Here is a 230,686-nt window from a genome sequence, read left to right as displayed (position 1 = left end):
AGCTTGTGGATGAAGCCTATAGCGGTGAGGAGAACCCGCTCACCGAGCGCGAGAAGGAAGTGCTAGGCCTGATCGCCGACGGCAAGAACACGAAGGAGATTGCAAGCCAGCTGTTTATTACGACGGGCACCGTCCGAAATTATATTTCGGTCATTCTGGATAAGCTCGGCGTTAGCAACCGGATCGAAGCCATTACGCGGTTCAAAGAAAAAGGCTGGTTCAAATAAACAACATAACGATATTCAAGCGATGCGCTTCCGGACAGCCGGGGGGCATCTTTTTTTTTGCATATGAAACCTAGATGCTTGTCTGGTCAGGCTCGATCCATACAGATTCCTGTTGCTCGGTTTGCCTCCCCATACCATTTTGGATATTGCTTCGTTAGTTGGAAATAATGTAGATGCTAATGACGATCTGCCGAAAGCAGCTGAAATGGATGTTCGATCCGTTATTATGATTGGGCAGAAGGAAGGAACTACAGCTATGGACCATATCGTATTTGAAGTCGGAACAGCGCTGCTGCTGGTAGCGATTGCTTCCATCATTGCAGGTAAACTGAGGTTTTCCATCATCCCGTTTCTGATTGTGCTTGGAATGCTGGTCGGACCGCATGCGCCTAAGCTCGGGATTCTGGACTTCCGGTTTATCGAAAGCCAGGAAATCATTCATTTTCTGGGACAGATGGGGATATTGTTTTTGCTATTTTATTTGGGTCTCGAGTTTTCCGTTCAGAAACTAATCAAATCCGGCCGCAATATCGTCGTCGGCGGCTCCATCTATGTGCTGTTGAACTTTGTTCTGGGCCTGGCTTACGGCTTTCTGGTTCAAATGTCTTTCTATGAGACGCTCATTATTGCAGGGATGCTGTCGGTGTCCTCCAGTGCGATCGTCGCCAAGGTACTGGTGGATTTGCGCCGGACCGGGAATGCGGAAACCGAGCTGATTCTCGGGATTATCCTGTTTGATGATATTTTCCTGGCGGTGTTCTTATCGATTATGTCCGGGCTGCTGCTTGGCGGATCCACGACGGTTGGCGGGACGGTCCTTTCGGTCCTCATATCCATCGCGTACATGCTGTTGTTTTTTGTTATCGCGAGAAAAGGGCCTCCGATTCTTAATCGGCTGCTTAATATTACGTCGAGTGAGATTTTTATTATCGTCGTGTTCTCGGCGATGTTCTTTATTGCCGGATTTTCCGAAACGCTGCATGTGGCCGAAGCGATCGGCGCTTTGCTGTTCGGGCTTGCCTTATCGGAGACGGAGCATAGTGAACGCATTGAGCATCTGGTGATTCCGTTTCGTGATTTCTTTGGAGCAATCTTCTTCTTCAGCTTTGGCCTCAGCATTGATCCGACCACACTGGGAGATGCGATCTGGCTGGCGCTTGGAGCGGTGATTTTGACAATCGTCAGCAATATCGTGGCCGGCATGATTGCCGGACGAAAGGCCGGATTGCAGCATAAGTCGTCTCTGAACATCGGCCTTACCATTATGGCCCGCGGGGAGTTTACCATTATCGTGGCCAACCTGGGCCTGGCTGGAGGCTTGGCGGCGGTGCTTAAGCCTTTCTCCGCGCTGTATGTCCTGATTCTGGCGATTCTGGGTCCGCTGTTTGCAAAAGAATCGAAGCTTATGTACCATGGAATGAATAAAATATTCAAATGGACCGACCCCGTAAAGAAAGAGAAGAAGAAGAATGTCTAAGAAGATGAACCAAGCCGATTTACTTTCTGACAAGGAGTCTATATAATCAAGAGATTGAATGAACCCAGAACGGAGGATTTACAGATGAGTATTATTCGCGAATCGGACCTGCCGGGTATCGGGAAGAAGTTTGTGATCCAGGCGAGATCAGGGGATAAATTGGTTGTCGTCATCCACGATGACGGCCGCAGAGAAATGTACCATTTTGAAGATGACAACCCCGATGAGACGATTTCCCAAATCACGCTGGAGGACGATGAGGCCCGTCAAATTGCCGGTATTATCGGCGGCATGACCTACAAGCCGAAGGCGCTGGAGACGATCGAGGTTACGCTTGAGGATCTGATCATCGAGTGGGCGCGTATCGAGCCGCATTACAAATGCGTCGATAAGACGATCGCCGAGCTGGAGGTTCGCCAGAGAACCGGCGCCAACGTGCTGGCGATTGTGAAGCGGAATGAACAGAAGATCAATCCGGGGCCGAGCGATATTTTGACGGCAGGCTCAACGCTGGTTCTGGCCGGCGAGCGGAAGCAGATCAAGCAGCTGAAGGAGCTGCTCGTGAACGGCTAGTTAGAAGCATACGTGCTGCTATTTATGAAAAAGTCTGTCCCAGGGCAATGGACCTTGAGGCAGACTTTTTTTGTTATAAGTCGTCTATTAAATAGAGGCGTGAACCAAGCGAGGAGCGAATTTGGCGTAATGCTCGAATTCAAATCTACCGCGCTTCCGTAGTAGACATGCTGCCCAGAGCCGCACCTCACTTCCTGGCAATGATCATAAACCGGGCGGCGTTCGTCCGAATGCCGCGCGCTTCGCGGAACTCATCGATGAACTGCTGCAAAATGCGGTAATCCTGCTCATCCTCCCCGAAGCCCGGAATGATCGGCGTATGCTTCAGCAGAAAGAGCAGATCCTCGTCGCGTTCATAATATTCGGCAGCATCGTACTCGGCATATTGTACATCGCGAAAGCCTGCTTCCCGTAACTCTGCGATATAGCGATCCCTTAAGGCGCCGTCTTCCTGGTCTAAGGCTTGCCCTCTGCCGAAGGCCTTCTTCAGGTTCGACTTATCGGATTCTCTCACTTGCTGGGTGATGAGTACGCCGTCATCGGTTAATACCCTGGCCGCTTCCGCGGCAGAGAATGGTGCATGCCTGCAGGAGACCAGATTGAACAGCCCTGCCGGGAATTCCAGCCGATCGGCGTTCATCGGGATAAAGCGCGCGTTCGTCACCGAAGCCCGGCGCTGGTTCCGGCTCGCCGCCTCGATCATGGGGCGGGAAAGATCGATCCCGATCAGGAAGGCGAGGGAGGACGCGATAGACAATGCATTCTCCCCGCCCCCGGTTCCGATATCCAGCAGACAATCGGTTTTCCGGCACGCTTGCCGCACCGTATCGTAGAAATCCCATGCCGCGCCTTCGCTTATGCATCGGACTTGGCTGAAGTCCCAGCCGTTGATGGCCCCGATCGCATCATAAAAATGCTCGTAAGATTGTGAATTCATGGTTAGCTCCACCTTTCGTCAGGAGAATATTGGACGCTTGCTGTTGGTCACATTCGCCTTAGGAGGAGCGGATACCGGGTCATGGCGTGCCCGGATTGTTATCGTCCGGCAGGCGGGTGCATGCGGAAGACTTCTTTTTTAGCAGTGAATAAGGGCATATCCACCAGTCGGGTCATCCGGCTATATAAGAAATAGGCGAAGATATGCTTGCAAGGCCAGCATAGCTGTTTTAGCCTTAATTAGGCAGATACCCTTGACCAGCCCTTGGCTGCCAAGCCCGGTTCTACTCCTGCCCATGCCGTCTACTTCGAACGTTTGGGATCGACATTCCATTCACCCCGATTTTTAAAAAAGGTTATATTCATTGTACGCCAAGGAATTTGCCGGGAACAAGCCGAAATACATAAGAGGTGCGAACCCAAAATCTTAAGTAATTGTTAAGAACTTGGAAGCCTCGCGTTAAGAACTGTCATGTATACTGTGTGAATCCGAATCGGCCACAGAGAAAAATCCGGATGAAAATGAGAGGTATAGTTATGAACAAAAGCATTGCAACCCAAAGGGAGCGCCTGCCTGAACTGCAGCTCGTGCGCGCATTCGCGATTATCGGCGTGCTGTCCGTCCACTCGACGTCGTATGCGGTATCGGCCATGAAGGAATCCCAGTACTTTTTTCTCTACAATTTCATGAATATCTTCATGAAATACGGGACACCGACATTTATCTTTTTGAGCAGCCTGGTCCTATTCTACAACTACTACAGCCAGCCGATGACCAGGCAGCGGATCGGCGGGTTTTATAAGAAAAGACTGCTGTATATCATCATCCCGTACACGCTGTTCTCCATCTTCTATTTCGGTCTGCTGCACTTCCTGTACTACCCGGACCGATCGCTGGCGGATACGGTTGAAAGCTTCTTCACCAAGCTGGTGACGGGCAAAGCCTACACGCATCTGTATTTCGTATTCATCAGCATTCAGTTCTATGTGCTGTTTCCGCTTGCTTGGTGGCTGTTTAAAAAAGTGCCGCAGCTTACGAAGTGGGCCATCCCGATCGGCCTGGCGATCCAGTGGGCTTTCGTGTTTCTGAACAAATATTACTGGCAGGTGCCGAATAAGGGAAGCTGGGCGCTGACGTATATCGCATACTTCATGCTGGGGGCCTTCGTCGGCATTTATTATCCGAAGCTGAAGGCTTGGCTGGTAGTTAGCCGCTCGAACGCCACGCCGGTCCGCACCGTTTCATGGATCCTGCTGTGGCTGAGCTGGGCGGCTTGCGGGCTTGGGCATGTGTACATTTATTACACGAACCGTTTATACGGGACGGCGTACAATTCGACGCTGTACGAGCTGATGTGGAATGCGCATACGTATTTGGGGGCGATTGTGCTGCTTCAGCTGGCGTCGATCGTGTACCGAACCTTCAAGGGGGGCTTGACCCCAGCGCTGGAGCGGCTGGGCGCGGTATCCTTCGGGATCTATCTGATTCATCCGTTTTTCCTGCTGGTTTATCGGCAATTCCCGCTATCCACGGGTAATTCTGTCCTGACCCATGCTTGGTATGCGGGCGGCTTCTTGGCTGCACTGTTCTGCTCGTGGCTTGTCGTGGAGTTGACGGTCCGATATCTTCCTGCCTCGTGGCTCGTATTCGGGAATGTGCCAAAAACAGAGAAAAGCCGGAGACGGCAAGAGCAGCAGGGAGTGCCGTTATCCAGATAGTGCTGCGCGATGCTTACCGGCAGCGGTACAGGTGCTGCGCAGGAAGGCGGAACCCTGGGGAAGTGCGACGGCAGCGCGCATGTGGTAGCATGGTGGCATACAAACAACAACTTAGGGCCTGTGCGGGACTGTCCTGAAAGACACGGGGCATAAGGCTGCAGCATTTTTATAGGAGGGGCCATGTCTGGAGTAACCATACTGATGGTCGACGATGAAGTCGAAATTATTAAACTGATGGAAATCTATGTGAAGAATGAAGGCTATACGCTGCTTACCGCCAACAGCGGAATTGAAGCGCTGGAGATTTTGAAGACGCATAAGGTGGACTTGATTATTCTGGACGTCATGATGCCGAAGATGGACGGCATTCAGGCATGCATGAAAATCCGGGAGGAGAACAACACTCCGATCATCATGCTGTCGGCGAAAAGCCAGGAGATCGATAAAATCGCAGGGCTCAGCATCGGGGCGGACGACTATGTCACTAAGCCCTTCAGCCCGCTGGAGCTGATTGCCCGCATCAAATCCCAGCTTCGGAGGTATAAACAGCTGAACAGCAGCACCGCCCGGAATGAGAACGAAATCCAAATCGACGAGCTGATCATCAACGCCGCTTCCCACCGGGTCACGGTGGCGGGCGAAGAGGTCAAGCTGACGCCAAGGGAATTTGATTTGCTGCATATGCTGGCGATCAATCGGGGGCTCGTGCTCAGCATGGACAAGATCTATACGGAAGTATGGAACGAACCGTTCATGGAATCAAAGAATACCGTCATGGTACATATTCGCAAGCTGCGCGAGAAGATCGAGAAGGACCCGCAGCATCCGCAATATATTAAAACGGTTTGGGGGATCGGGTACAAAATCGAGTAGACTATAGCAGAGGTGACTAATTTGAGAAGAATACAGCCGGATAACATCCGCATCAAAATGCTGCTTATGCTGCTTGCAAGCATCGGCATAACGGCAGCCCTGCTGGTTACGCTCTATGCTTTAAGTTCCCTGATCCTGACGGTTCCAACGCTGAACGTTCCCTTGGCCTGGGTGGTCAACAATATCGGGTCGGAGCCGGTTATGATTGTGGTTGGCATGATCCTGTTCTTCGTCAGCTATTACATGAGCACGAAGTGGTTCGTCCGCGATCTGGCGAAGATCGAAACCGGCCTGCAGGAGGTCGTCAGCGGCCGCTTCGATTATAAAATCGACCTCTCTTCCCGGGACGAGCTGGGCCGTGTAGCCGAGGGCATCAACCGAATGGCCGACGAATTGAATGTTTACCTCGAAGAAATTACGCGCGGTCTCCGGGAAATCGCCAAGGGCAATTTCGATACCGAAATCCCGGAGCATCCCGGAAGCCAGCTCGGCGAGGTGGCGGCCAGCATCAATCAGATGAGCAAGCAGCTGTATCAATCGATACTGGAGGAGCGCCGTGCCGAGAAGACGAAGAACGATCTGATCACCGGCGTTTCCCATGACCTGCGGACGCCGCTGACGTCGATCCTGGGGTTTCTGGAAGTGATTGAGGAGGATCGCTACCAGGATGAAGTTGAGCTTCGATATTACGTGAATATCGCCTACGAGAAGGCGCAAAACCTGAAGAGGCTGATCGATGATTTATTCGAATATACGCGGATCAACAACGGATTGCCGCTCGAGGTGCAGGAGATCGATATGGCGCAATTCATCCGGCAGCTGATCGAGGAGTCGGTTCCGGCTTTGGAAAAATCGGGTATGGAATGCCGGCTTGAGGCCGAGGATGGGCTCACGATTATGGCTGACGGCAGCCAGCTCGTTCGCGCTTACGAGAATTTGATGTCCAACGCGATCCGGTATGGCGCCTCAGGCGGAGCTGTTGATATTGCAGTTTGGGAGGTGGACGGCTTCGTCCTGGTCAGCTTCACGAATTACGGCGAGCCGATTCCCGAACGGGACTTGCCGTTCATCTTCGACCGCTTCTACCGTGTGGAGAGCTCGCGTTCGAAGCAGACAGGCGGAACCGGCCTAGGTCTCGCAATCACGAAAAGCATTGTCGAGGTCCAGGGCGGCGAAATCTCGGTGCGCAGCGATCGCCAGAGCACAACCTTCGCGACGCGGTTTCCCAAAGCGAAAGCCAATCAAGAAACAAAAGGGAGATGACAATGATGAAGAACGTATACGAACCGGGGCGGAAGCGGCTGGCAGCAGTCATGCTGGCCGTTCCGCTCTTGACCGCCTCGTCTTGGGGCGGGGTTGCCGGCGCTGATCCGGTTAGCGGGGCAGCAGTCCAGGAGAAGCAGAGCGCAGCTTCTGCAGGGGCTGTTGCTCAAGAGTGGCAAGGCACAGCTTCGGGTGAGAAGGCAGCCCAAGAGGGGCAAGGTGCAGCTTCGGGTGAGAAGGCAGCCCAAGAGGGGCAAGACGCAGCTTCGGCTGGGGCCGCAGATCAAGAGGATCCAAGTGCAGCTTCGGTCGGGCAGGCAGCTCAAGATGGGCAAGATGCAGCTTCGGCCGGGACGGATGCCTCGAGCGACGCAGTACAACCCGCAGGCTCTTCCGCTGGGGCGGAAGCTTTAACGCAAGGCACGGAGACGCAAGGCAACAAGCTGGTAATATCTACGGGATCCGCTTCTTATATATTCAATGGGAAGCCGGTAGCCGCCGCGCAGAAGATGATGATCCGAAAGGGGTACAGCTATGTGCCGGTCAGCACGATGGCCAAGCTGTACGGCTGGGGCTTGTCTTATGACGCGAAGACCAAAGAGGCTGTCGTAAAGGGAAGCGAAGGAGAGTGGCGGTTCAAGAACGGAAGCTCGGCGGTCCGTAAGGATGGATCGACGGTTCGAATGGATGCGCCTGCTACTACATACCGGGGGAGCATGATGGTGCCCGTCCGGAGCTGGGCCAAGCTGACGGGAAGCAGTCTTGCGGTGACAGGTAACAAAGTTACGTTAACCTGGGGCAAGCGATTGACGGCAGCTTCACCTCCTGTTGCCGACTTCACGACGGACAAGATAGAATACCGTCTGGGCGAGCCGGTGGTCTACCGAAATACGAGTCATGATCCGAAATATAAGATCGTGAAGGAAACGTGGAAGGGAAATGAGCCGGCATTCTTCACACCCGGCGAGCATGAAGTCACGCTGGAAGTGATAAACAGCGAAGGCGTATCGGCCTCGGTCCGCAAGACGGTGAACGTGGTGGATGAATGGCTGTACACGAAGGAGCAGTATGATCGTTTATATACCCCCATGGGTAATAAATTCGATATCGACGGCGCATCTGTACTGATGATGGACGAAATTTCTTATTCAGTCACCCCGGACGAAAGCCAGCAGTTTATACGCAGCAACAGCCCGGAGCATTTAACGGAAGAGGGCATTGCTTATGAGGATACGCTAACCGGCAACGTGCGGATTAATATTCATAATCAGAACCGCTCGAAGAAGGACTTGAACGTCTACCTGATCGCTACCAACCCTGGTAACTCCGCTGCTTCGGTCAAGGTGGGCGCGGCCGGGATCGGCGGCCCGGCCCAGTATGTATCCACGAGCGGAAAGGCGGCGGTGACCCGCTATTTGGAAGCCTTGAGCTCCGGCGGAATATCGGATACGGTACACATTCCGGCCGGTGAATCGGCCGTGCTGCTGCAGGAATGGACGAAGCTTCCGTTGAAGCCGAGCCAGGTCCGGACCATCTACGCGGATCTGGAGCTCGAGGGCGACATCAAGCTGTCCGTCGTTGCGGTCGACCCATCGCGCGATCCGGTGGCCGCGCTCAAAGAGCTGCCGGTGCTTCCGCGGGACGGCAAGCATGTACGCGGAACGTTTACCGGCGCAGACCGGGAGGTCCAGGTCGACGGCGTCGTCGGCGAAAGCCCGCAGCGGCTTGTGCTCGGGGATCCTTCGCTCGACGGGTATTTGGAAGGCGTGGATGCCGTTACCGGCGAAGCCGAGAAGAATATTGGCAACACCGGCGTGCTCTATTCGATGAGCCTGAAAGTAGCGCCGAATACCCTGGTCGCGCTGAATGCGCGTGGCGGGCATTATGCGGGCGCCCTGCTCGTGAACGGCGAAGTGGTGCAGATGACAAGCGGCAGCATTTTGAAAAATTCATCCGAAGCCGGCGTCCTGTACCGGACCGGAGCGCAGGAGGAGACCGTTCGAATCGGCTTCATTCCCGCGTCGGGCAGCAACCTGCCGGTGCATATGCTGTTTATGCCGCTGCCTGAGCAACACGATTGATGAAGCTCGTGAACGCCCCCTTGATAGGGGGCTTTTTTTCGTCGGTTCGGCAGTAAGATGGTCGGACAGAGAGCCTTGACCATCTTTCCTGGGCCGGTGTGAACTTTCTCGTTCCCGGTCTCATTTCCAATCCTGCTCCCTGATGCCTCCGCATCCCGGCATCGACTTTGGGCCTCTGTTGGAGAAACAGCGGGACCCATAGCCCGTTGGTTGTCTTTTATCCTCCATCCTTAACATGATCTTGCCAAGCGGCTCCATTTATTCAGCAACCTTTAAGCGCTTCTTAAGATCTGCCGGCGACTTCCGTTAAGATGTCTTCCTTATACTGTGTCTCAGATACAGACAAGGAGGCAGTGGAATGAAGAAATCATGGGGTACATTCACGAACAAATTCAAACTAACGAAGATATTGCCAGCATTGGTGCTCGCGGCGACCGTCCTTGTGACGGGATGCGGGACGCCGGTACCGGATGAAGTGACGATATCGCTGGACGGGAAAGAGTTCAAAGAGCCTGCTGCGGAGATTTATGAGGGACAGCTGATGGTTCCCGCATCGTTTATACAGCAAGCGTTAGGCAAGCGGGTGGAATGGGAGAAAGAGACCGATAAGAAGGGTGAGGAAGAGAAAGAAAAGGCCAAGGCCGTACACTATTCCGGCAAGGTTGGCGTCCTGATGTATCATGACATCATGGAAAAGCCGGACCGGGACGACATCTTGTCCACCCAGCAGTTCAAGCAGCAGATGGAGCTGCTTCGTAAGGAAGGGTTTGTGCCGATCAGCATGGATGATTACTTGGATTTTATCGGGAAGGGGAAACCGGTCCCTGACAATGCGGTACTGATTACGTTTGATGACGGGTACGAAAGCTTTTACCAACTTGCCTACCCGATTCTCAAAGAATATAAATATCCGGCCGCAAACTTTATCATCGTATCGAGCATCGATAAGCCTGCTGCCAGCGGCAGACCGAAGCTGACCTGGGATCAGATGCGGGAGATGGCACAGCATGACATTGGCTTCTATAACCATACCTATGATATGCATCGATACGGGGATACCGATGGGAAGGGCAGAAAGAAGCCGGTAACGACCCGAAATCTGTACCTGCCGGATGAGAAGCGAATCGAGACGGAGGATGAGTATAAACAGCGGGTGAAGGACGATCTGATTCGCGCCGAGGCAAGGCTGAAGGAGGAGCTCGGCAATACCCGGAGCGCGGTAGCTCTGCCGTATGGGGCTTACAACGACAAGCTGCTGGCCGTGCTGGATTCCATCGGCGTAGAGGCTTCGTTCATGGTGAAGGAAGGCCGGAACGGAAGCGGTGACCGTAACGGATTCCGAATCAATGGAGGAAGATCCGATCAAAGTCCGGAGGCGGTCATTGCGAAGCTGAAGGGGCAGGATCCGACCAAGCGCAAGCTGGTGACAGGAGAGGGAGCCAAGCTCAAGATTGACGGGGAGGCCGTCCAGTTTTCCAAAATGCTGACCGGAGTGGCGACGGAGGATATCCTCGTTCCGCTGCGAGAGATCTGCAAGAAGTATGAGATCAAGGTGGATTGGAACCATAAAAAGAAACGGGCGGTCATGACCACATCCCAGGCCGCGGATGCGGGCGGCATAGAATAGGAATTTCGCAAGCTCCCTTCGGAGGAAGGGAGCTTTTTTCGTTTCCAAATGGGAACGCATTGCCTTATAATAGCGTTTACATGGTAAAGGTTTGTATTCGAAAGGGTGATTCCTGTGCGCTCACGTTTATCGATCAAGAAACGGCTATGCATTGTTCTAGCAGCAGCGACCTGTCTCTCGCTGGTCTCGCTGCCGGTTCAACCAGTGAAGGAGGCCGTTCCCACGGCATATGCGGATGGTCCGGGGAGCTTGAAGCCCGGAAAAGTCACGCTTCGGCAGAAGGCAGTCTTTTATGAAAATGCTCCGTCCCGAAGCAGAAGTCTGCGCAATCACAACGCCGCCTATTACGGCCTACCGGGCCAGACGTTCCGCGTTAGCGATGTCAAGGGAGAAATGGCTTTCATTGAATCGGATGAGCTGGGTAATTTGTGGCTCCCGGCATGGTATTTGTCCAAGGAAGCCGGGCAGGTCCGGAATATCGATCCGCTCTCGCTAAAGCTTCCGGACAGCAGCAGCATCTACGTGGCTCCGGGCAGCTCGGTCCGCTGGCCAGCCTCGCAAGCGGGCAGCATGCCGCTCATTGCCGTATCGAAGTGGCAGGATTGGTACGGGGTGCTGATTAGTCCGGATCCATGGAAGAAGGAGCGCACCATCTATCGTCCCGCGGTCATGTGGGTTAAGGCCAAGGATGTGAAGTCCAAGGAGAAGCTCCCTGCCGGGCTGCTGGAGCCTTCATCGGAGCTGCCGATCGAAGCTGTGCGGAATTTGACGGATTACCTGGTGGATGAAGGTGACAGCAAGTCCTATGTTAAGCAGCTGCTTGGCGAGCCGAAGGTAAAGGAGCAGCGCTCGGGCCGGCCGCCGGTGATCGGCGAGACCTGGAGATATGAGGCACGGGAGGCGTTGTTTACGGCGACCTTCTCCCCGGCCGGGAAGCTGACCACCTGGGAATGGACCTTCCCGAACGCCGCAGCATTTGAGGGGAACTATTATGCGGGCAGCCATGATCCATTCAGCTATCGGTTCTCGGCCATGCCGCTGCTGCGGACCATTGAAGCTGGGCCAGTCTGGAGAAATCAGGGTAACCTGAATTTCACCTTCCTTCTGGAAGCCAGCCGGAACGTCCTGCTCATCAAGGGGGATGACGGCGGATTCAGCGGGATGCATGACAACTCCTCCCTGTACGCGATTGACCGGAGCACGGGGAAGAAGCTGTGGCAGCAGGATGCCGGTTTCGGCTGGTATACGGCTGTCCCGGATCGGAAGCGGGAACATGTCACCATGTATTCAGCCTATAATCCAGAGAAAAAGGCGTACGAGTCCAGAGTGCGGCATATCCGGTTAACGGACGGGCGCATTTTGTGGGAAAGAAAGCATAAAGCGGAGTTCGGGCTTACGATGACCGCTGCCTCGGGCACGATCCTTTTGTTAGAAGGGCTGGACTTGAATGCCAAGAAAAGCATGCTCAGTGTCGTGGATCAGCAGAACGGCAAGCTTCGCTGGAAAAAAACGTTGTCCGGCGAGTATCGGCTGCTGAATCAGGGCCCGGAAGATCCGTATGTGCTTATTGAGCAAAGCGGCAAGCTGACGGCGTACGAGCCGATGACCGGGAAGATCGCCTGGACGTACAAATCAGGTAAAAAGGTGATGGATGATCCGGCATGGGATCCTTACTTCACCGGCGGATACCGATATGAGCCGTTGTCGCCTCCCGGCACGACCTCCCGATGGATGCTGCTCGGAGACAAATGGACCCTGCTCAATACGGAGAGCGGCAAGCGGGAGGGCAGCTATCCCGCGAATGAGATGGAGCGGATCGAGGTGCTGGATGAGCGCTATCTTCTGGTGCAGCGGGCGCTTGACGGGAATTATTTCACAGGGGCTAAATCATATGAGACCGTGCTGTACGATGCGGTTAATCAGCGGGAGCTGTGGACGGTGAAGGGCAGGGCCGCCCGCGGTATTATGGAGGGGGATGTCATTTATCTGACGCTGAACGGGATCCCGGCGGCCGTCGAGAAAGAGACCGGGGAGACGATCTGGAAGATGAAGACCTCTTTAAAGAGCAATGAAGATGTTACGCAGCTTGTCGGCAGCAGCTTCGGCATCCTGGACCGGTATTTGCTTATTAGCTTTGGCGGCGACCTAATCGTCCTGGACAAAGGGAACGGCAGGATCCTTGGCAGGTTAGGCGACATCCCCACCGGCAACGTCGATCTGCGCGAGCAGGCGGCAAGAAGCGGCGCACTGAATATTGCCGATGGCGAAGTCTATATCGGTACCGTCAACGGGGCGTTCGTCCGTTATGATGCGGAGGAGTTGAAGGAACGGCTGGATGAGCGGGGGGCGGAGATGGACGCTGCTGGGGGGCAATTGGACCATACTCGATAGGAGAGCGATAAACGGGAATTGCGGAATCCGCAAATGAGGTTGATGTAAGCTCCTCTAAAATACGGCGGTAAATCCCGCAAATGATCAGTAGGCTCTTCCAAATGAGTGAAGCCGGAAGAGCCTCCGTTATCGTAAGTGGCGGCAAGTAAGTTAAACTTAAGAGATAAGGAATGGTCCCCGTAGTCCGGGTAGAGGCTATGGGGACGATTTATATATCCACGTTTTTAGATAAAACAATCATCTGATTTTTAACGACATATTGCTGATACATGTAGGGTAGGACACTAGACTCCCGAGCCACCAATTCCAGCGTTGGTTGTTTCAATCCACGCACCCATGTAGGGTGCGACGCTGCGCTGCCATCGTTAATGGTGCGCTACCGTTCTATTTCAATCCACGCACCCATGTAGGGTGCGACGGAGACGCAGAACCGTTTTATGCTTCCGCCAATAATAATTTCAATCCACGCACCCATGTAGGGTGCGACCCCCCGCTAAATCTTCTGTCACTACACCCCCGTCGAAATATTTCAATCCACGCACCCATGTAGGGTGCGACCTTATTTATGATTTTTTTTATCACAAAGGTTCCATTTCAATCCACGCACCCATGTAGGGTGCGACGAATCTAAAACAATCTTTATGGATACGGCTCAAGATTTCAATCCACGCACCCATGTAGGGTGCGACGAGGTCCAAGCCCATTTTTACAGCCGTTTCGTTGAGATTTCAATCCACGCACCCATGTAGGGTGCGACCTTTGCTTCAACCCAAAGGTCGATTGTGTCTTGATCTATTTCAATCCACGCACCCATGTAGGGTGCGACTGCTCGTTCGTTGGTTGCCGCCGAAGAGGAAATCATTTCAATCCACGCACCCATGTAGGGTGCGACAGTCTCAATGGATCCCCAAGCAGTTACCAGAGCCTTTATTTCAATCCACGCACCCATGTAGGGTGCGACTGAGCCAGAAACGCGGACAGACAACCCTGACAAGATTTCAATCCACGCACCCATGTAGGGTGCGACAAAAACGATGGCACAAGCGACCACATTTGATGCATTTCAATCCACGCACCCATGTAGGGTGCGACGATGAATGATCATGACGGGCAATGCCAGCGTCAATTTCAATCCACGCACCCATGTAGGGTGCGACGAACATTACTCGTAACAATCAAGACCCTTTTAGTATTTCAATCCACGCACCCATGTAGGGTGCGACAGGAAAGAGAGGTTTTCATGTTGTGGATCATGCGGAATTTCAATCCACGCACCCATGTAGGGTGCGACTAGGCCAAGCCTAATGCTTTTCTTACGTCTACGAATTTCAATCCACGCACCCATGTAGGGTGCGACACTTAATGCGGTAGTCCTCGTCAAATTGGCGTTTATTTCAATCCACGCACCCATGTAGGGTGCGACGTCCAACGCCAAACACGCACACAAATATTCCAAAGACATTTCAATCCACGCACCCATGTAGGGTGCGACACACTTTGCCGGAAGAACCAAAAGTCTCAGTGAGATTTCAATCCACGCACCCATGTAGGGTGCGACACAAGTTCCGGGAACCCTTTAACCACAAGGGTTTAGATTTCAATCCACGCACCCATGTAGGGTGCGACCGTGAAATAACAGTAATCAATCCATTTTAGGTATGAATGTAAAGTGCTCTCGGCCACATTTATCGAAAAAAGGCAGAGGTTCATACTTGACTTTTTGTCAGGATGAAACAACTCTCGATTATTCGACAAATTCTGAGGTGCGAAGGGCCCGGGGATTTCATGCGAGCTTCACATTCGCACTTGAATTTCTAACCAAGCAGCCTGATTTAAAATTACTTGATTACTTTCCAGTTGCCAAGCTTTTATTTCACTGCGACTATTTCGATCGGTCCTCTCTCTTCTATTTTGTCGTAATAAAATCGCTTTTTTTATTTTTTTGAATTATTGGTAGGAAATTGTCAGTTGGTGGCGAATGAGTATTATAGGTCTTCAATCTCTGGTAGGGATCGTTTGTAGGTGTTAAGTCTTGGGTCTTGGGGGTGTGTAATGACTTATATTGCTCATATTCGTCAGTCAGACGGAAAAATTCAAACGGTCGATGAGCATTTACGTGAAGTGAAAGAACTTAGTGAACGGCATGGCGCTAAGATAGGTGCTGCCCATCTGGCTGGATTGGCGGGACTTTTGCATGATATGGGCAAGTATACTACAGAATTTAAAAATTATATTGAGGAAGCGGTAGCCCACCCGGAGGCTCCCCCTCGAAAAGGTTCTGTTGACCATTCCACGGCCGGTGGCCGTCTAGTCTATGAACGTTATCATAGAACGGCGTCAACCGCAATCGATAAATTTGCCGCAGAATGGATTGCCAACTGCGTAATATCACATCACCAAGGACTTAGAGATTTTGTGGAACCAAACGCATCTTCCCCGTTTCTGGAGCGAGTTGAGAAGAAAGCATTGAATGAGTATGAACAGGCGAAGCAACGATTTTTCGAGGCTGTGGCGGAAGAAGAGATAGATGCTTGTTTTGAAGGTGCCAAGAAAGAATTGGCCAGATATTTATCTAAAATTAAAGAGCGTAAGCTTCTACCGATTGCCGCCTCGCTCTTGCTGAAGTACATATTCAGCTGCTTAATTGACGCGGATCGGACGAATACGCGCAGATTTGATGAGAATGAGGAGCCGGAAGAACCCTTGAACAGGCAGGCTTTTTTTGCTCGAAGCTATAAATCCTTGTTATGCAAGCTTCAAGTGCTTGAGCAGGGGATGGATTCGGATCATCCGATCAATCGGCTAAGACGAGAGATGTCACAGCGGTGTGATGAGTTCGCAGAGCGAGCTTCAGGGATCTATACGCTCTCCATTCCGACAGGCGGTGGGAAAACGCTGGCAAGCCTGCGTTATGCGCTCAAGCATGCCCGTATCCATGGCAAGGACCGCATCATTTATGTTGTTCCGTACACAACCATTATTGAGCAGAACGCTGCGGAGATTCGGGAGATTTTGCAGGAGGATGAATGGATATTGGAGCATCACTCGAATGTGATTGAGCACGAGGACGATCTGGAAACAGAGGATTATGATGTCCACAGGAAAAAGATCAGGAATGCTCGGGATTCGTGGGACAGTCCGATTATATTCACAACGATGGTGCAGTTCTTGAATACGTTTTATGCCAAAGGGACACGCAACGTAAGAAGATTGCATCGGCTCTCGAATGCAGTGATCATCTTCGATGAGGTGCAGTCCGTACCAGTCAATTGCATCTCGATTTTCAATGCCGCACTCAATTTTCTGAATATATTGGGCCGATCCAGCCTGCTGCTCTGTACGGCCACTCAGCCTGCGCTTGATTTCGTAAAGCATAAACTGCATATTTCCAAGGAGGCCGAGATCATAGAGGATCTGGAACAAGTGGCTGACAATTTTAAACGCGTCGAGCTTGTTTCGGCAGTAACGCCTTTAGGATGGGGAGCCGAAGAACTCACCGACTTTGTTAGGTCACGATTGGATGAGATCAGGAGCGTGCTCGTCATTCTGAATACCAAAACCGCTGTCCGGAAGCTGTATGACCAACTCAGTCAATCGGAGTGGATGAAGGAGCGGGGGGTGAAGCTGTTTCATCTCAGCACCAACATGTGTGCCGCACACCGTAAGGAAGTGTTGTCGAAGGTGATCGATTCTCTTGAAGCTCAGGAACCCGTCATTTGTGTCAGCACACAGCTTATCGAAGCCGGCGTTAATATCAGCTTTGATTGTGTTATTCGATCATTGGCCGGACTGGATTCAATCGCACAAGCAGCAGGTCGTTGTAATCGTCACGGGAAAGCCCCCATCCGCAAAGTGTACATCATCAAATCTGCCGATGAGAAACTCACGAGTCTGCCGGAGATCCGCATTGGGGCAGAGAAAACGGAACGGGTACTGCGTGATTTCGAACAGAACCCCGCCCGATTTGGCTCCGACCTGCTGTCTCCTGCCGCGATGAAGACTTATTTCAGTTATTACTACAAGCATGTTCAGGGCGAAATGGATTTTCCCATTTTAAGGCTTGGGAGGAACATGTTTGATTTGCTCAGCGCCAATAAGGCTTATGTAGATAACTATAAATATAAACATGGCAAGCACTTGGAGTCGGTAAACCGCGCTTCGTTTGCGACGGCAGAGCTGTATTTCGAAGCCATTAGCAACACGGCGACATCCGTTGTGGTTCCTTATAACGAGGAGGCGGAGAGCCTGATTGCTGCCCTTAACGGGAAAGTGGATGCCGGGGAGCTAGGCAGTCTGTTTCGTCGGCTGCAGCCGTATATCGTTAATGTTTATGATCAAGATCTGAAGAAACTGGATAATATCGGGTATGTTCAACACTTGCTTCAGGGGCATGTTCTGACGTTATTAAAACCGGCTTACTCTGATGAATTCGGGGTGGATGCCGAGGGGGAGGGAGCATGGGACGAGGCTATCTTATAAAAAAGATGAAAACCCGCTAATAATGAGCGGGCTCTCAAATAATTCTTTATAATTTTCAATCCACGCTTTGCAGCGACAAATAACAAATAGAGTTTAGCATAAGCGCATCATTTTTGTATAATTCGATTTTAGAGAAATGGAAAAATTTCCATTGTATTATATTGGATGCTGGTTTAATGTATGTATAAATAATTCTATATAAGAAAGGAGGATTAAAATGCGCAATCAAATCGAATTCGAAGTTTTCGGCAACTATGCGCTCTTTACGGACCCGCTTACCAAGCTGGGAGGAGAAAAATTCTCTTATCAGCTACCAACCTACGAAGCGATAAAGGGGATTGTTGAAAGCGTTTACTGGAAACCCACCATAATCTGGTATATAGATGAGATTCGCGTGATGAACCCAATCCAGACGGAATCCAAGGGAATGCGTCCTATCGAATATAGCGGGGGCAACACCCTGGCCTATTATACTTACCTTAAAGATGTCCGCTACCAGGTGAAAGCCCATTTTGAGTTTAATCCACATCGCGAAGATCTGGCCTATGATCGTAACGAATTCAAGCATCATAACATAGCGAAACGCTCTGTTAAAGCGGGAGGACGCCGGGATATTTTTCTGGGATCACGCGAATGTCAGGGATATGTTGAACCTTGCTCGTTCGGTGAGGGAATAGGAGCCTATGATGAAGTTCCTGAAATCGATTTTGGCACTATGGTGCACGGCATCAGTTATCCGGATGAGACGGGACGAGCAGAGCGGGAGACACGTTTATGGAGAGCGAAAATGGAATACGGGATTATCCGGTTTATCCGCCCTGAAGAGTGCACCATGGTCCGAAAGACGGGCAAAGCCCCTATCAAGGCGTTCGCTTCCGGCAATATGCAATCCGTGGACAGTCTGTATGATGAAATGTTTCCGGATGGAGGGATGTAAATGAGCTGGTTGACGAATTTGAACAAGACATATGAACAACACGAAAACTTAATCGGACGATTTGAGAAAAAGAAAAACGGCCGGGAGTACGCACTGATACCTGTATCGCATACAACGCAAACGGCGCATATCGAAGTCGTTCTGGACGGAAATGGAAACTATCTCTCGGCAAAAGTGGTGGATAAGGAAGACAGCAGCACGATAATCCCTTGTACGGAAGCATCCGCAAGCCGGACGAGTGCTCCGGTTCCGTACCCGCTTTTTGACAAACTTGTGTACGTGGCTGGCGATTATGAACGTTATTGCGACAAGCCTAAGGGTACTCCCTATGAAGATTATCTTAGCCAGCTACAGTCCTGGTGCGAGTCTCCATATAAGCATCCGAGGGTGGAGAGTGTGTACAGGTACATTGCCAAAGGAACTTTGCTGACCGATCTGATCCGGGACAAGATCCTTTGGACGGACGAGGCCGGAGAGCTGCTTTCCAGTTGGCCTCCCTCGCCGGATCAACAAAATGCGGAGAAGCCGGATATCTTTAAAGTGATCGCTTCGGATCAGAGCTCGGCGTTTGTTCGTTTCTCCGTAGATATCCCCGGGGAACCGGAATCCAGGTTATGGCGGGATCCTTCTGTTCAGGAGGCTTTTATCGGGTTCTATGAGACAAGCCTGAAGGAACTGGATTTATGCTATGTGAGTGGTGAAATGCGGCCGTATGCGGAGAAGCACGCTTCCCGGATTCGGAATTCCGGTGATAAATCCAAGCTGATCTCGGCTAACGATTCCAGCGGATTCACTTATCGGGGGCGTTTCCGCACCAGCCGCGATGTCGCCACGGTCAGCTATGATGTGTCGCAAAAAGCGCACAACGCCCTCAAGTGGCTGATTGAACGGCAGGGCATTCAGGTGGATGGAAGGGTGTTTCTGGTCTGGGGGACAGAGCAATTGGACTTGCCGGATCCCCTTGAAGGTACATTCAGCCTGTATCGGGATGAAGATGAAGAAGCTGGCGGAGGGGACAGCACTCTTAAGGAATACGCTGAACAATTCCGACGAGCGATCAAAGGCTACAGGTTTGATGGCGACTACAAATCTAATGCCATCATCATGGTACTGGATGCTGCCACGCCTGGGCGGATGTCTATCGTTTACTACCGGGATCTGAACAAGGAGAAGTATTTGGAACGGCTGCAGGCGTGGCATGAAACTTGTTATTGGCAACACAGAAATGGAAGAGATCAGAATAACATGCCTCGCACTTACATAGGAGCTCCGGCAACAAGGGATATCGCCTTTGCGGCCTATGGGCCGAGGGCAAATGATAAACTGATCAAAGGCCTGATGGAACGAATGCTGCCTTGCATCGTGGACGGCCGGAAGATTCCGCTCGATATCGTCCGCAGCGCTGTTATCCGGGCTTCCAATCCGGTCGGTATGGAGGACTGGGAATGGGAGAAGACGCTGAGCGTTGCGTGCGCTCTGGTAAATAAAACTTTTGAGAAGGAGGGCTTTGACGTGAGCTTGAATACCGAGACGTCGGACCGCAGCTATTTGTTCGGGCGAATGTTGGCAATTGCGGATGTACTGGAGAGAAGAGCGCTAGGCAAGGACGAGAAACGCGCTACCAATGCTATCCGGTATATGAATGCTTTTGCGCAGAGACCGGGCTGTACCTGGACCATCATTCAGTCAAATCTTCAGCCTTATCAGGCAAGAATGGGAACCGAAGCCGGATACTTAAATCGGTTGCTGGATGAAGTGGGAGCGAAATTAAGCCTGGAGGACTTTACGGATAAACCGCTGAGCGGGTTATATTTGCTGGGCTTTTACAGCCAGCGCAATGATCTTTACACAAGCAAGAAAGTCAAAGAGGCCGAGGCGAATGCCGAGGAATCCTCCGAAAATAACGATCAGGGAGAGATTTAAATGAGCATACTTGACCATAAAATCGATTTTGCCGTCGTATTGTCCGTCCACAATGCCAACCCTAACGGTGATCCGTTAAATGGTAATCGCCCTCGTCAAAACTATGACGGACATGGTGAAATTTCCGATGTCTGCATTAAACGGAAGATCCGCAACCGCCTGCAGGACATGGGAGAGCCCATACTGGTGCAGTCTGATGAGCGGCGCGGTGATGCTTACCGCAGCATCAAAGAACGTGTAGACGCGAATGCTGAAGTGTCCGAGTTCGCAAAGGGCAAGAAGCAGAATAACGACATGTACGCTGAGGCGGCATGCAAAGCTTGGATGGATGTTCGCAGCTTTGGACAAGTGTTCGCTTTTAGCGGAACGGATGTGTCGGTCGGCATTCGCGGACCGGTATCCATCCATACGGCAGTGAGTGTAGATCCCATCGATATTACCAGCATGCAGATAACAAAGAGCGTGAATGCGGTCACGCCGAAAGACCCGAACAAGAAAAGCTCGGATACGATGGGTATGAAGCATCGAGTGGATTTTGGCGTTTATGTGTTCTACGGAAGCATCAATACACAGCTAGCCGAGAAGACAGGCTTTACGAGGGAGGATGCAGAGAAGATTCGGGAAGCGCTGCGGACGTTGTTTGAAAACGACACCTCATCCGCCCGTCCTGACGGCAGTATGGAAGTTCACCATTTGTACTGGTGGGAGCATTCCTCCAAACTCGGGCAATATTCCTCGGCCAAGGTGCATCGCTCACTAAAAGTGCAGCGTAAGGAAGGCGTGAGTGATGCAAAGTCTTTTGCCGATTATGACTGTATTGTTGAGCCGCTTGAGGGTTTAAGAGTTCAAGAGTATGCAGGGATATAGCGAAGATGATTATTTGATGCTTTCAGGCATTCAGCATTTCCGTTTTTGCAAACGACAGTGGGCCTTGATCCATATTGAGCAGCAGTGGGAAGAAAATGTGAAGACGGTGGAAGGGGCCTACCTGCATAGGAAAGCCGATCAACCGATGATTCGGGAGAAGAGAGGGGAGAGACTCGTTGTCCGGGCCCTCCCTGTTCAATCCCGGGAGCTTGGTGTAACCGGAATTTGTGATGTGGTGGAGTTCGTACTCGATCCGTCTGGCGTCCCGATTGCCGGGGAAGAAGGACTATATTTGCCTGTTCCGGTAGAATACAAGCGGGGGAGACCGAAGCGTAACGATTCCGACCATTCTCAGCTTGTCGCGCAAATACTATGCCTGGAGGAAATGCTGTGCTGTGAAATCTCAAAAGGATATTTGTTTTACGAGGAGATCAAACGTCGGGAAGAGGTCATCGTGGCGGATCAAGATCGAGAACGGGTGAGAGAAACATTTCGGGAGATGCGAATGTATTTCGAAAGAAACCATACGCCCAAGGTCAAAGCAGGGCCGCACTGTCAAAGCTGCTCCTTAAATCAGATCTGTCTGCCGGAAATGCTCAGTAAGAAGTCCGTATCCCGATTTATCGAAAGCAGGTTGAATGAGTGAAAAAGCTGCTGAATACGTTGTTTGTAACACTGCCGGACACCTATTTATCTTTGGACGGGGAGAATATTGTGGTCAAGCAGGAGGATGCAGTTCTGGCCAGATATCCTCTACATAATTTGGAGGCGGTTTGCACGTTCGGTTACGCTGGAGTAAGTCCTGGCTTAATGGGAGCCTGTGCGACACGTAATATTGCGCTGACCTTTATGACGAGGAGCGGACGTTTCCTAGCTAGAGTAATAGGGGAAAGCCGCGGCAACGTGGTGCTAAGGAAGGAGCAGTATCGAATTTCGGATGACGAGCATCGAAGTGCCTTTGTTGCCAAAAACATGATTCTTGGCAAAATCTATAACCATAAGTGGATTGTGGAACGCTCTACTCGTGATTATGCTCTTCGCATCGACGTGGAGCGGATGAAGAAGGTTTCCGCTTCGCTAACGGAAACGATGAAGCAGGTACGGAGTACAGAGGACCTGGACAGCTTGAGAGGTTTGGAAGGTGCGGCAGCGGTTCAATATTACTCTGTGTTTGATGATCTGATTCTGCAGCAGAAGGAGGACTTCTTCTTTCATGGCCGCAATAAACGTCCACCGCTCGATAACGTCAATGCTCTATTATCTTTTGCCTATACCTTATTAGCCCATGATATGAGCTCCGCACTCGAAGCAGTTGGTCTGGATGCATATGTTGGTTTTCTTCACAGGGATCGTCCCGGACGGGCTTCTTTAGCTCTGGATATGATGGAAGAGCTTCGAGGCGTGTATGCTGACCGTTTTGTCATCTCGTTGATTAACAAGAAGCTGATCAATGAGAAGGGATTCTACCGTAAAGAGAACGGTGCAGTCTTAATGGATGACGATACCCGAAAAAAAGTGCTAAAGTTCTGGCAGGAGAGGAAGCAGGATAAGATCCTGCACCCATATTTAAACGAAAAAATCTCCTGGGGCCTGGTTCCTTATGCACAGGCGTTGCTATTGGCAAGGCATATTCGTGGAGATCTTGATGAGTATCCTCCATTTTTGTGGAAGTAGGTGGTCCCTTTGTTGATCTTGATTACTTATGATGTAAGCACGACCGACAGCGAAGGTAGAAGAAGGCTTTCTAGGGTAGCCAAAACATGCGTGGATTACGGTCAAAGGGTTCAGAATTCCGTCTTTGAGTGCATTTTGGATGCGACCCAGTTCCGACGTTTGAAATATGAGCTTGAAGAAATCATTGATAAGGACCAGGACAGCTTACGGTTCTATAATTTGGGCGACAACTATAAAAAGAAAATTGAGCACATCGGAGCCAAATCGACTTACGATATGGAAAGTCCGTTGATTCTTTAATGGTGCGAATGTGAAGCTCACATGATTTTTCCGGGTCCTTCGCACCTCATAATTTGTCGAATAAATGTTGGTTATAGAAGTGAAGCGAAAAGTCAAGACTGGATCCTTTCATTTATGATATGGATTTAACCAATAAGGTTGCGAATTCATACCAAGGTGAGATTGCTCAGCTGCTTTTCGCGGTCGCACCCTTCGCGGGTGCGTGGATTGAAATGTATACAAACCGACCGGCTTTACGTTGAGCTGGTGTCGCACCCTTCGCGGGTGCGTGGATTGAAATATTCCTGCCGGCATCAACCCAACTACCGGTAAGCGTCGCACCCTTCGCGGGTGCGTGGATTGAAATTACGACTACATGGGCGGCGCTGCACCAACAAAGTCGCACCCTTCGCGGGTGCGTGGATTGAAATTGCAGAAGAAAATGCGAAAAAGGCAGATGAAGAGCAGGTCGCACCCTTCGCGGGTGCGTGGATTGAAATGCTCATTGGCTCTCACCCTCCAGTAGCTGCCCTGGTCGCACCCTTCGCGGGTGCGTGGATTGAAATTCCCCGGTCCAGTCGCTGGATACCTTGATCCCAAATGTCGAACCCTTCGCGGGTGCGTGGATTGAAATATATCGATCTGTTCCGCGAACCTCGGCCACAAGGGAGTCGCACCCTTCGCGGGTGCGTGGATTGAAATCGATACTAGGCCTTGCCGCGACGATCATTACATCGTCGCACCCTTCGCGGGTGCGTGGATTGAAATAGGTGGTATTTGTCCTGCCGAACGGCCTAGACCCGTCGCACCCTTCGCGGGTGCGTGGATTGAAATTTGCGCAACGAGACGACGGCCGAAACGCTTGAGTGTCGCACCCTTCGCGGGTGCGTGGATTGAAATCAGTGCTAATCTGTGGAGTGCTACGATAAAAATGCAGTCGAAAAATACCCTCGTATGAAATAAAATGAAAGCTGACGAGAGGACGGGAGACAATGAATCGATACGACAAAGCATTCAAAGAAGAAGCAGTAAGATTGAGCGATGAGATTGGATCAAAGAAAGCCGCCGAGCAGTTAGGCGTAGCCTACTATACATTGCAGGAATGGAGAAAGCGAAGAACCCTGCACGGCGACGGAGCGCATATCGGGAGCGGACGCGCTTATGCATCTGCCGATAAGACTGCGCGTGAAATCGAATTAGAAAGAGAAATAGGCGAGTTGCGCCGCGCGAATGAAATTCTCAAGGACGCACTCGGTTTTTTCGTAAAAGACCGGAAGCGGTAAAGGCGTGCCAGCTCTATACGTACATCCGTGAACGACGGGATCGATGGACCGTCAAGGAGATGTGCGAGGTACTTGCTGTCAGCGAATCGGGCTACTACCGTAGCTTGAAGCCCTCACCCAAACAGGAGCGGCAGCAACTTCTTCTGGTCAAAATCAAAGACATCATTGGAGAGCATGAAGATAACCGAAATTACGGTGTCCAACGTATTCTGCTAGCGCTGTCACAAAGAGAGATCACGACCAGCTACAGCACCGTCTACCGAATCATGAAGAAGCATGGCCTGCTGAAGAAAGCCAAGCGTCATCCAAACGGCATTACACGCGAGGATGCCACAGCTCAAAAGAGCGAGAACCTGATCCAGAGAGACTTCAGATCCTCAGCACCCAACCAAAAGTGGCTATCGGATATCACCGAAGTCCCTTGTTCAGACGGCAAGCTATATCTGTCCGCGGTACTGGATTGTTTCAACGGAGAGATCGTGGGCCTCGCCATGGACGTCAACATGTGCAAGCACCTCTGCATCCAGGCCTTTGAGAACGCCTGTAAAGCAAGAAATGCTCGCGGAATGATTTTTCATAGCGATCGAGGCAGCCAATTCACGAGCAAGGCATTCCGAGAGCGTCTAGCTAAGCGAGATGCCATTCAGAGCATGAGCGGCACAGGGCGTTGCTATGACAACGCAAGGATGGAAAGCTTTTTTGCTACGCTAAAGAAAGAAAAGCTGTACAAGATCAACACGGAGCGCTATCCGATGGCCTATGTTAAATCGATCATCTTCAAATACATCATGGTCTACTACAACAGACAGCGGATCTACACCTCTAATCCAGGGGGATGGCCCCCAGCAATTTATCGCGAAAGAATGCTGTCGCAAGCAGCTTAGTAACGGGATTTCTGTATGAGGGTGTTTTCAAACTGCACTTTTTTTGACAACTCCACTGCGAAATCTTATTCGCCAACACCGTCGCACCCTTCGCGGGTGCGTGGATTGAAATATTGCTGCCTCGATCTCAGCTTTATACCTTTCGGCGTCGCACCCTTCGCGGGTGCGTGGATTGAAATATGAAGGCGTACTGCTGGATCTCCATGTATTCAGTCGCACCCTTCGCGGGTGCGTGGATTGAAATGGTACACAATGGGAGGACCTAGAAAAGGACGTTAGTCGCACCCTTCGCGGGTGCGTGGATTGAAATAATATAGCAGCGGGGAGAAACACAAAGTTCCTGCGTCGCACCCTATGCGGGTGCGTGGGTTGAAATATGTCCTTTCAGCAGCCTCCAGCCTGCCATGCTTCCGCGTTGCACCCTTCGTGGGTGCTTGGTTTTGGCTCCGCAGTTCATTACAGCGATCGGTCGATTTTGATGACTTATACTCTTCATATAGAAAGGGTTACGTGCGTAGGGTCGGTTCGGGAAGCCGCATGTGAGTATAATTACTCCATGCGGTTTTTCAATATATATGACGATTGAGGAAAAGGTCAGAGGTGCTTCTCAAGGCTTCCCCTTACAGGGCATATTGTAACTTCCATCAAAATATAGTGAAAGCAGAAGGCTTGACTTATACGAGGGAGCTACAGCCGGGGTTCCGGCTGTGCACGGTCGCACAGCTCTGACTAGTCCCTAAAAGGATGTGTTGAGGTGCCCTTGCCCCGCCTTGTGTGCCCCAACTAAGTTCTACGGCCAGCCCCAGACTTCCGGGTCACTCTCTTTGGACCCATAAGGTGCCCAGCCTAGCCCTTTGGGCCTTGTACTGTCTTTCCGGGCGCATTAGCCCGTCTCAAGATTCCGCAACCTTGTCTCGACCGATCAGCCCCGTAAGGGACAACGCTTTACCGCTCGCTAAAACCCCGCAGGCCCCGCCACCTGCCATTTCAAACCCAAGGGGGATCTCACATGAAGCCAGCTGCGCACAGTCGATCTCCTGAGCAAGGAGCCGTCCCAAACCCAGCACCGCGGAGGCGCACCTTGTTTTGGCGCCTGTTCGCCAACTACTTTCTGCTCATCCTCATCCCGGTCATTGCCGCCAGCGTCCTTGCACAGGTGCTGGTCGTCCGGATCATCGAGCAGGATGCGGAGCGCCTGAACGACATCGTGATGAGCCGGTTCGCCGAGCAGACGGACGCTTCGCTCCAGACGCTGAAGACGAACATGATCCAGATGCTGAGCACCTCCAGGCTGCGAAGCGTGCTGATGGGCGCAGCCGACTCGCCGGGAGGCAAGCTGCAGCCGGAGCTGCTGCATTCGCTGCGGGAGCAGCTGCAGCAGCTGGAGTCGGATGAGCTCGTCGAGCGGGCGTATTACATTTTCGTGCACGATGACCTGATCATCGATGCCGAGACGTATACGAACAAAGCCTACTATTTTAGCACGCGTTATCCGATGGAGCCCCGAAGCCGCAAACAGCTGGAGGCCGAATTGACCGGCAAAAAGATGATGAATTTCACCGACTCCGGCAGCTCCCTGACGGCGGTGATGAGCTATCCCTTCAATACAAACGCCCCCGATGTGTATCTCCTGGTTGATCTGAAGACGAACAAGCTCCAGGAGCAAATTCATATTCCGGAAAGCTGGGTCCGCGGGACGGCGATCATCGACGATCGCGGCCGCATGATCTCCGAGAACGGTTTAAGCGAGCGGGACCGGCAGACGCTGCAGCAGCGGATCCATGCCGAAGGCGTATCCCCGCAATTTACGATTTCGGACAAGACCGGGTTGTCGCTCATGAAATCGGCATTCGACGAGAAATGGCATTATATCAGCATGATCGAGCTGGGCACATTGATGAAGCCGGTATACGTCACCCGTTTCATAAGCTGGGCGTTCCTCGTATTTTTTCTGGTCGTCGGGGGATGGGTGTCGTATTACTTGAGCCGGCGTTTATACCGGCCGATTGCGGAAATCCGGAATGGACTGAAGTCTCACCGCCGCACCGGAGAAAGTCCTGCGCATGAAGGGAATGAGTTTGATGTCATCAAACGCTATTCCCAGTCCATCATGACCGAGAACCGTGAGCTGTCCCACATGGTCCACGGGATGCTGCCGATCGTGCAGGAGCAGTTCGTGACCAAGCTGCTGCTCGGTCAATACCGCGACGCCCTGTCTATTGAATACTACGCCAAGGAGATTGAGTTTGCGTACAACCCCGTAGCGGCCAGAACGGTGCTGACCATAGCGCTTCACGACAATCTAGATGTGCCTGAGCATCCGACGGAAACGGGAAAAACCTTTCTGCTGGCCGAGATGAAGGACAAGATCCGTAAGCTGGCCCCGGGCCGAATATGGCTGTGCCAGACCAAGCCAAATCTGCTGGCCTGCATCGTGCAGCATGACAAGGCAATGAGTGATGGCCCTGAGCATATAGCGGAAATGGTGAAACTCATTTTGCTGCAATACGGCGACTATTTTAAGGCCACCATCGGCATTGGCAAAACCGTTCAAACGATGGAGGAGCTTCACCTTTCCTACGAGCATGCCGTCATCGTGCTCCAGTATCGGGGGCTCAACTCCACCGTTGAAATTTGCGGGAGTCAACCCGTCCGCGATTTGCAGGGAGGCGATTCCTTCCTGTCCGTGCAGGAGGTCAACCGGATTCTGAACCAGTGCAAAACCAGGGAATACGACAAGCTGCTCCGGTCCGTGCTAGATCTGCTGGAGGAAGGGCAGCGCAGAGATGCGGCCGCTGAGCAGATGAAGTATCTGCTGGCGGATGTGCTGAACACATGGATCCGGGCAGCCGAATCCGAGCATAACGAGCTGAACGTTCCGTATTACTCCCGGTTATTTGAACGCATGAACCGCTGCATGACATGGGGTGAGCTCAGGGCGTGCTTCGAGGAGATTCACGCGTTCCTCTTTCGGCGGCCGGCACCCGGCACGCGCGCTCAGCAGATCGCCGGCATTGTGGCGTACATTCACGAGCATTACGACCAAGAGCTGTCGATCGAGGCTTTTGCCGGCATGATGAACATGTCGATCGGCCACTTCAGCCGTACCTTCAAGGAAGAGGTCGGAGAGAAATATGTGGAGTATATCGCGAAGTACCGGCTGATGAAAGCGAAGCAGCTGCTGCTCGAAACGGATCTGAAGCTGGACGAGATTGCGGAGAGGGTCGGATATTGGGGCCGAAACTCGCTGATCCGGGCCTTCCGCAAATATGAGGGCATTACGCCGGCGAAATACCGGACGCTGCACCAATAGCGTTACAAAGAGAGAGACTGATTTTTTTCGAAAAGTCTCTTTTTTTGCATGGACGAAGCCGCAAACCCTTGCTCCACAAGGGCTGCAAACCGGGCGCCCGCAGGAAAAGATGCGTGCTTTACGCCCTAAGCTTAGGCTCGTATAGTGGGGACAACAGCCGGAGGTGTCGGCTACAGAAACGCCAAACAAGGAGGTGGTGGGGATTGGCGCAGCTATCGCGTATCGGATATGTGCTGAAAAAGCACAAAGCATTGTACCTGCTGATGCTGCCGGGCATTCTGTATTACCTGATTTTTAAATACGCGCCGATGTACGGCATCATCATCGCCTTCCAGGATTACTCGATCGGCCGGGGGATATGGGGCAGCAAGTTTGTCGGCCTGAAGCATTTCATTGAGTTCTTCTACGTGACGCCTGATGCGTGGAAGCTGATCCGCAACACGATCATGCTGAACGTGTATGATCTGCTGTTTCACTTTCCGGCGCCCATCATTCTGGCCGTGCTGTTCCATGAGCTGAAGAGCAAATGGTTCAAGCGATTCGTGCAAAACATCAGCTATATGCCGCATTTTCTGTCCACCGTCGTCATTGCCGGTATTCTGGTCACCTTCCTGTCGCCGACGACCGGGGTGATCAACCACCTGCTGGTGAAGCTGTTCGGGATCGAGCCGATTATGTTTCTCGGCATGCCGGAGTGGTTCCGGACGGTATATGTGGGCTCGGAAATATGGCAGAAGGTTGGCTGGGGCACGATCCTGTATCTGGCCGCCATTGCCGGCATCGATCCGATGCTGTATGAAGCGGCGAAGATGGATGGCGCGAACCGGTGGCAGCAAATTCGGCATATCACCTTTGTCGGCATGGTGCCGGTCATGATCATTTTGTTCGTGCTGACCCTCGGCAATTTCATGGAAGCCAGCTTCGAGAAAATATTGCTGATCTACAACACGATGAACTACGAAACGTCCGACGTTATCAACACCTTCGTCTACAGGCGGGGCATTCTCGACGCCGACTTCAGCTTCGCCACCGCGGTCGGCCTGTTCCAATCGGCGATCGGATTCATTCTGGTCGTCGCGGCGAACCGCATCGTGCGCAAATATTCGGAGACCAGCTTGTGGTAAAGGAGATGCGCCATGAAACAAAAGGTGAGCCTCGGCTCGAGGCTGTTTGACTTCTTCAACATCACATTCATGATCGTGCTCATCATCGTGATGGCCTATCCCATGGTATACGTATTCTCGGCATCGATCAGCAACAATGCCCTCGTCGCCAGCGGAGCGGTGCTGCTATGGCCGAAAAAGATAACGCTGATCGCATATGAGCAGCTCATCTATAATCCGGATTTGTGGGTCAGCTATTGGAATACGATCCGGTATACGGCGCTGCATACGGTGCTGACCCTCATCGCGACGTCCGCGATGGCTTATCCGCTGGCGAAGCGCTGGCTGCCGGGACGGAGGGTGATCCTGCTGATGGCCGCCTTCACCCTTCTCTTCAGCGGGGGCATGATTCCGACCTTCCTGATCGTCCAGAGGCTTGGATTGCTCGATACGATCTGGGCCATCGTCCTCCCGTCGCTGATCAGCACCTGGTATTTGTTCATCATGCGGACGTTCTTCGAGGGACTGCCGGAAGAGCTGGAGGACGCAGCAGCCATCGATGGGTGCGGCTCCATGCAGATTTTAGTGCGGATCGTGCTGCCGCTGTCGCTTCCCGTGATGGTGACAATCGGCCTTTTTACCGCCGTGAATCAATGGAATTCGTTCTTCAGCGCTTTGATCTATTTGAACGACCGGGAGATGTATCCGCTGCAGATCATGCTGCGCAACATTTTGATTGCCGGCACGAATGTGCAGGGCGAAGGGGATCTGACCCACCTCGAAACGCTGAAGTACGCGATGATTATCATCGCGACGCTGCCGATACTATGCGTCTACCCGTTCATTCAGAAATATTTCGTCCAAGGGACGATGATCGGCGGAATTAAGGGATAACGATAACGATAACGGTAGCGATGGATGCAGGCTCATCCGTTTCTATAAGGCATGCTGTATTTTTAAGAAAAGGGAGGTTGTGTGCATGACGCGGAAGGGTTTCAGAAAGGCGCTCCTATTGATGCTGCTGTGCGCCCTGCTCGTCACCGGCTGCGGCGGCGGAGGCGGGAAGGATGACGGGACGCTGAGTCCGGACAATCCCGTTACCTTCTCATGGCTCGTGTATGACCGGGTGGAGGGGAAGGTCAGGGACGACTGGGAGATTTTTAAAGAAATCGAGGCAAAGACGGGGGTCAAGGTGGAATTTCAGGTAGTCAGCCAGGAAGGGCTCGAAGAGAAGCGGCAGATCATGATCGCCACGAACACCGCTACCGATTTCATCCAGGTGCCTACGCAGGACGGCAGAGAGCATGGACCGGAGAAGGTATTCCTCAACCTCCAGGATTATCTCGACAAGGCGCCGAATCTGAAGGCATTCTACGAGAAGTACCCGGAAGCCAAAGCGCTGGCAACCGGCACGGATGGCGGGCTGTACACCGTCCCTGTGCTGGAAGGCGATGCGGAGGGAAAGGGCTTTAACTTCATCTGGTATGCGCGCAAGGATATTCTGGATCAGCACGGCATTAAGCCGCCGACGACCGTGGATGAGTTCTACCAATTCCTTAAAGCGCTGAAGGAAAAATATCCGGACTCCTATCCGCTCATTTCCAACTCGATCGTCGGCGATACCGGTCTCTTCACGACCTTCGGCCGCATATTCACCGGCATTCACGGCTTCTACAGCCTGGATCCGACGACGGATCAGTATGCCTTCGCGCCGTATCATGACAATTACAAGGCGATGCTGGAGTATTTGAATAAGCTGTACACGGAGAAGCTGCTTGATCCGGAATTTTCGCTGCTGACGCAGGCGCAGTGGGAAGAGCGGATTCTGACGGGCAAATCGCTCGTCACGTATTTCTGGAAGGCGGACCTGGAATCGCTCGTCGCGAAGGCGCGGGATGCCGGGATTCCGGAATACGACTTGGACGCGATCCCGTCGTTTGCGGCTGACGGCATCAAGAACTATCAGTTCTCCCGTCCTGTCGTCGGCACCGTCGGCCGGGCGATCTCGGCCAAAGTGAAGGATAAGGAGCGGGCCGTGCAGTTCCTCGACTATTTGGTCAGCGAGGAGGGAACGAATTATCTCTCGCTCGGCATTGAAGGTAAAACGTATACGATGGAGGACGGCAAGCCGGTCTACAACAAAGATTTTGGCGCCTCCCCGTTCAATACGCTGCGGAAGGACTGGGGCGTCTGGTATGATCTCATCACCTTGAACAACGCGCTGTCACGCGAGGCTTGGGAGCGCGGTCTAAGCGAGAAGAGCAAGGACATCAACGCGCGCTATGCCGAGTATATCATCCCGGCGCCGAAGCAGATCGTCAAGACGGAGGAAGAGCTGGAGCTGGAGAAGTCGAAGCTGAACAATCTGAACAAATTCCTAGAGCAGAAGGTGACGGAATTCGTGACCGGCAAAACGCCGATTAACGACGAGACGTATCAGCAATTTATCGATCAGGCGAAAAAGCTGGGCGCCGACGAGCTTCTGGCCATGTACAATACGGCCTATACGCGCACCTATGGCAGCAAGTAAGGGAAGCAGATAGGGAGGAGAGGAGGAATCCGAACGTGGAGACGAAAGTGGAGACCTATAAGATCATTGACGTCGATGTTCATAACGAGCAGGATGACCGCGCCCTGCTCCCTTATCTCGAGGAGCCATGGCGCTCCCGGGTAGCGGCTTCCGGCATCGGCTATGCAGGCTCCGGGTACTATTCGCCGATCGGCGTGATGAAGAAGGATTCGATTCCCCCTGGCGGAGGGAAAGCCGGGTCTGATCCGGATTTCATGATCAAGCAGCTTATCGAAGGCTACGATGTGGAGTATGCCGTGCTGACCGGCGTCGTCTATAACATTTCATCCACGCATGATCCGGACTACGCGGCAGCCATTTGCTCGGCCTATAACGATTATCTGATCAACGAATGGCTCGGCAAACATAAAGCGTTTAAGGGTGCGATGGTCGTGGCGACCCAGGATCCGCTGCTTGCCGCCCGCGAGATTGACCGGGTCGGCGGGCATCCGGACATCGTCGAGGTGATGATCTCCAGCGCGGCGCGTTCCCCGCTCGGACAGCGCCACTATCATCCGATCTATGAAGCAGCCGAGCGGAACGGGCTCCCGGTGGCGATCCATCCGGGAGCCGAGGGCGGCGGCAGCTCAACGGCTCCAACCGCGGCCGGCTATCCGGCCCGGTACATTGAATGGCATACCTGCCTCTCCCAGATGTTCATGGCACATCTGGTGAGCATGGTATGCGAGGGCATCTTCGTGAAATTTCCGAAGCTGAAGGTCGTGCTCGTGGAGGGCGGAGTGGCCTGGCTTCCGGCATTGATGTGGCGCCTGGACAAAAACTACAAGGCGCTCCGCTCCACCGTACCTTGGCTGAAGAAGATGCCGAGTCAGTATATCCGGGAGCACTGCTACCTGTCGACCCAGCCGATCGAGGAGCCGGACCATCCGCAGCATCTGATCGATCTGTTCAATATGATCGATGCCGAGAACATCCTGCTCTACTCCAGCGACTACCCGCATTGGGACTTCGATTCGCCCCATCACATTTTGCGGGGGCTGAAGCCGGAGGCGAGACGGAAGATTTTCTACGAAAACGCGAAGCAGCTGTACCGGCTGGATTAATCGGGAGAGGACGCTGGCTGCTCTATCCTTTGCGAGTAAAGGAGGGTGCTTATGACAGTGCACTACGTACTGACGGAAGATGCGATCCCGGAGGGCGGCCGCGCCGTCGTCGAAATTGACGGCCGCGAGATCGGCATCTACCGCGTGAACGGCGAATATCATGCCATCCTGAACTACTGCCCGCATCAGGGAGCCCCGATCTGCGCCGGCCCTGTCTCCGGAACGACGCTTCCTTCGGAAGTGTACAGCTACGAGTACGGCCGGGAGGGAGAGGTCGTTCGGTGCCCCTGGCACGGGTGGGAGTTCGACCTGCGGACCGGCGAGTCGCTGTTCAGCGAACGGATCAGGGTGAAGAAGTATAAGGTGGAGGTGCATGAAGGGAAGATCGGGATCGTCATGCGGGAGGTAGAAGAAGTAGGACAGCAGTAGAAGTAGAAGAGAAGTAGAACAATAGTAGAAGAAGTAGAACAGAAGTAGAAGTAAAGCAGGAAAAAATAGAATGAGAGAACGAAAGTTATAAAGACAAGATAAAGCAGCGCTTCGGGATGACTCCGGAATGATCGGGAGTCGTCCCTTTTTAGTATAAAGTTATGAAATCATGTATCATGTAGGGAGGGGACAAGCCCCGCCTTACAAGATTGCATAAAGGAATGAGCAACGTGAACAAAAACAAGCGAGGAATTGGAATTGCTGCCGTAGCTATTATTTTGATCGGCCTGGGCATCCTTTTTGCTTATGATTATTTCAATCCAGAAAAGAATTGGACGATGCCGGAGCCCAATATTGACGTTCAAACGAAAACGATTGACGGCATGACCATTGTGTTACGAAACGCTGCCTACCGTGATGATGAAGTTACGATTGGGTTCGAACTCCAAGGCGGCGGACCAGAGGAAAACGATCTGGGCTATAGATTCTACAGCAATGGGCAGCTGCTCGCAGATACAGAAAGCGGAGAGCAGCATAAATTGGGGGAGAATCATTATTACTTAACGGCTAAAGCCCGAGGCGTGCAGGGCCAACCCGAGCCGTTACAACTGAGGGTCCATATCTTGGCGAAATCCAATATAGAAGCTCAGGATATTTTATTTAACTTTGATTTAGCATTGCCGAGCGGCTCTTAAGGAGTGTACAGAGAGACCTCGCTCGGTGAATCACTTCTTGCTGCGTGTAGCGCGGAACTCAATGTTACTCAACCCAATAGTGGATTTTGAAAAAGAAAAAAGGCATCCCCAAAGATGGGATGCCTTTCTAGCTGCTCGCTCACACCACCTGCGACAGCACCAGTCCGCCGTAAGCGAACGCGGCTACGATGACGATCGCCGGGTGAATCTTGCGGATATTCATCGCCCAGAAGGCGGCGGCCGCGATGCCCAGGGATTGCAGAAGCCCGATGGAGATGACCGAGCTTTTGCCCATCTGCCAGGTCAAGGTCAGCATCATGATCGCGATGACCGGCTGGACGAGAAGCGTCATGCCTTTGACGACCGGGGACGTGCGGTACTTCTGAAGCAGGTTCAGCAGCCAGATTAAAGCGGCGGCGGACGGGATGACGGTAGCTGCGAGGGCGATCACCATGCCTACCCAGCCGGAGACGCCATAGCCGACGAAAGCGGCGATTTTGGTGGCGATCGGCCCCGGCAGCGCGTTGCCGAGCGCCAGCATATTCGAGAAATCCGGATCGCTCAGCCAACCGTGATGCGTGACGATTTCCTTATACATCAGCGGGATGGAAGCGGGGCCGCCGCCGTATCCGAGCACGTTGGAGATGAAGAAGCTGATCAATAGCTGAAGCCAGTCTTCCATCAGGCCGATCCCTCCTTATCCCCGCGCTGCTTCTTAAGCTTAGCCACGACTTTGAAATGTACGGTACCGTAAGCCAGGAACAGGACGATCACGATGGCGGGGTGAAGCTGGACCGTCTCCAGCAGCAGAAACGAGATCACAAACAGGCCAATGCCGACATAAATGCCAAGTCCCTTGACGGCCTTCTCCCCGAATTCGTAAGCCATCGTGCCCAGCATGACGGCAATGACCGGCGTTACGCCGGCAATCATCCCGGCAACGATTTTGGAGCTGCTGAGAAATGTCACGGCCGAAAGCAGCGCAACCATGGCAATACAGGTTGGGAAAATGTGGGCGATCACGGCAATGATGGCGCCGAGCACGCCCTTTTCCCGGTAGCCGAGATAGGCTGCCATCTTCGTGGCGATGGGACCGGGGAGCGCATTGGCAAGGGCCAGCACTTCGCCGAACTCGTCATCGTTCATCCAGTGATACCGGACGACCGCCTCGTGGCGGATGAGGGGGATGACCGAAGGTCCGCCGCCATAACCAAGGATTCCGGTTCGGAACATGCCGATGGTCAATTCGATGTAGGGATTGCTGCGGTTGTTAGAGCTCACGATATAAGTCCTTTCTTTCGTAAAGATAAACACACGGCATCAGAGTCTGATGCCCATCCGGCTTTTATAACGCTTGATGAGGATCTGCGTATCTACGCTCGTAATGCCCGGCAGCGGATACAGCTTCTCATTTAAAAACATTTCCATCTGTTTATGGTCCGTAAACAGCCCGTGCATATGCAGCTTGCTCGGCCCTGTCATATGGTACAGGCTTGTGACGTGTGGCTCGTTCTCCAAAGCGTCCGCCACCTGCTGCAGATGCTTCGGCTCAACCTCCACGTTAAAAAAGGCGGATACCGCGATTCCGACCTTCTCCGGATTGATTACCGCCGCAAACCGCTCGATCACGCCGCTGTCCATCAGGGCGGTGACCCTTGCCTGCACCGCTACGCGGGACAGCCCGACCTCCTTGCCCAGATCCGTGTATGAGATTCGGCCGTGCTTGCCGAGGATGGAGATGATTTTGCGGTCCGTTTCGTCGATCGGGAGCGAGGCGTAGGCCCCTTCGGAATGAACATCCATTGCGATCAGCTCCTTCTTTTTTTTTATGAATATGTAATGCATAACAGCTTAAATGACAACAAAACGAAATCGAATGTATCATTTTGATTACGATATGTTTAAATATATAAGCAATTGATTTCACTTTCAATATTTCTCTTCCGAATTGAAACTTTTTGCCCGCGAATTCAGTCTAAATCTATGAAATATTAAAGATATAAGTTGCAATTAAGAAAACGATGCAGGCGAGGGAGTAAAATGATTCCGAAGAAGTGGAACGGTCGCCTTTGGTTTCAGATTTCTACCGTAATAAGTTCTATTAAATCATGAAATCTGAAACCAACAGCGATTGTAGGAACATTTTACGTACTTGCCCTAATATACATTCATTTGTTCAACTTATACAGAATGGCATTCATTGGAGGGAGATCGTTCTATTAATTGGATGAATTAATAGAATTACCCTTTTCTATCAATTTATGATAGAATACTCCGGTGAAGAAATGGCTTCATAGGATTTCATAGAAAGGCGGCAGCTTAGATGAAGAAATTAATCGCCCTCATTCTGGTATGCGCAATGCTGCTCCCTTTTTCCATCGTATCCGCCGCGTCGGCTGGCGGGACCGGGACGGCCACGAGCAAGACGAGTGCAGCAACCAAGACGAATGCTTCCAAGAACGAGCCGATCGATCTCGTTTTTGTCGGGGATATTTTGCTGGACGGATATGTGGGGAACCAGATCGAACGTTACGGGAATCTGTATCCGTTCAAGAAGGTGGCTCCTATTTTGAAAAAAGCGGACATGGCCTTCGCCAACCTTGAAACGCCGGTGTCCGTCCGCGGCAAGGCCGCGAACAAAACCTTTGCTTTCCGCTCCAAGCCGGATACGCTGAAAGGCCTCGTATACGCAGGGATCGACGGCGTAACGCTGGCCAATAACCACATTCTGGACTATGGCCAGCAGGCGATGCTGGACACCATCACCCATCTGAAACGCCAGAAGATCGGGTATACCGGCGCAGGCCGCAACATCGACGAAGCGTTCAAGCCGTATGTACAGACGGTCAAAGGGAAGAAGATCGCCGTGTTAGGCGTCAGCCGCGTGCTGTCGGACAACTCCTGGATCGCCGGCAAGAACCATCCGGGGGCCGCATCCGCTTATACGATGGAGCCGATGCTCAGCCAGATCAAAAAGTCGGCGAAGGCGAATGACTTTACGATCGTTTATATTCATTGGAACCAGGAATTCGCCGATTACCCTGATGATTACGCCCGGAGCATGGCGAAGAAAATGATTGACGCGGGAGCGGACATCATCGTCGGTTCGCACAGCCACACGCTCATGGGAATTGAGTATTACAAGAACAAGCCGATTTACTATTCGCTCGGCAATTTTGTCTTCAACCGCTCCACGCGCGGCGGAGACAAGACGCTCCTGTCCATGATGGTCCATTTTGAAATTCAGGGCTCCAAGATTACGAGCCGGATCACCCCGGTGAAGATTCTCCAGGGCCAGCCGAACCTGATGGACAAGAAGTACAACAAGGAGATCATCGCGAAGCTGAACAAGCTTTCCTATAATGCGAAGATCGATGCCAACGGCAATGTAACGAAGAAGTAACGAGCCTTGCGCAACTTTAAGAACAACCGCAGCCTTTCGTGGCAGCGGTTGTTTTTTTGTGTCTGATCGGATCGTGTAGAGGCAGAGGGGAGCGAAAGGCGTCGAATGACGGCAACCCGCCCCGACGTAACTCCTTTCCATGATTCTACAATTTACGCGATTACGGCATGAGGGCAGAAATTCCTGCACAAATAATAAAATTTTATTTTATAAAATATATTGTATTTTGAAATTAAATTTCAATATGATTAGAGAAAGAGGATTCCGCTAGCTTGGCGCAAACGCCTCTTTCAAGTTTTTAAGAGAGTTAACTTCGGATTTACAGAGAAAGGAGGTGGGCTTAACAAGTCGCCGTTATACTTCCGTATGCAAGCCCGTTATTCGGGCGGCCTTCAAGCATGAGGAAGCACCCCTACAAGAACGAAGGAGGAATTGATGATATGTTTCGAAGGAAGAAAAGAATATCTTCACTGCTGAGCGGTGTGATGTTCCTTTCCCTGCTGTTTCCCGCCGGTGCGCTTCAAGCGTCGGAGCCGGCGGCAGCAGCTGCCCCATCCGGCCTTATTGATATGCGGCAAATGGAGATTGGACCGGGCGCTACATATACTTGGATGAACATGCATAAGGGGAGCGGGGAGCAGAAGGTTCATATGGTGGAATTCGATCCGGCGCAAGGACAGCTTGAGCTCCAGCCCGGACTAACCGACGGCAAGGTATACGGCATGCAGGGCGTGAGCAAAATGGCAGCCGATGCCGACAAGGAAGGCAACCGGGTGATTGCCGCCGTCAACGGGGATTTCTACGATATGTCGACGGGCATCCCGCTGGGGTTGTTCATGGGAGACGGAGAGCTTCTGACCGACCCGCCGAACGGCAGGAATGCTTTCGGCATCCGGCAGGACGGGACAACCTTGTACGGGAGCCCCAAATTAACGAAGACGGTCCGGATTGGCGGGACCGATACTGGCATAACGTCCATCAACCGTCTGAGAGGGACGGACGCACTTGTGCTGTATACCGAAAAATTCAACAAGACGACGATGACGAACAGCCTGGGCGATGAGGTTGTTCTGGATATCGTCAGCGGGCGGGCTGCAAGCGGTGAAACCCTGGTCATGAAGGTCGCATCCGTTCACAAGGACCGGGGGAATTCGCCAATCGGACCGAATCAGGCCGTTCTGTCGGCTTCGGGCCAACAGCGGGCCAAACTCGCGAATCTTCAGCCCGGCGATGAAGTGACCGCCCGGTTCGAGCTGGAGGACGCCTGGAAGGACGTGACGATGGCCATCGGCGGCACGGTGATGCTGGTCAAGGATGGCATCGTGCAGCAGCATGCGGATCCGGCCATTCACCCGAGAACGGTGGTTGGCACGAAGGCGGACGGCTCTGTCGTTCTGTTCGAAGTGGACGGCCGCCAGCCGGGCTTCAGCGAAGGCGTCAATTACATCCAGCTCGGCGAGATGCTGCAGGAACTTGGCGTTGTTAACGCGCTCAATCTGGATGGCGGCGGCTCGGCAACCTTCGTCGCCCGCCTGCCGGGAGAGACCGGACGCAAGGTGCTGAACTCCCCTTCGGACGGCGGAGAACGCAAAACCGCGAACGGCATTCTGCTCGTGAACAAGGCGCCGGAAGGACAAGCGGAGAAGCTTGTCGTATCGCCGAACCTTGCACGGGTGCTGACGGGATCGTCGGCGGTATTTACGGCAGCGGCTGTTGACGCGAACCTTCATCCCGCGGCGATGCCGGGCACGCCAGTATGGCAGGCCGATTCTGCATTCGGGAGTTTCGACGCCAATGGCAGATTCACAGCGGGCAGCCAGCCGGGAGAGACGGAAATAGCCGTTCAATCGGGATCGCTGAGGGGCAGTGCGAAGCTGGAAGTCGTTGATCAAATAACGGAGCTATCCTTCCGGGATGAGGTGATGACCTTCCCGTCCGGCTCCACGAATACATTAACCGTCACGGCCCTCCGTAACGGTCAGGTCATTCAGGCCGACAACAGCCGCTTTGAGTGGCGCGTCGAAGGCGATATCGGAACCATTGACGGCACCGGCACGTTTACGGCTGCCGATAAACAGAATGTGAGCGGCAAGATCTATGTTAAATACGGCAGCGTGGAGACCTCCATCGATGTGAACGTCGGGCTCCCGCCGGTTATGCTGGAGGATTTCGAGAATGGCCTTGGCCGGTATAAGGAAAGCGCGGGCGCGCAGTTTAAGTCGACCCGGGTATCGGTCGAGACGGACGATACCTATGTCCGATCCGGCAGCGGCGCGTTGAAGCTGGAGTATGATTTTACCGGCATGACGGGGACTTCCGGTGCATATCTGCAGACGAACAGCGCGGCAGACAATATCGAAATTCCGGGCTATCCCGAGAAGATCAGCATGTGGGTGTACGGCGACGGCAAGGGGCATTGGCTCCGGGCTCAGCTTCGGGACGCTAAGGGAAATATCCCGTTGAATTTTACCGATGAGAGCGACGGCGTGAATTTTGTTGGCTGGAAGTACCTTGAGGCTGACGTGCCGAAGGGAAGAACGCTTCCGCTCGTCATGGACATGCCTGTCCGTTATATGGAGACCAAGGCGGACAAGAAGGATGCCGGAGCGATCTACGTGGACGAAATCCGGGCATTGTACGGCCCGGCTAACGACGATATTGAACCGCCGGTTCTCAAGGGCTTCTCGCCTGCCGCCGGCGAAGAGATCACGAAGAATACGCCAACGATCACGGTATATGCGGAGGATGCGGGCTATGATCCTTCGAAGCATCCGGGAACGACGCTAATCGATCCGGACCGGATTCGCTTCTATGTAGACGGCGTGCTTGTGCAGCATACGCTGTATCCGCCGGAAGGAAGAATCCACTATACGCCAAGCGTTCCGCTTGCAGACGGCATCCATCAAGCGAAGGTGACCGTCCGCGACCTCTCCGGGAATCAGACGACCAAGGAGTGGCATTTCACGATCAATACAGGCGCAGACGCAGCAAAGATCGTGTATGATACGCCGGACACCGTATACTTGGGGAACAGCTATACGCTGGATATCGGCGGCGTCAACACGTCCCGGATCCGCAGCGGACATATCGAGTTCCAGTTTGATCCGATGAAGCTGGAGAATGTGCGGCTCATTCGGGGCGACAAACTGGATTCGTCCCAGGTATGGGCGGATATCGATCAAGCGAAAGGAACGGTTAAGGTGACCTGGAAGGACATCCATACCGCATCCTTAAGCGATGATGATGTGATCGGACGGATTGGGTATGACGTGAAGAAGGATGCGGAAGGTAGTAGCGTGATCTCGCTGAAATCCGGCGCGCTAACCTTGACGGATACGGGGGATACGGAGTTTACGTTCTTCGGCCTCCCGATCACTTCCAAGATTGCTGCACATTTGGCGCTGAACTGGAATGAAGAGGGAGCCGTCGAAGGCTATGAGACGGTATTCCACGTAACCGACGCCCAAGGTGCCGCTGTTCAAGACGTGCAGATTACGGCGGACGGCGCGCTGATCGGCACGACGGACACGGCCGGCGAGCTGAGGACAAACGCGTTAACATCGCAGATCAAGACCTATACGGTTCAAGCGGTGAAGGACAATCAGTACAGCCCGGCTGTGGCGTTTAAAGTCTCTCCGCTGTCCGGAACCGAGACGCCGACGAACATCAGCGTTGGCATGGGGGCGGATCCGGCATCCTCGCGGATGTTCAACTGGCATACGCACCCGGCGATCGAGCATACGGTGGTTGAGCTGGTGAAGCAATCCGAATTTACCGGGTTTGATGCGCCGAACGTACAGACAGTCAGCGGGACAAACGAGCTGTACCACACGCTCGATCTGGGGACGGTTCGTGTCCATAAGGCCGAAGCCGGCGGCCTGGAGCCCGGAACGGCATATGTATATCGCGTTGGGGACGGCCAGGGCCATTACAGTGAACAAGGCTCGTTTGAAACAGCGTCCTTGACGGAAGAATCGACCAAATTCTTGTACTTTGCGGATTCTCAGGCATCCACCGCGAAGGAATTCGAGCTCTGGGGCCAGACGATTGACAAGGCTGCAGGCGAGCATCCCGATGCGGAATTTATGGTGCATGCCGGGGATATGGTCGATAAAGGCTTTTTGGAAGCGCAGTGGAATGACTGGTTCCGGGAGGCGCAGCCGCATTTCCTGAATACGACGCTTGTATCGGCGATCGGGAACCATGAAGTGATGGGATCGAAGGAGAACGGCGATTTTCTGGCCCATTTCAACCAGCCGGGCAATGGCTTGGACAGTCTGAAGGGCACGAATTTCTCGTTCGATTACAAAAACATTCATTTCATCATGCTGAATAGTGAATATGAGCTGGAAGAGCAGAAGAAGTGGCTTGAGCAGGACCTTGCGGCCAACAACAAGGAGTGGACGATCGCGATCTTCCACCGCGGCCCTTACGGAAGCATTTATGATTCCGCCGAGGTACGCAATCAATGGGCGCCGGTTCTGGAGAAGTATGAAGTGGATCTTGTATTGAACGGGCATGACCATATCTATGTCCGCTCCTATCCGATGAAGAATCTTGCCATTGCACCGGACGGCAGCGGAACGACATACGTTGTGGCCGGCTCGACCGGGCCGAAGTTTTATGCCCATACCGAACGGGGCTGGCACCAGGTTGTGGATGAAGAGAAAACCCAGATGTACGCCTCCGTGGAAGTGGAGGGAGATGAATTGCGGTTCGTTACGAAAACGATCGGCGGCCGCCTCGTCGATGAATTTACGCTCGCCAAATCCGGAACGCCGAAGCCGAAGCCGGAAAGCATCGTCGTATCGCCGAAGCAGCTCAAGCTTGCCGTCGGCGACAGCCGTCAGCTGGCAGCGGAAGTGAAGCCGGACGGCGCAGAAGCTTCGGTTACGTGGTCAGTGTACAGCGCCGAGCCGCAGCAAGCCGTCAGCGTGTCGGCGGACGGCATCGTGACCGCCATCGAGCTTGGCGAGGCCATCGTTCGGGCGACAAGCACCGTCTCGCCGGATGTATTCGCCGATGTACGGATTATGGTCGGTAAGGAATCGGATGTCTCCCTCGAATCCATCCGCTTCAAGGGCAAGCCCGTACTGAAGATGGGCGACACCGACCAGACCGTGACGGAGGCCGTATATTCCGACGGCAGCCGGATCCCTGTCATCGAGGGCGTGACGTATGAGAGCAGCAAGCCGGAAGTAGCCTCCATCGATAAACGCGGGACCGTCCGGGCGCTGGCTGAAGGAAGCACGGTGATTTCGGCAACCTACGGAGGACTTAAGTCGGAGTACGGCTTGAAGGTCATCCGAACCGGCGGAAATCCGAATCCGAATCCCGATCCTTCGCCGCCGGTGGACCCTCCGGGCAAGCCTCCGGTGTTCCCACCGGTAAAGCCGCCGGTGATACCGCCAAAACCGCCGGTTACCCCGCCTCCGAACAGGATTACTGTAACGGCTGAGGAATTGGCCGACAAGCTGGCAAATGGTCAGGCTGTGTTGACGGTGAACGGCGAGTTCGAGGAGCTGATCCTGCCGGGCAACGCGGCTGAGCTGGTTAAGGAAGGTGCGATCCGGGTTGTGGCTAATCATATGACAATCACGATCCCGGGCGAAGTTCTTGCTCAGCTGCGCAGACTTGAGCAAGGGAATGAACCGGACAAGGGTTCCATCAAGCTGAGCAGCGAGAAGCTGAAGGAGTCCGCAGCCAACCAGCGGATTGCAGATGCTGCCCGTAGAGAAGGGGCACAGCTGAGACAGATTGGAGCTTTGTACGAGCTCGGGTTGGAATGGGTGTCCGCGAACGGTACAGCCGACAGCTTGAAGGAATTCGACAAGGCAATCATTTTAGAACTGCCGCTGCCACCTGGTACCGGTGGAAGCAGAGTCTCCATCTACTATGTTTCCGACTCTGGAGAACTGGAGTATATTCCGGGTATCTTGAAGGACGGCCGCATGTCGGCACCGATCAAGCACTTCAGCGCATATGGCCTCCTGCAGTACGAGAAGATGTTTGCCGATGTGCCGTCAACGTTCTGGGCCGAGGAAGCGATTGGAGACTTGGCTGCAAAACAGCTGATCAAAGGCGTTTCCGCGGAACGCTTCGCCCCGGCCCAGAAGGTAACCCGGGCTGAATTCGCGGCGATGCTGGTCCGGATCCTGGGCATCCAGGCTGAGGGGCCGGTGCCGTATAGCGATGTCACCCCCGGCAAGTGGTATGCGGACGCAGTTGCTGCTGCAGCCGATGCAGGCATTGTCTATGGAACGAGCGGCGACCGCTTTGCTCCCGAAGCGCCGATCAAGCGGCAGGAAATGGCGGCCATGCTCGTTCGTGCCTACGCTTATGCGGTGAAGCAGCCGAATGCAGCGGACGTGACCCGCAGCGGTTTTGCGGATATCGCCGGATCTCCTGACTGGGTACAGGAGGCCGTTAATACGGCATATGCCCTCGGCTTCATCAAGGGACATACGCCAAGCCGATTCGCACCGGAAGGACTCGCGACACGTGCGGAAAGCGCGCAGGTCATGTTCAATCTGTTGAATAAGCTGCAGTAATCACGGATGAACCGCCCTCCCATCTCCTTGCAGGACTGCAGGAGTGGGAGGGCGGTTCTTTCGTATGTATGTCCCGGACCTCCTATAAGTGCCGGAGATGCGATCCCGGCCTGGGCAGCGGAGGACGAAGCACAGGCAGCAGTGAAATGAATCGTACCCGGGAAAATCGCTCCCGCAAACAAGGCCTGCCGCGGCCGCCCGGACGTTCGGAATCGAGGCGGCGGAAAATTTTAGATATTTTCATGCGGCAAACTCCCTTATAATGAAAATCAAAGGCTAAGAGAGGCCCTTCAAAGATACTTTACTTAAAGAAGGCCCTTGATGGCCCGATGAAAGGAGCTTGAGGACCATGCCGTACGCCAAAACGCCGAGCCCGCCTTATTATGCGTGCATCTTCGTATCGGAGCGTACCGAGGGGGACAACGGTTATGGAGCGATGGCCGACAAAATGGTGGAGCTGGCCTCCCGGCAGCCGGGCTATTTAGGCATCGAATCGGCGCGGGATACGTCTTTGGGCATCACGGTGTCCTACTGGGAGTCGCCGGAAGCCATCGCCGCCTGGAAGGCAAATGCCGCTCACCAGGTTGCCCAGAAGCGGGGAAAGCAGGAGTGGTATCAGAGCTTTGCACTAAGAGTATGCAAGGTGGAAAGGGATCATTTTTTTGACCACAGCACACACGAGGAGGAGTTATGATGCAGCAATCGAAAATCAAATGGGGGATCATGGGGACCGGCTGGATCGCCCAGCAATTTGCCTCCGATCTGGCGCTTGTCAGCAACGGCGAGGCGCTGGCGGTCGGGTCGCGTACGGCGGGAAGTGCCGCCGAGTTTGCTTCCAAATATGACATTCCGCGGTCATACGGAAGCTATGAGGAGCTGGTTCGGGACCCTGACATCGATGTCGTCTACATAGCCACCCCGCATCCGCTTCATCACGAGAACGTCCGTTTATGTCTTGATGCGGGCAAAGCCGTATTATGCGAAAAGCCGTTCACCATCAACAGCCGCGAGCTGGAGGATCTGGTCGCCGCGGCCCGCGAACGCAAGCTGTTCCTGATGGAAGCGATGTGGACGCGGTTCCTGCCGCCGATCGTGAAGGTGCGCGAGTGGCTGAAGGAAGGACGGATCGGCGAAGTCCGCCTGTTGAAAGCCGATTTTGGATTCCGGAGCGGCTGGAACCCCGAAGGGCGACTCCTTAATCTTCAGCTTGGCGGGGGCGCGCTCCTGGACGCAGGCATTTATCCGGTATCCTTCGCATCGATGATTTTCGGGGCCGAGCCCGATCAAATATGGAGCACGGCACATATCGGGGAGACGGGCGTAGACGAGCAGTTCTCGGTGATCTTATCCTATGATTCCGGCAAAACCGCTTCGTTAAACGGGGCGATCCGCCTCGGCATGACCAATGAAGCCCACATTTTCGGAACGAACGGACATATTCATATTCCCTCCTTCTTGAACGCCAAATCGGCAACGCTTCACGTCGACGGCGAGGACACCGTGCATTTTAACGATGACCGCAAGGAGATCGGATATGCTTTCGAGGCTTATGAAGTGGGCCGTTGCCTGGCCGAAGGGCAGCTTGAGAGCGATGTCATCCCCCTGAATGAATCTGTCGCGATTATGAAGCTGCTGGATCAAATCCGGGGCCAATGGGGCTTGAAGTATCCTTCGGAAGGCTGAGCCAGGTCAGCTTATAGATAGAGCTAAAGGGAAAAGGGCATCAAATTGGCCGACGGATAGCAGTGAACAAGCAGTGCGGAGCAGCCCGCGCTGCTTTTTTTAGCCATTGAGACCCTCAGTGGATAGATTGATACTGCGGCATCGACTATTGCCTTCCCTTATATTTCCCAATATTCTTGTGTGATGCTGTATAGATTATGATGCTCCCAAACGCCGTTTATTTTAAGATAGTATTCCGAAAAACCGTCATATCGAAATCCTGCTTTCTCTAAAACACGGATAGAGGCCTTGTTTCGAGGCATAACCCCGGCTTGTACCCTATGTAACCCTCCAAGCCCAAAAGCGAATTTTAGCGCCAAGCGAACAGCTTCCGTGGTATATCCTTGTCCGTTATATTGCTCATCCAAGAAATAGCCCAGTGTGCAGCTTTCCCACGCTCCACGGACTACATTGCTTAAATTGACCCGTCCAATGAGATTATCATTGTTTTTCAGGAAAATCCCAAACCCGTATCGGGAACCATTACTCCAATCGTGTTGCACTTTCTCCAAAATGCTTCGCTGCCCCTCTACCGTGTAGTGAGAAGCGGGAGCGGATGGTTCAAATGGTTTAAAGAATTCCCTATTTCGAATTCGTAAATCGAGTAACGAATTAAGGTCATTCAATTCCAATCGACGAATATAAATGCGGTCAGTATCCAATCTCATTCTCTCACCTCAACATAAATCACTTCTTAGTTAATCTGCCAAATGGCGTATACCATGCCTTAACATAGCCTTATTTTAAGAGCGCTACACATGATTTACAACGTTCCCTGCGAGCGACTACGACGTCTACGCCATCACTCTTCCAAATTCCTGCCGAATCTCTAAAATTTTATTTTATAAAAACTATTGAAATTTGAAACAAAATTTCAATATGATAGAGGCAGGATGATCGTTGGTTTTATTTCCCTTCGGTTTTCCATATCACGCGTAGGAGGTGGGCGGCAGCTCTCGATGAAATCGGATGGTTGTCATTACCAATATTCCACGATGTTTAGTGGCAAGGAGTGAATTAGTGAATATGAACACCTCAAGGAGCGTTCAACGAAGCAAATCCTTTTTGTCTTTGGCTTTGGCACTGGCTGTCATGATCAGTTCGGTATCCGTGTGGGGCAGTTCGGGAGCCGCTTACGCAGACGATGTTCCGAAATCGCTTGTTATCGAGGAGTTTGAAACCCCCGGGAATTTATCTGCCTCCGCCGTGAGGGGGAAAGCCCAGCTGGGGATGATCAGCCATCCCGATCCGGTATATTACGGGTATCATGCTGCGAGTTTAACCTATGATTTTGTCGGCAGCGAGTCGGGCACGTCGGCAGCGTATCTTAATTTTAAAGACCTCGACGGCTCGGCCGGCAGAAGCGTTCCGGGCACTCCGAAAGCGCTCGGCTTATGGGTATACGGGGACGGCGGGAATCACTGGCTTCGGGCGCAGCTTCAGGATGCGGCAGGCGGCAAGCACGCCGTTGACTTAACCGCTACCTCGGGATTCAGCTGGAAAGGCTGGAAATACGTCAAGTTTTCCGTTCCATCCACCATCAAGGCTCCTCTCAAAATCAATCAAATTTATATCACCGAGTTAAAAGATACAAATAAAAACAGCGGCACGGTGTACTTCGATCGATTGACCGCATTCTACACCGATTCCCAGATCTACGGGCTCGATATCGGCGGTTTGACGCCGATGGGCGTCGGGGAAGCCATCAAGCCACAGATCTATGCGACGTATGCCGGCGAGTCCGAACCGGTGCGACTAACCTCAGGCGTGAAGCTGACGAGCAGCGACGAGACGATCGCTACGGTTATGGGAGCTACATACGACACGATTGAAGCGCTTTCACCGGGCACGGTTACAATTACGGCAGAGTACGCCGACGCGCCGAAGGCTCAGCTGGAGCTGCATGTAATGGCAGATGCTCCTTCCCCTGACCATTTGCTTGTATCCGGTCCGGTTCATCTGGAAACCTCGGTTACCGGCGCCTTGAGAACAAGCGTGGTTTATTCCGTTTACGGTACGGCGATGGAGCCGGTTCTGCTGGCGGAGGGGGTTGCTTATGCCAGTGACCGTCCGGACGTAGTTACCGTGGATAGCAGCGGAGGCCTGCAGGCCGTCGGGAAAGGCACTGCGGTGATTACCGTTTCTTATAAAGGAGCAGCCGCGCAGCACGCGATTACGGTCACCGATCCGGTGCCTGTTCTGCAGAGCATTGCACTGCAAGGATTAACCTCGGTGACGGTTGGGGATTCGTTCGAAACGTCCGTCTCGGCGACCTATTCGTGGATGGACGAGCCGATAACGATTACGGAAGGCGTTGCATTTACTAGCAGCAATCCGGCAGTGGCATCCGTCGATGAGAAGGGGGTTGTAAAGGGCTTGAGCATCGGTTCATCACGCATCACGGCGACTTATGAGGGGAAGACCAGCTCGCTCTATATCATCGTGAACAAGCAGGCTGAGCATCCGAAAGCCGAGATGAGAGCCGCCTGGATTGCCACCGTTGACAATATCGATTGGCCGGCCAAAGGGGTTACCGATCCCGAGCAGCAGAAGCAGCAGTTCATCCAGCTCCTTGACGAACTGGAAGCCGCCGGGATGAATGCGGTCATCATGCAGATCAAGCCAACAGCGGATGCGTTCTACCCGTCCGAGTACGGTCCATGGTCCGAGTGGCTGACCGGCGTCCAAGGCAAGGACCCGGGCTACGATCCGCTCGCTTTCCTGCTGGAGGAAGTGCATAAGCGCAATATGGAGTTTCATGCCTGGTTTAACCCGTACCGGATCAGCCTTCAAGGAGATATCAACAAGCTTGTAGCCGATCATCCGGCAAGGCAGCATCCGGAGTGGGTGGAAGCTTACGGTGGCAAGCTGTATTTCAATCCGGGCATACCGGAGGCGCAGCAGTTTATCCTGGACGGCATTATGGAGGTTGTGAAAAACTACGATATCGATGCGGTGCATTTTGACGACTATTTCTATCCGTATCCCGTAACGGGCGTTGATTTCCCGGACGAGGATACGTATGCCCAGTATAAAGGGGCCTTCACGAACAAGGCGGACTGGAGAAGAAACAATGTGAACCAGTTCATTCAGAAGGTCAGCCATGCGATTAAGCAGGAGAAGAGTTATGTGAAGTTCGGCATCAGTCCGTTCGGCATTTGGAAGAACAAGTCCAGTGATCCAAGCGGGTCGGAAACGAATGGACTGGAAAGCTACAATGCCATTTACGCCGATTCGAAAAAATGGGTTGAAGAGGAATGGATCGACTATATCACGCCGCAAATCTACTGGAATATCGGCTACTCGGCTGCCGCCTACGACAAGCTGATCGAATGGTGGAGCGATGTGGTCGCCGGTCATAACGTGCATCTGTATAGCGGGCAAGCCGTATATAAAATCGGGACAACGGCCGAGTGGTCCAATCCGGAGGAAATGCCGAATCAGGTGAAGTATAACCGCAGCTTCGAGGAAGTCCGCGGCAGCATGTACTTCAGCTCGAAGTGGTTCGCCGAGAATGCGCTTGGCTTTACGGACCGGTTGAAGACAGATCTGTACCGGTATCCGGCACTGGTGCCGGCCATGCCGTGGCTCGATACGGAGGCTCCGTCCGCGCCGCGGAAGCTTAAGGCCAATAAGGCTCATGGCGTAAACCTGAGCTGGGAGCCAGCCGGGGACGAGACCTACTATGCGATCTACCGGTTCGACGGGGGGAATGCCGGCAGCATAGACGATCCGGCAAACCTGCTGGGCACGTTCAGAAGAACCGGTAACGGGACGCAGCATTTCTCGGACGACACGGTGATCAAGCATCAGACCTATACGTATGTGGTGACTGCCATTGACCGTCTTCATAACGAAAGCGCGGCGACCGCCGCCCTAACGGTGAAAGCCGGGGGAACCGGCAAGCCGCCCGGAAAATCGAAGTAACCGGAAACACGGTACCTAAAAGCATGGAGCGACCTGAGTAACTGAGAAAGAAGTGCCTGAATGAAAAGAGAGAGATCAGCTTTGTCACGAAGCTGATCTCTCTCCTTTTTTGTTTTGGAACCAAGCCCAGACGGCCATGATCTCCCGTTCGTCCATCCCGACGAGGCTCTCGTTAATGTCGCTTAATATCATCTTCACTTGAAGGGACAGCAACCCCCGTCTTCGCTGTCTTCGTGTGCCGGTAACCTCGATCGCGATGATCTGCGGCCGCCGGATATATTTCGTGGAAAGGGCCAGGAACCTGCTGCGAATCGTAAGCTGCTTGCCGGTAATGTTCAGGCCGGAATCGCGGTGGGCCGCCAATCCCCACCCTATGGCAAACGGGAACAGGAGCAACGAGAGCATGCCGAGCCAGCCGAAGTACCAGATGCATCCGATGCTGACCGCAGCGGCAAAGGCCAGCTTCCACCGAAGATACATCCATTTCGCATGGGGCGGCGGCGAAGCCGTAATGGCCTGAACGCCCAGCTGGGGCGTGACCCGCGCGAGCAGCTCCGGAATGTCCGCGGTTTTTATCAGCGGGTGAAGCATGAAATGCTTCTCCGATTCGGACGTAAGCACGTGCACCTTCACTTCGGCATAGCCGAACCAGCGGCGGAAGATGCCTTCTTTTACCGTGGCAGCCAGCACCCGTTCGGGGGAAAACAGCAGCCTCTTTTTCTCGAGCAGACCGTAGCTTACGGAGATTTGCTTGCCGATCCGTTCTACGGTAAACCCGGCGTATTTAATCATATACAGAATGACGGACAGCAGCCAGGCCAGCACGACGGCAAGTATGGCAATGCCTGCCCAGTGTCCCGGGAGAATCCGCCCTGCCGATTGAAACAGGCTTTGGTATATTTGATCCGGAAGCAGGTCATCCGCAAACGATATGATACCGCCGACGAAGGCCAAAGCCAGGGACAAATTCGGGGAAGACAGGGCAGCGGTAAGCAGACGGCGAGACGGCAGCTGAAGCAAAATGCTCCGTTCTTCCGGAGAGACCGATGCAGGCGGAATAACGTTACCGCGGTCGTTAGGGTAGCCGCCGTCGCTGCCTGCTCCCGGCGTATTTCCGGATGCTTCAGCCTCATCCCGTTCCCATGACGCCATGCGTTCTTGTGGGGAAGTGCCTTCGATCATCTGCTCCGTACCATCCGCATTGACGATGTCGCCGTCAGCAAGTGCTGCCACATCGTGCGTTTGCGCTGCAGGCCGATCCGGCTGCAAGGCCCGTGTCCGGTCCCGGAGCCAAAGCTGAAGCCGTTCCGCTTCGTGGTCCGTTACGGCTGGAAGCACACCGCCATCCTCTGATTTGCCCGGCGTCTCGATGCGGATCTGCGTCAGCCCGAGCAGGCGCTGCAGCAGCGGCTGCTCGGTATTCATCGTATGAATTCGTCCGGCATATATGGACAGCTCCTCCCGGAATAACACGCCGCGCCGTATCAGGATTTTGTCCTCTTCCAGCGTATAGGCAAACCGTTTCCAGCGTAAGTATCCGTACAGAAGCAGAAGGGCTGCAAGGGCGACAATGCCGGCGGATAACCAGTACCATGGGACATCGTCCAGGGATTTTCCGTTAAAGAACTTGATCGATACAAAAGCAGCGAGCGGTACGAGCGATTTGACGCTGTTCACGAGCGGAAACAGAATGTAAAGACGGTGGAGCCTGCTTGCTTCATTCATCATGATCCACCACTTTGGCCAGCTCGCCGATCTGCTTCTTCAAAGTCTCCGCCTCTTCCAGCTTGAGCGCCTGGATGACGTGCGTGGTTGCGGCGGTAACTACCTTGACTTTGGCAAGTCCGTATTTGCGGAGCAGGGGTCCCCGTTCCAATTCAACGTGCTGCACGCGGGTCATCGGAACGAGCGTATCGCTCAGCCAAATCCAGCCGGATCTAAGCTCCAGCTCCTCTTCGCTGACCCGGAAGCCAAACTGCTTATAGGTGAAGGCCGGCACCGACCAGGTAAACCAGGCTCCTGCCAGCAACAACCCGATAGCGATCCACCCCGGCAGCAGGGTCCAGCCGAAGATGCCCGCAACGACGAGATAAGCGATAGACGCTAACAAAATGACCCCGTCGGTAATAAAGCCTGTCAGGCGTGAAATGGTAACAGAGTCGGGGTGACACCGGCGCATGGCGTCCATTCGATGATCCATTGTTGGTTCCTCCTCGATGTTTTGAGAATCAGGCAGTTCTGATGACATATGAACTTCTATGTAATTGTTTACGCTTGTGGGAAGCCGTCCGTTTCATCCTGCCGACCGAATACTGTAATGTCGCGTCCGTCTTATAATGGTTCATGTCTGTCATTATAGCATCCCGACTTGAATGGCTTGTGAACCTGACTTAACGATTGCATTAACAGGCAGCGGTTCCGTTAAGCTCGAATTAAGATTAGACAGCGGCCGGGAGCGGCTTTTTTGTATAATGGAAGGAATCGGACAGGAAAGGACATGAATGATGAAAATCGATCGTTTATTAACGATAACCGTACTGCTCTTGAACCGGGGAAGATGGAGCGCCAGCGAGCTGGCCGAACGCTTTGAAGTCTCCGCGAAAACGATCTACCGCGATATGGATGCACTTTGCCGGGCAGGGCTGCCGATCGTTGCCCATCAGGGCACATCCGGCGGATTTGAGATGATGGAGCAATATACAATTGACCGGTATTGGTTGACGGCAGAGGAGATGGGTTCGCTAGTGACCGCTGTCAAAGGAATGAGCCGTGCGCTGGATGACCGCGAGCTGGATATGCTGCTTGAGAAAGTGAAGGCGCTGCTTTACAAGGTAGAGCAGGGCTGCGGGAAAGGGGATGCATATGAACATGGCGACGTAAAAAACGGACCGGGAAGTGATCGGAGCAGGCCCTCTGTCGTTATGGATTTTCAGCCTTGGGGACAGCGGGAAGGTTTGAAAGCAACCGTCAGCCTTCTGAAGAAGGCGATCCAGGAAAAGCGGACCGTATCGATGCGTTACATCGATTCATCCGGCACGGCCGAGTGCCGAACGATGGAGCCGGTGTCCCTCATTTTGAAGGGAAATGTGTGGTATGTGCAAGCCTACTGCCTGGAGCGTGAGGATGCCCGGGTGTTCCGGGTGTCGCGAATGCAGGATGTAAAGCTAACGAACCATCATTTCGAGCCGAGGCCGATGCCCTTGATGGAACGGATGGACTGGGAGGATGCCTGGTCGGAGGTGCCGGAGCAGGAGGTTGTATTATGGTTTGGGCCGAAGGCTCGCCGGCGGGCAGCGGACGTGTTCCCGGCAGAGCAAATGGAGCTCTTGGAAGACGGCTCCTTCCGCGTGCGGGTCATTCATAAGGTGGACGAATGGTTTTACGGCATGGTTCTCAGCTTTGGCGACCAGGTTATAATCGAGCATCCCGAGGAAGCCGCACAGGAGGTCAGGAGAAGGGCGGAAAATTTGTTGAACCGCTACGGCAACCCGGACAGGCAGCTGTCCACGTTCCCCCTTTAGAATAGATCATAGATTCAATTCTTAAAGGAGGGCGTCATCATGAATACAAACATCGGCAGCCAGAAGAAGCGCCGGATCGAATCCAGACCGGCTATGTCCGTATGGGGAGCGGGTGCAAGGACGACAAACGAAGCGGAGGCGGGGGCAAACGGCGTGATTCCCCGGTTATGGGAGCATTATTTCCGGAGCGGGATCAAGGAGGTTGCCGGCAGTGATCAAGCTGTCTATGCGGTATATACGGATTACGAAAGCGACGCTTCAGGTGCGTATACACTCGTCATTGGCCATGAAACGGAAGGAATCTTCGGAGATGGGCAGGGCAGCGAAGAGGTTGAGCACGTTAGGCGTGCGGAAGGCCAGAGCATAGAGAGCATAGAGAACGTAGAGCGCGTAAAGGACGTAGAGAGTGTAGGGCGTATGAATCGTGCAGGGAGCGCAGACGTCGCTAAGCGCGAAGAAGATGGAGCTATTGTAGAGCGCAGCGTCTTTATACCGGAATCCAGATATTTGGTATTCCCGGCGAAGCCGGGTCTGTTCCAGGAAACGGTGCCGCAGGCCTGGCAGGAAATCTGGAGTTATTTCCAGAATGCCGAGGAAGTACGAGCCTATTCGGGAGACTTTGAATGTTATCGTTTCCAGGCGGCTGATCCTGCCCATCCCGTCGTCGAGATCTATATTGCGATTAAATAGCCGAAGAATGTGAAATCCCAAGCCGTCCTCGTGTTAGAGGGCGGTCTATTGATGATAGAAACGATAGAAATGAGAGGATTCGATCATTTTGTAATAATCATTATATTTTACATAAAATGTTTAATCGACGACCTAATATGATGATTATACCTGTTATGGAATAAATTTGATATCTTTGGCTTGCGGGTATCAGCCCGAGGTGCACATCGGTACTAGTACGATATCCGACTTCGGAACGGAAGGGGGCGGTATTTTTCAGGCAGATGCATGGCAAAAGGATGAATTTGTTGAAAAATGAAGCGAAAGGATGAGGATGATGAAAAAATTTCTAAGCATGATGTTATGCGCAGGCTTGGCGATATCGTTGTATGGCGTCCAGCCATCAACGGCTGAGGCTGCCACGGTAGTGAATGAGACGATCCGCGTGGAGGCCGGTCAGACCTTCGACGGCAAAGGCCAGACCTACGTGGCGAATCCGGACACGCTTGGTGACGGCAGCCAGGCCGAGAACCAGAAGCCAATCTTCCGGCTGGAAGCGGGCGCGACACTGAAAAACGTCGTGATCGGCGCGCCTGCGGCAGACGGCGTCCACTGCTACGGAAATTGCACAATCACAAATGTCACTTGGCAGGATGTCGGCGAGGATGCGCTGACTCTGAAATCGTCCGGTACGGTCAACATTTCGGGGGGAGCGGCGTATAAAGCGTACGATAAGGTGTTCCAAATGAACGCGGCCGGAACGATCAACATTCAAAATTTCAGAGCGGACGACATCGGAAAGCTGGTTCGGCAGAACGGCGGCACGTCGTATAAAGTGGTGATGAACGTGGAGAATTGCGACATTTCGAATGTGAAGGACGCGATCCTGCGAACGGACAGCAGCAGCTCCACCGGGCGAATCGTCAACACGCGCTACTCGAATGTGCCGACGTTGTTTAAAGGCTTTGCTTCCGGGAATACAACCCAATCGGGGAATACGCCGTATTAACCTGATGCTGGACTAGCTATGCAACGGGAAAAGCTCCTAAGCGTCTGCCATGACGCGAAGGAGCTTTTAAGTGCCGAAAACGGCGTTCCCGAAGATTATTTAAACCCTGTTAAGGCGGATCCGGATTTCATGAAGTATTTCTGGCCGAAGAAGTAGATCAGAATCATCGGGACCGCCATGATGGTGGAAGCCGCCATCAGTTTTTCCCACTGGGCCCCGTGATCCTGCTGGAAGCTCTGCAGGCCGACGGTGATCGTCCACTTGGCCGAATCGTTCAGATAGATCAGCGGGCCCATGAAATCGACATAGGACCACACGAAGGAAAACAAAGCGACGGTGGCTAGAGCCGGCTTCAGAATCGGCAGGATAATCCGGGCGTATATCCGCAGCTCCGAGGCGCCGTCGATCTTGGCCGCCTCCGACAGCTCCATCGGCACGCCGAGCAGAAATTGGCGCAGCAGAAAGATGAAGAAGGGAGCTCCGAAGAAAGCGCCGATCGTCAGCGGCACGATAGTATTGACCCAGCCAAGGTTCGTAAAGATGATATACTGCGGGATCATCTGGACCTGAGCCGGCAAAATCATGGTTGCCACCACGATGGTGAATATGACCTTTCTCCCTTTCCACGGGATCCGCGAGATCGAGTAGGCTACGAGCGGTGCGGACAACAGCTGCCCGATAATGTTCAAGATGCAGATCAGGAACGTGTTCATCATATATTTCGTGAAGGGGATCGCCTCGACCGCCGCTTGGTAGTTCGACCATTGGACCTTCTCCGGGAAGATCGTCGGCGGAAACTTCAGAATCTCCTCCGGCGTCTTGAGCGAGGTCATGACAAGCCATAGGAACGGGAACAGGAATACGATTGATAGCAGGATAAGCAAGACGTACGGCAGCACGGCTTTTAATCTGACGGCCACGTTACTCACCTCCATAATAGACCCAACGGCCCGATGTTTTGAGCAGCAGCAGCGTCATCAGCAGCACGATGATAAACAGAATCCAGGCCAGGGCCGACGCGTAGCCCATCTTCAGAAAAACAAAGGCTTCCTGGTACAGATTGACGGCATAGAACAGAAGCGACTGTTCCGGTCCGCCCAAGGAGCCGCCGTCCGCTTTGCCGCCAGCCAGAATATACGATTCGGTAAAGATCTGGAATGCACCGATGAGTCCCATGATGAGCTGGAACAGAATGATTGGCGACAGGGCAGGGAGCGTAATCTTCCAGAAACGATGCCAGGCGCCCGCCCCATCCACCTGCGCCGCTTCATAGTACTGCTTCGGAACGCCCTGCAGGGCGGCCAGGAAGATCAAGGCCCCGGCTCCTGAGCCCCACAGACTCATCAGAATCAGCGAAGGCTTCGTATAGCGCGGATCCAGCAGCCAGGCAGGATCGGGCAGGCCGAAGGCCCGCAGCGCCATATTGACCAAGCCGAAATCGGGGTTAAGCATCCAGGTCCACAGCAAGGCGCTGGCGACGATCGGAATGACGGAGGGAAGGTAGAAGATCGTCCGGTAATAATTGATTCCCCTTGCCTTGAAGTTCAAGACGACGGCGATCAGCAGCGATGCCGCCAGCGTAATCGGCACAGATACGAAAGCCATGAAGAACGTGTTCCCGAGAGAGGTGTAAAAGCGGTCATCCTGCAAGATATTTTCGTAATTTTGCAGTCCCACCCACCTAGGCGTACTGAACAGATCGTATTCCGTCAGGCTCAAATAGAGCGAACCGAAGAACGGATACACAGTAAAAGCCAGAAAGCCGACGATCCAAGGCGAGGCGAATGCCAGGCCGAGCCAAAAGTACCGGCGTTCCTTCCTCGACCAGCGGGCTTTAGGTCTTGGTGAATGTACGGGTGCGGAGGCATTCATCTTCGCGTACTCCTTCCATTTCGAAGATCGTAATCAGTGCATGATGGTTTATTTGACGAGCGGCTGGATTTTTTCCTTCACGTTCGCAAGTCCTTCCTCGATGCTGACCGTGCCGCGGAGAATCGCGTCCACTTGGGCGCTGAATTCCGTCATGTACTCGTTCGTGAAGGAAGTGGCCGGGAAGGACTTCAGATTCTCGCTTGCCGAGTAATCGAGAAATTCCTTGAAGCCGGGCACATTCTCGTAGAGCGGGCTCGCGAATGCCGAGGTCCGGGTCGGCAGGTTGCCGATGGCCGCCGTGAACTCGGCCATTTGCTCCGGCTCCGTCATCCACTTGATGAAGGCCCATGAGGCGTCCGGATGCTTCGCCCCTTTTGGAATGTAGAATACGCTGGTCGTGACATTGCCCGGATTTTTGCGTTCGGGATGATTCTCGTCATATGGAATCGGAGCAATGCCGTAATTCAGATCGGGCGCGAACTGCTTGATGAAGGTCGGCAGCCATTCGCCGTCGACCGTCATGGCGTACTTGCCCGAGAAGAACGGGTTCTGCGCCGACATGTATTGTCCGAGTCCCGATGAGAAACGGTCCAGGTTATCCGAGCCGTATTGGTCCCAGATCTCCTTCGACAGCTTGATGGCCGATTGAATGCCTTCATGGTCAGGCGTCACCTGCTTGGCCGCTTCGTCATAGAACGAGCCGCCGTAGGCATAGGAGAACGTGTAGGCGTCCATTCCCGGCCATAAGCCGAGCCGCGACAGTCGGCCGCCGTCTTCGACGATGCTGAGCGCCTGAATGTATTCCTTCAGCTCGCCAAGCGTTTCCGGAGGGCCGTCATAACCTGCTTCCTTAAGGATATCCTTGTTGTAGAACAGCATGGACACATGCATGGCCGTCGGAATCGCATAGGTGGCGCCTTCATGCTGCGACGTGCTCAGCGCTGCAGGCACGAAGTCGTCTAGATCGACCCCGTCCTTGGCGATATAATCGTCCAGCGGCATCATCGCTCCGCGCAGGCCCCATGGGACGACGTTCTGTCCGAACTGGGAGGCAACATCCGGCGGATTGCCTCCCGTAATGGCGGTCAGCTGCTTCTGGTAGTCACTCTGCGAAAGGCCCTTGACCTGAATTTCCGGATGGGCCTCGTTCCATTTGGCGATAAGCTTCTCCAGCGCTTCGGCTTCCGGACCGGTCCAGCCGTACCAGAAGCTCAGCTCCACGGCATCCGCGGCAGCGGGCTGGTCCGGTTCTTCGCCGCTTGTCTTGCCGGGCTCTGCGGTGCTCCCGCTTCCTCCCGAGCATCCGGCGACCATGATCGATAACAGCAAACACCATAAACCAAACCATGTTTTCTTCTTCATCCTTCTTCCTCCCCTTTTTCGAAGTCCGATTAAAGATTGTCTGCTTAAAAAATAGATCATTTCCCTCCCAATCCATCAACAAGTCCTGGTGCTCCAATAACCGGCCCTGATCCCGTTATTTGTAGGATATCGTAGCATTTCATTTCGCCATTTCATTTCACTATCGTGCGTAAAAATAGGATTATCGTATGATTTGCCAAGCTACTTGATCGCTTGTTTGCGGAACTCCGTCGGGGAGATGCCGGTGTATTTTTTAAAGATGCGGCAGAAATAGGATAGCTCGTTGAATCCGGTGGAATAGCATACGTCCGTGACGGAGAGCTCGGCCTGCTTGAGCATGACCATAGCCTGAAGAATCCGGAGGTCGGTCAAATAGCGGTTGAAGGTTTTGCCTGTCCAATCCTTGAATACCTGACAGAAGGTGGACCTGGACAGATTCGAGAGATCGCACAGCGCGTGAAGCTTCAAATCCTCCTGGTAGTGGCGGTGAATGTAATCGACCACCTTGGTCATGATCTCCCGGTACTTCTCGGATTTCTCGAATCCTTCCCGGACGAGCTCGCCGTTGACCTGCCGTACCAGAATGGAGAGCAGTACGAGCAGCTGGGCCTTGAGCGTCAGCTGAAAGAAGGGGGCGCGCCGCTCATATTCCATCAGCATCTCCTTCATCACGTTACGCACTGCGGTTTCGGTTCCGCCGTCCAAAGAAATCCGGGCCTGGGCATCCGTATCCTCGCGCAGAAACGATCCCAGAAAGGCCGCATCGAAGAAGACCTCCTCCTCCGGAAGCTCCTCGAACCGCTCATTCACAAACGAAGGCATGAATTCGCAGCCGTAGATTTCATAATCTCCGTCCTTGGGGATCGTGACGCTGTGCAGCGTGAACGGCGGGATGACGAAGATATCGCCTTTGGTCAGCTGATAGGCCCGGTTGTTCACCGTGTGCGACAACGTGCCTTTGGCCACGTACCATATTTGAAAATAGTCGTGGCAGTGCGTCCACAAGCTCTGCTGACGGATCAATCGATACATTTTGCAAGGAAGTCCTTCCAACATCTCCATCTTTGAGTTAAAATAAACGACACCTGATCCCGTTAGCTTCTCAAGATCAACTTGGCTCCAATAAATACGCATTGTTTTTCCCTCCCTGATCGTATCCCTGATTTTTAAGAAAACGCTTTCAAAACATATTTCGTCAAAGCTGTTTCCTTCCCCCCCGACGATCTCTAAGAAATTTGCAGCGTCCTTCTTCCTCCCCTTTGGAACCATAAGTCGCCGGTTTCGTGTAAGCCGGGTTTCAAAGGGAGCTAAAGACCATGAAAAAAATCGTGTATTTGGATGGCTTGCGAGGGCTTGCGGCCTTTGTTGTCGTGATCGCCCATTTCGTTCAGGTGTTTATGCCTTCCGTGATTGAAGGGCGGGAGGAGATCCGGCATTTCGCATTCGAGGAGATGCTGGCGGAAACGCCGCTGAACCTGCTGTTTAACGGCAATTTTTCGGTATGCCTGTTCTTTGCGCTGAGCGGCTATGTGCTGAGCTGGCGCTATTTTCGCACCGGGGACCGCACGATTCTGTATTCCGCGGCAATAAGAAGGTATTTTCGGCTGGCGGGACCTGCGTTTGCGTCGGTTGTGATCGCCTATGTCTGCATGATTGCCGGCTGGGGCATGTTCGACGATGTCAGGGGACTGACCGGCTCGTCGATGCCGGATCCGTTTGCGGCGGATGCGAGCCTGCTTACGATGGTGAAGGAGGGGCTGTTTCATACGTTTTTCACCTATGGCGCGCAGTATAATCCGGTGCTGTGGACGATGACGTACGAGCTGTTCGGTTCGCTGTTCATTTTTGCGTTTTTGCTTCTCTGCGGCAGACGCCGTATCCGCTTTGTCCTATACGCCGCCCTTGTCTGCTGGCTGCTCGATTCTTATTACCTTGCGTTTGTGATCGGCGTGCTGCTGAGTGACCTTCAGCACAGCGGGAGGGACCGGCTGGCACGGGTCCGGCGTCCTTGGATCAATGCCGTCCTGCTCGCCGCCGGCCTGTTCTTCGGCTCGTATCCGTACATTCATCCAGCCGGCACCCTTTATGCCGTGCTCTTATGGGAATCAAGCAAGTTTGACTTCTTTGTGTTCTATCACGTGATCGGGGCAGGACTGGTGCTGACGGCTGTGCTGAATTCTAGCCGGCTGCAGGCTCTCCTGGGCAGCAAGTGGTGCGCGTATTTGGGGAAAATCTCGTTCTCGCTCTATCTCGTTCATTTCACGATCCTATGCACTTTCGGCTGCTTCCTGTTCTTACAGCTGAGCGCCGTTCTGCCTTATGGCATCAATATTCTGATCACGTTCACGGTAACGCTGGCGTTCATCATGGCATTCGCACACGGGTTCTACCGGCTCGTTGACGCCGTGATCCTTGATATGTTGTCCCGGTGGAACAAACGGATGTTCATCGGAGCGAAGCGGGCGGGGAAGAAAGGGGGAACAAAGCCGGTATCAGCCGGCGAACAAGCGATGGATTAACCGCAAAGCCGTCTGGCGAGGCATGGAATCGACGATTACCGCGAGGCACGGAACGTGAGGCCCGGCACCGCGATCACCGTCAGGCGAGGCAAGGCACAGTGATTGCCGTCAGGCGAGGCAAGGCACCGCGATTGCTGTCTGGCGAGGCCCGGCACCGGCGGTAGCCGTCTGGCGAGGCACGGAATCGGCGATTGCCGCCAGGCACATCATCGCCATTGCCGTCTGCAGGAGCCACAGCACGAGGAAACGCCCGGCCTGATTTCAGCATGCCGGGCGGCGGTGCGCATATAAAAAAACAAACCTTCTCTCGGCGGCGGGGCATTCAGCCCCGCCTTGCACAAGAGAAGGTTTGTTGTGGTTGCATTCCATCGATCCGATCATCCGCTGCTGGCATGGGTCTGCACCACTTGCTGCCTGCGGTAGGCACCCGGCGTCATGCCGACCGATTTCTTGAAGGTCCGGTTGAAGGAGGTGATGTTGAGGTAGCCGACGCGCTGGCTGATTTCATTAACGGTCAGGTCGGTGCATGTCAGCAGCTCCTTCGCTTTATTTATGCGGATCCCAAGCAGATGATCGCTGAAGTTGAGGCCGGTTTTCTCTTTGATGTACACCGAGAGATAGGCGCTCGACAGGTTCAGCTTGGCGGAGAGATAGTCGAGAGACAGGTCCTCCGCATATTGGTTATGAATGATGCTCAGGAACATGGCGATCAGCGGTTCCTCGCCGCTATCCTTCTTCTTCCGTATCAGGGCGCAGGACGCTTCGATCAGCTGGCGGAAGACGCTTTGGTATTCGCGCAGGCAATGGCATTCCGCCAGCCGCGAGCCCCACTGCTTCAAGGATTGAAGCTGAGCTTTGTCGATCTGGGCCATTTCAGCATAGCCGATAATTTTGGAGGCGGCGGCATCGGCGAAGAAACGGAACTGGGCAATGCCGGCCTCTTTGCGCTGTAATGCCGCAAGCGCCTGCTCAATGATCTGAAGCGCTCGGCTGTCGCTGCCTTCCTGCAGGGCATCCAGCAATCCTTTCTCCTGGGACGGGCTGAGATGGACCGTCGTCGGAAGCGTCCGTGGCTTCGTCACCAGCTGCGATTCCTCCAGAAGAGGGGCTTGCTCGGTCAGCGCCTTGACCTGACGGTAGGCTTCATTGAAGCCGGAGGAATCGTGAACCTGCGAGCTGACAGCGATGGTAACGAGGAACAGCTCGGTCTCGTTGTTCAGCATATCTTTCATTTCCTCCAGCAGTTTTTCCAGCTGACTGGCTTCTTCGCGCTTGAAGATCGAGATGATCTCGTTCTTCTCGATCTGGAACGTATGCGAATCCGGGTAGCGCTCCGCCGTAAACAGATGGATATGCTCCAGCATATGGCGGACCGCTTGGTCCGTCTGCAGCGGCGGCTCGCCGCTCGGATTCAGGCGGAACCGGATATGGTACAGCACGACGATAAAGCTGCCGTCATCCGACAGGAAATCCTCCCATTCGCTAATATCCGTATTGATGCTTTTCAACTGGCTGATATAGGAGTAGCTAGTCAGCACCGATTTTTGCTTGTTCAGGCGGTCCCGGATCTCCTCCTTCTCCCGCAGCAGGTCCTGGATGCGGCTCTTGATGAGATCGTATTCATTGATGCTGCCTTGATACGGCTGCGGCGCGTGAGTCTTGCGATTGAGCACCGTCGTCAATATCTGCTTCACCGGCTTGTGCAATCTGCGGCTGAAGAAATAGGAGGCCGCCAGAGCTACCCCGAGCGATAGCGAGAAGATGAGCAGCAGCGCCCCGGTCAGCCTGCTCAGCTGAGCAGACACATGACTGTATGGGACGGCCGAGATGTAGGTCAATCCGTCGTCTCCGGCTTCCGCAAAATAGTAAGTTCCGTCCTTGAGCACGGCTTGCTGCCCAGAGGCAAACGTCGGCAGCTCATTGGCGTGAAGGTCTCCCCATGTGTACAGCACATCCCCGTCCGCGTTCAAAATCGCAAGCGAGCGGTCGCTCGGCTCCCCGAAGAAGGATTGAGCGGCCTTGTCGATATCGATCAGCGCGATAATCTGGTAACGGCTGTCCAGCTGCTGATAGACGAAAGGCATCAATTTTTTCTCGGACAGATCATTATGGATGCGGTAGACGGCAGCCGGGAGCAGGCTGAAGGATTCCCCACTGCTCTTGTAGCTGTTCCAGAAGGCGTAGGGGTACTGCTTGCTAGTATAAGACCGGTCGAGCATATAAGGAGCATTCCCGCTTCCGGATTTGCTGAGCACAAAATCATGCTCCTTCAGATAAATCAGCGTATCCTCCAGGAAGAAGAGCGGGTTATAGATATCGCTCCGCATCTGGAGCATGACATCACGGGCCTTCAAATAATTGACCTCGTTGCCCGTCTGCTGGCGGAGCTGATTATTGAACCCGATTAAATCGGCATGATTATATATGTCAAATAACAGCACCTGCAGCCGGCTGAACTGGTAGGAGAACCGCTCCGCCGTGTCGTGGACCGCCTGCTGGCTCGTATCGATAATTTCTTTTTGAAGGCTGGATTTAAATAGATGGAAGATCACGGCATAGAATAGGCCGAACAAAACGATGATGGCCAAAAAGCTGAGGAAAATTTTGAAGAACAGGCTTCTGCTCTTGCTTTTGATCCAGTTCATAAACGATCCCCCTTTTGTATGTATTCGCGTTTATGGTCCTCCCCACAGTATAAAGGACAAGTATTAAGGATCGTGCTGCGTGGTGTTAACCCACCGTAAAAAAGGAATAGTCATTATTTTAGATTTTAAGCTTTAATTTAGGAAAAACGCCCGGCAGCCCGGCAATCCAATGAAAGGCGAGACATCGAAAAAATGGTCAATACCCATCCTGGCAATCGGTCGTATATGATGCAGATGTGAACCGAAGAGCAGGAGAAAGGTTCAGAAACGAAAGTGAGGGGATGTCCGATTTTAGAGCGTCAGGTTCGTAACATGGAAGCGCATTCAACAAAACCCGGCAGCACACGTGGCAGCAGCGTCTGGCGAGGTACGGTGAGGCAGGTGCGCAAAAACTGGCAGCTGTATCTATTATTCCTGCCGGTTCTGCTCTACTTCATCGTGTTTCACTACGTGCCGATGTACGGGGTACAGATCGCCTTCAAGGATTTTATCGCCAATAAAGGCATTCTGGAAAGTCCTTGGGTAGGCTTCAAGCATTTCGAGCGCTTCTTCAACAGCTTCTACTTCTGGAGAATCATTAAAAATACCCTTGGCATCGGGCTGTATGAATTGATTGTCGGGTTCCCGATTCCGATCATACTTGCCTTGATGATCAACGAAGCGCGGTCGGGCCGGTTTCGCCGGTTCATTCAAACGGTAACTTATGCACCTCATTTCTTGTCAACGGTCGTGGTCGTCGGCATGATCATGATGTTTCTGTCTCCGGTCAGCGGACTTGTCAATTTCATTATCACCTCCTTTGGCGGGGAACCGATTGCCTTTATGACGGAGCCGTCCTGGTTTAAGAGCATCTATGTGTGGTCCGGCGTCTGGCAGAGCATGGGGTGGAGCTCCATCATTTATTTGGCGGCGCTCGCGGGCATCGATCCGCAGCTGCATGAGGCCGCCAAGGTGGACGGTGCAGGCTGGTTCCGGCGAATCTGGCATATCAATCTGCCGGGGATCGCCCCAACGATGATCATTCTGCTGATTCTGAACATCGGATCCATTCTGGGGGTCGGCTTCGAGAAGGTCTTCCTGATGCAAAATTCGCTCAACATGGAAGCCTCGGACGTTATCGCCACGAACGTATACCGAAGCGGGATCCTGGGCGCCCAGTACAGTTACTCGGCGGCGGTCGGATTATTCAACTCCGTCGTCAACTTTATCATGCTGATTACCGTCAACCGGATCGCCCGCAGAGTCAGCGAGACCAGCCTATGGTAAGGAGGAAGCAGCTATGCCACAAAGCCGGAGCGAACGCATTGCCGGAATCTGTATTTACATTATATTATCATTAATTTCGCTTGTTGTATTGTATCCGTTATATTTTGTGCTTATCGCTTCGATCAGCGCGCCGGAGACGGTGATGCGCGGAGAAGTATGGCTGTGGCCCAAGGAATTGTCGTTTGTCGGATATGAGCGGCTGTTCGCCAACAAGGAGATCATTCAAGGATTTCTGAACACCGTGCTCTATACGGTAACGGGGACGGCGCTGAACCTCGTGATGACGATCGCGGCGGCGTATCCGTTATCGAGGGCGGACTTTAAGGGACGCAACGGGTTCATGCTCATCATCGTCTTCACCATGTTCTTCAGCGGCGGCATGATTCCGAGCTACCTGCTGGTTAAGGAGCTTGGCATGCTCGATACGATCTGGGCTATGATTATTCCGTCCGCGGTGTCGGTATGGAACATCATCATCATGCGTACGTTCTTCCAGAACTCCATTCCGAAGGAGATGCAGGAAGCGGCCTTCATCGACGGCTGCTCGAATATGCGGGTGCTGTTTCGCATCGTGCTTCCGCTCTCCGGTCCGATCCTGGCCGTTATGGTGCTGTTCTACGCGGTCGGCCACTGGAATTCCTATTTCACCGCCCTGATCTATCTATCCGACCGGTCGAATTATCCGCTGCAGCTGTTCCTGCGGGAAATTCTCGTCCAAGGGCAGATGCAGGAAATGGTCGATATCAGCGACGATTCGCTGGCCCGGAGTCTGATGGATGCGGAAGCAATCAAATACGCGGCGGTCATTGTGACCAATCTGCCGATGCTGCTCTTGTATCCGTTCTTGCAGAAGTATTTTGTCAAGGGAGTCATGATTGGAGCCATTAAAGGCTGACATATTCAAATGATAAGACTATAGGAGGCAGTGACAATTATGGTGAAAAAATGGGTTTCGCTCACATTGACAGCGGTGCTGGCAGCGGGGCTGCTGGCTGGCTGCGGGAGCAAAAGCGGGGATGGCGCAACGAAGGAGGGGGAGACGGCCAAGTCCAATTTCAACGAGACCGGCATGCCGATCGTAAATCAACCGCTCAACCTGACCTTCTTCACGGGCAAATCGCCGACAAACGGAAGCAAGTTCGAGGATACGCTCGTATGGAAGACGTATAAGGACATGACCAACATGAACATTACGTTCAACCTTGTTCCGTTCGAGACGCTGACCGAGAAGCGGAACCTGGCGCTCGCCGGCGGGGATTATCCGGATGTGTTCTACTCCGCCCGGGTAGGGTCGGCTGAGCTGACGCGCTACGGCGAGCAAGGCGTCTTCATTCCGCTGAATGACCTGATCGATAAATATGCGCCGAACTTCAAGAAGCTGATGGAGCAGTACCCGGATATCCGCAAGGGCTTGACGATGCCGGACGGCAACATTTATTCCTTGCCATCCTTCTACGATCCGGAGCTGCTCTCGATGCTGATCGGTACGCCGCTGTGGATCAATCAGGAATGGCTGGATAAGCTCGGTATGGAGGAGCCGAAGACTACCGAGGAGTTCTACGCCTACCTGAAGGCGGTTAAGGAAACCGACCTGAACGGCAACGGCAAGCATGACGAGATTCCATACTCTGCAACGGGCATCACCGGTCTCGTTGACCATTTGAAAGGCTCCTGGGGCCTTGGAACGAGCGGGCTTGGCCATAAGTTCGTCGATGTTGATCCGGAAACAGGCAAGCTGCGGTTTACGAAGGCGGAGCCGAAATACAAGGAAATGCTGGAGTTCATGAACAAGCTGTATAAGGAAGGACTGCTGGATAAAGAGATCTTCACGATTGAAGGCGGCGCTTTGAACGCGAAAGGGCAGGAAGGCTTGCTCGGGGCTACCGTCGTGCCGAATCCGGAGACCGTCATGGGACGCAAGGAATATATCGGTCTCGGTGCGCTCAAGGGACCTCACGGCGATCAGCTGTACTCCCACGTGAAGGTGCCAATGGTCCACGTAGGGGCATTTGCGATCACGGACAAGAACCCGAATCCGGAGGCGACGATTCGCTGGATGGATTACTTCTATGGCGATGAGGGAGCGCAGTTCTACTTCATGGGTAAAGAAGGCGAGACCTACACGAAGAATGCCGACGGTCAGCTTGAATATGTGAAGGAAATTACGGAAAATCCGGACGGCTTGACACAGGACCAGGCGCTGGCGAAGTACTTTACATGGCTTGGCGGCAGCTATCCGGGCTTGGTGCGGGAGAGCTGGTTCAAGGGCTCCGAGACGCTTCCGAGCGCGATGGCGGCAGCCGAGAAGGCGGAGCCTTATGCAGTGAAGGAGATTCTGTATAACTTCAACTTTACGCTGGAAGAGACGGATATCATGTCCTCGATCGGCAAGGATATTCAGGATTATGTCACCGAGATGGAGGCGAAGTTCGTCAATGGCTCCGCATCCTTCGACCAGTGGGACGAGTACGTGAACACGCTGAACAAGATGGGCCTGGAGGAATACATGCGAGTGTATCAGGCGGCATACGACCGCTACCAGGCGGAGTAACAAGCGGTTGGTTTAGGGTATAAGCTATTCTATTGTGCAAGCATGAGCAGCCCGCTCAAGGGAATATCCCTTGATTGCGGGCTGTTTCCGTTATTCCTAAAGAGGTACTCCTCGTTTATGCGCTGAGGTTGATTTAAAGGCATAGACGTCAATTACGCATATCCAAGCAGCACGATCAGGAGCATGGTGGAAAGAACGTGTCCGACTGGCGCCGTGATTTTTGCTGGTGATTTTCTCTATATGGAATGGTAATATTTATGAAAAGATGTTACCCGCAAGTCGTTGCAGCGTCAGGAGCTCAAGTCATCATTGGCGGGAGTTATGATGATGGTTTAAGAGGGGGCTGTGTAGCGATGGAGCGGAAGGTTTCCATGAAGAAGATTCCAAAAGGGGTAGCGGAATGGGTATTCAGGCCGAGACGCAGGTACGGGCGCTTTCCGAGAATCGAGCGGATGGTGGAATTGCTGTTCAAAGCGATACTCATTTTTTGGGCTTTTATCGTGATTCGCTGGTTTATCCTGATCACGGTTGCGACGATGAGGCATTTCGGCGTGTTTGATTAAGCAGTGTCATTGTCAAAGAGCTGTCCATTATAAGACAGGACTAGAATCAGAGTGAAAAAAGTTGTGGTAACTATTATATATTTGCTGTATAATTGTTAGTAAAGAAAAATATATCTTTTTGATTTGAAAGAAAAATGTATTTTCATGAAACCATTCATGGTATAATTTCCATACCATACAACATCAACCGGGATACCCTGGTTTGAGTTTGTTGCAGCATTTAAAAAATAAAACATGAATATGGATCTTCGGGGTAAGGTGAAATTCCTGACCGGCGGTGATGCTTCGATTCGAAGATTAGCCCGCGACTCGCGACAGCTTGCAAGGCTGCAATCGCGACTGACTTGGTGCAATTCCAAGGCCGACGGTATAGTCCGGATGGGAGAAGATCAAAGCTTGGTTTGCTGTGGGTTTTTTTTCGAAAAAATCGCATGATAGCAGGCTTATTTGATCAGCCCCCGTTTACGCCGACATGCTCGGCAAGCGGGGGCTTTCTGCTGGTAAGACCTCCGTATTCAGGATGAGGAGAGAGCTAGAGATGGATAACGTAAATACCGGTGTCAAGGTCAAGCCTTACGATTCCGGCGCACAAGCAAGGGGCCGAATGCGGGGAGGGTTTTGGCTTGTCGTATTGGGAGCGGCCCTCTGGGGCGTGGACCCTTTGTTCAGGGTCATTCTTCTGAAAAACCTGACGTCGGCGCAGATTGTTTTGCTCGAGCACATCATCATTTCCTTGATTGCCATTCCGGTTTTGTGGAGAAACCGCGTTGAATTGCGAGGTATCGGCTGGCGCCATGTCGGAGCGCTGCTGTTTATCTCCTGGGGCGGCTCCGCGCTGGCCACGATCCTGTTCACGATGGGTCTGTCAAACGGCAACCTGAACGCCGTCCTGCTGCTGCAGAAGCTTCAGCCGCTGTTTGCGATCATGCTCGCCAGCCTGCTTCTGAAGGAGAAGCTGCCTCGCCACTTTGGCATTTTGCTTATTATTGCTCTGGCGGGCACTTATCTGCTTACCTTTGGCATGACGCTGCCTATTGGTCACTGGAACGATTTTGTGCAGATCGGAAGCCTCTTATCGTTGGGCGCAGCCGCGTTATGGGGCGGCTCGACGGTGATGGGACGGCTGATGGTCGGCAAGCTGAAGTATGAGACGGTGACCTCGCTGCGCTTCGTGCTGGCGCTGCCGCTGCTGGCCTTCATGACGTGGAACGAAGGAGCCGCATGGAATATGCCGGCATTCGGTACCGGCGCTTTTGCCGCGGTATCCTTGAATCTGATCGGCCAGGCGCTGCTGCCGGGACTCTTGAGCCTGCTGGTGTATTATAAAGGGCTGACTACAACGAAGGCCTCCGTCGCAACGCTTGCCGAGCTGAGCTTCCCTATGGTCGGCGTGCTCATTAACTGGATCGTATTCCAGGAGGTTGTGACAAGCGCCCAGCTGCTGGGCTTCCTGCTGATCTGGGTTGTTCTGTTCGTCATATCAAGGCAGTCGGAATCGTCGGAGCGGACGCTATCGTAATGAATGACTTCTAAATGAATAATTCATAGTCTAAAGCTTCATGGCGTATAACTTCCATGCCGCATGATTTCATAACCGTCGTTAACAGCCTTTTCCCTTGGTAACGGAGCTATCTTCGCTTCTAACCTGCGGGGAGAAGGCTTTTTTCATAGGTCTGGATAAAAAAGCAGTTGAAATCGGAGCAACTCTCGATTAAAGTGGTAACCAACTGCCATACTAGTATGAAAAGGTGGATGGGTTGCCTATGACTATAACGGTCCAAGATGTCATTGATCGATTAACGGGACAATCCGGATCGCCGGATGCCTCGGTCGACGGAATCGTGGCGGGGGACGGGGGCGCGGCCGTTCGGGGAATTGCGGTTGCCTTCATTGCTTCGCACGACGTGATCGTACGGGCGGCGGAATTGGGCGCGAATTTGTTGATTACGCATGAGGGCGTCTTTTACAGCCATCATGAAGCTGGGCCGGATCATTTGGGGGACAGCCCGGTCGTTCAGGCCAAGCTGGAGCGTATCCGCTCCAAGGGGATGAATATATACCGGCTGCATGATGCTCCGCATCGGACCGAGCCCGACGTGATAACCGAAGGGCTGGTTAAAACCTTGGGCTGGAATGACCAGCTCGAGAAGCATCTGCCAACAGCGGCCATCGTGGCTCTGCCGGAGGGGATGACCGTTCAAGGGATCGCAGAATATATCAAGGATCGGCTGCATCTGCCGTACGTTCGCTTTGTGGGCAGCCGGGACACGGTATGCAAACGGATCGGAATCGCGGTTGGCTATCGGGGAGGCGGGCAGCACGCCATTCCGCTGTATGAACGCGAGCGGATGGATATGCTGATTGCAGGCGAAGGACCGGAGTGGGAGACGCCCGAATACGTCGCCGATGCGGCTGCGCAAGGACGGGACCAAGCGCTGATGCTGCTCGGGCATGGGGCGAGCGAGGAGCCGGGCATGCGGCTGGTTGCCGATCGGCTTCGGGACTATTTTCAGGAGCTTCCCGTTCATTTTCTCCCGGCACGTCCGTTGATTCATATCATCTAGACTTAAACTTGTTCGGTCGATGTACTACTGTATCTGGAAAGATATCGAGAGAGAGAATATCAAGAAATTGTATGGATAGAAAGAGGTAACCGTATGTCAACAGGGCCAAGGATCAAAGGATCGACCCGGGATTATTCATATCATCTATTAAAAGACCGTATTATGCGCCTCGATCTGGAGCCGGGCACCAAAATATCGGAGAAGGAAATTGCCGAAGAGCTGCAGGTCAGCCGAACGCCGGTACGCGAAGCCTTCATGAAGCTTGCCGAGGAGGAGCTGCTGGATATCATTCCGCAGAGCGGGACGCTTGTATCCAGGATCAACCTTACGCATGTGGAGGAGGGCCGGTTTATCAGGGAGAAGATTGAGAAGGAGATCGTTGCGCTGGCTTGCGAGCGTTTCCCGGAGGAGCACCGTTTTCGCTTAGAGACCAATCTTGCGCTGCAGGATGTGAGCGCGGACAACCGCAACCGATATAAGCTGTTCGAGCTGGACGAAGAGTTCCATCAAATACTGTTCGCAGGCACGGGGAAGGAACGGACATGGAAAATGCTCCAGCAGCTCAATATCCACTTCAACCGGCTGCGTCTGCTGCGGCTCTCGATGGACTCCAACTGGGAGACGATCATTGCCCAGCATAAGGAGATTTATCGGCTGATCGTGAGCGGGGAGACGGAGCAGGCCGTGAAGACCATGGAAGGCCATTTGCGCCTGGTCGTTGTGGAGCAGGACCTGCTTCGCCAGAAGTACCCTCAATATTTTATATAAACCGCACAAAAAGATGACCCCTGCATCGGCAGAGGCCATCTTTTTTTAGCTCTGGAGACCAGGGTTATCGTATCGATCGTTGAATGACTTGATCGAGAAGATCCGCAACGCGCGACGGTCCTTCTTGAAGATCCGCGCTGCTCAGCGTCAACCAGCTGTGGCGCTCATCCATATCCAGCGAGCGTTCAAGCCAGCCTGCAACACCGCTTCCCTTCCGGTCAACCTCGACCAGAACCGAAATTCCGTCGCGCTGGGGATACAGAATCAGCTCCAGCTCACGCATCCGGCTTGCGTATTCACGTCCCGGATAGAATTCAATTTCCTGCACGAACGGAACCCCGCGTCCCAGTCGGGAATGATATTCGCAGGAGGCCGTTTTAAACTGGAACCCGAGCTCGGAAGCCGCGTCGAATATAACAGCTGCCTCCGGCCCTGGCGTAACCTCAATATAGTCGTAATCCTTCGGATCGATTGCATTTTCGATATCAAGTCCGGTATGAACCCATACCCGCTGTCTGGAGAGCGTGAGCGGCGTTTCCAGCGGAAGCGGGAAGGAGAACGGGATTTCCAGTTCATCGCCCGCCTTTACAAGCAGGGAGTCGGTAATGCTAACCTTAGCCAGCACGCAGGATTCCGTGAATTTGCTGTCATCCCGCTCGCGGATATACTCGGTCATTACCTTTAGGTAGATGCGGTCCACCTTCTGTTCCACATTGCCGCCCCGAATATAGACGATCCCGCTTACTTCCTCCCCCGGATAATATGAGGATTTCTCCAGGCGGGTATCAATCTGCGCTGCGCCGATCCCGACGCTGGCCAGAATTTTGTTAAAAAACGACATGAACGTTGTCCTCCTTAAAGTATATAAGACGAACGATTGAACTGAATGTGGGCCAAGTACGTAAAATGTTCCTACAATCGTGCCCGCAGCCCATTCATTTGTTCATCCTATATTAGGATGTATAATACTGGCTTATACGGACAAAAGCGGCCGGAAGTTTCTTACATCAAGGCATTTTTCAAAAAATATTTTTTAGGGAATTAAAGTGGTGCTCTCGCAGATTTGCCGTGCCGACACGCCAGCTTCGCGGGGGGCTTATTCATGCGATCAACCGATGACATGTATCCTCAACAGTGCTTGCGTCCCTCTCATCTGCATAGATGCAGCGGCTTGCCGCCAGGAGTTAGCTTTCGCGGAGGGCGCATGGTATAGTGAAGTCGATACCCTTTAAGGATGGAGTATGTAACATGAGCAAACAACAACGTTCTGCGCATAATAACAAAAATAGCAAGCATGGCAAGGCAGAAGGAGCCAAACCGAACGGACCAGCGGCGTCGAGCCGTCCGAAGCCTTCCGGGAAGCCGGCCTACTCGCGAGAAGATTCGAAGCCGGCAACAGGCCGAAAGGCTGCTTCTTCCAAGGAAAGGCCGAATCCGAAAGTGGGGAAGGCGCCTCATTCATATAACCAGAAACGGCGTTCAACTTCCAATACCACCAACGCGGAGGAGCTGAAGTCCGGCGATATCATCATCGTGACGATCAAGCGGCTCGGCATCAACGGCGAAGGCGTCGGCTACTATCGCCGCAAGGCGGTCTTTATTGACGGCGCCATTACGGATGAAGTCGTCAAGGCGGAGGTCCAAGAGGTTCAGCCGAAATTCATCAAGGCCCAGCTGCTGGAAGTGGAGAAGCGTTCACCCCACCGGATCGAGCCGCCGTGTCCGGTGTTCGGGATATGCGGAGGCTGCCAGATCCAGCACATATCCTATGAGGGCCAGCTTGCGGCGAAGACCGATATCGTCCGCGAGGCGTTCAACCGGTACGCCGGGTTGGACAATCTGCGGTTCAAGCCGATCCTCGGGATGGAGCATCCGTGGAATTATCGGAATAAAGCCCAGCTGCAGCTAAAGCGGCAGGGCCGCGAGGTCATCGCGGGACTGTATGAAGCCGACAGCCATTCCATCGTCGATATCAGCGGCTGCCCGATCCAGCATCCGAAGGTGAACGAAGCGGTGGAAAAGGTGAAGTCGGTGTTGGAGGAATTGCGCATTCCTCTATATAAGGAGAACGGGAGCAAGGATGGGGTGCGAACCATCGTGGTCCGCCACGGCTTCCAGTCCGGCGAGCTGCAGGTGACGCTCGTAACGGCAGGCAGCCGTCTGCCGCGGCAGGACGACTTTGTTCGAATGCTGCGCCTGACGATGCCGGAGGTCAGCGGCATTGCCATGAACATCAACCCGAAGAAGACCTCCCTCATATTCGGAGAGCGGACGATAACCCTGTGGGGAGCCGAGAACATGCAGGAATCGCTGAGCGACCTGCAGTTTGCGCTGTCGCCGCGGGCATTCTTCCAGCTGAATCCGCAGCAGACGGTGAAGCTGTATGAATCGGTGCGTGCTGCGGCCGGACTGACCGGTCAAGAGACGGTCATTGATGCCTACTGCGGGACAGGCACGATTGGGCTGTGGCTGGCTCCGTATGCGAAGGAGATCCGCGGGATCGAGGCGATTCCCGAAGCGGTGGAGGACGCCTGTATCAACGCGCAGCGCAACGGCCGCACCAATGCAAGCTTCCATGTCGGACAGGCAGAGGAGCTGCTGCCGCGCTGGGTCAAGGACGGATTGCGTCCCGACGTCATAATCGCTGATCCGCCGCGGACCGGCCTGGACCCGCGCTTTCTGGAGACGATCCTCCGCACCAAACCGAAGCGGTTCGTGTACGTCTCCTGCAACCCGTCGACGTTGGCGAAGGATTGCAAGGTGCTGCTGGACGGAGGCTATGAGATCGATTGGGTACAGCCGGTCGATATGTTTCCGCAGACGAGTCATGTGGAGTGCGTAATAGGAATATGTCGAGACGATACGTAGAAGTACTGAATTATCAGTATTCTGCAAAGTATGCTTCGTTTACGACTAATGGAAAGGACTACAGGAATAAGGTGTTAAACGATAAAATCGAGGTTTCTATTGTTCTCGACTTGGAATGGATAGATACACCTAGTGATTTTTAATTGAAAACAAGAATATCCAAGAGAGCGTCCTTATCGGGGCGTTCTCTTTTTATATAGATATTTCTTCAAAGAGCCGGTTGTCCCTCTCAGGCAGCCGGCATTTTTCATGAAAGGAGGAACAGCGAATGACGAAGGTGATTGCTCTTGCCAATCAGAAAGGCGGTGTCGGCAAAACGACTACGGCTGTTAATTTAGGTATTGGCTTGGCGACTGAAGGTAAAAAGGTTCTTCTAGTGGATGCGGATGCACAAGGCAATTTGACAGATGCGTTGGGTTACCGCGAACCGGATAATTTGTCAATTTCTTTGGCTACACTGCTCGTTAAAAATATGTTGGAAGAATCGTATCCGCCCCAAAAAGGCATTTTGCACCATCCCGAAGGGATTGACCTAATGCCCGGTAACATCGAATTGTCTGCTGTTGAAGTCTCGCTTGTCAATACAATGAGCAGGGAAACGATCTTGCGCTCCTATATAGACAAGGTGAAAAAGGACTATGATTATGTCCTTATTGACTGTATGCCCAGCTTGGGCATGTTGACCATCAATGCACTGGCGGCTGCTGATAGCGTCATCATTCCGGTTCAGGCGCATTATTTACCGGCGAAAGGAATGACGCAGCTTTTGCAAACCATTTCCCGTGTCCGACGCCAAATCAACCCGAAGTTGCTGGTAGATGGCGTGCTGCTGACGATGGTGGACAACCGGACCAACTTTGCCAAGGATATTTCCTTTGTTCTTCGGCGTGATTATGGAGACAAGCTGCGTGTGTTTCAAACGGAAATTCCGCTTTCCATCCGTGCGGCGGAAACGAGCGCCAAGGGGAAGAGCATTTATAAGCATGATCCGAACGGACAAGTAGCCGAAGCGTATGCGGCATTTACAAAGGAGGTGAAGGGTATTGGCAAAGAAAGACGACAGACGCGCCAGCATCAAGCTGACCACAGTCGATGATTTGTTTTCGACCGATGAGAGCCGCGCCGATGCACAGCGGGAAAAAGTGATGGACATCCCGTTGTCAGAGATCAGCGATTTCCCCGATCATCCATTCAAAGTAAAAGCGGATGAAGCGATGCTGGAAATGGCAGATAGTGTGAAGCAATACGGCGTATTGGTTCCTGGATTAGTACGTCCGAAGGCAGAGGGCGGTTATGAGATGGTCGCCGGACATCGGCGGAAAAAGGCGAGCGAGCTGGCGGGTATGGAAATGATGCCTTGCATCGTCCGCGAACTGGACGACGATCAAGCGACCATTATTATGGTGGACAGCAACCTGCAAAGGGAGCATATCGCGCCTAGCGAGAAGGCGTTTGCTTATAAGATGAAGCTGGAGGCGATGAAAAGACAGGCAGGCAGACCAAGTAAAGAAAATGTGTCCCAAGTTGGGACACAAAAACGTTCCGATGAACTGCTAGCAGATCAAGTTGGAGAAAGTCGCAATCAAATTCAGCGATATATTCGCTTGACTCATTTGATCCCTTCCATTCTTGAAATGGTAGATGAAAAACGGATCGCGTTTAATCCGGCTGTTGAGTTGTCTTACTTGGCCGAAAAAGAGCAGCAAGACCTTTATGAAACGATACAGTCCGAAGACTGTACGCCTTCTTTGTCACAGGCGCTGCGTATGAAGAAACTGAGTCAGGGCGGACGGCTCAATATGGATGTTATCTTCTCGATTTTGACGGAGGAAAAGCCCAATCAGAGGGAAAAAATGCACATTCAGCGGGAGCGCATTGATCGCTTTTTCCCTAAGAATTTCACTGAAAAACAAAAGGAGGACCTTATTGTCCAATTGCTTGAAAGCTGGTATCGCAAGCGGCAGCGCGAACATGGAAGATAATCTTAAGCAACATGAACAAAAAATAGCCATTCCTTACTCTCCATTGCCGGGGAGTTTTTTTGTGCCTACAAGGAGGTGACGGAGATGCTCTTTACGGAAGGTAAATGGCGGAAATACGAACGATTAATGAAAGAAAGGCCCGGTTTTGACCGCAGAGAACCGAAAGATGAATCGGAGCGTTCCAACACAGCTAAAGAGGAACGAAGAAAAAGAAGTCGAGCAAAGCATAAAAGCAATGAGAAGGAAGAAAGTTGAAATTCATTTGGTATAGAAAGGAGTCGTGAGCATGTCTTGGATCTATCGTCATCGCAAGATGCTGGTGATCGCTGCCATTTTGTTCGGCATTCTTTTGCTCGTGTCGGCTGTCATTTTTCACTTGATGAGACAAGCTGAACAACAGCAGGAACATCAGGAAGTGATCGCCCATTATGAGAGGCAAATAGAACAGTTAACAGCGACTAAAGAAGAATCGCTGCAAACGGTATGGACTGTGGCTCGAACCATTCCGGACGGTGAGCAGATCGAACCGGAAGACGTCACGGCGATGACCCTGCCGACCGCATTGGTTTCGCCCGAAATGATCGCTAAGGAGGAAGAGGCGGTCGGTAAACACGCCAAAGTTGAACTTCGCCCGGGAATGCCGCTTCTTGCTTCTGTGCTGTATGAGGGCAACCCGATTGCCAAGGATGTGCGGACACAAGAGTTTCAAATCATTCAGCTTCCGTCGCATCTGGGAAAAGCACAGTATATCGATGTGAGGATCAACTTCCCGACTGGCGAAGATTTCGTTGTGCTTGCCAAAAAGCAGGTGCTTGATCGCGAGGGAACCGTCATTTGGCTGGAGATGAATGAAACCGACCTGCTGCTCACATCAAGCGCGATCATCGATGCTTATCTGCAAGGCGCAAGATTATACGCGGTGCCCTATATCGAACCGGGACTGCAAGAGGCAGCGACGGCGACTTATCCGGCCAATCCGATGGTGTTGGATTTATTGGAGCAAAACCCAAACCTGGTTGAGCAGGTTTCTACTGAGCTGGCTCGTCAGCAACGCGAAAGGTTGGAAAGCAACCTGAATGAAATGAGCGAAGCGGACAAAATGCGGGTGATGTACGGCAATGTCACCGTGCAGCAACAACTCATGAATGAACGGGCCGCAACACAGCAAAGCAATGCCGCTCAGCAAATGCCGCAGCCCCTTAGTTTCCCGGAGCAGGATGACCAAGAGTCGGTGCAAGGAGAAGATGAACAGCCGCCTTCTTCCCTTCCGGTCGTGGTAGAAGAAGAATCGCCCGAAGCGACGTTGCCCGATCCACCGCCTGCATCCGAGCCAGAGTCAGAAACGGCCCCGGATTATTCCGAAATCTTCAATCAATAAGGAGAAACCATGAAAAAGATTGTATTTTTAGGAGCGCCGGATAAAAGCCATGTGCTGTTATTGCTTGGCAAACTCCTGGCCGCAATGGATTACAAGGTGCTGGTGGTGGACTCCACTCTCGCACAAACGACACAGGGATATTTGCCGCAGGAAGAATTACGCGCCCCGCTCTACGAGTTTGAAGGTGTGGACGTGGCCTGTGGGTTTATCTTGTATTCGCAGATGGAACGATACTTGTATCAGAAAGCAAATGGCATGGATTACGATGTGATGCTGCTGGACACCGACCATACCGAAATGGTCAAAGGGCGGGAGTTACCCCATTACGACAAGCGGATCTGGTGCAGCAATTTCAACCGATTGACCATGCAGCGAAATGTCGAATTGATGCAGCGGTTATGCTTGCATGAAGCACAGAATCAACCGGTATCGTTTTACAAGATGATGCTATCCGTTGTTCCTCTGACTGTCACCGAGGCGTATCTCGATTCCGCCTTTGCTCAGCAGACCATTCGCTGGGAGGAAGCGGTTTTTCGTTTTCCGCTGGATGAGCGTGATGTATCCGCCGAGCTGGAAAACCAGCATCATGGCCGCATCGATGTGAAGGGACTATCGGGAACGTATCGCCGCACGATATGGGAGATGGCACAACAGTTGTTTGATTGGGACGACAAAACCGTTCGCAAGGCATGGAAGCGACTTCGCCAAGAACGCGCTGCCTTCCGTCGCTAATCAAGCTGATCAAAATGATTGAGAAAAGGAGGGGACACGGTGACGGGACATACAATCGTGTTTTGGAGTCCGGTATCGGGAACCGGGACAACGAGCAATCTGGCAGCGACTGCCTCGGTCATGGGACTGGAGTGTTCGGCACATATGTTGCTGCTGGGTCATTGTGAAAGTCACGATATCGCCTTGAAGCAATGCTTTTATCAAACGCATGCCTCTCGGGAGATGGACATGGATGTCTCAGTCAATATGGGGGTAGATGCGTTATTGCGACTGCTGCAAAACCGAAAATTGCAACCCAACATGATTCGGGATTACACGCTGCCTTTGTTAAAGGACAGGCTCGACTTGCTGCCGGGTTCAAGCAAGCCGGATGATCGTTTTATTGACATGGCCACGCCTTGGATGGAATCGCTGCTAAGCATGGCGAAACGGATGTATGATCTTGTGTTTGTGGATGGCGGCAGCGGAAATTCATCGGAATGGACCAACGGTTTACTGCGGCTGGCGGATGTGCTGGTGGTGTGCCTCCCGCAAAATCGGTTGGCTGTCCATCGTTTTTTTCGGATGGATGAACTTCAAGCGATGCTCGCAACTAAAAAGCATGTGCTCGTATTCGGAAAATATGATCGGTACTCATCTTTGACCCATAAAAATTTGTTGCGTCCTTATGGACGGCGTTTACAAACATGTTCGGTCAGTTACAATACACGGTGGTTGGATGATGGACAAAACGGGCAGGCGATTTCTTACATGTATCGCAATCGGCAAGTGCCGCGGGAACATGAAAACTATCTGTTCATGCGAGACGTGCGAGCGTTGGCACTTGCGTTGATTGAACAAACGGGCTTGCACAATGCCTTTTTCGGCGGGAAGGAGACCCCGATATGATGGGCGCGTTACATGGTCTGTTGATCGGAGGCATTGTCTTAATAGGCGTATTGTTCCTGTATTTGCGCATGAGCCGAACCTTGCCGGAACGCCAGCAGGAAGCGCCGGTGTACACGTTGAAGGCGATGGAAGAATACGTCAAAAGAGCACTGCATGACGTGATAAGCGCCAATCTGACGGATTACGGTCTATCAGAAGAAGAGTATCGGCGACGGAAAAACAAGCGGGCCGAGATGAAAAAAGCGCTGCGCGGATGCACGTCTGGTGATCTGCGTGACAAAATGTATGTCAAGCAATATATAACCGATTTGCTTGCACAGCACTATACGTTGGATCATGAACATCTGAACCGGTTGATCCCGTTTGATCGCCCTGAATCGTTGTCGCATCAGGATCAGTTTGACATCTTGCTTCATGTATACAAAAAACGTCACGGCTATCATGCGCTTAGTGAACTCATACGCCGCTATGATCTGGATCGGCCCAAGCCGGATGCCCATGAAGAACAGGAGCTGTCTTACCGTATTACGTCTGAGGAGATCGGCGAGATTTATGAACAAGAGGACGTCCAGCTATCGGAAGAGGATAAACTTCAAATCGTGGTGCAGCGCATTTACCAGCACTACAAAGGCTTTAGTGTCGTGGACGAACTGCGCGATATGCGCATTGACGGCGTGTCCGGCGGAGTGTCCGGTTTGCCGCCTTCCGTATGGGAAGAAACATGGGATTGGGACGGGGATGTTCAACTCGGTGAGGTGCCGCGGGCGCATGATAGTGTGTGGGTTTTTTATGAGGGGAAATCCATCCACCTTAGTTTCCTCTCCTTTGGATCGGAACTGGAACTGCGGCGCGTATGCCAAAACATCTACAAGCATAATTTTCCCGGCCAGTTGTCCGAAACGACCGGATACAAGGTGAATGAAATGGCCGACGGTTCTCGTGTCGTGGTGCTGCGCCCCCGATTTGCCGAGTCGTGGGCTTTTTTTGTGCGCAAATTTGATGTGCAAAATGCCACTTTGGAACAGCTGATTCGCGATGAACATGCGGAACTGCCGATTGCTCTGATTCGCTATCTTGTGATGGGAGAGCGCATTACGGCGATAACTGGCGCGCAAGGCAGCGGGAAAACGACGCTGCTTATGGCCATGGTGCGTCATATATCCGCCCTGCTCCCGATTCGCGTTCAAGAGATGAGCTTTGAACTGCAACTGCGCAAAATTTATCCGAATCGTAATATTCTCAGCCTTCGGGAAACGGAAACGATCTCCGGTCAGGCCGGGCTGGATATACAGAAAAAAACGGACGGCTCGGTCAACATTTTGGGTGAGGTGGCGACCGACCCGGTAGCGGCCTGGATGATTCAAATGGCGCAAGTGGCTTCACTTTTTACGTTGTTTACCCACCACGCCAAAACGTTTCGCGATTTGGTGTTGTCCTTGCGCAATTCATTGCTCAAAACCGGCGTGTTTACCAATGAACAGGTGGCAGAACAGCAAGTGGTCAGCGTCATCAACTTTGATATTCATTTAAAACGGGATGCGGACGGTCGCCGCTATATCGAGCGCATCACGGAATGCGTACCGCTTGCACAGGAAATGCCTTACCGGACAGACTTTCGCGAGAAAAAGACGCTGGATGAGAAGATGGATGCGTTTATGGAGACGGTGACGGACTACTTCCATCGCTCCACGGATCGGAAACTGTATGAAGCGCGAAATGTCATTGAATATCGGGACGGCCGTTATGTCGCGGTTCATCCGTTGTCCGAACAAAGCCGCAAAGAGATTGCCGAGCGGCTTGCCGGTCCGGACCAGGCAGCTTTCGAGGCGTTTTTGTGTAATTGGGGGGATGGCGATGAATCTTGAGTGGCTTTCCCTGCTGCTTGGCGGAGCGACGCTGTTGTTTCTTGGGGCGGTCTTAGCGTTTCAATTTTTGTCCCGCTATGGGGAAGCCGGGGCAGCACGAAAGTATGAAGCCTTGCGCCAACCTGCCAAAACGAGCAACAAGCAGGCATTGCACAACGGCATGCAACAACTCTATACCCTCTGCTCTCGTGTACCGCTCTTGCGTACCTACTTACACTTCATTCGTCGTCGTTTGGTTATTCTCCACCTGGGCGATGAGTGGAAGCTGCGTCTGGAGACGATGCGGACGGCGCTTTGGCTCTGGGGCATGTTGCTTGCAGCGGCTGTGCCGATCACGCTTTGGGTGCGCGATGTATTTACACTTGTCATGCTGATGATTGGCGGTTGGGTTTGCCACGGCATGTTAACAGACGTATTCGTACAACGGTTGGAAATGCGATTGTTGCGTCAGCTACGCCAGTTTTTCGGGGATGTCCGTCATCATTATCACCGACACGGAATGGTAGAAGAAGCGATTTACGAAGCGACGGATGAAGCGCCGTATGAAATGACTTTGCACGGCCAGGAAATCGTTGAAGTGTTGACCGACAGCCACGCGGAAGAACGACTGGAACAATACTTGGAAGCGGCTCCGAACCGTTATTTGAAAGGTTTGGCCGGATTGTCGTATCTGGTGAAGGAATACGGAGACAAACAAACGGATAGCGGATCATTGTATTTGAAGGCATTGGGAAAATTGGCCGGTGAATTAAACTTTGAACTGTTGCGCCGGGAACGCCTTGGTTTTTTGCTGCATGGGCTGTCCGTTATTGCCCTGCTTCCGCTCTTGTTTACCCGTCCGATTGAAGCATGGGCCAGCTATTATTTTTCGGCGATGGACGCCTTTTACAGCAGTGTGATGGGTTGGAGCATAAAGCTCGGCTTGATGGGGGTCGTTTGGCTCTCCTATGTTCTGCTTCGTCATATTCAGAGCTTGGAGACCTCGCCGAAAATCACCAACCGAAAGAGATGGGAGAAATGGGCGCACGGCTGGGGCTGGATGTGTTGGCTCGTTCACCGATTGGGTCCTGCTCCTGGCTCAAGGGAAGCGGAACGGATGGTGAAGCTACTGAAAGAAACGGCTTCTCCTCTACGGTTGGAATGGTTTTATGTCCAGCGAATCGTGGCGGGAAGCATGGCTTTTCTTGCAGCAATGGGGCTATTCATAGCTTTGCATTTTACGGATCGGCATCAAGTGCTATATGCGCCGGTGTATGCCAATACGTTGTTTGGTCAAGCGACGCCTGAGGAGCAGGAAAGAGCGCTGGAAGCAGCCGCGCTGGATCGGAGAATCATCGAACAAGTAAAGGGGGTGAGGCCTACAGAGGAGTCGCTCTTGGAGCTGTTGCGAAAGGAGACCGGAGGAGAACGTTCGGATGAAGCGCTTCGCGCGGATGCACAGCGCATTATAGGCAAGTTGGAGAAACTCGACAGGCAATACGTCAAATGGTGGCAAGCGCTATTGACCGTTTTGGCGGGCTGGGTCGGCTACTGGGCGCCGGTCGGCATTCGCCTGTTCCAGCGCAAGATGCGGCAAATGGAAATGAAGCATGAAGTGGATCAATTGCAGGCGGTCATTGCGATGCTGGCCGATATGGATCGCATGTCGGTAGAGCATTTGCTAATTTGGATGGAGCAGTTCGCCCGCGTGTTCGAAGAGCCGCTGCAAACATGCCTGCTCCATTTTGATCAAGGCGCTGAACAGGCGCTGGCGCAGCTCAAGGAGGATGCGCCTTTTCAGCCATTCGTGCGCATGGTGGAAAAGCTGGAACTGGCGGCAAGCACGCTGCCGATTCGAAAAGCGTTTGATGATTTGGAGTCCGAGTACGTGTATGCACAGGAAGAACGCAAGCAGGAGTACGAACGATTGATTGAGCACAAGGCGGACTGGGGCAGAATGATCGGGTTCGCACCAATGATGGCGCTTATTTTCGGTTATCTGGTCATTCCGCTCATTGTTGTTAGCTTGAACCAAATGTCGGTGTACTACGAGCAATTGCAACGCATTCAATAATTCATCTTTAGTGGTGCTTTCCATGTTGGAAAGGACCGTTTTTTATTTCTACATTTAAAGGAGAGATCGACTATGTCCAATGCACAAAAGGCGCTGGTAATGGCGGCGGGCATTTTCCTCGCAATTGCGCTCATTACCCTCGCTGTCGTGTTGTTTATTTCCGCGCAAGATTCTACAAAAGCAGCTCAAAGCAATTTTAGCAATATCCAAACGGAATTATCGCAGACGGCATTTACGGTGTACGACAACACGACACTTTCGGGTAGTCAAGTCGTCAATGCTCTGCGCAAGTTTTCGGATCAGGAACAATTTGGCATCCAAATAATCACCGGGAAAAACCCGACCGGACAGTGGTATGGCAAAGTCATCAACATTGGCGTTCCGATGGACAGCATCACGTATGGATCGGTCGTTGGCGATGCGCCTGGACGTTTGGAGCATACCGTCGATGAAGCCAATGTGAACTATGTTAATCCGAGCGGAAAGTTTCAGGCGCAATTGGTGCTAGATCGCAGCAACGTCATTCGCGGGATCGTGTTCCGTCAACAATAAGGCGCGAAAACGAAATGAAGCTACGGGGCGTCTGTCTAGCTGACGCCCCCTTTTGCTGAAAGGAGGAAGCCATTGGATTACGCAACGCGAACGATGTTGGAGATGAGTGCATCCTGTCTCCTGTTTTTAGTCGCCGTAGTTAGCGGGCTATGGCTGTTTCAAAACGGCGCGACGCTTGCCGATTCGGCCTATTTCTCAGGTATGACGCAGGACCGGACCATCCGGCAAACGTTGTCTCCCTTGTCCGGTGATGGCAGTATGTCGGGAACCGAAGTGTTTCAGGCCATCGCGCGGTTGGAAGAAGGAGATGCGGAAATCGTGGTGGATGGCGTCCGATACGCATCACCGGTGAATCGGGAGCAATGGTTTTCTGATAGAATCCAACTCCATGGCCGCTACAGCGTCTCGCACGAACGTGACACGGACGGGCGTCTGATGTGCCTGATAGTCGTCACACGTTAAGGAGAATGCCATGAACAGTTATATCAAAGTGTTTGCGATACTGCTTGCCGTACTGCTGCTATACATGTACCCGATTTACACAGCGTTCCAGCAGCAGGATGATATTTCTGAGTTGGTCGTCCTGCGGGCGACAACGGCGTTTGTGGATGCGGTACGTGACAAAGGATATATTTCACCGACCATGTATACCGATTTCAGACAAGCTATTGAGGTGACGGGCCTTAATTTCGATGTGCAGATGGAACATGAGAGCAAGAAATATGTGCCGGTATATGACGATCCGGCCAGGCCGGAAACGTTCCAGGGCACGTATGAAGTGCATTATGATGCGTTTTACAACGCTCAAATCTTGCCGGTGCTGTTTCCCGATAGCTCTGCCCCCAGAGATGACCCGTCAAGAAGGTACAAACTGCGGGTGGGCGATACGTTCACGGTCACGGTCAAAAATGTGAGCCGTACGCCCGGCACGATCTTGTTTGATTTTCTGAACAGCACCGTCAGCCCGAACGATAAAATATTCATTCCTTATGGCGGGGTGGTACGCAATGAAGTGGATTGAATGGGCTGTCGTCGGCGTGCTGATCTTTTTCCCGTTTGCCACGATCAATCAGATTGACGTGGAACTGATGCGTCAAACGATGCTGCTCGAACTGCGTTATGACGCTGCCATGGATGCAGCGGTGGATGCGGCAGCACAAGCACTCATCATTAATGCTGATCAGCAGCATGAGTCACGCTACGAGTCGGTCAAGCAAGTAACGGTCAACAAGGAGGAAGCTCTCACGGCGTTTTACCGGACGCTGTACACCAATTTTGGCATATCCAGCGATCCGGTTTCGCAAGGGGTGTTGCAGCGTTACATTCCGGTAATTATCGTCATTGGATACGACGGGTTTTATGTCTATGCTGAGGATGAATGGACAGATCGTAACGGTCATACCGTCATGGCATCGGCTTGGGGAACCAAACAGCCGTATGCGTATACCGATTCAAGCGGCAACAGCTACTCCTTTACGTTGGACGAACAAGTGCTGGTGTATGTCGCGGCGACTCGTAGTTGGCATGAGGGTTTTCGCAGGGACATTCAAGCGGAGGCCAACATTCCGTTGTTAAGAGATGCTACGTTATTTAATGAAGTGCGTCGTAGCACCATCGTGGGCGCAATACAAGATGAGCTATCCTATCGGATCAACAAGCACAACGAAGTCGCCCTACGAAATGGTCTTTCCTATACGTTTACATTTCCGTCCATCCCGATGGAGGAATGGCACAACACGATTGCCGATGTAGGCGTTGTAGCTTTTATGCGGGGCATTCCGATCGGACACAAGGTATATAACAGCTACGCATTGGGCGGCAGCCGCGTGATGAAGCCAACGGAGATTGTGGGAGCGATGAAAGACAATATGAAAGTATATTATCGCAGAACCTGCCCGTTCTCCTATCCGATAGAAGAAACGTTCACAAGTGAAAAAGCGGCTGCGAAACAGGGCTATATGCCCCTTTCCTGTTCCTCTTTCTAAAAGTGGACAGACTGATTCATGCACATTATGCTAGTAGTAACAGGTGCAACCAGTTCAGTCAGGATTACTTGAATAAGAGGTGAAATGAGTGAAGAAATGGTTTATGGCCATGACGATTACCGTCCTGGTTAGCAGCTTGTTCGGAGTTGCGGCAAGTGCTGCCAGTCTTCCTCCTACGTTTGTAAGCGTGGTGTTGGACGGTAAAAAAATATGGTTTCCCGATGCCCAAGCTTATGTTGACGAGAACCAGCGAACATTAGTGCCAGTTCGCTTTGTTGCGGAATCGCTTGGTGCCAAGGTTGGCTGGGAAGCTCCGAGCCAATCGGTGCCGATTGAACGGGACGGCCAGCAGATTCGACTGCAAATCGGTTCAAATATTGCGCTTGTCAATGGACAAGAGGTCGCTTTAGATACGCAAGTGGTAACCAAGGACGGCCGGACGTTTGTGCCGCTGCGTTTTGTCAGCGAGGTGCTGGGCGCAGAGGTGGAATGGGACGGCAGTACGTCAACGGTGACAATTCACACGAAGGACATCTCTGAGAGCGACACGGATGAATGGGGCCGCTTGCTCCGCAAGACGGATCTTCCGAAAAATGCGGCGGACTATCCCTACATTTTGGCCGATGTTCCCAATGAGATGTACGAGATGGCGTACCCCCCCTCCCGTCCTTCAGAAAGCAAAGTGTCTTCCGAACTGTACGCGACCATCCCCGAATACAACAAGCAGAACGTGGACATCTGGATGGGACACTTAAAAACGTTTGGCGCTTTGTTGTTAAATGTAGATTACCGCACGATTGATGATACGTGGGCGCAGGCCATGTTTGCAACGAAGATGCAAAACTCCAATGCGGAATTGAGATACATTCGTGAATATGTGGATTGGGTGAAAGAAAATCAAATTCATATTATGGGCTACCTGGAACCGGAGCCGTCCATGATTTTTTATGACGGGTTTGGAGCGGATTATATTCGCGTCAAGTTTCGGGTTCAATTCCTCTCGTTTAAACATCATGAACGGTTGATTTATGATAACTGGTTTCCGCAGGAAGCAGATTTTGAAAAGAATGTGTGGTATGAAGGGTACGCCGACATCAAAATGGTCACCAACGTCGGCGGCCATTGGGGAAGCACGTTAAAGGTCTCGCCCACGGCCAGCTTGTTTTTCAACCACACGATTTCAAAGGTGGAATGATCGGTGAGCAACAGAAAACTTTATCAACGTGTACTGTGCATGCTGCTGGCATGCACTTTTTTTATGCCGTTTTTCGTCGTTCAACAAGCGGCGGCAGCTCCCCCGCAAGTGATTATCCGTGACGGCAAGATTCAATTCGAAATCACCAGCACGGCGGCGAGCACTTCGATTCGGTATCGGACGGTGGGCTGGGTGGTGACCCGGGAGCAAGTTTGCAGCACAACATCGCCCAAACAATGCGCTGACCCGCGCAGCAGGCCGCATGCCTTGTTTATGAATCAGGAAGTACGACAAATCGGGCAGCATCCCGATCCTCCTGTACCGGGGCAACCGTTGACATCATACTACGAAATCCCCGAAGAAATCGTGACGCAGCGCCTCTGGCAAGCAGGAATGGAAGGCATTCAGAACAATGACGATCTTTACTTTTATGCTGTGATGGTATCGGTCAATGCGGACGGCTCGGTGCGGAAAGGTCCGTTTTATACGTTGTCCGGGATCAAACAAGCGGAAGGCTGGAGATTTCCGGACGATCTGGATGATTACTTTGGCTTGCATATTCCATATCGTAGTGCGGAATTCCCGGTGGACGTTATCGCTAAAACAGTAGACGGACGGGTGATTGACCGACCGGATGTGACATTTGAAAAAGGAAAGTTCGAGATCGGGGAAACGATCAATCATGAATTTCCGGCGGTGATCGAAGACAATGGAAAAACGTATACCATCGCTCGCTCCTATATATCACCGAAGCAAGACCCGTCGCGAAAAACGTGGGTGCAGGAAAACCCGGAAACGAACGAAAAAGTGCGCATTCGCAGCTTTACGGTCGCGCTGGGCGGAACGAATCTAATCGCCGAATACCATGAGGAAAATACGGTGAAGGCGATTTATATGACAGAAGGCGGCCAAGTCCTGAAAGAGGTGGATAAAGGCGAATATGCGACCGGAGATGAAGTGAATCACACGTTTGAAGCCGCACTGACCAAAGACGGGCAGACGTATGAAATCATCCGGTCTTATATCACGAACAACAACAAGCCCGACGAGAAATTGTTTATTCAGGAAAAAGGAGATAGCAAGTTGCTGGATCGGTCCATCTTTGTCGGTTCCGGAGGCTCCAATTTTATCGGCATATACAAAGGGGGAAATGGCGGTACGGATGACGAAACAGAGCCTGGAGCTGTCAAGGAAAACGAAGTGATGAATCCCGATGCTTCGGCTGTGATCCAAGCGGATACTCGCGGTGCGGAACGCTTCGACGTGCTTCAAGGCATCCCGACATCGGAGAGTCTTTATGTTCAAGCGAATGCCAAAGCGTATCTGTACCGAAACAAATTTACGGAAATCAAAGGGACGAAGACGTACCCGATTACCGTTAGTCGAACATACACGCTGCGCTGGACGGAATACGTTTCCGGTCCCCCGGACAGCGAAGGCAATCCAACCAGAGTGCCTGTTTCACGCTCGGATACACAAACCGTAACGAAAAGCTATACCGTGGAGCGCAAGTACAGCTACTGGCTCATTGATCGTCTGGAGGTATATGGCTTGCAAAAAGCAGAGGTTTCCAACTACGCGTTACCCAGCGGACAAGTTACCTTGAAGCCGAACGGCTACGCGCAGCCAAGGGTCTCGGTTTCTCACGACGCCACCCATCAGGCTCATATTATCGATCCGGTCTATCAAAATGTGACGCTGCCTGGGCAAACGATTCAAGGAGGTTCCAGCCGTCCATCTGTGCCGAATGAGGATTGGACCAACGCAGCGGAACAGGCTGTCGGAAAAATCAAAGTGAAAAATGACTCACTGATCTTTAACGGGCAAACGATTATGGACAACCGGATCACGGAAGAAACCGCCCCGCCCCCGAGGGAGATACCGACTCCGCCCGAGATCGGACAAAATGTTCTGTATAGCAACGGTTTGTTGATCGATGCCAGCAAACCCAACAAGGCCGAACAGCCAAGCTCCGGCACGATCTTCTATGCGCTCATCGAAGGAATTGGAGGCGGCCAGAACCAAAGCTATCCCATTGATGGCATTAATCCGGTGACGGTGCATACGCCGGTCGTCAACCAGGCTTCCGTATCTGACGATCAGGCGCATAATCAAAAAACGCTGCCGACCGCAGGGAGAGCCGCGCTTATTCTGGATCGTCCATTTACGGTCATCATCCCAACCAATGGAGCGCATCGGGATATAAAGGGTTACGGCAATCGCGACTATGGCAAGTATATGCGCGACAAGCAAGTATGGTTTCCGTTTGACGTGTACAAAGCGGATCGGAAAACGCTGATCCCGAAAGAAACATGGACGTCGATCCCGGTCGGCCAGATTCAGACAACGTTTTATTTACCTGTTTGGGTGGACGAGGGCAATTATGATGTACTATTCCGAACCATTGCTGAAAACAGTCCTCCCTCCTTTACGTCACAAATGAACGCCAATTTAGACTTGACGCACCATGTGGCCACACAGGTTGTGCCGGTTGAAGTGATCGGCCGTGTCTATGATTTCCGCATCACAGACATTGCCGACTTTAATTGGGAGACCGTATTTCGCAGAGAACGAGGAAGTGCAACGCCGACTGGCAACGCTTATTGGGTGGGTACGAAGGGCATCGACGGCGCAGCACGGGGGAATCAGCCTCCTTACGTGTTGCCGATACGACCGGGGAGCCATCCGGATGCCGGCAAGAAAAACGTGGCTGTCAAAACCGGCTACCATATTAAATTTGAATTGAAGAGTATGGGCAATATGTTCGGTTCGGACGACGGGATCAAGATTACGCCAACCTTTTACTTTGTCGACAGCAAGGGCAAGAACCGGCAAGAGGTGGACTTGTACTATCATTCGGGGAATAAACGTTTTATTCGCATCGGCTCCAGTGCAGATGTGGAGCGGCGTCATGTGACGCTGGACACCCGCTTGCGCAATATGTCCCAGCAGGAACTGACGAACACGGCATCTTCCCTTTGGTCGCTGAACGGTGCGTCTGGCAACCAGCAAACGTTTATTCAGCAGTTTTTGAAAGATGCACAGCAGCCCGTTTACGTGGGCGGATATGATGTCATGTTGCTCCCGCCACGGCTTCGGACATTTATCGGCAGTATGGAAGTTCCTTCCGGCATTGACGTTTCGCGTGCCCATGCTTCGGTGCAGCGATGGGTTGGCGAATACAGTCTACCTGCCGCGCCGTATGTCGTCCCCAAAGGATTCAACTTGGCCGAGTACGGACGAACCAATCGGCTGGACGATAAGTCGCCTATCTTTTTGCGGGACGGGTACATCATTGTCAATTTCAATATCGAAACGATTCGCAATCAGAATGTGAATCAACCGCATTTGCAGTATATCCACGCGCCGCTCAGCAATCAATGGCGACGAGAAGGGTTTCAGCATCGCTTTGTCGACCCGTATGGAGCAACGTTTAGTTTGCAGGACGGCGATATGGTGTTCTATCATGCCGACCTGTCTTCTTATGATGACTTTGGAACAGGGGGTACCCATTAAATTCACCAGCCGGGAGGATAGATCAAATGGAAAGGTTACAAAGTGCCGCACCGGAGGAGGCGGCTTATTTTTATTCCTCGTCTGCTGAGGAGGGCATTGCGCGCGGATGCATCGGTCATCTGCGCGGCGATTTTGGACGGTCGGGCGAAGAGTTCTGGGTGACCTGGTTTCCCCGGAACTCACCTTTTGAAACGCCTACATTTCAAGAAGAATTGGGCAAGGCGTTTCAAGTGATCGGCGATCAGGGCGTGCTGAAAAGCCGTCGGCATATGCTTCGGTTCTGCAGCCAGCATCCGGAAGCACGGATCGGCGGCGCTTGGAGCACAGATGTGTACGGCTTCCGCATGGAGACGCAGGATCACCGATACTATTTGCGATGCTTTCCTTTTGCCGGGGATTACAACTTTTACTTATACTGCTACGCCCGGCCGGAGCGCGTGACGGAGCAGCAGCGGCAAGCGTCAGCCGTGCAGAAGAAAAAAACGGAACAGCAACGTTAGTGGAAACGGAGGTTCGGGCGATGTTTGGCGAACTTCAACCGTTAGCATCGGAAGAGACACCTTACTTCTATTCAGCGATCGCGACTCAAAGCAAGGAACTCAGCTATATCGGTCATTTGCGAGGAGATTTCGGCACTGATGACGATCAGTTTTGGATGTCATGGTCGGATCATGCCGGGGAACGGAGGACGCTTGCCTTTCGCCAGGAACTGGCGGCACTTGTGCAACATTTGCAATGGCAAGGACTTTTGCTCAATTTGAATGAGATGCGAGCCTATTGCAGGCGGCACCCGGAAGCACGTATCCCCGGCGCATGGCATTCCGATGTTTGTGGTTTCTGTTTACAAACCACTCACTATCGCTATTATATTCGCTGCTTCCCCCATCTTGGCGATTACAGCTTCTATATCTACTGCTACCGCAAGAATCACTTGCTTGGCCGATCTGTTCAGCAAAACCAGAACGGCGCGGTAAACCTTGTGAAGGAGGACGTACAATGAATGATCTAGCACGCTACATGCTGATCGCGGGAGCAGCCGTCCCGCCAGCTGCAAAGCTGTTGTACGGCTATTGCTGGATAGGGCGGGCGACACAAGTCGGTCTACCTGTCCAGTACAAAAATGGCAATCGATGTAGGTTTTTCTCCTTCGACGGTATGTCGAAACTTGCACCGTTTGCAGAGTAAGGGCTTGATTCGGATCATGACCCGCTATTCGGAGGAGGGGATTCAACTGGCCAATCAGATTACGATCTTATGAAAGGAGAAAGGTACCGTTGACCGCGAAAATACAGCATATCGTTGATTTGTCCGTTCATACCGCCCGCACGGTTGTGGAACATCCCGACCGTTGGGCGGATTTTTTATCGACAGCGGCGTGGAACTACAAGTATCCGTTTCAAGATCAGTTATTAATCTATGCACAGCGGCCCGATGCTACAGCTTGCGCATCCATCGACGTCTGGAACAAGCGGCTCAACCGTTGGGTCAAACGCGGGGCGAAAGGTATTGCACTTATCGAAGACCGGGGCAACCATTTTGGGTTACGGCATGTGTTTGATATCTCGGACACGCAAAGCCGAGATCCTCGACCGGTCTCGCTTTGGCGCATGGAGCCGGGCGATATAGCGGTCGTTACGGAAACGTTGAACAATGCGTTTGGCGAGCAGGAACCGGATGCGGCATGGCCGAATGCGCTGCTGAGCGCAGCCCGGAACGCAGTGGATGACAACAGTTCGGATTATGTGGATTTGCTTGTTCGAGAGCTTGAGGGCAGTCTGCTTGAAGAACTGGAACGCCAACCTGTGGAAGTGCTGTTCCGTCAGATTGTGTATCATTCCGTTGCCTATATGGCACTAACCCGCTGTGGTATGAACGCCCCTCACTATATTGGACGGGAGGATCTTTCAGGCATCGGGAATTTCAATACACTGCCCGCTCTTTCGCAGCTTGGAGCAGCGATCAGCGACATCGCGGAGATGATGCTGCGGGAAATCGAATCGACGATACGGGTGCAGCGGCGTGTAGAACGTCAGACTTCACAGGCTAGAGACGTTCGCACCGTTGCAAGAGAAACGGCCTTGACACAAAATGAAGCTAAACGATTGCCAGAAAGGACGGATGAACATGGAAGTGACTTACACCCGTCAAGGGGGCTATCTGCTGCCCGACCTGACACTGACCGAGGATCATCAACTGATCGGCAAGTATGGGATGTTGCGCAAAAACTACCTGAAAACCGAGAAGAAAGGCACATACGCCAGCCTGCTGCTCTCGGGCGAACTGCACCAGCATCTGACGGAAATCGACCGGTCGGCGCGGACGCAGCTCGAACAGACGATGAACGAACTGCTCCGTCTGCACCCGGCCCCGGACAAAGCGAGCGATCCGCTGGGCTGGACGGGTTACATGAACAGCCTGAAGCAACAGGTGGAGGAGACCATTCTGACAGAACTGATTTACAACTAAAATGGTATGATCGAAAAACGGAAGATCGGAGTCTTCCGTTTTTTCATGACCATCATGCCATCAACGATCTACTGCGCACCGCTCCTTTACTGAAAAGCAAGTCGGAAATCGAGGCTTTCTTCGCCGCACATGAAAATGAAGGGGAGCGGGCGTTGTATGTGCGTAGCCTGTTTGCGCCGGGTCAGTCCGAGCTTACGCTGGACGAAGACCTTCTCATCGGGTATGAACCGTATCGCAATGTGCTCCATCTTTGGACGGGTCCGGCAACCGAACCAACCGCACAAAGTTTTTACGATTGGGAAGTGATCGCCGGCCATATCAACAGTATGATAGTACTTAACGAATTTGACCCGGCACGAAAGACGGAGCCATCGGTTCAGCAGCAAACCTTATTTATGGAACAGGCGGAGGCGGATACAGCCTCCGCTTTTGTCTGGCCGCAGGCGGTGATCGATGCGATTCTCCAACAAGGAAGCGGCTTTGCCAACAGTAAATATCGCATTGCTCTCCATTTTCAGCAATCGTTATCGGAGAAAGAAAACGCCGAATTTTTGAAACGGGAATATGGCACGGGCGGGCGCGCCCCTGTACTGATCGGCACGGATATTTATGAGCATCATGATAGCAAAGGCATCACGTTGACCCGACGTTCAATGACGGATCAAGAGCAAAAGCTGGTGTTGCCTTGGATGAAGGTACAGAAGCGGATCGGCGAGTTGCTGGCGGCGGGACGTTATCTGAATCGTTTGGAAACGGAACGACTTCCTGCATTTGCCGAGCAACTGGAGGGGCGCCGCGGGCAGATGGCCGAAGAAGCGTCTGCTCGCGAACGGTTGGAACAAGAACATCCGTCCTCCTCACAGCAGTCGGAGACGATGGAGCGGAAGCAGGCGCGTTATGCCTATGCGCCCGGCGATACGGTTTTTTTTGGCGCGGACGAATATGAGATTTTGCTGGTGGAAAACGGTAACGTGATGCTGCGGGATGTTCATTTTCCGCTTTTCACCAAGGAACTGGAACGCCGAGATTTTGAACGCATCCTGCGTGAAAATCCGCTTAATGATCATCTGCTAACTGATGAACAAGGAGTGGAAACCGAAGCGGAGGAACCTGCCGGAAAAGAAATAGAGCCGGAGCTTTCGGATGGAGATGAGCCGAAGTCTGCCTCGGCATCCCTTCAGTTAACCGAACAAGTATCGGATGAGGCGCATAATGAGGAAGCACCCTCTGCTCCTTCCGCTGTCGAGGATGTACGGTCTGTTGCACCGCAAACGACTGCGGTGAATTACCGTATCACCGATGACCAGTTAGGGCATGGCGGAGCCAAGGTTAAGTATGGTTTTAATGTAGCCGCGATTCGCTTGCTCAAACAATTGGAGCTAGAAGGCCGCCAGGCAACTGCGGATGAACAGGTCGTTCTCGCCCGCTATGTCGGATGGGGCGGAATCCCACAAGTATTTGACGAAGCGAACGCGCAATGGACGGCCGAATATGCCGAACTGCAATCGTTGCTGGAACCGGACGAATATGCGTCCGCTCGCGCATCAACGCTGAACGCTCACTATACGTCTCCAGTTGTCATTAAAGCAATCTATGGTTGCCTGGAAAGGATGGGCTTTCGCAACGGCAATATTTTAGAGCCGTCCTGCGGGATCGGCAATTTCTTCGGGTTAGTTCCGGAGTCGTTTCAAGACTCGCAGCTATTTGGTGTAGAGCTGGACAGCATCACAGGTCGCATCGCCAAGCAGCTTTACCCGCAGGCAACGATTGCGATCAGCGGGTATGAGGAAACCGCTTTGCCGGACAGTTTTTTTGATTTGGCCATAGGGAATGTTCCTTTCGGCGGGTATGGTGTGGCGGATAAACGCTACGACAAGCACAAGTTTCTCATTCACGATTACTTCTTTGCGAAAACATTGGACAAAGTGCGTCCGGGCGGCATTATTGCCTTTATTACGTCCAAAGGAACGATGGATAAACAGAACCCGGCTGTCCGCAAGTATATTGCGGAACGGGCAGAATTGCTGGGTGCGGTTCGTTTGCCGAACAACGCTTTTCAGTCCAACGCCGGAACGGAAGTGACGGCGGATATTTTGTTTCTGCAAAAGCGCGACCGAATGGTGACTGTCACCGAACAAAGTGTGGAATGGATTGGCTTGGCAGAGACAGCCGAAGGCGTGCCGATCAATGCGTACTTTGCTGCGCATCCTGACATGGTGCTTGGGACGATGGCGTTTGATGACCGGATGTATGGCAATAGACAGGAGACGACTTGCAACCCGTACCCGGATGCTAATTTAAGCGAACTGCTGGGAGAAGCACTGACCAATATCCATGCCGATTGGGTGGAGGTTGAGAGGGAAGTAATGCCGGATGAAGAAGACACGTCCCTCCCGGCCGATCCGACCGTGCGCAATTTCAGTTATACCCTTGTGGACGGCCAACTGTATTACCGCGAAAACAGCCGGATGCACCGAGTGGACACGTCGGCCACGGCCGCCGGGCGAATCAAAGGTATGATCCGATTGCGGGATACGGTGCGCGAACTGATCGAATACCAGACGGAAGATTATAGCGACGAAGAGATCCGGGAACAGCAGCGGAAATTGAATGCGCAGTATGATCGTTTTACCGCCCAATACGGTCTGATCAACAGCCGCGCCAACAGCCTGGCATTCGCCGACGATAGCGCCTATTTTTTACTTTGTTCATTGGAAGTGCTCGACGAGGAAGGGAAGCTGCTACGCAAAGCCGATATGTTCACGAAGCGTACGATTCGGCAGCGCACGACCGTTCGGCATGTGGAAACGGCAGAGGAAGCGCTGGGCGTCTCCATTGGAGAAAAAGCACGTGTCGATCTCCCCTATATGCAAGAATTGACCGACATGACAACGGAACAGCTTGTTCAGGAGTTGCGCGGCGTGATCTTCCCCAACCCGGAAAGACTGGATGAGAAAGGACAGCCGGTTTTTGAAACGGCGGATGCTTATTTGTCTGGCAACGTTCGTGACAAACTTCTGATTGCACGGCGTGCCGCCGAAATGGATGCAGAGCGGTACGGCGAAAATGTCAAAGCATTAGAAGCGGTGCAGCCGAAAGATTTGGATGCTTCCGAGATTGATGTGCGGTTAGGAGCGACGTGGCTTCCTCCGGAAGTGATCCGGGAGTTTATATTCGAACTGGTGGACACGCCATACATGTTCCGGCAGTCTATCGACGTCTTGTATTCCGAATATACAGCTGCCTGGAATGTCCGAGGGAAAAGCAATGACCGCAGCAACAACATTAAAGCCAACGTGACCTTCGGAACGAATCGTGTGAATGCGTATAAGATTTTGGAAGATACCTTAAATTTGCGAGATGTGCGCATTTTCGATACCGTGCTGGAGAATGGCGTGGAAAAGCGCGTTTTGAACAAGCAAGAGACCGCAATTGCCCAACAAAAGCAGGAGATGCTGAAAGAAGCGTTCCGCGATTGGATTTGGAAAGACCCGCAGAGGCGGGAACGATTAACGCGTTTGTATAATGATCGTTTCAATGCGATCCGCCCGCGCGAGTACGATGGCAGTCATATTCGGTTTACGGGAATGAATCCGGAAATCCGGCTGCGCCAACATCAAGTCAATGCGGTTGCCCGGGCGCTGTATGGAGGCAATTCCCTTTTTGCTCATTGTGTAGGCGCAGGCAAAACGTTTGCCATGACCGCTGCGGCCATGGAAAGCAAGCATCTTGGCTTATGCAGCAAAAGCATGTTCGTTGTTCCTAATCATTTGACGGAGCAGTGGGCAGCGGAGTTTTTGCAGCTATATCCATCGGCGAATATTCTGGTGGCGACCAAGAAGGACTTTGAAACGAAAAACCGCAAAACGTTTTGCGCGCGGATTGCCACCGGCGACTATGACGCGATCATCATCGGACATTCGCAGTTTGAGAAAATTCCCATATCGATGGAGCGCCAACGTCAACAACTGGAGGAACAAATTTACGAGATCACAAGCGGCATTCGCGAGCTGAAGGAGGCCAAGGGCGAACGGTACGCGATCAAGCAACTGGAGAAGACGAGGAAGACGCTGCAAGCCAAGCTGGCAAAGCTGAACGATACCAGCCGCAAGGATGATGTGGTCACCTTCGAGGAGCTGGGCGTAGATCGGCTATTCGTGGACGAGGCCGATTCGTACAAAAACCTGTTTCTTTACACGAAAATGCGCAATGTGGCCGGACTGTCGCAAACCGAAGCGCAGAAGTCGTCGGACATGTTTGCCAAATGCCGCTATCTGGACGAACTGACCGGAGGCCGGGGTATCATCTTTGCGACGGGTACGCCGATCTCCAATTCCATTACGGAAATGTATACGATGCAGCGCTACTTGCAATATGAGCGGCTGCGAAAGCAAGGATTGCAACATTTTGATTCCTGGGCTTCGACGTTTGGCGAGACGGTCACGGCGATTGAACTGGCACCGGAAGGAACGGGCTATCGGGCGAAAACCCGGTTTGCCCGTTTTTACAATTTGCCGGAACTGATGAATATGTTCAAGGAAGTGGCTGACATCCAGACGGCGGACATGCTCCAGCTTCCCGTACCGAAATCCCATTTCCACAATGTTGCCGTGCCGCCAAGCGACTTCCAGCGGGAAATGGTCGCGGATCTCGCCCACCGTGCTGAGCGGGTGCGAGCCAAGGAAGTAGAGCCGCACGAAGACAATATGCTCAAGATTACGAATGATGGGCGTAAGCTGGCACTGGATCAACGGCTGGCCAATCCGATGTTGCCCGATGACGAAGGCAGTAAAGTGAGCGTTTGTGCGGACAATGTGTTTCGGCTATGGAAGGAACACGAGGAAAAGCGGCTAGCCCAACTGGTGTTTTGCGATCTATCCATCCCAAAGCAAGACGGAACGTTCAATGTGTATGACGAACTGCGACGCAAGCTGACAGAGAAAGGGGTGCCTACCGAGGAGATTGCGTACATTCACGATGCCAACACCGAGGTGAAGAAAAAGGAACTGTTCGCCAAGGTGCGGACTGGCCAGATTCGTATACTGCTCGGATCGACATTTAAAATGGGGGCGGGCACCAATGTGCAAACGAAGCTGATTGCGCTTCATGATCTCGATTGCCCTTGGCGCCCGCGCGACCTGGAGCAGCGAAGCGGACGCATTATCCGGCAAGGCAATGAGAATAGCGAGGTACACATTTTTCGGTATGTGACGGAGAACACGTTCGACGCTTATTTGTATCAGACGCTGGAGAATAAACAGCGCTTTATCTCGCAAATCATGACCAGTAAATCGCCGGTACGTTCTGCCGAGGATATCGATGAAGCAGCCCTTTCTTATGCCGAAGTCAAGGCGCTGGCAACCGGTAATCCGTATATCAAAGAGAAGATGGACCTGGATATCCAGGTTTCCAAGCTTAAGCTGCTCAAGGCTAATCACTTGAGCCAACGCTACGCATTGGAGGATCGGTTGCTGAAAGTATTGCCGCAACAAGTCAAATCTACAGAAGATCGAATTGCCGGATATGAACAGGATGTCGCTCTATATCTGCGTTCCAAATCGGCTGTGCCGGAGGGAACGGATGAATCCAAGTTCCCAGGTATGGTCATTAAGGATTTTACCTACACGGAGAGAGCGGCAGCAGGCGCGGCCTTGCTGGAGGCGTGCAAGGGAATGACTTCATCCGAGCCGCAGGAGGCGGGCAGTTATCTCGGTTTTTCCCTATGGTTATCCTTTGACAGCTTCCATAAAGAATACAAGGCGACCCTGCGCGGCGCATTGGACCATACCATCTCGCTAGGGATGGATGCAGGCGGCAACATCACCCGGTTGAACAATATGTTGGCGGATTTGCCAGCCAAACTGGAACATAGCCGCCAGCAACTCTCCACGCTGCTCCAGCAGATGGAAACAGCGAAGGAACAAGTCGAAGCTCCTTTCGAGAAAGAACAGGAGCTGCTAACGAAATCGGCGCGACTCGCGGAACTGAATGCCCTGCTTAATATGGATAAGCGGGAGAATGAAGCCGTGGACAGCGTTCCGGACGAAGAACCGGAAGCGCCCGAACGGCGAGTGGTGGGCCGTGGGCGATAACGGCCTGACACCGTCGTTCCTCCCCCTGAAAGGGAACTTCATGCTGACCATTACGGAGAAGAACATGGTATCGGTGCGAGCATTTCACAGGTCGAAGATCGCTCACTTGTTAAAATTATCAATTTCATGACGAATGGGACTCCGGTTTTGGGGTCCTTTTCTCGTTTCCGGAGGAATGAACATGTTGTATGCCAGCCCAAGCGGCGGATGCTTTTGTCCGATTTTGCCGCCTTTTGGTTACGGAACCAGCTTGATCAAGGAGGGAGAAACCGTGCCATCGTTGGAGTTGATATCCAAAGAGAAAAACGGATTTGGCGACACGTATTATTACATCCGCGACTCAAACGGGGTGACCAGTCAAGTTCATGAAGGCGATTTAGACGCATTCATGAACAAGAAAGGCGTTACGAAGTTGAAGGAAGGCAGAGCTTATACGTACCCCAAAAAGAGGGGTAAGGCACGATGAACCATAACCCCATCGGACGCTGCCTGGATTTCCAAAAGGAGCTGCGGCAATGAGCTATGTAAACAAGGAACAGATCGAACGTGCCAAAAGACTGGACCTGCTCACATATTTGCAAATGTACGAGCCGGCAGAACTGGTCCGATGCTCCCGCAATGTCTACACCACCCGGACACACGACAGCTTGAAAATTTCCAACGGTAAATGGTACTGGTGGTCAAGGGGGATCGGCGGGCGCTCGGCGCTGGACTATTTGATCAAAGTGCGGGGCATGTCTTTTCCCGATGCGGTGCTGCAAATGGAAGGCGTTCATCCAGGCAGCGCACCTGCATTTTCGCAATCTTTGCAACAACGCTCATCTCCAGCGCGGTTTGAACTTCCTGAACCGAATCGTACATCGCATCGCGTCATGGCCTATCTCAGCAAACGTGGTATCCATCGCACGTTGATCGACTACTGTCTCGAAACGGGGCGTTTGTATGAAAGCCGCCGCTATCACAACGCGGTATTCGTCGGTTTCGACCAGCAAGGAACGCCGCGCTATGCGGCGATACGCGGTACGACAAGCACTCGTTATATGGGGGAAGCCGCTGGCAGCGACAAGCGGTATTCGTTTTCCATTCCGGCCTCGGGAAACTGTACGGAACTGCATCTGTTTGAGAGCGCTATTGATCTCTTATCCTACTGTACGCTGGAACATCTCGCTGGCCGGGATTGGCGGCAGGCGCATAAGCTGTCGCTGGCCGGAATATACAGGCCCAGGACAAATGGGGAGGACTCTACTCCCCCGTCTGCCCTAACGCATTACTTGCAGTGCTTTCCCCAGGTGAATCGACTTGTCCTGCACCTGGACAATGATGAGCCGGGGCGATTGGCGGCAGCCACGATACAGAGGCTCCTCTCCCCCGCCCTTCTCATATCCGATGAGCCGCCTAAGTTCGGAAAGGATGTAAACAACGATTTGATGGAATTCCGAAGAAGACGCGGTGAACCATCCCGATAGCGGTAGACGCTGAACGGTTGGCGTCTTTTCTTTCTGGGCTACGGAAAATTTTCACATCATGTGGATAAGATGTGAATATATGGGGATAAGTGCAGCCGCATTGATTGTATAGCATGTAATAGGTATAATAAAATCAATATACAGCTATGCAAGGAGTGACCAAGATGATTATCAAACCTTCCGCCAGTATCCGGCAAAACTATAATGAAATCGCCGATCTATGCAAAACATCCGGGGAACCGGTTTATCTGACCAAGAACGGTGAAGGCGATCTTGTCGTAATGGACATTGATACGTTTTCCCGTCGCGAGAAGATGTTAAAGCTGCGTGAAGAACTGCTCGCTGTGCAAGAAGATCGTTTGGCGGGCCGTGTTGGCGTGACGCCGGATGAACTGGACGCTTACCTGGAGGGCATTATTGACGAGGTGCAGCATGGAAAAGATGCCCCGTTATAAGATCATCGTCTCCGATCGCGCCCGCCAAATGCTGGCGACTCATGTGCGATTTCTTGCGGAGAAAAGTCCGGATGCCGCGCGAAAAACGAAAAACGAATTACTGCAAGCGATACGTTCCTTGGCGCGAATGCCGGAGCGCTATCCTTTTCTGGAAGCGGAATTTATCCCGTCAAACAAGTATCACAAGATGTTCGTGGAAAAATGGTATCTGGTGTTATATCAAATTCAGGATGAAATCGTGTATGTCGATTACATTGTAGACTGCCGTCAGGATTATCGCTGGTTGGTGAGATAACAAAAAAGTTCGAAGGAAGGCGCTGAGCGGATCGGCGTCTTTTTTGTGTTTTTTGGGTCCCTCTCTTTTTCCCGGCAGGTGCCTTGAAGGCAACGCGAGACGACTGTCTCGTGTTGTAGCAAGCACTGAATTTGGATATCCAAATTCGCTTGTTAGGGGCATAGCCCCTAAGACCCCGTTCGCACGATGCTATTGCCTCGATGCTCGAATTGTCCCGCGGCGATGAGATTTTCTGTCGGTAGCTCATTTTCGGAAAGGGGTGATGCTAATGAGGAAACGACCAATCTCTTTTCTGGTTCGCTTAAATGAAAGCGAGCATGCTCGCCTTATGAGAGAAGTGAAAAAAACGGGACTTTCTCGGGAAGCGTACATTCGGGCACTGATCAATGGGTATACTCCCAAACCGCTACCGCCCCTGGATTATTTCGCGATGATGCGTGAACTAAACGCTATTGGGAATAACCTGAATCAACTCACTGTGAAGGCCCATACGACTGGACATCTAGAACGGGCTGCATTTCAGGTGGAAGCCGACCGCTTGCGCCGCGCAGTCCAGCAGATTCAACAGTCTGTAACCGAACCGGAACGAAGACCACCAGTGAATCCAAATGTGCATCCGCCGTAAGGGGGGAATTTCGCGTGGCAACGACCGCAATCTGGGGTGTGACCGACAGGCTTAAGCGGGTGCTGGATTACGCCGCAAATCCTGACAAGACAGCAGAACGTAGCGAAGGCGGAGGTTTGGAGCAGGTACTCGTATATACACAGGCGGATGCCAAGACGGAGAAGCAACTATATGTCAGCGGTGTCAACTGCGATCCGTCAACGGCTTATGAGCAGATGCAGCGGACGAAGCGGCAGTTTTTTAAGACGGACGGCATATTGGCCTTTCACGCCTATCAAGCGTTTGCGCCGGGTGAGACAACGCCGCAAATCGCCCATACCATCGGTGTTAAACTGGCACAGGAGTTGTGGGGGGAGCGCTTTGAAGTCGTCATATCGACCCATTTGGATAAACAGCATGTGCACAATCACTTTGTGTTAAACTCGGTTTCCTTTGTGGATGGGAAACGGTATTACGACAACAAAGCTTCCTATGCCCTGCTGAGACAGACATCCGACCGGCTTTGCCAGGAACATCACTTGTCGGTGATCGAGCATCCCGAATCGGGCAAAGCCAAGCATTATGGAGAATGGAAAGCGGAACGTGAGCGAAAGCCAACATGGAGAGGGCTAATCCGGCAGGACATCGATCAGGCTATTGCATCTTCCATGACGATGACACAGTTTTTTGCCCATTTACAAAAGCAAGGTTATGAGCTAAAAACGGCGGTTAAACATATGGCGATACGGCCGCCTGGAAAGACACGCTTTGTCCGTTTGCGCAGTCTAGGCGATGGCTATACCGAGGAAGCGATCAAGCAGCGAATATTGCGAAACCGAATACCTGAACGGGAAAGGCCATCCCATGTCCGCAGACGACGTGCCATGTGTAAGAGCCATGTTCGGTCTGGTCGCAAATTGCGCGGCTTGCAAGCTTTATATATCCGCTACTTGTTTGAAATGGGTGTGCTTCCTAGAAAACGAAAGCCTGTCAAAAAGCCATCCTTTAGACTTCGGGAGGATTTGAGACACTTGTCGGTATTGATGGAGCAAACCAAGCTGCTATGCAAGTATCGCCTCACCCATCAAGAGGAGCTTCTCGCTTTCCGTGACAGGTTGGAGGAACAGATCCAATCCCTGCACCTGAAGCGCAAGTCGTTGTACAACCGAATTCGCCGCTGCAAGGATGCTGGCCAGCGAGAACAATACAAAACGCAAATTGCTGTTTGTTCTAAACGGCTTGCCTCGCTTCGAAAGGAGGTGAAGCTGGTTCAAGGCATTTTGGAGCGATCAGGAGAATTACGAGAGACGTTAAACAGAAGTGGCGCACAGGATCGAAAGGAGGAAATTTTCGATGAGTACCGAAACGGAAGCCGCCAATCAGGTTGTCAACATGAGCTTGAAAAGCATCGAAGTCATGGCCAAGATTTCCGGCGAAGGCGCTAAGCATTTGGCGGTATATTTGTTTGCGGCCTTGCAAGGACAAAAACGAACAAAGGGCAGCATCCGGTTGGAGAGTTTGCTGCGCAGTGGGAAAGAATTAAAGGTATTTGCGGTCAAGAACGAAGACCTGGCAACCTTCTGCAAGGAAGCCAAGCGGTATGGCGTGTTGTACTGTGCTTTGCGCGACAAAAAGAACGTGGACGGGATGTGCGATGTGATGGTCCGGGCGGAGGATGCGTCCAAAATCAATCGGATCGTGGAGCGTTTCCACTTGGCCACTGTGGATACCGCCAAAATTAAGAGTGAAATTGAAAAATCCAATGGAATGTCCGAAGCTCCTGCTGTGGAACAAGGACATGAACCAGGTCACGAGCAAGTTCAGGAACAAGAGCTGTCGAAGGAAATCGCAGAAGAAAGGAATACGGACGACTTGTTGGATGAATTGATGGGAAAGTCCGAACTGCCGGAGCCGACTCCATCGGAGGACGACCATTCAACAGCGGAGAAGGAACCGGCGGAAACGTCCCATCCGTCCGAGAATACCTTCGAGCGCAACGAGGTTACCGCAAGGGATACTGATCCACCTTCTCGTCAAGAGCCGGAGCGAGTGTCCGTCCGTCAATTATTGCGGGAAATACGCGAAGAGAACCGGCAGCAAAGGATATGGGAGAAAGACAGACAGCCGCGGGAACAAGCGGAACCGTTGCCGTCTCGAAAGGAGCGGATAGCCGCCGATAAACAACAAGCCAACAAAGCAAAAGGACGAAAGCGAGGGAAAGCCAAATGAGCGAACTGGATGATTTATTCCGACAGGATGCTGCGGCTTCCTCTTCTTTCCGTACAACCGAACCATCCTTCGATAAAGAAGCATGGGTGCAAAAGAAACAGGAGCTGCGGCAATGGACATATGATACGATTGATGCCACCACCTTGTCGGTGATGCAGAACGGTGAGGCGTTCCAGCAATATTTGGATGTCCAGAGCCGCTTTGACCGCTATAGCGTGGCCAATGCGTTGCTGATTCTGGCGCAGCGGCCAAACGCGACTCGCATTGCCGATTTTGACACATGGAAGGAACAAGGGGTATTCATTCGTCGAAAGGAAACAGGGTTTTACATTCTGGAACCGGGCGAAACCTATCAAAAGCAGGATGGCAGCACCGGTATCAGCTACAATCCGAAAAAGATGTTTGATATTGCGCAAACGACCGCCGCGTTGAAACGGGAAGAACCGGCATTCCCGGATGATCGCGCCCGTATTAAAGCGTTAATTGACCTCGCCCCTGTTCCGATTGGCATTGGTGATGCGTTGCCATCGGTAAAGCACGCGTTCTATCAGCCAGATACAAAAAACATTACCATTCGTCGCGGGCTTGAGGCCGGCGATATTTTTCGAGCGCTTGCCCAAGAACTGACACATGCTGAACTGGATCGTGGCGATGGACGGTACAACCGCTCAGATAACGAGTTTGTTGCCTACTCCGCTTCTTATATGTTGTGCAGGCAATTTGGTGTTGCAACCGACACCTTCCGCTTTGATCGAGCGCCGGAGAAGTGGAACGGGTTGGAACCGCAGCAAGTTCGTGCCGAGTTGACGCTCATGAAGGAAGCTTTTCAACAAACATCCCAGAGAATGAACCGGAACCTGTCACAACAGCGCCAGCCTAAACGATACGATCCGGTTCGCTAAGTTTTGTCTGGAGGGAGTGCTATGAAAAAACAGGAACGAATCTTGTCCTTGAATCATTATGAGCACGGGATAGTCGTCCATGCGCTGAATGCGTTACGAAATGACTTAATCGGTGAGAAACGACCGACGGATGCCGTGGATGATTTATTGTTAAAAATGATTGATGCCCCACTTCTAAATAAAAAGCGCTGGAGGCATTATGAAACGCGATGAAGCCGCAAGGAGTAATTTGATACTCTTTGCGGCTTTTTTTATTCCCGTCATCTGGTTGGCACTGTTGGTTGCTCCCGCATGGTCAGAAGGATTGCCGAGTATGTTGGTCCATCTCAGCACGGCGATGCGCCAGCCGCTTAACATAGAGTGGGTGGACGATACGCCCCGCTGCTTGTTGATTTTTGCGCTGATCTATGGGCTTTGCGCTGGGGTTTATTTGGCGACACCACGGAATTATCGTCGGCGGGAAGAGCACGGCAGCGCCCGCTGGGGCCGAGCGAAAACCGTCAATGCCAAGTATCGAGACAGACGGACGGAACAAAACAAAATTTTGACGCAGCGGGTCAAAATCGGTCTGGATGGCCGCAAGCATCGCCGGAACCTGAACGTGTTGGTTGTCGGCGGCTCCGGCGCGGGCAAAACACGGTTCTATGCTAAGCCGAATGTGATGCAAGCCTCGACCTCTTATGTCGTTCTGGACCCAAAGGGGGAAATATTGCGGGACACCGGTCATCTGCTTAAAGCCAAAGGCTATGACATCAAAGTGCTGGACCTGATTCACCCGCATCGTTCGCATGGCTATAACCCGTTTGTCTATTTGCAGGACGACAAGGATGTCTTGAAATTGGTCACGGATTCGTATCCCCACTTCCCGACGGTCTCGCCGATTAACCCCCGAATAGTCGGGTCGTCTTCTACGATCATTATCTTCATCTTCATTCCATACGCCTCCATATCCTTAATCCTATTATATCTTAATTCGGCTAACACTACTGCAACTAGTACCGTGACAAAAATGTAAGCTCGCCAGTAGAAAAACGTAAGTTCAGCGTAAGGATAACTAGTCACCGGCATGGTACGATGGAAATTGAAAAAGGGAAAGCAGGGAGGAAAGATACAGTGGAAACGGTTATTGAAATAAAAGCGTTAACGAAAAGTTATGGGAATAAAGGGAACGTCGTGCCGGTGCTTCACGGGATCGATATGTGCATAGGCGAAGGAGAATTTGTCGGCATTATGGGGCCATCGGGCTCCGGGAAGACAACACTGCTTCATATGGCCGCCACCATCGATGAACCGACCTCCGGCAGCATCGTGATCGACGGGGAAAACGTTCTTCAAATGAACGAGGCGCAGTTATCGGCTTTTCGGCGATCCAAGCTAGGATTCATTTTTCAAGACTATAATTTGCTGGATACGTTGACGGTCAAGGAAAACATTCTGCTCCCCCTCGCGTTGTCCGGTATATCGGTCGACGAATTGGAGAACAGAGTGTCTGCCATTGCGGAACGATTTAACATCAAGCATATTCTAGAAAAATACCCTTACCAAATCTCCGGAGGTCAGAAACAGCGAACTGCTGCCTGCCGTGCCATTGTGACGCGTCCGCGACTGATTCTGGCCGACGAACCGACGGGAGCGCTGGATTCTAAAGCTGCGGCCAGCCTGCTAGAGGCGCTAAATGAACTGAACGAACAAGAGCATGCGACCATTCTGATGGTGACTCATGATGCATTAGCGGCAAGCTACTGCAGTCGAGTTCTCTTTCTAAAAGACGGTGTCATTTTTGCCGAGATCGTCAAAGGAACGACACCGCGACAAGCATTCTTTAAAAAGATACTGGATGTGTTGACGGTGCTTGGAGGGCGTACGGATGACGTTATTTGAGTTGGCCAAGAAAAATAAAAGGTAATCTTCGCAACTATTTCATATATTTATTTTCCATGTTCGCAAGCGTCGCCATATTTTATGTCTTTGCTTCACTACAATATAGTACGCAGGTAGTCGAGGCTGTCGAATCTTCAGATAGCATGCAATCTGTGTTCATGGTTGGATCAATCATCCTGGTATTGTTTGTATCCGTCTTTATGATGTACTCTGGCCAATTTTTTACCCACAAACGAAAAAAAGAAGTCGGGCTATATGCTTTATTAGGTTTTCCAAAAAAAACAATCGGCCGGATGCTGTTCTATGAAAATATGACAATTGGAGCCGGCGTCCTGGTTCTCGGCATTGTGGCCGGTACGCTATTGTCGAAGCTGTTTGCCATGATTTTAATGCGCTTATTGGGAGTAGCTGTCGATGTCGGAATCACGTTCTCCCTTCCTGCGGTGCTTACCACTGTGGTTATATTTCTTATACTAATTACAATAACTTCTATACAAGCTTATCGATTGGTCTATCGATTCAAGCTTATCGAATTGTTCCGCGCAGAGCAGGAAGGGGAGCAGGAACCGAGGGCGTCGATCGTTCCCGCTGCCGCCGCGGTCGCGTTGCTCATCGTCGGCTACGGATTTGGACTTCGGAATTTTGAAAATAATGAACAGATCTTTACGAACCTGGGCGTCATGACCGTCGGCATCATCGCAGGAACTTTTTTGCTTTTTTCATCGCTCGTTATTTACCTGCTGAAATACGCCAAGAGGCGGAAGTCCCATTATTACAAGGGCATGAACCTAATCATGATTTCCAACCTGGTGTACCGAATGAAAGGGAATGCACGCACGCTAAGCGTCATTACCATCTTGTCCGCAATCGCACTATGCGCCTTCAGTTTCGGTTTCAGCCTTACTACGCTTACGAGCACACGGCACGTGTAACGGCACCTTTTAGTTACATGCATATTGCGCAGGATGACGAAGTCGATCAAAAGGTCGAGGAGATCATACGTGGCGACGATGCGCATCCCGTGAAAGCCAAGATGTCGATTCCGGTCATTCATCTGAGCGGCGAAGCGTCAAGCGACGATATCTTGTCTGATCGTGAGCGCAAGGCAGCCGAGCATCCGGTGAAAGTGATAGCGGCTAGCACATATAATCGTGTAGCGGATGCGCTGAGTCTTGACCGGTTAACGTTGAACGAATCTGACCATGCGATCGCTATTCGCCCCATGTATACGGATTACGAATGGGCGGATTATGCAGGAGAAACCATCACCCTGGATTTGCCTAATGGGAACGTTAATTTAGCATTTGCAGGCATGACGCTTGAACGTGTTCTCAATTGGCATTATCCGGATATTATGGTCGTCGTTGCGGACGATACATTTCGCAAGCTGGAAGCGCAAGTTCCTACCAAGCAATATGTTGGTTACATCGTTGAGGACCAGAAGAATACGAAAGAGACTGCCGATGCGCTTGCAGCTATACAGACATCAGAAATGAAGCTGTCGACCTATTATTCCGTGTATCGCCTCGGCATCGAGAATGCGGCTTTCAATGTTTTCATTCTAGGGTTTTTGGGTGTGATGTTCCTTCTAGCAACGGGAAGTATCCTATACTTTAAACAGTTGACGGAGGCGACGAACGATCGTTCTCGCTATGAGATATTGAAAAAAATCGGCGTGAGCCACAAGGAAATCGCCGCTACGATCCTGAAACAGAACGCACTGATCTTCTTGTTGCCGCTGTTGGTCGGCCTCGGTCATTATTTGATTATCTTTAACTGGCTGCGGAAGCTCTTCGGAGGAATGGGTGGTATAAATCTCCTGCTTCCAATATTGGTTTGCGTTGGATTGTTTATGGTGATCTATATGACATATTACATGATCACAGTAAATTCTATCATAAAGTTTATTAACGGGGAGTCTGCTCGTAAGGTTAGGTTCGCCATGTTCGCCTCAGCAGCCGTAATGGTTGCGGCCGTTAGCCTGTTCATCTTGGCGGAACCGCCAGTACAATACGACGAACCGCATACCGGTGAACGGATTCACATCACGTTACCTGAGCCGACTGGCGAGATGCCAGTGGGCGTGACGGAGCTCCACTTGACAGATATCGACCGAGCCGATCCTTGGGTAAAGGATCGAAAGCGGGAGCTTATGATCAGCATCTGGTACCCGGCCACCCGGGAGGTTGGCCAGAAAGCCAAATATATACCGCCAAACGCAGCTGCATTTTACGACGAAACCGTCATGCCGACAATCGGAGTAGAGCCCGGCCGAATCGATCTATCCAACATCGGCGTTCATGCTTCGCTGAACGCACCCGCAGAGCACGGAGAGAAGGGCTGGCCTGTCATCATATATTCTCCGGGCGGATCTGTTCCGAGAAGTCTAGGTACGATTAACGTTCAGGAATTGGCCAGTAATGGCTATGTCGTTGTGACCATTGACCATACATATGAGACAACGGTCGTCGAGTTTCCCGAAGGGAGAATAGAGACCGAGCAATTGCCTGATTTCGGGGCGGATACGGTACTGAAAATGATGAGCGTCAGGGTTGATGATGTCCGGTTTGTACTGGATCGACTGGAGGCGCTCAAGGAAGGGAACAATCCGGATCATGCGAAACGTGAGCTGCCTGAAGGGTTGGACCTTGCACTGGACTTATCTAGAATCGGCATTTTTGGTCATTCTGCTGGCGGCGCAACGGCTGCCCAAGCGATGTATGAAGATGAGCGAATCGGCGCCGGTATCGATATGGATGGCTCGATGGGCTATTTACCCAACCACCTGCTTCCGGTTGCTCAGCATGGACTTGACCGCCCGTTTTTACTAATGAATGCTGGTTTTACCGACGAGGGAGAGGTGGATCCCCATCTCACGGCGGAGGATAGGGCATCGTTCTGGAACGAGTCGAGCGGGTGGAAACTAGATGTAGCGATACCGAACGGGGCGCATTATACGTTCACCGATCAACAATATCTGCTGCCGCAAATAAGCAGTAAGCTGAGCCTTTCTCCTCAAGTCGTCCAGGGGAGTGTTGGAATCGTCGAGCCGGAACAGGCGCTTGCGGCACAACGCGATTACATTACCGCGTTTTTCGACATGCATCTGAAAGGGGTGTCGCAGCCCCTGTTAGAGTCATCAAAATCTCCTTATGCGAATGTGGAGGTGTTGGAATAACGGTCATAACTGAACCATCTAGAGGAAAAGTTGTAAAATCAAGCACTACGGGTTACTACTCTAATTTTAAGGGGCTGTCTCAAAGTCATAAATGACTAGGGACAGATCCCTCTTTTATAATCTTGCAGTTGTCGGGAGGGGGAACGAGTTCTGGTCGCTCTTGAACGTCGTGTTCTTGGAAAAGGTTAGAAGAGTACAACACGACGTTCAAAGGGCGGACGTAAACTCCTTCACCCATACCCACTCCCTCGCCCTTTTGTAACCTGAATGAGCCGCCTGCAGTCATTAAGCCCATGCGCGCTTCACTTCTGCGCGAGAGCATACAAAAAAATGAAAGCTTGTATGAAGTACAAATGCGTTACTACCGATGTGCAGACTTGAAGGTTGCCCACTTAAGGAGCGTTGCAGCAAAGCGCAAGCGAATCGCGAGATTAAAGTGAGAAATGACTTATCTTGGCTAAAAGGCAAAAGCACGTGAAGAACTTCAGAGCGAGGAAGGTCGTGAACTTTCCGTCCGGCGCATGATCGAGGTGGAAAAGTGTAATTCGGTGAAATGAAGAACAACCGGGGATTCCGGCGTTTCTTGCTTCAAAATTTGCGGAAGTAAGCCAAGAGGTCGGATCAGACTTACCAAGAATACTAGAAGTTAATGGCCGCCCTGCTGGATGAAGCAAAAGCGAATAACACAATAAATCTGGAACATGATTTGCGAAGACCGACCGATCACATTCATGACTCGCCAAATACTTCAGAAACTAATCGCTGGGTGAAGATATTGCCTTGAATTCTACATGCCTTGCGATGCTTAGCTCTTGTGTGTAATGCGGACGTCTATAAGTCGGATCACCGGTTCAAACCCTGCATCAAGTAGGCATGAGCGGCGTGTATCATGCAGGGGAGCGGAAGTTTCCATTGTTCCGACCGATTGTTCCAATGATTTTGTTGTGATAAACGTATGAGACATATCATGTTCTCCTCTGCGTGGAGTGGTTGGTCAGAGAGTCAAGGGTGTCTCTTTTTACATTTCATAGAACTGAATTTGGGCAAGTAAAGTTAATCAAGCTAAGGGGTGGGGGTTTCATGAAACAGGCAAGTAGGTTATAGTGACAAGTGGAAAAATAGAGTGGAGGAGTTAAGCATGGTCAAACAACGCAAAATTTTACTAACCGCAACTATTGTCTATACCATTATTGTACTTTATTTTATGTTCTTCGCTTTCGGCAGAGGAGAGGCTTCGGAGCAAATTTCCAGCTACACCTTTATTTTCATGCCGGAGAACTTTATTAGTTTGCCGTCTCCAGCTGATCTCCTGCATCCCAACCTAATGAGTATGGTGGCTTTCGGGAACACTATTGCGTTTATTCCTTTCGGTATATTGATTCCATGGCTATACCGGGTCAGCTTTGTCCGGTTCATCATCTTATTCTTCATCGCGATTCTTGTGCTGGAAACGATCCAGGCCCTTACATTCCTGGGCAGCTTCGATATCAACGACGCTCTTCAGAATTCGATTGGAGCAGCCCTCGGTTTTGGGGCGTACAAGCTTGGTTTCCGTTACCGGAGCCTCGGGCGCAATCTGGTGGCAACGGCTATATCGGGTATGGTTCTTTTTATAGCTTTATGGGGATTAGGGGCGGCGGTAGACAAAATAACAACTAAAGTAGAGGGTCCGTTTGTGGCGATCACTGAATGGACGGACAACTCGGGCAATTCATCCACCGGAGGAGACAAACCGGACAGTATTCAAATCAACGGACAGAAGATACCGCTCCGCTATAACCTATATGGCGCTGAAGGCGGAGATTCCAGAACGTTCACGTACAAGTCTGAGGGACAGACGATTTTCTCCTTCGATTACGGATGCCCCGAACCAACGGATTATTCCGGTAGTATCAGTGTTACTTGGGATGACAGGGAGATCATGAGCAATTCTGGAGAACTTCAGCGTACTCATCCTGATCTGTTCCCTTCGCTATTCAAGATTCCGCTTGAGCCGGGGGATGAGCTGAAGATCACGATTAAGGGCGACATGAAAGCATGGGATGTCGGGTATACGCGGATGCAGTATCTCTGGAACTAAGTGCTTAAAGGGATTTCGCCGCCATTTTATCATGAATAACACCTAGCGCTTGGGTTTTCAAGCGCTTTTTTTACTTTTGAGATCGGGATTTTCAGAAACCTGGTTATAACCTAGGCTGGTTGGTTGTCCAATTGGGTATTTTAAAGGAGCTGAAGGTCTGGAGAACGATCGGCTCCTCCGCTTACCGAGTATATCGCTATGAAGGGAAGCTCAATCTCTTGGAAAATGCCGCCCTGCTCCTATGTTGGAAAGAGGGAGATGGCTTTGAATCTAAGCTGATGAAGGCCTTTCTGAGCATGGATATTTCACTGAGCAATGAAGAGATTCTATGCTATTACAGCAAACGTTGGGACATTGAAACGTATTTTCGAACTGCGAAAGTACAACCGGCCATGGATCGTTACCAGGTTCGATCTACTCAGGCGATTGATCGTTACTTGACCCTGCTCATGTTTTCTACGTTATATTACCAGTATGACAGCCAAGGAAGTTTAAACGATGGGTTACATCACTACCGTATCCAGAAAAAGCACGACATGATTGAATATATTTACAACCAAGCCAAAAGTGAGGCAACATTAGACCAAATTAAAACATGGCTAAGCGTTGCATAGGGATACTGTCAGCTCTTAAAACTTACAAATTATTGAAGCGATTATTGGCAGGTACAGTTAAAGAAACTACAAGAGCGAAATCCCGTGTAAAAAAGAAAACGCTCTTTTTGTGTTAATGGCGATAAAAAATGGCTATTCAGACCTCGCTGCGGCATCTATTGATTTGAAAATCTCCGTTGTTATCTTATGGATCATCTTTACATCTTCGCTCTTCTTCCCTAATAGAAATTGATAGTGGACCTCAAGGACAGTTCTGGTCCCAAATTCCTGAGAATCTGGATCGATTTCTCGAAAATCTAAAAGATTTCCTGGCTTTATGTTAAGAGCGTCCATGATTTTTTCCAATGAATCAATGGCTAAATTTCTTTTTCCAAGTTCAACTTCGGTTAAATATGAGGTTTGTTGCCCTGTTATTTGGCTTAATTGAAGTAAGGTCAGATTTTTTTTATTACGTATGCTACGAATTTTTTCACAGATCAGTTTTTTTTAAATCAGACATCGATTTACAACCTCCCTGCTTATCCTAAGGGTAAGTGTTTCAATCGAAAAAATACATAACATTATAAGTTAAATATATTGACTCAATTGGGACTGCGTATTAGTGAGTTGATCACTATTTATAGCGCCTCAATCAAGCAAGTAGGCGGCGATACGATGCTAATTTATTCAACTGGAAAGTTGAGTCCCGAACCAGTAGAGGTTTCAAAGCCAGCGAATCAACTAGTAGTATACGCATTGGATAAAATCAAAGAATATGCAGTGCCGTTACAAAAGGAATCAGGGCTTCCATATTTGTTCCTGTCAAGAAATAGAAGCAAAAAAGGCTACCCGGTTGGATTGGCTTCGCATTCAAATTGGAATAAGAATCATTTGCGACCATAGATTAAACAGCATAATATCCGAGATAAGAACAACGAATTAATTGATTTTACTAGCCATACATTCCGTCATGTATTTGCAAGCTACGCATTAAAGGGTGGGGCATCGATAGAGGTGGCGTTACAGCATATTTGCCATCCTCCCACCTAAACCTTGTGGAACCTTTGTAACCGTCAAGTCCTTTTGATTTTCAAAAAATTAATAGTAAACATTACGAAGTAGTTGACATATAAAAGTAGGCGCTGTTACAATATGCATGAGTTAATCGTAATGATTACGATTAATATTATTTTGAGTGAAGTGTTGTATGAATCAAAAGACAGGAGGTTCAAAGTGATGCATGCATACAAGCGGCAAAATTTACTTCGCCAATGGAGCGGAGGACTGCTAGCAGGAGTTATGTTCGTATCCGGTTGTGCAGCGCCGTCCAATCCTGCGAGCGACAATAATCGTGATGCATTGGAGTTATCGCCGTCAGCGGAGTCTAGACCTGTATCTGTTCATGATGCGGAGGAAAGGGAGTCGTTTCTCACGTTCGAAGACGACACTGGAAGGGAGATTCGGCTGCCTGAGCAACCACAGCGCATCATCGTCCTATCGCCGCAGCTATTGGATTTGCTTTATTCGGTTGACGGTCACGCCATTGCCCACGCCACATCACCGGGTGGAACGGTGCCGGATGAGGCGGAGCGAATCGAAGAAGTCGGGGGAATGACGACCGTCAATACGGAGAAGCTACTTGCTTTAAAGCCTGATCTCGTGATCGGCTCTGTGGTGTTTCACCGTGAGTTAACGGCGATTTTGGATGCGAGTAACGTGCCGTTCGCCCTGTTCAATCTGAGTACATATGCAGATTTGCAACAAAAAGCGGTGTTGTTCGGTCAGCTCTCTGGGACGGAAAACAAAGCTAGGGAAGCACTTGCCGATTTGGATCAGGAAATTCGTGAATGGACTGCCCGGGTACCGGCCAGTGATGCACCAACTTTCATCATGCTGAACGTGACCCCTAACAGCCTTTCTGTGCAGCGGCAAGATACCGTCGGAATCGAGGTCGCAACTATGCTGCATATGAACAATTTGGCGGAAACATGGGAAGCAGCAAGCGACAGTCCGTCGACTGCACCATTTAGTCTGGAAAAAATCGTCGAGCTAAATCCGGATTATGTTTTTATTCTGATCCACGGGGCGCGAGAAGATGGGGAGAAGAAAATTCAATCCGATCTGGCCAGCCAACCTGCATGGACATCGCTGCGTGCGGTGAAGGAAAACCGTATGGTCATCTTGCCGTCTGATCGGTTTCTCTCAAACCCGGGATTTCGATTAAGTGAATCGGTCGAATATTTGGCTAAACTTGTTTATCCGAATACATATGAGAATGGTCATTAATGCTTTCCGTGTTCCGATGTCCAAAGGCGTTCTAGTCATTGTCGCTTTGACGGCTGCGGTAATCCTCGCTACTGGATTCAGCATCGGTACCGGAGCAGTCCGCATTTCTTTGTCAGAGATTTGGTTATATGTCTTTCACGGTTATGACGGTCCAATGAAGGAAATTGTGTGGAACATTCGGCTGCCTCGCACGTTAGTGGGCACGCTCGTTGGAGCTAATCTGGCACTGTCCGGTGCACTCTTGCAAGGCGTGATGCGGAACTCGCTGGCAGATCCGCACATCATCGGCGTGTCATCTGGAGCAGGATTATTCGGCATCATCGTTCTCATTTTATTTCCACATCTATGGTCGATGCTGACACCTATCGCTTTTCTTGGCGCTTCCGGAGCTGCCGCCATCATTTATTTGCTTGCCTGGAAGGACGGTGTACAGCCGGTGCGCCTAATACTTGCAGGCGTGGCCGTGTCCGCCTTTCTCGGCTCTGGCATCTCCGCATTGTTAATTTTCTTCAGCGATCGGGTGAACGGTGCCCTCGTGTTTATGGTTGGCGGCTTGTCCGCCAAAAGCTGGCCAGAGCTTGAAATCATTCTCCCTTATTCGCTCATTGGCATGAGCCTGGCGTTCATTGGCAGCTCGCATTTGAATATACTTGCCCTTGGCGATTCCAATGCACGCGGCCTCGGCTTGTCGGTGGAAGCAGCTCGCTTCTTCCTGACGGCGCTCGCTACCTTGCTTGCCGCAAGCGCGGTCAGCGTCGTCGGCCTGCTCGGCTTCGTCGGTCTGATCGTTCCGCATTCAGCCCGCTTGCTGATCGGCAGTGATTATCGGTTCTTACTTCCTGCATCCGTGCTGCTTGGAGCGGCCGTTGTGACATTTTGCGATACACTCGCCCGCTTGATGTTTGCTCCTTTGGAGCTGCCGGTCGGCATTATGATGGGAGCTTTGGGGGCGCCGTTCTTTCTATATTTGCTAAGGAGGGAAGCGAGATGACGTTGTTACGCTTGGAAGACGTGTCCGTGAGGCTTCACAACCGTACGGTGCTGGATTCGCTGAATTGGCAGGTGGAGGTCGGAAAAATTTACAGCATTATCGGTCCGAATGGCAGCGGCAAAAGCACCTTGCTCAAAACTTGCGCCGGTCAATTAAAGCCTGCGCAAGGAAAGGTGCTCTTGCAAGGCAGACTGCTCGACAGCTATCCCCGTCGGCAGTTGGCACGGCATATGGCAATGCTTCAGCAAAGTCAAGCATCTCTGCCGGACGTGTCCGTGCGTTCGCTGGTCAGTTACGGACGTTTTCCTCATCAGCCTGTATGGGGCGCAAAGCGCAAGGAAGACGAGAAGATTGTCGAATGGGCCATGGCTCAGACCGGAACGCTACCCTTCGCGGAGCGAAAGCTGTCTAACTTATCCGGCGGAGAACGGCAACGCGTATGGATTGCCATGACCTTGGCACAGCAATCGGGGCTAATCTTATTAGATGAACCGACGACCTATCTCGATGTCAATCACCAGTGGGAGGTTATGGAGCTAGTCCACGATCTGAATCGCAAATATAGCATTACGATCGTCATGGTCCTGCACGATCTCAACCATGCTGCAGCTTGCTCCGATGAATTGTTGGTGATGCGAGCTGGCGAAATGTATGCCAGCGGACCGCCGGAGCAAGTCATCACCGATCGCATGCTGCGCGATGTGTTCGGTGTGAGAGGGAGCGTAGGAAGGGATGATCGAAGCGGTCGCATGCATTGCCATATCGAAGGGCTGCTTGAAGCGGTGGATTTCTCAGCTCAACCCGCAATCGCGGCAGTCAAATAACGAATGTCTTGATTTCGTGTATATGTGCAGATTTTGCCTTGTTCAGTTCACTTAATAGAAAACATTTACAAAGGAGAGGATCAACATGGAGGGGAAAGCAGACGTATATCCATTCGCGGCAATCGTCGGACAGGACTTGATGCGCAAAGGGCTGCTGCTTAATCTTGTCAATCGGAAGCTCGGCGGCATCTTGATCCGCGGGGAGAAAGGCACAGCCAAATCGACGGCCGTACGCGCAATCGCGGACTTAATGCCGGAGCTGAGCGTCGTGAATTTGCCCGTATATGCTACGGAGGATCGCGTCGTCGGCACATTGGATATCGAGCATGCGATTCGAGAAGGAGAGAAAAAGTTCGAGCCGGGACTGTTAGCGAAGGCGCATGGACATATTTTGTACGTGGATGAAATCAATCTACTCGATGATGCGATCGTCGATGCGCTGCTCGACGCAGCAGCCATGGGGGTGAACACCGTTGAGCGAGAAGGCGTCTCCTACTCGCATCCGAGCCGCTTTATCTTGATCGGTACGATGAACCCGGAGGAAGGGGAGCTGCGGCCGCAGCTGCTGGATCGCTTCGCGCTTTCAGTAGAGGTGAATGGGGAACGAGATGTGGAGAGCCGAATGGAGGTCATTCGCCGGCGCCTAGCATTCGAAGCAGATCCAGACGAATTCCGAAGACGTTATGAGCCGCAACAACTAGAGCTTCGGGAACGGATAGAACGAGCGCGTCAGCTGCTCGAGCAGATCAAACCGTCCGAGGAGTTACTGAAATGGACCGCCGCAGTCGGCATTCGGCTGAAGGTAGACGGACATCGTGCGGATATCATGTTAATGAAAACCGCCATGGCGATGGCTGCATTCCAGGGAAGAACGCAGATCGTGGCAGACGATATGGTAGAAGCGGCGATGATGGTGATGCCGCATCGCATGCGCAAGCGGCCGTTCGAAGAGGGAGCATATGACCACGAGACGATACGCGAGCTGCTCGGCGACCTTCTGTCCGAGGTCACCCATGCAAGTTAAGCCTCACTTGTATCCGTTCTGTGCTGTAGTCGGTCAAGAACGTGCGCAAAAGGCGCTGCTGCTTCATGCTGTAAATCCGGGATTAAAGGGGGTGCTGCTGGCAGGCCCACCAGGAACGGCGAAGTCCACGCTCATCCATGGTGTTACAGAGCTTCTGCCGGAACTTAACGTCATTAACATTCCTTTGAACGTGGATGAGGAACGGCTTTGGGGCGACTGGGATATGGCAGCTGCTGTCCGCAGCGGCAAACGAACGTTTGTACCCGGCTTGCTTGCAGCTGCGGATGGGCACATCGTCACGGTAGACAATGCGCATATCATGCCCGAAAGGTTAATGAAAGCGGTCCTGACTGCTGGCGACAATGTGGCGGGCGAGCCCGCGCATGGGCATGTCCGCAAGAGCTCTGAGCGAAGAAGTGGCCTTGACAGTGCAGCATTCTGCTTGTTCGCAGCTATGAGTCCGGACGATAGGAAGCCGCTGCCGGCGATGTTTGATCGCTGCGGGCTATATGTGCGACTGGAAACCTCGGCGGACCTTGCGGAGCGAACGGAAATCGCAAGCCGCTTGCTCGCCTTCGAACAAGATCCTGAGTCGTTTCGCCTAGCTTATGAATCGGAAACGAAGGAATTGAGAGCACGTATCGCAGCGGCTAGGACTCGGCTGCCTGCTGTACATATTGATGGAGAGCTGCTACGTTTGGCTGCCGAAATCGCTGAGGAAGCTGGCTGTCTGGGACACCGCGCGGACATCCTGCTGATCGAAGCGGTCCGTACGATCACAGCTTGGGAGGGTCTTAGCGAGACGACACAGGAACATCTGCAAGAAGCGGCGGGCTTTGTGCTGCCGCACCGGATGCGTGCAGCATCTCAACCGGAAGTGTCGCGAGGGAAGTCGCCTGGAGACTTGCCGGATCAAGAGCAAACGAAGCATGATTCGAATGGCGATCATCCATCACCAGGATCGCATCGCGATAAGGAAAGCCAAAGAGAAAGCCAAGCGGAAGGAGAGAATAATGCGACAAACGGCGAGCAAGTTGACCGGTCACAATTCGCTTCGCCTGCACAACTTGGGGGCGACCACAACGGCGAAGCCGATAGTAGACAATCTCTTTCCTCAGAGGCGCGGGCTGTAGTGGAAGCCGTTGGACGGGAAATCGCTGTGCAGCCATTCGTCTTTACCTCGCCGCATCCAATGAAACAAGCGCAAACTGGGAAACGAAATCAAGCGTCAGTAGGAACGGTAAACGGTCGATATGTGCGGGCTGCGATGCCACGCGGCCCTCTAAGAGACATTGCGTTTGATGCCACGCTTCGTATGGCGGCTCCCTTTCAGCGGATACGTAAGCAACAATCAAGTTCATATAACACGAACTTAAAGCTATGGATTGAGCCGAGTGATGTGCGTGTGAAGGTTAGGGAAAACAAGACAGGAACTGCTTTGCTATTCGTCGTCGATGCCAGCGGTTCGATGAATGCAAATAAGAGAATGAAGGCTGTCAAAGGTGCGGTATTGTCTTTACTTCGTGATGCGTACCGGCAGCGTGACCATGTGGGCTTGATTGCCTTTCGCGATCAACAAGCTGAATTGCTGCTCGGGTTGACACGCAGTGTAGAGCTCGCGGAACGCAAATTGAGGACGCTGCCAGCTGGCGGGAAAACTCCGCTAGGTATTGGACTGGAAAAGGGACTTATGGCGATCCGCCCTTTGTTAAATAGAAGAAGTGGACTCATCCCCGCGATGATCGTCATGACCGATGGAAAGGCGAACGTCAGCGCAGAAGCGGCAGGTGATCCATGGCAGGAAAGCCTGCAAGCTGCACAACGCATCGCAGCGGCTGGCATACGCACACTTGTGATCGATACGGAGGATGGTGTAGTACGATTCGGCTATGCCCGCAAGCTGGCGGAAGCGATGCAAGCGCGGTATTACCGGTTAGAACAATTGGAGGCTGGGAGTATCGAACGAGCTGTACGGACGTTGATCTAAAAATAATGATTTATGGATTACGGAAAGGAGGATGGCGCGTTGAAGCTATCCATACTCACAAACGGGGAAACGACGTTGTCGCATTTGTCTGAAGCATATCAATTGCTTGATCAAAATCAGAAAAATCAGCTGCATCTGACCATCATCGATTTAGGGAATCGGAAGATCGACGAGCTTGAGGACGTGGAAGCCACGCTTGTTGGAGCTGACCTTGTCATCTTCGATGCACATGGCGTCCGCCAGGACGTTGTCGAATGGTTGAGTAGCCTGCTAAGCAAAGGGACGGCTCATATCGTTCCGCTTGGCGGCAACTCCGCTGAGATCGCTTCGCTGCTCAGGCTAGGCAGTCTGACCTTTGCAAATTTGCCTAGACAAGAAGGGCATACACATGCGGCAACGTCCTTGCCGCTAGAAGGAATGGATGAGGGTAAGGCGGATTATGAACACTACGTTCGATTTACCGAATATTGGCGGGGCGGAGGTACTGACAATTTGCTCGGCCTGCTTTGTCTGGCAGGCCGTGAATACGGCGGCTGCCATCTGTTGCCGGAGCCTAAGGAGCCGGTATATGTTCGGGAGTTAACGATTATGGAGCCGAGCAGTCGCACGGTTTACTCGTCTGCAGCCAGCTACCGGCAAAGCAATCGCTACGACGAAGGTCGGCCGAATGTCGCGATTTTATATCTTGGGAATAGCAATCCGCTCGATACCGCAGAATGTATTGCGCAGCTTAAGGAACAATTGGAGGCTTTCGTGAACGTCATGCCGATCGCGTTTCCTTCAGTGATGAACATTCCGCTCGACCGTCTGCGCGAGTTGCTACTTGGCGACGGTCACCAAGTCGACCTTATCGTGAACCTGCTGCCTTTCCGACTTGGGATTGGTCCCGGCGGAGGAAATCAGGACGGGGCTGTGCAGATGCTGGAACAGCTCGATGTGCCGATGCTGCATCCGCTATTGTTGAACAGTAGAACGGAACAAGAATGGAGACAGTCTGCGAGTGGACTTGAGCCTTCGTTGCTACTCGTTCAGGTCATGCTTCCGGAGCTTGACGGGAGCGTGGAGATGTTTCCGATAGCGGCACTGCAGGAAGAAGGAGAAGACGCCGAGCTAAACGTTCCGCTAAAGCGACTTGCACTTATCCCTGAACGGACAAAACGCTTGACAGATCGCATCCGCCGCTGGCTTGCCCTGCGGAGCAAGCCCAATGCAGAGAAGAAGCTGGCGCTCATTGGCTACAATTATCCGCCAGGCGAAGGAACGGTGTTCGGCGGTTCCTTCTTGGATACATTCGAATCGATAGCACGTTTATTGAGCTGGCTGAAGCAGCAAGGATATCATACCGAGGAACTGTCAGCGGCGGAGCTGCGTGCCAGATTTATAGAGGGCGGTCTAGTCAATTCCGCAAAATGGTCTGATCCTCAAGCTTCGAGTCAGTTGATCCGTTATGCGGATCCCCATTTCACACAGAAGCTATCCGGTCGTTCATGGGGAGAAGAAGCGATAAGCCGCTGGGGTCAGCCGCCTGGTGACATCATGACGGACAACGGCTCCTTTCTCATACCCGGTCTAATGATCGGCCAAGTGTTTATCGGCCTGCAACCTTCACGCGGTATCCATGAGGATCCAGAGAAGTCACTGCACGATCGTTCGTTACTACCTACGCATCAATATACTGCGTTTTATCAATGGATTCGTGAACAGTTTCAAGCGGATGCCATCGTCCATATCGGGACACACGGCACCTTAGAGTTTCAGCGGGGGAAAGAGGCCGCTCTGTCTGGGGACTGTGTACCGGATGACTTACTCGGGGATTTGCCAAATTTGTACTACTATTACGTAGGGAATCCGTCCGAAGCGATGATCGCCAAGCGGCGCAGCCATGCCGTATTGATCGGCTATCAGGCGCCGGCTTTTACTGAAGCTGAGCTGTATGGCGAATGGCGTGAGCTTGAAGCCTTGCTGCACGAATATCGTGAAGCGAAGCAGCTCGCGCCGGAACGATGTGAGGCGATTCTACAAGAGCTGCAGGCGGTAGCGAAGTCGCTTGACTTCTCCGCGGAGACCGTAGAACACATGGAGGAGGAGCTCTATCGCATGCAGCGTTCGCTCATCCCTAGTGGACTGCATGTGCTTGGCGACAGCTATTCTCCTGAAGTCGCTTTGAACCATATGCAATTCGTGCTTCGCCACGAGCGGGGAAATATTCGCTCAATTCGCGGACTGCTCGCTGAACGTCAAGGCGTTCGGGCGGATGCGCTAACTTCGGGCAAGCATGTGAGCTTGCTGCGCCAGCTCGATGAGGAAGCGAATGCGTTAGTGACCGCTTATGTGTCAAACAAGGCAATCCCGGACATGTATAAGAGTGAACATCCAGATTGGCTTAAGCAGTTGGAAGCTTCGCTCGAGTACGGTTACGAAGCTTACCTAAGATCATTGCAAAATGAGGAAGCAGAAGGGCTGATGCGGGCGTTGGAAGGCCGGTACGTTCCAGCTAAGCTCGCTGGTGACGTGCTGCGAACACCTGAAATATTGCCGACCGGACGCAATCTGTACCAATTCGATCCCCGCTTAGTGCCCAGCCGTACAGCTGCTGAACGGGGGGCGATTGTCGCCGAAAACTCCATACAGCAATATCGCGAGCAGCACGGGGACTACCCGCACACGACGGCGGTCATCCTCTGGGGGATTGAGACGTCGCGCACACAAGGGGAAACCATCGGGCAAATCCTGCATTATATGGGGGTTCGCATTGGCGGGGGAGTCGGAACGTTCCGTACAGAATATGAAGTGATCCCGCTTGCGGAATTAGGCCGACCGCGCTTGAACGTCATGGTGCATATTACTGGGGTTTTTCGCGATTTGTTTCCGAATTTGCTGGAAGAATTACATGACCTATTCCGCAAGGTTTCGGAGCTGGATGAACCTGATGAGCTCAATTGGTTCAAGGCTCATACACGAAGCATGGAGGAGGAGCTGCTTGCTGCTGGATATGAGGCAAGTCAAGCGCATGACTTAGCTTGCGCCCGCATCTTCGGCCCGGCAGAAGGAGAGTATGGCACGACGGTGACGCGGATGATCGAGACGAAGCTATGGAACGAGGAGTCTGAGCTCGGAGCGGCATACACGGACAGCCAGCAGCATGTATACAGCGCACTAGCGCGAGGACAGGCGGAGCCGGAATTGTACCGGTCACATATGCTGGAGGTGGATATTGTGTCGCAAATTCGCAGCAGTCATGAATGGGAAGTAACGGATTCTGACCACTATTATGAGTATTTTGGCGGCTTGGCAAAGTCTGTGGAAGTGATGAAAGGTCGTAAAGCAGACATTCATATTACGGATACGACAGGGGAGCAAATCAAGACAGAATCTGCCGAACATGCGATTGCACGCGGAGTAAGGACTCGCTTAACGAACCCGAAATGGATCAACGATCTCTTGAAGCATCCTTATCATGGCGCAAAGGAAATGGCCAGCCGATTCGAGTATGTACTGGGACTTGCAGCCACGACTGGAAAAGTAGAACCTTGGGTATTCGATCGTCTGCATGACGTCTATATGGCTGATGAAGCACTTAGCCGGAAGCTGCAGGACAACAACCGTTGGGCTTACCATGCGATGATCGAAACATTGCTGGAAAGCGAGCAGCGAGGATACTGGACACCGGATGAACAAGTTCTGCATCAGCTGCGGCAGAAATACCTAGAGCTTGAAGGAGAGTTGGAAGGGGAATGAGAACAGCTTGAGGCATAAGCTGAAATCCATTTAAATTAAGAAATGAGGTGTTTACCTAGATGATCGAAATCTTACGCAACGAAGCTGCTTGGGAACAAGCTTGGAAGGACGACCAAACGACAGGTGTAAACTTGATGAAATCAGCAGGGATCGAGCCGAGATTCACTTTTGGCGCCATCGCGGCCCAAAACTACAATGAGCAATCGTTCAACGATGAAGGAAGAAGACGGTCAGCACGTATTATCGGCTGGTTGGAAAATCAAGGCGTAAATTTTAATGGCGCCTCTGTCCTCGACATCGGAGCGGCCTCTGGAATATTTTCTATTCCCTTTGCGCAAAGAGGAGCAGATGTGACCGCCGTTGAGCCGTCGCTTCCGTTCACAGAACTATTGGAGCACAACAATCAAAAATGGGCCGACGGTAAGGTAAAGATCGTGCGCGCAGCCTTTGAAGATATGGATACGAAGACATTAGGCTGGAACCAAGCTTTTGATTTTGTCTTTGTGTCAATGTGCCCGGCGATCACAGACTGGGAGATGGTGGAGAAAGTGATCAGCTGCGCTCGAAAATTTTGTTATATCAGCCTAGCGGCAGGTCCTAAAGAACACAGCCTCACCCTTGAAATATTACCGCTGTTAAACCATTCATACAACAAGCATCAAAACTCCGAGATGATGTATTTGCTACAGCTGCTTTATCTAAAAGGGTACGCCTTTCATTCACTCGTCACACGAGAAATGAAAGCCAGGGTTGTGTCTCGTGCGGAAGCCATTCAAGAGGTTTTACATTGGCTTAACTTTTACAATTATCCAGTAGATGAGAATACGCAGGCCATCATTGAAGATTATCTGGATCAAACTTATCCTGGAAAAACGATCCCAATCAAACAAGGAGGGCGCTTCGGCAAAGTGCTCATTCAGTTAGAAGAGCAAAGCATGTTTACTTATTCATGAGGATGAATCAACCAAAGCGCCTACATCAGATGAGTTCCCGCATAAGGGACGCGTTGTACGAAACAATGGCGGTTCCGGAAGTGCGGGAATTTTTGATCCAGATGGGCATGATATTCAGGCGGATGAAGAAAGAGGCGTGTACTTTGATTGTATTTGCCTTTGAAAAACAACACTTATCATATTAAATGGAATGGTCATTGCGCTTGTTGGCATGTTAAGTGGTTTAGTCGCTTCTTATGAATTGGGTACACCACCCGGCGCTTCCATCACATTAATTTTAATGTTGATTTTTTCAGTCATAACACTTGCAAAGTACATGTTAGATTACTTGAAATTGGATAGACTATTTAATAAAAGTCAAGTCTAGAATGAAATATGCAGAAAATGACAAATCGAGTTTACGCCGTAGATTTGCCATTTTGAAAATAAGCCCATGCATTATACTGAGTAATCACATCTCGTATGGAAAGTTAAACGAAGTGGGAGGGAGTTAATCATGAAGGAAGTTGATGTTGTTATTATTGGAGGAGGTCCTGCAGGTTTAAGTGCTGGACTTGTACTAGGACGTGCTAGAAAGAAGACATTGATTATTGATGAGGGCCAACCGCGTAATGCAGTGACTAGAGAGGCTCATGGCTTTTTAACACGTGATGGCATTAGCCCACATGACTTTCGAAAAATTGCGAAAGAACAGCTTCGCACTTATCCATCGGTTTCACATCTGGAAGATATCGTCAGGTTGATAGAAGGGGAAGATGGACAATTTTTGTTGGAAACTGTTTCGGGGGTGAAGATAGCCGCTAGTAAACTGCTGTTTGCTATCGGAATGAAGGATCGTGATCTTGGCATACCAGGGTTGGCAGAGGTCTATGGTAAGAGTGCGTTTGTATGCCCGTATTGTGATGGCTGGGAACTAAGGGATCAGCAATTAGTTGTCATAAACAGAGGAGCGACATTAATGCATTTTGTCCCATTGCTTTCTGGATGGTCGAAGCAGTTAGTAGTTTGTACAAATGGTCCCGATGAATTGAGTGAAGCAGAACGTGAAGAATTGCGCGCACATAATATCCCGGTATTTAATGCACCAATACATTTAATCCAATCAAATCAAGGCATGGTAAGCCATATCAAGCTTGAGGATGGGACGGAAATTTCGTGCACAGGGATTTTCTTCAAGCCGGAATTGGAACTTGGATCGGATTTGCCAGTTGCCCTTGGTTGCCGGATGTTGGATACTGGAATCATTGAAGTCGATGAGTTTGGAAAAACTAGTGTACCTGGTGTTTATGCAGCAGGGGATGCAACTACACACTTACACCAATCTATTGTTGCAGCTGCTTCAGGTGCTGTATCCGCAGCTGCAATAAACGGGGAATTAAATCAAGAAGAATGGCGGAAGAGCAACGTTTGATTGAATAACCATGAACACTTTACGAGCCTTCCTCACCCAAGTATCATGCTCATAGAATAAACTTCAAGGGTGAGGATCAAGACATAATAGGTTAGTCAACTTTATCCTTTATTTTAAGAGAACCCACACCAATAATTGCTCCCAATATCACTAAAATTATACTGGCTATTATTTCATATCCTTGCAATGCATCGATGTAATTGACGAGAAACCAACCTGGTCCCCCGCCTGCCAATCGATTTATGATACCTCCAACTCCCTGAAGCAATAGAAGTAAACTTGCACCGCTTGCAATCTCTTTCATAACGCTACATCTCCTTTTTACATAACGAATATCAAGATAGAACTCCCCTGATGCCAATATTGAATAAAATCGCCCCAATAACTGCCACTCCGACTAATACAGAAGACAACGGAGCTTTTACTAATTTTGATCGCAGTTGTTCAAGCTGATTCATTATCCAGTTTTTACATAGTATAAACACGATCAATAGTAAGATTGAAGGAAGTACCATAATCGCGTTATAGCCAAGTAAAATGCCAATGGACAAACCCGTATGAAACGCTAAACCATCCATTAGTAATATCGAGTAAAAATACGGTAAAGCTGTGGTAAACTCAATCGCAAAGACAATAATACCGAGTATGATCATCCCTCTTATAGACACTTGCGTAGGTAACCATTCCAAAAATCGGGATTCCATCCCTTTTTTAGGCTTATAAAAACTAATGAGTACAAAGGCGACTCCAAGTATCGTATAAAACCAACTTGAAATTTGATTGTTCGCCATGCTTTCTATAATACCAAGAATCGGCTCAACTCCGAGATAAACCAAGATACCCATTATAAAATAGCAAAATTGTGTCGAAAATAAAAAAACGATCAATCGCGATGCTGTTTTTTCTTTTTGTATGAGAAGGATATAAGCTGTAATCGCCAATACCCCGGGGCTTAAAATATCAATGACAGCACAGAGCACAATAATGAGGAGTGCTGTTGTGAAATCTATGTTGGCAGGAATTAATGATTCAATGATTTCAATCACCTAAACATCCTCCTTATTTATTTATTTCGCGCACTGTGATAAAATAATAATAACACAGTGTGTTAAATAAAACAAGAGGTGATTTGAAGTGCCGAAAATTGTTGATCATGATCACAAAAGAAAGCTCATCGCTGAAACGGCTTGGAAAATTATTGAAACCGAAGGTATTGAAAAAGCATCTATCCGCAGAATCGCATCTGAGGCTGGAATGTCTGCCGGAGCATTGAGACATTATTTCTCAAACCAGGATGAGTTACTATTATTTATCATGGATTATTTTCTTGCTCGCGGGAAAGAACGGTCGAAGAATAAATCATGGTCACAAGACCCTTTCATTGCGGTACAGGAAACGTTGTTAGAATTGGTTCCTGTAGATCGGGATAAACAAGCTGAAGCTGGCGTATGGCTGGTTTTCGTCATTCGTTCACTTACAAGTGCAGCTTTGAACACGAAAAAAGATGAACTCATCGAAGGAGAATACATTTTAATGAAGGCACTGCTTGAAATCTTGATAAAGGCAGGCTATGTAAAAAAAGACATAGATATTGAATTAGAAAAATTAAGGCTTTCTGCAGTCATTGAAGGTTTATCCATACATGCTCTATTAAGACCGGATATATTCACCATTGAAAAAACGGAACAAATTATTACTCACCACTTAAAAGAACTTTGCAACCAATAAATATTAAGTTAACATTTGATTCGAAATAAACCTTGTTGAAGAAATCGACAATGAAAAGAAGCAGGTCCCACTATAAAAGCCGAAGGAGTCAAAAAGTTTTTTGTCTTTTTCTAAAAGTCTTCCAACGAGTATCGAGTTAAGCGAACCAATAGCTGCTGACGCCGTTTAAAGGGTCGAGGGCAAGGTATATGCTTTGGCTTACATATACGCTTGTGGTATATTAGAGAGTTCTGCGATTCCATATCTTATCTGAAAGAAAGCGGTGTGGAATATTTGACACCGTATCGTGACCATTCGACAATGGCATCTGCCAGTGAGGAAAGGCTTCAGAAACGTTTCGAGCAAGAGGCCGAACGAATTCGTTCAATACTTGGCAACAAGGTTCTGCAATTAGAGCATGTTGGATATACTTCGGTGCCGGGCCAAGCCAATCATCGATATGTTGCTGGTAGTAGAGAATTCAGCTGACGAAACGGCCTACGTTTCCGACTTTGAGGAAGAAGGGTACACCCGTCAAAAACAAATGTAGCCTACTTTTTCAAATGGCCGATGACGTGACGGAGTCCCTCTAACAGCACTTCGTTTGTTGATTTGAATCCCTTCTCTGTGGAAGAATGGATCCGAGAGAAGAGGTTGACGGGTTGCTTCTGCGGGGCGTCAAACCGACTATTTCCGTGACCGAATAACCCTTTTCAATCTTGTAATCTTTATTCGAGCTGTCTCTGACCTGCCCCAACGCTTCGAATGCTCGACCATACGGTTTGATCACATCGGAGTCGTCCTCCAGAATTAACGCGTCCTCATCAAGTGCATTCACCATTTATTTCGCATAGCGGGTGGTGAGCGACGGAGACGGTCGTTGCAGATTCTGACTTAATCGATCAATTGTATTCTTTACCTGAATGAATTCATTCAAGGCGACTGCGATATTTCTAAGAATCACACTTTTGGACTTCAACAGACAGTAAATGGTTTGGGTAATAAATTTGGATTCGACTTGACCAGATTCGGATACCAGGTCTTTTGCAAAATGTATCGTTTCCCGTTTTGTTACATACACATCTGTGGTGGAATGGAACATGTTAAAAACCCCTAATAATTTACATTTTTGTTTAGATTAATTTTGGCGGTACTTAAATTATACCAATCAAAGGGAGGTTTTTTGCTGTTTTCAGGTAATATTTCCCACTTTTCATCTCTGTTTTGGGGGATTTTCTTAAGATACACACCTCCGTAATTACATGCCATCCATTTTTGCGGAAACTCAATTAATTAAATTGGTTTACAAGTAGATTTATGCATGATAAAATATATATTATTCAAAAATGAACAGAGGTTCACGAATGCAATATTTAAAAGAGGAAATTAAAAAACGAATCTTAATAGCTGCATTGGATGAATTTAAAGAGAAGGGTTATTTAAGTGCATCCGTTAGAAATATAGCCAGTAACGCAGATACTGCATTAGGTACAGTGTATAAATATTTTAGGAATAAGGAGGATTTGTTTAATTCTGTAGTAGAATCGGTTTATAGCGATTTGTTTGCTACGATCAATAAAATTATTGTTGCTGATGTTAACCCTAATGAAAAATTGATTGAAATTAAAAATAGGATTTTGGACATTTTTACAGGAAACAGTAAAGAAGTCTTAATTCTTTTCGGTAAGAGTAAGGGATCTAAATATGAGAACTTTAAAAACGAGGTCGTGGATGTTCTTCATAATATTATTCAAAAAGAAATATTCTCTCGTTTTGAAGATAAAAGCATTGTGAAAGAACCATTTATTTTCTATGTCCTATCAACAAACTTTGTAGAAGGATTATATACCATTTTAAAGACTCAAGAAGATGGGGAAAAAATTAGCATCCTCATTGACCAGTTGATGTTTTTCTCATTTCACGGTACTGAAAGCCGATTTAAAGAAATGTCTCACATTTAAATAATGTGGATATTTTTTTGAAACAAAAATGAACAATCGTTCATGGTGTTTATTTTATCAATTTGGTTGTTTTAGCACATATACAGACAGGAAATACAGGAGGAGATTACATTGGCAAAGTATCTTTATAAATTAGGAAATTGGTCAGCAACACATAAAAAAAGCGGTACTTTTTGGCACTGTAGGAATTTTGATGATATTAGCAGTATTAGTACTGAGTTTAAAACCATCTTTTCATGGAGAACTAACTATTCCCAATACACCTGCGGAAAAAGCAGCCAATTTGATTAAAGGAGAATTTGCAGGTACTTCCGAACAATCAACTGTAAACATCGTATTTAAAGCACCAGATAATAGAACGTTGGAATCAGAGGATGTCCAAAGCAAAATTACGGAAGTACTTAATGAAATAAGTAAAGATTCGAAAGTAGCAAGTGTTCAATCACCGATAGAGCTGAACAACTTAAATGAAGATAAAACAATTGGTTACGCACAAGTTACGTTTGCGTTAGAAGCTGACAAAGTGTCAGAAAAATCGAAAGAATACATTTTGGATAGTATTGAAATAACAAGAGATGCAGGTATTCAGACAGAAATAATGGGAGGAGATATTACCTTCTCTAGCATACAGTTTGAAGGAATTTATGAAGTAATTGGAGTAGTGGTTGCATTTATTGTATTAGCAATTACTTTTGGTTCATTTATTGCAGCAGGCTTACCAATTCTTATAGCGGTATTAGGTTTAGGAATTAGCTTATTAGGTATTATGATTGGTGCCTACTTTATTGATTTGAATTCTATTTCTATAATTCTAGCAGCTATGTTGGGTTTAGCGGTAGGTATTGACTACTCACTATATATATTATTACACGATTCAGACAAGAATTGGCAAAGGGACATGCCATCAACAATTCAATTTCAATAGCCATAGGAACATCTGGAAGTGCTGTAGTATTTGCAGGTTTGACTGTTATTATTGGACTATTGGGTTTATCTGTAGCTCAAATTCCATTCTTAACCCTTATGGGTGTTTCAGCCGCTATTAGTATACTGGCAGCCGTGCTTATTTCGATTATTACTTTACCAGCAATTTTAGGTATGATAGGCCACCAATTGTCGCCTGCAAAGGAAAGTAGATTTTGGCAAAAAATCAATGGTCAGAATAGAACAGACGAAGAAAAAGCTAATAGATGGGGGAGATTGGTTACTAAACATCCTATCATTATATCGCTAGTATCCATTGCATTCCTTGCAATTCTTACAATTCCTTTCTTCCATATGAATTTGGGGCTACCATCTGATGGAACAGCTAAATCAACGGAAATGACGGAAAGAAGAGCATATGATTTACTAACGGAAGGGTATGGAGAAGGCTTTAATGCACAATTAGTTGTTGCTGCAAAAGTTAGTAAAGTAACAGAGGAAACACCTCAAGTTATTGGAGAAATAGTGAAAGAAATTAGTGATTTAAAAGATATTAAATCTGTATCACCACTTATACCTGGACCTTCCGGAGAAATTTTTATGATTCAAATTACACCAGAAATCCGGACCGGATGATATAGAAACAAAGGATTTGGTAAATCTTATTAGAGACAAATCTAAAGAAACAGAAAAAGAACATGATATTGCATTAATGGTAACAGGTAGCACGGCTATGAACATTGACATATCACAGCAATTGAATGATGCTTTACCATTATTTGCATCCTTAATAATTGGTCTTGCTTATATACTCTTAGTAATGGTCTTTAGATCACTATTAGTACCGTTGAAAGCAGTAGTTGGATTCTTACTTTCATTAGGAGCAACATTAGGATTTATGGTATTTGTTGTTCAAGATGGGCATTTCATTAATTTCTTTGGATTTCCATCGGAATCTCCAATATTAGCCTTTTTACCTGTTATTACAATAGGGATATTGTTTGGACTAGCTATGGACTATGAAATATTCTTAGTTAGTAAAATGAGAGAGAGTTATATGCATACTGGAGATAGTCGTAAAGCTATTTTATATGGAATGAGAGACAGCGGTAGAGTAGTAACTGCTGCAGCTCTTATTATGATGGCAGTATTTCTCGGATTTATGATGAATCCTGATGCGATGATTAAATCAATTGGAATGGCACTAGCCTTTGGAGTATTCTTCGATGCGTTTATTGTCAGAATGACAATAGTACCTGCTGTAATGACTCTAATGGGAAAATCAGCTTGGTATATTCCGAAGTGGTTAGATAAAATTCTTCCTAATATAGATGTAGAAGGAGAGTCTATTACGCATAAAGAAAGAAATGAAGAATAAATCAAGAAAGTAGCATTCTGCAGCTTTCCAGAATGAAGACAAACTCCCGATGCGATGCATGTTGAATGTTGCTCACTGTTAATTAGTTACCCCTGAAAAAATCAGGGTTTTGATCAAAAATAAAAGGAATTCACTGCCTCAAAATGGAATTAGTTATTGTCCAGATAACCATCCAAAGGGGGGCCGAATTCCTATGCTTATGAATTCTTCATTGCCCCTCAAAATCCTTTTGAGGTGAGAAAAATGTTGAAACTTCGTGAAGAACAAATCACATTGTGGGATTCCATCATCTCTGAGAGCGTATGGTCGTTGCCTGAAGAACTGGCTAAAATAGATGCCTTGCTGGATGATGAACGTTTCATGCAGCCTTTTCTAGAGAAGCATCACACCCGAAGGGGCCGTCCGACCAAAGCGATTGAAACCTTCCTGCGTCTCATGTATCTGAAGCGCCGCTACAATTTCGGTTACGAATCCCTCGTGCAGGAAGTAGGCGACAGTCTGACGTGGCGGCGATTTTGCCGCATACCCATTGACGAAAAGATGCCTGATCCGACGACCTTGATCAAAGCGCGCCAGCGCTATGGCGAAGAATGGGTCGAACAACTCAATGAGCTTTTGCTTCAAAAACTGGATGAAGCGAAGGTGCTCAAACACCGGAAGCTGCGGACGGATACCACCGTAGTCGAATCGGATGTACATCATCCGACCGATGCGACCTTGCTGCAGGATGGCGTAAAGGTCATCACTCGCCTGGTAGGCAAGATCCGGAAAGTGGCGTCCGAAGCGACCCGGAACTTCGAGGATAAAAACAGTGAAGTGAAGCAACACATCCTTTCGATCGCCAAGTTGCTGCGCCGGCGCACGCAACAGTCATGGGACGAGCTCAATGCCATAACGGAGCAAGTCGTTGCGATGACGGAAGACGTATGTCAGAAATCAACAGCTGTTATGAATCTTACAAAGGATAAAGGTAAGGCGTCCGTCAAGGCGATGAAAGAGAAGTTAGGTGAAGCTATTACCTTGACCCAAAAGCTCGTCGATCAGGCCAAGCAAGTGGTATCCGGAAACCGCATTATTCCAGATCGGATCGTCAGCTTCTTTGATCCTGAAGCACGCCCGATCAAAAAAGGGAAGCTATCCAAGAGCGCGGAATTCGGATACAAAGCGCGAATCGATGAAACCGAAAATGGGTTTGTAACCGGCTATGAGTTATACAAAGGTAACCCCTCGGACGACGAAATGCTCGTTCCCGCCGTGGTACAACATAAAGAACGATTTGGCTCGGTGCCCCGTGCTGTGGCAACCGACCGCGGCTTCGGCAGCAAGAAAAATGAATCGACCCTTGCAGAACTGGGTGTAACACGAATCAGCACCCCATTCTGAGGGAAGAAGAGCAAGAAACGTGCGGGACTTGAGAAACAGTTATGGTATAAAGATTTGCAACGCTTCCGCGCTGCAGGTGAAGCCAAAATCATTTTACTGAAACGCAGGTACGGTTTAAACCGCAGCCGGTACAGGGGCTTTGTTGGCTCAAAAACCTGGATCGGCTTGGGAATTTGGGTTCATAACCTCAGAAAAGCCGCTCAGATGATCAAATAAGGCAAAGAAATGGAATACAAAGGAAATATGTCCACCTGAAAATTTCAAGGAGAGTAGAGCGAACTCTAAATTCGAATTTTTCAGGGGTAACTAATTAGAAACGAAAAGTAATCCTGAATTTCGAACGTACAGCTCCGTGGAAACGTGAAAAGGGATCCAAATCTTTGGTAGAATGGTGTTTGACTGAAACACATCACCCAAAGAGAGGAGCACCTTTTAGGTGAAGTCTACCACACCCGTCAGCAAGATCAAGACTGAATTTTCCTTGGAGAATGCCACCAGCTTCGGAGGCATCAAAATCTTTCTGGAATACCTTGAGAAAATAAAGCTCTCCGAAGCGTTACGTGACATCTCTTGCGGCAAAGGACGAAATTCTCTCTTTCCGATTTACCGCATTCTGCTTTATCTCATCGTGGGTTGGATGCTCGGCTGCGAGCGGCTCTTTCATTTTCGCAAACTATAGCGCGACTAGCTTCTGAAGCGATTTCTTGGCGGGCGATGCCCACACCATACCTTGCTGTACAAAGAACTGATTCGATTGAGAACATCTTGTCCTAACTTGCGGTTCGAACTGCGAACGCTCAATCAGACCGTCATTCGGCCCTGCCTGCCGTCTAAACTTGTCCTTGATCTGGATTCGACGGCGGAAACCGTATACGGCGATCAAGTCGGCGCAGAGAAAGGAAAGAACCCGCACAAGCCCGGCCGCAAAAGCTACCACCCGCTACTGACATTTGAGGGGTAGTCTCGCCTGTGCCTGAATGACTTCCTCCGATCTGGGAACACGCATGCCTCTACGGATGCTGCTTCATTCTTAGACAACACGTTCGAGCTCCTTGGCGGACGTTCGGTGAAATATGCCCGATTCGACAAGGGCTTCGGCGGCGAGGAGTTCTATAGCCTGTGGGAAGGCAAGAACATCGGCTACGTCGGCAAGCTGAAAAGGACGCAGCGCCTTGCGGCGCAGGTGCAGCCTGCCGGTACTGGAAACGATTTGTCGATGAAGACTGGATTATCGAAGGGATAACGCTCATTTACAAAGCGACATCCTGGAAAAAGCCCCGCCGCGTGGCGATCATTGTAGTAAAACCTATTGGTTTTATTGATAGAATACAATCCATACTTGAAAATAGGAGTATCGGGATCTGGAACTACAATGTAGATCCTTTTCGAAGTATCTCAAGTTATTTCCGTTTTAAAACGACTCCATTTGCCTTCATAAATATTTTGGGTAATATTGTTACGTTCTGTCCATTAGGATTCTTAATCCCTACTATTTTTACAAAGTACAGGAAACTTTCTAAGACTTTGTTGATTTGTTTAATCAGTATAATTGGGATCGAGAGTTTCCAATTTGTCACAATGTTAGGTTATTTTGATGTTGATGATATCATTTTGAATATGACAGGTTGTTTAATTGGATATTTTGTTTATAGTGGGTTTAGAATATTAGCCAGGAAAATAGCTAAACCTGAATTTCGAAAGTAACAACTCTATGAATACGTGAAAAGGGCTCAAAATCTTAGATAATGGTGCTGGATGCTGAACACATCACATAGAGTGCGATTACTTGACTTTCATAGAAAAAGGGGTTAAATAACTCAACTGGATATAAGGACCTGCAATCAGGTATTAAACTTTTATAGCCGTCAGCTAGTCTGACCGCTAATCCGCGTAGATTTTTGCCCTGGAAACTTTGCTTCCACCGGGTTAGCATCTAGGTAAAAGAAACAGTACGCGAGCTAGAGAACTGATCTTAGTACGCATTATTTCATGAATAAAAATTGTAAATAGACTGTTGTACGGTCTTTTTTCGTTTATAGCGATTTGAATTCAGATTTAGAAGTCTGTTTTCCTATTACAAGCGTTTATTATACGCACATGGAGTTTACTCATTTGACTGATTTGTAAAGAAAATAAGAAATGCTGATGATCTTGCAGCATAAGGTTATCGGCATTTCCCGACGGTGTTTCATACTCGTGGCTTACAATTTCGCGCATGAGTGCCATTTGCTCTCCGGGATCCAATTTGCGGCTAACCAGGGGCGCAATCAAGCCGTAACGGAAGTTAGCCTCTTGCTGCCTTGCTTGCTCATCCATGCAAAATCTCCTCTCCCTGTGGTCTATGAGAGTATCCCATAGACGCTAGAAACCAGGGAGGGCGCATATTTTGTGGGATCGGGAGGGCAACTTGCCGTCCAGGCGATTTTTAAAGCGATTTTGGGGGCGACTTTCGCTTGCCGTGCTCCTTGGCGGCGGATGCTGAAGGAATTTATAAGCGTGATGCTGCAGGTAACCCTGCATTTAGAAAAGTCCAATAGCCCCGTCTAGATGCGCCAGCGGGGATGAATCGGGATAACAGTTTGTTCAGCCAATCCAGTGTGTCCATTGGCGTTGGATTCATCATGGTGGGGTAAAGGCGGAGCATATCTTCGTCTACTCCCCCGGCAATGAATTGCCCGGCAACCCAAAGTGCCGCATTTGCTGCGCGGTGCAAATGCCTTGCCCACCAGCGTTTCAACGTACGGAAGCTGTAACGGACGCTAGATGTTGTCGTGCTTTCTGCGATCTGCCGCCAAGAGAATCCCTTGCGCTTGCGCTTCAATGCCGCTTCTCGCACCCAAGTCGCATACCGGGCCCATGGAATCAGAAATTCCGGCAGAAGGGAAATCGTCTTATTACAAGCAGGACAGTACCAGCGGTAGATGGGGATCAGGATGACTTCGTGTTTCGTCACAACGCCTCGCCAATAACGACCGTGTTTATGGAGAAGCCGGCCGCAATCGTCACAGCAGATTTGGACGTCAGGAGATTGATTCTCGAAAGTGCGTAAATAAGCCTTGCAAGAAAGGCCGAAATAAAGTACTTTTGACATGATGAAGTGAATGCTCCCGGGGATCCTCGCCAAAGGTTCGGGAGCATTTTCCTTTTTAATCGACAATAGCCTAATCCCCCGTCAATGTACAGAAGGGATTAGGCTATTGTCGGCTGTTTATTCGGTTTGGCTCCGCCAAACCGAATGGCGAATCCATGGTTTTTTTCCGCCAAATAATCAGGCGGCGAACAGCATATCATGATTTCAAACGTTTTTAATAATAGACAAACATGATATTGCTTTAGCATCTTTTCTGAAAGCTATGAAATAAAAAGAGGGAGGGAAGGGGGGCGAAATAACAAGAAAAAATGCCCGATGAAAAGAAGTTTTGAGCTGTGTTATTAAGGGAAGAAGAAAATTGAAAGGAGTATATCCGGGTTTGCTAAAGGACCTAAACCTAAGGTAAAGTATCCGGAATCACCAGTAAAATGAAAGAGCATAAGCTTACGCGTCCTTTTTGTCTCAAGAAGCATGCAAAATTGCAGTCTCTAGTTAGGTATCCTATCATGCCGCATATCTACTACGAGACCAGTTTGCCGCATAACCCTTGAACCAAGTAAAAAGGCCGTCGTTTCCGACGACCTCCCCCTGATATTTGATCATTGCTTGGTCTCCGATAAATTTAACCTATGATAATCTTCTGATGCCCAAGTTTACCACATATATTTATTTTTTATAAACATATTATACGAGGAGATACTGATATAAAAAAAACGGTAATTGGTATTCTAATAGTCTGTTTTGTTTATTTTTCAATGCACCAAGATTTTGAAAATAGTTTAATGCTTGGTTATTTAATTATGATTATAGTGACTTCACTTCTTGCTTTCCTCCGACAGAAGTATTATTTGATAGGGAAATCTATGAAATGGTTATTCCGCACGAGATCAACCCGTTCAAAATCAGTACCCTAGAATCTGGCTACAAGGCTGGTATGAAGGAACGGTTTATTATAAGCATTAATTTTGCCGCTAGTAATCATTTGTTTTCAGTCATCCTTCATATCTCCTGTTAAGGTTCTGTCACAAGGATTGGCGGATCATAGTGGTACTAAACTGGGAAGAACCCGCAAAACAATTCATTCTACGTTTATATCATCGTCGTTGAAATGGATTTTAACATTTCAATCATTCTTTCAATAAAAATCGTAATGATAAAAGGACGATGATTCACGATACAAATCCATAATCCGTATCCAATAACAGATACAGCCCCAAAAACTGCTGCATCCCGATAAAGTCTCTTTCGAAGCAATCCCAACATCGGTAAACCTATCAAAGGCGCCAGCAGGATGTGAAGCATCAACATGTTCAATTCATCCTCCTTTTCGCTTCTCGAACGTGCGTTTGACCCATGTTGTCACTAGCAACAAAAAGGGGATCAGTAGAACAAAGAAACTGTCATATATGAATGTATATTTTTCATCCCATTCCTCGTTTTGGATCGGGTTTTCATAGATGGACAAGGCGGTCGCCGACAACAAAATCGTCAAACCCAGAAAATGAGGCCACCGGGTTTTTGGACGAAATACTTGACGCAGCGTTTCGGAAGCTCCGTAAACGAGTACCAACAGCTTGATAAAAATCAGAATCAGTAAAATAACGGAGATAATGGAATGGATGTTGACGATCACCTCTCCGATGGAAATTTCCTGCACGGTCGTATACACTGGAAAGGTAAGTTGTGACGCCCTCTCCACTCCTAATAAACCGATAATCATAAACAAGGTCATGCTAAGAGAAAGGGAAGCGGTCATCAACCCAAGCAAAAAGGGGCGTGTTGCCCCCTGTTTGACCAGCGGAAACAATATCGTGAGCGCAATAGTTTCCATATAGGGAAAGCCCAAAAAGGAATGGTATTGTAAAATGGCACCCAGGCCGGAATGGAAAGCTGGCTGAAGTCTTCCCCAATCCCAGTTCACCATTGCCAGCAACAGAACAAACCAGAACGGGAAGAACAAAAACGGAGTGATGATTTGATTTAATCGTCCGATGGCTTCCGTCCCCTGAGCGACCGTGTAAAAGGCGACAAGCAAAAACATGACGTGAAAAACGGTTTTCGGCGTCTCCGGCATGATGGTTCCATTTAAAAAATCGCTTAAATTTCGAAGAGCCCATCCAGCCAAAATACAGAAATAAAGAAAATACAGGACGGAAACAAGCGTTCCCAGAGAACGTCCCCAAGCTTCCAGCGGGATTTGCACCAGACTTTTGCCCGGGTAATATCGGAAAAGAAAAATCCAGAACAGACCGACGAGTATGCCAAAACTTCCTGCCCACAAGGGCATGAGCCAGGCATCCTGTCCCGCCTGTACGACCAGCCGCCCGATCAGCACGAAAAGGGTGGTTCCGAGGATATAATTGATTGTCAGCAGATAAAACTGGAATCGGGAAATCATTGGCTTCATCCTGTTCCTCCATAAGGTTGACTCATGCTTCCCGTTCGGAGCAGCCGGGTATTTGCACGAATCTCAATTTGTGCATTTTTCGCCGCTTGGTCGATATCCGGATGATTTGGCGTTTGTTTGCGCAACAAGTCGTTGATGCTTAACAGATCCCAGCCACGCTCCCTTATCATTTGATAGAAAGCAAGCGACTCGTCTGCTATGATCTGATTCAGTCTGTTTTCAAGTCTCTCCACCTCGTTCCGAGACTTCGGGACGAACTCGATTGTATAGGCAGTGGAAAGTTCGAGGTCCAAGCGGATCCGAACGACAGGTTGGTCGGATTTCCAGAAGACCTCACGTTTTATGCGAACCAGTCTCAATTCCACGGATACCTGTTTTCCTTCCACCTGAAACTGTCGCACGTGGCGACCTCGATCGCCATTTAGCAAATGGTACCAGACCAGCTGCGTATCATTCAGTTTGCCCGCCATGCGATAATCACGGAAAACCGCCCCGCCTCGGATGATAAAGTTGTTTTGATTGGCGTCGATATCCGCCGACCTTTCCCCGCTGTTGGAAGAAGGTGCCTCTGTCATTCCGGTGATCAACGGTAATACGATCGTATCTGACTTTTCCATCCGTTCAATGACATCACTGACCTTGATCTGTTTTCCCACTAGGAGCGAATTCCGGATCAGCAGGTCGAGCCTGGAATCGATCGTGTCAGACGGCACCCGCTCCAGGGGAGTTAATGTTCTCATGACCTGAGATATCGATCCGTCGACAATCAGCATCGGGACCGACGAGCGGCCGTTGGGTTGCATTTCGATAAAGTTGACAATATCGCGCATGTTTTGTTTGGCGGCCCGCTGGGAAACGAGCAGCACCTTGCAGTGGGCCATAAATAACTTGCGCGGCAACATTTTGTAAATCGTAGATTTGATTTCTCCAAAAGACGATCCACTGATTTCGTAAGTGTACACAGGGGCTTGTTCGCCTCCCGGCGTACCTTTGGCGGAAGTGCCGCTGAGCGGGTTGATGATCTGGTAATACACGGTTATTTTGTCGCTCTCCGGATCGCTGTCCACCCCCATCATACTGACCAGCGCCAGTTCGTTCATCTCCGTCCTGTCCCAGCAAGCCGTAAGCAGGGCGGTAAACATCATCAGGATGAACAGACCCGCTGCATACCGGTTGGTCATGTTTGTTCCTCCAGATTACCTTTTTCTCTTCATATTCCGAATATATCCGGGCAGACCGTTCGGATCCAGCCAGGGCCGGGGCAGCCGCACCAACACATCTTTCCAATCGGTTCCTATGGACGGGGAAGCGGGAGTGAAGTAAGGAACGCCAAATGACTTAAGCGACACCAGATGGGCAACCAGAAACAGGGCACCGCATAAAATGCCAAAAAGGCCCATAAAGCCGGCCAACAGCACGAACGAAAAGCGAAGCAGGCGTTGTGACATGCCGAAGCTGTAAACCGGAACGACAAAATTGGTGATGCCGGTTATGGCAACGACAATGACAATCGCGGCGGAAATGAGACCGGCTTCCACCGCCGCCTGCCCCAGTACAATCGCCCCCACGATCGAAAGCGCCTGTCCGACCGCCCGCGGCATGCGCAGCCCCGCCTCCCGGATAATTTCAAACACGACTTCCATTAACAACACTTCGAAGATGGCGGGAAAGGGGACCCCTTCCCGCTGGGCGGACAAACTGATCAGGAGTTGGGTCGGGATCAGTTCCTGTTGGAACGTCGTGGCCGCGACATACAAGGAAGGGACGAACACGGCCGTAAAAAAGGAAATCAACCGAATCCAGCGAATAAACGTGGCGATGTCCGCTCGCTGATAATAATCTTCAGGAGAACTGAAAAACTCGAAAAACGTCATGGGGGCAAGCAGGACGTTGGGCGTTCCGTCCACCATCACGGCCACTTTACCATCCAGCAACTGGGCAGCTACCATATCAGGGCGTTCGGTGTTGGTAAGCGTCGGAAAAGGAGACCAAATCCGGTCCTGGATGAATTCCTCCACATAAGCGCTTTCCAGCACACTGTCCGTCCGGATGGCTGACAATCTGCCGCGCACTTCCCGGACCAGCGATTCCGGGGCGAGGTTCTCCATGTACACCATAAGCAAAGTCGTCCCGGTTTGATTGCCGATGTTCATTTTATCAAACCGGAGGAATGGGTTGCGGATTCTTTTGCGGACAAGCCCCACATTGGTCAGAATGCTTTCCGTAAAGCCTTCGTGCGGCCCGCGAATGGTCGATTCCGACTTCGGTTCTTCAATGGAGCGTTGTTTGGATTCGGTCACATTGATGAGACAAACGCGCTCCCTTGCAAAATCGGTTAGTGCGCAATGGCCTGCAAGGAGTGCTTTTACGGCATGTTCCCGCAACTGTTCATATGGATCGGAAAAGGAAAATTCGCGCAAAAAACCGCTTTCGGCGGAACGAGGCGCTTCCCCTTCGGAAAACGTATTTTCCGTGAACGATTTCAAAATGTATTCGTCAATCGTTTTTTTATTGACCATCGATTCCAGATATACGCACTGCACGGTTTGTTCCCCTTGGACAAACAAGGATCGGCAGACCAAGTCCGGGGGTAACCCGAGGGCTGATTGAATGTCTCCGAAAAAATCATTCTTGATCGATTGATTTTGTTTTTTTCTTGCCATCGACGAACCTCCAGATTCTCACATCTCATCATTATCATTATTTCCTATTGGGTGGATTCTTATTCCATTGGCAGTTATGCTGTTGCAAATTATCGTGAGGTGAAATCAAGATTCAGGTTACGACATTACTAAGTTATTCGATAGGTGAGGATGTCTAGTACATGACCGCAACTGCTGCAGTCTTCTTGAACATACTTCCCGTACTTGCTGGCATGAAGGTAGAAGCAGGTTTTTATAGATCCGCTCGCAGCATTCGCCAAAGTTGGATGATCTAACGTAAATACGACTCTCTTATTCATGATTTATAGATTATCGATTAGAAAAAAAGAGGGTCGCCAGTTGACCTCATATTTGTGCACCGTCTGCAAAAACAGGCAGAACAATTCGGCTTTGCGGATCGCGTGACTATTCTGTTTGTAAACGAACTCCCCTAGTCCGTCGAGAACGAAAATGGGGTGGTGGTACGGGGCCGATTTGAAGACAGGAAGGTGTGCGCGTGGACAACCCAAGGCGGCTGTTTCCGTCGGTCTAACGCCCGCGCAGGCGCTCCGGCGTTAACTATCGGATTCATGGATATTACCGGCAAGGCGAATTTGATCGTATCCCTCAACATGGGCGCACACTCGCGCGAATTTTATTTGGGCCTTGCGATCATGTACTGACTCTTCTCTATCTGCTTCCCCGCCATCTACGGCGGTGGCTCTGTCAGATCGTCGTGGATTTAACGGATTGACTGCCGATTGTCATCGGAAAAGCTACCGATTTTAACTGGCAGGTTTGGGTGGACAGTATCATGTTCGATGGGGCTCGTGACTGCCTCGATAACCGTAAGCATCGTTCTCGCCCCAGAAGTTCCTCAGCTGACTTCCTCTTTTTCTGAAATACAGAATTACTTAACAAAAATTTAACGATCGATGGGATAGACTGTTTTTAAGTAGTCGGGGAAAAGACAAAATGAGGTGAAAAAAGTGAAAATGAAACGTTTTTTAATTACGGCTGTTTTGTTGCTGGCTGTGTTGCCCATGACCGCATTTGCCTTGGCAAATGATGCGCCTGCAGTAACGATTCAAATGAGTGATGTTGTTTCGAAGTCAGAGGATATTTCGGGCCAGTCTTCCGGAGCGGTTACAGTTAATCAACAAGCAATCTCTCAAGTGAATGACACTAACCCAACTTCGAGCGATGTCACTGTAGACGGGCAGCCGGTACACAAAATGGATCTATCAGAGGAAAACATCATTGAATTAAATCTAGGTGATTCTGACGATGTTGGTGTACAGGCTGCTTATCCGGTTAATTTCAACTTGCCGGGATCATCACTTGCCACAATAAGTGATGGGTCTGGAAACCCGTGGTATTTGACTCGGAACGAAGAGGTTACCATATCGTTGACATGGCTGCCTCGGGACGCTACACTTCGAGTTGGTTTAATCGACTCGGACAATACCTTTTTTTATGTGAACTTTACAGGCGGTGCCGATAGTCGAACTTTTGTAGTGAATGTCGCTGACAACTATCGAGTGGGGATTTACAATACGGATACCCATCAAGTGACAGTCACTGGAAATATCACGATCTAAACATAAACCATTCCCCGACTACGACGTTTTATTGAGAGGTGAGCTAAAGATGCGGATGTTGGTGATTGAAGACGAGCAAGATTTGGCCAATGCGATCGAAAAAGGATTGGAAATGGAAGGGTTTGCGGTAGACATTGCATTTGATGGAGAAGAAGGCTGTCAGCTGGCGGAAATCCATGCCTACGACATCATCATCTTGGATTTAAACTTGCCAGATAGGAGTGGATTAGACGTGCTGCAACACATACGACATCTGTCCAAACAAATCAGAGTGCTGATTCTAACGGCGCTTTCTGATACGCCTTCTCGTGTGAAAGGATTGAATTTGGGAGCGGACGATTATCTTGGTAAACCATTTGATTTTGAAGAACTGAAAGCAAGAATACGCGCCTTATTGAGACGTGATCTTTTACGAGAAAGCCCGTTGCTCACTTATGGCCCTATCGAGTTGAATCCGATTACGAAGACAGCAACTTGCGCTGGGCAACAGTTGACACTCACTCGTAAGGAGTTTGCCATATTACAGTATTTTTTATCTCATCCCGATCAAGTTATCTCTTCTGAACAATTGGTTGAACATGTGTGGGATCAGCATGCGGACCCTTTTTCCAGTTCCGTCAGGGTACATATTACGACTTTGCGTAGTAAGATAAGATCCGTTATCCATGTAAACTTTTTGAATACATTGCCAGGGTACGGCTATCAACTGAACAAACAAATTGAGGGGTTACCAAAATGACGAAAAGCAGGCGGCTTACATTGGCGGGAACAATCGTATTGTGGAACCTGGGTTTAATCATATTGACAGGCGTGTTTCTGATGGTTTCGCTCAATATTTTCGTGCAAATTATGCTTCCTGCCGTCCATGTGAAGCCTAACGATATACTGCTTCCACAAGACCAAGAAGTGATCGTACCCACCATTGAAGTGAATCAGGTAAACGAAGAGGGGATGCTCATATCGGATGTAAGCTTTTCATCTGAATTGATCGCATTTAAAGGACAAGTTCTCCTTTTTTCGCTGATCTGCCTGATCATCATGATTATATTAGGTGGGATCGGGGCGTATTATCTTTCCAAAAGAAGTCTGTGGCCGGTGCGTTTATTGAGTGAACGGCTGATGAAAATCAATGCCAACGATTTGTCTGTGCAGCTTCCTGTTAAGGAACTGCCAAATGATGAATTGAAAGAATTAACGGAATCGTTCAATACCATGCTGAAAAAAATAGAACATGCTTTTCAACAGCAAGAACGTTTTATGGCCAATGCCGCTCATGAATTTAGAACTCCCTTGACGATTTTGAAGACGAATCTGGACGTCTTGAGGAGTGACCCATCCGCGACTATGGAAGATTATCAGCAGCTCTCGGACATTTTTGAAAAGACGTTAAAACGAATGAATCATATGATCAATGAACTGCTAGTTCTTACTAAAAATAATGATCCGGATAAGGATGTGATTGAAGTTGGTTCGCTGATCCGTAAAGTAGTAAGTGAATTAAACGATTTAGCTTCAACACAGACAATTGCTATTGAAATCCACATCCATCTTGATGTTGAGATATACGGGAACGATATTTTAATCCAGAGAGCCATTAGCAATCTGGTCGAGAACGCTATTATGTACAACAAGCCACAAGGAAAATTGATCATCACATGCACAAGTCAAGAAGGCGAGTGTTTCGTTTCAATTATGGACACCGGAGATGGTATTGATGAAAAACACATTCCGTTTATCTTTGAACCGTTTTACAGAACTTCGGAAGGTAGAACGAAGAACAAGGCAGGCACAGGGCTAGGTCTATCCATAGCGTTATCCATTATTAAAAAGCATGAGGGAACGATTGAATACAGTCGTGAGCAAACGATGAAAGGCTTTATCGTCCGCCTTCCTGTCATCGACTAGCGGAAAGATGTACTCCATTCTATTTCAAGTTAATAGTACCCCCAGCATTGTCGATCGAAGTGATTTGACATGCTCCGATAAGGCCCTACCTAAATAAAAGTTTTTTGGTAAAATAATAGAAAAAATGTTCATATCTCATGACGGTTGCCAAATAAGGGAGGGGGGCAAGCCATGATCATAGCCACGAAACTGCATATTCCTCGATCGCGAAGCTCGCTTGTTGTGCGTTCCCGTCTCACCCGGCGTTTGCATGAAGGGTTAGATCGCACGCTTACTTTGATCTCAGCTCCAGCCGGGTATGGCAAAACGACATTGCTCGGCGAATGGGTGATGACGCTGGAAAATCCCGTCGCCTGGGTCTCGCTTGATCAAGGGGATAATGATCGCACGCGCTTCTGGGCACATACCATTGCAGCGTTAAAACAAGCTTATCCGTCTTTTGACCAACAGGACGTCCTTCGTCATGCCGCAGAAGATCCATCGGGTGTGTCACTGATTGCTGCGCTCATCAACGGGCTACATCGCATTTCACACACGATGGTGCTCGTATGGGATGACTTTCATCATATCGAAGAAACGTCCATCTTGCAGGGCGTCACTTATCTGCTGGAACGTTTACCACTACATGTCCATCTCTATCTTGCAAGCCGAAATTCTCCAGCGCTTCCTCTTTCCAGACTACGAGCAGAAAATAGGCTGATCTCGTTGGAGGCGAGCGATCTCCGGTTTGTGCCGGACGAAACGACTGAATTTTTTGCGAAGTGCGGTGGTATACAATTATCCAATGAAGATGTGGCGACCGTACAAAAAAAGACAGAGGGTTGGGCAGTGGCGATGCGACTGGCGGTCTTGTCAATGCACGAACATACCGATCCCGTATCTCTAATCCGGAAGATGGCGGGGACGGAACGTGATATATCGGATTACTTCTTTGATGAGGTGTTAGCCCGACAATCCGCAACGATGCAGCAATTTTTACTCTATACTTCCATTTTGGACCGGATGAAGGGCGAACTTTGTCAAGCGGTAACCGGTATAGCCGAAAGTCATGCGTATCTGCAACAATTAGACAAGGAAAGCTTGTTTCTTGTAGCTTTGGACGAGTGGCGGGAGTGGTACAGGTATCATCATTTATTCCGGCAATTTTTGACGGCGCAGTTGAAAATGCGCGAGCCGCGGCAATGGCAAACACTTCACATGACAGCGGGAAAATGGTTGGAAGAGAACGGTTATCCGCATGAAGCGGTAGATCATTACCTTGCGGCTGCCGATTATGAACATGCGCTATCATTGATAGAGGAGATGACACCGGAGCTGATGACCAATGAATGGACGACGCTTTGCAAGTGGTTAAACGCAATTCCCGACACGCTGTTATTTGCCAGACCGATGATGCTGTTGACAAAACTCGCTTCCCAGTACTTGTCCGGGCATGTCGAAGCGGCCACTGACGGGTATTGGCAAGCGGTTCGCAGGCTAGAAGAGGACACAGATCCCCTTCCTCCTGAAGAAGCCGAAACATTGCAAGCCGGACTCGCTTTTCTGGCTGCATTTCGCACGTTTTTGGATCGTGATTTTGAATATGCCGTTCAATTTTCACATGAATATGTCGAGAAGCATCCGGAAGGCGATTTCTTCATTGAGTTTGGGAGCGACGAGGATGGCTATCATCCGGTGTGGGATATCTACGTGTCGGATGACAGCCTTCGATTGGCGGAGCAGGTGTTAACGTCCTTGCTGTCGATTTGGTCTGAAACCCGAAATGTCTATTTTGTTGCTCATCTTTATATCGACTTAGGCAAAATGCAGTACGAACGAAATCGCTTGGTCGAAGCGGAAAAGCTGATGCGCCAAGCCTATGATATTGGAAGATTGCATGATCATCGAATCTTGGCGACCATCGCAGCGCTCTGGCTTGCCCGCATTGCCACCGTACAAGGAGACGAGGCGACGTCAAAGCACATATTACGCGAGCTAACCCAACTCACGTCCAAGACGGCGAATTCGCGTTTGTCCGGGAAAATCGCCTCGTTTCGCGCCATGCTGGGCAGGATGCATAGAGAAGAGAAACCGGTGAGACAATGGCTGAGAAAGAGCCGCTTGCGATTCCGTGATGAAATTCCGGTATCCATGATCAAGGAATACGATTTACTGGCCTCTATATTGGCGGAGCAAGGAAAAATGGAAGAAGCCGCAGCATTGACGGAGCGTCTACTCCAGCTGTCAATAGAAGAAGGACGGCAAAGCGACCGAATTCGTCTGCTCGTTCACAAGAGTATGATCCTATCCTTACAAGGAAAGATTTCGGACTCCATGGACGTACTGGAAGAAGCGCTGGCATTGGCGCGGCCGGAAGGGTATATCCGGACCTTTGTCGACGAAGGAGCATCACTTGGGCAATTGTTGGATCAATATATCCGATTGCGCCAAAATCAGCTTCGCCGCCCCAGCCATAAGGTGCCTTTATCCTATGTGAAACGGCTGCGGAGACTGATTCCGCTAGCCGAAAGGGAAGCCGGTACTCCCCATGATAGAACGTTGGCTGCTCTTACAGCCAGAGAACAAAGCGTGCTTCGGTTGATGGAAACGGGAATGTCTAATAAAGAAATCGCGCTTAAATTGAATGTTTCCCTGGCAACCGTAAAAACACATATTAACAATATCTACTGCAAATTGCAATCCAAAAATCGCTTACAAGCGTTGGAACGTGCCAGAACACTACAATTGTTCTGACCCGTTCTTTTTATTTTGTACAAATTATCTCAACCACCCTGCTCAACCTTTTTGATCTTTTGTGCCGGGCAGGGTTGATCACAATGGGATTGGAAGAATATACAATAGATGGGGTGAAGCTATGCAGAGATTAACTTGAAGGAGGATTTGTAAGAGATGAATCCATGGGGAAAAAGCTTGGAACAATCATACATATGCAACAGGAGGAGCGGCTTGGTGAAGCTGTGCATCGCTTTGCTGCTCATCCAGTCGTTTCTGATCACGGTACCCTATGACAACGTGTCTGCTCAAGGGAGTTTTCATCCAGCCTTGAGTGATCGTTGGGGCGGGGTCCAGCAGATTGCAGGAGGGCGTTACCATTCCCTCGCTTTAACAGCGGACGGGGAAGTGCTGGCTTGGGGATCGAATGGGTATGGCAAAACAACGGTGCCGCTTGAGGCACAGTCCAATATTGTTTCGGTGAGCGCAGGACAGGATCACTCCCTGGCTCTCACATCCGGCGGCGAGGTCATCGCCTGGGGTGGGGGAAGATTCGGCGAAGCCAATGTACCGGCAGAAGCGAAAAGCGATATTATAGCGATTGCATCGGGTCCTGCTGCCTTCTATTCGTTAGCCCTCACGTCCTCAGGGAAAGTCATTGCCTGGGGCTCCAATTCTTATGGTCAATCGGATGTGCCGGAAGAAGCGGAAAGCGGCGTTGTCGCCATCGCGGCGGGATATTGGCATTCTTTAGCGTTAACGGCTGCCGGAGAAGTGATTGCATGGGGAGATGGGCGCCGAGGGAAACTCGATGTGCCTGACGAGGTGCAGGGCCAGGCAGTAGCCATTAGTGCAGGATCTGATCATTCTTTAGCGTTAACTGCTTCGGGCAAGGTGATTGCTTGGGGGAGTAACGATTACGAACAATCTTCTGTGCCAAAAGAGGCGGAAAGCGGCGTTATCGCCATTGCGGCAGGGGAAAAACGCTCTCTAGCCTTGAAATCTGACGGCTCTGTCATTGCCTGGGGCATTTCAGTCGGTTCGTGGGAAGACAACGGACAAACGGTTGTACCCGAAACTGCGAAAAGCGGTGTGATCGCGATTGCAGCGGGATACGGACATTCGCTTGCCTTGAAAGCGGATGGGACGATCATTGCCTGGGGGGATAATGATGACGGTCAATCTGATGTGCCGGAACATGTCCATGAACGTGTGAAAGCCAAACAATTAGCTGCCGGGACAACCCATTCGCTTGCGTTAACCTCCGATGGCCAAGTACTCGGCTGGGGAAGCGATCAGTACGATCGACTTAAGATTCCTGACGATTTGCAAGATGTGCGAGCCATTGAGGCGGGGGGCTATTTTTCCTTGGCATTAAAAGCCGATGGCACGATTGTGATCTGGGGAGACGATTCTCATTATGCGGAGATTCCGCCTGAAGTGCAAGGACAGACTGTGGCAATCAGCGTAGGCAACTATCACACATTGGCGTTGCAAGCCGATGGCACAGTCGTTGCCTGGGGTAGAGTTGAAGGTGGGGAGTATGATAAACGGGTCGATGTGCCTGATGATTTGGACCAGGTGATTGCCGTTAGTGCAGGATTGTTTCACTCCCTTGCTCTGAAGGCTGACGGTACAGTAGTGATTTGGGGAGCGAATCAATTGAACCAGCTGGATATGCCAAGTGGTCTGCATGATGTAAAAGCCATTAGCGCAGGACATTACCATTCCTTGGCGCTTAAAACGGATGGTACGGTGATCGCTTGGGGAGATAATACGTATAAACAGTTAGAAGTGCCCGAAAACCTGCAGGATGTTGTGGCCATCAGTGCAGGTCGCCATCATTCCGTTGCTTTAAGATCGGACGGCACGGTAGTTGCCTGGGGAAATAACACATATAACCAACTCGAAGTTCCTTCTAATTTGCGTGAAGTTGTAGCGATTTCGGCAGGTACACATCTCACGTTAGCCTTGCAAGCTGACGGAACGATTGTCGGCTGGGGCCATAATGTTTCGGATCAACTCAACATTCCAACAAGCGATCTCGAAACGATTGAGCTAACCGATCAAAGCGGTCGGGAATTGGAACTCTTGTTTGATACTGTACAACAGGAATACACGGTATTAATTGACAATCATGTTACGTTGGTGAACGTGCTCGCGACACTGGAAAATGCGGAATTTGCAGCTGTGTATGTGAATGGTGAGCGACAATCCGATCCCGCTAAAGGAGTCAATATACCAGTAACCGATGAGCAAACGGTCGTTACCGTGGAAGTCGTCCCTTATTTGCAAGAAAGTAAAACGTATACGATCACGCTCTTACAAGAAGCAGAGCCAGAGCAAGTATCGAAGCCAGTCGCCAGTCCTGCGGGCGGTGCAGTCCCGGCTGGTACAACGGTGACGTTGAGCACGTATACGAACGATGCAACGATTTACTACACAACGGATGGGAGCACGCCTACTAGTAGCAGCATCGAATATATAGCTCCAATCGAAGTGACTGGGGAAATGACGCTCAAGGCGATTGGAGTAAAGGACAGCATGCTTGACAGCGAAGTGATGGAGGAGCATTATACGATCTTACCTCCTAGTCAAGTTGCCAAGCCGATCGCCAGTCCTGCGGGAGGTGCAGTCCCGGCTGGTACAACGGTGACGTTGAGCACGTATACGAACGATGCAACAATCTACTACACGATGGACGGCAGCAAACCGACAAGCAGCAGCGCCGAATATACCGCACCCATCGAAGTGACGGAGGAAATGACGCTCAAAGCGATTGCGGTGAAGGAAGGCATGCTGGACAGCGAGGTAATGGAGGAACAGTATACAATCCTGCAACCGGGGCAGGTAGCTTCGCCGATCGCAAGTCCGTCCGGCGGAGCGGTTCCATCTGGCACGAAGGTAACATTGAGCACGACAACTGAAGGAGCAACAATCTACTACACAACGGACGGCAGCGAACCGACAAGCAGCAGTGCCGAATATACCACGCCCATCGAAGTGACGGAGGAAATGACGATCAAAGCGATTGCGGTGAAGGAAGGTATGCTCGACAGCGAAGTGATGGGGGAGCATTACACGATCCTATTACCTGATCAAGTAGCGAAACCTGTTGCAGATCCATCAGGTGGTGCGGTTCCATCTGGCACCAAGGTGAGGTTGAGCACGACAACTGAAGGAGCAACAATCTACTACACGACGGACGGCAGCAAACCGACAAGCAACAGTGCCGAATATACCGCACCCATCGAAGTGATTGGGGGAATGACGCTCAAGGCGATTGCGGTGAAGGCAGGTATGCTAGACAGCGAAGTGCTGGAGGAGCATTACACGATCCTATTACCTGATCAAGTAGCGAAACCTGTTGCAGATCCATCAGGTGGTGCGGTTCCATCTGGCACCAAGGTGACGTTGAGCACGACAACTGAAGGAGCAACAATCTACTACACGACGGACGGCAGTACGCCAACGAGCAACAGTGCCGAATATACCACGCCCATCGAAGTGACCGCAAAGATGACGATCAAGGCAATTGCAGTGAAGTCTGGCATGCTCGACAGCGAAGAGATGGAAGAACAATATACGATTCTATCACCTGATCAAGTAGCGAAACCTGTTGCAGATCCATCAGGTGGTACGGTTCCGTCTGGTACAAGGGTGACGTTGAGTTCGTCGACCGAAGGAGCAACCATCTACTACACGACGGACGGCAGCACGCCTACTAGTAGCGGCATCGAATATACCGCGCCTATCGAAGTGACAACAGAGATGACGCTCAAGGCCATTGCGGTGAAGGCAGGTATGCTCGACAGCGAAGTGCTGGAGGAGCAGTATACGATTGCAACGATACCTGCGCCGGCGAATCTGACAGCTTTTGCGGCTGATCGTTCTGTTACATTAAAGTGGGATGCGGTTACGGAAGCAGGCAGCGTGACTTACGCCGTTTACCAAGCGGAAGGCCCATCGGCTTCTGTCGATCCGGCGAACTGGAAGCTCATTCAATCGAATGTTACAGCAAACTCCTACATCGTCACAGGATTGACGAACGGAACAACGTATGTATTCGCAGTGAAGGCAGTCTCTGCAGAAGGAGCCAGTGATATCTCCAACGTAGCGACAGCGACCCCAAGAGCACCAGGGGGGAACAGTGATTCAGGAGGCGGTTGGGGTGGATATGTATTATCTAGTAATGCTGACTTGGCAGATTTGCAAGTATGGGCAAACGAGAAATCGTTGAAGCTCAGTCCTTCATTTGCTTCTGGAACAGCAGAATATACGGCCCGTACAGAAGCCGAACGAATTGAGATTGTGGTCAAAGAAGCTCACTCCGCGGCGAAAGTGATATGGAAGGACAAGGTAATTACGGACAGTATTCAAGTCGATTTGGAGGAAGGCGACAATACGATTGAACTAACGGTACAAGCGGAAAACGGCACGAAGAAAACCTATACGCTGACCATTTATCGTGAAATGCCAAAGCCAAATGAACCGGTTATTGCATTTACCGACATCGCTGGACACTGGGCGGAGGACTATATCATGCGTGCTGTAGAGAAAGGCTTTGTCAGCGGTTATCCGGACGGCACTTTTGAGCCAAACAATCCGGTTACTCGCGCCGAGTTTACTGTGATGCTGGCAGGTGCATTGAAACTGGAAGGCAACGGTTCTGAGCTAACTTTCACGGATCATGACCGGATCGGCGGATGGGCGAAGCAAGCCGTTGCGCAGGCCGTACAAGCGGGCATCGTGGATGGGTACAACGATGGCAGCTTCCGTCCAAACGCACAGATCACCCGCGTAGAAATGGCTGCGATGATCGCTCGGGCGTTACAACTACAGCTTAACGCTAACGCGTCAACCGGCTTTGCCGATGATGAAGCGATTCCGCAGTGGGCGAAAGGGGCGGTCGAAGCCATCCGCAAACTTGGCATTGTCGATGGCCGCGGCGGAAACCGTTTTGTGCCGAACGAAACGGCTACCCGTGCAGAAGCGACGGTGATGCTGCTAAGATTGTTGGATAGATGATAGAGCATCGTGCTGACAAGTATTTCCCTCATCGTCACGAAGTGAAATCAATGTCCGTCCTATATAGACTGGAAACGCACTTGTAATCTGTATGCTGCATGATGACGATCACCGGAAAGCTGTATGAGGGAAAACCTCACGTACGGTTTGATGAGGAGGGGCTGGCTCCGCCCAGCCTTTCACTCTAGCTTCAATGTTTTCAGTTTGAAATGAGTAAATCTTTTTATAATGGTTGCCAGGTTTTTAGCGTTTTCTTCATTGATACATTGATACAAAGGTGGGAAATATATGAAGATGAATAAAAAATTCAATCTGTTATTCGCTATTTTTTGTTATATGGCCATTATACTTGTAGATGGCAGCGTTGAAGCATCTGCTGCTGAGTCGTTTATACAAGGCTCTGGATATGAGCAAGGGAATTATGACCTGGAAGCGATTCAACCGACGGCGTTTAACTGGACGAGACAGTCGAGGTTTTCCGGCAGCGAAGCGTTTGATATGAAATGGTCATTTAAAACTGAAGGACGTGTACGTTCATCACCGGCGATAGCTGCAGACGGTACAATTTATGTCGGCTCAGACGACGGGCATTTGTATGCGTTGACGGCGAGTGGCGAGCAGAAATGGAAATTTGCGATCAATGGTAGTGATTTTGGCAACCCCGGCATTTATTTGTCGCCATCCATCGGAGCTGATGGGACGATCTACGTCGGGGGGGATGACAGTTATTTATATGCGATTCATCCAGACGGTACTTTGAAATGGGATTTGAAAATAGGGTCACTGGTTTTCGTGTCCCCTTCACCAGCCATCGGAGCGGACGGGACGATTTATGTCGCTACCGAGGACGGTACTTTTCATGCAATTTCCGACGATGGAGACACGGGAAGGGAAAAGTGGTCATACAAAATATCAGCATTTTGGCCGATGATTAAGTCGTCCCCGGTAATTGCAGCTGATGGTAAGATCTATGTGGGTGATTTCGAAGGTATTCTCTATGCATTTGAACCGGAGCAAGATGCGGATGATGTCAAGCCGAAATGGATCTTTGAAACTAAAACGGGTAGTGCGATCAGAGCGACACCGGCAATCGGGGATGATGGGACGATCTACTTGGGTTCAGAGGATGGTAATTTATATGTACTGGATTCGTCGGGTCAATTACAATGGAGGTTTGATGCAAAAGATCCGATCTCCAGCACTCCGGTATCGGTTCTGACGGTACGATCTATATAAAGACTCATTCGAAACTCTATGCATTTGCGCCGCAACAAGCGGCGGATGACGTTAGCCCCAGATGGTCGGCGGAATTTGGATACGTTACTTATGCTACGCCGATTGTCGATGCCAATGGCATGCTTTATGTCGGAACTCACGACAGCAATTTGTACGCGATAGATTCAGCGGGCAATATGCGGTGGTCATTTCAGACAGGCGGTTCGATTACTTCATCAGCGGCCATCGGTGCCGATGGTACGATTTATGTGGGTTCTTACGATGGACATTTATATGCGATCGGGCAGGTTGATATAAATGCTCCGACTAACGTAACGGCAAAGGCTGGAGAAAGGTCTGTGCAGCTTGAATGGGAGGTGGTTTCTGATGCCTCCTCTTACGCAATCTATATGGCTACAGGATCAGAGCCGCCGGATACGCAGGATTTATCGAACTGGAAACCATTAAATGACGAGCCGCTTATGGACACATCATGGCTGGTTGATGAGTTAAAGGCAGGAACAAAATATTGGTTTGCTGTGCAAGCCGTTACTGAAGGGAATAGTAGAAGCCAGTTGTCAGCTCCGGTTAGCGCAACGCCGTATGCTGTGGTAAAAGCGGTGAATGATCTCAATACGCTTGAAATAAGCAAGCATATCACGAGCGATCAATTAGCGCAATATTTGCCAACCGAGGTTTCTATACAACTGCACAACGAGACGTTAGAGCCGGATGTGGGAGTCAATTGGGAAATAGTGAATTCTGATTACAATCCGGATCAATCTGGGACATATTGGATATCTGGAAGCTTGCAATTGCCCGAATATTATCTGAACCCGGATAAATTGAAGGCAAAGCTACAGGTTCGTGTTTTACCGGGGTCGAATGCCAAGTTGTCTGAGATTCGAATCAATGGTAAAATTTTAGAAAATTTCAATCCAGATCTGTTTACTTATTATTTGACGGTACCTTATTCAATGGATCGCGTGACAGTAACAGCTTCAACTTACGACTCATCGGCATCGTATGAGGTGATTGGTGGGCAAGAAGCGGTGCTCGAGATCGGTGACAATTCGATTTATATCCAAGTTATATCAGAAAATGAAAAGGAGGAGCGCACTTATTCTTTATACATTGAGCGCCAACTGCTAACGATTACGGAAATTTAAAGGCCAGATACGATATATGTGCCTTATAACACGAAGTTGCAGGATGTTTCCGTACCCGATTCGGTGTATGTTACGTTGGACGATCTTCGCACGATTGAGGTGCAAGTGAGCTGGAATGAAGTTCACCCTGAATACAATGGCAAGGTGGCTGGTCGTTATGAATTTATAGGCACCTTGCAATTGCCTGAGTGGGTGAACAATCCGCTGAATATCAAGGCGAAGGTAAGTGTGATCGTGCTGGACGAGCGTAAGCGAAGCTCCTCGTCATCACCGTCTTCCCGTACGGATCGTGTTTCCAGCGATGCCAAGCTTTCATCACTGGAAATATGGGCAAACGGTCGGATGTTAACTTTACAACCTTCGTTTGCTCCTGATGTGCATGATTACACCGTATTTACAGATGCAGAGGAAATGGTATTTATTGCTCAAGCAGCGCACGATGCGGCCGAAGTGTACGTTGATGGTGTACTTTTGTCACGCTCGGTGCCGATCAGCAAGAAGCTGACAAGTGGCAACAATGAGTTCACGTTTGTCGTTCGTGCGGAAGACGGTACCGAGAAGCGATATACGCTGACCGTGATTCGAGAGACGGCTACTCATGAATCGTCGATGCCATTTTCTGATATTGCCGGACACTGGGCGGAGGACTACATCATGCGTGCTGTAGAGAAAGGCATCGTCAGCGGTTATCCAGATGGCACATTTAAACCGAATCATCCAGTCACACGCGCCGAGTTTACTGTGATGCTGGCAGGTGCATTGAAACTGGAAGGTGACGGCTCCGCGCTAACTTTCACGGATCATGACCGGATCGGCGGATGGGCGAAGCAAGCCGTTGCGCAGGCCGTACAAGCGGGCATCGTGGATGGATACAACGATGGCAGCTTCCGGCCAAACGCACAGATCACCCGCGTAGAAATGGCGGTGATGATCGCTCGGGCGTTACAACTACAGCTTAACGCGAATGCGTCAACCGGCTTTGCCGATGATGAAACGATTCCGCAGTGGGCGAAAGGTGCGGTCGAAGCCATCCGCAAACTTGGCATTGTCGATGGCCGCGGCGGAAACCGGTTTGTGCCGAACGAAACGGCTACCCGTGCAGAAGCGACGGTGATGCTGCTAAGATTGTTGGATAGATGATAGAGCATCGTGCTGACAAGTATTTCCCTCCGATTGGGAAGCGATCAGTTCCGACGAATCCGGGGAACAACAGCAGTGCGTGAACAAGGCCATGCTTGCGATGGAAAGAATTGATCTGGAAGCCTTGGAGAAGGCGAGGAGTGGACTTTATGACGGACAATGATGTGGAACTTGCGGTCTCCGCACATTAGAAAGGAAGTGAAAGGAAAATGAGACCGTTTAAATCATCCGTTCTGTTGGCGGCGTTAGTTCTTTTTTTCGGATGGACCTGGACACAACTGTTTGGGAATGTCGGCATATCGGTTCAGGCCGCCGATGACGGTGCATTCGCGCCGTTAAGCAGTGATTTTGCCGGCGGCTCAGGCACGGAAGAAGCCCCGTATATTATCGAAACCGCTGAACAGCTGAACAAAGTGAGAGATTATCTGGATGCCCATTTCAAATTGGGAGCCGATATTAATCTTTCAACTTACAGTTCCGGAGAAGGATGGTTGCCAATCGCAACGGAATACTCTTCTCCTTTTACCGGAACATTTGATGGCAACGGCTATCAAATTACAGGTTTAAAGATCAACCGTGAAGATGAGAACTACCAATCTTTGTTTGGAGTAACGTCAGAAACGGCTGTCATCCGGAATGTCCATCTCGAGGTCGTGGAGATCAAGGGGTATGATTACATCGGCGGGTTAGTAGGGTATAGCTACGGGATGATTGAAAACAGTACGGTAACGGGAACCCTTATTCGAGGAGAAATGAAGGTTGGCGGGTTAGCCGGTATTGTTAGAAATGACGTGATCGGGTCATCCGCCCATATCGAAGTTGTCGGAGAGCGTGAAGTCGGGGGTCTGGCAGGTCTATTTAGGGGTTCGACTGGTAAAAAGATTACGATTCGCGATTCATTTGCAACTGGTGACGTTGCGGGCATAAATAATCTTGTAGGTGGTTTAGTTGGCATAATTTCATCGGGAAATATAGGAAGTGTCAATGAAATCACGAATTCATATGCGACTGGGGAGGTTAATGGAGACCAGCTTGTAGGTGGATTTGTTGGTAAAGCTGAAGCCCTTCCATCTGGTGTGGTCAGAATTAAGAACTCTTATGCGACAGGGAATGTCAACGGTAAGCAATACGTGGGTGGTTTGATCGGATTTAATGTTACAAATGGTTACGATTCGCCAATAAGTTCAGTGATAGAAGTTGAGCATTGTTACGCGACAGGCAAGGTAACAGGTCATTCTGAGACTGGCGGGCTGGTCGGGGCGAATAATGAATATGAAGAAAGAGGAAATATCATTGAGGTCGCCGGCAGCTACTGGTTGACCGATAGCTATACGGATGGTGAACTCCCTGACAATGGAATCGGAATACCTGTGGAAGAGGCGGATCTCCGCGATCCGGAAACATTTAAGGATTGGGATCTCACAGAGGGCTGGTACCAGTACGACGGACATCGGCCATTTCTCCAATGGCAAAACCCGCTCATCTCCTGGGCTGCGTCCATTGCAAACGATCAGTTGAACCTTGACGACAAGACCCACATTACCGTGAATACGGAACATCAAAACGGGGATCGCTACAATGCGACAACAACCGCCAGGTATAGCGTTGATCCGGATGACCCCGAAATTGTGCGTGTTGATCCTAACGGGGAGGTCAGCACCGTCAAAGGCGGCAAAGCGACGATCACCGTCTCCTTATTCGACAAGTCCGAGACTCTCGACATCGTCGTGGACAGCGGAAATCCGGAACCGCCGACGATCACCCTTCATCCCGACGGCTGGACCAATGCTGCCAAAGTGGAAGTGGCGATCGACCACAGCGCCGCTAACCCAAGGCAGACAGATGTTCACACGATTCGTGTGAAAGTCGGCGACAAGGAGTGGGAGGATCGTGCATTTAACGGTACACCTATCCGCTTAGAGGTGACGGAAGAAGGGCAAACGAAGATCCAGGCGCAAGCGATGGATGACATCGGCAATAAGAGTACGATCGTTGAGCGGACCGTGAAGATCAGCAGAAGCGGCCTGAAGCTGGATGTGGATTTGTATTTTACCGATAATGACAGTAAAGCATATCCCAGCGGAACGTGGACGAACCAAAGTGTGACCGCAGCGGTTTATGCTTCTCATGACCACGGGATCGCGCTGCGGCCCATTGCATATTCGTTGGATGAAGGAGCGGCTTGGGAGATTTATCATGATCCGCTCGACTTCACAACAGAGGGGCAGTACTCGCTTTGGTTCAGAGTGGAAGATGTATTAGGCAATGAAATGAGCGAGCATGTACTCATCCGTATCGATCACACGAATCCGGAGATCGAATTGAAACCCGACGGCGATGAAACCCTTTCGCGGACCATATCCAGTCAAGTCAACGTGAAGGACGACGGCAGCGGGATCGATGCCGCTTCCCTCCGTTATGTTTGGTCAACGAGTTCAGACCCGTTGGATGAACATGCATATTGGCAACCTTTCATTAACCAAAGCACGTTGAGTCATGCAGACAAAAACGGCGGCGACTGGTATTTGCACATTTACGCCAAAGATCAGGTTGGTCAAGAGAGTTACCGAATATCCCGGCGCTTTCGTTTAGAGCGGGAGCCGGTTTCTTCAGAACCGCCGAGTCCGCCTGTCTATATCCGCTCCGGCAATGCAACACTGAGGGAGCTCATCTTGTCAGAAGGCGCGTTGATACCGGAATTTTCGGGGGACATTACGACGTACAAGGCTTTGATCCCGCATGATGCTGACAGCATCCAGCTCACGATCCGTGCTGCACATCATCAGGCTGGAATCAGCGTGAATGGTCGGCAAGTCCGGAGTGATCAGGGAAGCATTCGCATCCCCTTGCACACGGATACGGATATCATTGACATCGTGGTCACTGCAGAAGACGGAACGCGCAGAACGTATTCCATCACCGTGGAACGTATGCAAGAGGAGATGCCGGACCCGCCTTCCCCGGAGCCGTTATTTGCGGATATTGCGGGTCATTGGGCGGAGCCGTTCATTCAGGAAGCCTATGCAAAAGGCATCATTGCCGGATACCCTGACGGTACGTTTAGACCGGATCATGCCGTCACCCGCGCTGAATTTACGTTGATGCTCGTTCGTGCCTTGCGGCTGGAAGGAGAAGCGGGAGGCGATGCGCCTGCTTTTGCGGACGGGGAGCAAATTGGCGAATGGGCAAAGCAAGCGATTGATTTGGCGGCAAGGGCAGGCATTGTTTCAGGATATGAAGATGGAACATTTCGACCTGGTCGCCCGGTCACTCGTGTGGAAATGGCGGTGATGATCGCAAGAGCAACAGGAGCGGAGTTGACCGACCATACGCACACCCGATTTGCAGACGATGCCCGTATTCCGGCATGGGCGAAAAGTTACGTGGAAGAGGTTCGTATCATGGGCATCATTCACGGTCGCGATCGCAATCTCTTCGCGCCGAATGAGACGCTGACCCGCGCGGAAGCGGTCACCAGTATCCTGAGATTGTTGGAGCTGTTGTCACAATAAGGTTTGGTGCAGAAGCGCTTTTGCTTCTGCACCTTTTTTTTGCGGCGTGCCCAGCTAAGCACGCATCTTCTAGCCGGTGAAAGTCCGGTCGCGGGAAGGGCCAAGCCCCCGCGTAGCTAGGATACCTACGTATGGCGAAATCTGTACGTAGAAGCGTATCGACGAAAGTACCTGTCAGAGGCAGGGCGAGCAACATACCAGGCCGTAACATGAAAGTGAATCCTGCCGCGTCGTCAAAAAGGCCTCGCAAGAGGGAAAAGAGGAAGCCGAGTCCCGCGTACATGGACGAAGGCCATGGAAGCTGCCTAGAACTTGGAGCGGCAGTGAAGAATCCTCCGGCGTAGAGGGAACGGCATGGTATGAAAGAGGATGCAGTGAACTGGGGAGGCCCTCCCCTGCACGGTTGCAGAAACCGTAAAGAGGCCTTCTATAAGCCCCAGAGGTGAAGTGAACGGTCTGCAGGAAGGGAGTCCGAGGGGCTCATAGTACCGTGGAACGCAGGACAACACAACCTGCGTGAGGGAAGGAGCCCTGCTTTGTTCAAGTTTCTTGAGGAGGTACGAGTCAGTGAATGCCAAACGGCTAACAACACCAGAGGAAAACGTTCAACAACTCCAAGGGAAACTCGGTCATGCGGCCAAGGAGAACAAGAAGCGAAGATTTCACGCGCTGTACGACAAGGTCTATCGGGTAGACATCTTATGGGAAGCGTGGCGAAGGGTACGAGCCAACGAGGGCTCGGCAGGAGTGGATGGAGAGACGTTGGCAGACATCGAGAAACAGGGAGAAATGCGTTTTGTGCTTGAATGTCAACGGCTACTGAAAGAAGGGAAGTACCATCCACAACCCGTTAGACGCCACTACATCCCGAAGAAAGATGGCAAACTGCGACCGCTGGGGATCCCGATGGTGAGAGACCGCGTCATCCAGATGGCGACCAAACTCGTCATGGAACCCATTTTCGAGGCGGATTTTCAGGACACGTCTTTCGGTTTTCGGCCTAAGCGGAGCGCGAAACAGGCGTTGGAGCGAATCCGGAAAGCATGCAACCGCAAAGGAAATTGGGTGGTCGACGTCGACATCCAAGGCTACTTCGACAACATCAATCAGGAGAAACTGATGAAGCTGATCGAAATGCGGATCAGTGACAGGCGAATCTTGAAGTTGGTGAGGAAGTGGTTAGGTGCGGGAGTGATGGAAGAAGGAAACATCCGACGCTCAGACTTGGGTACACCGCAAGGGGGAGTGATCTCACCACTGCTGGCGAACATCTACCTGAATTACTTTGATCTTCTGTGGGAACGACATGGCGGTAAGCTTGGGGAACTGACGCGTTATGCAGATGATCTGGTGATCATCTGCAAGACGAAGAAGTGGAGTTGTCAAAAAAAGTGCAGTTTGAAAACACCCTCATACAGAAATCCCGTTACTAAGCTGCTTGCGACAGCATTCTTTCGCGATAAATTGCTGGGGGCCATCCCCCTGGATTAGAGGTGTAGATCCGCTGTCTGTTGTAGTAGACCATGATGTATTTGAAGATGATCGATTTAACATAGGCCATCGGATAGCGCTCCGTGTTGATCTTGTACAGCTTTTCTTTCTTTAGCGTAGCAAAAAAGCTTTCCATCCTTGCGTTGTCATAGCAACGCCCTGTGCCGCTCATGCTCTGAATGGCATCTCGCTTAGCTAGACGCTCTCGGAATGCCTTGCTCGTGAATTGGCTGCCTCGATCGCTATGAAAAATCATTCCGCGAGCATTTCTTGCTTTACAGGCGTTCTCAAAGGCCTGGATGCAGAGGTGCTTGCACATGTTGACGTCCATGGCGAGGCCCACGATCTCTCCGTTGAAACAATCCAGTACCGCGGACAGATATAGCTTGCCGTCTGAACAAGGGACTTCGGTGATATCCGATAGCCACTTTTGGTTGGGTGCTGAGGATCTGAAGTCTCTCTGGATCAGGTTCTCGCTCTTTTGAGCTGTGGCATCCTCGCGTGTAATGCCGTTTGGATGACGCTTGGCTTTCTTCAGCAGGCCATGCTTCTTCATGATTCGGTAGACGGTGCTGTAGCTGGTCGTGATCTCTCTTTGTGACAGCGCTAGCAGAATACGTTGGACACCGTAATTTCGGTTATCTTCATGCTCTCCAATGATGTCTTTGATTTTGACCAGAAGAAGTTGCTGCCGCTCCTGTTTGGGTGAGGGCTTCAAGCTACGGTAGTAGCCCGATTCGCTGACAGCAAGTACCTCGCACATCTCCTTGACGGTCCATCGATCCCGTCGTTCACGGATGTACGTATAGAGCTGGCACGCCTTTACCGCTTCCGGTCTTTTACGAAAAAACCGAGTGCGTCCTTGAGAATTTCATTCGCGCGGCGCAACTCGCCTATTTCTCTTTCTAATTCGATTTCACGCGCAGTCTTATCGGCAGATGCATAAGCGCGTCCGCTCCCGATATGCGCTCCGTCGCCGTGCAGGGTTCTTCGCTTTCTCCATTCCTGCAATGTATAGTAGGCTACGCCTAACTGCTCGGCGGCTTTCTTTGATCCAATCTCATCGCTCAATCTTACTGCTTCTTCTTTGAATGCTTTGTCGTATCGATTCATTGTCTCCCGTCCTCTCGTCAGCTTTCATTTTATTTCATACGAGGGTATTTTTCGACTGCATTTTTATCGTAGCACTCCAAAGGACGCACAGCGGGCCTATGAACTCATACGAGCGATTATGGAACGCCTGGAATTAACCCTGCACCCCACGAAAACGCGCATCGTTGGACTTTGGACTGGGGAAGAAGGCTTCGATTTTCTGGGCATGCATCATCGAAAGACGAAGGCCGAAACATCCAAAGGCCAAGTGTACTACACAACCCAGCAGTGGTTGTGCCGGAAGGCGGAAGAGCGAATACGGGAAGGGGTAAAAGAGCGATTAGCTCCGCCAGGTATGCGACGCCTGAGTTTCGAAGAGCACGTGGAGTACCTGAATCCAAAGATTCAAGGCTGGCGCAATTACTACTACACAGCTTACAGCCAGAGGAAGATGGCGAAGTTGGATTGGTATATCCGGCAGCGGTTTGCGAAGTGGTATGCTAAGAAACACAAACGCAGACGATGGTTGAGTTCGCTGCGCGAAGTGAAGTCTTTGTCTATTCAATATGGACTTAAAACGCTCTTGTAATCTGCATGCTCATGATGACGAACATCGGAAAGCCGTATGAGGGAAAACCTCACGTACGGTTTGATGAGGAGGGGCTGGGCCCCGCCCAGCCTTTCACTCTAGCCCGGCATGGGTGCCGTGCTTTAGGGGAAAGTCCCAAGCGGGGGCTGGCGAGCACCTACCGTTAGCCAAAAGTAAGGGTGTCCATCGTGAGGTGGAATCTGAAGGAAGCTGGAGGCAAACACTCGACCTGAGATACACGAATCCAATGTGAGGCTAGTACAGTCGGACGAGTCTGCGAAACAAGGCGAAGTCCTAAGCCGCCAAGGGCTGTATGAGTATATTGGACAGGTGCATGGATGAAAGTACGCATCCTTATCCGGGGAGGCCTGCATGGCACGCCATCTGAGGATGGTAACCAAGGCCGTAAGGTTTTGCTGAGCGTGCAGGAGTCAGCAGAGGTCATAGTGCGTGAGTAAGGGACGCCTGAAAAAGGGAAGGGCCAAACGTCAACTCAGGGATGGATCAGACGTTTTCGAGAACGACGCGTTGAAGCAGAATTCCTATGGAACTCCTTCAGGGAAGTACGGGTGAAGCCCAGAGGACCTTGAAGTGATGGCTAAGCGTCGTCCGGCAAACTCCGAGCCCCATGAGTACTGGCCGCTTATACGACAACAATTATTAGAAGGGGCCTATCAAACGGCACCAGTCCGAAGGGTCGAAATCCCGAAACCCGACGGCGTTGTCAGATTATTTGGCATTTCGACTGTGGTAGATCGCTTTATCCAACAGGCTCTTCTCCAAGTGCTTACTCCTATCTTTGAAGCACATTTTGTCAATGACAATTGAAACCGATCGGGAAGATATAAAGCGGCTTTTTGCTCCGGTTGCACCGGGAATTAAGCTGCGAATTCAAGCATTAAGAGAAGTACATGAGGTAGGGATAACTACACAAGCGTCAATTTCACCTGTACTGCCGTTCACTCCGGATTTCCCAAAGTTACTGGAAGGTATCGTAGATCGGATATGGATAGATACACTTAATATCGGGGATGGTTCGATGGGGAAACACTCTGAACGACTCGGCATGCACCAGTTGTTCAAAGCCTATGGACTTTCGGAATGGTATCAAAAAGATATCCATCTCAGAGTAGAAAAGTACTTTAAAAAACATTCCCTCAAGAAATGATTCATGTTTCCAAAGAAGAAGCTTTTCCGGTCTTTGAGAAAGGTACTTAGTTCAGATGAAACCATACCTGGATACTAATTCACAGGCTATATAGTTTGCCCCTTAAGGATAACTCTCAACATAACTGTCGCAATATAAGCACAAGATAAGACAAGGCTTTTCCAGAAAACCAACGAAATGGAGTTTATACATGTCAGTTTTACGCGATTTCGAAAATGCAGAGCACGCCTTAATTCGATTTCATTCCATCTACCATACTGGAGATGTTTTTGGCAGTAGGAGGGCAGAACAAGTGCAGCTTATTCATTCATTGCATGCAGGGTCGAGCGGTAGACAATGACCAGCACCTATATATATAATGAGTAATCTGAACAACCTGCAGCGCATTAAGCTCTTAACAAATAAAAGAAAGCGACCCGCCAAATTCGAGTCTCCTCCCATACCAATCATGTTCGTAACTTACAAAGTCACAATTATAGTTAAATAACTCAGGTCAGGATATAGCTTTAAAGTGAAGTAATACCGGACTGGAAAACAACATATCGAATTTGCAAACTAAGCAAAAAAATCAATGAATTTCCATAAAATCAAAGTATAATCGGAGAGAATTAATTCCACAGATATTTACATAAGATCAAAAAGCAGTAGAGCCTTTCTTGAAAAGCTTCCTGCTTCTTCTGAACTCTCTTGAATTATTCTTCGGGATCCACCAGTTCACTAGCTTCCACCCTCAACGGGATTTTCTTCACTTTGTTCAGTTTCCTTACATGTAAAGCTGGTTATTGACCGAGATGTAATCGCGACAGCATTAAGTGGCCATTTTTAATTTTTTTCGGCAACAGATACATCCCATCTTTTCTGTAACCGAGATTAAACTCTCGGCGCATGTGGATGATGATCTCGAAATACTCACATTATTTTCCCTCAAATTGATTCATCATTTTTTTGAGCTTTCTGACAAAGCTCAGAACCTCTCTTGTTGGGACCATTTCTTCCATACCTCGCCATTATTATAGCTTATTATGCCAAAGATTTCCACTGTACAGAGAGCTTTCTATCATTATTTTTCATAGAAAGGTCCGATTTTGACTTCAAAATGAAACGGATGATAGAGGGGCATGTCCCCTGCTGTTTTTCTGTACCTTGAAAATCAAATACCATCCATTCCAGTACGTTCCCCGCATGTCTAGGAAAGCCAAATTGCAGGTGCGCCATGACCATTCTGTTTTTTTTTCGATCTATGTTTGAAGTAGCAGGGTGAGAGCGATTTTTGTCCATGCAATAATAAATGGTGGTTCCATTTAAGGCGATGACCCATGCGGGGGATAATGATACTTCCGTCCAGCCACAGCTCTGCTTTTAGGCAGATCACGCAATGGGGGCGGCTTGCAGCGATCCTGGGAGAGGTATTCGGACTATACCTATGAGGCCGTTAACCACCGGCCGCTGGAATTGGATTTATGCGATATAACCAAAACAAGGAAGAACAGAGATGCGTATAAGGTTATCGTCCTTTGTCGCATCTCTGTTTAAGATGTAATGAACCAAACGGGGGGCTTATGATGAGTCGAAAATTAATCAGATATAGCATGCAAATTGCCATGTTGAAACAATTATTCGCTCTGTCATTGATTTCGGAAAAAGAGTTTACTCTTATCAAAAACAAAACCATGAAGGAATACGATGTTGTTTCAGACCTGACTTCTTGATTCATACAATTGTTGGTCTGCTTAACTCTTATTACACTGATCGTGATAATAAGACGAAAGGAGCCTTAACAATGGGGTATGCAGTTGAAGTAATCAAAGCCAATCGGAAGCTATCAGATCGTGTTGGAGGAAGGCCAGACCGTCTGCGCGTTGCTCCTTATGCCAGAGTGAGTACCGACACGGAAGAACAGTTAAGCAGCTATAAGTCGCAAGTTGCTCACTATACAGATATGGTTAGCCAACGAAACGATTGGATATTGGTGGACATTTACGCGGATGAAGCCATCACTGGAACCCAAGTGAAGAAACGTGATGATTTCCAACGACTGATAAAGGATTGCATGGATGGCAAAATTGATATGGTTATTACCAAGTCCATTTCAAGGTTTGCCAGAAATACTGTAGATACTTTGAAATATGTTCGCATGTTGAAAGAAAGAAACGTTGCTGTATTTTTTGAGAAAGAAAATATCAACACGCTTACCATGGATGGGGAATTGTTGCTAACCATTCTAAGTTCGGTAGCTCAACAAGAGGTTGAGAATATTTCTTCTATTGTAAAAATGGGCTTGAAAATGAAAATGCAACGTGGGGAACTGGTTGGATTTCAAAGCTGCCTTGGATATGACTATGATCCCGTTACCAAACAGATATCGGTAAACGAAGAAGAAGCTAAGATTGTACGCTACATCTTTGAGCGCTATATTTCTGGTGTTGGTGCATACGTGATTGCAAAAGAACTGATGGAATTTGGATATAAGACGAAAAGAGGGAATCCCGAATGGAATGATACAACTGTTCTAGGCATTATTAAGAATGAGAAATATAAAGGTGATCTCCTTCAGGGAAAGACGTTTACTCTCGATCCGATTTCCAAGCGCAGACTTGAAAATCATGGTGAGGAAGATCAATACTACATCAAAAATCATCATGAGCCAATTGTCAGCGAAGAAGTCTTTAACAAGGCACAGGATATATTGCACCGTAGAGGAAAAAATCGCGGGAAGCTTAAACAAGGCAGTAAACGGGAAAAATACAGTAGGAAATTCGCTTTTAGCAGCAAGTTGGAATGTGCGTTCTGTGGTTCCAACTTCTCTCGGCGGAGTTGGAATAGTGGTACATCGCATGAAAAGACAATTTGGCAGTGTACCACTAACACGAAGAAGGGAAAAAGATTTTGTCCGCACAGCAAAGGAATAGAAGAAAAAATTATTGAAGGTGCATTTATTGAAACGTACAAATTAGTTTGTAGTAATCATAAGGATGTGTTAGACGAATTATTAATCAGAATGGAATCCGTATTTAGTGACCAGAACAATCAAAAACAATTGAACAAAATTATAAATGAAATCCAGGCGATTGAACATAAGCGCTGTAAACTGATCGACTTGCATCTGGAAGAAAAAATAGACCGCCCAACATATGAGCGTAAGTTTGAGGAACTCGAATCCACGTTGACCGAACTGCTCGACGAAAGAGAGGGATTGGAGGAAGCGGCGCAAGAAGAAATCAATATCGAGAAAAGAATTGAACATTTCCGCAAAGTGCTTCAAACGAATGCCATCCTGTCTACATTTGACCGGAATGTGTTTGAGAGCGTCGTTGATAAAGTTATAATTGGAGAGAGCCTTAATGAAGGTAACCCTAATCCTTATAAGCTAACTTTTATCTATAAAACAGGCTTTACGAGCAGCGTTCAAGCCAAGATGGGCAGGCAAAATCGAAAAAAGCCCTCAGTAAATGAAAGGAGTGATTCATGTTCCTATTCCCAACTCAACACATGTGGAATCCTGTACACTGCTCGTGCGAAAGGACAATTAAATCGGAGATGATTGGCCAAATCAAGAGGGGTGAAAGAGCCCCTCTTTTTTTTGACGTATTTTAGCATGGTAACATTAGCTAAACGAGGTTATCTTTTGTGCAATCATGTTAGTCATGGCATGTTTGTGAGGAATCCCTGAAGAATTGCAGTCGAAAACGATTTCCGAACTGTCCTTCATGAGCCAGTCGTGATAATGCGTGAGTAACTCCCCAGAGTACCATTTATAGGCATTGGGTTCTTTTTCAGGTGGCGGAGCAATAAACGGTTTATTTACAAACACATTAAAGACATGAATGCCGTTTTCGTTTGTAAACTGCTTATAATTATCAAATATCTCTTTACGATATTCCGGCTTTATGTAGTGCAGCACACCACTTGAAAAAATAATGTCATAATGAGTATCTAAACGGTAATCCAAAATATCTGCCTTAAAGACATGAACGTGAACTCCGGTTTTTTCAGCGAGGCTTCTTGTCTTCTCAATCCCCGCGTCAGAAACGTCAAATGCGCTAACCTCATATCCATTTCTTGCAAAGAATACGGCGTCTTTCCCTTCGCCGCAACCAATATCCAGTAATCTCAGGCGTTTGGTCGGAGGCATAAGTTGCAAGACCTGATAGCATGCATCATTAGGCTCAGTCCCCCAGTAATAATCTTGTGTTTTATATTCTTCCTCATAAATCGTAATCCGTTTGTCCTGCGCTGTATACCCAAGAAGTTTATCGATGCTTACTTCTAACGTTCTCGATAACTCAGGGAGTAATGCAATATCAGGCATCGACTGAGCATTCTCCCATTTGGAGACTGCTTGGAAAGAAAGCCCAAGGATTTGTGCAAGCTCTTCTTGGGTAAGTCCCTTCTCTTTGCGGTATATGGCTATGTTCCTTGCTAATGTTTCCTTCATGATCTCTCACGCTCCTTCTAGTAAACCAATTGTATTGGAGCTGCCTGCAATGAACAATAACTTCATATTTGAGCTTTTATATTATTCAACCACCAGTTGAGCCAAGAATAATTCATAGAGCCGCTTCCTGAGAGGGCGTAAGTTAAAGCCGACAGAGTCTATCATTGCTGAGAAAAAGCAAACCATAAGAAATGGACGCTTTTGATTCGATATAAAATAGGGCTAAATTGCGAGTTTCATCGGTGTATAATATGGAAAGGACTGATGATGATGTTGGAAAGATCCAGAAGAAAGGACATCGCATCAAGAATCGTCAAAGCGACGCCGCACGCAGTCTATGGAGCATTCATGAATCCTAAGGCACTCGTTGCCTGGCTTCCGCCGGAAGGGATGGAAGGCCGGATCGACGCATTCGATGCCCGTGAAGGCAGCATTGAATGCAACATATATGCCCGATAATAGATGCGGCAGATCAAGCGAAGGAGGAATGAACATGACAAAGATGGAGTTATCGCCAGAACAACGTGAAGAACTACTCCAAACATTGAAAGCCCGTTTCGAGAAAAACATGAACCGCCATCCAGGACTTGAATGGGCCGACGTACAAGCAAAGCTTGAAGAAAATCCTGAAAAACTGTGGTCGCTCCATGAAATGGAGGAAACCGGGGGAGAGCCGGATGTCGTTGGTTACGACGGCAAGACAGGCGAGTACATATTCTATGATTGTTCGGCTGAAAGTCCAAAAGGCCGCAGGAGCGTCTGCTATGACCGCGAAGCGCTGGAGTCAAGGAAAGAACATAAACCGAAAAGCAGTGCCGTCGAAATGGCAGCTGCCATGGGCATTGAGCTGTTAACGGAAGAGCAGTACCGGGAGCTGCAGCAGCTTGGCAATTTCGATATGAAGACATCGAGCTGGGTGATCACACCTGAAAGGATTCGAAGACTCGGCGGGGCCCTCTTTTGCGATCGCCGTTACGACACGGTCTTTGTATACCATAATGGAGCGGAATCCTACTATGCAGCCAGGGGGTTCCGCGGCTCGCTAAGAGTCTAAAAAGCAGGGAGTCGGCGCTGCTGCGGGGCTTCCATGGTTTTGGATTGTACTAATAGATCCGCACGTCGATTGAGAATTTTTAATGGAATAGGAAATGTTTTTAGGGAGCGTCTTTTTGGGCGCTCTCTTTTTATTTGGCTGGCAGGGAATGGGGCTATCTTTGGTAATTATTATTATATCAATTTAATATGTTTACTTATTATATTATTTTGATATAATAAAAATCGATCAAACGAATAAGGAGGAAAACACGATGTTTAAGAGTGGCAATGTAACGGTGATGGTGTCGGATATGAAGAAGGCGGAGCAATTTTATGTCGAAACCCTTGGATTAAAGCTGTTGCCTGAAAGCGACGGGCATTTTGCGCAGATCGAAGCACCAGGGTTGACGATCGGACTCCTGCATCTAGCCGGCGAACATGGGGGTGACCCGGTAAATTCGGGCAGCATGTCGATTGGCTTGGAGGTAGAAGAAATGAAGTCGGCCATCGAGACACTTAAGTCTCGCGGCGTAGAGTTCCATCATGCTGTAGAAGGCGAAGCCGCCAAAGTCGTACATTTCAGTGACCCTGACGGCAATGCCCTCTATTTGGTTTGTAACCGATAAGCCAAGGATATAGAGACAAAGTAAGGAGGCATCTTCCCATGGGGCCGAAAACCAACGTCATTATGGTCGTCGCCGGACTGCTGGCGGCGATGTTTATCGGCGCGTTGGACGCGACAGTCGTCGCCACCGCGACGCCGCATATCATTACGGATTTGCATGGCCAGAACCTGTTCAGTTGGGTGTTCGCCGTTTATACGCTGACTACTTGCGTGGCGACGCCCATTTTCGGCAAGCTGGCCGATTTGTTCGGGCGCAAAGCCGTGTTCGCGGTCGGCATCGGTTTATTCGTCCTCGGTTCCATATTGTGCGGGGCTGCACAGTCGATGCCTGAGCTCATTTGGTTCCGGGCTTTGCAAGGCTTCGGTGCCGGGGCGCTCGCGCCCGTATGCTTTACGATTATCGGCGACTTGTTCTCGGGCAAGCAGCGCGGCAAAATGATGGGGATTTTCTCATCCGTTTGGTCTGTGGCTGGCCTTCTAGGCCCACTGATCGGGGGGTATTTCGTCGATCAGGTGTCATGGCGCTGGATATTCTACATCAACGTGCCGATCGGTGCCGCGGCCCTGCTGCTTGTCGTCCTATTTTTGCACCAACCGATCGAACGCCGGGCGAAAAAGATCGATTACCTCGGAGCGCTGACCTTTACCGTATCCTTCTCTACGCTCCTTTATGCACTGCTGAGCGGGGGAGCCGAGCATTCGTGGAATTCCCCGTTGATTGTGGGGCTGTTCATGGCATCCGCCGTATTTTTAATGCTGTTCCTCTGGATTGAGAAACATGCGGATGAACCCATGATCCCTTTGTCGATTTTCCGGATTCGCGTATTGAACGTGACCAATATCAGCGGTTTTCTGACGTTCAGCATTACGACAGGGTTGACGGTTTACACGCCGATCTGGATTCAGTCGGTGCTCGGGAACTCCGCGACGAGCTCGGGACTGATCGTCATGCCGATGTCCCTGGCCTGGCCGCTTGCCGCCAACATCGCCGGCAGGCTGATGTACCGGGTCGGGGCGAAAACCTCGATTGTATTCGGGTCTGCGCTGGTAGTGGCCGGCTCAGTCTGGCTTATTGCGCTTCAGTTGAACTCCCCTTACGTATTCTGGATTGGCATCCTCATTCTAATCGGGCTGGGAATGGGCTTCGTGGCGACACCGTCCACGGTTGTCGTGCAATCGGTCGTCGGCTGGGAGCAACGCGGCGTCGCGAACGCTTCCAGCATGCTGTTCCGTTCGCTGGGCCAAACGGTCGGCATCGCGGTGTTCGGTACGATTTATAACCAACATGTGACATCCCTCAGCTCCAGATCGGAGCTGGCTGCCGGTTTGCATGCCGTTTTTCTGCTCCTGTTCGGCATAGCGGTTGCGAACATGCTTGCCGTGATGCTTCTGCCAAAACGTCGTAATATGATGGCGCAGCAGCAGGTCGGGGGATAGAGGAGTGGACAATAGGCCGACAATCGGCCCTCCAAACGGATAGATAGGACTCGGAAAAGTCGCGGCGACCGCGGCTTTTCTGTTTTTTCAGCCCACCGTATGTTATACTGTTGTTTACTTAATAGCAGTAGAACGGATAAGGGAGGCCATTCGCTTGTACGAATTGTTCATACTCGGCGAATTGATGAATAACCCGATGCACGGCTATTTGCTGCATCAGATTTTGAACGGAATTGTTGGACCTACGCGAAAGGTCAGCTGGGGGGCGATTTATCCGCTTATCCACAGCATGCTTGCAGACGGTCTGATCGAACAGGTTCCCGATGAACAACCGGAGGGTGCCCGGCAGGGAAGAGGTAAAAAGGTAAAGACTTATAAACTTACAGATGAAGGCCGAATTCGTTTTTTCCGGCTGATGGAAGAACCGATTCCATACTCCCCGGATTACGAGCTGCATTTTTATACGAAATTGAAAAACTTTGAAATGATTAGCAAGGAATTGCAGTTTTTGATTTTGCACCAATACAAGGATTACCTGCGTTATGAAATCCGTCATGAAGAAGAACGGTTGGAATATGCTAGCAAGGACGAGCGGATTCCTGCCGGAGAGCAGCGCTACATTCAGATCTTTTTCCGGCATCGACTGGAGAAGCTCCGCTTTGACGAAGAGTGGGTTTTACAGTTAATCGATGGCCATCGAGCGGAAGGAAAAGAGCTTGAACGGGAGTAAGAGCTGATAAGCTTAAAGCAAACCATGAGAAGTGGTCGACCATAGTGAACTCGAAATGACAATGTGTCGAAAATATGGACTGAAATAATAGAGAAGAGGGGCATGCCCCTCTTCTTGTTTTTTTAATCAGCTCTGGTGAGATTGAATCGTATTAAGACCCTCACCAAGTGGATGGCGAGGGTCAGTTCCATATCCGTTGTACCTCCACAAGGTCTTGATCGCTGAAGCTTAGCTTGTAAATGTCAGGCATATCCAGCTGTCTCCAGAAGCTAAAATCAAACCGCGGATCGAAATGGCTCATGATCAACACCATGATGTTTCCATGAGTCCCGATGGCGATGTTGTTCCCTTTATACTGTTCCAGTACTCTTTCAAGTGCCCGGACCCCTCTCGATTGGGCAGCCTGATTGGACTCTCCGCCTTCCCAGGCGAAAGAGGAGTCCTCCCACACCTTGGCGACTGCATGCTCGAAGTCGTCGACGGGGTGCTCTGATAATAATCGTTCTCGAAAATCTTCTTCGAGGATGATCCCGGCCCCGATTCGTTCCGCTAGCCCCTCGATCGTTTGAACGGCTCTCTTATACGGACTCGATATGAGGACATGAATATATTCAGGCTCCAGCAGCTCCGCAACTCTTGCAGCGTCCTGATGTCCGCGTTCCGATAAGGGTCTGTTTCGTTCATCCGGGGAATATACCGAGTGCGCATGCCGAACGAAATAGAGGTTTGTCATCATGTGCGCCAACCAACTCTCTTCTCAAGATTATGCACCATATTTTAACATATCGATTGATGCAATATAAGCTGAATGATTGAACGGGATTAGGAAGAAGCAGCGTAGAAGCCTCTATTGCTTCACCATCCGCTCCCGGAATATTGGATATTGAAATGGGTGTTGACAGGGATTATTTGGAAGGGGTATACTGTGTGAAATTTAATCAAGGGAAAACGCAATGAATGGGAACAGTAAGGAGCTGCATTGTTCAGAGAGCTGTCGGTTTCGGTGGGAGACAGTCAATCAGGCCCTGAAGCTCACCCATGAGCGGTAAGGCTGAATTTCAGTAGGTCTTAACGGATGACCTCCGTCAGAAGGTTCCAAGATCATTCGCGGATTCTTTAGGCGTCCAGCGAATTGAAAAAGAGTGGTACCGCGAGGGAAAACCTATCGCCTCTTTATAGGCATAGGTTTTTTTTATTTGTAACAACAAACCATGAATAAAAGGCAGGGGATCGGCATGGAACATGTGATTGAATACTATTCCCGGTTCGATGAGTGGGGAAGGCTGGATCGGGAACCGCTCGAATTTATCATTAACTGGCATTATATGAGGCATTATTTGCCTTCAAGCGGGAGGGTATTGGATAACGGCGCAGGGCCCGGAAAATATGCGATGGCATTAGCGGAGCAGGGCTATCAAGTCACCCTTTCCGATTTAACGCCCCGACTTGTTGAAACGGCCAGGGAGAAGGCGGCCGAACGGGGGCTCATGGAACGCTTCGCCGGCTTTCATGTATTGAATGCAACGAATTTAAACGGTTTGCCCGATGAGTCCTTCGATGCCTCGCTCATGTTAGGACCCCTCTATCATTTGCAGCGGGAAGAAGAACGAATTCGTGCCGTTCGAGAGCTGTTCCGTGTTACGAAGCAGGAAGGGATGGTGTTTGTTGCTTTCCAGAGCCGAATGCGGATGACATTGACGTCGTTACAATTCCCGGATTTCTGGAAGCCGAATAACACGATGGATGCGATCGATCGGTTCCGCAGGACCGGGATATTTAATCACGCCGATCCGGGGCGCTTTACGGGTGCGTATTACTTCAACATTGATGAGATCAAGCCCTTCATGGAAAGCCATGGATTCGAAACGATCGATTTGATCGGCTCTTCTAGCATCGGCGGCTTGCTGTCGCAGGAACAGATGCAGGCATGGGAGGACAAGGGCGAGTCTGAACAGCTGCTGAACACGCTGATTGATATGGCAAGGGACCCATCCATTGCGGGGATCTCCTCTCATTTGCTGTACATCGGCAAAAGGAAATAGCGGCAGAACCGTGAAATTATACGTACGCCAACGAAAAATACATCGATATATATAAAAGGATAGGGGAGGAGCACGGTTGGAACGTATCATCAGCATCGCGAAATCTGGGCATCAAGGATTGTCAGCCGCCGCCATAAACTCGTTCTTTACGCGGCTTGAGCAGCAGGCCCTGGAAGTGAATCATTTTATTCTGCTGAAGGAGGGGAGGTCGGTGGCCGAATGGTACCGCGCCCCCTACCGGAAGGAATGCCTCCAGCTGCTGTATTCCTTGAGCAAAAGCTTTACCTCGATCGCAGCGGGGATCGCCTGGGATCAAGGATACTTGGAGCTTCACGACCCGGTCATCTCGTTCTTTCCCGATGAACTCCCGGGCCGGGTGTCACCGAATCTTGCGAAAATGACCGTGCATCATCTGTTGTCCATGAGCACCGGCCATCTCGGCAACATCTATCCTGCAATCGCGAGGGAGGAGAACTGGGTCAGGGCGTTCCTTGCCCAAGAAGTCGAGCTTGAACCGGGAGAACGCTATTGCTACACCACGCACGCTACCTATATGGTGGCCGCCATAATCGAGAAGGTGACCGGCCAAAGTCTGGTTGATTTTCTGATGCCCCGCTTGTTTGAACCGCTGGGGATTTCAAGGCCAACCTGGGAGACGTGCCCGATGGGCATCGCGGCTGGAGGAATGGGTCTCAGTCTTACCACCGCAGACGTGGCCAAGTTCGGCCAGATGCTGTTAAACCGGGGGATGTATGAAGGCAAGCGAATCGTATCGGAGCGGTATATTGAGCTTGCTACATCCGAGCAGAGCGATAACCGTCCAGGCGTAGAACGGGTCGACTGGGCACAAGGGTATGGGTATCAGTTTCACCTATGCCGCCGGGGCTGTTACCGGGGGGACGGCTCCTTTGGCTAGATGTGCTTTGTGACCCCTCGCGAAAACATCGTCATTGCAGTGAACGCCAGCTTTAAGAGTATGGCCCGCCTTCAGGTTCTGCTGGATTTGATTTATGAAGAGCTGCTGGACGCTAAGGAGATTCAGCAGTCCGAGGACCTTCAGGACGATCCCCGACTGCAGCAGACCATAGCTTCCATCAGCTCCAAGGAGCCGGAAATACGGCCGATACCGGCCGGTGTACCGGATCTGCATCTTCGCACCTACGGATTGAGTGACAATGACAATCCGCAAGGGCTGAACCGAATCGGTTTTCGCTTGCGGGACTCTAAGCTATCGCTTCTGCTGGGCTATGGTCGTGAGGAGGACAGCGAGCAGCTCCTGGAGCTCGACTTTACGCAACCGGTGCAAACGCGGCATAGGTTCCATAAAGATTTGTCCATGCCTTTGCAAGAGGTGGTGGCCTATGCTGCTTGGCTGGATAAACGGACGTTGCGGCTGAATCTGTATTATATTGAAACGCCATATGTGGTTACCTACACGATGACGTTCGAGGGAGAGAGCATCGATGTCCAATTTCAGATCAACGTCTCCTTCCATTTGTCCGATTATCGGGCTTCCGGGAGGCTAATGAATAAGAAGCTTTGACTTCGTATGCAATCATTCGAATTGATGAAAGGGAGATTGTGAGCGATGAGTGATTGGAAGGAATTAACCAAGGAGTCGCAGGTGCGTTGGAATGAGATTGCGGGCTTTTGGGACGATTACATGGGGGAGCATAGCAATCGTTTCCATCGCGAGATCATCCGCCCGGGCACGGAGCATTTGTTGGAAGTATCGGAGGGTCACGAGGTGCTGGACATCGGCTGCGGCAACGGCAATTTTGCCAGAAGATTAGCTGAACTGGGCGCCAATGTGACGGCTGTGGACTACAGCTTCGAGATGATCCAACGGGCGAAGGCAAGATCGGCCGGCGCTCTGGACCGTATCGATTACCGGGTCGTCGACGCAACCGATCACGGTGCGCTGCTCAGCCTCGGTGAGGAGAGATTTGACCGCGCTGTCTCCAATATGGCGCTCATGGATATCTCGGATATTACGGTGCTGGCAAACGCGCTCCGTAAGCTGCTGCGTAAGCACGGGACCTTCGTGTTCTCGATCATGCATCCATGCTTCCAGCCGCCGGGTCTGCACAAAATTCACGAAAAGGTGGATAAGGACGGACACATCGTCTCTGAACACCGTATTCAAATTTCCAAGTACCTGGAGCCGGAACCGATGGAATCGATCGGCATTCAAGGCCAGCCGGTTCCTCACCTGGTATTTCACCGGCCGCTGTCGTATTATATGAACGTTTTCTTTAAGTGCGGCTTTGTTCTTAACGGGCTGGAAGAGCCCAGCTTTCATAAAGACGGTCTGGAGCAGGGTAAGTTCGACTGGTACGAGATTCCGCCTGCCGTTATCTTCCGGTTCCGAAAGGATTGAGGACGGACGATGACGCAGCTGAGGAACATTTATGTCGTGAGGCATTGCCAAGCCGAAGGGCAGGCACCGGAAGCCAGGTTAACCGGCATCGGCATGCTGCAGGCGGCAAGGCTTGCCGAGTCTTTCTCGGATCACGCGATCGATTGTATGGTTTCAAGTCCATATGCGAGGGCGCGGCAAAGTATTGCCCCGCTTGCCGAACGGTTAGGCTTGGAGGTAACCCTGGATGAAAGGCTTACGGAGAGGGTATTATCCGGATCGCCTTCACCCGATTGGCGGGAGAAGCTTCGGCTTACTTATGACGATATGGGCTTATGTTATGATGGCGGGGAGTCCAGCAGTACGGCGATGAAGCGGGCCGTTCAAGCGGTTGAGGATATTCTAAACCAAGGCTGCCGCAATGCCGTCCTCGTTTCGCACGGCAATCTGATCTCGTTGCTGCTGAAATATTTTGATGACCGGATCGGATTCAAGGAGTGGGAGGCGCTAACCAACCCGGATGTGTATCGGTTGTCCTTTCCGATCGATGGCGGAAGTCCAAGCTTGCTTCGGATCTGGCCCGCATGACTTTTTCGCTGATTGCATGACCTTATAAGCGGATTGCAGGATCTGGGTGAATATAGAGGTCTTAACGACTTCACAAATTTTATAGCTGTAATTATGCATCTGCCTCTTGACCCTGACACTAATGTCAGGGTTTATGATAGGTTCAAGATCATGAAGGAGGTGGCGTTAACGGTATGAAAATCGGAGAGCTTTCAGCCCGGACCGGCGTGAGCATCCGTTCGCTCCGTTACTATGACAAGCAAGGCTTGCTCACGCCGACTCGCCTTGAGAACGGCTACCGGGAGTACTCGCCGTTTGCGGAACAGCAGGTACGGACGATCCAGCTATATCTTAATCTCGGGCTATCGACAGAGCAGATCGCCGGCTTTCTCCACTGCGTCATGAAGAATAAAGAAGCGTTCTGTAAGGAGGTCGTCCCGGTGTACCGTGAAAAGCTGGCCGAGATCGAGGAACAAATCGCTCTGTTGTCGGCGGTGAAGTCCAACCTGGAGGAACGCATCCGGTCCATTATGGAAGAAGATCCGCCAAATCAACCGCTGGGAGGAGAATGAGCAATGAGCCTGCAAACCGTCAGTACATCAGCATTTCGCAGCGCGGTGCGCCAGAAGGATGTAGTTTTGGTTAGTTTTAGTACGAAATGGTGCCCGCCCTGCAAAGTGCTTCGCCCGATCCTTGAGGAGCTGGGGAATGAAAAGGGGAATCGCCTGTCGGTGCTGCAAGTCGACTGTGATGCGTCGCCGGAGCTTGCTGCACGTTATGGAATCATGTCCACGCCGACCGTCATCGTGTTCCATCAAGGCGAACCGGTCAATAAACTCGTCGGCTTGAGACCGAAGAAGGCCTATGAGGCGGCGCTTGCGCGCTATGCCTAACGGCGGCGAAAAGACGGGGAACAAGGGCGTGTGCCGGAACGTACAAATGGATTTTGCGCGATGAGGTATAACTGTGGTTAAGGGGAGCTGAATGCTCCTCTTTTTTTATCCAGCGACGGGAACTAAGGGATATAGCCGCTTTGGTAAAGAATGATTTACACTGAAAATCCCCTGGGGGTCGCCCGGGTACCTATGCTATACTATGGGTGTTTTTGATTTCGTTAAAGGAGGCTTGTCCTTAGCATGTGTTGCATCGCATACATTCGGATTCGGTAATGAGGGTACAGAGCATTTAGATCCTGCCGTTTTTTGATCAATGACGGCAAGGTTTATTTGAGCTGTGCCTTTTTCATTACTAAACGAATGAATGAGGTGCATATTTGTGTCTAAAAACAATCGACATTGTCATCATAAATCGAAGAACAATCCTAAAAATTTCTCCGCGCAGCATCGGTTGATCAACAAACGGCTCGTGCTTGATATGATTGACCTCGCGCGCATCCAACGCCACGAAACCGTTCTGGATCTCGGTGCCGGGACAGGAGCGATCACCTTTCCGCTCGCGGAAAGAGCGGCTAACGTCATCGCCGTCGAGACCGATCCGGAGTACGTCAGCAAGCTGAGGAGCCGCGCAGAGGCTGGGCACATGCAGAATGTCCGCGTGGTGCCGGCAGATATATTACAGATTCAGCTTCCGCGCCGGGAGTTTGTCGTGGTCGCGAATATTCCCTACTCGATCACAACACCGATTCTGGGAAGGCTGCTGGATCATCCGGCCGTCCCCCTTCAAAGAGCCGTGCTGCTGGTGGAGCTTGGGGCGGCCAAACGTTTTACCGGACGGCTCGCGCGGAATCCGCGGATGTTAGGCTGGAGAATGAGCTATGAGTTCCAGCTTGTCCGAGCGGTCGCGCCCTCGAATTTTTCACCGCCGCCGAAGGTGGATTCAGGCATCCTTACCATTCGCAGAAGGAAAGATCCTCTGGTTCCTCCAAAGCATCATGCCAGGTTTATGGCGCTGGCAGCTTATACCTTGCGATATCCGGATCTCCCACTGCCAGAGGCATTGTCCGGGGTATTCACCCCGCCGCAAATGACTCGGTTGATCCGGCAGCTTGGGGTCGATCGAGGATTTCCGGTCAGCCGGTTGGACGAAGCGGGGTGGGGACAGCTATTCTCCGCGATGCTGAAGCATGTTCCGCCGGAGCGGTGGCCGAGAACGCCGCTGCCTGGATTCGGTAAACCGAAAAAGCGGAGGTAGTCCAAGAAAGCGTATGAATCGATCAAGCTGGCAAATAACCAAGAGAGGCGAAAGAGAGGCGACACGCCTCTCTTTTTTGCTTTTTGCTTATGTTCTCCTCATTAATATAGGTAGTCCGCCTCTTCACCAGCTGCCGGTATGTTATGATAGAAGAAGTTTGAACCTTTTATTGGAAATGATGCTAAAGGAGTTTCATATCTATGAAATCCAGAACGAAAGCCTGGTCCTTAATCGCGATCATTCTCGTAAGCTGTATCGTGATGGCCTATGTGGATGCTGTCATAAGGCCGAATTATGCGGTCAAATCGGTCATCAAAATGCTGCTGTTCCTTACGCTGCCGATCGGCTATGCGCTGATGGGCGGAGGGGTTCCGTTTCGGAAGCTGTTCAACTTCGAGAAAAAAGGTCTGCTGGCCTCGCTCCTGCTCGGAGCCGGCGTATTTGCATTCATCCTTGCCAGTTATGCTCTCATCGGGCCGCTCTTTGATTTTTCACGGGTGACCGGAGCCCTTCAGCAGCATATCGGCGTCAACGCCGGCAACTTCGTGTTCGTCGCGATTTACATATCGTTTGTGAACTCGCTGCTGGAGGAATTCTTCTTCCGGGGCTTTGCCTTCTTCACCTTGAAGGATCAAGTCGGCCGCACATTCGCTTATCTGTTCAGTGCGGGAGCATTTGCCGTCTATCATATTGCGATGATGACCAGCTGGTTTACGCTGCCGCTGTTCCTGCTCCTGATCGCGAGCCTGTTCATCGCGGGCCTGCTGTTTAACTGGCTGAACGAGCGAAACGGCAACATTTACGCTTCCTGGATGGTTCATTTGTGTGCGAATCTCGCTATTAATACAATTGGATTTATATTGTTTGACATCATATAGAGACAGGTCTAGAGACAGGCCGAAGACACAGCTGGTCAAGATTGCTCTTGGCCGGCTTTTTTGGCATTGACCTTCACATGATGTGATGGTTTACAATGCGAATACATCGAAACGAAAAAGGAGCTGCTGCATGTGCATATCAGCGAATTATCGGATAAAACCGGGGTGAGTCTCCGATCGCTTCGTTATTATGAGGAAAAGGAGCTGCTGCGCCCTGATCGATCGGCCAATGGCTACCGTCAATATGCGGAATCCGATATCGAGCGGGTCCGCCTGATTCAAATGTATTTCGGCTTAGGCTTAACGGTAAAGGAGATTGTGAGCTTTTTTGAATGCGCCTTTGACGACAGCCCCAAACAGGAGTGCCTGCCGAGCGCTATCGAAGTGGGCAGAAAGAAGCTGGATGAAATCACGCGCCGGATGGAGCAGCTGCAGCAGGCAAAGACTCATTTGGAGCAGAGCATTGCGAGATGGGAACGCATTTTACGTAAAGGAGATGGGAGCCGTGAGTAGAAACTTTGATCCGTCCAGGGATCGGGTAGCCGTCGTTACCGGAGGGAATCGGGGCATTGGCAAGGAAATCGCCCGCCAGCTGGGGGCCCAAGGAATCGTTGTTATCATGACATCGCGGGATGAGGAGAAAGGGCGCCAGGCAGTGCAAGACCTGCATGCAGAGGGGCACCGGGCGGCACTGCATGTGCTGGATATCGATCAAGCGGATGAGGCAGAACGGCTGATGGCGTTTGTTCGGACGGAATATGGACGGCTGGATGTGCTTGTGAACAATGCGGGGGTCATTTTGGATCAAGGAATCTCGATCCTGGATGTCGAAGAACGTCTGATACGGGCTACTTTCGAAACGAACTTCTTCGGCGCGCTGCGGTTGACCCAGGCTGCAATTCCTTTGATGAAGCAGCATGACTATGGTCGAATCGTCAACATATCTTCAGGCCTCGGTGCATTCGAAATCATGGACGGCAGCTTGGATCCGGGCTTCAAGCTAGGAGGAGTATCGTCCGCCTACCGGATGTCCAAGACGATGCTGAATGCGATGACCTGTCTTGTTTCCCAAGAGGTGGCAGGTACCGGAATCAAGGTAAATGCGGTATGCCCGGGACGGGTTCGGACTGATATGGGAGGAGCGGATGCCCCGCTCTCCGTCGCGGAGGGTGCGGATACGGCCGTATGGCTCGCTACCCTTGATGATGCCGGCCCAAGCGGAGGATACTTTCGAGAGCGGAGAAGGATTGCCTGGTGAACCACTATAAAGCAATTGGAGGGTATCGCATTGAATGATAGGGGAGATTACGGTAAGTATGCCGTTCCTGAGACGATTAAGGAGCTGCTGAAGTTTGAAGAGGAACTGAAAGACAACGGCTTGTCACTGGATTTTCATTTGGGGCTGATTATGGAAGGCCGTCGTTTCAGATATATCTCAACGCCGCCGGATGTCATTCCATTTGCCTCAGCGGGCGTTGACGGCATTCACTATGGGTTTCTAACGGACTTCGGGACGGTATCCGATTTGGAGCAGGCCTATATTGTTTGCGTATCCCCGATGGATATTGGTGATGAAGTATGGCTAGTTGCCCCAAGCATCCGTGACTTTTTACGTGTGGTATATACAGACAACATCATCCTGTACAACCATTTTCGGGCTGCGGATGATTTACGCGAGCATATGCAGCAGCGGGAGACCGAATACGACAGTGAGGAGAGATTGCAGGCTAAGCGGATGCTGCGGGAGCGATTTGCGATAGAGCCGATCCCCGACATGCCCCGGTATATTGCGGAGCTGAGTCGAAAGCGGGCGGAGGAGATTGCCTTATCGACCAAATCCCCCTTGGGAGTTGTGCGATGGTCTCCGGATGATTCCGTGGAGGGAGTCCGGCTGCTACCGGATGAAACTACGGATTTGGAATCGGTTCGCCTTTTTTTTCTGAAAGCACCGAGGATGCCGAAACTGGCGTTTATCCGTGACGCTCAAACCTCTCAGCTGCTGTACGATGACCCGGAGATACGGAAACTGGTGACAAATGAGCTTATCGATATGGGGCTGGAAGAGGAGGCTGTTCAGCTCAACATTCCCTTTGAGGAAGTGGAGTCATATAGTGAACAGATGGCGCCGCAGTACGGGGAGAGTACCCTTTTGAACTTAACGTGGATTGATGAAGAAACTTTTGAATGAGATTCATAGAAAAAAACCTCCAAATTAAAAGACTTATTCTTTGTCTGCTGATGTATAATATTCGGTATTAGGAGGTGCCGAGTATGAGTGAAGCTAACATTTTTGGTCATCAAGCGTTGTTTGAGCATGTATACAAGAGTGCTCCGATTGGCATTGCCCTAGTTACGATCGAAGGAAATTGGATCAGTGTTAACCCGGCAGCATGCAAAATGTTCGGATTTACCGAGAAAGAATTGATGCAGCAGCCGGCTACGGATTATATATATTCCGATAACGTCGATAGTCCGGAGAAGCTGGTTCAGTCCTTAAGCGAGAAGGTCCCGACGGTCGCCTTGGAAAAACAATTTATGCATAAAGACGGCAGACGGATTTGGACTTCTGTTCACGTATCCCTCGTGCGCGATGAGAAGGACAAGACCCCGCTGTTTTTTATTTCGCAAATGGTCGATATTACCGACAGCAAGGTGGCCGAACAGAAGCTTCAGGAAAGTATCGAACGATATACCTCATTAAAAAAATATAATCACGACGCCATCATTTCCTTTAATCTCCAAGGGGAAATTATGAACGGGAATCAGATGGCCGAGCAGCTTACGGGATATACGATTCCCGAATTGGCCGGAAAGCGTATATCTCTTCTGATGGGAGAACACAACTTGAGACGGGTGCTCTCCGATTCAGCCGACTATACCTCCGCCGAGAAATCGATCAACGGGATCAGGCACAAGGACGGGCATATGGTCGAGGTGCTCGCCACCTTGGCGCCGATCGTTATTCATAACAAGAATGTCGGTTTCTACATTATCGCGAAGGACATGACCGAGCAGAAGAAGCTTATCATCGAGAAGGAGGCTGCCGAGAAAACCAACAAGGCCAAGAGTGAGTTCCTGGCCATGATGAGCCATGAAATCAGAACCCCGATGAATGGCGTAATCGGCATGACGGATTTGATATTGGATACCGATCTGGATGAGGAGCAGCGGGAATATGTCCAGATCATCAAGAAGAGCGGCACCACACTGCTGAATATTATTAACGATATTCTGGACTTCTCTAAGATCGAGTCCGGCCGAACCGAGCTGTCCGAAGAAACCTTCAGTCTTCGAAACACGCTGTCGGAAACCATGAACCTGATGCTCCCGAAGGCGCTTGAGAAAAATATTGAGGTGACCACCTCGGTAGCTCCCGATGTTCAGGATCAAGTGTACGGTGACATGACAAAGCTGCGGCAGGTGCTGATGAATCTGCTTAGCAATGCCGTGAAATTTACGCCGACCGGCTCTGTCTCCGTCTCGGTGTCATGTATTCAGAGCATCCATGGATCGGGGCTGATCCAATTCTCCGTAACCGATACGGGGATTGGGGTACCAAGCGAGAAGGTCCCCCAATTGTTCGAGCCGTTCTATCAGGTGGATCATTACATGACCCGCCAAGTGGAAGGTACCGGTCTCGGTCTGGCGATCTGCAAGAAGCTTGTGGAGCTGATGGGCGGCGAAATCTGGTATGAACCGAATCCGAAGCAGACCGGATCCGTCTTTACGTTTACCGTTCAATTGAAGTACCCTTTGGTTGCGGTGAATGAAGGAGAGGAGAATCCGGTTCAGGAGCTCGATGATGCTGACGGCAATGCCTTCAAAATTTTGATTGTGGAAGACAATGAAGTGAATCAGCTGGTGCTAAAGAAAATCATTGAGAAGCTCGGTTATTCATCGGAGACTGTCCCCAATGGGCTGGAAGCGGTTGAGGCCTATAAGAAGTATCCGTATGATTTGATATTCATGGATATTCAGATGCCGTTCATGGACGGGATGGAAGCTGCCAGAATCATTAAGCAGAGCGCTCCTGCGGATAAGCGCCCTTATGTTGTCGCTGTCACGGCTCACGCAATCAAGGGCGATCGCGAGAAGTATTTGGCGATGGGCATGGATGAATATGTGAGCAAGCCTGTCAGTATGCAGGCGGTATCGGATGTTATCGATATTTTCCGTAGTACCCGAGTGAACAGTTCCACGGACGGCTCGACGGCTTAACCGATGCAACGAGCCTTTTGGCTATGCGGATAAAACGTCCGGTATTTTGGTGAGCTTGCAAATCATTAAAGGAGCTGTCTCCTGCGGTTTTTCAACCGCGGGGGACAGCTCCTTTTTGCTTACGATATTAATGGCATAAGCCTCATGTGGATGCTTAAGGTGTTGCAGTTGTTTTCTTAATAACAAAGGCTTTGGATGGTGCCGACAATGCCGGAGCCTGGGTAGCCGTAGCCGAGAGCGGCTTCTTCGTGTCCTTTGCTGCGGACAGAACGAATACAACGTATTCGGTGTCCGGCTTGATGGCTTCTCCCTTGGCATCTTTGAGATCATCGATCTTGGTTGTCAATTCTTCAGCAATGTCTTTGCCGGTTACGGCAATGCTTCCGGAGACGTGATTCTTCGCATCGGCAACTTTGAATTTACTCACTTCGCTTTTGGATACGATGAAGACGCGGTACTCACCAATATTGCGCTCATCCGCTGCCTTCTTAAAGCTCACCTTCACTTTATCTCCCGTGCCATTCAGCTCGGCCTTTACATCGGTCACCTGAGTCGGGGAGGGAATCGTAAAGGGCTGTGAAGATGACGACAGCTTATTCTTGGTCGAGACGGTTCCGTCAGCCACAACAAGGATATAGACTCTGTAAGAGCTGCCGGCTTTGATTGGGTTGCCGTCGACATCCTTCGTTTCAGCTGGCAAAAGGCTGTCGTACTGTCCTTGCGGCGGCGCGACTGGTGTGTAGTTTCCTTGTTTAACCAGGCTGGCTTCAGCTTCCCCAAACGCTTTCGCATCAGGTACGACCATGATCCGGTATTCACTTATAGTGCCCGCGTTATCTGCAGGAGTAAACCGCACTTTGATATCGCTGGCGTTGCCGTTGTTGCCCTCAATTCCTGCGTACACATCGGAAGGAACGGCGACTTGAGTCCCCTCAAGCACGATCGGACCGTATGGCTGGGACAGTGCATTGGTGCTTCCACCATCGTTACTAACGGATAAGACGAACACATGGTAAGGCACCTTGTTGCGGATGTCTTTGCCGTTTACGTCCTTCGTCCCTGGTCTTAAAGTGTTATCAAAAGAATTACCTACAGGCACGAAATCGTATCGATCTTGATTTTGTACCGCGTTAGCTTGCTCTAATTTGAAATTTTGGGCATCCCCAGCCTCAACGATCATGATGCGATATCCGTAAATATTGGTTTCGTTGGTTGCTTTGTCGAATTTGACCTTGATGTCGCTGGCGTCGCCTTTATTCCCAACATCCTCAACGGATCTGATGGTTGCCGTGCCGACCTGCGTTTTGCCCTGAAGCTTGATCTCGTTCGATCTTGGGGAAATGGCGTTGACGCCATAAGTGCCGACTGACAGCACGTATACGCGGTAGCCCGTGCCGTTCTTAATCAATTCTCCATCTGTATCTCGAGCGTTCGAATCCAGTCGGACGGAATAACCCGAATTTTTGTTCACTCTTGTAAAGTATCCATTATTCGTAGCATCGTTTACTGACAGTGACTTGGAAGACTTCACGACAAATACTCTGTAATGGTCGATGTAATACTCGTCGGAAGGACGACTGAACGAAACTCTCAGGTCGCTGCCGTTGCCATTGTCGCCGATGTCTTCCACTACAGGCGTCGAAACCGGACTGACACTTTGATTGTTACCGCTGAGCGTAATCGCCGATGAAGCAGAGGACAGGGCGTGATTGCTGCCCGAATATGCGTAGGACATAACATATACGCGGTAGCTTACGCCATTGCGAATCAATGCGCCGTCAGCATCGCGGCTGTCGGATGACAGATTGAGCCTGTAATTGTTGTAGCCGATTTTGTTTACTTGCGTGTAATAAGAGTTGTTTTCCGCTCTGCTTAAATCAAAATAGTTATAATCCGAGGATTTTACGACAAACACCCGGTAATGGCTAATATTGCTTTCGTCCGAAGCCCGGTTAAATGAAATTTCCAGATCCCGGCCGTTTCCGTAATTGCCTACATCACTGACGTACAGGCTGGAGATCGTTCCTACACGATAGCTGTTGTTCGTCAGGATGATGGAACTCGAAGCGGAAGAAAGAACATTGTTGTTCTGGCTTTGATTGTCGAGGGCCATCACGAATACCCGGTAATATACGCCGTTACGAATCAAGGCGCCATCCACGTCCCGAGCTCCCGAACCGAGCGTGAGAGTATTATTGCTTGATTTGCTGACATTCGTGTAGTAGGAGTTTGAATTGATGGCATTCGCCCGGCTTACGCTGAAGTTATGATAGTCGCTCTCCTTGACCACGAAGATCCGGTAGCCGCTGATGGAAGACTCATTGGATACCCGGTTGAAGCTGACGCGAAGGTCGCGCCCGTCGCCGTAATCGCTCACGTCGGTCACCTGCGAGATGCTTGGAACCGTCGTCGTGCCTGTGCTGAGCGTAATCGAAGACGAACCGGAAGACAGCTTGCTTGCGATTGCGCTCTCGTTGCTGCTGACGGACAGAACAAATACCGTATAAGCGACGCCGCTGCGGATATATTCGCCCGACGTGTCTCTTGACGTGGAGCTGAAGCCCGTTGTCAGGGTCGTATTGCTTGAACTGGATTTATTGACGGTTGTGTAGTTCGTGCTAGCTACCGCCTTCGCTGCTGCCAGGTCGAATTTCGCTGCGTCTTTGGATTTCACGACAAACACCTGGTAATTCGAAATGTTGCTTTCACTCTGAGCGCGGGTAAAGCTAACCGACAGATCGCGGCCATCGCCGTAATTGCTGACGTCGCTGGCCTTCACATTCGTCGCCGCAGCGACTGCATTCGAATTCGTCAGCGTCAGTGACGGGGAAGCAGGGGACAACGCATAGTTGCCGCTAGTATTCCCTACGGTCAGCACATACGCCTTATACGGCTGATTATTTCGGATCAAATCTCCATTCGTATCCGTCGTACTGGCTGAGAAGGTTCGGGTGAGATCCGAGCCGGTCGGAAGCACTGACGTATAGGCCGTCGAAGGCAGGCGCTGTGCTTCGGCAAGGCTGAGTGACTGGGATTGCTTCACGATAAACACGCGATAATGCGAAACCTGCGACTCCGTAGAGGATTTGGAGAAGCTGACCGACAGATCGCGTCCGTCTCCGGCGTTGCCGATATCCCGGAGGGTTACGTGGTTAACTCCCGTAAATCCGATATCCGGTTCCGAAGACGTGGTAATGGTAACCGTTTTGGTTCTGGAGTTCCAGCCGATCTTCTCGCCGAGCGATTCACTGACGAAGCGGACCGGAACCATCGTGTTTCCCTTCAGGTTTTTCGCCGGAACGTCTAAAGATACGGTCTTGCCATTAATCGTTGCCGTTTTGGAGTTGATCTTCAGCACGATGGTGGTGCCGTCTTTCACGGCCGTGACCGTTTTCGTCTTCTGATTCCATTTCACGGATGCATCCAGCGCTTCGAAGATCACCCGCATCGGCAGCATGACCCGTCCTTGAATCATGACCGGCGCTTGCGGTGTTTTCAAGCGGACGCCGTCGATCACGACGCTGATATTAACTGCCGCCTGTGCCTGTGACTGGAATAGGAATGGAACAATGAGTATAGCTGCTAGCAAGGCAGTCCATATTCTTTTCACACACTCAACCTCCTGAATTCAATCTTGTTATTATTTTCCTCTACAATATGACGCATTCGCCCGGAATAAAGTTTCATGGTTAACGTCGGCAGCGTAAATATTTTTTTGCACCTGGCAGCGCTCAGAGGGGGAAAACCCTTGTATCGTAAGGCATCCCCCTTGGCTTAAGCATGGTCAGCAGGCCGTCTGTTGCTTCCTCCACCGTGTATCATTTCGCCCGCGGCTCGTCCAGACCGTTTATAGACTCCCGGAATAACCGGATCCGAATGACCGTGCCTTCCGCGTCTGGATCCAGCCATATCCTCCCGCCGTGCCGCTCAACCACGCTCTTCGCGATGGATAATCCGAGTCCGCTGCCTCCGTCGCTTTTCCGGGCACGGTCTCCGCGAACGAACGGCTCGAACACCGAGTGTCTCACGTTCTCGGAAATTCCCGGACCATTGTCGCCTACGGTCAGCAGCGCGCCGTCAGGCATCGCCTCGAGCTCCAGCCAGACGCTCGCGCCTGGCGGGTTGTATTTCAGAGCATTCGCCAATATATTCGAGAGCGCCCGGCGCATGAGATCATCCTGATAGGACAGTTTGACCGGCTTATCGGCAATGCGGATGTCGAAGCCGATTCCCTTCCGCTCGAACGAATCGTACAGATCGGCGGCCGTCGTGCGGCACAGCTCGGCAAAATCCCCTGGCTGAGGCTCAAAAGGCATATCCGCGCTCTCCAGCTTCGTCAGTTCAAACAGGTCGTTCACGAGGGAAGCGATCAGTTTCGACTTGGCATGAATCCGGCCGGCATATTTCCGGCGCTGCTCCGGATCCTCTTCCATGCCGAGCTGCAGCACCTCCGCATATCCCTGGATCGTGGATATCGGCGTTTTCAAGTCATGCGAAATGTCCATCATCAGCCGCATCCGTTCTTGTTCCAGCTTTCGCTTATCCGACTCCGCCTGCTCAAGCCTGTCCGCCATCCGGTTGAAATGATGCCGAAGCTGCATCAGCTCCTTGCTGGCGTTATAACGGAGCCGCTCCCCGCCCCCTCCTTCGGCGATCCGTTCAAGACCCCGGGATACGTCCGCTAACGGATTCGTAAACTTCCGCGCGGTCAACCGTCCGTACAGCCATAAACTAAACAGAAATGCAGCGGCGAACCACAGCAGGCCGCGCAGCAATATTCCCGTAAACGCATCGGTGATGTCCGCGGTCGTCTTCACCAGGCGGCTTTCCTTCTTGACCGCCCCGTCCGGTATCGTTACAAGCAGCCGATATTCTTCGCCCGATGATTGGAAAGGGGCGAGGGAATGGTAGTCCGACCGGTTTCCTTCGTAGAACAAGGCGTAGAGTTCTTCCTCCGAATAGGAGGTTTGGGCTTCCCCGGCCCCTTTGCCCCTCGCAAAAACGACATTCAAGCGCTGATCCAGCACCTGGATGTACCCTCCGAAAGACTCCACGGTCTCGTAAGGGATGCTCTCCCAATCCTCCCGGACCAGACGGTCCGCTTCCACCATGGGCAGCGTTCGGTTTACATAGGCGTCGCGGGCATCATACATGCCGTCATACACCAGAAATCCGATGATCCCGAGGATGACGGAGAACAGCGCATAATTGATCATCAGGCTCGCATGTACGCTTCGGCGCTTCGTCATCATAGAGCATCCTCTGCGCTCAGCTTATAGCCGAGCCCTTTAACCGTGATCAAAAACTGCGGCTCCCGCGGATCGTCCTCCAGCTTATCCCTCAGCCTGCTGATCTGGACCATGACCGTATTGCTGTCTTCCAGATACGGCTCGTTCCATACGCTCTCATATATTTGACGCTTCGTGAATATCCGGCCCGGCGCCTCCATCAACAGCTTGAGCAGCTTGTACTCCAGCGGCCCGAGCGTAATCGTCACGCCCCGTTTGTACAACACGCAGGCTTCATGGTCCAGCACCAGCGGTCCGTTCACGGTCCGAAGCGGTTCAGCCGCCCGAAGCGGCTCCGCCCCCTTAAGATCGTAAAACCGCCTTAGCTGCGCCTTGATTCTCGCCACGACTTCGATCGGGCTGAACGGCTTGGAGATGAAATCGTCCGCCCCGAGCCCAAGCCCGGTAACTTTATCGACATCTCCGCTCCTGGCCGACAAAATAATGACGGGCAGCCTGAGCTTCTCACGGATGCGCGCGATCAACTGATAACCGTCCAGCTCCGGCATCATGATGTCGATCACTGCAAGGTCGATCCGCTCTCGCTGCAGCAGATTCCACGCTTCCCGGCCGCTGGATGCTTCCAGTACGCGATAGTGCTCGCGCTCAAGGAACAGCCGCAGCAGCTCGGTGATGTCCGCTTCGTCATCGGCGATTAAGATTGTACGTTCTTCGCTTGGTTTCGCATAAGGTTCCACTTGGTTTCTTCCTTTCAATCATCGACGGCCTGGCCGCTTGCTCTATATAGAACTATACACCGTAACGATCGGTTCAGGCATCGGCTTGGAGGAAATGTAAGGATAATGTAAGGTTCCCGACAGTCAGGCTACAGGCCGGAATGATACGCTGAGGACATGACAACGATTGGAGGATGTTTATGCGTACACTCGAAACGGCACTATGGATCACGAATCTCGCTATCGTCATCGGATGCGTCATGCTATCGCGAAAACGCCGCCGCCCGGTTAGCTTCTGCTCCTGGGCCGCGGCCTTGAGCGCAGCATTAAGCATCGCGCAAATATTCGCGGAAGGATACCGCTGGCAGATGCTGCCGGTTTATGCCGCCAGCCTGGCTGCAGGGGGAATGGCGTTGTATCATGCCGGGACTTCGCGCAAGAAGACAAGGAACGCCGCCTCGGACATGAGCGATAATCCGCGCCCACGGCTTCGCGGATTCAAGCGTTTGATGATCGCTTTGGTATTATGCCTGTATGCCATCCTGTCGGCTGCCCTGCCGTCGCTTCTGCCGGTGTTCACGTTTGCCGAACCGCAAGGAACGTACAAGGTCGGAACAACGACATTGATGCTGGAGGATAAACGAAGGGAAGAGCCGGCTACGGAGGATCGGGCGGATCGGCGCAGGCTCATGATTCAAATCTGGTATCCGGCGGAAGCCGGCACAGGCAGCGGCAAGGCGCCATACATCGAGCATCTGCCGATTGTTCTGGAAGGCCTGCGCCAGTCGATTTCAATGCCTCCGTTCCTGCTGAGCCAGCTAAAGTATGTGCAGCCTTATGCCATGCAGGATGCGGAAGTATCCCGGGATCAGGAGCGATATCCCGTGCTGCTCTTCTCTCACGGGCTTTCCGGCTTTCGGAACCAGAACACGTTTCAGGTAACGGAGCTTGCCAGCCGGGGATACATCGTGGTCGGCATCGACCATGCCTATGACGCCGCCGCCGTCGTGTTCCCGGACCGGACCGCCATGCTCAAGCTTGGCAATTTGTCGGGCTTCGATGCCTACGAGGAGAAGAGCCGGCTCTGGGTGGAGGATGCGAAATTTGTCCTGGACGAGCTGGAGCGGATGAGCGGGCCTGCCGCTTCAGGGTTCTTGTCCGGGCGGCTCGACATGGACAAGATCGGCATGTTCGGCCACTCGTTCGGCGGGGCGACCGCGGCGCAAATGCTGCTGGCGGACAGCCGGGTGAAGGCCGCACTGAATATGGACGGAACCCTATACGGACAGCCGGTGCCGGAAGGCGGCTTTGGCAAGCCGTATATGCAGATGAATGCTGAGCTAAGCATCGACCGTGCCGTATTTGAACAATCGCTGGACCGGGCGATGGCGTCTTCCGGCCGCAGCCGGGAGGATTACGAGCAGTTCTGGGCCGAGTCGGTCGAACGCCGAAGCCGCGCGGAGTCGGGTGAAGCGCATACGATCATATTTGCCCATGCGAACCATATGAGCTTTACGGATTTTTACCTGTTCTCCCCGCTGCTTCCGCCCAAGGGTGCGGAGCCAAGGCAGATGCACAGCTCGATCAACGCGCTGTCCGCGGCCTTTTTCGATCAATATGTGAAAGGCGATCCGGGCGCCTCGGTTGAAAAGACCGCGCTCAGCCTGCCTGGACTGATCCGACCGTAAATTTTCAACTCCAGCCAAGCATGGTGACATGCCGGGCTGGAGTTTTTGATAGTAAGAATGAACCCCATTCATCTATAATGGGATCAGGATTTTATTTCCAAATGGAATGTGACAAGGGGGATTGAAATGTCGGAGTATCACGTCCGCATTTTGCAGCTTCGGGAGGATGCCCGTGCCAACGGATACAGCTTGGGCCGCAGCCTGCAAGGACATTCGATTGTGCAAGCGTTCGAAGCGATGACCAAGCCGGAGATTGATACAGACCGGATGCGCGGCATTTACCGCACGTTTGCTCCGGTGCTGCTGGAAGAGCTTGAGGGGCTGGCGGAGGGGCTGAAGCTTCCGTTCGGCAGGGCAGCCGCTTTATTCAGCGGATACGATGTGCCGAAGATTGCTGCGATGGGCTGCTCTGCCCTGATGACCCGCGGGTTTTACGCCAGAAATTATGATTTTGCCCCTGAGTTCTATGACGGACTGTTTACGCTGTCCCAAACAGGCCAAGGCTATGCGACGGCCGGCTACAATTTGCAAGGGATCGGCAGGCATGACGGCGTCAATGAGAAGGGACTCGCCGCCGGCTTGCATTTTGTCAGCTTCGAAGGATACCGGACGGGCGTGTCCCCTTGGATCAGCGTGCGGATGGTTCTCGAGTCCTGCGCGACCGTAGAGGAGGCCGCCGACATGCTGCGGAGCATTCCGCATGCGGCGTGTTACAACTTTTCAATCGGGGATGCGCATGGCAGCATGGCGGTTGCCGAAGCAAGCCCGGATCAAGTGCTCATCCGTACCGGCGAGGAGGCGATGGCTTGCGTGAACCATTATGAAACGCTAACGGGCCGTAACCGCCCGTCCATTGAGCATTCCCTTCGCCGGAAACGCTACCTCGAAAGTTTGGATCCGGAGCGGTTAACTGCCGCGGAAGCCTTCGACATATTTAAGAACCGGCAATCCCCGCTATTCTTCACGGATTACGACCAGCTCTTCGGAACGCTTCACACCTTCGCGTATTCGTATGAGGACGGCGTCGTATTAACTTCCCTGGCGCAAGGCCATCCGCTCGAGTTTTCCTTCCGGGAATGGGTTCAGGGTAAAGATATCGAGGCTCGGGAGCTTACGGGGCGTATCGACGGTCAAAAGGAATAAAGCGATGCGAGAGAGGTCAAGCTCATGGATCCTTACTTAACGGTATTGTCAGGCGGTGACCCGGATAAGGGGACCAGTGAGCATCGTCACCGGGATGAAGGCCTGCTACGGCCGCATACGCGATGGTGGAGGGACGGTGGATCGTTCAATCGGTCAGCTATACGGAACGGGCCCCGTCGGGATTCGTCTCGAAACTGACGCCGGAGGATAGAGCGGCTTTCATGGAACCATGAAGGGAAGCGGGAACCAGGCGGTAACCGGCGGTTATCATAGTGAAATTAAAGCGCTTCTTTTCTATAAAGAGAAGAGCGCTTTTTTTCGTTGTTCGTCTCATGATTTGACTTCTGGCTCCTGTCGCCAAAGAAATGAATGCCATATTTTTTCGTTCAGCGGGCTAGTTCCGGGTGAAATTATATTATAATGTACATATTCGAGCTCTGATACGAAACAAAATTTGCGACTACAGGAAGACCCTGGTGGGAACATCATCATGAATCGAACATCCCGGTCTTCGGCTTCGGAGGAATTGCTTATGGGAATGGTCTTCTCGATTTTGAAAAAATACCGCGTTGCCGCGATTGCCGCACTCGTCATGATGCTGATCGAGCTTACCGTGGAGCTGATTCAGCCGCTGCTCATCTCCAAAATTATCGACGACGGCATCCAGAAAGGAGATCTCCCGGTCGTATGGATGTGGGGAGGCGTCCTGCTGGGCAGTGCTGGCATCGCTTTCATTGCCGGCATTGCGAGCTCCTTCTTTGCCGCGCATACGAGCCAGGGGCTGGGCTATGATCTTCGGGACAAGCTGTATGACAAGGTTCAATCCTTCTCCTATTCGTTGTTTAACCGGTTCGCCACCTCCTCGCTTATAACGAGGCTGACGGGAGACGTGACCCAAATCCAGGAGACCGTGTTCATGGCGCTGCGGTTCATGAGCCGCGTGCCGCTGCTGGTGACGGGAAGCATTATCATGGCGCTGGTCGTCAATGTAAAGCTGGGCGTGCTGCTGGTGCTGACGGTTCCGGCATTGTTCATCTTTATCGCCTGGATGATGAGACGGGCAGCCGATGCGTTCCGTACCGTACAGCAGAAGCTGGACGCCGTCAACGGCGTCATCCAGGAGAATCTGACCGGCATCCGCCTGATTCGCGTGTTCGTTCGCATGGGGCACGAGATTCAACGCTTTGCCCGGACGTCGGGCGAGCTGATGAGCACGACCGTGTCGACGCTGCGGCTTACGGAGATCACGATGCCCTTCATCCTGCTCGTGATGAACGCCGGAATTATGGCCGTGCTGTGGTTCGGACGCAGCGATATCGCGGCGGGAAGCGCAAGCGTCGGCGAAGTGGTTGCCGTCATCAACTACTCTCTTCGCTGCATCGGAGCGATGTCGGCGCTGTCCTGGATCGTGGTCGCGTTCTCCCGCGGACGCGCCTCCGCGCAGCGGGCGCAGGAGGTTCTGCAGACGGAAGACCGGGAAGCCGATCAGGAGAACGGCCAACGATCCGCAATGAAGCGGATCGAAGGGGCCGTCGAGTTTGAGCAAGTCAGCTTCAGCTATCCCGGGAGCGATATCGATGTGCTGACGGATATTTCCTTCCGGGCCCGGGCAGGTGAGCGCATTGCGATCATGGGGGCGACCGGCTCCGGTAAATCCTCTCTCGTTCAGCTCATTCCGAGGCTGTATGAGCCGGATCAGGGCACGGTTAAGGTGGACGGCATGGATGTCGGCTCGATCTTGGCCGATCATCTTCGCGGCAGCATCGGTTATGTTCCGCAGGAGGTTCTGCTGTTCTCGGGCACGGTGCGGGAGAATATCGCCTGGGGCCGTGAAGACGCCACGCTGGAGGAGATTCAGGAGGCTGCGAGGCGCGCGCAAATTCACGATACGATCGAACGGCTGCCGAGCGGATATGACACGATGCTCGGTCAGCGCGGGGTCAATCTGTCGGGCGGCCAGAAACAGCGGCTGTCGATTGCCAGGGCGCTTGTCCGCAAGCCGGCAATTCTCATCCTGGACGATAGCACGAGCGCGCTGGATGTGCGTACCGAAGCGGCGCTGCTGGATGCGCTGAAGGATCTATCCTGCACGACGTTTATCATTACGCAGAAGATCAGCTCCACGACTTCGGCCGATCTCATTCTGCTGCTCGACGATGGGCGTCTCATCGGAAAAGGGAACCATGAAACCTTGATGGAAAGCTCTCCGCTGTATCGCCGCATCTATGAGTCCCAATATGGAGAGGAGGCCGGGAAGCATGCTCAAGGCATTCATTGAACCGTTCCGCCATCCGAGACCTGAGCTGGATTTGGGGAAAGGAACGGATGGCGCGTCAGGCCGCAAACCGAAGGCAAAGGCCAAAAACATGTCAGGCACGCTGGCCAGAATCTGGTCCTATCTTGCCCGGCGCAAGGGCAAGCTGGCTTTGGTGCTGCTGATGGTCATGCTAAGCTCGGGACTGTCCCTCCTGGGCCCTTATCTGCTTGGGATCGGCGTGGATGAGTTCTTGGTCAGTCTGAAAGGGCCGGACGAGGCCCCCTACGATTCGGGCTGGATTTACTTCCTGATCGGCTTGGCAGCCGTCTACATTCTGCAGGCCCTGACGACCTGGCTTCATAACGTCTGGATGATCGGGATCGCCCAGGAGACCGTATACCGGATGCGCATGGAATTGTTCACGCATCTGCACCGGCTGCCGATTCCGTTCTACGGCAAACGGCAGCAGGGCGAAATTATGAGCCGTCTGACCAATGATATCGAGAATGTCAGCTCGACGCTGAACAGCTCGGCCATTCAAATCTTCTCGAGCGTGCTGACGCTGGTCGGAACGCTGACCGTTATGCTGTGGCTCAGTCCGCTGCTGACGCTGCTGACATTCCTGGTCGTTCCGCTCATGGTGCTGGGGATGCGCTGGATCACCCGGCGGACGGGGCCGCTGTTCAAGGAGCGCCAGCGCAATCTCGGCGATCTGAACGGCTATATCGAGGAAACGCTGTCCGGCCAGCGGGTGATCAAGGCGTTCTCCCAGGAAGAGCGGGTAATCCGGGAATTTAATGAGCGCAACAAGCGGATTCGGTTATCCGGCTTCTGGGCGCAGAGCATTTCCGGCTTCATTCCGAAGCTGATGAACGGATTGAACAACCTCAGCTTTGCGATCGTAGCGGGAATCGGCGGCATTATGGCCATCAAGGGCTATATTTCGATCGGCACGATCATTATCTTCGAAAGCTATGCCAGACAGTTCACAAGACCGCTGAACGATTTGGCGAACCAGTGGAATACGCTGCTGTCGGCGATTGCAGGGGCAGAGCGGGTATTCGAAGTGCTGGACGAGGAAGTCGAGGCGAAGGATGAAGGGGCAGCCGTTACGTTAACGCATGTCGACGGGGCCGTAGCCTTCGAGAATGTTTCGTTCTCTTATGAAAAAGGAGGGGACACGCTGGAAGGCATCAGCTTCGAGGCCAAGCCCGGCGAGATGATCGCGCTTGTCGGCCCGACAGGCGCCGGCAAGACAACCCTGATCCAGCTGCTGTCCCGCTTCTATGATCCGGACAGCGGCCGGATTGCGCTGGACGGCCGGGACCTGTCCACCATACGCCGGGAGAGTCTGCGTTCGCAAATGGCCTTCGTGCTCCAGGATTCATTCCTATTCCAGGGAACCATCCGGGAGAATATCCGCTTCGGACGGCTGGATGCGACCGACGAAGAGGTCGAAGAGGCAGCCAAGCTGGCGAATGCGCATTCCTTTATTATGCGGATGAAGGACGGCTATGACAAAATGCTTAAGCCGGACGGAAGCGGAATCAGCCAGGGACAGAAGCAGCTGCTTGCGATCGCGCGTGCGATCTTGGCCAATCCCTCAATGCTGGTGCTGGATGAAGCGACGAGCAGCATCGATACCGTCACGGAGATCAAAATCCAGGAGGGCTTGCAGCGCTTGATGAAGGGGAGAACAAGCTTTGTCATCGCGCACCGTCTTAACACGATCCGCTCGGCAGACCGGATTCTCGTGCTGAAGGACGGGCGCCTGCTGGAGCAGGGCACCCATGACGAGCTGCTGAAGCAGGGCGGCTTCTACAGCGAGCTGTATCACAGCCAATTGAAGCGGGCGGCAATGTAAAGGCTCTGCGTGCAGTCTGCGAACGATGCGAATACAGGTTCGAAAAGCACACAGCAAAAGCAAAAGCAAAAAGCAAAAAGCAATACCACCGGACGTTAACGGGCGAAGTATTATATTCGCTCTAAGCATCCGGTGGTATTTTTTTAATGCTTTTTGACGGTTACACTAGTCCTATCCTGCGCTGTCCGTTTGCAATCGAAGGAACAATCCCAGCAGCGTATTTGGTGGCCGGCTGCTCCAGCGCTGCCGTTATCCCTTGGATCCTGTTGCCTGAAGCTCCGGAGTACGCCGGGCGTTCCGTCCGAACTGTACGGCGTACAGCAGCAGGATGCCGAGCTGCACAGCCGCCAGAATGACATAGATGTTACTGTAGGTGGAAGCGCCTTGGTCTGTATTGAGCGGATTCCAGGCATGCGAGGCTCCTACATCAACAGCCTTCCCGTAGATCCCCGTGGCGATCGCTCCCGATAGAAAGTTCAGCAGGGAGAACAGTCCCATGCCGACCCCGGTCTGCTCTTTCGGCAAGGACAGTGAGATCGTCTTCGACAGCGAAATTTGCATGAACATTTGTCCGACATTGCCGAGAATCAGAATCAACGCGATCCCAATCGGGGACACCCAGGCGAAGGAGGACAGCAGCACAAATCCGGCGATAAGCAGCGATGAAGCGGCATAGAACAGGTAAGAGGTTCCTTTCGTATCCGCCAGTTTGCCTCCGGTCCGCCCAAGAAATGCCGTAACGACGGCACCCGGTACCATAATGAATCCGATCCAGCCAGGCTCAAGCCGATGAACGTCGGCGAGCAGCTGAGGCGTCAAAAACGGAAGGGCGTAGCCGATGCTCACAATGAATACGCCGAGCGTTAAGCCGACGGAGTAGCCGGCGTTGCGGAACAGGCGGGGCTGGACGAATGGCGCCTTAGCCGCTTTGATGCGAATCATGAATAGAATGAACAGGATGAGGCTGCCTGTGGCATAGATCCAGCCGCCTTGGGTAACGGCCAGCAGCAGCAGGGCAACCGTTCCGGCGAGCAGACCGCCGCCAAGCCAGTCAATCTTGCCGCCCTGCCCCTGCTCATCGCCCAAATATTTACGGTACAACGGGAGCGTAAACAAGATGACTAGCGGGATGAAGAACAGCCAACGCCAATGAAACACGCTTACCATGAGCGCCGATACGATCGGGCCGATGGCGCTGCCGATTGCGAGTCCCGTAGCGGTAATCCCGAGCGCCCGACCGCGGGTCTCCGCCGGAAAGTAACGTACCGGAATAATCATCGCGGTGGCGGGGATGACCGCAGCGCCGGAGGCTTGCAGGATGCGGCCGAGAAGCACCATCCAGTAAGCCTGCGATGCCAAACCGACCATGGAGCCGACGAAGAACAGCAGCAAGCCGAACGTAAGCAGATTTTTCAATTTATACGTATCGGCAAGCTTGCCGTATATGACGGAGCCGATGGCATAGATGAGCATATAAATCGATGACACCCAGCTGACCTGCGCAAAGGATAACTGAAAGTCCTTGCTCATTTCAGGCAGGACGATGTTAAACATCGTTGCGCTCATGGATGAGAGAACCATCGTAAACGCCAAAATGCGTATCAATTGATTAGCATGGGGTCTTTCGGGATCGACGTGCATATCGATTCCCCCTTTCCTTTGATTACGATTTATTTTACAATCGATAGTTAATAAATAAAAATATATGTTAAGTTATGCATTCATATACTAAAGGTTATGGAAAGAGAGGTTGATTCATCATGGAACTGCTTCAGCTTCAATATTTTCAGACCGTGGCCCGGATGGAGCATATGACCAACGCCGCCAAGGAGCTGCGAATCGCCCAGCCTGCCCTGAGTAAGACGATTGCCCGCCTGGAAGAGGATCTGGGCGTTCCGCTCTTCGACCGGCAGAATCGGCAGATTAAGCTTAATTCGTTCGGTAAAGCGTTTCTGAAAAGCGTGGAAACCGCCTTGTCGGCGCTGGAGGAGGGGCGGCGCGAAGTGACGGACCTTGCGGGAATGGAGCGCGGGAGCATTCGCTTGGCGACAACGGCCTTAAACCGGCTTTCGAAGGCGCTGGGCGCGTTCCGTACCGCTTATCCGGAGGTGAACTTTCGAGTCGTCCAAATTCCCCCGAATGCCATGTTGGATATGGTGGGGATGCTGGAGAACGGCGAGGTGGATTTATGCTTTATAGCAGCATCGCTGGAGGAAGCTAAAATCCGGGAAATGCCTGTCCTGCAAGCAGAGGTGTATCTGGCTGTACCTGCAGGACACCGGCTGGAAGGACGCGAGTGCATCTCGCTCCAGGAGCTCTCGGGCGAAGCCTTCATCGAGTACAAGGAGGGACATCCGTTCCGTAAAATGAATGATGAGTTTTGCGAGTCGGCGGGGATCCGCCGAGAGGTCGTCTGCGAAGTGGATGAACCGGCAGCCCTTAACAGCCTGGTGTCAGCCGGGCTGGGGCTCGCATTTGTGCCCGGATGCAAAGGGGATGACAAGCCGCCGTATTCCATGCTGCGCATCGAATCTCCCTCCTGCCACCGAACCTTCTCCATAGCTTGGCTGGAACAGCGGTATTTGTCCAAGGCCGCGCTGCGGTTTCGGCAATTTCTCGTCGACTATTTTAATGAGCTGCAGGAGCCGGTGGAGCAAGAGCGGATGGAGCAAACGCAGGCGTTCCGGCAGCTGCAATAAATGGAGCAGCCCCAGCCGTGCCGGCAGCTGCAATATTTGATTAATCCCAATATAACCAGCGGGGCAGAGGCAGGATTAGGCCCAGGCGCTGAAAAGACGGAGCCGCAATCGGAACGTAAAGCGAAAGATGATTAGGCCTAGAGCGGATGTGGATGATTTCCCGGCTGCTGCGCAAGCCGCAAGATTTGAAGCGGCAGCACAAAATGATAGAGCCCCTTATCTCTTGTTCGGCTGCAAACCGGTAAGAGCGACGGGGGCCTTTTTGTTGTGTTTACATTGTTTGTGAAATGGAAGATTCATAGAGGGAGTCGGCAGCCGGAAGCTGCCATAGGACCTGGCTTAAAGCCGCAGAAGCCGTTAAGAAAAGAGATGCTGTGCGCTTAGGAGCATGGTAAGGATACTGATTCCGATCATGGTAATGCCGGCAAGTTTCATGAGCCAGATTCTGGGTTCGATATCTTCGCCATCTTCCCCGCGTCGTTTGAACCATCGGGATTCGGGGCGAAGCAGCGCAACTACACCAATTGCAATTCCAGCGCCGCCCAGCAAAAGTGAAGTTATAAATGTCTGAATAGGGAATTCATCAAAATAATAGGACAGCCCGATTAGGATAAAAATCACGCCGATAAAGGCAGTGATTACACTGTAGATTTGCGATTTAAATAAATCGCTGTCGTCTTGTTCCACATCTTCCGGAATGCGTGCGAGCATCCTCATCCAATCGGAATCCGGATTGCGGAACGCATACCATCCGAATGCGATTTGCATGATACCAAGCAGTATCAAAAACATAGGATTAGCCCCCTTCACTTACTTATTTATTACGCACCCTCTCCTAACTTGTTCCAAGATATGTAGGGCTAAATCCACTTTCTCTGCAGCGCTTGCATCCTTTACGCTTCTAACCCAAATTAGCGGTTGCCATCTATGGAATGATCTGGTATGATGGTGTCCTTCTCTCATTTTCGCCTTGTCTGAAGTGGACGGGTCCGCCGTCTAATATGCTTATCGGAGGTGCTGCATGCTTTATTTCACTTTGGCTTCCAAAGCCTATGCCCGCAATTTGCAATACCGCGGGGCCCACATGGTGCACAATATCGCAAGCGCGATGTTCGGCTTCATGTACGCGTGCATCTGGATCGGTCTCGGTGCGGATCATGCGCTTGGAGAGTACGGAACGCAAGGGATGGTCGGCTATATCGCCTTTACCCAAGCCGCACTCTGGATCTCCAGCTTCATCACCAATGGCCTCGGCATTCCCCAAGCCGTCAGAACCGGCCATATTTCCCTGGATTTGATGCGTCCCGTCCATTTGTTCAGCCACTTGATGGCCAAGGAATGGGGCCAAATCGCTTATCAATTCATTTACAAATCGATTCCGATCTACGTGGTGTACTATTTCGCATTTTCCTTGGAACTTCCCGGAAAAGCATCGGATCTTCTATTTGTAGCCCTTGCGCTGGCTGGTGCAGCTTATTTATCGATCTGCATCAATTATCTCATCGGCGCATCCGCGTTGTGGACGACGGAATCCTCATGGTTGTATTGGGGCAACCATGCGATGATCAACCTCCTCGCAGGCTTCTTTATTCCTATCGAATGGCTGCCTGGCTGGCTGCAAACGGCAGCTTGGTGGTCTCCGTACCCTTATCTGCTGTATGTTCCGACTCGATTGTATTTAGGTTTTGGCAACGTCTCTTATTTGTGGGGAACGTTATTTTGGTGCGTGCTGCTTACGCTGGCTTGCTTGCTGGCGACCGGCTTCTTGAGGCGCAAGGTGGAGGTGCAGGGAGGATGACCGCAAAATCCTGGCTGTCGCTGTATGCGCTGCTGATACGTACAAGCATCAAAAGCCGCATGCAATACAAATTCAATTTTGTGCTGGCTTCCATCCTGGCCGCATTGATTCAGATCTCCGAATTTCTGATGGTCGCGATCGTGCTCTATAAATTCGGCGCCATTCAGGGGTGGTCGATGCACGAAATCGGCTATCTGTTCGCGGTGATGACCTTATCGAAGACGCTGTACCGGACGTTCGCTGATGAAGTCCACCATCTGGAAAAGTATTTGGTGAACGGCGAGCTGGACCAGCTGCTCACGCGGCCGATGCCGGTGCTGCTTGCGCTGATGCCGCAAAAATTCCGCATCATGCTTGGCGAAGTGCTGCAAGGAGGCTTTCTGCTCTGGTGGTCGCTGAGCGGCATGATGGGGAGCGGGCAGGTGGGATGGAGCGCTGTACCGCAGACGTTATACATCATCCTGACCGGGGCTGTCATCCTGTTCTCGATCGGACTTGCTACCGCGACCTTCGGCTTCTGGACGACCCGAATCACCGAGCTGCAGAATCTGACGGAGGACGCCGCAAGGACCGCAGCCCAATACCCGCTGACGCTGTACCCGAAATGGATGTCGTCCATTCTTCTGATCCTCGTTCCGGTCGGACTCGTGAATTATGTCCCGTCCCTATACATACTTCGCGGCGAGCTGGGATGGTGGGTGCTGCCGGCTTTGGCGGGAGCCGCGCTGCTCTGTCTCGCGCTCAGCTTGAAATTCTGGCAGTTCGGTTTGACCAAATACCAAAGCACGGGCAGTTAAGGAAGGAGGCAAACAGCATGATCGAAGTTCAAGATATTCGCAAGTCATTCAAAACCCCCGTTGTCAAGGAAGGGCGCTTCTCTGGAATCCGGACCCTGTTCTCGAGGGAATACCGGATCAAGGAGGCGGTTCGGGGGATCAGCTTCAAGGTGGACCGGGGCGAGTTCGTCGGATACATCGGACCGAACGGAGCCGGTAAATCAACGACCATCAAGATGCTGTCCGGCATTCTGCACCCCACTTCCGGGGAGGTGATCATCGGGGGGATGAATCCGCATCGGGAGCGGCGAGCCGTCGTCAAGCGCCTGGGCGTGGTGTTCGGCCAGCGGAGTCAGCTGTGGTGGGATCTGCCGGTTCGGGATTCATTTGATATCTTGGCCAAAATGTATGCCGTCGATGAGGCGGACAAAGTGCGGAGACTCGAACAGTTTACGGAGCTGCTCGATCTGCAGGCGTTCTGGGAAACGCCCGTGCGCAAGCTGTCGCTCGGACAGCGCATGCGCGCCGATCTGGCCGCTGCCATGCTGCACGATCCGGATGTGCTTTTCCTAGACGAGCCGACCATCGGCCTCGACGTTAATGCCAAGCGCAATATTCGCCATTTTCTGAAGCTGATCAACGAGAAATTCGGGAAGACGATTCTGCTTACGACCCATGACATGGATGATATCGAGCAGCTGTGCAGCCGGGTGATGGTGATTAACGAAGGAAGGCTGTCTTATGACGGAACGGTTCGCTCGCTTCGCGATTCCATCGGGTTGCCTACCCTCATTACGGTCACCTTCCGGGGACCGTTCCAAATCCCGGAGTCATTTATGGCGACTGGCGATAGCTCGACCCAGGCCCGAATCCGAGTGACCCGCGTTCTGGACCAGAGCGTAACGATCGAGGCGAACCGGCGCGAAATGAATACGCTGGAAATTGTCAAGGAGCTGGGGAAATGGGGGGAGCTGGATGACATCGATATGCAGGATCCGGATTTCGAGGATGTCATTCACAAGGTTTACTAGCTGTCTTTCATATCGCTTTTCATTTTAACCCAATCTTAAACTTGAGGTCGCTTTACTTTTCATAACGGCATGTAGACTGTTAGTTGAACGAAAGGCTGGACTACGATTGCCGGGATGGAGAGTATGATTATACCGCCGATCACCTACGCCTGTTCAAACAACTAATAGAGGTGATAGAGATGATGGAGAAGAATCGTTCACGAGCGAGAATGGCCGGGTACATCGCCGGTATGGCTGCGCTCATGTATGCACTCCCCCATTTTTGGTGGGGATTAGGGATTGGGCTGGCTTTCCCAGGCGACTTCGAGGGGGCGCCGGGTGAATTTTGGAGCGTCTTGATCGGATATTGGGGAATGGGAGTTTTAGCGGTTTTTGGCGCTTTGTTCGCGTTTGCCTTTGCCATGCCATGGGGAGAGAGGCTGCCGAACCTGCTGCTTCTCATCCCGGCCTGGATCGGTTCAGCAGGTCTAACGCTATGGGGATTCTCATACTTTGTCCTGAAATTTCAGCTTGCGATTGGCCGCGTGCAATCGGCTCCCGCCTTTGCGGTCCAGGATGCAAGCCCGATGGCGGTGTGGGGCTACTTCTGGTATGGACTCTTTCTCGTATGGGGAATATCGCTGGGGACGGCTGCATTGTATACCGCAAAGATCCGCAAGAAGAAGACCGAGCCGTCGCGGGTCACCGGCTGAGGGATCCCGTCGACCGGCCGGATACGACCGGAATCGAAGGTTGCAAAATTCTAATGGATGAAAGAGTGGACATTTCCGGAAACATTGTACAATATAATAGATATCATATCGGGGGACCTCCGGGGTCCTCTTTGCATTTTATTGCAAACCGTCATACAGTAGGAGTAAGATCAGAGATTTGAACTTGTTATTTACATATATAGAGGGTGAACCGGCATGAAGTTAATGAAGCGGATCTGGCTGCGCATCGGAAACTATTATCGCAAGAAACAGGATTTTGAACAGGCATTGAAATATATGAGAAAAGGCGAGGGCGGGATTACGAGCTTTAATGATAAGCTCCTCTACGCCGAGCTGCTGCATAACGGTGGCTATTCGGATGAGGCTGTCGACTATTTGGGCCGCGTGATCGAGACCACCGGCAGCCATCGTGCTTATGAACGGCGGGCTCATATTTTGCGTGAGATGGACCGGGAGCTGGAGGCTATCGCGGACCTGGACCAGGCGATTGCATTAAATGCGGACAACTATATGAATTGGTATACCCGCGGGATCGCCTATAAAGACCTTAACCGGTACGAGGAGGCCATCCGCGATCTTAAGGAATCGATCAAGCGGGAAGATCCGAGCACGGTCATTTCCACGTATTATGAGCTTGGGATGACGTATTATGAGAGCCGGAATCCGGCGGAGGCCGCGAACTGCTTCCGTGTCAGCATCAAGGAGCCTTCCCGAGCCATTCCGATGTATTATTACATGCTGTCGGTTTGCCTGGACCTGATGGATGAACTGAAGGAAGCGGTGAGCGTCCTGGAGGAAGGGATCCAGCTAGCAGACCGGTATGAAGCGGAAGCCGACCAGGGTTATGCCCTGTTTGCTTCCAGCACGAATTACAGCTACGGCGCGTTTCTGTCGTTTCAGCGGCAGATGCGGGAAGCGTATTCGTTCCGGAAACATATGGCGGATCTGCACCTGCAGCTTGGGGCCTTCGATCAGGCGCTGGCGTATATATCGGAAGCGATCGAGCGTTACCCGGAAGCCTATGAGCTGTACTTGAAGCGGGCGGATATCCAAAAAAAATCCGGCAGCATGCAATCCGCCAAGGCTGATCTGGAGCGTGCGATCGAAGCGGCTCCCGATGATTACCGCGGCTACTTCGAGCTGGCGCGGCTCTACCGCGAGGACGGGCTGGAGGAGCCGGCCTTCGAGCTGATCTCGAAGCTGTATGCCAGAATGCCCGAGTCGCCGCTCGTCTGCTACTGGATGGCGGACAGCTATTACCGGCTCGGACGCAACGAGGAGGCGCTGAAGCTGAACGATAAGCTGCTCCGGCTGGAGCCGGACGATGCGCCGAATTTCGTACAGCGCGCCGATATTCATATGGAGATGCATGATTTGCCGGCTGCCGAGAAGGCGCTGAAGAGCGCGATCGACATTCAGGATGCCTCCGAGATCCGAAACAAGCTCAGTTATGCGTTGTACCTGCAGGGGCGCAATGAGGAAGCGCTGCTGGAGCTGCAGGAGGCGGTCAAGCTGGACGAGGACTTTTCCACCCATCCGACCTATCTGGCGGCCAGCGGGCATATCTACAAGGAGATGGGCTTGTGGGATCTTGCGATCGATGCTTATTCCAACGCGATACAGGCGGTTCCGGGCAATCCGCGATTCTATGAATTCCGGGCAATCTGCTTCGTGGAGACCGGCCAGCTGGAGCGGGGGCTTGCCGATTGCTCGCAGGGTCTGGAGCTCGATCCGGAGTTCGGTAATCTGTACAGTTTGAGAAGCGGAATCTATTATTCCATGCTGGATTACAGCCGCGCCAAGGAAGATACGATGAAATTTCTGGAGCTTGTGCCGGGGCATCCGGGCGCTTATTTCCGGCTGGGTCAGATTCACTACAAGGACCATGACGAGGATGCCGCCTTGTATGCATTTGATCAGGTGCTCGAAGCCGTCCCGAATCATGCGGACAGCTATCTGTATAAAGCGCATATTTATTACGGCCAATTTGAGACGGAGGAGGCTGTTAACGCCATCGTCAATTGGAGCCTTCACCTGGATAAGGAGATGTCTCCGGGAGACAAGATCCAGGCGATCCAAGGTTTGGAGGGCTTCGAGGAGGATGTCTTGGAGCGGGCGGTTGAACGATTGACGGGGATGTACGGTCACCAGCTGTACTTGTCTTAGTTTCCAGGTAAAAAATGCTTGGCCTAAAAGCACCGCAAGATGGCTCACACTTTATCCGAACTTATGGTATGATTCTAATGTTATTGTTGCAGCTCGTTGCTCGCAGGCTGATCCAGCCGCGCGGGCTTTCTTCATGTGAGGGAGCAAGACAGGCAAGGGGGGATGTATTCTGATCTCGCTGCAGAAGGTGAATAAGAGCTTTGTTGATGGTAATGAACATTATCAAGTGATAAACAATGTATCCCTCGACATCGCTGAGGGAACGATTCATGGAATCATCGGTCCAAGCGGAGCCGGAAAGTCGACGCTGCTGCGTTTGATGAATGTGCTGGAGAGCCCCGATTCGGGCAGCGTGCAGGTGAACGGCCTCGAGCTTACCGCGCTCGGAAGCCGGGCTCTCAGGGAAGCGAGAAGGTCGATCGGCATGATCTTTCAGCATTTTCAGCTGGTCGGCAACCGGACGGCTTATGGAAATGTAGCTTTGCCGCTCGAGCTGGCAAAGACTCCGAGGGCAATCAGGGAGCAGCGCGTACTTGAAGTGATGAGATACGTCGGGCTGGAGGACAAGATGAGGCAGTATCCGGCGCAGCTCAGCGGGGGGCAGAAGCAGCGTGTCGCCATTGCGCGAGCGCTGGCGAATTCCCCTTCCGTTCTGCTCTGTGATGAGCCGACCTCATCGCTTGACCCGAAGACGACATCCGGCATCCTGGATGTGCTGCGGAAAATTAACCGGGAGCTTGGCGTTACCATCGTCATCGTGTCTCATGAGATGGATGCGGTGCACGCGATTTGCGATCGGGTGTCCGTCATGGAGAAGGGGCGGTTAACGAGAACCTACGACGTAAAATCATCGTCCGGGCTCTCTCAAACCGGGCTGGCGGCAGAAGCATCAAGGGAAGCGGAGGAACCGGACCATGGACGCGCCTAGCATTATTCAATATTTGAACGATTACTTCACATATGTGCAGCAGTATGACACGGAAATATGGCGCGCCATCGGCGAAACCTTCGTCATGGTCGGCATTTCGATTGCTGCGGCCGTATTTCTGGGTCTTCCGGTCGGAACAGTGTTATTTCTATGCCGGAAGGGGCAGCTGTACGAAAACCGCCCGTTGTTCTCCGTCATGAACGGCTTGGTCAATATCATCCGTTCCTTCCCCTTCCTGCTGCTGGTGGTCATCATGATCCCGCTCACCCGCCTTATTGTCGGGACATCCATCGGTACGCTGGCGGCTGCCGTTCCGCTGTCGGTTGTCGCCATCGCATCCTACTCGAGACTGGTTGAGCAGTCGCTGCTGGAGGTGCCCAAGGAAGTGCTGGAGGCGGCCTCTTCGATGGGTGCGTCGACGCTGCAGATCATCTTCAAGTTTCTGTATGTCGAAGCCAGATCGGGCCTTACGCTCGGCCTTACGACATCGACCATCAGCTTCATTTCCTACTCGACGGTCATGGGGATCGTCGGCGGCGGCGGGGTCGGCGATTTTGCCATCCGTTACGGGTACCAGCGCTTTGAGACCGAAATCATGGTGTTTACCATCATCATTATGGTGATCTTGGTGCAATCGATTCAATTTGCGGGCAGTCTGGCTGCAAGATTGCTCGACAAACGGAAAGTCTGAGCGTCCGCGGGCATTTGCACTACACATGCAGTTACATTTTACACAAATCACTTATTTTACATGGGGGTAACAAAGACGATGAATAAAAAAATGGCGTTAATGATGCTGGCTCTGATCCTACTTCTTGCCGGCTGCGGACAGAAGCAGAATGGTAAAGAAGATCAAGAGAGCGGACAATCCGGAGCTGGCGAGGAGGTTACCCTAAAGGTAGCTGCGCTTATCCCGCCGATGACGGATGTGCTCGAAATGGCGAAGCCCAAGCTGAAAGAGGAAGGCATCAACCTGGAAATCGTCATCCTGTCCGACAATGTGCAGCCGAACAATGCGCTGGCGAATAAGGAAGTGGATGCGAACTTCTTCCAGCACGTGCCGTACATGGAAGAATACAATGCCAATAACGGCTCGGAGCTCGTACCGGTGGTGCCGATCTATAACGCGGTGTTCGGGGCGTACTCCAAGCGTTACGACAAGATCGAGGACCTTCCCGAAGGTGCGACGATTGCGATTCCGAATGATCCTTCCAACATCGGACGTTCCTTGGTCATGTTCGAGAAGAACGGCTTGATTAAGCTGAAGGAAGGCGTCGGCATTAAAGCGACGCAGGCGGATATTATCGACAATCCGAAAAACTACAAGTTCAAGGAAGTCGATCTGCTCATGCTGGCGCGTACGCTGGACGATGTGGACATGGTTGCGATGACTCCGGCTTATGCCAAGCCGCTTGGCCTGACGCCGAAGAACGATGCGTTGATTACGGAAGGCAAAGATTCCGAGTTCACGATTACGCTGATTGCGCGCAAAGACAATGTCGATTCCGAGCCGATCCAGAAGCTGGCGAAGGCGATGACGAGCCAGGAAGTGAAGAAGTTTTTCGAGGATAACTACTCCGAGATTGCACTGCCTGCATTCTAAATTAAGCTATAGGTATAGCTGAATTTTTACTTGTTCTTTGAAGCCGCTCCGAGAGGGGCGGTTTTTTACGATTAGGAAGTCATTTAAGGTTCAGATTGATGGATCATTTCAAGGGTTGAAAAAAGCTGAATCACGCGTTAGTATTACTTATCAAAATTTTTTGGCTATTGTGGGGGAGCAATCATGAATGACATCCTGACGTTTCTCGTATTGATTATCTTTCTAATCATGTCACCGGGGGTCGATTTCGCATTAATCACGAAACGGACGCTCTCGGACGGCAGGAAAGAGGGGCTAAAAATTGCGCTGGGTATTTCATCCGGCGTGTTGGTTCACACAACAGCAGCCGCACTCGGTCTATCCTTGATCTTAATGAAATCTGCGCTCGCTTTCGAGGTCATTAAATATGTCGGTGCCATCTATTTAATTTACATAGGGGTATCATCCTTGGTCAGCCGGAAGCAGGCGCAAACTCATGCTCAACCTGTCGCATCCAAGCAATCGGCGTTTATGCAAGGGCTAATAACCAACACCTTGAATCCGAAAGTTGCGATTTTTTTCCTGACGTTTCTACCGCAATTCGTATCGCCGGACTACAATTCTAGCATGCAGTTTGCAATGATGGGACTCTGTTATGTCGTGCTTTCCATGGTTTGGTTTACGGCCATCGTTCTTATGTTAAGTTATATTCGACAATGGCTCATGTCCCCGAGAATTCAGAGCCTGATCGATAAAGCCACAGGGGTTGTTTTAATCGGATTCGGACTGAATATGATCTTTAGGGTCCAAAGAACAGGGCAATAAATATTTTAAAGGATAGGTACGCATAGGCCTGTCCTTATTTTCGTTTAGGGAGGTGGAGAGCTGAATGTGAGCTCATTGTTATCTCTGTATTAAGTTTGGCCCCAAATAATATGCAAAAAATTTACGGTCAATTTACAAAAAACTCTTTGACACCAACCGAAAACGGCTGTTATCATGACGTTAGCAGCAGTTCGTGTTTGGGCCAAAGTGCCAAAATAATTCATTGTTTTGGGTACATAGTTTTGGGTACATAGTTTTGGGTACATATATTGTCTTGAATTGCTTTTTTGATCGCGGATTGAGAGAAAGGAGAGTTCCATTATTGCTACTTTAAAGGATATAGCAAACCATGTTGGAGTATCGATCTCCACCGTATCACGAGTCATCAATAACGATACGAGCCGGCACATCAGCCAGGCCACCCGCACCAAAATTGTCGAGGCGGCCAAAGAGCTTGGCTATGCCCTCAACGAATCCGCCCGGCCGTCTCTAAAGAAGAATCATCCTCCGCAGACAACGGGGTATCGCCAGATTGGCTGCATCGTATCCGTTACGCAAAACAAGTATAATCATCCTTATTTCTCGCCGATTTTGCAGGGGATTGAGAAAAAGCTGTCCGAGCTGAACGGCGTGCTCACTTATGTGCTCACGATGGATGAAATCAAGGGTGAAGGGGCGATGAACAAGCTAGCACAGGATGCCCAGCTCGACGGCATGATTATCATCGAGGGAATTGACCCGAATGTGTATGAATTTATCAAACAATCTGTTCCTGCGGTTGTTGGCATCGATATATCCGATTCGACCGTGCCCGTGATTCTTTATGACCGCGTGGCTGCGGCGAAATCGGCCGTACAGCATTTGATCGAACGGGGGCATCGCCGGATCGGCTTTATCGGCGGGGCGGGACTTACAGGGGATCTCGAGCGGGAGAAGCGGTATCGCGGTTACCGTTATGCGATGGAGGAAGCCGGGCTGGATATGGATCCGCGGCTGGTCCTGAACACAGGCTGGGATGTGAATAACAGCTATACCCTTATGTACGAGCTCTTAAGCCTCCCGGACCATGAACGTCCGACCGCCATGTTCGCTGCGAGCGATATGATGGCGATATCCGCGATGCGGGCGGCGGCTGAGCATGGGCTTCAGGTTCCTCAGGATGTCGCCTTCGTGGGCCTGGATAATATCGAGGTCTCGCAGTATACTTCTCCTCCGCTATCCACCGTTCATATTCCCAAGGAGGAAATCGGCATGATGGCCGCCAAGGTGCTGATCGATCAAATCGAAGGCAAGAATCCTTTGCCGTTCAAGCTGTTTGTGCCTTATCAGTTGATGCTGCGGCAGTCTTCGGATTATTTTCGGGAGTAGAAAGAGTGTACACATAAATCATCGAGGTGCTGGTACGGTACCTCCTCTCTTTCTATACCCTTATTGGAAAATCGGATAGGATTTTGGGGCCAAAAATAATTGGCGGAGGAAGAAGGAAATGAATCAAATTCGATTAGGAATTATTGGACTGGGTTGGAGATCGGGGTTTACGAAGTATTGGCATCAGCCAAACGGGAGATCCCTCGTCGTTGCAGGTGCGGATACGGATCCTCTCAGACTAACCAAATTTCAACAAAATATTAACCCCGAGGCGGCGGTTACTCTGGATTACAGGGAGCTGCTGCAGCGGGAAGATATTGATGCGATCGTAATTACAACCCCTGATGACAGCCATGATGAAATCGCGGTTGCAGCGCTGCAGGCCGGAAAGCATGTGTACTGCGAGAAGCCGTTATCCATTACGGTCGAAGGCTGTGACCGGATATTGACTGCTTGGGCCCAATCAGGGAAACATTTCATGATCGGTTTTAATATGCGCTATATGAATATGTACCGCACGATGAAGGAGATTGTCGACAGCGGGGAGATCGGAGAGGTGAAGTCGGTATGGGTTCGACATTTCGTAGGCTTGGGCAGCGATTACTACTATCACAGCTGGCACGGCAGCTCAAGGAATACAACCTCGCTTCTGCTGCAGAAGGCTTCCCACGATATCGACCTGATTCACTGGCTGACCGGGCGATATACGAAGAAAGTAGCCGCTTTCGGCGGGGTGGATTATTTTGGCGGAACGAAGCCGAATGAGCTTACGTGCCCGGAATGCGGCGAAAAAGCGACTTGTCCCGAATACCGTTCGGGCCCGCTTGTGCAATGCGCTTTTCGCGAGGAAATCGACGTGGAGGACAACAGCATGGTGTTAATGGAGCTGGACGGGGGGATCAAAGCCTCGTATATGCAGTGTCATTTCACGCCTGACTATCAGCGGAACTACACCATTATCGGCACCGAGGGCCGCATCGAGAATGATGAGATCGCACAGCGGGTTTACGTCAAAACGCGCAAGTCCCAAACCTGGCGTGATCTATCGGATAAGATTTACGAGATTAAGAAAGCCGAGGGTTCGCATAACGGAGCCGATCCGATCATTTGCGAGGATTTTCTGGATATGATTCTGCAAAATAAGGAGCCCATCGCCGAACCGATCGCAGGCCGCATGAGCGTAGCGGTCGGCGTAGCCGCAACGGAATCGATGAGAAAGGGGGGGCAGTTAGTTTATGTAAAGGAGCCGGAGCCCTGGATGCTTGGACAGAAGAGCAGCCTATCCGGGACTTGATCGACATGCCGATAGAACCACACGCTCCAACGATGCGAAGGAGGGGGATTCTTAGTGAATACAGCACCTGCCAGGCGAACGGAGGCCCGAGAAGCCGTGCCCGCGAAGTGGAGGGCGTTTCGCCGAACATTCCGTAAAAATTGGGAATTATATTTGCTCATTACTCCCGTCGTTCTTTATTTCTTTATCTTTGATTACCTGCCGATGTACGGCATACAAATCGCGTTCAAAAACTTTGTGGCGGCTAAGGGGATATGGGCCAGCGAATGGATCGGGTTTGATCATTTCGAGCGTTTTTTTAACAGCTTTTATTTCGACCGATTGATTCTGAATACGCTCGGGATCAGCTTGTATCAGCTGGCCATCGGATTTCCGATTCCGCTTATCCTGGCACTCTTGCTCAATGAAGTAGGCAACCGGCATTTCAAGCGTTTTGTCCAAACGGTTACATACGCCCCCCATTTCCTATCAACGGTCGTCATGGTAGGACTCATCATCATTTTTCTCTCACCTCAGAACGGCATCATTAACCACCTTATCGCCTTTTTTGGCGGTGAACGCATCTCATTCATGACGGAACCTGAATGGTTCAAATCGATTTATGTATTTTCGGGTGTATGGCAGGGCATGGGATGGAGCTCCATCATTTATCTTGCGGCGCTCGCCGGAATCGACCCGACGCTGCACGAAGCGGCCAAAGTGGATGGAGCGAGCAGGCTCCAGCGGATATGGAAGATCAACCTGCCCGGCATTATGCCAACCGTCGTCATTCTGCTTATTCTAAATGTCGGGCAGATCATGGGCATCGGCTTTGAAAAAATTTATCTGATGCAGAACGATCTGAATATCGAGAGCTCCGAAGTGATCTCCACCTATGTGTATACACAGGGGATTCTGGGAGCCCAGTACAGCTTCTCCGCCGCGGTCGGCTTGTTTAACTCCTTGGTTAATCTGGTGCTGCTCGTGCTTGTGAACCGAATCGCCAAAAAAGTCAATGAAACCAGCTTATGGTAAGGAGGGGATCAGGGTGAAAGAATCCGTCCAGGATCGTATGACACTCATCGTAATTTATATCTTGCTGTCCATTATCCTGCTGCTTGTCCTGTATCCGCTGATTTTTGTCGTCAGCGCCTCGATCAGCGACCCGCTCACCGTATCGAGAGGAGAAATGTGGCTGTTTCCGAAGGATTTGTCCTTTATCGGCTACGAGCTGGTTTTTGCGAATAAGGAAATATGGACCGGCTATGCGAACACGCTGCTGTACACATTGGTGGGCACCGCAATCAATCTGGTTATGACCATATTTGCAGCCTATCCGTTATCGCGCAAAGATTTCGCGGGTCGGAATGTCATCACGGCTTACATCGTATTCACGATGTTTTTCAGCGGCGGCCTCATCCCAACGTATTTGCTCGTAAAAAACCTCGGGATGATCAACACGATGTGGGCGCTGATCATTCCGGGCGCGGTATCGGTGTGGAACATCATCATCATGCGCACCTTCTTCCAGACCTCCATTCCGAATGAGATTCAGGAATCGGCCTCGATCGACGGCTGCTCCAATATGCAGACGCTGTGGAGAATCGTGCTCCCGCTCTCCATGCCGATCATCGCGGTTATGATTTTGTTTTACAGCGTGGGGCACTGGAATTCCTACTTCAACGCACTCATCTATCTGAATGATCGGGATAAATACCCGCTGCAGCTGTTCTTAAGGGAAATCCTGATCAAATCCCAAGTGGACCAGATGGCCGGAAGCATGGATTTATCGGTGCAGAAGCATCTGATGGAGGCCGAGGCGATTAAATACGCCATCGTCATAGTGGCCAATTTACCTGTACTGCTGCTGTACCCGTTCCTTCAGAAGTATTTTGTCAAGGGTATGATGATCGGCGCTCTCAAGGGTTAGAAAACGGCTCTTGTTTCGCAATATATTTCGAAAAGTGGAGGTCTGAGAAAAGATGGGGAATCATTTCAAGCGGTTCACTAAAGTCCTGCTCACAGGCGTGTTGACCGCAAGTCTGGCAACCGCCTGCGGCAGCGGAGGAAAGCCGGCGGCGGAGGAGGAGCCTAAGGAGCAAACGGCTGTAAATCCTACAGGGTTTCCGATCGTGGAGGAGCCTATCAAGCTTACGTTCTTCGCAGGGAAAGCCGCTTCGGCTCCAGCGGACTGGAACTCGCTCCCGGTATGGAAGGAATATGCCAAGCAGACGAACATCGAAGTCGATTTTCAATTGACGCCTGCAGAGAGTCTGGCGGAGAAGCGGAATCTGGTGCTCTCCGGCGGCGATTATCCGGATGCCTTCCACACGGCGCGGCTGTCTGCGAATGATTTGATGAATTATGGAGGCCAGGGCATTTTTATTCCGCTTAATGATTTGATCGACCAGTATGCGCCGAATTTCAAGAAGCTCCTGGAGGAGCATCCGGAGGTCAAGAAAGGAATGACGATGCCTGACGGCAACATCTATTCCTTCCCGACGTTTTATGACCCGAACTTTAAATCGGTGCTTATTGGAACCAAGCTGTGGTACAACCAAGCGTTTCTGGACGCGCTCGGCATGAAGGAGCCCGAAACGACGGACGAATATTACGAATACTTGAAGGCGGTCAAGACCCAGGACCCGAACAAGAACGGCAAGGCGGACGAAATTCCGTATGCCGCAAGCGGCATTGGATCCTTGCTCGATGAACTGAAGGGAGCGTGGGGGCTCGGCAACCGGGGGAATATTCATGGACGGGTGGATATGGATCCGCAGTCCGGTAAACTTCGGTTCATCCCTACCGATCCGAGATACAAAGAAGTGCTGGAATACTTGAATAAGCTGTACAAGGAAGGCCTCATGGTTCAGGATATCATGACCATCGAAGGTCCACAGGTGAACGCTCTGATGGATGAAGGGCTTGTCGGCTCCGCGGAAACCAACAGTCCGCATGCGATTGGCGGGGTAACGATCGAGCATTTTGTAGGGGCTCCGACGCTTAAGGGACCTTACGGCGACCAGATTTTCTCAAGAGCGCGTTCTCCGCTGATCGATGTCGGGGCTTTTGTCATCACCGATAAAAATCAGCATCCGGAAGCGACGGTCCGCTGGATTGACCACTTCTACAGCGAGGAGGGCAGCAAGCTGTTCTTCATGGGCGTGAAGGATGTCAGTTATGTAGAGAACCCTGACGGTTCGATTGAATATACCGAGGAAGCGCTGAAGGAGCAGTCAAAATTCGTCTCATGGGCAGGCGGGTTCTACCCGGCGATGCTGACGGACAAAACCTTCAAGGCCGGTGAAGCGACAGAGCCAAGCCTCGCAGCCGCGGCGAAAGTTGAAGGCCAGTGGCCGGAGGAGGTATGGCCGCAGTTTACGTATACCCAGGAGGAGCTTACCCAGTTCACGCCGCTTCATACGGACATCAATAAGTATGTTGATGAAATGACGGCCAAATTTGTTGTAGGCGATGTACCGTTCAGCGAATGGGATAAATATGTAAGCACCATTGAGAGAATGGGATTGTCGCAGTATCTCGAAATCTATACAGCTGCATATAATCGGTACAAGGCCGAGTAGGAGGGCGATAGGATGTGGAAAAAGGCTTGCTTGTCTCTGCTGTCGGTGATGCTGCTGTTGACGTCTTTCCTGCCCGGTTCGGCCGCGGCTAGCCAGGGCGACCTGTTCGATGTTTGGGTGCCGACCAATACGGAGAAGGTGATGCGGGATCAGGCTTTTCCGGGCGAAACCAATTCCAGCATTCGGATCGGAGCCGCACGCAATGAATATGAGAGCGGCCAGGTCATCGTGAAAGCCAATCAACCACTACGCAAGCTGCAGGTATCCATGAGCGATCTGAAGCTTACGGACGGAAGCGCCAAAATCGGCCGAGAGCATATTCAATTGTTCAAACAGCATTACATTGAAGTAAAGACTTCCACAACGCCGGCTTATCCGAAAGGCTGGTATCCGGATGCCTTGATCCCGTTGAATCAGCAATTGGAAGTAGCCGAAGGACATAATCAAGGGATCTGGTTCAAAGTCTATGTGCCCAAAGGGCAGCATCCCGGTACGTATACTGGAGAAATGACACTGCACGAAACAGGAAATCCGGTCCGAATCCCAATCGAACTCACCGTATGGGATTTCGAGCTTACCGATGAGAGCCACGCCAAAACCAATTTCGGGGTCTGGGGCGGACCGGTTCAGGAAGCGCACGGCAATGTCGTGGGCGAGGAGGCATGGAAGTACATCGAGAAGTACTACTACGCATCCGTTGAGCACCGCCTGACGCCGGGATACTTGCCGATTCCGGACTCCGACATCAACAGCTACGTTGAACGGGCGCCAAAGTATGTAAACGATCCGAGAATATCCGCCTACCGCTTGCCGTATTATCGGACGGCTGACGGGCAGCCGGATATACAGCGGAACAAGCAGCTGGTGGATCGTTTAAGGGAGGCAGGCCTGCTGTCTAAAGCGTATTATTATGTGTCCGAGATCGATGAACCGACACGCGATAAATATGCCCGTGTGAAGCAGATCAACGATGCTCTCGAACAGGCGGCTCCCGATGTTCCGCATCTCGTTACGATTCAGCCGGTCGATGAATTAGTCGGGGATGTGGATATTTGGGTAGCGGATATTGAAAAGTTCGACGAGGCTTTCGCCAAGGAGCGGCAGGCCGCCGGCGATTCGGTCTGGTGGTACACCTATGTGAAGCCGAAGCATCCGTTCCCTTCCTATCATCTGGATGATGACTTGGTCGGAACGCGGCTGTTAACCTGGATGCAGCGCGATTACGGCGTGGAGGGCACGTTATATTGGGCGACGACCCAGTTCCAGAAGTATGATGCCGCCCAGAAGAAATACGTCAGCCGTGATGTATGGACCGATCCGCTGGCATTCCCCGGGGCGAACGGCGATGGATATTTGTTTTATCCCGGAACGGAAGTAGGCGTCGACGGCCCGATTGGCACGATCCGTCTGGAAGTGCTCCGCGAGAGCATGGAGGATTACGAGTATCTGTGGCTGTATGAGCAGAAGCTGCGTGAAGCTGCCTCGAAGCTGGGCATAGCGGACGCCTTCCCGTATCGGGATGCGATGCGCCCATTCTATGACCGATTGTATGAGAACATCAAAACTTTCGAAGAGAACCCCGAGAAGGTGATGCAGGTACGAAGCGAGATTGCACAGGAGATCGTTACCGCTTCGGAGGGTGCGCCGGTATTGGTTACGGTCGGCAGCCCAGCGGACGGAAGCCGCGAGGTTTCGATCTATGCGGAGAAAGGCTCGGAGGTAACGGTGAACGGACAGCAAGCGCCGATAACCGCTGAGGGAGCAGAGCACGATCAATTTTCGCTGGTGCTAAGCCTGGATCCCGGAGCCCAAGAGCTGGATATCGTCGTGAGCAAGGACGGATCGTCCAAAACCGTGAATCGGACCCTTGTCGTTTATGAAACCCATGCTCCGTATACGGTCGCTTTAAACGATGCCGAAACCGATGAAGCGATCAACCGCTTCACATCCCAGACGGTGGATACCGATCTCGCCAAGGTGAATGTCACCGAGGGGACCTACTCCATGAAGGCTGTGTTTTCGGCAAACGTGAATTTTCCGAATTTGCGGTTGTTTGATGCAGGGAAAGGATTCCGCAGCAGCGACTGGTCGGCATTCGAGACGCTGGAGTTCGACGTGTTCAATCCCGGCGAGACGGTACAATTCTACGTCAAGTTCCATCAGCTGGACGGGAAAAGCGATGATACCTTCATGCAGTATATTCGCGCAGGCAGCGGCGAAACCGTTAGCATTCCGCTTCGGCAGGTGAATTTGGACCTCAGCCGGATCAAGGGCATTGAGATCTGGATGTGGCGCCAGTCGGCTCCGCAGACCCTGTATTTCGACAACTTCCGGTTTACTTCTGCCGCGCCTCAGGATCCGATGACACCGTGAGGCAGGTGTGGCGGAGCAGCTTATCAATCGGGTACCTAGCAACTCCATTTTGATAAAAAGAGGGGAACGCATGAAGCTGACTTTTCTGGGAACGGGGGCTGTGGAAGGAATTCCTTCCCCGTTCTGTGACTGCCTGACGTGCGAGCATGCCAGAGAAAACGGCGGACATAACAACCGGCGGCGGCAGAGCGTCTTAATCAATGATAATCTGCTCATCGATTTTGGGCCGGATATTTTCGCCTCCTGTGCCGGGCTGGGCATTGCCCTGCGCGACCTGGACTGCTTATTGATCACCCATAGCCACCTCGATCATTTCGATTCCGTTAATCTGATGCTCCGGGGCAAAGCGTTTCGTTTGGCAACCGAGCTGCCGGAGCTGACGATGCTTGCGGGACCTTCGGTTTGGACGAAATGGGAGGACACCGGCGGGAATGACCAGGGGGCCGGGATTCTAAGGCGTATCATTCATCCGGGGCAAACGGTTCGGCTGAAGGAATATTCGGTTACGGCCATTGCAGCCTGCCATCACTTGCGGATCGGCGATGCGATGAATTACCTGATCGACGATGGGAAGGCTTCGCTCCTATATGCATCGGATAGCGGGTATTACGAGGAAGACGTATGGGAATCGCTGCAGGGGCGCCGATTTGACGCCGTTGTGCTGGAGGGGACGATCTGGAACCGTCCTCCCGGAAAAGAGCACCTCAATCGATCGGACTTTGGCCGGATGGTGGAACGGCTGAAGCGCATCGGGGCCATTACCGATCAGACACAGCTCATTGCGACTCATTTCTCCCACCAATCCGTCGGTCCGCACCATGAATTGGCGGAAGAGGTCGGTCAATTCGGCGCCCAGTGCGTCTTCGATGGACTGACGGTTCATATCCTCCCTGAATCATAGGGGGGCAGGAGTTCTATTGTATTCGAGGGAGCTGATGCAATAGTAGGTCTATTCACTCGACAGATTGTTTTTTAGATCAAAAACGTATCAAATGAAGAAATGGCGGTGCTAAGGATGTGATCCTTGCACCGCCATTTCGCATCTTCTTTCATCCGCATGAACGAGGCGCCATGGTCCGATTTGCTGTAGCTGTTCCGGTCTCCGAGTCTTTCTTGGTGCTGTTCGTAAGTTTGAGGCCGAAATTTGGGGGCAGCAGCGATGGAAGGAACGATTCGTAAACGGAGCGCCTCCTAACAGAAAAAGAAGGCATCCCACCAGATCTAAGATCTTTTGGGTCATCCCCTCTCCTCTGGTGAAATTGACCTGAGCGGCGGCAACTGGATATAATGATGGATGATTAAGGAAGGGATGGCTGGCTAGCCTGACACTTTATAGTGAAGAATATCGATATAGATACAAAGAGCCGGGTATCCAATCCACAGCAAGTCCAATTGCTACGATATGACAGTACAAAATCGAAATACGTATGACGGGAGTTGAGAATGATGAAAAAAGAAGTGATCGACAGACTGATTCGATATGCGCAAATCGATACCCAGTCGGATGAAACCAGCAACACCTGCCCCTCGACCCCGGGCCAGCTGACACTGGGCCGTCTGCTTGTAGACGAGCTGAAGGAGATCGGCATGGAGGACGTGACGATGGATGAGAACGGTTATGTCATGGCTACCCTGCCGGCGAATACGGACAAGGATATCCCGACGATTGGCTTCCTGGCGCATGTGGATACGGCAACGGATTTCACGGGCGCAGGCGTAAAGCCGCAGATCGTTGAAGACTATGACGGAGGAGATATCGTACTTAACGCGAATCAGAACGTGGTGCTCTCTCCGCGAGATTTTCCGGAACTGGCTAACTACAAGGGCCACACGCTCATTACGACGGATGGGACAACGCTGCTTGGCGCCGACGATAAAGCCGGGATTGCCGAAATTATGACTGCCATGTCGTATCTGATTCAGCATCCGGAGCTGAAGCACGGGAAGATCCGGGTTGCGTTCACGCCGGATGAGGAGATCGGCCGGGGACCGCATAAATTCGATGTCGAGGCTTTCGGAGCGAAATATGCGTATACGATGGATGGCGGACCGGTCGGAGAGCTTCAATATGAAAGCTTCAATGCGGCAGCGGCGCTGGTGACATGCAAAGGAAAGAATGTACACCCCGGAACGGCCAAAGCTAAAATGGTGAATGCTGCCAAAATTGCGATGGAAGTGCACGGCATGCTGCCGGCGGAGGAAGCGCCGGAGTTCACGGAGGGCTACGAGGGCTTCTTTCATCTCACCTCCATTGAGGGCGATGTCGAGCTGACCGAGCTCCGATATATTATTCGCGATCATGACCGGGAGCGCTTCGAGGAAAGAAAAGCGAAGCTGGCTTCCATTGTGGAGGAGCTTCAGCAGAAGTACGGAGCCGAACGGATCGTGCTGCAAATGCGGGATCAATATTACAATATGCGCGAGAAAATCGAGCCGGTGATCGAAGTGGTGGAGATTGTGAAGGCTGCGATGGAGAACCTGGGCATTCGGCCGATCATCGAGCCGATTCGCGGCGGTACCGACGGCTCCCAGCTGTCCTACATGGGACTGCCGACGCCGAATATATTTACGGGCGGGGAGAACTATCACGGGCGGTACGAATACGTGTCCGCAGACACGATGATGCAGGCGGTCCAAACGATCGTCGAGATTGTCCAGCTCTATGAGGCAAGAGCATAGGCCAGGTTTGCAATCACAGGCTGACAATGACAACAAAGCCGGAAGCTGCAGAGCTGACAATGACAACAAGGTGGAAGTTTCAGTGCTGACCAATGACAACAAGCTGGAAGTTTCAGTGCTGACAAATGACAGCAAAGCGGCAAAGCTGAACATGACAAGGCTATCAAAGGCCAAAGCTGCCGGGAGCAACGTCCCGGCGGCTTTTTTGCGTTTGCCGGGGACCCAGGGCTGGACAGGCCATTGCCGGTCCTCCTGCCACTCCCGCCCCCGCTCCGCTTATCCAGACAATCCTTTACCCGGGCCGCTGCGGTATTCGCTGGGAGTCATGCCCGTCCATTTGCGGAACAGCTTGGAGAAGTAGAGGGCATCATTGAAGCCGACCGAAGAGGCGATCTCTTGAATCGAAAAGGATGTCCTCAGCAGGGATTTCGCCTTCTCCATTCGCACCTTCATCAGATACTGCATCGGGGATAACCCGGTATGCTGCTTGAAGGCCTTCGAGAGATGGGCGCGGTGGTAACCGAGCGTGCTCGCCAGCTGCCCGATCGACAGCTGCTGGTGATATTGCGTCGAGATGAGGCGCTCCGCCTGCCTTACACCGCGTTCAATATCAGCTACATCCCGCTCCCTTGAAGGCAGATGCTGCTGATTCAGCATGGCAAGCTTGTACAGCAGCAATCGGAGCCAGGCCGAGCCCTGCAGATCCTCAAGCCGCGGATAATCCGACTGATTGAAGCCGAGGCGAATGCGGCTGTACATGGATTTAAGCTCCTTCAGCTCCTCCGGGTCTTTGCAGCGGATGACCGGTCTTGCGGCGGTAATCCCCATATCCGCAAGCAGCAAGGGAGCCCCTTTCTCCTGAAAGGCGACCCAATGATAGTGCCATGGATTCCGGTCGTCCGCCTGATAACTGAACAGAACGCCCGGAAGAATGATGAACGTATCACCCGCCTTGCAGGGATATACCTTGCCGGCGCATTCGAATATGCCTTCGCCGTCGGTCACCGTATGAATTAAGCAGTAGTCGTGGATGGCCGGTCCGATTTTGTGCCTTGGTACCGGAATGCCTTCTCCGCTGAACAGCATGGTTAGGTCATGGGCGCCCGGGGAAGGGTTCATGCCGATCGCGTACAGGGAGTGGTCAGGCAGGATGGACATCGTGTATCAGCCCCCTTAGGAGGATTCCTTGTTCAATAATCTTAAGCCCTGAATGCATCTTTAAGAGTCACCCATAGATTAATGGATGAAACGACAAATGTCCATATCGCCCTTGTTTTGCTCCATATTCAAGGATGCAGGAATCACATATAGTTATTCATGTGAAAGCGCATTAATACATTGGGTTTAGGGAGGGCGTTATTATGTCCAAGATTACATTTATCGGAGCGGGAAGCAGTGTTTTTGCCAAAAACGTACTGGGAGACTGCATGCAGACTCCGGCGCTGCAGGGGTTCGAGCTTGCCTTGTTTGACATTGATCCCGTAAGACTGAAAGACTCCGAGAACATGCTGAATAATATAAAGAAGACGAGCGGCAGCACCTGCGTCATCAAATCCTACAGCGACCGCAAGGAAGCGCTCCGGGGCGCGAAGTACGTGATCAATGCGATTCAGGTCGGCGGTTATGACCCATGCACGATTACCGATTTTGAGGTTCCGAAGAAATACGGGCTGAGACAGACGATTGCCGACACCGTCGGGATCGGGGGGATATTCCGCAACCTGCGCACGATTCCGGTCATGCTGGATTTTGCGGCCGACATCCGGGAGGTATGTCCGAATGCCCTGTTCCTGAACTATACGAACCCGATGGCGGTATTGACCAATGCGATGAACACGCTCGGCGGTGTTCAGACGGTAGGTCTGTGCCACAGCGTGCAGGCATGCATTCCGCATCTGTTCGATAATCTCGGGATGGACAAGGAAGGCGTGCAGGCCAAGATTGCAGGCATCAACCATATGGCCTGGCTGCTCGAGGTTACGAAGGACGGCGTTGACCTCTATCCGGAAATCAAGCGGCGGGCTGCCGAGAAGCAGAAGGAGAAGCATCACGATATGGTACGCCTGGAGATGATGCTGAACTTCGGCTACTATATTACCGAGTCCTCGGAGCATAACGCCGAGTATCATCCGTATTTCATTAAGCGGAATTATCCGGAGCTGATCGAGCGCTTCAACATTCCGCTGGACGAGTACCCGCGCCGCTGCGTGAATCAGATCGAGGGCTGGAAGCAGATGCGCGAAGAGCTGGTGAACAATAAAGATTTGACGCACAAGCGCTCCCATGAGTATGCGTCTTATATTTTGGAAGCGATGGAGACGAATGTTCCTTTCAAAATCGGGGGGAATGTGATGAACACCGGCTTGATCACAAATCTGCCGAAGGAAGCGTGCGTCGAGGTTCCGTGCCTGGTGGATGCGAGCGGCGTGACGCCGACCTACGTGGGCGATCTTCCACCGCAGTGCGCTGCGCTGAATCGCACGAATATCAACACCCAGCTGCTTACGCTGGAAGCGGCTGCGACCGGCAAGAAGGAGCATATCTATCATGCGGCGATGCTGGATCCGCATACGGCGGCAGAGCTGTCCATGGACGACATCAAGAGCCTGTGCGACGATCTGATCGAGGCGCACGGCGATTGGCTGCCGAAATTCCACTAAACGAAATCACAGGCTTCTTGAATAGAAATAGCAAGCGAGGCGGGAGGTATTCCCGCCTTTTTTGCGTGGGGAGACGGGAGTTTGGCTGCTCATTCCATATTGACGGGGCGCGCTCGGAATAGAAGTCGGTATCATTTTTACTGATAGAATTGCACCGGCATTGTAGCACCAAGTATTGGATCAACAGCATTACAGCACCAGCACAGCAGCACCGTAAGTTGCACCGGCCTCCATTAGCCTTTCAACCCCTCTGCAATCGGCAGCCGGATTAGAAATGTCGTACCGGACAGCGGCTCGCTGCTGACGGATACGCTTCCGTTCATCGCGCGGATGGCTTGGTAGGAGAAGGTTAATCCGAGTCCGGTTCCGTTCATTTTGGTGGAATAGTAAATGGAGCCCAGCCGGTTTAACTGCTCCTCGGTCATGCCGATTCCGTTGTCCTCGATTTGGATGACGACATGAGGCCGCTCCTCCCGAATCGAAATCTCCACCGTACCTTTGGTGACGTCCTTGCTGGCTTCGATGGCATTCTTAATGAAATTGACCAGCAGCTGCTTCAGCTCCGCTGTGCTGCCGGATATGAAGATCGGCGTCTGGGGGCAGCGGACGTGAAGTGCGACATTATTCATATTCGCATAAGAGGTCATAACCTCGACAACGGCCTGCATCTGGGAAATGAGCTCAAGTCGCTGCTGGAGCGAAGCGGCCGGCTTGCTGATGGACAAATAATCGGACAAAATCTGCTCGGTTCGCCGGATTTCCTCCATGCTGATTTCGAGAAACCGGTTCATTTTTTCGGGAGAGAAGGTTCCGCTCTTCATTAATTGCAGGAAGCCCAGGACGGTGGTTAACGGGTTGCGGACTTCATGGGCGAGCGAGGCGGCGACATGATTGACGGCTTCCGCTTTCTCGTTTTGGATATATTTCAAGGAAAGCTCTTTGTCGGTTACCGATTTGTTGAACATGGTGATCAGCAGCCAGATGCCGAGTGAGTTCTGAACAGGGATGGCCAGGATGTTAAATAGCAAATGGTTCATAATGTAATCAGGCTTCGTGATGTAGAGTAAGGTAAGCGGGATGAAGGAGAAGCTGATTCCGGCCGTAAAAACGATCCATAGCCGATGCCGCGTTCTCTGATACACCGATGCGAGCATGACCGATAGCGGAAACGTAACCACAAGAATAATGATGGCGTCGATCACCCCGGTGCCGCCGATGTACAGCCGGTAGATCATAAATTCGACGAGCAATATCCAGCCCGTTGTCAGCCCTCCGAACAGGATGCCGAAGAACATAATGACATAGCGGATATCGAAGATCAGGCCAGCCTGCGCCGATGAAGCGAAGGTCATGGACAGGACCAGGCAAAGCGAACAGATCACGATGATGAAGCTGCGGGAATAGTTGACGGTCAGATTCCTGTAATAGATGCTGTAGACAACGGAAGGCATTAACGCAAATAAGAGCTGCAGCAGAGTATCCTTAATCACAGACAGCAGACAACACTCCTTTACTTGCTTCGCTAGGATAATTTAGATTACATTCCTCCACGTTTGCTCATGATCAACGCCCTCCAGAAATTCGACGCCTACCTTTCAAAATCCTTGGGGCTCATATTTCGGATTCAAAATTTATCTGTACTAAAGAAGAAATGAAGGGACATATAAATTCATCGAGAAAACGCTTCCAGCGAAGCGGCAGCACAATTTCGGCATTCTTGCCGGAGGAACGAGCACGATGAGCACATTATTTGTGAATGGAGGGTTCACGAGTGAAGCTGAAAATCGTTATGAGACCCGTCTTCATTCTGTTGTTAGCCATTTCCTTCTTTATTGCCGGATGCCAGGGCGTTACGCCGCCATCGGCAACCGAGCCGCCGCCGTCCGGGGGAGAAACGCCGCCATCCGGAGGAGAGACACCGGCCCCGGGGGGCAAGGATGAGCCGGCACCGCAAGGAGATCCGAAAGCGACGCCTAGAAACGAAACGCTGTATGTGAACGGCCTGCAGTGGGGCGCACCGACGAATTTCAACCTGCTCAGCGGGAACGCCGCGTTTCCGATCAACTATGGGAACTCCCGGGAATTGGTCTACGAAACGCTGTTCATGGTCAACCAGCTGACAGGGGAGCTTGAGCCGCTCCTCGGCACTAAGTACGAATGGACGGACGATCTGAACATGAAGGTTGAGCTTCATCCGGAGGCCAAGTGGAGCGACGGAAAGCCGTTCACTTCGGAGGACGTTGTTTATACGTATCAGCTCGGCAAAAAATACGACATCAATTGGAGCAGCTTCTGGACGTATATTGCGGACGTGAAGGCCGATGGCCCCCATGCCGTAATTATTACGTTGAACGAAGAAAATCCCAACAAGCTGACCGTGCTGGACAGCATTGAGCTGATCCCGATGCTGCCGAAGCATGTCTGGGAAGAAATCGAGAAGAAGGCGGGCAATGATCTTGCGACGATCCGTAAGGAAGTGAACGCCGACCCGATCGGAACGGGACCGTATAAGATGTATTTTTACAATGACCAGAAGATCACGATCGTCCGGGACGACAACTACTGGGGGCAGGTGCTGTTCGGCAAGCTGCCGGCACCGAAATACATCACCCACGTCATCTACAAGGATAACGCCGCGGGCGACTTGGCATTCAAGAGCGGCCAGGTCGACGTATCCCAGCAGTTCATTCCGCAGGTTTGGAAAATGTGGGAGGGCGGCGCCCCTGTCCGAACATACCTGAAGGATGCGCCGTACTATTTGCCGGGCTCCATGCCGTCCATCTTCTTCAATATGTCGAAGCCGGGGCTTGATAACCCGGATGTCCGGAGGGCGATCGCCATGGCGATTGATTACGGGAAAATCTCGGAGCTTGCCATCAGCGGCTACTCTGCGCCAATGGAGCCTTCCTTAACGCTGAACACCGATGCTGAGTCGAAATACGTGGATCAGGAGGCCATCAAGCCGCTGCAATGGACGACCGACGTGGAGGGCGCAAACGCCTTGCTGGATTCGATCGGAGCCAAGAAGGGCAAGGACGGCATCCGCGTTTTGAACGGCACGCGGCTGGGTCCGTTTGAAATCGAATGCCCGTACGGATGGTCGGACTGGAACGCAGCGCTGGAGATCGTTGCCCAGAACGCCAAGGCCATCGGCATCGAGATCCGCACGAAATTCCCGGAGGCGCCGGTATGGACCAATGATCTGCAGACCGGCAAATTCGACATCATCATGAACACGCCGGCCGGCGGCGTCAACCCAAGCCAGCCTTGGGACCGCGCCAGAACGATCATGTATTCCAAGGGCGTCGCTCCGATCGGCGAAATGGCGTTCTGGAACTGGGGCCGTTACAAGAATGACCAGGCGGATGCCATCATCGAGAAAATTCCGGCGACGACGGACGAAGCGGAATTGAAGGCGCTCTATACCGAGCTCACCCAAATCTGGCTGAAGGACATTCCGTCCATTCCGCTTATGTACCGCCCTTGGGTGTTCGATACCGTCAATGAATCGGTCTGGAAGGGCTTCCCGAGAGAAGGCGACGGCAGCAATATCCCGCCTCAAATCTCGATGGATGGAGCAGGCATCAAGGCGCTGTATCAGATTCATAACTGATTGTTAAATCAAACGCGCGTGAAAGACCTATATTAGCGGACGAATGAGGCCCTGATATAGGTCTCTTTTCCAGCGAAACATGTCGCGACAATTTACAGGCCATGGGGGTGAGCTGCTTGAGCGTTTACGGAAAATACATCGTCAAGAAGTTCTTCTGGTATTTCCTTACGCTGGTCATTGCGGTCGGGCTTAATTTCCTGCTGCCGCGCATGATCGAAGGCAATCCGGTGAGCATGATCGTCTCGGAGATGACGCAGGGCATGACGGACAGCGACACCATTAAGCGGGTGTACGAGACGTTCCTTATTGAGTTTGGCATCGACAAGCCCTTGGGCGAACAGTTTTTGATCTATGTGAAAAATCTGCTCAGCGGCAATCTGGGCACGTCCTTCGGGCTGTATCCGAAGCCCGTCACGGAAATTCTGGCCTCCGCCGTCCCGTGGACGATCGGCCTTCAGCTGCCGGCCATCCTGGTCGGATGGCTGCTTGGCAATATCCTCGGCGCCGTTGCCGCATACCGCAAAGGCGTGTTCGATAAAGTGATTTTTCCGGTCGCCTTGTTCGTGAACTCCATCCCGTTCTTTACGCTGGCGATCATTATGCTGTACGTGTTCGCCCTGTCCCTGAATTGGTTCCCGCTGCACGGAGGTTATGACTACCAGCTGGTGCCTTCCTTAAGCTGGGAATTTTTCGCTTCGGTCATCCGCCATCACACGCTGCCGTTTCTGTCGATCGTTCTCGTCACGATCGGGGGCCAAGCGATCGGCATGCGGGAAATGTCCATCTACGAGCTGAACTCGGATTATGTGCTCTACAGCAAGCTGCTCGGCATTCGGGATTCCCGGATCGCAAGATATGTATTCCGCAACGCTATGCTGCCGCAGATTACAGGGCTTGCCCTGTCCATCGGCACCATGGTCGGCGGCTCCCTGATCTGCGAGATCGTATTCAGCTATCCGGGCATCGGTACCTGGATGTTCACCGCCATCCGGCAGCTGGATTATCCGCTGATTTCGGGCTGCACGCTGCTCATCGCGATTGCCGTGCTGCTCGCCAACTTCACGATCGATATCATATACGGCTGGATCGATCCGAGAATCAAGGCCGCACAGATGGAGGATCAGTGATATGAACAGTTCATTCCGCATCTTGATCAAGTCGCCGAAGTTCATGTTCGGGGCGTGCATGCTGCTGGCCATGATCGGTCTTGTGCTGATCTATCCGCTGTTTAACCGCAGCGACCCGCTGGAGATGATCGCGCTTGCGTACCAGCCGCCCGATTCCAAGCTGCTGCTGGGCTCCGACAACTTCGGCAGGGATTTGTTTCTGGAATTGATCTACGGTATCCGCACATCGCTCCAGGTAGGACTCATTGCCGGCGTGTTCGCTACCGCGATCGGGCTCGTGATCGGACTTACCTCCGGATATATCGGCGGCATGATCGATAACCTGCTGACCGCGGTCACGAATATTTTCATCGTCATTCCGTCCTTTGTCATTCTCATTCTGATCTCGGTCAGCATCGATTCACGGAGCTCCTTCGTGACCGCGGTTATCATCGGGGTGACCAGCTGGCCGTGGACGGCGCGGGCTGTTCGGGCCCAGACTTCTTCGCTTCGGAATCGGGACCACGTGAACATCGCCAAAATATCCGGATACAGTACGCCGAGGATCATCGTGTCTGAAATTCTACCGTATATAGCTTCCTACGTCGTCATGGCCTTCGTGCTGCAGACGGCGTCCGGAATCCTATCGGAGGCTTCCATCTCCATGCTTGGGCTCGGCCCGTACAATACGATTTCGCTCGGCATCATCATGAACTGGGCGCTCGTGTTCGAGGCCCCGGTGGCCGGCGCATGGTGGGCGTTCATTCCGGCGGCGATTTCGATCGCCATGATCACGTTCTCCTTGTACATGATGAATACGGGTATGGACGAAATATTCAATCCGAAGATTAGGAGCTGATGGATGACGTGAGTACGCATATTCTGGAAGTCAACGAATTGAAGACGTATTACCGGACCCGGCTCAAGGAGCATGTCTATGCGGTGGATGGCGTCACGTTCGCGCTAGAGGAGGGGAAGACGCTCGGCATCGCCGGCGAATCGGGCTGCGGCAAATCGACGCTGGCCTTAAGTCTGATGGGATTTTACTTTCCTCCGCTTCATTTCGGAGGCGGCTCCATTATCGTCGGCGGAAGGGATATCATGAAGCTTGGGAAGGAGCAGCTGCGCTCCCAAGTGTCGGGCAGGGAGATCTCTTACATTCCGCAGGCGGCGATGAATGCGTTGAATCCGACGCTGCGGATCATTCGTTTCATCGAGGACATCATGAAGGAGCATCGGCCCGAGCTGACCAAGAAGCAGGTATGGGATATGGCCGCCGAGCGGTTCGAGACGCTGAACCTGTCGCCGAGGGTGCTGAATGCGTATCCAAATGAGCTGTCGGGCGGCATGAAGCAGCGGACCGTCATTGCGATCTCCACCATTTTGAACCCGAAAGTGCTGATCGCGGACGAACCGACCTCCGCATTGGACGTTACGTCGCAAAAGGCGGTGATCAAGCTGCTGAAGAGCTTGCTGGACAAAGGCTTTATCCGGTCGCTCGTCTTCATAACGCACGAGCTGCCGCTCTTGTACCATGTCACGGACGACATTATGGTCATGTACGCGGGCGAGATCGTGGAGCGGGGAACCGCCGAGCAGATGATCTTTGATCCGATCCATCCATATACGAAGAAGCTGATGGGCTCCATCATCGTGCCGGAGGAAGGCATGAAGGGCCATAAGCTGGCAGCCATTCCGGGAACGCCCCCGAACCTGAAGAACGTCCCGGAGGGCTGCCGGTTCGCGGATCGCTGCACGTATGCCCACGAGGCGTGCCGTACGGGAAAGATTGCGAACAAAACCTTGGGGGACCGGACGTACCGATGCATCGTCGAGCCTGAAACGCTTAGGGAGTGGTATGCGAATGAAGGGGAATAACGTGCTGATCAAAGGAAAGAATCTGACGAAGGTATTCGGCTTTGGCGGCAACAAGACGACCGCGGTTGACAATGTCAG

General features: G+C 51.3%; 183 protein-coding genes, 5 pseudogenes, 3 CRISPR repeat arrays, 1 riboswitch and 1 other annotated feature (2 of these 193 running past the window's edge). Of the genes and pseudogenes, 154 read left to right on the top strand and 34 right to left on the bottom strand.

What is annotated here, in order from left to right:
- The 3 genes from NST44_RS29835 to NST44_RS29825 all read left to right on the top strand — a co-directional run.
- Positions 1 to 227, top strand: partial view of a response regulator transcription factor gene (locus tag NST44_RS29835; protein ID WP_007131581.1) — the final stretch only. 376 nt of this gene lie to the left of the window's left edge; 227 of the gene's 603 nt are visible here — the last part of the coding sequence; its start codon lies beyond the left edge, outside the window; it ends in the stop codon at positions 225 to 227.
- Between the two features lie 256 nt (positions 228 to 483).
- Entirely contained in the window at positions 484 to 1,704 is a 1,221-nt protein-coding gene (locus tag NST44_RS29830; RefSeq protein ID WP_340901350.1) for a cation:proton antiporter, read from the top strand.
- An 84-nt stretch (positions 1,705 to 1,788) separates the two neighbouring features.
- The gene (locus tag NST44_RS29825) at positions 1,789 to 2,277 is read left to right on the top strand and encodes a cation:proton antiporter regulatory subunit (RefSeq protein WP_007131583.1); all 489 of its coding nucleotides are present in this window, start codon (positions 1,789 to 1,791) and stop codon (positions 2,275 to 2,277) included.
- 187 nt (positions 2,278 to 2,464) lie between these two features.
- Here the strand turns inward: NST44_RS29825 and NST44_RS29820 are convergent, their stop codons facing one another.
- A complete protein-coding gene (locus NST44_RS29820) occupies positions 2,465 to 3,214 on the bottom strand; it encodes a class I SAM-dependent methyltransferase (protein ID WP_007131584.1) in 750 nt (249 codons plus the stop codon).
- A gap of 536 nt (positions 3,215 to 3,750) precedes the next feature.
- On the opposite strand from NST44_RS29820, the gene NST44_RS29815 reads away from it, so the two are divergent.
- From NST44_RS29815 to NST44_RS29710, 22 genes are all read left to right on the top strand, one after another.
- Positions 3,751 to 4,932, top strand: a complete 1,182-nt coding sequence (locus NST44_RS29815; RefSeq protein WP_007131585.1) for an acyltransferase — start codon at positions 3,751 to 3,753, stop codon at positions 4,930 to 4,932.
- 180 nt (positions 4,933 to 5,112) lie between these two features.
- Entirely contained in the window at positions 5,113 to 5,805 is a 693-nt protein-coding gene (locus NST44_RS29810; RefSeq protein WP_007131586.1) for a response regulator transcription factor, read from the top strand.
- A 57-nt stretch (positions 5,806 to 5,862) separates the two neighbouring features.
- Positions 5,863 to 7,068: a sensor histidine kinase gene (locus tag NST44_RS29805; RefSeq protein WP_376773072.1), complete on the top strand. Its 1,206-nt coding sequence runs from the start codon at positions 5,863 to 5,865 to the stop codon at positions 7,066 to 7,068.
- 2 nt (positions 7,069 to 7,070) lie between these two features.
- Positions 7,071 to 9,149 carry a stalk domain-containing protein gene (locus tag NST44_RS29800; protein WP_340901347.1) on the top strand — a complete coding sequence of 693 codons (2,079 nt, stop codon included), beginning with the start codon at positions 7,071 to 7,073 and terminating at the stop codon, positions 9,147 to 9,149.
- 358 nt (positions 9,150 to 9,507) lie between these two features.
- Positions 9,508 to 10,776, top strand: coding sequence for a polysaccharide deacetylase family protein (locus NST44_RS29795; RefSeq protein WP_251537169.1), 1,269 nt, complete (start codon positions 9,508 to 9,510; stop codon positions 10,774 to 10,776).
- A 114-nt stretch (positions 10,777 to 10,890) separates the two neighbouring features.
- Complete coding sequence (locus NST44_RS29790; protein ID WP_007131591.1) at positions 10,891 to 13,167, top strand: outer membrane protein assembly factor BamB family protein; 2,277 nt, start codon at positions 10,891 to 10,893, stop codon at positions 13,165 to 13,167.
- Between the two features lie 318 nt (positions 13,168 to 13,485).
- Positions 13,486 to 14,793: a CRISPR direct-repeat array (repeat unit 32 nt; unit sequence ATTTCAATCCACGCACCCATGTAGGGTGCGAC).
- A 426-nt stretch (positions 14,794 to 15,219) separates the two neighbouring features.
- The gene (locus NST44_RS29785; RefSeq protein ID WP_007131592.1) at positions 15,220 to 17,646 is read left to right on the top strand and encodes a CRISPR-associated helicase/endonuclease Cas3; all 2,427 of its coding nucleotides are present in this window, start codon (positions 15,220 to 15,222) and stop codon (positions 17,644 to 17,646) included.
- A 217-nt stretch (positions 17,647 to 17,863) separates the two neighbouring features.
- Positions 17,864 to 18,583: a type I-C CRISPR-associated protein Cas5c gene (gene cas5c, locus NST44_RS29780; protein WP_007131593.1), complete on the top strand. Its 720-nt coding sequence runs from the start codon at positions 17,864 to 17,866 to the stop codon at positions 18,581 to 18,583.
- Positions 18,584 to 20,506 (top strand): type I-C CRISPR-associated protein Cas8c/Csd1, encoded by a 1,923-nt coding sequence (gene cas8c, locus NST44_RS29775; RefSeq protein ID WP_007131594.1) that lies wholly within the window; start codon positions 18,584 to 18,586, stop codon positions 20,504 to 20,506.
- Positions 20,507 to 21,373 (top strand): type I-C CRISPR-associated protein Cas7/Csd2, encoded by an 867-nt coding sequence (gene cas7c / locus NST44_RS29770; protein WP_007131595.1) that lies wholly within the window; start codon positions 20,507 to 20,509, stop codon positions 21,371 to 21,373.
- Positions 21,360 to 22,019 carry a CRISPR-associated protein Cas4 gene (gene cas4 / locus NST44_RS29765; RefSeq protein WP_007131596.1) on the top strand — a complete coding sequence of 220 codons (660 nt, stop codon included), beginning with the start codon at positions 21,360 to 21,362 and terminating at the stop codon, positions 22,017 to 22,019. The genes cas7c and cas4 overlap by 14 nt, the downstream gene beginning before the upstream one ends.
- Positions 22,016 to 23,047, top strand: coding sequence for a type I-C CRISPR-associated endonuclease Cas1c (gene cas1c, locus NST44_RS29760; RefSeq protein WP_007131597.1), 1,032 nt, complete (start codon positions 22,016 to 22,018; stop codon positions 23,045 to 23,047). The genes cas4 and cas1c overlap by 4 nt, the downstream gene beginning before the upstream one ends.
- Before the next feature lie 9 nt (positions 23,048 to 23,056).
- A complete protein-coding gene (gene cas2, locus NST44_RS29755; RefSeq protein WP_007131598.1) occupies positions 23,057 to 23,347 on the top strand; it encodes a CRISPR-associated endonuclease Cas2 in 291 nt (96 codons plus the stop codon).
- Between the two features lie 182 nt (positions 23,348 to 23,529).
- A CRISPR array of direct repeats spans positions 23,530 to 24,226; the repeat unit is 32 nt; unit sequence GTCGCACCCTTCGCGGGTGCGTGGATTGAAAT.
- A gap of 92 nt (positions 24,227 to 24,318) precedes the next feature.
- Positions 24,319 to 24,609, top strand: a complete 291-nt coding sequence (locus NST44_RS29750) for a transposase (RefSeq protein WP_007130931.1) — start codon at positions 24,319 to 24,321, stop codon at positions 24,607 to 24,609.
- 23 nt (positions 24,610 to 24,632) lie between these two features.
- On the top strand, positions 24,633 to 25,493 hold the full coding sequence (locus tag NST44_RS29745; RefSeq protein ID WP_138919336.1) for an IS3 family transposase: 861 nt from the start codon (positions 24,633 to 24,635) through the stop codon (positions 25,491 to 25,493).
- A gap of 79 nt (positions 25,494 to 25,572) precedes the next feature.
- A CRISPR array of direct repeats spans positions 25,573 to 25,869; the repeat unit is 32 nt; unit sequence GTCGCACCCTTCGCGGGTGCGTGGATTGAAAT.
- A gap of 633 nt (positions 25,870 to 26,502) precedes the next feature.
- Positions 26,503 to 28,806, top strand: coding sequence for a helix-turn-helix domain-containing protein (locus NST44_RS29740; protein ID WP_050954069.1), 2,304 nt, complete (start codon positions 26,503 to 26,505; stop codon positions 28,804 to 28,806).
- Between the two features lie 203 nt (positions 28,807 to 29,009).
- Positions 29,010 to 29,930, top strand: a complete 921-nt coding sequence (locus NST44_RS29735; RefSeq protein WP_007131600.1) for an ABC transporter permease — start codon at positions 29,010 to 29,012, stop codon at positions 29,928 to 29,930.
- Positions 29,931 to 29,942: 12 nt separating this feature from the next.
- Entirely contained in the window at positions 29,943 to 30,803 is an 861-nt protein-coding gene (locus NST44_RS29730; RefSeq protein WP_007131601.1) for a carbohydrate ABC transporter permease, read from the top strand.
- Positions 30,804 to 30,888: 85 nt separating this feature from the next.
- Positions 30,889 to 32,439, top strand: coding sequence for an extracellular solute-binding protein (locus tag NST44_RS29725; protein WP_007131602.1), 1,551 nt, complete (start codon positions 30,889 to 30,891; stop codon positions 32,437 to 32,439).
- Between the two features lie 47 nt (positions 32,440 to 32,486).
- Positions 32,487 to 33,542, top strand: a complete 1,056-nt coding sequence (locus NST44_RS29720) for an amidohydrolase family protein (RefSeq protein WP_034272725.1) — start codon at positions 32,487 to 32,489, stop codon at positions 33,540 to 33,542.
- Between the two features lie 51 nt (positions 33,543 to 33,593).
- Positions 33,594 to 33,971 (top strand): Rieske (2Fe-2S) protein, encoded by a 378-nt coding sequence (locus NST44_RS29715; protein ID WP_028404478.1) that lies wholly within the window; start codon positions 33,594 to 33,596, stop codon positions 33,969 to 33,971.
- 230 nt (positions 33,972 to 34,201) lie between these two features.
- Complete coding sequence (locus tag NST44_RS29710) at positions 34,202 to 34,666, top strand: hypothetical protein (protein WP_157462163.1); 465 nt, start codon at positions 34,202 to 34,204, stop codon at positions 34,664 to 34,666.
- A 139-nt stretch (positions 34,667 to 34,805) separates the two neighbouring features.
- Here NST44_RS29710 and NST44_RS29705 read toward each other — a convergent pair whose 3' ends face one another.
- The 3 genes from NST44_RS29705 to NST44_RS29695 are packed head-to-tail and all read right to left on the bottom strand — an operon-like array spanning position 34,806 to position 36,469.
- Positions 34,806 to 35,348 carry a chromate transporter gene (locus tag NST44_RS29705; RefSeq protein ID WP_028404480.1) on the bottom strand — a complete coding sequence of 181 codons (543 nt, stop codon included), beginning with the start codon at positions 35,346 to 35,348 and terminating at the stop codon, positions 34,806 to 34,808.
- Positions 35,348 to 35,947: a chromate transporter gene (locus tag NST44_RS29700; protein WP_276825314.1), complete on the bottom strand. Its 600-nt coding sequence runs from the start codon at positions 35,945 to 35,947 to the stop codon at positions 35,348 to 35,350. The genes NST44_RS29705 and NST44_RS29700 overlap by 1 nt, the downstream gene beginning before the upstream one ends.
- Positions 35,948 to 35,986: 39 nt before the next feature.
- On the bottom strand, positions 35,987 to 36,469 hold the full coding sequence (locus NST44_RS29695) for an Lrp/AsnC family transcriptional regulator (RefSeq protein WP_007131608.1): 483 nt from the start codon (positions 36,467 to 36,469) through the stop codon (positions 35,987 to 35,989).
- Between the two features lie 520 nt (positions 36,470 to 36,989).
- Here NST44_RS29695 and NST44_RS29690 point away from each other — a divergent pair.
- From NST44_RS29690 to NST44_RS29675, 4 genes are all read left to right on the top strand, one after another.
- Positions 36,990 to 38,069, top strand: coding sequence for a CapA family protein (locus NST44_RS29690; protein ID WP_210095461.1), 1,080 nt, complete (start codon positions 36,990 to 36,992; stop codon positions 38,067 to 38,069).
- 440 nt (positions 38,070 to 38,509) lie between these two features.
- The gene (locus NST44_RS29685) at positions 38,510 to 44,620 is read left to right on the top strand and encodes a phosphodiester glycosidase family protein (protein WP_340901344.1); all 6,111 of its coding nucleotides are present in this window, start codon (positions 38,510 to 38,512) and stop codon (positions 44,618 to 44,620) included.
- Positions 44,621 to 44,969: 349 nt separating this feature from the next.
- Complete coding sequence (locus NST44_RS29680; protein WP_007131611.1) at positions 44,970 to 45,314, top strand: antibiotic biosynthesis monooxygenase family protein; 345 nt, start codon at positions 44,970 to 44,972, stop codon at positions 45,312 to 45,314.
- Positions 45,314 to 46,303 carry a Gfo/Idh/MocA family protein gene (locus NST44_RS29675; protein ID WP_007131612.1) on the top strand — a complete coding sequence of 330 codons (990 nt, stop codon included), beginning with the start codon at positions 45,314 to 45,316 and terminating at the stop codon, positions 46,301 to 46,303. Before NST44_RS29680 ends, NST44_RS29675 begins: the two co-directional genes overlap by 1 nt.
- Before the next feature lie 158 nt (positions 46,304 to 46,461).
- Here NST44_RS29675 and NST44_RS29670 read toward each other — a convergent pair whose 3' ends face one another.
- Positions 46,462 to 47,010 carry a GNAT family N-acetyltransferase gene (locus NST44_RS29670; protein ID WP_340901343.1) on the bottom strand — a complete coding sequence of 183 codons (549 nt, stop codon included), beginning with the start codon at positions 47,008 to 47,010 and terminating at the stop codon, positions 46,462 to 46,464.
- A gap of 358 nt (positions 47,011 to 47,368) precedes the next feature.
- Between NST44_RS29670 and NST44_RS29665 the strand changes: the two genes are divergently transcribed.
- Positions 47,369 to 50,269, top strand: a complete 2,901-nt coding sequence (locus tag NST44_RS29665; protein WP_340901342.1) for a family 10 glycosylhydrolase — start codon at positions 47,369 to 47,371, stop codon at positions 50,267 to 50,269.
- A gap of 84 nt (positions 50,270 to 50,353) precedes the next feature.
- Here NST44_RS29665 and NST44_RS29660 read toward each other — a convergent pair whose 3' ends face one another.
- Together NST44_RS29660 and NST44_RS29655 are read right to left on the bottom strand one after the other, a co-directional pair.
- Positions 50,354 to 51,994, bottom strand: coding sequence for a PH domain-containing protein (locus tag NST44_RS29660; protein WP_007131615.1), 1,641 nt, complete (start codon positions 51,992 to 51,994; stop codon positions 50,354 to 50,356).
- Positions 51,987 to 52,469 carry a PH domain-containing protein gene (locus NST44_RS29655; RefSeq protein ID WP_028404485.1) on the bottom strand — a complete coding sequence of 161 codons (483 nt, stop codon included), beginning with the start codon at positions 52,467 to 52,469 and terminating at the stop codon, positions 51,987 to 51,989. Before NST44_RS29655 ends, NST44_RS29660 begins: the two co-directional genes overlap by 8 nt.
- 301 nt (positions 52,470 to 52,770) lie before the next feature.
- Here NST44_RS29655 and NST44_RS29650 point away from each other — a divergent pair, with 301 nt between their 5' ends.
- The 3 genes from NST44_RS29650 to NST44_RS29640 all read left to right on the top strand — a co-directional run bounded on the left by NST44_RS29650 (position 52,771) and on the right by NST44_RS29640 (position 55,468).
- Positions 52,771 to 53,790 carry a helix-turn-helix transcriptional regulator gene (locus tag NST44_RS29650; RefSeq protein WP_312889670.1) on the top strand — a complete coding sequence of 340 codons (1,020 nt, stop codon included), beginning with the start codon at positions 52,771 to 52,773 and terminating at the stop codon, positions 53,788 to 53,790.
- 39 nt (positions 53,791 to 53,829) lie between these two features.
- On the top strand, positions 53,830 to 54,480 hold the full coding sequence (locus tag NST44_RS29645) for a GyrI-like domain-containing protein (RefSeq protein WP_007131618.1): 651 nt from the start codon (positions 53,830 to 53,832) through the stop codon (positions 54,478 to 54,480).
- Positions 54,481 to 54,796: 316 nt separating this feature from the next.
- Entirely contained in the window at positions 54,797 to 55,468 is a 672-nt protein-coding gene (locus NST44_RS29640; protein WP_028404486.1) for a pectate lyase, read from the top strand.
- A gap of 95 nt (positions 55,469 to 55,563) precedes the next feature.
- Here the strand turns inward: NST44_RS29640 and NST44_RS29635 are convergent, their stop codons facing one another.
- From NST44_RS29635 to NST44_RS29620, 4 genes are all read right to left on the bottom strand, one after another.
- Positions 55,564 to 56,388 carry a carbohydrate ABC transporter permease gene (locus tag NST44_RS29635; RefSeq protein WP_007131620.1) on the bottom strand — a complete coding sequence of 275 codons (825 nt, stop codon included), beginning with the start codon at positions 56,386 to 56,388 and terminating at the stop codon, positions 55,564 to 55,566.
- Position 56,389: 1 nt separating this feature from the next.
- The gene (locus NST44_RS29630) at positions 56,390 to 57,340 is read right to left on the bottom strand and encodes a carbohydrate ABC transporter permease (RefSeq protein ID WP_007131621.1); all 951 of its coding nucleotides are present in this window, start codon (positions 57,338 to 57,340) and stop codon (positions 56,390 to 56,392) included.
- A 48-nt stretch (positions 57,341 to 57,388) separates the two neighbouring features.
- Positions 57,389 to 58,702: an ABC transporter substrate-binding protein gene (locus NST44_RS29625; protein WP_007131622.1), complete on the bottom strand. Its 1,314-nt coding sequence runs from the start codon at positions 58,700 to 58,702 to the stop codon at positions 57,389 to 57,391.
- 201 nt (positions 58,703 to 58,903) lie between these two features.
- A complete protein-coding gene (locus NST44_RS29620) occupies positions 58,904 to 59,836 on the bottom strand; it encodes an AraC family transcriptional regulator (protein WP_007131623.1) in 933 nt (310 codons plus the stop codon).
- Between the two features lie 182 nt (positions 59,837 to 60,018).
- Between NST44_RS29620 and NST44_RS29615 the strand changes: the two genes are divergently transcribed.
- The gene (locus NST44_RS29615) at positions 60,019 to 61,221 is read left to right on the top strand and encodes an acyltransferase family protein (protein WP_210095463.1); all 1,203 of its coding nucleotides are present in this window, start codon (positions 60,019 to 60,021) and stop codon (positions 61,219 to 61,221) included.
- A gap of 79 nt (positions 61,222 to 61,300) precedes the next feature.
- Here the strand turns inward: NST44_RS29615 and NST44_RS29610 are convergent, their stop codons facing one another.
- Positions 61,301 to 61,543: a hypothetical protein gene (locus NST44_RS29610; RefSeq protein ID WP_210095464.1), complete on the bottom strand. Its 243-nt coding sequence runs from the start codon at positions 61,541 to 61,543 to the stop codon at positions 61,301 to 61,303.
- Between the two features lie 55 nt (positions 61,544 to 61,598).
- Positions 61,599 to 63,866: a helix-turn-helix domain-containing protein gene (locus NST44_RS29605; RefSeq protein WP_210095465.1), complete on the bottom strand. Its 2,268-nt coding sequence runs from the start codon at positions 63,864 to 63,866 to the stop codon at positions 61,599 to 61,601.
- Positions 63,867 to 64,178: 312 nt separating this feature from the next.
- Between NST44_RS29605 and NST44_RS29600 the strand changes: the two genes are divergently transcribed.
- The 7 genes from NST44_RS29600 (at position 64,179) to NST44_RS29570 (ending at position 71,578) form a co-directional block, all read left to right on the top strand.
- Positions 64,179 to 65,132 (top strand): ABC transporter permease, encoded by a 954-nt coding sequence (locus NST44_RS29600; RefSeq protein ID WP_210095466.1) that lies wholly within the window; start codon positions 64,179 to 64,181, stop codon positions 65,130 to 65,132.
- Between the two features lie 13 nt (positions 65,133 to 65,145).
- Complete coding sequence (locus NST44_RS29595; protein ID WP_007131627.1) at positions 65,146 to 66,027, top strand: carbohydrate ABC transporter permease; 882 nt, start codon at positions 65,146 to 65,148, stop codon at positions 66,025 to 66,027.
- Positions 66,028 to 66,066: 39 nt separating this feature from the next.
- On the top strand, positions 66,067 to 67,683 hold the full coding sequence (locus NST44_RS29590) for an extracellular solute-binding protein (protein WP_244869242.1): 1,617 nt from the start codon (positions 66,067 to 66,069) through the stop codon (positions 67,681 to 67,683).
- A 353-nt stretch (positions 67,684 to 68,036) separates the two neighbouring features.
- On the top strand, positions 68,037 to 68,246 hold the full coding sequence (locus tag NST44_RS29585) for a hypothetical protein (RefSeq protein ID WP_028404493.1): 210 nt from the start codon (positions 68,037 to 68,039) through the stop codon (positions 68,244 to 68,246).
- A 240-nt stretch (positions 68,247 to 68,486) separates the two neighbouring features.
- Positions 68,487 to 68,640: riboswitch (FMN riboswitch) on the top strand.
- Between the two features lie 144 nt (positions 68,641 to 68,784).
- A complete protein-coding gene (locus NST44_RS29580; protein WP_028404494.1) occupies positions 68,785 to 69,765 on the top strand; it encodes a DMT family transporter in 981 nt (326 codons plus the stop codon).
- 244 nt (positions 69,766 to 70,009) lie between these two features.
- A complete protein-coding gene (locus NST44_RS29575) occupies positions 70,010 to 70,810 on the top strand; it encodes a Nif3-like dinuclear metal center hexameric protein (protein WP_007131631.1) in 801 nt (266 codons plus the stop codon).
- A gap of 93 nt (positions 70,811 to 70,903) precedes the next feature.
- Entirely contained in the window at positions 70,904 to 71,578 is a 675-nt protein-coding gene (locus NST44_RS29570) for a GntR family transcriptional regulator (protein WP_007131632.1), read from the top strand.
- Positions 71,579 to 71,642: 64 nt separating this feature from the next.
- On the opposite strand, the gene NST44_RS29565 is transcribed toward NST44_RS29570, so the two are convergent.
- Complete coding sequence (locus tag NST44_RS29565; RefSeq protein WP_028404495.1) at positions 71,643 to 72,419, bottom strand: sporulation protein; 777 nt, start codon at positions 72,417 to 72,419, stop codon at positions 71,643 to 71,645.
- Positions 72,420 to 72,826: 407 nt separating this feature from the next.
- Between NST44_RS29565 and rlmD the strand changes: the two genes are divergently transcribed.
- From rlmD to NST44_RS29395, 34 genes are all read left to right on the top strand, one after another.
- Complete coding sequence (gene rlmD, locus NST44_RS29560) at positions 72,827 to 74,446, top strand: 23S rRNA (uracil(1939)-C(5))-methyltransferase RlmD (protein ID WP_007131634.1); 1,620 nt, start codon at positions 72,827 to 72,829, stop codon at positions 74,444 to 74,446.
- Positions 74,447 to 74,714: 268 nt separating this feature from the next.
- Positions 74,715 to 75,542 carry a ParA family protein gene (locus NST44_RS29555; RefSeq protein WP_007131635.1) on the top strand — a complete coding sequence of 276 codons (828 nt, stop codon included), beginning with the start codon at positions 74,715 to 74,717 and terminating at the stop codon, positions 75,540 to 75,542.
- The gene (locus tag NST44_RS29550) at positions 75,490 to 76,428 is read left to right on the top strand and encodes a ParB/RepB/Spo0J family partition protein (RefSeq protein ID WP_007131636.1); all 939 of its coding nucleotides are present in this window, start codon (positions 75,490 to 75,492) and stop codon (positions 76,426 to 76,428) included. The genes NST44_RS29555 and NST44_RS29550 overlap by 53 nt, the downstream gene beginning before the upstream one ends.
- A gap of 84 nt (positions 76,429 to 76,512) precedes the next feature.
- Positions 76,513 to 76,683 (top strand): hypothetical protein, encoded by a 171-nt coding sequence (locus NST44_RS29545; protein WP_155609868.1) that lies wholly within the window; start codon positions 76,513 to 76,515, stop codon positions 76,681 to 76,683.
- 31 nt (positions 76,684 to 76,714) lie between these two features.
- The gene (locus NST44_RS29540) at positions 76,715 to 77,806 is read left to right on the top strand and encodes an SAF domain-containing protein (protein ID WP_007130997.1); all 1,092 of its coding nucleotides are present in this window, start codon (positions 76,715 to 76,717) and stop codon (positions 77,804 to 77,806) included.
- A 9-nt stretch (positions 77,807 to 77,815) separates the two neighbouring features.
- Entirely contained in the window at positions 77,816 to 78,538 is a 723-nt protein-coding gene (locus NST44_RS29535) for a hypothetical protein (protein WP_007130996.1), read from the top strand.
- Between the two features lie 39 nt (positions 78,539 to 78,577).
- Positions 78,578 to 79,426: a hypothetical protein gene (locus tag NST44_RS29530; protein ID WP_007130995.1), complete on the top strand. Its 849-nt coding sequence runs from the start codon at positions 78,578 to 78,580 to the stop codon at positions 79,424 to 79,426.
- The gene (locus tag NST44_RS29525; RefSeq protein ID WP_007130994.1) at positions 79,423 to 81,291 is read left to right on the top strand and encodes a Flp pilus assembly complex ATPase component TadA; all 1,869 of its coding nucleotides are present in this window, start codon (positions 79,423 to 79,425) and stop codon (positions 81,289 to 81,291) included. The genes NST44_RS29530 and NST44_RS29525 overlap by 4 nt, the downstream gene beginning before the upstream one ends.
- A complete protein-coding gene (locus NST44_RS29520) occupies positions 81,281 to 83,344 on the top strand; it encodes a hypothetical protein (protein ID WP_007130993.1) in 2,064 nt (687 codons plus the stop codon). Before NST44_RS29525 ends, NST44_RS29520 begins: the two co-directional genes overlap by 11 nt.
- A gap of 72 nt (positions 83,345 to 83,416) precedes the next feature.
- On the top strand, positions 83,417 to 83,896 hold the full coding sequence (locus tag NST44_RS29515) for a hypothetical protein (protein WP_007130992.1): 480 nt from the start codon (positions 83,417 to 83,419) through the stop codon (positions 83,894 to 83,896).
- Between the two features lie 72 nt (positions 83,897 to 83,968).
- Positions 83,969 to 84,358, top strand: a complete 390-nt coding sequence (locus NST44_RS29510; protein ID WP_007130991.1) for a hypothetical protein — start codon at positions 83,969 to 83,971, stop codon at positions 84,356 to 84,358.
- 10 nt (positions 84,359 to 84,368) lie between these two features.
- Complete coding sequence (locus NST44_RS29505; RefSeq protein ID WP_340901333.1) at positions 84,369 to 84,917, top strand: hypothetical protein; 549 nt, start codon at positions 84,369 to 84,371, stop codon at positions 84,915 to 84,917.
- Positions 84,904 to 85,881 carry a hypothetical protein gene (locus NST44_RS29500; RefSeq protein ID WP_007130989.1) on the top strand — a complete coding sequence of 326 codons (978 nt, stop codon included), beginning with the start codon at positions 84,904 to 84,906 and terminating at the stop codon, positions 85,879 to 85,881. Before NST44_RS29505 ends, NST44_RS29500 begins: the two co-directional genes overlap by 14 nt.
- A gap of 88 nt (positions 85,882 to 85,969) precedes the next feature.
- Positions 85,970 to 87,076, top strand: coding sequence for a copper amine oxidase N-terminal domain-containing protein (locus NST44_RS29495; protein ID WP_007130988.1), 1,107 nt, complete (start codon positions 85,970 to 85,972; stop codon positions 87,074 to 87,076).
- A gap of 3 nt (positions 87,077 to 87,079) precedes the next feature.
- Positions 87,080 to 90,592: a DUF5704 domain-containing protein gene (locus NST44_RS29490; RefSeq protein ID WP_007130987.1), complete on the top strand. Its 3,513-nt coding sequence runs from the start codon at positions 87,080 to 87,082 to the stop codon at positions 90,590 to 90,592.
- 26 nt (positions 90,593 to 90,618) lie between these two features.
- Complete coding sequence (locus tag NST44_RS29485) at positions 90,619 to 91,092, top strand: hypothetical protein (protein ID WP_007130986.1); 474 nt, start codon at positions 90,619 to 90,621, stop codon at positions 91,090 to 91,092.
- A 20-nt stretch (positions 91,093 to 91,112) separates the two neighbouring features.
- Positions 91,113 to 91,592, top strand: coding sequence for a hypothetical protein (locus tag NST44_RS29480; protein WP_007130985.1), 480 nt, complete (start codon positions 91,113 to 91,115; stop codon positions 91,590 to 91,592).
- Entirely contained in the window at positions 91,589 to 91,777 is a 189-nt protein-coding gene (locus NST44_RS29475) for a hypothetical protein (RefSeq protein ID WP_007130984.1), read from the top strand. Before NST44_RS29480 ends, NST44_RS29475 begins: the two co-directional genes overlap by 4 nt.
- An 89-nt stretch (positions 91,778 to 91,866) precedes the next feature.
- Entirely contained in the window at positions 91,867 to 99,150 is a 7,284-nt protein-coding gene (locus tag NST44_RS29470) for a DEAD/DEAH box helicase family protein (RefSeq protein ID WP_007130983.1), read from the top strand.
- Between the two features lie 181 nt (positions 99,151 to 99,331).
- Positions 99,332 to 99,616 (top strand): hypothetical protein, encoded by a 285-nt coding sequence (locus NST44_RS29465; RefSeq protein WP_007130982.1) that lies wholly within the window; start codon positions 99,332 to 99,334, stop codon positions 99,614 to 99,616.
- 49 nt (positions 99,617 to 99,665) lie between these two features.
- On the top strand, positions 99,666 to 100,616 hold the full coding sequence (locus NST44_RS29460) for a DUF3991 domain-containing protein (protein WP_007130981.1): 951 nt from the start codon (positions 99,666 to 99,668) through the stop codon (positions 100,614 to 100,616).
- A 164-nt stretch (positions 100,617 to 100,780) separates the two neighbouring features.
- Positions 100,781 to 101,071, top strand: coding sequence for a type II toxin-antitoxin system Phd/YefM family antitoxin (locus tag NST44_RS29455; RefSeq protein ID WP_007130980.1), 291 nt, complete (start codon positions 100,781 to 100,783; stop codon positions 101,069 to 101,071).
- Positions 101,049 to 101,366: a type II toxin-antitoxin system RelE/ParE family toxin gene (locus tag NST44_RS29450; protein ID WP_007130979.1), complete on the top strand. Its 318-nt coding sequence runs from the start codon at positions 101,049 to 101,051 to the stop codon at positions 101,364 to 101,366. The genes NST44_RS29455 and NST44_RS29450 overlap by 23 nt, the downstream gene beginning before the upstream one ends.
- Before the next feature lie 268 nt (positions 101,367 to 101,634).
- Entirely contained in the window at positions 101,635 to 101,991 is a 357-nt protein-coding gene (locus NST44_RS29445) for a plasmid mobilization protein (protein WP_040739004.1), read from the top strand.
- A gap of 14 nt (positions 101,992 to 102,005) precedes the next feature.
- On the top strand, positions 102,006 to 103,415 hold the full coding sequence (locus NST44_RS29440) for a relaxase/mobilization nuclease domain-containing protein (protein WP_007130977.1): 1,410 nt from the start codon (positions 102,006 to 102,008) through the stop codon (positions 103,413 to 103,415).
- Positions 103,324 to 104,199, top strand: a complete 876-nt coding sequence (locus NST44_RS29435) for a PcfB family protein (protein WP_040739002.1) — start codon at positions 103,324 to 103,326, stop codon at positions 104,197 to 104,199. The genes NST44_RS29440 and NST44_RS29435 overlap by 92 nt, the downstream gene beginning before the upstream one ends.
- Positions 104,196 to 105,101, top strand: coding sequence for a hypothetical protein (locus NST44_RS29430; protein ID WP_007130975.1), 906 nt, complete (start codon positions 104,196 to 104,198; stop codon positions 105,099 to 105,101). Before NST44_RS29435 ends, NST44_RS29430 begins: the two co-directional genes overlap by 4 nt.
- Before the next feature lie 21 nt (positions 105,102 to 105,122).
- The gene (locus tag NST44_RS29425) at positions 105,123 to 105,314 is read left to right on the top strand and encodes a hypothetical protein (protein WP_007130974.1); all 192 of its coding nucleotides are present in this window, start codon (positions 105,123 to 105,125) and stop codon (positions 105,312 to 105,314) included.
- Positions 105,315 to 105,414: 100 nt separating this feature from the next.
- Entirely contained in the window at positions 105,415 to 106,116 is a 702-nt protein-coding gene (locus NST44_RS29420; protein ID WP_244152735.1) for a type IV secretory system conjugative DNA transfer family protein, read from the top strand.
- 98 nt (positions 106,117 to 106,214) lie between these two features.
- Positions 106,215 to 106,982 carry an ABC transporter ATP-binding protein gene (locus tag NST44_RS29415; RefSeq protein ID WP_007130972.1) on the top strand — a complete coding sequence of 256 codons (768 nt, stop codon included), beginning with the start codon at positions 106,215 to 106,217 and terminating at the stop codon, positions 106,980 to 106,982.
- A gap of 158 nt (positions 106,983 to 107,140) precedes the next feature.
- Positions 107,141 to 107,914 carry an ABC transporter permease gene (locus NST44_RS29410; RefSeq protein WP_340901325.1) on the top strand — a complete coding sequence of 258 codons (774 nt, stop codon included), beginning with the start codon at positions 107,141 to 107,143 and terminating at the stop codon, positions 107,912 to 107,914.
- An 89-nt stretch (positions 107,915 to 108,003) separates the two neighbouring features.
- The gene (locus tag NST44_RS29405; protein WP_340901324.1) at positions 108,004 to 110,160 is read left to right on the top strand and encodes an alpha/beta hydrolase; all 2,157 of its coding nucleotides are present in this window, start codon (positions 108,004 to 108,006) and stop codon (positions 110,158 to 110,160) included.
- A gap of 1,138 nt (positions 110,161 to 111,298) precedes the next feature.
- The gene (locus NST44_RS29400) at positions 111,299 to 112,240 is read left to right on the top strand and encodes a VanZ family protein (protein ID WP_007130970.1); all 942 of its coding nucleotides are present in this window, start codon (positions 111,299 to 111,301) and stop codon (positions 112,238 to 112,240) included.
- Positions 112,241 to 112,371: 131 nt separating this feature from the next.
- Positions 112,372 to 112,854 (top strand): hypothetical protein, encoded by a 483-nt coding sequence (locus NST44_RS29395; RefSeq protein WP_100085245.1) that lies wholly within the window; start codon positions 112,372 to 112,374, stop codon positions 112,852 to 112,854.
- Positions 112,855 to 112,986: 132 nt separating this feature from the next.
- On the opposite strand, the gene NST44_RS31125 is transcribed toward NST44_RS29395, so the two are convergent.
- Complete coding sequence (locus tag NST44_RS31125) at positions 112,987 to 113,310, bottom strand: helix-turn-helix domain-containing protein (protein ID WP_279615620.1); 324 nt, start codon at positions 113,308 to 113,310, stop codon at positions 112,987 to 112,989.
- 693 nt (positions 113,311 to 114,003) lie between these two features.
- Here NST44_RS31125 and NST44_RS29390 point away from each other — a divergent pair.
- From NST44_RS29390 to NST44_RS29350, 9 genes are all read left to right on the top strand, one after another.
- Positions 114,004 to 115,119, top strand: coding sequence for an ABC transporter substrate-binding protein (locus NST44_RS29390; RefSeq protein WP_244152733.1), 1,116 nt, complete (start codon positions 114,004 to 114,006; stop codon positions 115,117 to 115,119).
- The gene (locus tag NST44_RS29385) at positions 115,109 to 116,110 is read left to right on the top strand and encodes a FecCD family ABC transporter permease (protein WP_100085244.1); all 1,002 of its coding nucleotides are present in this window, start codon (positions 115,109 to 115,111) and stop codon (positions 116,108 to 116,110) included. Before NST44_RS29390 ends, NST44_RS29385 begins: the two co-directional genes overlap by 11 nt.
- Complete coding sequence (locus NST44_RS29380) at positions 116,107 to 116,934, top strand: ABC transporter ATP-binding protein (RefSeq protein ID WP_007130966.1); 828 nt, start codon at positions 116,107 to 116,109, stop codon at positions 116,932 to 116,934. The genes NST44_RS29385 and NST44_RS29380 overlap by 4 nt, the downstream gene beginning before the upstream one ends.
- 85 nt (positions 116,935 to 117,019) lie before the next feature.
- Positions 117,020 to 117,958 (top strand): ATP-binding protein, encoded by a 939-nt coding sequence (locus NST44_RS29375; protein ID WP_007130965.1) that lies wholly within the window; start codon positions 117,020 to 117,022, stop codon positions 117,956 to 117,958.
- Complete coding sequence (locus NST44_RS29370) at positions 117,894 to 119,945, top strand: VWA domain-containing protein (RefSeq protein ID WP_083832636.1); 2,052 nt, start codon at positions 117,894 to 117,896, stop codon at positions 119,943 to 119,945. The genes NST44_RS29375 and NST44_RS29370 overlap by 65 nt, the downstream gene beginning before the upstream one ends.
- 39 nt (positions 119,946 to 119,984) lie before the next feature.
- Positions 119,985 to 123,683, top strand: coding sequence for a magnesium chelatase subunit H (gene bchH / locus NST44_RS29365; RefSeq protein ID WP_007130963.1), 3,699 nt, complete (start codon positions 119,985 to 119,987; stop codon positions 123,681 to 123,683).
- Between the two features lie 59 nt (positions 123,684 to 123,742).
- The gene (locus tag NST44_RS29360) at positions 123,743 to 124,636 is read left to right on the top strand and encodes a class I SAM-dependent methyltransferase (protein ID WP_007130962.1); all 894 of its coding nucleotides are present in this window, start codon (positions 123,743 to 123,745) and stop codon (positions 124,634 to 124,636) included.
- A 175-nt stretch (positions 124,637 to 124,811) separates the two neighbouring features.
- Positions 124,812 to 125,003: a metal ABC transporter permease gene (locus tag NST44_RS29355; RefSeq protein ID WP_306437000.1), complete on the top strand. Its 192-nt coding sequence runs from the start codon at positions 124,812 to 124,814 to the stop codon at positions 125,001 to 125,003.
- A 129-nt stretch (positions 125,004 to 125,132) separates the two neighbouring features.
- Positions 125,133 to 126,047, top strand: coding sequence for an NAD(P)/FAD-dependent oxidoreductase (locus NST44_RS29350; protein ID WP_007130960.1), 915 nt, complete (start codon positions 125,133 to 125,135; stop codon positions 126,045 to 126,047).
- 91 nt (positions 126,048 to 126,138) lie between these two features.
- On the opposite strand, the gene NST44_RS29345 is transcribed toward NST44_RS29350, so the two are convergent.
- Positions 126,139 to 126,351 (bottom strand): hypothetical protein, encoded by a 213-nt coding sequence (locus NST44_RS29345; RefSeq protein WP_007130959.1) that lies wholly within the window; start codon positions 126,349 to 126,351, stop codon positions 126,139 to 126,141.
- Between the two features lie 31 nt (positions 126,352 to 126,382).
- Positions 126,383 to 127,093, bottom strand: a complete 711-nt coding sequence (locus NST44_RS29340) for a GAP family protein (protein ID WP_007130958.1) — start codon at positions 127,091 to 127,093, stop codon at positions 126,383 to 126,385.
- A gap of 88 nt (positions 127,094 to 127,181) precedes the next feature.
- Here NST44_RS29340 and NST44_RS29335 point away from each other — a divergent pair, with 88 nt between their 5' ends.
- The 9 genes and pseudogenes from NST44_RS29335 (at position 127,182) to NST44_RS31115 (ending at position 135,104) form a co-directional block, all read left to right on the top strand.
- A complete protein-coding gene (locus tag NST44_RS29335) occupies positions 127,182 to 127,775 on the top strand; it encodes a TetR/AcrR family transcriptional regulator (protein ID WP_007130957.1) in 594 nt (197 codons plus the stop codon).
- Positions 127,776 to 128,172: 397 nt separating this feature from the next.
- Positions 128,173 to 128,304 carry a GrpB family protein gene (locus NST44_RS31120; protein WP_373872046.1) on the top strand — a complete coding sequence of 44 codons (132 nt, stop codon included), beginning with the start codon at positions 128,173 to 128,175 and terminating at the stop codon, positions 128,302 to 128,304.
- Between the two features lie 814 nt (positions 128,305 to 129,118).
- On the top strand, positions 129,119 to 129,715 hold the full coding sequence (locus NST44_RS29325; RefSeq protein WP_007130955.1) for a TetR/AcrR family transcriptional regulator: 597 nt from the start codon (positions 129,119 to 129,121) through the stop codon (positions 129,713 to 129,715).
- 193 nt (positions 129,716 to 129,908) lie between these two features.
- Positions 129,909 to 130,640 carry an MMPL family transporter gene (locus NST44_RS29320; protein WP_340901318.1) on the top strand — a complete coding sequence of 244 codons (732 nt, stop codon included), beginning with the start codon at positions 129,909 to 129,911 and terminating at the stop codon, positions 130,638 to 130,640.
- Entirely contained in the window at positions 130,601 to 131,275 is a 675-nt protein-coding gene (locus NST44_RS29315) for an MMPL family transporter (RefSeq protein WP_340901317.1), read from the top strand. Before NST44_RS29320 ends, NST44_RS29315 begins: the two co-directional genes overlap by 40 nt.
- 49 nt (positions 131,276 to 131,324) lie before the next feature.
- Positions 131,325 to 132,017: pseudogene (locus tag NST44_RS29310) on the top strand (MMPL family transporter); the annotation flags it as partial.
- A gap of 243 nt (positions 132,018 to 132,260) precedes the next feature.
- Positions 132,261 to 133,616: pseudogene (locus NST44_RS29305) on the top strand (ISNCY family transposase).
- A gap of 220 nt (positions 133,617 to 133,836) precedes the next feature.
- Positions 133,837 to 134,696: pseudogene (locus NST44_RS29300) on the top strand (transposase); the annotation flags it as partial.
- Entirely contained in the window at positions 134,685 to 135,104 is a 420-nt protein-coding gene (locus NST44_RS31115) for a VanZ family protein (RefSeq protein ID WP_356710800.1), read from the top strand. The pseudogene NST44_RS29300 and the gene NST44_RS31115, both read left to right, overlap by 12 nt.
- A gap of 351 nt (positions 135,105 to 135,455) precedes the next feature.
- On the opposite strand, the gene NST44_RS29295 is transcribed toward NST44_RS31115, so the two are convergent.
- The 6 genes from NST44_RS29295 to NST44_RS29270 all read right to left on the bottom strand — a co-directional run bounded on the left by NST44_RS29295 (position 135,456) and on the right by NST44_RS29270 (position 141,561).
- Positions 135,456 to 135,716 (bottom strand): hypothetical protein, encoded by a 261-nt coding sequence (locus NST44_RS29295; RefSeq protein WP_007130949.1) that lies wholly within the window; start codon positions 135,714 to 135,716, stop codon positions 135,456 to 135,458.
- Positions 135,717 to 135,888: 172 nt separating this feature from the next.
- A complete protein-coding gene (locus NST44_RS29290) occupies positions 135,889 to 136,557 on the bottom strand; it encodes a DUF6431 domain-containing protein (RefSeq protein ID WP_007130948.1) in 669 nt (222 codons plus the stop codon).
- A gap of 1,023 nt (positions 136,558 to 137,580) precedes the next feature.
- Positions 137,581 to 137,799, bottom strand: coding sequence for a hypothetical protein (locus NST44_RS29285; protein WP_007130946.1), 219 nt, complete (start codon positions 137,797 to 137,799; stop codon positions 137,581 to 137,583).
- A 7-nt stretch (positions 137,800 to 137,806) separates the two neighbouring features.
- A complete protein-coding gene (locus NST44_RS29280) occupies positions 137,807 to 138,898 on the bottom strand; it encodes a GerAB/ArcD/ProY family transporter (RefSeq protein WP_007130945.1) in 1,092 nt (363 codons plus the stop codon).
- Positions 138,895 to 140,079 carry a Ger(x)C family spore germination protein gene (locus NST44_RS29275; protein WP_007130944.1) on the bottom strand — a complete coding sequence of 395 codons (1,185 nt, stop codon included), beginning with the start codon at positions 140,077 to 140,079 and terminating at the stop codon, positions 138,895 to 138,897. Before NST44_RS29275 ends, NST44_RS29280 begins: the two co-directional genes overlap by 4 nt.
- Positions 140,080 to 140,094: 15 nt before the next feature.
- The gene (locus NST44_RS29270; RefSeq protein WP_007130943.1) at positions 140,095 to 141,561 is read right to left on the bottom strand and encodes a spore germination protein; all 1,467 of its coding nucleotides are present in this window, start codon (positions 141,559 to 141,561) and stop codon (positions 140,095 to 140,097) included.
- A 974-nt stretch (positions 141,562 to 142,535) separates the two neighbouring features.
- Between NST44_RS29270 and NST44_RS29265 the strand changes: the two genes are divergently transcribed.
- The 10 genes from NST44_RS29265 (at position 142,536) to ltrA (ending at position 161,313) form a co-directional block, all read left to right on the top strand.
- Positions 142,536 to 143,141: a hypothetical protein gene (locus NST44_RS29265; protein WP_244869198.1), complete on the top strand. Its 606-nt coding sequence runs from the start codon at positions 142,536 to 142,538 to the stop codon at positions 143,139 to 143,141.
- A 49-nt stretch (positions 143,142 to 143,190) separates the two neighbouring features.
- The gene (locus tag NST44_RS29260) at positions 143,191 to 143,880 is read left to right on the top strand and encodes a response regulator transcription factor (protein ID WP_007130941.1); all 690 of its coding nucleotides are present in this window, start codon (positions 143,191 to 143,193) and stop codon (positions 143,878 to 143,880) included.
- Positions 143,877 to 145,046, top strand: coding sequence for a sensor histidine kinase (locus tag NST44_RS29255; RefSeq protein ID WP_340901311.1), 1,170 nt, complete (start codon positions 143,877 to 143,879; stop codon positions 145,044 to 145,046). Before NST44_RS29260 ends, NST44_RS29255 begins: the two co-directional genes overlap by 4 nt.
- A 171-nt stretch (positions 145,047 to 145,217) precedes the next feature.
- Complete coding sequence (locus tag NST44_RS29250; RefSeq protein WP_007130939.1) at positions 145,218 to 147,779, top strand: LuxR C-terminal-related transcriptional regulator; 2,562 nt, start codon at positions 145,218 to 145,220, stop codon at positions 147,777 to 147,779.
- A gap of 216 nt (positions 147,780 to 147,995) precedes the next feature.
- Positions 147,996 to 152,786, top strand: a complete 4,791-nt coding sequence (locus NST44_RS29245; RefSeq protein ID WP_340901309.1) for a chitobiase/beta-hexosaminidase C-terminal domain-containing protein — start codon at positions 147,996 to 147,998, stop codon at positions 152,784 to 152,786.
- Between the two features lie 288 nt (positions 152,787 to 153,074).
- Positions 153,075 to 154,022, top strand: coding sequence for an outer membrane protein assembly factor BamB family protein (locus tag NST44_RS29240; RefSeq protein ID WP_007130937.1), 948 nt, complete (start codon positions 153,075 to 153,077; stop codon positions 154,020 to 154,022).
- Positions 154,023 to 154,141: 119 nt separating this feature from the next.
- The gene (locus tag NST44_RS29235; RefSeq protein ID WP_083832634.1) at positions 154,142 to 155,170 is read left to right on the top strand and encodes a cadherin-like beta sandwich domain-containing protein; all 1,029 of its coding nucleotides are present in this window, start codon (positions 154,142 to 154,144) and stop codon (positions 155,168 to 155,170) included.
- 18 nt (positions 155,171 to 155,188) lie between these two features.
- A complete protein-coding gene (locus NST44_RS29230; RefSeq protein ID WP_007130935.1) occupies positions 155,189 to 156,310 on the top strand; it encodes an S-layer homology domain-containing protein in 1,122 nt (373 codons plus the stop codon).
- Positions 156,311 to 156,519: 209 nt separating this feature from the next.
- Complete coding sequence (locus NST44_RS29225; protein WP_007130934.1) at positions 156,520 to 159,822, top strand: S-layer homology domain-containing protein; 3,303 nt, start codon at positions 156,520 to 156,522, stop codon at positions 159,820 to 159,822.
- 567 nt (positions 159,823 to 160,389) lie between these two features.
- Positions 160,390 to 161,313, top strand: coding sequence for a group II intron reverse transcriptase/maturase (gene ltrA, locus NST44_RS29220; RefSeq protein ID WP_340901306.1), 924 nt, complete (start codon positions 160,390 to 160,392; stop codon positions 161,311 to 161,313).
- On the opposite strand, the gene NST44_RS29215 is transcribed toward ltrA, so the two are convergent.
- On the bottom strand, positions 161,252 to 162,112 hold the full coding sequence (locus tag NST44_RS29215) for an IS3 family transposase (protein WP_138919336.1): 861 nt from the start codon (positions 162,110 to 162,112) through the stop codon (positions 161,252 to 161,254). The genes ltrA and NST44_RS29215 overlap by 62 nt on opposite strands.
- A gap of 23 nt (positions 162,113 to 162,135) precedes the next feature.
- Positions 162,136 to 162,426 carry a transposase gene (locus tag NST44_RS29210; RefSeq protein ID WP_007130931.1) on the bottom strand — a complete coding sequence of 97 codons (291 nt, stop codon included), beginning with the start codon at positions 162,424 to 162,426 and terminating at the stop codon, positions 162,136 to 162,138.
- A gap of 118 nt (positions 162,427 to 162,544) precedes the next feature.
- Between NST44_RS29210 and NST44_RS29205 the strand changes: the two genes are divergently transcribed.
- From NST44_RS29205 to NST44_RS29185, 5 genes and pseudogenes are all read left to right on the top strand, one after another.
- On the top strand, positions 162,545 to 162,994 hold the full coding sequence (locus tag NST44_RS29205) for a group II intron maturase-specific domain-containing protein (protein WP_007130930.1): 450 nt from the start codon (positions 162,545 to 162,547) through the stop codon (positions 162,992 to 162,994).
- Between the two features lie 633 nt (positions 162,995 to 163,627).
- A pseudogene (locus NST44_RS29200) lies at positions 163,628 to 163,807 on the top strand (group II intron reverse transcriptase/maturase); the annotation flags it as partial.
- A 4-nt stretch (positions 163,808 to 163,811) separates the two neighbouring features.
- Positions 163,812 to 164,162, top strand: coding sequence for a hypothetical protein (locus NST44_RS29195; RefSeq protein WP_050954049.1), 351 nt, complete (start codon positions 163,812 to 163,814; stop codon positions 164,160 to 164,162).
- A 196-nt stretch (positions 164,163 to 164,358) separates the two neighbouring features.
- Positions 164,359 to 164,451 (top strand): annotated as a pseudogene (locus tag NST44_RS29190) (GTP cyclohydrolase); the annotation flags it as partial.
- A gap of 1,491 nt (positions 164,452 to 165,942) precedes the next feature.
- A complete protein-coding gene (locus NST44_RS29185; RefSeq protein WP_007130928.1) occupies positions 165,943 to 167,703 on the top strand; it encodes a recombinase family protein in 1,761 nt (586 codons plus the stop codon).
- Between the two features lie 63 nt (positions 167,704 to 167,766).
- Here the strand turns inward: NST44_RS29185 and NST44_RS29180 are convergent, their stop codons facing one another.
- Complete coding sequence (locus NST44_RS29180; protein ID WP_007130927.1) at positions 167,767 to 168,597, bottom strand: methyltransferase domain-containing protein; 831 nt, start codon at positions 168,595 to 168,597, stop codon at positions 167,767 to 167,769.
- Positions 168,598 to 168,861: 264 nt separating this feature from the next.
- Here NST44_RS29180 and NST44_RS29175 point away from each other — a divergent pair, with 264 nt between their 5' ends.
- The 5 genes from NST44_RS29175 to NST44_RS29155 all read left to right on the top strand — a co-directional run bounded on the left by NST44_RS29175 (position 168,862) and on the right by NST44_RS29155 (position 172,424).
- Positions 168,862 to 169,056, top strand: coding sequence for a hypothetical protein (locus tag NST44_RS29175; protein ID WP_040738919.1), 195 nt, complete (start codon positions 168,862 to 168,864; stop codon positions 169,054 to 169,056).
- 34 nt (positions 169,057 to 169,090) lie between these two features.
- Entirely contained in the window at positions 169,091 to 169,651 is a 561-nt protein-coding gene (locus tag NST44_RS29170; RefSeq protein ID WP_007130925.1) for a DUF4256 domain-containing protein, read from the top strand.
- 253 nt (positions 169,652 to 169,904) lie between these two features.
- Positions 169,905 to 170,258, top strand: a complete 354-nt coding sequence (locus NST44_RS29165) for a VOC family protein (protein WP_007130924.1) — start codon at positions 169,905 to 169,907, stop codon at positions 170,256 to 170,258.
- 38 nt (positions 170,259 to 170,296) lie between these two features.
- The gene (locus tag NST44_RS29160; protein WP_007130923.1) at positions 170,297 to 171,694 is read left to right on the top strand and encodes an MDR family MFS transporter; all 1,398 of its coding nucleotides are present in this window, start codon (positions 170,297 to 170,299) and stop codon (positions 171,692 to 171,694) included.
- Positions 171,695 to 171,848: 154 nt separating this feature from the next.
- Entirely contained in the window at positions 171,849 to 172,424 is a 576-nt protein-coding gene (locus NST44_RS29155; RefSeq protein WP_007130922.1) for a PadR family transcriptional regulator, read from the top strand.
- Positions 172,425 to 172,605: 181 nt separating this feature from the next.
- On the opposite strand, the gene NST44_RS29150 is transcribed toward NST44_RS29155, so the two are convergent.
- A complete protein-coding gene (locus NST44_RS29150) occupies positions 172,606 to 173,160 on the bottom strand; it encodes a histidine phosphatase family protein (protein WP_084046568.1) in 555 nt (184 codons plus the stop codon).
- Between the two features lie 208 nt (positions 173,161 to 173,368).
- Positions 173,369 to 173,600: a binding site (T-box leader), on the top strand.
- A 59-nt stretch (positions 173,601 to 173,659) separates the two neighbouring features.
- Here NST44_RS29150 and NST44_RS29145 point away from each other — a divergent pair.
- The 13 genes from NST44_RS29145 (at position 173,660) to NST44_RS29085 (ending at position 184,639) form a co-directional block, all read left to right on the top strand.
- A complete protein-coding gene (locus NST44_RS29145) occupies positions 173,660 to 174,466 on the top strand; it encodes a class I SAM-dependent methyltransferase (protein WP_007130920.1) in 807 nt (268 codons plus the stop codon).
- Between the two features lie 76 nt (positions 174,467 to 174,542).
- Positions 174,543 to 175,382, top strand: a complete 840-nt coding sequence (locus NST44_RS29140; RefSeq protein ID WP_340901302.1) for a serine hydrolase domain-containing protein — start codon at positions 174,543 to 174,545, stop codon at positions 175,380 to 175,382.
- Positions 175,383 to 176,009 carry a hypothetical protein gene (locus NST44_RS29135; RefSeq protein WP_340901301.1) on the top strand — a complete coding sequence of 209 codons (627 nt, stop codon included), beginning with the start codon at positions 175,383 to 175,385 and terminating at the stop codon, positions 176,007 to 176,009.
- A 45-nt stretch (positions 176,010 to 176,054) separates the two neighbouring features.
- Positions 176,055 to 176,846, top strand: a complete 792-nt coding sequence (locus NST44_RS29130) for a class I SAM-dependent methyltransferase (RefSeq protein WP_007130918.1) — start codon at positions 176,055 to 176,057, stop codon at positions 176,844 to 176,846.
- 18 nt (positions 176,847 to 176,864) lie between these two features.
- Entirely contained in the window at positions 176,865 to 177,413 is a 549-nt protein-coding gene (locus NST44_RS29125) for a histidine phosphatase family protein (RefSeq protein WP_040739052.1), read from the top strand.
- 173 nt (positions 177,414 to 177,586) lie between these two features.
- The gene (locus NST44_RS29120; RefSeq protein ID WP_007130916.1) at positions 177,587 to 177,964 is read left to right on the top strand and encodes a MerR family transcriptional regulator; all 378 of its coding nucleotides are present in this window, start codon (positions 177,587 to 177,589) and stop codon (positions 177,962 to 177,964) included.
- Between the two features lie 3 nt (positions 177,965 to 177,967).
- A complete protein-coding gene (locus NST44_RS29115; protein WP_007130915.1) occupies positions 177,968 to 178,285 on the top strand; it encodes a thioredoxin family protein in 318 nt (105 codons plus the stop codon).
- A gap of 382 nt (positions 178,286 to 178,667) precedes the next feature.
- A complete protein-coding gene (gene erm, locus NST44_RS29110) occupies positions 178,668 to 179,543 on the top strand; it encodes a 23S ribosomal RNA methyltransferase Erm (protein ID WP_007130914.1) in 876 nt (291 codons plus the stop codon).
- 200 nt (positions 179,544 to 179,743) lie between these two features.
- The gene (locus NST44_RS29105) at positions 179,744 to 180,421 is read left to right on the top strand and encodes a CPBP family intramembrane glutamic endopeptidase (protein WP_007130913.1); all 678 of its coding nucleotides are present in this window, start codon (positions 179,744 to 179,746) and stop codon (positions 180,419 to 180,421) included.
- Between the two features lie 132 nt (positions 180,422 to 180,553).
- Positions 180,554 to 180,934 carry a MerR family transcriptional regulator gene (locus NST44_RS29100; protein ID WP_007130912.1) on the top strand — a complete coding sequence of 127 codons (381 nt, stop codon included), beginning with the start codon at positions 180,554 to 180,556 and terminating at the stop codon, positions 180,932 to 180,934.
- Positions 180,927 to 181,679, top strand: a complete 753-nt coding sequence (locus NST44_RS29095; RefSeq protein WP_007130911.1) for an SDR family oxidoreductase — start codon at positions 180,927 to 180,929, stop codon at positions 181,677 to 181,679. The genes NST44_RS29100 and NST44_RS29095 overlap by 8 nt, the downstream gene beginning before the upstream one ends.
- A 30-nt stretch (positions 181,680 to 181,709) precedes the next feature.
- The gene (locus NST44_RS29090; protein WP_340901297.1) at positions 181,710 to 182,609 is read left to right on the top strand and encodes a hypothetical protein; all 900 of its coding nucleotides are present in this window, start codon (positions 181,710 to 181,712) and stop codon (positions 182,607 to 182,609) included.
- A gap of 83 nt (positions 182,610 to 182,692) precedes the next feature.
- Entirely contained in the window at positions 182,693 to 184,639 is a 1,947-nt protein-coding gene (locus NST44_RS29085) for a PAS domain S-box protein (protein WP_007130909.1), read from the top strand.
- Between the two features lie 154 nt (positions 184,640 to 184,793).
- Here NST44_RS29085 and NST44_RS29080 read toward each other — a convergent pair whose 3' ends face one another.
- The 3 genes from NST44_RS29080 to NST44_RS29070 all read right to left on the bottom strand — a co-directional run bounded on the left by NST44_RS29080 (position 184,794) and on the right by NST44_RS29070 (position 190,625).
- Positions 184,794 to 188,249, bottom strand: coding sequence for a copper amine oxidase N-terminal domain-containing protein (locus NST44_RS29080; protein ID WP_007130908.1), 3,456 nt, complete (start codon positions 188,247 to 188,249; stop codon positions 184,794 to 184,796).
- Positions 188,250 to 188,457: 208 nt separating this feature from the next.
- Complete coding sequence (locus NST44_RS29075) at positions 188,458 to 189,891, bottom strand: HAMP domain-containing sensor histidine kinase (RefSeq protein WP_007130907.1); 1,434 nt, start codon at positions 189,889 to 189,891, stop codon at positions 188,458 to 188,460.
- Positions 189,888 to 190,625: a response regulator transcription factor gene (locus NST44_RS29070; RefSeq protein WP_028404515.1), complete on the bottom strand. Its 738-nt coding sequence runs from the start codon at positions 190,623 to 190,625 to the stop codon at positions 189,888 to 189,890. The genes NST44_RS29075 and NST44_RS29070 overlap by 4 nt, the downstream gene beginning before the upstream one ends.
- A gap of 179 nt (positions 190,626 to 190,804) precedes the next feature.
- Between NST44_RS29070 and NST44_RS29065 the strand changes: the two genes are divergently transcribed.
- The 4 genes from NST44_RS29065 to NST44_RS29050 all read left to right on the top strand — a co-directional run bounded on the left by NST44_RS29065 (position 190,805) and on the right by NST44_RS29050 (position 197,556).
- Positions 190,805 to 192,292 (top strand): alpha/beta hydrolase family protein, encoded by a 1,488-nt coding sequence (locus NST44_RS29065; RefSeq protein ID WP_251537108.1) that lies wholly within the window; start codon positions 190,805 to 190,807, stop codon positions 192,290 to 192,292.
- 126 nt (positions 192,293 to 192,418) lie between these two features.
- Positions 192,419 to 193,435, top strand: a complete 1,017-nt coding sequence (locus tag NST44_RS29060) for a C45 family peptidase (RefSeq protein WP_340901295.1) — start codon at positions 192,419 to 192,421, stop codon at positions 193,433 to 193,435.
- A gap of 532 nt (positions 193,436 to 193,967) precedes the next feature.
- Positions 193,968 to 195,713 carry an ABC transporter ATP-binding protein gene (locus NST44_RS29055; RefSeq protein ID WP_340901465.1) on the top strand — a complete coding sequence of 582 codons (1,746 nt, stop codon included), beginning with the start codon at positions 193,968 to 193,970 and terminating at the stop codon, positions 195,711 to 195,713.
- On the top strand, positions 195,694 to 197,556 hold the full coding sequence (locus tag NST44_RS29050) for an ABC transporter ATP-binding protein (RefSeq protein ID WP_340901294.1): 1,863 nt from the start codon (positions 195,694 to 195,696) through the stop codon (positions 197,554 to 197,556). The genes NST44_RS29055 and NST44_RS29050 overlap by 20 nt, the downstream gene beginning before the upstream one ends.
- Before the next feature lie 249 nt (positions 197,557 to 197,805).
- Here NST44_RS29050 and NST44_RS29045 read toward each other — a convergent pair whose 3' ends face one another.
- Complete coding sequence (locus NST44_RS29045; protein WP_340901293.1) at positions 197,806 to 199,197, bottom strand: MFS transporter; 1,392 nt, start codon at positions 199,195 to 199,197, stop codon at positions 197,806 to 197,808.
- Between the two features lie 119 nt (positions 199,198 to 199,316).
- On the opposite strand from NST44_RS29045, the gene NST44_RS29040 reads away from it, so the two are divergent.
- The gene (locus tag NST44_RS29040; RefSeq protein ID WP_028404518.1) at positions 199,317 to 200,255 is read left to right on the top strand and encodes a LysR family transcriptional regulator; all 939 of its coding nucleotides are present in this window, start codon (positions 199,317 to 199,319) and stop codon (positions 200,253 to 200,255) included.
- Between the two features lie 357 nt (positions 200,256 to 200,612).
- Here the strand turns inward: NST44_RS29040 and NST44_RS29035 are convergent, their stop codons facing one another.
- Positions 200,613 to 201,047: a hypothetical protein gene (locus NST44_RS29035; RefSeq protein WP_007130899.1), complete on the bottom strand. Its 435-nt coding sequence runs from the start codon at positions 201,045 to 201,047 to the stop codon at positions 200,613 to 200,615.
- Between the two features lie 229 nt (positions 201,048 to 201,276).
- On the opposite strand from NST44_RS29035, the gene NST44_RS29030 reads away from it, so the two are divergent.
- The 17 genes from NST44_RS29030 (at position 201,277) to pepT (ending at position 221,351) form a co-directional block, all read left to right on the top strand.
- Entirely contained in the window at positions 201,277 to 202,053 is a 777-nt protein-coding gene (locus NST44_RS29030) for an ABC transporter permease (RefSeq protein ID WP_007130898.1), read from the top strand.
- Positions 202,050 to 202,850 (top strand): ABC transporter permease, encoded by an 801-nt coding sequence (locus NST44_RS29025; RefSeq protein ID WP_007130897.1) that lies wholly within the window; start codon positions 202,050 to 202,052, stop codon positions 202,848 to 202,850. Before NST44_RS29030 ends, NST44_RS29025 begins: the two co-directional genes overlap by 4 nt.
- 17 nt (positions 202,851 to 202,867) lie before the next feature.
- Positions 202,868 to 203,860 (top strand): ABC transporter ATP-binding protein, encoded by a 993-nt coding sequence (locus NST44_RS29020; RefSeq protein WP_007130896.1) that lies wholly within the window; start codon positions 202,868 to 202,870, stop codon positions 203,858 to 203,860.
- Between the two features lie 179 nt (positions 203,861 to 204,039).
- Positions 204,040 to 204,552, top strand: a complete 513-nt coding sequence (locus NST44_RS29015; protein WP_007130895.1) for a hypothetical protein — start codon at positions 204,040 to 204,042, stop codon at positions 204,550 to 204,552.
- Between the two features lie 216 nt (positions 204,553 to 204,768).
- On the top strand, positions 204,769 to 206,739 hold the full coding sequence (locus NST44_RS29010; RefSeq protein ID WP_213615997.1) for a tetratricopeptide repeat protein: 1,971 nt from the start codon (positions 204,769 to 204,771) through the stop codon (positions 206,737 to 206,739).
- Between the two features lie 169 nt (positions 206,740 to 206,908).
- On the top strand, positions 206,909 to 207,667 hold the full coding sequence (locus NST44_RS29005) for a methionine ABC transporter ATP-binding protein (RefSeq protein WP_083832633.1): 759 nt from the start codon (positions 206,909 to 206,911) through the stop codon (positions 207,665 to 207,667).
- A complete protein-coding gene (locus tag NST44_RS29000) occupies positions 207,654 to 208,358 on the top strand; it encodes a methionine ABC transporter permease (protein ID WP_007130892.1) in 705 nt (234 codons plus the stop codon). Before NST44_RS29005 ends, NST44_RS29000 begins: the two co-directional genes overlap by 14 nt.
- Before the next feature lie 78 nt (positions 208,359 to 208,436).
- Positions 208,437 to 209,270: a MetQ/NlpA family ABC transporter substrate-binding protein gene (locus tag NST44_RS28995; RefSeq protein ID WP_144871011.1), complete on the top strand. Its 834-nt coding sequence runs from the start codon at positions 208,437 to 208,439 to the stop codon at positions 209,268 to 209,270.
- A 183-nt stretch (positions 209,271 to 209,453) separates the two neighbouring features.
- On the top strand, positions 209,454 to 210,074 hold the full coding sequence (locus tag NST44_RS28990; RefSeq protein WP_007130890.1) for a LysE family translocator: 621 nt from the start codon (positions 209,454 to 209,456) through the stop codon (positions 210,072 to 210,074).
- A gap of 297 nt (positions 210,075 to 210,371) precedes the next feature.
- The gene (locus NST44_RS28985; protein ID WP_312889665.1) at positions 210,372 to 211,442 is read left to right on the top strand and encodes a LacI family DNA-binding transcriptional regulator; all 1,071 of its coding nucleotides are present in this window, start codon (positions 210,372 to 210,374) and stop codon (positions 211,440 to 211,442) included.
- Positions 211,443 to 211,560: 118 nt separating this feature from the next.
- Complete coding sequence (locus NST44_RS28980) at positions 211,561 to 212,736, top strand: Gfo/Idh/MocA family protein (protein WP_007130888.1); 1,176 nt, start codon at positions 211,561 to 211,563, stop codon at positions 212,734 to 212,736.
- Positions 212,737 to 212,832: 96 nt separating this feature from the next.
- On the top strand, positions 212,833 to 213,750 hold the full coding sequence (locus tag NST44_RS28975) for an ABC transporter permease (RefSeq protein WP_050954053.1): 918 nt from the start codon (positions 212,833 to 212,835) through the stop codon (positions 213,748 to 213,750).
- 37 nt (positions 213,751 to 213,787) lie between these two features.
- Positions 213,788 to 214,645: a carbohydrate ABC transporter permease gene (locus NST44_RS28970; RefSeq protein ID WP_100085248.1), complete on the top strand. Its 858-nt coding sequence runs from the start codon at positions 213,788 to 213,790 to the stop codon at positions 214,643 to 214,645.
- Between the two features lie 52 nt (positions 214,646 to 214,697).
- On the top strand, positions 214,698 to 216,299 hold the full coding sequence (locus NST44_RS28965; RefSeq protein ID WP_007130885.1) for an extracellular solute-binding protein: 1,602 nt from the start codon (positions 214,698 to 214,700) through the stop codon (positions 216,297 to 216,299).
- A gap of 12 nt (positions 216,300 to 216,311) precedes the next feature.
- Positions 216,312 to 218,672 (top strand): glycoside hydrolase domain-containing protein, encoded by a 2,361-nt coding sequence (locus NST44_RS28960; RefSeq protein WP_028404529.1) that lies wholly within the window; start codon positions 216,312 to 216,314, stop codon positions 218,670 to 218,672.
- Positions 218,673 to 218,742: 70 nt separating this feature from the next.
- Positions 218,743 to 219,573: an MBL fold metallo-hydrolase gene (locus tag NST44_RS28955; RefSeq protein ID WP_340901291.1), complete on the top strand. Its 831-nt coding sequence runs from the start codon at positions 218,743 to 218,745 to the stop codon at positions 219,571 to 219,573.
- Positions 219,574 to 220,118: 545 nt separating this feature from the next.
- Positions 220,119 to 221,351, top strand: a complete 1,233-nt coding sequence (gene pepT, locus NST44_RS28950; RefSeq protein ID WP_040738909.1) for a peptidase T — start codon at positions 220,119 to 220,121, stop codon at positions 221,349 to 221,351.
- Positions 221,352 to 221,627: 276 nt separating this feature from the next.
- Here the strand turns inward: pepT and NST44_RS28945 are convergent, their stop codons facing one another.
- Positions 221,628 to 222,509 (bottom strand): AraC family transcriptional regulator, encoded by an 882-nt coding sequence (locus NST44_RS28945; RefSeq protein WP_007130880.1) that lies wholly within the window; start codon positions 222,507 to 222,509, stop codon positions 221,628 to 221,630.
- A 203-nt stretch (positions 222,510 to 222,712) separates the two neighbouring features.
- Here NST44_RS28945 and NST44_RS28940 point away from each other — a divergent pair, with 203 nt between their 5' ends.
- Positions 222,713 to 224,011, top strand: coding sequence for an alpha-glucosidase/alpha-galactosidase (locus NST44_RS28940; RefSeq protein ID WP_007130879.1), 1,299 nt, complete (start codon positions 222,713 to 222,715; stop codon positions 224,009 to 224,011).
- A gap of 233 nt (positions 224,012 to 224,244) precedes the next feature.
- Here NST44_RS28940 and NST44_RS28935 read toward each other — a convergent pair whose 3' ends face one another.
- On the bottom strand, positions 224,245 to 225,501 hold the full coding sequence (locus tag NST44_RS28935) for a HAMP domain-containing sensor histidine kinase (RefSeq protein WP_321185835.1): 1,257 nt from the start codon (positions 225,499 to 225,501) through the stop codon (positions 224,245 to 224,247).
- Positions 225,502 to 225,782: 281 nt separating this feature from the next.
- Here NST44_RS28935 and NST44_RS28930 point away from each other — a divergent pair, with 281 nt between their 5' ends.
- The 5 genes from NST44_RS28930 to NST44_RS28910 all read left to right on the top strand — a co-directional run.
- Positions 225,783 to 227,624 (top strand): ABC transporter substrate-binding protein, encoded by a 1,842-nt coding sequence (locus tag NST44_RS28930; protein WP_340901289.1) that lies wholly within the window; start codon positions 225,783 to 225,785, stop codon positions 227,622 to 227,624.
- Between the two features lie 116 nt (positions 227,625 to 227,740).
- Entirely contained in the window at positions 227,741 to 228,751 is a 1,011-nt protein-coding gene (locus NST44_RS28925; protein WP_007130875.1) for an ABC transporter permease, read from the top strand.
- Position 228,752: 1 nt separating this feature from the next.
- Positions 228,753 to 229,589 carry an ABC transporter permease gene (locus NST44_RS28920; RefSeq protein WP_077569352.1) on the top strand — a complete coding sequence of 279 codons (837 nt, stop codon included), beginning with the start codon at positions 228,753 to 228,755 and terminating at the stop codon, positions 229,587 to 229,589.
- An 8-nt stretch (positions 229,590 to 229,597) separates the two neighbouring features.
- The gene (locus NST44_RS28915; RefSeq protein WP_340901287.1) at positions 229,598 to 230,608 is read left to right on the top strand and encodes an ABC transporter ATP-binding protein; all 1,011 of its coding nucleotides are present in this window, start codon (positions 229,598 to 229,600) and stop codon (positions 230,606 to 230,608) included.
- Positions 230,595 to 230,686, top strand: partial view of an ABC transporter ATP-binding protein gene (locus NST44_RS28910; protein ID WP_251537086.1) — the 5' end (the start) only. 709 nt of this gene lie beyond the right edge of the window; the window shows 92 of its 801 coding nt (coding positions 1-92); it begins with the start codon at positions 230,595 to 230,597; its stop codon lies beyond the right edge, outside the window. Before NST44_RS28915 ends, NST44_RS28910 begins: the two co-directional genes overlap by 14 nt.

Source organism: Paenibacillus sp. FSL W8-0919 (genome assembly GCF_038003785.1).
Lineage (GTDB): Bacteria > Bacillota > Bacilli > Paenibacillales > Paenibacillaceae > Paenibacillus_AQ > Paenibacillus_AQ lactis.
The sequence above is the reverse complement of the archived record's forward strand: the minus strand, read 5'-3'. Positions and strand labels throughout refer to the sequence as shown.

Bases quoted from the DNA above. Each gene is read 5' to 3' on its own strand.
- NST44_RS29045 (WP_340901293.1), bottom strand. From the start codon at position 199,197: ATGCACGTCGATCCCGAAAGACCCCATGCTAATCAATTGATACGCATT.
- NST44_RS29445 (WP_040739004.1), top strand. From the start codon at position 101,635: ATGAGGAAACGACCAATCTCTTTTCTGGTTCGCTTAAATGAAAGCGAG.
- NST44_RS28960 (WP_028404529.1), top strand. From the start codon at position 216,312: ATGTGGAAAAAGGCTTGCTTGTCTCTGCTGTCGGTGATGCTGCTGTTG.
- NST44_RS29730 (WP_007131601.1), top strand. From the start codon at position 29,943: ATGAAACAAAAGGTGAGCCTCGGCTCGAGGCTGTTTGACTTCTTCAAC.
- NST44_RS29280 (WP_007130945.1), bottom strand. From the start codon at position 138,898: ATGAAGCCAATGATTTCCCGATTCCAGTTTTATCTGCTGACAATCAAT.
- NST44_RS29725 (WP_007131602.1), top strand. From the start codon at position 30,889: ATGACGCGGAAGGGTTTCAGAAAGGCGCTCCTATTGATGCTGCTGTGC.
- NST44_RS29680 (WP_007131611.1), top strand. From the start codon at position 44,970: ATGCCGTACGCCAAAACGCCGAGCCCGCCTTATTATGCGTGCATCTTC.
- NST44_RS29485 (WP_007130986.1), top strand. From the start codon at position 90,619: ATGGAAAGGTTACAAAGTGCCGCACCGGAGGAGGCGGCTTATTTTTAT.
- NST44_RS29025 (WP_007130897.1), top strand. From the start codon at position 202,050: ATGACCGCAAAATCCTGGCTGTCGCTGTATGCGCTGCTGATACGTACA.
- NST44_RS29145 (WP_007130920.1), top strand. From the start codon at position 173,660: ATGGAACATGTGATTGAATACTATTCCCGGTTCGATGAGTGGGGAAGG.
- NST44_RS29570 (WP_007131632.1), top strand. From the start codon at position 70,904: ATGTCAACAGGGCCAAGGATCAAAGGATCGACCCGGGATTATTCATAT.
- NST44_RS29460 (WP_007130981.1), top strand. From the start codon at position 99,666: ATGAGCTATGTAAACAAGGAACAGATCGAACGTGCCAAAAGACTGGAC.
- NST44_RS29525 (WP_007130994.1), top strand. From the start codon at position 79,423: ATGATGGGCGCGTTACATGGTCTGTTGATCGGAGGCATTGTCTTAATA.
- NST44_RS29820 (WP_007131584.1), bottom strand. From the start codon at position 3,214: ATGAATTCACAATCTTACGAGCATTTTTATGATGCGATCGGGGCCATC.
- rlmD (WP_007131634.1), top strand. From the start codon at position 72,827: ATGAGCAAACAACAACGTTCTGCGCATAATAACAAAAATAGCAAGCAT.
- NST44_RS29210 (WP_007130931.1), bottom strand. From the start codon at position 162,426: ATGAATCGATACGACAAAGCATTCAAAGAAGAAGCAGTAAGATTGAGC.
- NST44_RS29050 (WP_340901294.1), top strand. From the start codon at position 195,694: ATGCTCAAGGCATTCATTGAACCGTTCCGCCATCCGAGACCTGAGCTG.
- NST44_RS29055 (WP_340901465.1), top strand. From the start codon at position 193,968: ATGGGAATGGTCTTCTCGATTTTGAAAAAATACCGCGTTGCCGCGATT.
- NST44_RS29645 (WP_007131618.1), top strand. From the start codon at position 53,830: ATGAATACAAACATCGGCAGCCAGAAGAAGCGCCGGATCGAATCCAGA.
- NST44_RS29400 (WP_007130970.1), top strand. From the start codon at position 111,299: ATGGTCAAACAACGCAAAATTTTACTAACCGCAACTATTGTCTATACC.
- NST44_RS29270 (WP_007130943.1), bottom strand. From the start codon at position 141,561: ATGGCAAGAAAAAAACAAAATCAATCGATCAAGAATGATTTTTTCGGA.
- NST44_RS29225 (WP_007130934.1), top strand. From the start codon at position 156,520: ATGAGACCGTTTAAATCATCCGTTCTGTTGGCGGCGTTAGTTCTTTTT.
- NST44_RS29580 (WP_028404494.1), top strand. From the start codon at position 68,785: ATGGATAACGTAAATACCGGTGTCAAGGTCAAGCCTTACGATTCCGGC.
- NST44_RS29670 (WP_340901343.1), bottom strand. From the start codon at position 47,010: ATGAGATTGGATACTGACCGCATTTATATTCGTCGATTGGAATTGAAT.
- NST44_RS29010 (WP_213615997.1), top strand. From the start codon at position 204,769: ATGAAGTTAATGAAGCGGATCTGGCTGCGCATCGGAAACTATTATCGC.
- NST44_RS29610 (WP_210095464.1), bottom strand. From the start codon at position 61,543: ATGCCCCGCCGCCGAGAGAAGGTTTGTTTTTTTATATGCGCACCGCCG.
- NST44_RS28990 (WP_007130890.1), top strand. From the start codon at position 209,454: ATGAATGACATCCTGACGTTTCTCGTATTGATTATCTTTCTAATCATG.
- NST44_RS29135 (WP_340901301.1), top strand. From the start codon at position 175,383: ATGTGCTTTGTGACCCCTCGCGAAAACATCGTCATTGCAGTGAACGCC.
- NST44_RS29615 (WP_210095463.1), top strand. From the start codon at position 60,019: ATGAAAAAAATCGTGTATTTGGATGGCTTGCGAGGGCTTGCGGCCTTT.
- cas5c (WP_007131593.1), top strand. From the start codon at position 17,864: ATGCGCAATCAAATCGAATTCGAAGTTTTCGGCAACTATGCGCTCTTT.
- NST44_RS29825 (WP_007131583.1), top strand. From the start codon at position 1,789: ATGAGTATTATTCGCGAATCGGACCTGCCGGGTATCGGGAAGAAGTTT.
- NST44_RS29475 (WP_007130984.1), top strand. From the start codon at position 91,589: ATGAATGATCTAGCACGCTACATGCTGATCGCGGGAGCAGCCGTCCCG.
- NST44_RS29380 (WP_007130966.1), top strand. From the start codon at position 116,107: ATGACGTTGTTACGCTTGGAAGACGTGTCCGTGAGGCTTCACAACCGT.
- NST44_RS29175 (WP_040738919.1), top strand. From the start codon at position 168,862: ATGATGATGTTGGAAAGATCCAGAAGAAAGGACATCGCATCAAGAATC.
- NST44_RS29265 (WP_244869198.1), top strand. From the start codon at position 142,536: ATGAAACGTTTTTTAATTACGGCTGTTTTGTTGCTGGCTGTGTTGCCC.
- NST44_RS29325 (WP_007130955.1), top strand. From the start codon at position 129,119: ATGCAATATTTAAAAGAGGAAATTAAAAAACGAATCTTAATAGCTGCA.
- NST44_RS29035 (WP_007130899.1), bottom strand. From the start codon at position 201,047: ATGTTTTTGATACTGCTTGGTATCATGCAAATCGCATTCGGATGGTAT.
- NST44_RS29320 (WP_340901318.1), top strand. From the start codon at position 129,909: ATGATATTAGCAGTATTAGTACTGAGTTTAAAACCATCTTTTCATGGA.
- NST44_RS29595 (WP_007131627.1), top strand. From the start codon at position 65,146: ATGCCACAAAGCCGGAGCGAACGCATTGCCGGAATCTGTATTTACATT.
- NST44_RS29555 (WP_007131635.1), top strand. From the start codon at position 74,715: ATGACGAAGGTGATTGCTCTTGCCAATCAGAAAGGCGGTGTCGGCAAA.
- NST44_RS29515 (WP_007130992.1), top strand. From the start codon at position 83,417: ATGTCCAATGCACAAAAGGCGCTGGTAATGGCGGCGGGCATTTTCCTC.
- NST44_RS29750 (WP_007130931.1), top strand. From the start codon at position 24,319: ATGAATCGATACGACAAAGCATTCAAAGAAGAAGCAGTAAGATTGAGC.
- NST44_RS29420 (WP_244152735.1), top strand. From the start codon at position 105,415: ATGTTGGTCCATCTCAGCACGGCGATGCGCCAGCCGCTTAACATAGAG.
- NST44_RS29255 (WP_340901311.1), top strand. From the start codon at position 143,877: ATGACGAAAAGCAGGCGGCTTACATTGGCGGGAACAATCGTATTGTGG.
- NST44_RS29505 (WP_340901333.1), top strand. From the start codon at position 84,369: ATGAACAGTTATATCAAAGTGTTTGCGATACTGCTTGCCGTACTGCTG.
- NST44_RS29205 (WP_007130930.1), top strand. From the start codon at position 162,545: ATGGAACGCCTGGAATTAACCCTGCACCCCACGAAAACGCGCATCGTT.
- NST44_RS31120 (WP_373872046.1), top strand. From the start codon at position 128,173: ATGTTGGATATACTTCGGTGCCGGGCCAAGCCAATCATCGATATGTTG.
- NST44_RS29285 (WP_007130946.1), bottom strand. From the start codon at position 137,799: ATGTTGATGCTTCACATCCTGCTGGCGCCTTTGATAGGTTTACCGATG.
- NST44_RS29120 (WP_007130916.1), top strand. From the start codon at position 177,587: ATGAAAATCGGAGAGCTTTCAGCCCGGACCGGCGTGAGCATCCGTTCG.
- NST44_RS29455 (WP_007130980.1), top strand. From the start codon at position 100,781: ATGATTATCAAACCTTCCGCCAGTATCCGGCAAAACTATAATGAAATC.
- NST44_RS29540 (WP_007130997.1), top strand. From the start codon at position 76,715: ATGTCTTGGATCTATCGTCATCGCAAGATGCTGGTGATCGCTGCCATT.
- NST44_RS29370 (WP_083832636.1), top strand. From the start codon at position 117,894: ATGACCACGAGACGATACGCGAGCTGCTCGGCGACCTTCTGTCCGAGG.
- NST44_RS28940 (WP_007130879.1), top strand. From the start codon at position 222,713: ATGTCCAAGATTACATTTATCGGAGCGGGAAGCAGTGTTTTTGCCAAA.
- NST44_RS29650 (WP_312889670.1), top strand. From the start codon at position 52,771: ATGATGAAAATCGATCGTTTATTAACGATAACCGTACTGCTCTTGAAC.
- NST44_RS28965 (WP_007130885.1), top strand. From the start codon at position 214,698: ATGGGGAATCATTTCAAGCGGTTCACTAAAGTCCTGCTCACAGGCGTG.
- NST44_RS29565 (WP_028404495.1), bottom strand. From the start codon at position 72,419: ATGTCGTTTTTTAACAAAATTCTGGCCAGCGTCGGGATCGGCGCAGCG.
- NST44_RS28970 (WP_100085248.1), top strand. From the start codon at position 213,788: ATGACACTCATCGTAATTTATATCTTGCTGTCCATTATCCTGCTGCTT.
- NST44_RS29130 (WP_007130918.1), top strand. From the start codon at position 176,055: ATGAGTGATTGGAAGGAATTAACCAAGGAGTCGCAGGTGCGTTGGAAT.
- NST44_RS28955 (WP_340901291.1), top strand. From the start codon at position 218,743: ATGAAGCTGACTTTTCTGGGAACGGGGGCTGTGGAAGGAATTCCTTCC.
- NST44_RS29185 (WP_007130928.1), top strand. From the start codon at position 165,943: ATGGGGTATGCAGTTGAAGTAATCAAAGCCAATCGGAAGCTATCAGAT.
- NST44_RS29015 (WP_007130895.1), top strand. From the start codon at position 204,040: ATGATGGAGAAGAATCGTTCACGAGCGAGAATGGCCGGGTACATCGCC.
- NST44_RS29170 (WP_007130925.1), top strand. From the start codon at position 169,091: ATGACAAAGATGGAGTTATCGCCAGAACAACGTGAAGAACTACTCCAA.
- pepT (WP_040738909.1), top strand. From the start codon at position 220,119: ATGAAAAAAGAAGTGATCGACAGACTGATTCGATATGCGCAAATCGAT.
- NST44_RS29390 (WP_244152733.1), top strand. From the start codon at position 114,004: ATGATTACGATTAATATTATTTTGAGTGAAGTGTTGTATGAATCAAAA.
- NST44_RS29385 (WP_100085244.1), top strand. From the start codon at position 115,109: ATGGTCATTAATGCTTTCCGTGTTCCGATGTCCAAAGGCGTTCTAGTC.
- NST44_RS29430 (WP_007130975.1), top strand. From the start codon at position 104,196: ATGAGCGAACTGGATGATTTATTCCGACAGGATGCTGCGGCTTCCTCT.
- NST44_RS29160 (WP_007130923.1), top strand. From the start codon at position 170,297: ATGGGGCCGAAAACCAACGTCATTATGGTCGTCGCCGGACTGCTGGCG.
- NST44_RS29180 (WP_007130927.1), bottom strand. From the start codon at position 168,597: ATGAAGGAAACATTAGCAAGGAACATAGCCATATACCGCAAAGAGAAG.
- NST44_RS29605 (WP_210095465.1), bottom strand. From the start codon at position 63,866: ATGAACTGGATCAAAAGCAAGAGCAGAAGCCTGTTCTTCAAAATTTTC.
- cas8c (WP_007131594.1), top strand. From the start codon at position 18,584: ATGAGCTGGTTGACGAATTTGAACAAGACATATGAACAACACGAAAAC.
- NST44_RS29810 (WP_007131586.1), top strand. From the start codon at position 5,113: ATGTCTGGAGTAACCATACTGATGGTCGACGATGAAGTCGAAATTATT.
- NST44_RS29625 (WP_007131622.1), bottom strand. From the start codon at position 58,702: ATGAAGAAGAAAACATGGTTTGGTTTATGGTGTTTGCTGTTATCGATC.
- NST44_RS29150 (WP_084046568.1), bottom strand. From the start codon at position 173,160: ATGATGACAAACCTCTATTTCGTTCGGCATGCGCACTCGGTATATTCC.
- NST44_RS29640 (WP_028404486.1), top strand. From the start codon at position 54,797: ATGAAAAAATTTCTAAGCATGATGTTATGCGCAGGCTTGGCGATATCG.
- NST44_RS29630 (WP_007131621.1), bottom strand. From the start codon at position 57,340: ATGAATGCCTCCGCACCCGTACATTCACCAAGACCTAAAGCCCGCTGG.
- NST44_RS29815 (WP_007131585.1), top strand. From the start codon at position 3,751: ATGAACAAAAGCATTGCAACCCAAAGGGAGCGCCTGCCTGAACTGCAG.
- NST44_RS29590 (WP_244869242.1), top strand. From the start codon at position 66,067: ATGGTGAAAAAATGGGTTTCGCTCACATTGACAGCGGTGCTGGCAGCG.
- NST44_RS29195 (WP_050954049.1), top strand. From the start codon at position 163,812: ATGACAATTGAAACCGATCGGGAAGATATAAAGCGGCTTTTTGCTCCG.
- NST44_RS29655 (WP_028404485.1), bottom strand. From the start codon at position 52,469: ATGGATCATCGAATGGACGCCATGCGCCGGTGTCACCCCGACTCTGTT.
- NST44_RS29240 (WP_007130937.1), top strand. From the start codon at position 153,075: ATGAAGATGAATAAAAAATTCAATCTGTTATTCGCTATTTTTTGTTAT.
- NST44_RS28920 (WP_077569352.1), top strand. From the start codon at position 228,753: ATGAACAGTTCATTCCGCATCTTGATCAAGTCGCCGAAGTTCATGTTC.
- NST44_RS29450 (WP_007130979.1), top strand. From the start codon at position 101,049: ATGGAAAAGATGCCCCGTTATAAGATCATCGTCTCCGATCGCGCCCGC.
- NST44_RS29360 (WP_007130962.1), top strand. From the start codon at position 123,743: ATGATCGAAATCTTACGCAACGAAGCTGCTTGGGAACAAGCTTGGAAG.
- NST44_RS29800 (WP_340901347.1), top strand. From the start codon at position 7,071: ATGATGAAGAACGTATACGAACCGGGGCGGAAGCGGCTGGCAGCAGTC.
- NST44_RS29660 (WP_007131615.1), bottom strand. From the start codon at position 51,994: ATGAATGAAGCAAGCAGGCTCCACCGTCTTTACATTCTGTTTCCGCTC.
- NST44_RS28980 (WP_007130888.1), top strand. From the start codon at position 211,561: ATGAATCAAATTCGATTAGGAATTATTGGACTGGGTTGGAGATCGGGG.
- NST44_RS29705 (WP_028404480.1), bottom strand. From the start codon at position 35,348: ATGGAAGACTGGCTTCAGCTATTGATCAGCTTCTTCATCTCCAACGTG.
- NST44_RS29480 (WP_007130985.1), top strand. From the start codon at position 91,113: ATGTTTGGCGAACTTCAACCGTTAGCATCGGAAGAGACACCTTACTTC.
- NST44_RS29075 (WP_007130907.1), bottom strand. From the start codon at position 189,891: ATGATGACGAAGCGCCGAAGCGTACATGCGAGCCTGATGATCAATTAT.
- NST44_RS28945 (WP_007130880.1), bottom strand. From the start codon at position 222,509: ATGTCCATCCTGCCTGACCACTCCCTGTACGCGATCGGCATGAACCCT.
- cas7c (WP_007131595.1), top strand. From the start codon at position 20,507: ATGAGCATACTTGACCATAAAATCGATTTTGCCGTCGTATTGTCCGTC.
- NST44_RS29030 (WP_007130898.1), top strand. From the start codon at position 201,277: ATGCTTTATTTCACTTTGGCTTCCAAAGCCTATGCCCGCAATTTGCAA.
- NST44_RS29830 (WP_340901350.1), top strand. From the start codon at position 484: ATGGACCATATCGTATTTGAAGTCGGAACAGCGCTGCTGCTGGTAGCG.
- NST44_RS29685 (WP_340901344.1), top strand. From the start codon at position 38,510: ATGTTTCGAAGGAAGAAAAGAATATCTTCACTGCTGAGCGGTGTGATG.
- NST44_RS29465 (WP_007130982.1), top strand. From the start codon at position 99,332: ATGTTGTATGCCAGCCCAAGCGGCGGATGCTTTTGTCCGATTTTGCCG.
- NST44_RS29500 (WP_007130989.1), top strand. From the start codon at position 84,904: ATGAAGTGGATTGAATGGGCTGTCGTCGGCGTGCTGATCTTTTTCCCG.
- NST44_RS29535 (WP_007130996.1), top strand. From the start codon at position 77,816: ATGAAAAAGATTGTATTTTTAGGAGCGCCGGATAAAAGCCATGTGCTG.
- NST44_RS29520 (WP_007130993.1), top strand. From the start codon at position 81,281: ATGAATCTTGAGTGGCTTTCCCTGCTGCTTGGCGGAGCGACGCTGTTG.
- NST44_RS28995 (WP_144871011.1), top strand. From the start codon at position 208,437: ATGAATAAAAAAATGGCGTTAATGATGCTGGCTCTGATCCTACTTCTT.
- NST44_RS29675 (WP_007131612.1), top strand. From the start codon at position 45,314: ATGCAGCAATCGAAAATCAAATGGGGGATCATGGGGACCGGCTGGATC.
- NST44_RS29785 (WP_007131592.1), top strand. From the start codon at position 15,220: ATGACTTATATTGCTCATATTCGTCAGTCAGACGGAAAAATTCAAACG.
- NST44_RS29085 (WP_007130909.1), top strand. From the start codon at position 182,693: ATGAGTGAAGCTAACATTTTTGGTCATCAAGCGTTGTTTGAGCATGTA.
- cas4 (WP_007131596.1), top strand. From the start codon at position 21,360: ATGCAGGGATATAGCGAAGATGATTATTTGATGCTTTCAGGCATTCAG.
- NST44_RS29115 (WP_007130915.1), top strand. From the start codon at position 177,968: ATGAGCCTGCAAACCGTCAGTACATCAGCATTTCGCAGCGCGGTGCGC.
- NST44_RS29275 (WP_007130944.1), bottom strand. From the start codon at position 140,079: ATGACCAACCGGTATGCAGCGGGTCTGTTCATCCTGATGATGTTTACC.
- NST44_RS29065 (WP_251537108.1), top strand. From the start codon at position 190,805: ATGCGTACACTCGAAACGGCACTATGGATCACGAATCTCGCTATCGTC.
- NST44_RS29060 (WP_340901295.1), top strand. From the start codon at position 192,419: ATGTCGGAGTATCACGTCCGCATTTTGCAGCTTCGGGAGGATGCCCGT.
- NST44_RS29250 (WP_007130939.1), top strand. From the start codon at position 145,218: ATGATCATAGCCACGAAACTGCATATTCCTCGATCGCGAAGCTCGCTT.
- NST44_RS29620 (WP_007131623.1), bottom strand. From the start codon at position 59,836: ATGCGTATTTATTGGAGCCAAGTTGATCTTGAGAAGCTAACGGGATCA.
- NST44_RS29350 (WP_007130960.1), top strand. From the start codon at position 125,133: ATGAAGGAAGTTGATGTTGTTATTATTGGAGGAGGTCCTGCAGGTTTA.
- NST44_RS29545 (WP_155609868.1), top strand. From the start codon at position 76,513: ATGCTCTTTACGGAAGGTAAATGGCGGAAATACGAACGATTAATGAAA.
- NST44_RS29105 (WP_007130913.1), top strand. From the start codon at position 179,744: ATGAAATCCAGAACGAAAGCCTGGTCCTTAATCGCGATCATTCTCGTA.
- NST44_RS29690 (WP_210095461.1), top strand. From the start codon at position 36,990: ATGAAGAAATTAATCGCCCTCATTCTGGTATGCGCAATGCTGCTCCCT.
- NST44_RS29020 (WP_007130896.1), top strand. From the start codon at position 202,868: ATGATCGAAGTTCAAGATATTCGCAAGTCATTCAAAACCCCCGTTGTC.
- NST44_RS29425 (WP_007130974.1), top strand. From the start codon at position 105,123: ATGAAAAAACAGGAACGAATCTTGTCCTTGAATCATTATGAGCACGGG.
- NST44_RS29295 (WP_007130949.1), bottom strand. From the start codon at position 135,716: ATGGATGAGCAAGCAAGGCAGCAAGAGGCTAACTTCCGTTACGGCTTG.
- NST44_RS29235 (WP_083832634.1), top strand. From the start codon at position 154,142: ATGCTTTATGTCGGAACTCACGACAGCAATTTGTACGCGATAGATTCA.
- NST44_RS29435 (WP_040739002.1), top strand. From the start codon at position 103,324: ATGAGTACCGAAACGGAAGCCGCCAATCAGGTTGTCAACATGAGCTTG.
- NST44_RS29665 (WP_340901342.1), top strand. From the start codon at position 47,369: ATGAACACCTCAAGGAGCGTTCAACGAAGCAAATCCTTTTTGTCTTTG.
- NST44_RS29695 (WP_007131608.1), bottom strand. From the start codon at position 36,469: ATGGATGTTCATTCCGAAGGGGCCTACGCCTCGCTCCCGATCGACGAA.
- NST44_RS29715 (WP_028404478.1), top strand. From the start codon at position 33,594: ATGACAGTGCACTACGTACTGACGGAAGATGCGATCCCGGAGGGCGGC.
- NST44_RS29795 (WP_251537169.1), top strand. From the start codon at position 9,508: ATGAAGAAATCATGGGGTACATTCACGAACAAATTCAAACTAACGAAG.
- NST44_RS29375 (WP_007130965.1), top strand. From the start codon at position 117,020: ATGGAGGGGAAAGCAGACGTATATCCATTCGCGGCAATCGTCGGACAG.
- NST44_RS29805 (WP_376773072.1), top strand. From the start codon at position 5,863: ATGCTGCTTATGCTGCTTGCAAGCATCGGCATAACGGCAGCCCTGCTG.
- NST44_RS29410 (WP_340901325.1), top strand. From the start codon at position 107,141: ATGGTTGGATCAATCATCCTGGTATTGTTTGTATCCGTCTTTATGATG.
- NST44_RS29000 (WP_007130892.1), top strand. From the start codon at position 207,654: ATGGACGCGCCTAGCATTATTCAATATTTGAACGATTACTTCACATAT.
- NST44_RS29165 (WP_007130924.1), top strand. From the start codon at position 169,905: ATGTTTAAGAGTGGCAATGTAACGGTGATGGTGTCGGATATGAAGAAG.
- NST44_RS29575 (WP_007131631.1), top strand. From the start codon at position 70,010: ATGACTATAACGGTCCAAGATGTCATTGATCGATTAACGGGACAATCC.
- NST44_RS29260 (WP_007130941.1), top strand. From the start codon at position 143,191: ATGCGGATGTTGGTGATTGAAGACGAGCAAGATTTGGCCAATGCGATC.
- NST44_RS29345 (WP_007130959.1), bottom strand. From the start codon at position 126,351: ATGAAAGAGATTGCAAGCGGTGCAAGTTTACTTCTATTGCTTCAGGGA.
- NST44_RS29040 (WP_028404518.1), top strand. From the start codon at position 199,317: ATGGAACTGCTTCAGCTTCAATATTTTCAGACCGTGGCCCGGATGGAG.
- NST44_RS29585 (WP_028404493.1), top strand. From the start codon at position 68,037: ATGGAGCGGAAGGTTTCCATGAAGAAGATTCCAAAAGGGGTAGCGGAA.
- NST44_RS29600 (WP_210095466.1), top strand. From the start codon at position 64,179: ATGGAAGCGCATTCAACAAAACCCGGCAGCACACGTGGCAGCAGCGTC.
- NST44_RS29740 (WP_050954069.1), top strand. From the start codon at position 26,503: ATGAAGCCAGCTGCGCACAGTCGATCTCCTGAGCAAGGAGCCGTCCCA.